Here is a 211,895-nt window from a genome sequence, read left to right as displayed (position 1 = left end):
AAGAACGCATCTTGTGAGAGTTCGGATGTTGCAAACTGAAATAGGTTTGGACGCACGGAGTCTCCTTTCTTGTCTAACGTAATGTATCCCGCAGAACCTGCGGGTTATTCTGGACGACGCGGGATATTCTGGTCACGGAAGCCTCCTGAAAAATTATGTGAATCATGGGCTTAGGTGCTTTACTCTGTTCTTATGAACAGGTATAAAGCAGCCATGAAACCCGGCACACCTGTTTTGCGCTCCATCCGTCTGCTGGATCAGGTTCGGGAGCGCATCCGGTATCTGCACTATAGCCTACAGACCGAAAAGGCTTATCTGTATTGGGTGCGCTTTTTCATCCGCTGGCACGGGCGATGTGGCGTCATGCGGCACCCACGCGACATGGGCGCGGCTGAGGTCGAGGCGTTTCTCACCCTGTTGGCAACAGGGCGGCAGGTTGCCGCGTCCACCCACAACCAGGCGCTCAGCGCCCTGTTGTTTCTCTACCGCGATGTGCTGGGGCTGGACATGCCCTGGCTCAACGGTGTGAACCGGCCCGCACAGAAGCGGCGCATCCCCAGCGTGTTGACCCGCGTGGCATTCACCACGGCGTCAGCCCGCAACACCTGCAAGCCTATCTCAACGAATTCACGTTCCGCTTCAATCGCCGCTGTTACCCATGCAACGCTTTCCGCTCCCTGCTTGGCATCGCTGGCGACGTGACTGCGCCGAACTATGCCGAACTTTATGCAAAAACAACACGACCCCCTACAGGTAGTTGGCTTGGGCACTAACCGGATAAGCACAGACTGAACAAGTGCGCTGTGCTGCCAGCAGCCGTTGCGAGCCCTTGGGTGGCTCTTGGGCTGCAGTAAAAAAACGGGCGCGTCCAAGCCGGATTTTGGTGCGGTCAAACAGTACACTCAAGGTTTTTTCAAACTTCATCAGGACAAGAAAATGGGCAACAAAATCGTCACCGAAGCCGACCGCAAGCGTACCCCAGCCCCACGGCCGTTGACCGGTGTTTCATTGCCCAGCCACGGTCGCGGCCAGCGCGTCAGCCTGGAACGCGGTGTGGCCACGCGCAGCAAGAAAAATCCGGGCAAGCGCTCCAAGAAAGGCGGTTGAACGAGCCGCCTGAACGCTTCATTGCGCTGTGCTCTGAGCAGGGCGGCGCAGCGCTTGCAGCAGTTGCTGGCCGCCGCGTCCGCTGGCTGCAAAGCCAAGACGGGTTTGCTCTTGAAGAATCGCGGCGCGGCTGCGTGCACCCAGCATGCCGTCGATCGCTCCGATCTCGTGTCCACGCAAAATCAACAGCGCTTGCAGTTCGCGCCGTTCGGCACGTGAGAGTGGGCCGTCGTCGGTCGGCCAAGGGGTGACGAAGGGGTCGGCGCCGCGCAAGCGGTCGGCCAGGTGGCCAATTGCCAGCGCGTAGCTCTCGGCCGGGTTGTAGCCAAACAAGGCGTCGAAGTTGCGCAGCAGCAAAAATGCGGGTCCCGAGCGACCCGCCGGGGTGATCAGTCCGGCCTGACCCAGATCGGCGGGCAAGGCGCTGCCGTCGACCAGGGTCAGACCGCGCGCGACCCATTCGTGCCGTGGGCGTTTGCTGCGCCGGCCTTCGCCGGCTGTGCTCAATCCGTCTGGCAATCTGACTTCAAAGCCCCAGGTTTGTCCGGTCTGCCAGCCGGCCCGGCGCAGGAAATGGGCGGTTGATGCCAGTGCATCGGCGGGGTTGCCGATCAAATCGGCCCGGCCGTCGCCGTCGAAGTCTTGCGCCAGCCGCTCAAAGGTGCTGGGCATGAATTGGGTGTGGCCAAAGGCGCCGGCCCAGGAGCCGACCAACTGCTCGGGTTCGACGTGGCCGGCTTGCAGGATGCGCAGGGCAGCAAAGAATTCAGCGCGGAAAAAAGTCTGCCGCCGACCCATGCACGACAGCGTGCCCAGCGCCTGCGGCAGCGAGAAGCGGCCCAGGGTCTGACCGAAGTTGCTCTCCACACCCCAGATCGCCACCACGATCGCCGGGTCGACGCCGTGGCGTTGTTGGATGCGTTCTAGCAGTTCGGCGTGTTGCGCCAGCAGGGCTTGGCCTTGCCGAATGCGCTCGTCGTCGACCAGTCCAGCCAAGTAATCCCAGATCGGGGTGCGGAACTCGGGCTGGTGATTGAGCCGCTCGATCACGCTCAGGTCTGGCCTCAGGTCGCGGGTATGCTGGGTGAAGGTGGCGTCGAGCACACCCGCGCTGCGCGCCGGGACGCGCAATTGTTCGATACAGCGTTCGAACGCCGGGTCGGCCGTGGCCGGCAAGGACAGCAGCGCCAGCAACAACAGGGTGGCAGGCGTCTTGGTTTGCATGGCAGTCATAGGTGCTCAGACCGCCCAGGTGCTGCCGTGTTCCGGTACCAGCGCCGGCCAGTGCAATTCGTTTTCAATCCGAAACCGCAAGCGGTCTGATGCAGCCGGGTCGCCGTGCGTGACGAATACGCGGCGCGGTGCGTTGGGCAGCGCACGCAGCCAGGCCAGCAACTGGCCGGCGTCGGCGTGGGCCGAGGCCGAGCTGAGTTGCACCACTTCGGCGCGCGCGGAAATATCTTTGCCGTGAATACGCAGCTGGGTGGCGGCGCCAGCCAGACTGGCGCCGCGCGTCCCGGGCGCTTGATAGCCGGTGAGCAGCACCAGGTTGCGATGGTCGCCCAGGTGTTGCGCCAGGTGGTGCAGCACGCGCCCGCCGGTGGCCATGCCGCTGGCCGACAAAATCACCTTTGGACCGTGTTGTCTGGCAATGGCTTTGGACTCGTCGGCCGAGCGCGTCATGGTGGCGACTTGCTCCAAGGCGTGGCACTGCGCGGCGTTTAACCGGTGTTCGCCTAGGTGGCGCGCAAACAGGCCGGTGCTGTGGATGGCCATCGGACTGTCGAGGTAGACCGGCAGGCCACGCGCCAGTGCGCCTGTGGCCTTGAGCTGAGCAATCGCATGCAGCAGCTCCTGTGCGCGGCCAACGGCAAACACCGGCACCACGGCGGTGCCGCCGCGCGCGGCCACGCGCTGCAGCACCGGGGCCAGCTCAGTCAGCAGGTTTTCTTCCGGGTGGTCGCGGTCGCCGTAGGTCGACTCGCAGACCACCACATCGGCGTCGGGCGCTGGGTCGGGCGGGTTCATGAGAATATCGTCCGAGCGACCCAAATCGCCAGAAAACAGCAGGCGCTGTCCACCGACGCTCAACAGCAGGCTGGCTGCGCCGAGGATGTGACCGGCGCTGTAAAAGCGCGCCTGCCAGCCTGCCAGTGGCTCAAAGAGCTGGTGCATGGGCACGCTGTGCAAAAGTTTGAGGCTTCGCAGCGCGTCGTCTTCGGTGTAGAGCGGCAGCGCAGGCGCGTGCTTGGAGAACCCGTGCCGGTTGGCGAAGGCGGCGTCTTCTTCCTGAATGTGTCCGCTGTCGGGCAGCAGGATACGGGCCAGATCGCGCGTGGCCGGCGTGACCCAGACCTTGCCCTGAAAGCCCTCCTTGGCCAGCAGCGGCAAGTAGCCGCTGTGATCGAGGTGGGCGTGGGTCAGAACCAGCGCACCGATTTGCTCGGGCGCGATGGGCAGCGGGTCACGGTTGCGCAGCCGCAACTGCTTGTAGCCTTGAAACAGACCGCAATCGACCAGCAGGCGCTGACCCGCATGTTCGACCAGGTATTTGGAGCCGGTGACGGTGCCGGCGCCGCCGAGAAAGCGGATGTGTACGTGCATGTCGATGATCTTACCCGGGCGCATCGGGCGGCGCGCAAACGGGACTGTTTGTGCGGTCTTGCCAGACGGCAAGTCGTGCACGCCACTCAGGCGACAGGCGGTCGGTCGGTCGATCTTCCCAAGGCTTTGCATACTGTTTAGAACGACTTGGCGTTGACGTCCTGATTCAAACCTTTCAAACAAGGAGACATGATGACTGCCATGATGAAAGCCGCTGTTTTCGTCGCACCTGGACGCATCGAGTTGGTCGACAAGCCGGTTCCAGGCGTGGGCCCGAATGACGCCTTGGTGCGCATCACCACCACCACCATTTGCGGCACCGACGTGCACATTCTCAAAGGTGAGTACCCGGTCGCCAAAGGGCTGACGGTGGGACACGAACCGGTTGGCGTGATCGAAAAGCTCGGCAGCGCCGTGCAAGGCTATACCGAGGGTCAGCGCGTCATCGCCGGCGCCATTTGCCCGAATTTCAACTCATACGCCGCGCAAGACGGCTACCCCTCGCAAGACGGCAGCTACCTGGTTGCCCGGGGTCTGTGCGGCTGCCACGGCTACAAGGCCACCGCCGGCTGGCGTTTTGGCAACCTGATCGACGGCGCCCAGGCGCAGTACCTGCTGGTGCCCGACGCGCAGGCCAACCTCGCACCCATCCCCGATGGCTTGAGCGATGAACAGGTGCTGATGTGCCCGGACATCATGTCGACCGGCTTCAAGGGGGCGGAAAACGCCAACATCAAGATCGGCGACACGGTGGTGGTGTTCGCCCAGGGGCCGATTGGCCTGTGCGCCACCGCTGGCGCGCGTTTGCTCGGGGCCAGCACCATCATCGGCGTCGACGGCAACGAGCACAGACTGGGCATCTCCCGGCAGATGGGCGCCGATATCACCTTGAATTACAAAAATTGCGACGTAGTGGAAGAAATCATGAAGCTCACCGGCGGCAAAGGCGTGGATTCATCGATCGAGGCGCTGGGCACGCAGGGCACGTTTGAGGCGGCGCTGCGCGTGCTCAAGCCGGGTGGCACGCTCTCGAGTCTGGGTGTGTATTCGGCTGATCTGACGATTCCCATGTCGGCCTTTGCGGCTGGTTTGGGCGATCATCAGATCAGGACTGCGCTGTGTCCCGGGGGCAAGGAGCGCATGCGCCGTCTCATGAACATAGTGGCTTCGGGTCGGGTCGATCTGGGCGTGATGGTCAGCCACCACTACCGGCTGGACGACATCGTGGCCGCCTACGACTTGTTTTCCAACCAGCGCGACGGCGTGCTCAAGGTGGCGATCAAGCCCTGACTTGAGAGGCGGGGTTGCCGCCAGAGCGGCTCAACTGAAGAACGACTTGGCTTTTTCGAACCAGCCCTTGTCGTTCGGGCTGTGGCGCAGGCCGCCTTTTTTGAACGATTCGTCGAGATCGCGCAGCAGTTTGCGTTGCTGTTCGGTCAGCTTGACCGGCGTCTCCACGGCGATGTGGCAGTACAAGTCGCCAGGGTAGCTCGAGCGCACGCCTTTGATGCCCTTGCCACGCAGGCGAAAGGTCTTGCCGCTTTGCGTGCCTTCGGGCAGGTCTATGCTGGCCTTGCCGGTCAGGGTGGGCACGTCGATTTCGCCGCCGAGAGCCGCCGTGGTCATGGGTACCGGCACCTGGCAGTGCAGGTCGTCGCCCTCGCGCTCGAAAATATCGTGTTTTCGCAGCCGCACCTCGATGTAGAGGTCGCCCGAAGGCCCGCCGTTCTGGCCGGGCTCGCCGTTGCCGGTGCTGCGGATGCGCTGGCCGTCGTCGATGCCCGATGGAATCTTGATTTCCAGTGTTTTCTGCCGTTTGATTTTTCCTTGGCCATGACAGGCCGGGCAGGGCTCGGGGATGATTTTGCCGCTGCCGTGGCAGTGCGGGCACGTCTGCTGCACGCTGAAGAAGCCCTGGCGCACTTGCACCGTTCCGCTGCCGTGGCAGGTGCTGCAGGTTTTGACGCTGGTGCCGGGCTTGGCGCCACTGCCCTTGCAGGTGTCGCAGTTGTCCCAGGACGGAATGCGGATTTGGCTCTCCTTGCCAGCGGCAGCCTCTTCGAGCGAGATTTCCATCGCGTACGACAGGTCGGCACCGCGGTAGACCTGGCGGCCGCCGCGCTGGCCCCGGCCACCGAAGATGTCGCCAAAGATGTCGCCAAACGACTCTGAAAAGCCGCCAAAGCCATCGGCGCCACCCGGGCCGGCGCGCATATTGGGGTCAACCCCGGCGTGGCCGTGCTGATCGTAGGCGGCGCGTTTTTGCGCGTCGGACAGCATTTCGTAGGCTTCCTTGGCCTCTTTGAAGCGCTCTTCGGCGGCCTTGGCGCTGTCCCCCTGGTTGCGGTCAGGGTGGTGCTTCATCGCCAGTTTGCGATACGCCTTTTTGATTTCCTCGTCCGAGGCGTTTTTGGGCACACCCAGGACTTCGTAAAAATCGCGTTTTGCCATGGTGAAATACGGTTGCGGTGGAGCACGAACGCCGCGTCAGGTTGCCCTGACGCGGCGATGGTCTGAGTGCGGGGCAATCAGCCCTTCTTGACTTCCTTGACCTCGGCGTCGACGATGTCGTCGTCGGCCGACTTGCTGGATGCGGGCTGCTCGGCTTGCGCGCCCTGGGCACTTTCTTTGGCTTGTTGCGCGGCGTAGACTTTTTCGCCCAGTTTTTGGCTGGCACTCATCAGCGTTTCGGTTTTGGCTTCGATGGCGGCCCGGTCTTCCCCTTTGGCCGCTTCTTCGGTGTCGCGCAACGCCGCTTCGATGGCATGCTTTTCCTTTTCATCGAGCTTGTCGCCGTGTTCGCTGAGCGATTTTTTCACGCTGTGGACCATGGCTTCGGCCTGGTTGCGTGCTTGCACCAGATCGAGTTTTTTCTTGTCGTCGGCGGCGTTGAGTTCGGCGTCTTTCACCATTTGTTGAATCTCAGCCTCGGTCAAGCCCGAGTTGGCCTTGATGGTGATTTTGTTTTCCTTGCCGGTGCCCTTGTCTTTGGCGCGCACGTGCAAGATGCCGTTGGCGTCGATGTCGAAGCTGACTTCGATTTGCGGCAAGCCGCGCGGCGAAGCCGGAATGCCTTCCAGGTTGAATTCACCCAAGGCCTTGTTGCCGGCGGCGATTTCTCGCTCGCCCTGGAACACCTTGATGGTGACGGCTGGCTGGTTGTCCTCGGCGGTGGAGAACACCTGCGCGAACTTGGTCGGGATGGTGGTGTTCTTGGCAATCATTTTGGTCATCACGCCGCCCAGGGTCTCGATGCCCAGTGACAGCGGGGTGACGTCGAGCAGCAACACGTCTTTGCGCTCACCCGAGAGCACCTGGCCCTGAATGGCGGCGCCAACCGCCACAGCCTCGTCCGGGTTGACGTCCTTGCGCGGCTCCTTGCCGAAGAATTCCTTCACCTTTTCCTGCACCTTGGGCATGCGCGTCATGCCGCCGACCAGGATCACGTCGTGAATTTCACCCACACCAACGCCAGCGTCCTTGATTGCGGTGCGGCAAGGCGCGATGGTGCGCTCGATCAGCTCTTCCACCAGGGCTTCGAGCTTGGCGCGCGTGAGCTTGATGTTCAGGTGCCTCGGACCCGAAGCGTCGGCCGTGATGTAGGGCAGGTTCAAGTCGGTGGCGGCCGAGCTGGAGAGCTCGATCTTGGCTTTTTCCGCCGCTTCCTTCAGGCGTTGCAAGGCCAGCACGTCCTTGGTCAGATCAACGCCTTGTTCTTTCTTGAACTCGGTGACGATGTGGTCGATGATGCGCTGGTCGAAGTCTTCGCCGCCCAGGAAGGTGTCGCCGTTGGTCGAGAGCACCTCGAATTGCTTTTCACCTTCGACGTCGGCGATTTCGATGATGGAGATGTCAAAAGTGCCTCCGCCCAGGTCGTAGACGGCGATTTTGCGGTCGCCTTTTTCCTGTTTGTCCAGCCCAAAAGCGAGCGCGGCGGCGGTGGGTTCGTTGATGATGCGCTTGACATCGAGGCCGGCAATGCGTCCGGCGTCCTTGGTGGCTTGGCGCTGCGCGTCGTTGAAGTAGGCCGGCACGGTGATGACGGCTTCGGTGACGGGCTCACCCAGGTAGTCCTCGGCGGTCTTCTTCATCTTGCGCAAAATGTCGGCGCTGACCTGCTGGGGCGACATCTTCTTGCCGCGCACTTCCACCCAGGCGTCGCCGTTGTCGGCCGCCACGATGGTGTAGGGCATCAGGCTGATGTCTTTCTGGACTTCTTTCTCGGTGAACTTGCGACCAATCAGGCGCTTGATCGCGTACAGCGTGTTGCGCGGGTTGGTCACGGCCTGGCGCTTGGCGCTGGCGCCGACCAGCACCTCACCGTCTTCCTGGTAGGCGACGATCGACGGCGTGGTGCGCGCACCTTCCGAATTTTCGATCACCTTGGTGGCGTTGCCTTCCATGATGGACACGCACGAGTTGGTGGTGCCCAGGTCGATGCCGATGATTTTTCCCATTGTCGTGCTCCGGTTCGAATGATGAGGGGTTGAAAGCTGATGAATACGATGCGAGGGACGTGCGGCTGAAGTGCCTGCTTTTCAAGGGGCTGCCAGACGGCCCGTTCTCAGTTGGGTGCTGCTGCCACCGTCACCAGCGCCGGGCGCAGCACACGGTCAGCGATCAGGTAGCCTTTTTGCAGCACCGCCACCACGGTGTGGGGTTCTTGCTCGGCCGGCACCACGCTGATGGCCTGATGCAGATGCGGGTCAAAGCGGCTGGCGACAGCGGGGACGATCTCCAACACCTTGTTGCGCTCGAATGCGCTCTTGAGTTGCTGCAGCGTGGCCTCTGAGCCCTGGCGCAATTGTTCGGCCGTGGCTTGTTTGATGGCCAGCCCAGCTTCCAGGCTGTCGGCCACGGCCAGCAGGCTTTCGGCAAAACTCTCCACCGCAAATTTGCGCGCCTTGGCTGTTTCGTCCTCGGCACGGCGGCGCGCATTTTCGGCCTCGGCCTTGGCGCGCAGAAATTGATCGGCCAGATCGGCGTTTTGTGCTTTGACGGTGCTCAGCTCTTGCGCCAGCGTGCGCAGGGTGTTGGCATCGGCAGCGGCCAGCGCTTCTTCTGGGCTCAGGGGCGTGTCTGCTTTGGGGCCGACGGATGGGGCAACGGTCTGGGCGGGGGTGGGATTTTGGTTCATGGGCGGTGATGACGGTTCATGACTCCAGTGGCAGTGCGTGCCGCTGGCACCAGATGGGGCAATTGACGTCGATTACAAGGGCGAAGGTTTGCCAGGGTGCAAAGTTCTTTTGCGCGGCTGTCTAGAGTGGCAGCCGTCGGTCTGTTGCAGCCCGGGGCGGTTCTTGGCGGAAAAAATCCAGACACCCAGAAAAACGCCTGGTTTTGCGAGCGGCGCGAGCTCTCAAACCCGCAGTCCGACCGGGGCGTTGCGGCAAGTCAGGTCGGTGATTGTACGTTGCCCGAATCGCAAGCCCGCTGGCACAGCGCGCGCATAACTTGGCGGCCTAGCAGCCTGTCGGACTCTTGCAGCCCGCGCCCCCAAAGTCCGACAGGCTGCTAGGATGGCGCGCATGTGATTTATCGCCTGCAAAGCGAGAGCGCCGTCACCCTGTGTCGTGCCCGTCGGCAGCCCGATCGCCATTGAAATGGACGAGCCTGCCGGGGTGTTGGCGCGTGAGCGGCTCTCGCCGCGCGTCGTTTCCTCAGAGCTGCTTTTTTTGCAGGAGCCCTTTATGCGTGAATCGAAGTCGTTGGCTGGGCGCTGCGCCGCCGCGTTGGCGCTCTTGCTCACCTTGGGCGCTTGCGCGGGCGGGGTGAATCTGGGCGTTTCGATTCCCGTCGGGCGCAGTGTCGGCGTCGGCGTCAGCGTGGGCACGGACGGCCGCGTCGGCGCCGGCGTGGGCGCCCGCGTCGGCGGCGCCAGCGTGCGCGTGGGCACATCGGGCCAGTTGCCGCTCGAAAAGGCCGCCCCGGCCCCGGCGGGCGGCGCGCAAGAACGCTGAGGCGCAACGGGCGCCACCCTTGCTCTGGGTGCAGGTCAAGCGCCGCAACGGGTTTGCGCCGTCTCTGGCGCGTGGCGCAGATTTTTTCGCCGGAGTTACCACCGGGTTACGTATAATGCTGCCTTGCAGTCAGGCCCTTCCACAGTCACTGTCGCATCCGCCAACCGGTTCAGCCGTGCCGCGGGAGGTTTGTTTCAACCAGCTAATGTTTCCCGCAGGGGAACGGAGGTCAGCGAATTCATGAGCGATAACCGAGTCGGCGTCGGCAGCATTTATATTGCCTACAAGAGCAACTCTTATCTCTTTGGCGGCAACGCGCCGTACGTAGAGGAGTTGTACGAGAACTACTTGGGCAATCCGGGCAGCGTGCCAGACAATTGGCGCAGTTACTTCGATGCGCTGCAAAACATTCCCGCCGCCGACGGCAGCGACTGCCGCGACGTGCCGCACCTGCCGGTTATCAACGCCTTTGCTCAACTGGCCAAACAGGGCGCGGCCCGCGCCATCGAGCCATCCGGGGCCGACTCCGAAGTGGGCCGCAAGCGCGTGGCGGTGCAGCAGCTCATTGCCGCTTACCGCAACGTCGGCTCGCGCTGGGCCGATCTCGATCCGCTCAAGCGCACCGAGCGCGAACACATCCCCGATCTCGATCCGGCGTTCTATGGTTTTTCCGACGCCGACCACGAAACCGTCTTCAACACCAGCAACACCTACTTCGGCAAAGAGGTGATGACGCTGCGCGAGTTGCTCAACGCGCTGCGCGAGACCTATTGCAGCAGCATCGGTGCCGAGTACATGTACATCACCGACCAGACGCAAAAGCGCTGGTGGCAGGAAAAGCTGGAGTCGGTTCGCAGCAAGCCGATTTTCAGCGTTGAGAAGAAAAAGCAGATTCTCGACCGCATCAACGCGGCCGAGGGACTCGAGCGCTTTTTGCACACCAAGTACGTCGGTCAAAAGCGGTTTTCACTCGAAGGGGGTGAGAGTTTCATTGCGGCCCTCGACGAGGTGATTCAACAGGCCGGCGCGCAGGGTGTGCAGGAAATTGTCATCGGCATGGCGCATCGCGGGCGGCTGAACGTATTGGTCAACGTGCTGGGCAAAATGCCCAAGGACTTGTTTGCCGAATTCGACCACACCGCGCCCGAAGACCTGCCCGCTGGAGACGTGAAATACCACCAGGGCTTCAGCTCCGACGTCAGCACCCCGGGCGGCCCGGTGCATTTGTCGCTGGCGTTCAATCCCTCGCACCTGGAAATCGTCAACCCCGTGGTGGAAGGCTCGGCGCGCGCGCGCATGGATCGCCGCGGCGACGCCAAAGGCAGGCAGGTGTTGCCGGTGCTGGTGCATGGCGATGCGGCTTTTGCCGGGCAGGGTGTGAACCAGGAAACTCTGGCGCTGGCGCAAACCCGGGGCTACACCACCGGCGGCACGGTGCACCTGATCATCAACAACCAGATCGGCTTCACCACCTCCGACCCGCGCGACCTGCGCTCCACGCTCTATTGCACCGACATCGTCAAGGGGGTCGAAGCACCGGTGCTGCACGTCAACGGTGACGACCCGGAAGCGGTGGTGCTGGCGGCCCAGTTGGCGCTGGAGTACCGCATGACGTTTCGCAATGACGTGGTGATCGATATCATCTGCTTTCGCAAGCTCGGTCACAACGAGCAGGACACGCCCAGCCTGACGCAGCCGCTGATGTACAAAAAAATTGCGCAGCACCCCGGCACGCGCAAGCTCTACGCCGACAAGCTGGCCGCGCAAGGCCTGGGTGCGACGCTGGGCGAAGACATGGCGCGCGCCTACCGCGCCGCGCTGGACGCCGGTCGCCACACGCTCGATCAGGTGCTGACGAACTTCAAGAGCAAGTACGCGGTCGACTGGAGCCCGTTTCTGGGCAAGAAATGGACCGACGCCGGCGACACCGCTCTTCCGATGGCCGAGTGGAAGCGCCTGTCCGATCGTTTGTGCGCCATTCCAGAGAGCATCACGCCGCACCAACTGGTCAAGAAGGTCTACGCCGACCGCGCCGCCATGGGTCGGGGCGATCTCCCGGTCGACTGGGGCATGGGCGAGCACATGGCCTTTGCCTCGCTGGTGGCCAGCGGTTACCCGGTGCGCCTGTCGGGTGAGGACTGCGGACGTGGCACCTTCACCCACCGCCACGCCGTCATTCATGATCAGAACCGCGAACGCTGGGACGAGGGCACTTACGTGCCCTTGCAAAACGTGGCCGACAACCAAGCCCCGTTCGTCGTCATCGATTCCATCTTGTCGGAAGAAGCGGTGCTGGCCTTCGAGTACGGCTACGCCTCCAACGACCCGAATACGCTGGTGATCTGGGAGGCTCAGTTTGGCGATTTCGCCAACGGCGCACAGGTGGTGATTGACCAGTTCATCGCCTCTGGTGAAGTCAAGTGGGGTCGCGTCAACGGCATCACCTTGATGCTGCCGCACGGCTACGAAGGCCAGGGCCCCGAGCACAGCTCGGCGCGCTTGGAGCGCTTCATGCAACTGGCGGCTGATACCAATATGCAACTCGTGCAGCCGACCACGGCGAGCCAGATTTTCCATGTATTGCGCCGCCAGATGGTGCGCAACCTGCGCAAACCGCTGGTGATCTTCACCCCGAAGTCACTGCTGCGCAACAAGGACGCCACTTCGCCGCTGTCCGAGTTCACCAAGGGCGGCTTCCAGACCGTGATTCCGGAGCAAAAACCCCAAGTGCTGGTCAAGACCGAAAAGGTCAAGCGCGTCATTTGCTGCTCGGGCAAGGTTTACTACGACCTGGTGAAAAAGCGCGAAGAGCAGGGCCAAGACGACGTTGCCATCATCCGCATCGAGCAGCTCTATCCGTTTCCGCACAAGGTGTTTGCCGCCGAAATCAAAAAGTACCCGAATGCGGCCGACATCGTCTGGTGTCAGGACGAGCCGCAAAACCAGGGCGCCTGGTTCTTCGTGCAGCACTACATCCATGAAAACATGCTCGATGGTCAAAAGCTCGGCTACGCCGGACGCGCCGCCTCGGCCTCGCCAGCGGTGGGGTATGCACACCTGCACCAAGAGCAGCAAAAAAACCTGATCGAAGCCGCTTTCAGCAAGCTCAAGGGCTTCATCCTCACCAAGTGAATCGGCGCTGCCGGCGCGCCGCAGTTCGACGCGCCGGGCTGGCTGTTGATCGTCAAAATTTCAAGGCAGAAGAAACATGGCAATCGTAGAAGTCAAAGTTCCGCAGCTCTCTGAATCGGTGGCCGAAGCCACCTTGCTGCAGTGGAAAAAGCAAGTCGGCATGGCTGTTAGCGTCGACGAAACGCTGATCGAGATCGAGACCGACAAGGTCGTGCTGGAATGCCCAGCGCCCGCCAGCGGCGTGCTGGTGGAGATTTTGCAAGGCGACGGTGCCACCGTGGCCGCCGAGCAATTGATTGCCCGCATCGACACCGCTGCCGTGGCTGGTGCCGCCGCCCCGGCTGCGCCCACCCTGGAAGCAGCGGCGTCGCCAGCGCCAGCGGCCGCCGCCAGCAAATCAGGTGTGGCCATGCCCGCTGCCGCCAAGCTGTTGGCCGAGCACCAATTGTCGGCCACCAGCGTGGCAGGCAGCGGCAAAGACGGCCGCGTCACCAAGGGCGATGCCCTGGCCGCGGTGGCCAGCGCGGCCCGGGCGCCGACCCCCAGCGCGGTGGCCATTCCAACCGGCGCACCAGCCAAGGTGTTGGCGCAGGTGGCCACCATCGCTCCTGATCTGGGGGACCGGCCGCAAGAGCGCGTGGCCATGACCCGCCTGCGCGCCCGCGTGGCCGAGCGCTTGCTGCAGTCGCAGGCCACCAACGCCATTTTGACCACCTTCAACGAAGTCAATATGGCGCCGGTGATGGAGATGCGCAAAAAATTCCAGGAGCGCTTCGAGAAAGAGCACGGCTGCAAACTCGGCTTCATGAGTTTCTTCGTCAAGGCGGCGGTGCATGCGCTGAAGAAATACCCGATCCTCAACGCCAGCGTCGACGGCAACGACATCGTTTATCACGGCTTCTTCGACATCGGTATCGCGGTCGGCTCGCCGCGGGGTCTGGTGGTGCCTATTCTGCGCAACGTCGACCAGATGGGTTTTGCCGACATCGAGAAGAAAATTGCCGAATTCGGCCAAAAGGCCAAGGACGGCAAGCTCAGCCTGGACGAACTCACCGGCGGCACCTTCTCGATCAGCAACGGCGGCACCTTCGGCTCCATGCTGTCTACGCCCATCATCAACCCGCCGCAGTCGGCCATTCTGGGCGTGCATGCCACCAAGGACCGCGCGGTGGTGGAAAACGGCCAGATCGTGATCCGACCGATCAACTACCTGGCCCTGTCGTATGACCACCGCATCGTCGACGGCCGCGAAGCCGTGCTCGGCCTGGTGGCCATGAAAGAGGCGCTGGAAGACCCGGCCCGCCTGTTGTTCGATATCTGAGCACGCCCTTGCAGTTGGCCCCCTTTGTGCGGCCCCGGTCATCTGGCCGGGGTACCAAACCTCATTGAAAGAACATCATGTCTTTGGCATTTGACGTCGTCGTCATCGGCGCCGGCCCAGGTGGCTACATCGCCGCCATTCGCGCCGCCCAACTCGGTTTCAAGGTGGCCTGTATCGACGAATGGAAAAACGCTGCCGGCGGCCCGGCACCGGGTGGCACCTGCACCAACGTGGGCTGCATCCCGTCCAAGGCGCTGCTGCAGTCGAGCGAGTATTTTGAGCACACCAGACTGCACGCTGCCGAGCACGGCATCCGCACGGGAAAAGTCTCGATGGACGTGGCGCAGATGCTGGCGCGCAAAGACACGGTGGTCAAACAAAACAACGACGGCATTTTGTACCTGTTCAAAAAGAACAAGGTCAGCTTCTTTCATGGTCGTGGATCATTCGTCAAGGCGGCGGACGCTGGCTATGAAATCGAGCTGAGCGGCGACAAGCCCGAGACTTTGCTGGGTCGGCACGTCGTGTTGGCCACCGGATCGAGCGCCCGCGCCCTGCCGGGCACGCCCTTCGATGAAGAACTGGTATTGTCCAACGACGGCGCGCTGCGCCTGGGAGCGGTGCCCAAGAAGCTGGCCTTGATCGGCTCGGGAGTGATTGGGCTGGAGATGGGATCGGTCTGGCGCCGCCTGGGCGCTGAGGTGACGATTCTGGAGGGTCTGCCAACTTTCCTGGGCGCGGTCGACGAGCAAATTGCCAGAGAAGCGAAAAAAGCCTTTGACAAGCAAGGACTCAAGATCGAGCTGGGGGTGCAGGTGGGCGAGATCAAGAGCAGCAAAAAAGGCGTGAGCATTGCTTACACCAACGCCAAGGGCGAGGCGCAGCAACTCGACGCCGACAAGTTGATCGTCTCGATCGGTCGTGTGCCCCACACCACCGGCCTGAACGCGCAGGCGGTCGGCCTGCAACTCGACGAGCGCGGCGCCATCGTGGTCGATGCCGAGTGCCGCACCAACTTGCCCGGTGTGTGGGCGGTGGGCGACGTGGTGCGCGGCCCGATGCTGGCGCACAAGGCGGAAGAAGAGGGCGTGGCGGTGGCCGAGCGCATCGCCGGTCAGCATGGCCACGTCGATTTCGACACCATTCCCTGGGTCATCTACACCCACCCGGAGATCGCCTGGGTGGGCCGCACCGAGCAGCAACTCAAGGCGGCCGGGGTGGCCTACCGGGCCGGCACCTTCCCGTTCCTGGCCAACGGCCGCGCGCGCGCGCTGGGTGATACCACCGGCATGGTCAAATGCCTGGCCGACGCCCAGACCGACGAGATTCTGGGCGTGCACATCGTCGGCCCCATGGCCTGCGAGCTGATCGCCGAAGCGGTGGTCGCCATGTCCTTCAAGGCCAGTGCAGAAGACATTGCGCGCATCTGCCACGCCCATCCCTCTTTGTCGGAGGCAGTCAAGGAGGCTGCGTTGGCGGTGGACAAGCGCAGCCTGAACTTCTGATCCGGGTTCGCCCTTGTCGGTCAGACAAACCTACGAGGCCGCACTCGCCGAGCGCGGCTACAGCACCGACCCAGCCCAGCAGCGCGCCCTTGTCGCGCTCGAGCGCTGCGCCGCCGAGTGGGCAAGCTACAAGCAGCGCCGCTCGAACGCGCTCAAGAAGGTGTTCGTTCACCCGCAGATTCCGCGCGGGGTGTATCTGTACGGCGGTGTCGGGCGCGGTAAAAGCTTTCTGCTCGATTGTTTTTATCAGGCGGTGCCGCTGCGGCGCAAGACGCGGCTGCATTTTCACGAGTTCATGCGCGAGGTGCAGCGCGAGCTGCGCGAGCTGCAAGGAACGGTCAACCCGCTCGACCAACTGGGCGTGCGCATTGCCAGACGCTATAAGCTGATCTGTTTCGACGAATTCCATGTCGCCGACGTCACCGACGCCATGATTTTGCACCGCTTGCTGGACGCGCTGTTCAAGGCCGGCGTCGGTTTTGTCACCACCTCCAACTTTCACCCCGACGGTCTGTATCCGGATGGCTTGCACCGCGACCGCATCTTGCCCGCCATCGAGTTGCTGAAACAAAAGCTCGAAGTGCTCAACGTCGACCACGGCACCGACTACCGCCAGCGCACGCTCGACCAGGTGCAGATGTATTACTGTCCGCTCGGGCCAGCGGCCGACGCCGCGCTGCACGCCAGCTTCCATGTGCTGGCGGCGCCCGGCGAGCAGAACCCGGTGTTGCAGATCGAGGCGCGCCAGATTCGGGCGCTGCGCCGCTCGGGCGGCGTGATCTGGTTCGACTTCAAGACCCTGTGCGGCGGACCGCGCTCGCAAAACGACTATCTGGAGATTGCCAGCCAGTTTCACACCGTGCTGCTGTCGAATGTGCCGCAAATGCAGCCGCGTCAGGCGGCCGAGGCGCGGCGCTTCACCTGGTTGGTCGATGTGCTGTACGACCGGCGCGTCAAACTGCTGTTGTCGGCCGCGGTGCCGCCCGAGCAGCTCTACCCGCAAGGCCCGTTGTCGCATGAATTCCCACGCACGATCTCGCGCCTGAACGAGATGCAGTCGGCGCAGTATCTGGCGCTGGAACACCGGTTGGTCGATACCGGATTGACCTGATGCCCACTTCACCCGGGGCTGATCGATCCCTTGGCGTACGGGCTCTCGCTCAAGAACAGATGAGCGACGAATTCAAAGCGGGTCGATCTTGACGATGATCAGCGACAGGTTGTCGCCCGTGCCCTTGGCGCGCGCGCGCGCTTTCTGAAGCAAGAACTCGCAGGCCTCGCGCGGCGTCAGCATGGTGATCGCGCTGGCCAACTCATGCGGCGCGAAGTAGTGCCAGACGCCGTCGCTGCACGCCAGCAGGGCGTCTCCCGGTCTGAGCTGGGGCAGCGTATGCAGGTCCAGTGGCGGGTCTGTTTCGTTCCCCAGACAGCCCATGAGCACATGGGCCAGCGGATGGTTCAGCGCCTCTTGCTCGCTGATATCGCCTTGGTGGATCAGGCTCTGCACGTACGAGTGGTCTATGGTGCGCAACACCATCTTGCCCATGTGGAAGTGGTAGATGCGCGAGTCGCCGGCGTGTGCCCAGTGGCAGTCGCCGTGCGGGTTGATGACGAAGGCGGCGATGGTGCTGTGCGGCTCCTGCTCGGTTGACGCCGCTGTCAGCTTGATAACCAGGTGTGACTCCTGCACGATCTGGCGCAGCAGCGCCGCAGCCTCGTCGGTGTGCGGGTCGTAGCGTTCAAACAACTGGCGTGAGGTCAGCATGACCTGATCGGAGGCTTTTCGCCCGCCGCTGCGACCGCCCATGCCATCGGCCACCACCGCCAGCAGGCAGCCGCTGTGGCGCGGGTGGTGCAGCAAGCAGAGCTGGTCTTGCTGATACTCGCGATCGCCCCGGTGGATGCCGGTCGCGGCCTGGATGCGGTAGCCTGGGTTTGCCAGCGGATTCACCAGATTTTCCACCAGGGATCGTCGGGTCTTCTAAAGCCGTGCGTGAGCAGCGTGCTTTGGGGGAAGTTGAGCTGCAGCACGCGCCGGGCGTCGTCACGCAACTGCGCCATGCCCAGCGCGTCGTAAGACCTGACCAGAATGTACAAGGCTTCCTCCAGCGCCGGCGTATCGGGGAAGTCGGTCAGCGCGGTCTGGGCGCGGTTGATCGCGGCCAGATGGGCGCCACGAACGTAGTAGTAGCGCGCCACGTGGACTTCAGACTGCGCCAGCGAGTTGATGATGTAGCGCATGCGGTCGCGCGCGTCGGGCGCGTAGCGCGAGTCGGGAAAGCGCGTCACCAGTTCGCGAAAGGCCTCGAACGATTCCCGGGCCGCTTGCTGGTCGCGCTCTGACAGATCCTGGCGCGCCAGCGCACCGAGCAGGCCCAGCTGGTCGTGAAAATTGACCAGACCTTTGAGGTAGAGCGCGTAATCCAGCGCCGGGCTGGCCGGGTGCAGGCGCTGGAAACGCTCCAGGGTGGCCAGAGCTTGCTCCCGTTCACCCGCCCTGTAGTGGGTATGGGCCTTGTCGAGTTGGGCCTGCTGCGCCAGCGGGGTGCCAGCGGCGCGCCCTTCGAGCTGCTCGAACAGCCGGACGGCGCGCTCGAAGTTGCCCGCGTCGCGCTCCTCGCGCGCTTCGCTGAGCAAGCGCGCCGGGCTCCAGTCCCGGGTGGCGTCGACCGGCGTGCTGCCGCAGGCAGAAAGCGCCAGCAGCACGGCCAAGGCACACAGTGACACAGAAGATAATCTGAACGGACGCATCACGCGCATACCTTTAAGAACAGGGCAACCAGGTTTTGGCAACGGAAATTATATCGACCGGGTGCGCGGCGCGGGTTCAACCCGCCGCAGAGGGCGCCTGGGAAGCCGAGTTCGGCGACGACGGCCTGGCCCAGGCGCAGCAGCGGCGCTTTGCCGTGCCGCTGGAGATGCACGGCTGGCGCATGGATCGCGCGCTGGCGCAGCTCGTGCCCGAGTTCTCACGCGCCTACTTGCAACAGCTCGTGGCCGAGGGCGAGGTCTTGCTGCGCGAGGTCGTCTGGCGCAAGCCGGCGGCGCGCGTCGCGGTGGGCGACTGCCTGCAGGTGACGCTGCGGCCGACGCTGCAGGCGCAGGCCTTCGTGCCGCAGGCGATGGCGCTGGACGTGGTGTACGAAGACGCCGACCTGCTGGTGATCAACAAACCCGCCGGCCTGGTGGTGCACCCGGCGCCGGGCAACTGGAGCGGCACCTTGCTCAATGGGTTGTTGGCCCACCACGCCGGCGCGGCCGGGCTGCCGCGCGCCGGCATCGTGCACCGGCTCGACAAAGAGACATCGGGTCTGATGCTGGTTGGCAAGAGCCAGGTGGCGGTACAGGCGTTGGTGCGCGCGATTGCCGCGCGCACCGTCAAGCGCCAATACCTGGCGCTGGCGCACGGGCGCTGGCTGGGCGCGCCGCTGCAGCAGGTCGATCAAGCCATTGGCCGCGACAGCCGCAACCGCTTGCGCATGGCGGTGCACGGCCCAGACTCCAGCAGCGGCAAAACGGCGCAGACCACGCTGCAAGTACTAGACAGCACAGAGCAGGCCTGCTTGCTGGCTTGCCAGTTGCATACCGGGCGCACGCATCAGATTCGGGTTCACTGCGCCTGGCTCGGTCATGCCCTGGTGGGCGACGTGCTGTACGGTGGGCGCCCGCTATGGGGTCTGAACCGGCAGGCTTTGCACGCCGCGCGCTTGCGGCTGCAACACCCAACCGGGGGGCAGCCGCTGGACTTTAAGGCCCAGGCACCGGCTGATTTTCTGGCGGCACTGGCACAGTCAGGGCTCCGCTACAATGGCGCGCAATGGGACTGATGAAAAACCGGCTGCCTGTTGGTGCGCGCCAGGTTTGACTGCTGTCCACCTGCTCTGGAGTTGGCGCTGTCTGGGCCCTTTCGCCCCTGACCCCGACTCTCCTGGCTGATCCCCGCCTTGAACCCAGCGGTGCCGCCGTTTGGTTTTCCTGCGCAGCAGCAACTTGCTTTTGCGGCCCGACGCCATTTTGTCCGGGCCGAAGCTTCGCCACCGAGCGACCACGACATGAACACCCTGGATGTCAAGCGCGTCCTAGAGACGGCCCTGATTTGCACGCCCGAGCCGCTCGGGCTGCGTGCGCTGCTGGCGCTGTTTGCCGGCGCAGTCGCTCCCGAGGTGATCGAGGCCGCTCTGGCCGAGTTGCAACGAGAGTGCAGCGGTCGCGGCGTCGAGTTGGTGCAGGTCGCCAGTGGCTGGTGTTTTCAGAGCCGGCCCGAATTGTGGCCCTACATGGAGCGCCTGTCTCTGCAAAAACCGCCCAAATACAGCCGCGCCACGCTCGAGACGCTGGCCATCATCGCCTACCGCCAGCCGGTCACACGTGGTGACATGGAAGCGATTCGCGGCGTCGGCATCCACTCGCAGATGCTCCAGCAACTGCAAGACCGGGGCTGGATCGAAGTTGTCGGCCAGCGCGAAACGCTCGGCCGTCCGGCGCTGTTTGCCACCACGCGCCAGTTTCTCGACGATCTGGGTCTGGCCTCACTCGACCAGTTGCCGCCGCTTGAAGGCGGCCCGGCACCGGCTGCTGCGCCGCAGCGCCCCGAACCCGACCCGCTCGGGAGCCGATTGCCGCCCCAGCCCGCAGCCGTGACACCCACCAGCCACCCAGGAACACCATGAATCCGGCGTCCAATTGCAACCCGCCTTCCGATCTCATCGACACCGGCGCGCCGCCCGCCAGCAGCCCGGGCGACCGTGCTGGCGCTGCAGCCGGGTCAGCGCCACAGCAGCGCGCGCCAGCGCTGCGTTTTGACGACGTGGTCAGCGGCGCATTTGACGCCGAGCAGGAGCAAGACCTGCCGCCACCGGGCAAGCGCGTGCTCGCCCCCGAGGTCGAATCGCCCAAGCTGCACAAAGTGCTGGCGCAGGCCGGCATGGGCTCGCGGCTGGAGATGGAGCAACTCATTTTGCAGGGCCGCATTTCGGTCAACGGCGAGCCGGCCCACATCGGCCAGCGCATTCAATTCGGCGACCAGATCAAGGTAAACGGCAAGCCGGTACGGGTGCGTTTGCAGCCGCCGCCGCCGCGCGTGCTGGCTTACCACAAGCCGGCCGGCGAGCTGGTCTCGCACGACGACCCGCAAAACCGCCCGACCGTGTTTCGCCGCCTGCCACGCCTGCAACAGGGTAAGTGGCAGTCGGTTGGCCGGCTCGATCTCAACACCGAAGGGCTGTTGCTGCTGACCAACTCCGGCGAGCTGGCCAACCGCCTGATGCATCCGCGCTTTGGCTTGCAGCGCGAATACGCGGTGCGCGTGCTCGGTGCGCTCTCGAACGAAGAAAAGAAGCGCCTACTCGACGGCGTGCGGCTCGACGACGGCATGGCGCAGTTCGCCAGCATCGAAGACGGCGGCGGCGAGGGGGCCAACTGCTGGTACCGCGTCACCATTGGCGAGGGGCGCAACCGTGAAGTGCGGCGCATGTTCGAGGCGGTGGGCCACGCGGTCAGCCGCCTGATCCGAATTCGTTACGGCGCCATGATGCTGCCGCGCGGACTCAAGCGCGGCGTCTGGCTCGAGCTCGATCTGCGCGACATCGAGCGTCTGAGCGCTGCTGCGGGTCCAGGCGGGGCTGATCCGGCGCGCCCGGGTAGCCGGCCCCCGGCAACGCGTGCAAAATCAGAACCTGAGCGCCCGGCGCGCCCGGCGCTCGGCAAGCCGGCCGGTCGCCGGGGCGAGGCGTCGCCCGGCGCGCCCCGCTCGGGCCAGAGCTTGCGGTCGCCGACTGGCCAGGCCAGGCCGAAAGCGGCCAACGGCCGCGCGGCCCAGCCAGACCCGCTGAAAACCTCGCAGGGCTATATCGGCCATGACGCCTTGCAGCGCCGGCGCGAACAGGAAGACAGCCGCATCCGCCCCGCCAGCGGCCCACGACGCCGGGGCGGGGGGCGCTGAGCTTTTGCTTGACGGGGGGTGTAACCCCCATCCTGAATCCGTGACCTCGATTTTCTCGCAACCGAAATGCAGTCGCTATTGATCGCTTGCCCTTCAGCCTAAAGCGCTTCCAGCGCTGGCAAAACCCGTCGCAGGAAGGCGTCAAAGAGCGGCACAGTGAACCCCGTGTCGCCGTGCGAGGGGCTGTAGACCATGCCTTTTTCGATCAACTTGGCGCGGATCGGCGCCACGGTCTGCACCTCGCGACCCAGCATCTGCGCGATGTCGCCCGAACGGTGCGGCCCCGGTCCAAGTTCAGCCATGGCGCGCAGGTAGCGCTTTTCGGACGGACTGAGCCGGTCCAGCCGCACGCGAAAGAAGCTCGCGTCCAGATCGGCCAGCGCTCGCTCGGTGGCGTGCTGCACATCGCCCAGATCGATCGGCGACTGCTTCGCGCAGGTCCAACTGTGCTTGCCCCACTCCTGCAGAAAGTAGGGGTAGCCCTGCGTCTGGCGCAAAATTTCGTCAAGCGCGGGCTGGGTGAACTTCACGCCCGAACGCGCCGCCGGGGCACTGATGGCCTCGCGCGCTGCGGCGTCGGGCAGCGGCCCCACGTCGACAAACTCGAACAGCCGCTCGGCGTACGACTTGGCGCGCCCCATCTGCCCCACCAACTGAGGCAGGCCCGCGCCCACCAGCGTCACCGGCAGTTGCAACTGCGCGCAGCGGTGCAGCGCGGTGATGAGCGCGGCCAACTGTGCTTCGGGCACGTACTGCAGCTCGTCGATGAACAGCGCCAGCACGGTCTTGCGCTCCTTCGCGGCCTCGCCCGCAGCCCGAAACAGCGAGATCAGGTCCGCGTCCAGATCGCCGGTATCGGCCACGCCGGGCTCCAGCCCGAGGTCGAGCCCAAACTCGATGTCGGCGTATTTGAGCTTCATGGCCTGCACGAAGCCGCCCAGCGAGCGCAGCGCGCGCTGGGCGAGCTCACCCCCGGCCGCCATGCGGTCCAGCTTGAGCAGCACCGCGCGCAGGCTGGGCGCCAGCAGCGCCGGCAGCGATCGCTTCTCTGGCGCCTCCAGCATCATGGAGGCGAAGCCCTTGGCCTCGGCCTCGTTGTGCAGGCGGTTCAGCAGCACCGTCTTGCCCACGCCGCGCAGACCCACCAGCATCACGCTGCGCGCCACCAGGCCCGCGCGCATGCGGTCCAGCGCGATGGAGGTGGTCTCGATGATGTTGTCGCGCCCGGTCAAGTCGGGCGGCGGCGCGCCTGCGCCAGGCGCATAAGGGTTGGTGCGCGGATCCATGGCCTGACCTCGATGAATGCAAAAGTATACTTAGTTTATGCCGGCTTATCAACAACAGATAAACCAATATAAATTTGATACATCTACCGCTGGGTCGGCTCTGCCGATCCAGCGGCATTGTGGTGCGGCCTGGGGCTGGCGCACACGGGTTTTAGAATCTGCGGCGATTATCCTATGCACTCTACGCTTCACGCACCGCCAGCGCGCGTCTTTACCGCCCACCATCCTCGCCCATGACCCCGAACCCCAACGCCGTCCTGTGGGCCGACCCCCAGCGCGAAGCCGCCTTCCACGTCTGGTTGCACAGCGTGGTCGGCGCCCAGGGCCTGCGCCCGGCAACGCTGCGCCCGGCCTCGGCCGACGCGAGTTTCCGGCGTTACCTGCGGGTGGACACGGTGGACGGCGCGAGCCGCATCGTGATGGACGCGCCGCCCGACCAGGAGAACTGCCAGCCCTTTGTGCGGGTGGCCGGCCTGATGCAAGACGCCGGCCTGCTGGTGCCACACATCCTGGCCTGGGACGGGCCGCAAGGCTTCATGCTGCTGTCCGACCTGGGCACTCAGACCCTGATGGAGCAGATCGATCCCCTGAACCCAGCGGCCAGCCACGCGCGCTACCTGCAGGCCACCGACACCTTGCTGGCCTGGCAGCTGGCGTCCAAGCCTGGCGTGCTGCCGCCTTATGATGAGCCGCTGCTCCAGCGCGAGCTGCAACTGTTTCCCGACTGGTACCTGGCGCAGCACCGCCAGACCACGCTGCAGGGCAAGGACGCCGACACCCTGAACAAGGCCTTTGACAGCATCGTCCAGCGTTGCCTGGCCGCACCCAGCGTCTACGTGCACCGCGACTTCATGCCGCGAAATTTGATGATCCCGGCCCAGCCCGGAACCACGCCCGCACAACAACTCGGCGTGCTCGATTTTCAGGACGCGGTCTACGGCCCCATCAGCTACGACATCGCCAGCCTGATGCGCGACGCCTTCCTCACCTGGGAAGAAGATTTCGTCATTGATATCACCATCCGTTACTGGGAAAAAGCGCGCAAGGCCGGGCTGATGGACTTCGAGGACTGGCACAGCGACTTCGGCGCCTTCTACCGCGCGGTGGAGTGGATGGGCCTGCAGCGGCATCTGAAGGTGGCCGGCATCTTCGCGCGGCTCACGCTGCGCGACGGCAAGCCCAGGTACCTGGCCGACGCGCCGCGCTTCATTCACTACATCCGCCACACCACGCACCGCTACCGCGAGCTAGGCCCGTTCCTGAAACTCATTGACCAGATCGAAGGCCTCGAGGCCGCCTCGGGCTACGCCTTCGGCCGCGTCTGAGCACGCCGCCATGCCGCGCTTTCACTGTCCCGTCGCGCTGACCCTCGGCGCCGAGCTGGAGCTGCCCGCAGCCGCCGCGCGGCACGTGCAGGTGCTGCGCCTGCAGCCCGGTGGCGTGATCACGCTGTTCAACGGCGCCGGGGGCGAACACAGCGCCACCATCCTGCGCATGGGCCGCAGCGACGTGGCGGTGCGGGTGGACAGCCACCGCCGCGTGGAGCGTGAAGCCGGCCGCCGCGTGCACCTGGCCCTGGGCATGCCGGCCAACGAACGCATGGACTGGCTGGTGGAGAAGGCCGCCGAACTTGGCGTAGCCAGCGTGCAGCCGCTGCACACCGCACACAGCGTGCTGCGCCTCGCCGGCGAACGCGTCACCAAAAAACAGACCCACTGGCAGGCGGTGGCCATCGCGGCGTGTGAACAGTGTGGCGGCAACCGGGTGCCCGAGATCGTGCCAGTGGCTGAGCTCAGCACCTGGCTCAAGGCCCAGGCCAGCCCCGATGCCACGCCACCGGTGTTGCGCTGCGTGCTCTCACTGGCGGCCGGTCCGCGTGCGCTGGCCGATGTGCTGCGCGACGCCGCGACCGCTGCGCCGGTGCTGTTCCTCAGCGGCCCGGAAGGCGGGCTATCACCGGGCGAAGATGCCGCCGCCCGTGCCGCCGGCTTTGTGCCCGTCACCCTGGGCCCGCGCGTGCTGCGCGCCGAGACCGCCGCACTGGCCGCGCTGGTGCTGGCACAACAAGGCGCCTGAAGCCAAGTCGATCATCCTAAATCCGGCAGTTGGACGCGCCCCAGGGCGGCTCAATCGGGTGCGTAGCGCTCTCACCCAGCAGGTGACTGCCTTCGTGGTCAAATGAGTGTGTGTTCCTGGGCGTTTCCAGCGCAAACTGCGCGGTCAACTGCCGGATTTAGGCTGAGACAGGTCTCTGGATGTTTGGGTGTTGCGGCGCAGGGCCAGATCGGCCAGCAGCGTCAATCGACCGGCGGCCCCGTTGTAAAATGAGCAGCTTTGCGCCGGAGCGCAAAACCCATCGATCACTCATAAAAACCCAAGGATTTCCATGGCCATCGAACGCACCCTCTCGATCATCAAGCCCGACGCCGTAGCCAAAAACGTCATCGGTCAAATTTATGCCCGTTTTGAAGGTGCCGGCCTGAAGGTCATCGCTGCTCGCATGGCGCAGCTCTCGCGCGGCGAAGCTGAAGCTTTTTACGCTGTGCACCGGGCGCGCCCGTTCTTCAAAGACCTGGTTGATTTCATGATCTCCGGCCCGGTAATGATTCAGGTGCTCGAAGGCGAGGACGCTATCGCCAAGAACCGCGACCTGATGGGCGCGACCGACCCGAAGAAGGCTGCGGCTGGCAGCATTCGGGCCGACTTTGCCGACAGCATAGACGCCAACGCCGTGCACGGCTCCGACGCACCCGAGACGGCGGCGGTTGAGGTGGCGTTTTTCTTTGCCGGCATGAACGTTTACACGCGCTGATCGGCGTCTTGGCCAGGCTGTCATGAAGATCAACCTGCTCGACTTTGATCTGGCTGGCTTGGTCGCCTTTTGCGAACAACTGGGCGAGAAGCGCTTTCGCGCGGTTCAGTTGTTTCGCTGGATTCATCAAAAAGGCGCGTCCGACTTTGACGCCATGACCGATCTGGCGCGCAGCCTGCGCCAGCAGTTGCCTGCGCTGTGCCGCGTCAGCGGTCTGCCGCAGTTGTCGCGCCAGGAGTCGGTCGACGGCACCATCAAGTGGCTGTTCGACGTGGGCGCGGGCAACGCGATCGAAACCGTTTTCATTCCCGAGCCAGACCGCGGCACGCTGTGCATTTCGTCGCAGGCCGGTTGCGCGGTGGGCTGCCGCTTTTGCTCTACCGGCCACCAGGGCTTTTCACGCAACCTCAGCGTGGCTGAAATTGTGGCCCAGCTCTGGCAGGCCGAGTTTTTTCTGCGCCAACACCTGGGCCGCAGCGAGCGTGTCATCACCAACGTGGTGCTGATGGGCATGGGCGAGCCGCTGCAGAATTACGCCGCCTTGTTGCCGGTCTTGCGCGTGCTGCTGGACGATCACGGCTACGGCCTGTCGCGCCGCCGCGTCACGGTCTCGACTTCTGGCGTGGTGCCCATGATGGATCGGCTGGCGCAGGACTGCCCGGTGGCGCTGGCGGTGTCGCTGCACGCGCCCAACGATGCGCTGCGCACTGCACTGGTGCCACTGAACCGCAAATACCCGCTGGCCGAACTGCTCGATGCCTGCGCGCGCTATTTGCCGGCCGCGCCGCGCGACTTCATCACCCTGGAGTACTGCATGCTGGACGGCGTAAACGACCAGCCCGAGCACGCGCTTGAGCTGCTGGCGCTGCTCAAGCAGCGCGCTTTGCCGTGTAAGATCAACCTGATTCCGTTCAACCCCTTCCCCGATGCCGGGCTCAGGCGCTCGTCGCGCGCGGCGGTGCTGCATTTTGCTCAGATACTCAACGAAGGTGGCCTGGTCACAACGGTGCGCAAAACCCGCGGCGACGACATCGACGCCGCCTGCGGTCAACTGGCCGGTGACGTGCGCGACCGCACCCATGCCGTCCAGCGCCTGGCGCAGCGCCGCCGCGCCAGCGAGCAGCCGCTTCACTTCCATGCATCGACCCCCAGGTAGATCGCTATGACTCAGGCGTGCAGCATTCGTACAGGCTACCCGGCCGCTCGGGCGCTGCGGTGCACGGGGCACTGGCTGGCCGCGCTGCTGCTGGGCTTGCTGTTGCTGCTGGCGCTCTCAGGTTGTGCAAGCGGTGCCGCTGGACGCAGCGCCGGTGCGGGGGTCGAACCGGTGACCGAGTTCGACGAATCGCCGCAACGCAAACGGGCGCGCATCCGGCTCGAGTTGGCGCTGGGTTATTTTGAAAAAAACCAGGTCAAGATCGCGCTCGACGAGGTCAAGCAATCGCTGGCGGCCGACCCCAACTTCGTCGAAGCCCATGTGCTGCGCGGCCTGATCTTCATGCACCTGCAGGACGACCGCCTGACGCAGGAGAGCTTCGAGCGTGCCCTGCAGATCAACCCGCGCCACCCGGACGCGCTGCACAATTACGGCTGGTTTCAGTGCCAGTCGGGCCGCCACGCCGAGGCGGTCGAATTGTTCAACCGGGCCCTGGCCGTTCCAGCTTACGCCGGACAAGCCCGAACCCTGATGGCCAGCGGCCTATGCCTGACCCGCATGGGCCAGTTGGCTCAGGCCGAGGCCAATTTTGCCCGTTCCTACGAACTCGACCCCGGCAACCCGATCACGGCCTACAACCTGGCCAACTTGCTGCACCGGCGCGCCGAAGATCAGCGCGCCCAGTTCATCATCCGGCGCCTGAACAACTCGGAACTGGCCAACGCCGAGACGCTGTGGCTGGGCATCCGGATCGAACGCCGGCTGCGCAACACCGAGGCAATGGCGCAACTGGCGCAACAACTGGGCCGGCGCTACCCGCAGTCGGGCCAGTGGTCGGCGCACCAGCGCGGAGCCTTTGATGAATGAGACCCCGCAGCCGCTGCAAGCGGCCGAGCCGGCGCGCACCGATCAGGTGCCGAGTTCTCCGCTGCGGCTGCGTCAGGCGCGTGAAGCGGCCGGCTTGCACGTGGCCGTCCTGGCTGCAAGCCTGAAAGTGCCGGTCAAACGGCTTGAGGCGTTGGAGGCCGGTCGCTACGAAGAACTGCCCGACCTGACCTTTGCCCGCGCCTTGGCCGCTGGCGCCTGCCGCCAGCTCAAGATCGATCCGGCGCCGGTGTTGGAGCAGATTCCCGCTGCCCATCTGCCGCGCCTGGGCGCTGCGGTGCGGGCTCTCGATCTGCCCTTCAAACCCGCTTCGGGTCTGGCACCCTGGGCCCCGGCTGCGTGGTTTGCACGCCCCGTGTTCTGGATCGCCGCCGCATTCTTGCTGGCGGCCTTGCTGCTGGCGTTTTGGCCGCGTGCGCCCCTGTCGCCGTTGCCCCAGACGCTGAGCACAGAGCCGCTGCCTGCGCCCGTGCCACCCGATGCCGCTGCGCTGCCCATTCCCCCTGAGCCGCAGGCGCCGCTGCAAACCGCGCCCACATCGCTGCTGCCTGCGATTGCACCGCTGGTCGAGCCGCCGCCCCCCCGGCCCGCCGGGCCGGCAGCCGCTGCTGGCACCGAGGCCGCTTTGCTGCGGCTGCGCGCCAGCGGCGAATCCTGGGTCGAAGTGATCAACGGCGCTGGCAGCGTGCTGGTTCGGCGCGTGCTCAAGGCCGGGGACGTGATGGATTTTTCTGCGGCTCCCCCCTACCAGGTCGTGATCGGACGCGCCGACGCGGTCGAGGTGACGCTGCGCGGCCAGCCGTTTAACCTGCGTCCCCATGCCCGCAGCAATGTGGCCCGTTTCGAGGTGAAGTAAATATGCAAGACCCATCCGTTCTTGCGCTAGCGCCGTGCGGCGCCAGCGAACAGGCCATCCCGCTGTCGGTACCGCAGGCGCGCCGCACCCGCCAGGGTGTGGTGGCCTGGGGCAGCCACCGCGTCACCGTTGGCGGCGACGCGCCGGTGCGCGTGCAGTCGATGACCAACACCGACACCGCCGACGCGGTGGCCACCGCCATCCAGGTCAAGGAGCTTGCCTTGGCGGGTTCCGAGCTGGTGCGCATCACGGTCAACAACGAGGCCGCCGCGCAGGCCGTGCCCTACATCCGCGAGCAGCTCGACCGCATGGGCGTCAACGTGCCCTTGATCGGCGACTTCCATTACAACGGACACAAGCTGCTTAGCGAGTACCCGGCCTGCGCCCAGACGCTGTCCAAGTACCGCATCAACCCCGGCAACGTCGGGCGCGGCGACAAGGGCGAACGCCAGTTTGCACAAATGGTGGAGATTGCCGCCCGGCTGCACAAGCCGATCCGTATCGGCGTCAACTGGGGCAGTCTGGACCAAGACCTGTTGGCGCGCCTGATGGATCAGAACGCGCAGCGCAGCCAGCCCTGGGAGGCGCGTCAGGTGATGTACGAGGCGCTGATCAGTTCTGCGCTGGAATCGGCCCAGCGCGCCCAGGAGTTGGGTCTGCACGCCGACGACATCGTGCTGTCGTGCAAGGTCAGCGGCGTGCAAGACCTGATTGCGGTGTATCAAGAGCTGGCGCGGCGCTGCGACTACACCTTGCACCTGGGCCTGACCGAAGCCGGCATGGGCACCAAAGGCGCGGTGGCATCGACGGCAGCGCTGTCGATTCTGTTGCAGCAGGGTATTGGCGACACCATCCGTGTCTCGCTCACGCCGCAGCCGGGCGAGTCGCGCACGCAGGAGGTGGTGGTGGCGCAAGAAATTTTGCAGGCCCTGGGCCTGCGCAGCTTTGTGCCCAGCGTCACCGCCTGCCCTGGTTGCGGCCGCACCACCAGCTCCAGCTTTCAGGAGCTCACGCAGCAGATCGACGGCTACCTGCGCGCGGCCATGCCGGTCTGGCGCCAGCGCTATCCCGGGGTGGAAAACCTCAAGGTGGCAGTGATGGGCTGCATCGTCAACGGGCCGGGCGAGAGCAAGCACGCCGACATCGGTATCAGCCTGCCCGGCACCGGCGAAGCGCCGGCAGCGCCGGTCTATATCGACGGTCACAAAGTGCTGACGCTGCGCGGCACCGAGATCGCGCACGAGTTTCAGCAGATCGTCGAGAACTACGTCGAAAAGCGCTTTGGCGCCACACCCTGAGCCCGCGCCTGCGTTCGCGCACCCGTTTGCAGACGCGCCGCGAGCACCCGTGCCAGCGCCGCACGCCGCAGCGACGGTGTGGTTTCAGCGGCATCAACCCAAATCGAAATGCCAGAAAAAATTGTTGCCGTCAAAGGCATGAACGACATCGCACCGCCGCAGTCGGCGCACTGGGAGTGGCTGGAAGACAAGCTGCGCGCCTTGCTGCAGCGCTACGGCTATCGCAACCTGCGCACCCCCATCGTCGAACACACGGCGCTGTTCGTGCGCGGCTTGGGCGAAGTGACCGACATTGTCGAAAAAGAGATGTACTCGTTCGAAGACCGGCTCAACGGCGAACAACTCACGCTGCGGCCGGAGAACACCGCCGGCGTGGTGCGCGCCGTGCTAGAGCATGCGCTGCTGCACGATGGCCCCAAGCGCCTGTATTACATGGGTCCGATGTTTCGCCACGAGCGCCCGCAGCGCGGCCGTTACCGTCAGTTTCACCAATTCGGTGTCGAAGCGCTGGGTTTTGTGGGTCCCGACGTCGACGCCGAACTGATCGTGCTGGCCTGCGACCTGTGGGCCGAACTCGGCTTGACCGGTATCACGCTCGAGATCAACAGCCTGGGCCAGCCGGCCGAGAGACTGGCGCACCGCGCGGCGCTGGTGGCTTATTTGCAAGCGCACGCCGATCAGCTCGACGAAGACGCCAAGCGCCGCCTGCACAGCAACCCGTTGCGCATTTTGGACAGCAAAAACCCAGCCTTGCAGGCGCTGGTGAATGCGGCGCCGCGTTTGCTTGAACACCTGGGGCCACAGTCGCTGGAGCACTTCGAGCGCCTGCGTGCGCTGCTCGACGCGAACGATATCGCCTACCGCATCAACCCGCGGCTGGTGCGCGGTCTGGATTACTACAACCTGTCGGTGTTCGAGTTCGTCACCACGCAGCTTGGCGCCCAGGGCACGGTGTGCGCCGGCGGCCGCTACGACGATTTGTTTGCCCAGATCGGCGCCAAGGCGGCGCCGGCGGTGGGCTGGGCGCTGGGCATGGAGCGCATTTTGGAGTTGCTCAAAGAGCAGGGCCGACTGCCCGAGCTGCCGCAACCCGACGCCTACGCCGTGCTGCCCGACGCGGCCGCACTGGCGCAGGCCATGCCGGTGTTGCGCACGCTGCGCCAGCACGGCGTGCGGGTGCACATGCACGCCGCCAGCGCCGACGGTCTGGGCAGCATGAAATCACAGTTCAGGAAGGCTGATGCCAGCGGCGCGCGTTTTGCGCTGATTTTTGGCGCCGACGAGCTGCAGCAAGGCATGGTGGCGCTCAAGCCGCTGCGTGGCCCGCGTGCCGACGACGCCAGCGCGCCTGCAGCCCAGGTGCTGCGAGCGCTGGCCGACGCAAGCGCCTGGGCCACCGAGCTGAGCCGCGCCTGAGCGGCTGGCGCGCCTACAATTGCCCGATTCACAACCTCGCTGACCCATGGCCACACCACTCAACCTCGAAGAGCAGGAGCAGCTCGATCAGTTCAAGCATTTCTGGTCCCGTTACGGCAGCCTCATCACCTGGGTGCTGATCGCCGTGCTCGGTGGCTTTGCCGCCTGGGCCGGCTGGAGCTTTTGGCAGCGCAGCCAAGGGGCACAGGCGGCGGTGCTGTACGAAGAAATCGAACGCGCCGCCCTGGCCAACGACACCGAGCGCATGCAGCGTGCGCTGACGCAAATCAAAGACAGCTATGGCCGGAGCATTTTTGCTGCGCAAGCGGCGCTGCTGGCGGGTCGGGTGCAGTTCGAAGCGGGTCGGCCTGAGGACGCCCGCAGCGCACTGAATTGGGTGCTCACCGAGTCGAACAACCCGTCCTATCAGGCGGTGGCGCGTCTGCGGCTGGCCGGTCTGGATATCGAGGCCCAGGCGTTCGAGCAGGCGCTCCTGACGCTGCAAGCCGAGGTGCCACCCGCCTTCGTGCCGCTGCTGGCCGATCGCCGCGGCGACGTGTTGATGGCGCAGGGCAAGCCCGCCGAGGCCCAGGCGCAGTACCTGATCGCTTGGCGTGGCATGAGTGAGAGAACCGAATACCGCCGTCTGGTGGAAGTCAAATTGGCCGCGCTCGGCGTCGATGTCGCCACCTTGCCGGCTGTTCAGGAGGCTGCATCTTGATCCCTGTGCCCGAATCCAAGCGCCAGTCGAGCGCACGCCCAAAGCGCAGCAGCGCCCTCAAGTGGGGCTTGCTGGTCATCGGCTTGACGCTGCTGACAGCCTGCGCTTCCGGTCCACAACCACCGCGTCCGGCTGAGCTGGGCCCGGTCACGGCGCTGTTGGGCGTGCAAGCGGCATGGTCGGCCCAAGTCGGTGCCTCCAGCACCGTGCTGACGCCGCTGGCGCTGGCCGACCGTGTTTTTGTCGCCGGCGGTGCGGGCACGGTGGCGGCAATCGACGCCGCCAGCGGGCAGGAACTCTGGCGCCTGAACCTGGAGACGCCGCTGGCTGCCGGTGTTGGCTCCGATGGCCGCACCGTGGCCGTGGTGACGCTGGAGAACGAATTGGTTGCCATCACCGATGGCCGTGAGAGTTGGCGCGCGCGGCTGCCGGCGCGCGTCTTCACCGCTCCCCTGGTGGCCGGTGAGCGCGTGTTCGTGCAGACATCTGATCGCACCGTGCTGGCTTTCGATGCGAAAAACGGCGCACGCCTGTGGCGTGAGGAGCGCCCGGCCGACCCGCTGGTTCTCAGCCAGCCGGGCGTGTTGCTGGCGGTTGGCGACACGCTGGTGGCTGGGTTCTCGGGCCGACTGCTCGGCATTGATCCGCGCAACGGCGCCCTGCGCTGGGAAGTCGCGCTGGCCACGCCGCGCGGCATCAACGAGATCGAGCGCCTGGTTGACCTGGTCGGCCCGGTCAGCCGGGTCGGCAACAGCGTTTGCGTGCGCGCTTTCATGCGCAGCGTCGGCTGCGTCGACGCCGCTCGCGGCACGCTGGCCTGGAGCCGCCCGGCGCGCGGCAGCGTCGGTCTGCATGGTGACGAACGCCTGTTGTTCACTGCCGATGCGAACGACCGCGTACTGGCCTGGCAACGCGACTCGGGTGAGCCCGTCTGGGAGAGCGCACGCTTGCAGCACCGCAATCTCAGCGGTCCGCTGGTGCTCGGGCGGGTGGTGGTGTTTGGCGACAACGCTGGCTGGGTACACCTGCTCTCCCGCGAGGACGGCAGCGAAATGAACCGGCTCAGCACCGACGGCTCGCCGATTCTGGCCGCCCCGGTGCTGGCTGGCAATGTGCTGGTGGTGCAAACGCGCAACGGCGGCATCTACGCCTGGCGGCCGCAGTGAACCGGGTTCGCGCTGCGCGCGGACCTTAAAAGAAAGTTTTTTTCGTGAAACCCGTCATCGCCCTGGTGGGGCGGCCCAATGTGGGCAAGTCCACCCTGTTTAACCGCCTGACGAGTTCACGCGACGCCATCGTGGCCGACTTGGCCGGTCTCACGCGCGACCGCCACTACGGCAACGGCCAGCTTGGGCGGCGCCCGTACATCGTCATCGACACCGGCGGCTTCGAGCCCGACGCCGCGCAAGGCATCTACCGCGAGATGGCCAAGCAGACACGGCAGGCGGTGGCCGAGGCCGATGTGGTGATTTTCGTGCTCGATGCGCGCGCCGGCAGCAACGCGCAAGACCACGAGATTGCCCGGTACCTGCGGCGCCTGGGCAAGCCCACCGTGCTGGTGGCCAACAAGGCCGAGGGCATGACCGAGGGTCTGCAACTGGTGGAGTTTTTCGAGCTCGGCCTAGGCCAGGTGCTGCCGGTCTCCGGCGCCCACGGCCAGGGTGTTCGCTCCATGCTCGAGCAAGCCCTCGAGTTGATTCCCGATCTCAGTCCCGAGGACGACGGCGATCCTGAGAGCGCCGCAGGCGTGATCCGGCTGGCGGTGGCCGGACGCCCGAATGTCGGCAAGTCAACCCTGATCAACACCTGGCTGGGCGAAGAGCGCCTGGTGGCGTTTGACCAGCCGGGCACCACACGCGACGCGATTTCGGTGCCGTTCGAGCGCAACGGGCAAAAATACGAGCTGATAGACACGGCCGGCATTCGCCGCAAGGGCCGCGTGTTCGAGGCGATCGAAAAATTTTCAGTCATCAAAACCTTGCAGGCCATCGAGCGCGCGCACGTGGTGCTGCTGTTGCTCGACGCCACTGAGGGCGTGACCGACCAGGACGCTCACATCGCCGGCTACATCCTCGAGAGTGGGCGCGCCGTGGTGCTGGCGATCAATAAGTGGGACGCGGTCGACGCCTACCAGCGTCAACAAATCGAGCGCCAGATTGAAACCCGGCTGGCCTTCCTCAAGTTTGCTGCGCTGCACCTGATCTCGGCGCAAAAACGCCAGGGTCTGGGCCCGCTGTGGAAGTCGATTGCGCAGGCGCACGCATCGGCCATGCGCAAGATGTCGACCCCGGTACTGACGCGCTTGCTGCTGGAGGCGCTGGCGTTTCAGGCGCCGCAGCGCAGCGGCATGTTCCGCCCCAAAATGCGCTATGCGCACCAAGGTGGCATGAACCCGCCGGTGATCGTGATCCACGGCAATTCGCTCGAACACGTGCCCCAGACGTACAAACGCTTTCTCGAAGGCCGTTTTCGCGCGGCATTCGAGCTGGTCGGCACGCCGCTGCGCATCGAGTTCAAGACTTCGACCAATCCCTTCAAAGACGCTGCTTGAGCGCCACCGCTGCCGTTTGCGCTGCATCGCTGTGGTATGGTTGACGCCTTCTCAATCACTTCGAACACGGAGCATATCGTGAGCAACAACAAAGCCCAGCTTTTGCAAGACCCTTTTCTGAACCAATTGCGCCGCGAGCACATTCCGGTCTCTATCTACTTGGTCAACGGCATCAAGCTGCAAGGCCAGATCGAATCTTTTGACCAGTACGTGGTGTTGCTGCGCAACACGGTCACGCAAATGGTCTACAAGCACGCCATCTCGACCATCGTGCCGGGGCGTCCGGTGCAGTTTTCCGCCGCAGTAGGCGACGAAGCGGCTGCGGCTTGACTTTCTTTCTCTGGCTTTCAGACCTGCGCCGCAACTGCGCACGCGCTCGTCCCGCGCATGGCTGCCGCTGCGGGCCACTGATTTGAGCACCGCTGTCAGCACCGGCGCTGTCACGCCATCGGTCATTCTGGTGGGTGTTGACTTTGGCCTGCCGCATTTCGACGCCGAGCTCAGCGAGCTCGGCTTGCTGGCGCAAACGGCCGGCTACCGCGTTGCCGGGCGCGTCAGTTGCAAGCGCCGCGCCCCTGACCCGGCCTTGTTCGTCGGTTCTGGCAAGGCGGACGAGATCAAGCTGCTGGCCCAGTCCTGCGGTGCCAGCGAGGTGTTGTTCGACCCCTCGCTCAGCCCGGCACAACAGCGCAACCTGGAGCGCCACCTGGGTTTGCCGGTGAATGACCGCACACTCTTGATTCTGGAGATCTTTGCCCAGCGCGCGCGCAGTTTCGAGGGCAAACTGCAGGTCGAATTGGCGCGGCTGCAATACCTCAGCACCCGCCTGGTGCGGCGCTGGTCGCACCTGGAGCGCCAAAGCGGCGGCATCGGCCTGCGCGGTGGCCCGGGTGAAACCCAGATCGAACTTGACCGGCGCATGATAGGCCAAGCCATCAAGCGCACCAAGGACCGGCTGGAAAAGCTCAAGAAACAGCGTGCCACCCAGCGCCGCCAGCGCGAGCGCCGCGACACCTTCACCATTTCACTGGTCGGCTACACCAACGCCGGCAAGACCTCGCTTTTTAACGCGCTGGTGAAAGCGCGCGCCTACGCGGCTGACCAGTTGTTCGCCACCCTAGACACCACCACGCGAGCGCTCTACCTGGGCGAGGCCGCGCGCACGGTCTCCCTGTCCGACACGGTGGGCTTCATTCGTGACCTGCCGCACGGCTTGATCGATGCCTTTGCCGCCACTTTGCAAGAAGCCACCGATGCCGACTTGCTGCTGCACGTGGTCGACGCGTCGAATCCGGCTTGGCCGGAGCAGATCGCTGCGGTGCAAGAGGTGCTCAAAGACATCGGCGCCGACACCTTGCCGCAAATTCTGGTGTTCAACAAACTCGACGCGCTGACACAGGCACAGGCGCCCCACGTGTTGGTCGATATGATGGAACTTCAAGGTCAATCGGTGCCTCGAATCCACCTCAGCGCTCGCAGTGGCCAGGGTTTGCCCGAATTGCGCACGCTGCTGACGGCACAGTTGCTGGCGCAGCCTAGCGGTGTGACTCCGTGTTCGCAGGCGCATGGGTCCGGGATCGATAGTGTGGCGCCCTGATTGGGCACAATGGCGTGGTTTTGATACATATAAGTTGGTGATCCATGGACGTGAATCTGCATAGCTCCGGCGGCCAAGCCGAGACCGGCCCTCGTGCGCCCGCCCGCTCGCGCGGGCGCAGCCTGTTTGGCGTTTTCAACCTGAACGATCCCCGTTGGGGGCGCGGCGACGATGGCCCGGGCAAAGAGCCGCAGGACGGTCGCGACGACGAAAATCGGCCGCCGCCGCAAGATCAGCCTCCCCCACGGGGTCAGCGCCCGAATCAGGGTCCGCCCGACCTCGACGAGCTCTGGCGCGACTTCAACCGCAAGCTCGGCGGTTTGTTCGGCGGCAAAGGTGGCCGTCCCGGCTCCGGTGGCGGATTTGGCGGCCGTGGCGGCGGTGCAGGGGGTGGTTTGCCCAGCTTCAACCCCAGCCCCAAGGTCACCGGCATTGGCGCCGGCTTGATTGCCGGTGTGGCGGCTCTGATCTGGCTGGGCACCGGTTTTTTCATCGTGCAAGAAGGTCAGCAAGCCGTCATCACGCAGTTTGGCAAATACCACGCCACGGTGGGCGCTGGTTTCAATTGGCGGCTGCCGTTTCCGATGCAGCGCCACGAAACCGTTTTCGTGACCCAGATCCGCTCGGTGGACGTCGGCGGTGAAGGCATTGTGCCGGCCACCGGCCTGCGGCAATCGGCCATGCTGACCGCAGACGAAAACATTGTCGAGATTCGCTTTGCGGTGCAATACCGGCTCAATGACGCGCGCGCGTTTCTGTTTGAGACCCGTGACCCGGCCGTGGCCGTGGTGCAAGCGGCCGAAACTGCAGTGCGCGAGGTGGTGGGCAGCATGAGAATGGACGCCGCGCTGGCCGAAGAGCGCGACCAGATTGCGCCGCGCGTGCGCATACTGATGCAGACCATTCTGGATCGCTACCGGGTCGGTATCGAGGTGGTGGCGATCAACATGCAACAAGGCGGTGTACGCCCGCCGGCTCAGGTGCAGGCCGCGTTTGACGACGTGCTCAAGGCCGGTCAGGAGCGCGAGCGCGCCAGGAACGAAGCCCAGGCCTACGCCAACGACGTGGTGCCGCGTGCCCGCGGTGCGGCGGCGCGTCTGACGGAAGAAGCCCAAGGCTACAAGGCGCGCATCGTGGCGCAGGCCGAGGGTGACGCGCAGCGCTTCCGTTCGGTATTGGCTGAATACCAAAAAGCGCCGCGTGTGACGCGCGAGCGCATGCACACCGACGCCATGCAGCACATTTATTCCAACGTGACCAAGGTCTTGGTCGACAGCCGGCAAGGTTCTCAAATGCTGTTCCTGCCACTGGACAAAATCATGCAGATGACCGCTGCGCCCGCCGCCACGGCGGCGCCTGGCCCGGCGGCTGCGCCAGCCACGCCGGCTGCTGCCCCGGCCGTTCCCGCCGCGGGCGCTGCCACTGCGCGTTTGCGCGAGCGTGAAATTCGTTGAGCGACCACATCGCCTAGAGAGTCAAATATGAACAAGTTGGGTTTCATTCTTGCCAGCGTGCTGGTGGTGTTGGTGATCGGCAGTTCGATGCTGTTCGTCGTCGATCAGCGCCAGTTTGGCGTGGTTTTTCAGTTGGGACAGATTCAGCGCGTGGTGGTCGATCCGGGCTTGAATTTCAAGCTGCCGCCGCCGTTCCAAAACGTCTCTTATATCGACAGGCGGCTGTTGACGCTGGAGAGCGTCGATACCGAGCCGATGCTGACCGCCGAGAAGCAGCGCGTAGTGATCGACTGGTTCGTGCGCTGGCGCATCAGCGAGCCCGAGGTCTATATCCGCAACGTCGGCCGCAACGAGAGCGCCGGCGCCCTGCAGCTCAACCGCGTGGTGCGCAGCGCCTTTCAGCAAGAAGTCAACAAGCGCACCGTCACCGAATTGCTGTCTACCCAGCGCGAACAGCTCATGGCCGACGTCAAGAGTTCGGTGCTGTCTGCCGTGCGTGGGGCCGAAAAACCCTGGGGCATGGACATCATCGACGTGCGCATCACCCGCGTCGATTACGTCGAGAGCATCACCGCGTCGGTCTTTTTGCGTATGGAGGCCGAGCGCCGGCGCGTGGCCAACGAGCTGCGCGCCACCGGCTTTGCCGAGGGTGAGCAGATTCGCGCCGACGCCGATCGTCAGCGCGAGGTGATCGTCTCGCAGGCCTACGGCGATGCGCAGCGCGTCAAAGGTGAGGGCGACGCACAGGCTGCCAGACTGTTTGCCGATGCGTTCGGGCGCGACCCGGCGTTCGCCCAGTTCTACCGCAGCTTGGAAGCTTACAAGGCCAGCTTTTCCAGCCGTTCGGACGTCATGATTTTGGACCCGTCGGGTGAATTCTTCCGCTCCATGCGCGGCAGCGAGGCAGCACGTTGAATGGAGTTGTCGCTGGCGCAGGTGTTTTGGCCAGCGCTGGCGCTGGTGCTCATTCTTGAGGGCTTGCTGCCTTTGTTGGCGCCGCGCTGGTGGCGGCGTATCTTTGGCGAAATGCTCAGGCTACAGGACGGCCAATTGCGCTTCTTTGGACTGCTCTCTATCCTGGCTGGTTTGTTGCTGTGGTGGTTGCTGGCCTGAGAGCGGAGTGCTCGGCCACCCCGGGTCGGCTGCGCCGACCCGGTAAAATCCCTTTTTTAACAGCGTTCGAAAATCCCATGTCTGCCTGGGTTCTGCCGGATCACATTGCCGATGTCTTGCCGTCCGAGGCGCGGCACATCGAAGAACTGCGTCGGGCCTTGCTTGACACCGCCCGCTGCCACGGTTACGAGCTGGTGATGCCGCCGCTGCTGGAGCACCTGGAGTCGCTGCTGACCGGCACCGGCGAGGCGCTCGATCTGCAAACCTTCAAGCTGGTCGATCAGCTCTCGGGCCGCACGCTGGGCTTGCGCGCCGACAGCACGCCGCAGGTGGCGCGCATCGATGCCCACTTGCTCAACCGCCAGGGCGTGGCTCGTCTGAGTTATTGCGGCCCGGTGCTGCATACGCGGGTCGAGCACCCGCTGGCGAGCCGCGAGCCCTTGCAGTTGGGTGCTGAAATCTATGGCCACGCCGGAATCGAAGCCGACCTGGAGGTGTTGGAGCTGGCCCAAGCCTGCTTGCGCACTGCCGGAGTCCGGCAGTTGCTGCTCGACCTGGCCGACGTGCGGGTGGTCGACGCCGTGCTGGCACCCGGCACGCTGGATGTGGCCCAGGTGCACCGCATCCACGCCGCGCTGGCTGCCAAGGACGTGACGGAACTCAACACCCTGGCGCGCGACCTGCCAGCGCGGGTGCGGCGCGACCTGTGCGCGCTGCCACACCTGTTTGGTGATGCCGCGGTGCTGGACGAAGCACGCCAGACCCTGCAAGACTCGCCCGCGCTGCAAACCGCACTGGACAGCCTGCGTTGCCTGAGTCAGCAGGCGCAGGGGTTTGATGTTTCCATCGACCTGTCGGACCTGCGCGGCTACGCCTATTACACCGGCATGCGTTTTGCCATCTTTGCTTGCACCTTGCCCGGCGGTGCGGGTGCGGCGGTCGAGCTGGCGCGCGGTGGCCGCTACGACGAGGTCGGCGCCGTGTTTGGCCGCAAGCGTCCGGCGGTCGGCTTCAGTCTGGACCTCAAGACCTTGGTGGCCGCCGTGCCGCCGCGCGCGCGCGCGAGCGCCATTCGAGCCCCCTGGGGAACGCAAGCAGGCCTGCGGCAAGCGGTGGCCGCGCTGCGGGCACAGGGGCAGACGGTGGTCTGCATGTTGCCCGGTCACGAACACGAAGTCGATGAATTTCACTGCGACCGCGCCCTGGTGTCAGACCCGGCCCAGGCCAACGCGTGGACAGTCCAGCAGCTCTCAACGGAAACCAGCAAATGATGAATAAATGCAGCGCCGCCGGCCAGGTTCAGGCTGGGCGCAACGTGGTGGTGGTGGGCACTCAGTGGGGTGATGAAGGCAAGGGAAAACTGGTCGACTGGCTGACTGAAACCGCTCAAGGCGTGGTGCGTTTCCAGGGCGGGCACAATGCCGGTCACACGCTGGTGATCAACGGCGTCAAGACCGCGCTGCACCTGATTCCCAGCGGCATCATGCGCGCTGGCGTCAAGTGCTACATCGGCAACGGCGTGGTGTTGTCGGTCGGCAAGTTGTTCGAGGAGATCGAGGGGCTGGAGCGAGCCGGTGTCGAAGTGCGCTCGCGCTTGCGCGTGAGCGAGGCCTGTCCGCTGATTTTGCCGTTTCACGCGGCCATAGACATCGCGCGCGAAGCCGCCAAAGACAAGGCCGGCAGCGAAAAAATAGGCACCACCGGACGTGGCATCGGACCCGCATACGAAGACAAAATTGCCCGCCGCGCGCTGCGCGTGCAAGACCTGAAATACCCCGAACGCTTTGCTGCCAAGCTGCGCGAACTGCTGGCGCTGCACAACCACCTGTTGCAAAGCTACCTGCACGCGGCCGATTTGGTCTGGGACGACAAAATGGCCGCATACATGCAAGACGGTGCGATTGAATTCGAACCGGTGTACGCTGAGGCCATGGCACAGGCCGAACAGCTCAAGCCCATGATTGCCGACGTCTCGCGCGAGCTCAATGCGGCGCATCAGGCCGGCGTCAATCTGTTGTTTGAAGGCGCGCAGGGCACCTTGCTCGACATAGACCACGGCACCTACCCCTTCGTCACCTCCAGCAACTGTGTGGCCGGCAACGCTGCTGCCGGCTCGGGTGTCGGCCCCGGTTTGCTGCACTACGTGCTGGGCATCACCAAGGCCTATTGCACCCGCGTCGGTGGTGGCCCGTTCCCGACCGAACTCGACTGGCAAAAAGAAGGCACGCCAGGCTGGCACATGGCCACCGTCGGCGCTGAAAAAGGCACGACCACCGGGCGCTCGCGCCGCTGCGGCTGGTTCGACGCGGCCTTGCTCAAACGCTCGGCGCAGGTCAACGGCCTGTCTGGCCTGTGCATCACCAAGCTGGACGTGCTTGACGGCCTGCACGAGCTCAAGCTGTGCACCGGCTACGAACTCGACGGTGAGATTATCGATATTTTGCCTCTGGGCGCAGAGGAGATTGCGCGCTGCCAGCCCATTTATGAAACGCTGGCGGGCTGGAGCGAAACGTCGGTCGGTGTGACGTGTTTTGACGATCTGCCCCCCAACGCCAAGCGCTACCTGCAGCGCATCGAGGAAACCACCGGCGTGCCGGTGCACGTGGTCTCCACCAGCCCCGACCGCGACCACACCATTTTGCTGCGTCACCCCTACCATGCTTGAGCCGCGTTCGCGCCGCCACCGCGCTGCGCCGCGCGCTGCTCTGGGTCAAGCCGCCCAGCGTGCGGCTGCCACACTTCGCAGTTTCACGCCTTGTCCGGCATGAGCGAATTACCCACCGACCTGATTCACCATCCCTATCGTCCTCCGCAGGGGTTTGACGCCGTCGCTCCCGGCGTATACAAAGCCTCGACGGTAATTTTTCCCAGCGTGCATGCGCTGCGCACGCGGCAGTGGGCCGACAAAAGCGGCTACACCTACGGCCTGCACGGCACACCCACCACCTTCACGCTGGAAGAGCGCATTGCCACGCTGGAAGGCGGGCGCTTTTGCGTGCTGTGTCCCAGCGGACTGTCGGCGCTGACGCTGGTTGACATGGCCTTGCTGCGCTGTGGCGACGAGGTGCTGCTGCCGGATAACGCCTACGGCCCCGGTAAATCGTTTGTCGCCACCGAGCTGGCCGCCTGGGGCATCAGCCACCGCTATTACGACGCGCTCGATGCGGCCGATCTGGCGTCCAAAATCAGTCCGGCCACGCGCCTGGTCTGGCTGGAGGCGGCGGGCTCGATCACGCTCGAATTTCCCGATCTGCCCGCACTGGTGGCGACGCTGCGCCAAGCCAACGCGGCCCGCTCGGCGCAGCGTGCCATCGTCAGCGCACTCGACAACACCTGGGGCGCTGGCGTTGCCTTCAAGGCCTTTGAGTTGGGTGTCGATGTCTCGATGCAGGCACTCACCAAATACCCCAGCGGCGGCGCCGACGTGCTGATGGGCTCAGTGGTCACACGCGACGCAGCGCTGCACCAGCAATTGTTGATGACCCATATGCGCCTGGGTCTGGGCGTGGCGGGCAACGACGCCGAACTGGTGCTGCGCGGACTCAACACGCTGGCGCTGCGCTACCACGCGCAAGACGCTGCCACGCGTGAATTGGCGGCCTGGATGAGCCGCCAGCCCGGCGTGGCGCAGGTGCTGCATCCGGCGCTGCCGGGCTCGCCCGGGCACGCGCACTGGCAACGCAGCGCCAGTGCCGCCGCCTGTTTGTTCAGCGTGGTGTTCGACCCGGCCCTGGATCAGCGCCGCATCGACGACTGGTGCGATCGTCTGCGCCTGTTTCGCCTGGGCTGGAGCTGGGCTGGCCCGATCAGTTTATGCGCCCCTTATGATGTATCGTCGATTCGAACCCGACCCTGGCCACACGCCGGTGCTCTGGTACGCTTTGCCGTCGGACTGGAAAACGTCGAAGACCTGCGTGCCGACCTGGCGCAGGCCTTACACGTGCTCTGACTTCTCCCTTTGATCAACCGACCCGAAAGACTGTTTTGCCCACACCCAATTACGGCTACGAAAAACGCCAGCGCGAGCTGGCCAAGAAGAAAAAGAAGGAAGAAAAGCTCAAGGCCAAGGCATCTGGCAAGCCGCATGAGCCAGAGAATGCGACCGATCCGACTGCCGACAACGCCAGCGATCCCAATCGGCCGACTGCACCGGGTGGTGCTGGCCTTGGGCTTGCAGATTGAGCCTGGCAGCCCCGTCCCGCAGGCGTCTCAAGCGCCAGCGGGACGGGGTTGCTGGCGCGCCAGTCGCCAGGCAAAGCGAGCTGGGTCCAGCGCGCGCAGCAGATCGGGGTCAAGGGCGCAGGGGGCTTCGGCGTCGATGCGCGCAGCCAGCCGCTCGGCGCACCAATGCGCCAGTGTCAGCCCGCGCGAGCCCAGCGCCGCCAGCACAAACAGTCCGGGCCAGCGCGGCGTTTGCTCCAGCGTCAGGCGGCCGCGCCGCGCACCCGCTTGCTCCATCAGCGCCTGCAGGGCCGAGAGATCGGGCAGCGCGCCCACCAGCGGTAGCCGGTCGAGCGAGGCGCAGCGCACCTGCGCCCAGCCCAGCAATTCGCCGCTGGCAGCGGCGTCCCGCAAGCCTAGCGCTGCCGCCGCGTCGATGGCCGCCAGGCTGAGCGCGTTGCGTTCGTGGTCTTCCGACTCGATTGTGCAACTGGCGTCGCCGCGCCGGTAGGTCGATCCCATCGCCCAGATGCGCGTGGGCCATGCCGGTGCCAGCCCGCTGTCTTGGTAGCAGGGCACGAACACACCGTTGTTTCGCTGCGGACGCGGCGCCAGCGCCGGGCCCCGCAAGGCGGCCAGGCTGAGCTGACCTTTGACCGGGCGCAAGGGCAGGGCCGCAGCGGTCAGGCCGGGCAGCGAATCGCCCAGCAGGGCCAGACTGCCAAATGCCGCCGTCACCACCGCCACCGGCGCCTGAGCGACGACGCAGCCATTGGCGTCGAGCGCGCGCCACCCGCGTGTTTGTGCATCCGGCGCGCCGCCGGGTGGCAGCAGCCGGGCTACGCGGGTCTGCCAGCGGGCCTTGAACGACGGGTGCGCGCTGGCCTGCGCCAGCCAGGCCGCCACCAGCGCCGCTGGGCGCACCAGGGCGGCCGGCCAGCGCCCGCTGGCGTGGCCGAGGTTGTCCACCTCGCACGGCTGCCAGCCTTGACCAGGCGCCAGCAACTGCTCCAGTTCGGCGCGGGCGTCAGCCAGGCCGAGTTCGCACAGACGCGACAAGGGCGTGGGCGCGCGCGTCAGGTGCGGGCTGAGCATGCCCACCGGCAGCGCTGAGGCGGCTTGCGCCGGGCCGGCGGCGGCCTCCAGCAGCGTGATGCGCCAGCCGCGCCGCGTCAGCGCCGCGCACAGGGCCGCACCGGCCAGGCCGGCGCCGATCACCAAGGCGTGACGGTCCGCTGACTCAGACACAGCGGCAGTTGGGTTCAACCGAGCCCGTTCAGTTCGGACCGGGTGGCGGCACATAGCCGGCCGCTGCGTCGGCGCCTTCGCCAAAAAAATGCTTTTCCATTTGCCGCGCCAGGTACTGGCGCGCCCGCGCATCGGCCAGGTTGAGGCGGTTTTCATTCAGCAGCATGGTCTGGTGCTTGAGCCATGCGGCCCAGGCCTCTTTGCTGACCTGCTCGTAAATGCGCTTGCCAAGTTCGCCCGGGTAGGGTGGGAAGTCCAGGCCATCGGCTTCTTTGCCGAGTTTGATGCAGTGGATGGTGCGCGACATGAGTGTATGACTTTTTGTTACTACAAGGTGTATTTGATATAAACAAATAATTTTTTATTCGTTTTGGTTTTTAGCTTGCGCCGATAAACTTCCCCTCACCGCAGTTCGACCGTCACTTTAAAGGGGAAAACCATATGACGCAACGGCGCCACTTTATCAAGCTTCCACTGGCCCTGGCTCTGGCAGGGACGACGCTGGCAAGCCGGGCCCAATCAACGCAGACCTTACTCAACGTATCGTACGATCCGACGCGAGAAATGTACGTTGAATTCAACGCGGCATTCGCCCGTGACTGGAATGCCAGAACGGGCCAGGCTGTGCGCGTCGACCAGTCGCATGGCGGCTCGGGCAGGCAGGCGCGCTCCATTATCGACGGACTCGCGGCCGACGTTGCCACGCTGGCTCTGGCTGCTGACATCGATGCGTTGCACGTCAACGGAGCTTGGGTGCCCGAGAACTGGCAACAGCGCCTGCCTCACAACAGCTCACCCTACACCTCGACCATGATACTGGTGGTACGCCGCGGCAACCCCAAGGGAATCAAAGATTGGGACGATCTGGTCCGGCCGGGCGTATCGGTCATCATGCCGAATCCGAAAACGTCCGGTGGTGCACGCTGGAATTACCTGGCGGCTTGGGAGTTCGCCAGACGCCGCTTTGGTGGCCAAGCCCAGGCCAGGGATTTTGTGACTCGGCTCTATCGCAACGTGTTGGTGCTCGATACCGGAGCACGCGGCTCTTCGGTCACTTTTGCCAGACGCAACCAGGGCGATGTGCTCGTTTCCTGGGAAAACGAAGCCCACTTGCTCAAGCGGGAATTGGGAGCCGAACCGTTCGAGCTGGTTTATCCGTCGCTGAGCATTTTGGCCGAGCCACCGGTCACCGTGGTGGACCGAAATGTAGACAGAAGGGGTACGCGCGCCGTCGCCACCGCTTATCTGGAGTATCTGTACAGCCAGGTGGGGCAAGACATTGTGGGAAAGCATTTTTTCCGCCCGCGCTCCGAAACGGCATTTGCCAAGCACAGCAAGCAATTCCCCAGGCTGAATCTGTTCACGATCGAGCAGGCGTTTGGAGGTTGGGGTCCGGCCATGCGCGAACATTTCGCCACCGGAGCCGTATTCGATCAGATTTTTGACCGGCGCTAAGTGGCGCCCGTAGGCGGGCGTTTCAGCCCAGGCGCAGGGAACTGTTTGTGAGGGAGAATATCTGACCGCAGCAGCGCTGGTCGGTCGCTGACCGTGCGCAAGGCTGTAGCGGCTGGGTCGGCCTTGCGCTCATCAAAATCAGGATTCCGGTTTGTTTCTTACTTTTTGCAAAAATCTTTGGAGCAGCCTGGCGCGTCACCCGCGTCGCTGGCTGGCGCTGTTGGCTTTGGCTTGCCTTGCTCTGCTGGGTTTTGGTTTGTACTTGCAACACGTGCTGGGCTTGCAGCCGTGTCCACTGTGCATTGTGCAGCGCTACGCTTTGATCGGGGTGGCGCTGGCAGCGGCATCGGGTGCGGCCGTGCGTGGGCCAACGGTGCGCGCCGTCTGTGTGGTGCTGACGGCTGTGCTGGCCTCTTTTGGCGCCGCAGTGGCGGCGCGCCAGAGTTGGTTGCAGTGGTACCCGCCCGAGGTGCTCATCTGCGGACGCGACTTCTTTGGCATGATCGAGGCCTTTCCGCTGCGCCGGGTCATACCGATGCTTTTTCGCGGCACCGGAGATTGCACCAAGATCGACTGGACTTTTCTTGGACTGTCGATCGCCAACTGGTCGTTTCTGAGCTTTGTCGCGATCGTATCGTTTGCGCTGCTGCTGTGGCTGAGGCGCAAGCCGGCTTGAGCCGGCTCAGACCAGCAAGCAGCGCATGGCGTTCGGACGCACACGCCAATTGATCGGTTTTATTGGTGCCATCAAGCGCGCAACGCTACACCAGCGCGTCTGGCCCGTTCGCAAGCCGCTCGATCACTTGCTGGCGTACCGCTTGCAACTGCTGCTCACTCACCCATTCGGGTGCCAATTCGGCCAGTGGCAGCAGCACGAAAGCGCGGCTCCACATGCGCGGGTGCGGCACGGTGAGCCAGGGCGATTCGATGCGTGCGCTGCCAAACAACAGCAAGTCCAGGTCGAGCGTGCGTGGCGCGTTGCGCTGCGCACGCTGGCGCCCGGCTTGTTGTTCCAGGGTTTGCAGGGCGGTGAGCAGTTCGGGCGCGCTCAGGGTGGTGGACACTGCCGCCACCGCGTTGTGGTAATGGGGCCCGCTGGCGTCTATCGGTGCGCTGCGGTACTGGCTGGAGGCTTGCAGCAACTGCACGCCAGCGGTTTGCACCAGTGCCGCCAGCGCATGGCGCAGGGCTTGCTCGGGGTCGCCCAGGTTGGCGCCTAAGGCCACGAAGGCGGTCACGGGGTCGCGACGCATGGCGTGTTCCCGGGGCGATCGCGGGCTGTGCGGTTCAGAGCTTGACGCTCGGCACGGGGTACGGCGCTGCGTCCGCCTCACCTGAGCTGCGCCGGCGGCGTCGGCGTTTTTTGGCCGGTTCTGGATTTTGCACTGCCGCGGCGGCATCTCCCGTCAACGGCGGCTGTTCGTCGCCGTCTTGGTCTTGCTCGGCCGCGCGCAGCGGCGCAGCGGGCGCGTTGGCCTGGTTCGGGTGCTCGCTGTCGCTGCGTTTGACGCGGCGCGCCTTGCCGTTGGCGGGCCTAGCCAGGTTTTCTCGCCGTTGCGCGTCAACCATGTCGGCGCGCAAGTCGTCGCTGGCGTGCTGGAACGTTTCCCACCAGTGGGACAGTTCTTCTTCCACCTCGCCCACCTGGGCGCGCAGGCGCAAAAAGTCGTAGCCGGCCCGAAAGCGCGCTTGCTCGACCAGGCTGAAGGGTCCGCTGCCGACGCGCTTGTCAAAGCGCGGCTGCATCATCCAGATCTCGCGCATGTCGGCGCCGAGTTTGCCGCGGCCGGAGACGTCACCGATGCGGGCGTCGAACACCTCGTCGACCGCGTCTTGCAGCGCCGCCACCGGTGTGGCGGGGCGTTGACCGGGGCGGGGTTGCAGGCGCTGGCTCCAGCCTTTGCGTACATCGCTCCAGAGCACGCAGGCGAGCAAAAAGCTCGGCGCCACCGGTTTTTCTTCCGCCACTCGGCGGTCGGTGTCTTGTAGCGCCAGTTTGACGAAGGGCTCGTCGGCGCGTTGCACCACCAAGTCGAGCAAGGGGTAGACGCCGCTGGCCAGATCGGTGGACTTGAGCTGCTCGACACTGGCCAGCGCGTGGCCGGTCTGCAGCAGTTTGAGCATTTCATCGAACAGGCGGCTTTGCGGCACCTGGGCCAGCAGGCTGCGCGAAGCCAGCAGCGGCGCGCTGGTTTTGGGGTCGAATTTGAAGCCCAGGGCGCTGAGCTTGGCGGCAAAACGCACGGCGCGCATGATGCGTACCGGGTCTTCACGGTAGCGCGTGACGGGGTCGCCAATCAGGCGCAGCGTGCGTTTTTTGGCGTCTCGAATGCCGTGATGAAAGTCGACCACGAGCTGCGTCTCGGGGTCGTAGTACATGGCGTTGATGCTGAAGTCGCGCCGCGCGGCGTCGTGCTCGATCGACCCCCAGACGTTGTCGCGCAGCACGCGACCGCTGGCGTCAACCGCGTGCTTCATGCCGGCGAGTTCGCCCTTGCTGCTGCGCTCGTTGCCGCTGACTTGTTCGGCGTCGGCGCTGTCGAGGTAGGCGCGAAAGGTCGAGACTTCGATCATTTCGTGCTCGCGCCCGCGACCGTATACCACGTGCACAATACGAAAGCGCCGCCCAATGATGAAGGCGCGGCGAAACAGGCTCTTGACCTGCTCGGGCGTGGCGCTGGTGGCGACGTCGAAGTCTTTCGGGCGCAAGCCCAGCAACAGATCGCGCACTGCGCCGCCGACGATGTAGGACTCAAAACCGGCCTGCTTGAGGGTGTGCACCACGTCGAGCGCGCGCTGATCGACCAGTGCGCGGTCGATGCCGTGCACCTGCGCGCGCACGTCCTCGCGTCTGCCAAACGGACCGGTGCGTCGGCCCAAGGCAGCGCCGGTCTTGTCCAGCAGCTTGTCAATGAATTTTTTGATCATTCGAAAAGATCCAGTATGCGCCAGCCGCGCGCGGAGGCAATTTCGCGCAGCCGGGCGTCCGGATTGGTGGCCACCGGCAGTTGCACGTGCTCGAGCAGCGCCAGGTCGTTGATCGAGTCACTGTAGAAGGTGCTGTGTCGCACGCTGGACCAGCTTTGGCCGCGTGCGCTCAGCCATTGTTTCACACGCTCGACCTTGCCGGCGCGAAACGACGGCGTGCCCTGAATGGCGCCGGTGGGATTGCCCTGCGCGTCGCGTTCGAGTTCGGTGGCAATCAGCTCGGTGACGCCAAAGGCCTGGGCAATCGGGCGGGTGATGAAGTCGTTGGTGGCGGTGACGATCACCACCACGTCGCCGGCCGCCTGGTGCGCGCGTACCAGCTCCAGCGCACAGGGGTGCAGTGCGGGCTGGATCACCGCTTGCATGAAACGCTGATGTGCCTGGCTGGCTTGCTGCAGGCCGCGCTCGCGCAAGGCGGTGGTGGCAAAGCGAATGTATTCACCGATGTCGAGCGTGCCGTTTTGGTACTGGGCGTAGAACTGGTCATTGGCGCGGCTGAAGTGTTCGGCGTCGCGCCAGCCCAGGCTTACGGTAAATTTGCCCCAGGCGTGATCGGAGTCGAGTGGGAGCAGGGTGTGGTCTAGGTCGAACAGGGTCAGTCTCATTCGTTTTCCAGCATCGATTTGATCAGTGGGATGGTGATGGCACGCTGCGTGCGCAGGGCGTAGACGTCGAGTTGGTCGAGCAGCCGCATCAGGTTGCTCAGGTCGCGCGAGAAGCGCTTGAGCATGAATTCCATCACCTCGTCGCCCAGCAAAACGCCGCGTTCGTCGGCGGCGCGGCGCAGCACGGCGCGGCGCTCGGTCTCGCTCGCTGTGCGCAATTGGAACACATGGCCCCAGCCGAGCCGGGTGCGCAAGTCCTCGCGCAAATCCAGGTCGGTGGGTGGCCGGTCGGCCGCTGCCAGCACCCAGCGCACCGGGCCGTGCGCCGGGTGCTGGGCGTTGATGAACCAGTTGAAGGCCGCCGCCTGCTGTTCGGCGCTGTAGCGCTGGCAGTCGTCGAGCAGCACCGCGTCCCAGCGCTCGTCAAACGCGCCGGGGGCAAGTGTGGTGGCGTCGAGCCAGCCCACTTGACTGCCTTGCTCAAGCAGCGACTGGCGCACCGCAGACAGCACATGCGTCTTACCGCTGCCGCTCTCACCCCACAGGCAGGTCGGTGCCGGCGACGACAGCGGCTGCTCGGTGCACCTGCGCAGGTGCTGTTGCAGTTCCTGGTTGCCGGCGGCGACGACAAAATTGCTCCAGCCTGGCACCGGGGCCAGCCCCATGTCGAGCACCAGTTGTTTCATGCAAACGGGCGCGGCGTTCATGGCTGGCGGTTTTGTGACAACTGCGCCGGCAGGGTTTGAGCCGCAGGCGCGGGTTGATCCAGATACAGGCTGCTGGCCATATAACCCTGGCGGGCACGCCGGATCGCCACCAGCAGCACTGCGCTGGCCGGCAAGGCAATCAGCACGCCGACAAAACCAAGCAAATGACCGAACGCCAGCAAGGCAAAAATGACGGCAATCGGGTGCAGGCCGATGCGCTCTCCCAGCAGCTTGGGCGTCAGGTACATGCTCTCGACCACTTGTGCCAGCAGGTAAATCGCGGCCACCAGCGCAACGCCAAACAGGCTCTGAAATTGCAGCAGCGCCGCCAGCAAGGCCAGCACCAGGCCGACGCCAAAACCGAGGTAGGGCACAAACACCGCCAAACCGGTGAAGACGCCGATCGGCAAGGCCAGGTCCAACCCCACCAGCGAGAGCGCGACGGTATAAAAAACCGCCAACACCGCCATCACCAGCAACTGGCCGCGCAGGTACTGGCCGAGCACCGCGTCGGTTTCATCCAGAAAACTCTGCACGCGCTCGCGCCAGCGCGGCGGAATCAGCAGCTTGGTGAGATCGACCAGACGCGCCCAATCCAGCAGCAGGTAGTAAGCGACGATGGGCATCAGGATGAGGTTGCCAAACACCGCTGCCAGCACGCTGCCGCCGATGCGCAGCGACGACAACAGACCTTCGAGCAGAGCCGTCTCGCGGCCGGCGAAGATCTGGCCCAACCACTGGCGCACCAGTGCGACGTCGATCTTCAATTGAATGTCAAAGCGCGCCGCCAGCGGCACCAGCCAGAGGTTGAGCTGATCGAGCAAGGCGGGCAACTGATCGCGCAGCAGCGGCACTTGTTGCGTGATCACCGGCACGATCAGCAGCAAAATGGCCAACAGCAGCAGCATCAGCAGGGCAATGGCCAGCCCGGCTCCCAGCCAGCGCGGCAGGCCACGCGCATGCAGGCGCTCGACCAGCGGGTGCAGCGCGTAGGCCAGCACCGCAGCAAGCAGGAACGGCGTCAGCACCGGTGCCAGCAGCGTCAGCAGCAGCCAGCTTGCCACTGCAATCAGCGCCCAACTGGCGGCACGAATCTGGTTTGGAGTGAAGGTCATGGGTGGGTGGCTTGGGCGTGGCGACCGGCTGGCACGGGCCAAGCCTTAAAATCTGAGGCAAATTTTAGTTCCCATCGCCCTGGCGGGCTGCCCAAGCTGAGCATTGCCAGCGGTTAGTCAGAAAATCTCTTGCATTGCTGCCACGCTGCAGCCCGAAACCCATGACCCAGCCCATCCCTATTTCCTACAAAGACGCCGGCGTCGACATCGACGTCGGCGACGCACTGGTCGAGCGCATCAAGCCCTTGGCGAAAAAAACCCTGCGTGAAGGTGTGCTGGCAGGTATTGGCGGCTTTGGCGCTTTGTTTGAAGTGCCCAAGCGCTACCAAGAGCCGGTGCTGGTCAGCGGCACCGACGGCGTGGGCACCAAACTCAAGCTGGCTTTTGCCTGGAATATGCACGACACGGTAGGCATTGACCTGGTCGGCATGAGCGTCAACGACGTGCTGGTGCAGGGCGCCGAGCCGCTGTTCTTTCTGGACTACTTTGCCTGCGGCAAGCTCGAACTGGAGACGGCCGCCACCGTCATCGGCGGCATTGCCAAGGGCTGCGAGCAAAGCGGTTGCGCGCTCATTGGAGGCGAGACCGCCGAAATGCCGGGCATGTACCCGACGGGCGAATACGATCTGGCGGGTTTTTGCGTCGGCGTGGTTGAAAAGTCGAAAATTCTGAGCGGACAAAACGTGCAAGCCGGCGACGTGGTGCTGGGCTTGGCATCCAACGGCGTGCATTCGAATGGGTTTTCCCTGTTGCGCAAGTGCCTCGAACGCGCCGGCCATGAGCTGCCGCACACGCTGGATGGCCAGCCGTTTCGGAACGCCGTCATGGCGCCGACGCGCTTGTACGTTAAAAGTGTGCTGGCCGCACTGGCCGCGCACCCACCGAAGGCGGGTGCGCGGCCAGGCATCAAGGCGCTGGCGCACATCACCGGCGGCGGTCTGCTGGAGAACATTCCGCGTGTGCTGCCGCACGGCTGCGCCGCGCAACTGCAAAAAGGCAGTTGGCCGCAAAGCGAGCTGTTTGCCTGGCTGCAAGCCACGGCCGGGATCGACGATGCCGAGATGAACCGCACCTTCAACAACGGCATTGGCATGGTGGTGGTGCTGGCCGCTGAAGAAGCCGCCGCCTGCGCGCAAACGTTACGTGACTTGGGCGAGACGGTGTACCCGATTGGGAGCATCGTGGCGCGTGGCAATGGAGCCGCGGTGCGGCTGGTTTGAGCGCCGCTGCGGCTCAAATACCACCCCAGAAGTGATGGCTCCATGCATCTTGGGTCTCCTCGATGTGAGCCTCAACCACTGCCTGCGCCTGCTGAAGTTCGATACCTGACAGGCCGATGCCCTTGGCCCGGTGTACCGAGAGGGCGTGAACCAGAACTTGGCTTGACCTTCGGGATGTGCCACATGGACGTGAATCCGTGGCTCCTCGCGGGAGAAGAAGAACAAGCGGAACGGGGGCCGTCGCGCCAGATGGTGGGTGCCGTGACGCGAGCCGTTCTGCCGCGCTACTGCGCTGCCCAGCCGCCGTCCATGTTCCAGGCCGCGCCGCGCACGTTGTTGCCTGCCGCCGAGCAGAAAAACAGCGCCAGTTCGCCCAGTTCTTGCGCGGTGGTGAACTGCATCGACGGCTCTTTCTCGCGCAGCAGCACTTTTTTTGCTTCTTCGTTCGAGATGCCCAGCGCAGCGGCGCGCGCATCGACTTGCTGTTGCACCAGCGGCGTGAGCACCCAGCCCGGGCAGATCGCGTTGCAGGTCACGCCGGTGGTGGCGGTCTCGAGCGCGGTGACCTTGGTCAGGCCGATCAAGCCGTGCTTGGCCGCCACGTAGGCCGATTTTTCCGCCGACCCCACCAGACCATGCACCGAAGCCAGGTTGATGATGCGGCCCCAGTTGGCCGCGCGCATGGCCGGCAGTGCCAGCCGCGTGGTGTGAAAAGCGCTGCTGAGGTTGACGGCCAATACCGCGTCCCATTTTTCGACCGGAAAATCCTCCACCCGTGCCACGTGCTGGATGCCCGCGTTGTTGACCAAGATGTCGACCTGGCCAAAGCGCACAGCGGCAAACGCCATCATGGCAGCGATTTCTTTTGGCTGGCTCATGTCGGCGCCGTGGTAGTCCACCTCGGCGCCGAGTGCGGCGATTTCGGCCTGCGCTGCCTGCACGTCACCAAAACCATTGAGCACGATGCGCGCGCCCTGACGCGCCAGCGCTTTGGCAATGCCTAGTCCGATTCCGCTGGTCGATCCTGTGACCAGTGCGGTCTTGTTTGCAAGCATGAAAAAACTCCCGTGAAGACCAGATGTTTGAATTTTTGAATGCGCTGCGCCGATGCGCCGCACCCTTGGCCGGTACCGGCTTTGAATTACGATCGCACAAGGCAGCGTCCGAACAGCGATCCATTATCCGAGATTGTTCCTTCATTCAAACAGCATCGCATCTGCGCCTAATGGACAATCTCGAATCATCCCGGAGACCCACCCCATGAATCGAATCGGCACCGCGCCGCTGCTGCGCCATCTGGAGCCGGGCGGGCCTCTGGCACGCACGGGCGGCCCGCGTCGCATGGCCTATTGGGTCTGGCCGGCCGCCGACGCGGCCTGCCGCCGGGTGCTGATCTGCGTTCATGGACTGACGCGCCAGGGACGCGATTTCGACCTGCTGGCCCAGGCCATGCAGTCGGACTCACATGTGCTGGCGGTCGACGTCGCCGGTCGGGGCGAGAGCGACTGGCTGGACGATCCGCTGGCGTACCAGATCCCCACCTACGCCGCCGACCTGCTCGCGTTGGTGCAGCACGTTCGCAGCGAGCTGCCAGACGCCAGCCTGGACTGGGTCGGCTCCAGCTTGGGCGGCCTGATTGGCATGGCACTGGCGGCCCAACCCGGACTGGGTTTGCGCCGCCTGGTGCTCAACGACGTCGGCCCGGTGATCGAGTTGGCGGCGCTGCAGCGCATGGCGCTGTACGTGGGGCGCAACCCGTCGTTTGCCAGTGCGCAAGAGGCGATCGATTACTTGCGCTCGATCTCCGGTGCGTTCGGACCGCACACGCCTGCGCAGTGGCTGGCATTGTCTGGCCCCATGCTGCGCGAGCGTGCAGGCCGCTGGTGGCTGCACTACGACCCGGCCATCGCGCTGCCTTTTCAGGCCCTGGCCGAGGCGGCTGCGCCGCTGGTGCAGCAAGCCCAGGCGGCGCTGTGGAGTCAGTATGACGCCATTGCGGCGCGTACGCTGTTGCTGCGCGGGGCCGACTCCGATTTGCTCAGCCGCGCCACGGCGGCCCAGATGGCGGCTCGCGGCCCGCGCGCGCACTGCGTCGAGTTTGCCGGTGTCGGACACGCCCCCACACTGGTTGCGGCCGATCAGCTTGCGGTGGTGAAAGCGTTTTTGAACGCGGCATGAAAAATTACCTGCGCGCCCTGATGAGGCGTTCGCTGCCCGCCGCGTCGGCGCCGCTGGCGCCGCCTGCGGCGCCAGCGGCGCCGATTGTCGCGGCCACCGCCGCCAGTCTGCCCGAGCAGGTGCAGGCGCTGGCGCGCGCGCGCGCTTTTGCCGAACCCTTGCTGGCCTGCCAGCAGCTCGACAGCGGCGAAAACATGCTGGCGCATGCCGACGCGGTAGCGGCCATTTTGCGTGACATTGGCGGCTCCGAGGCGATGCAGGCAGCCGCTTATCTGGTCTACGCCTGCCAGCACCTGAACCGCCCGCAAGAAGTGATTGCCAAGGCCTTTGGCGAGAATTTCGCCGCGCTGGCGGTCGAGACCACCAAGCTGCTCCAATTGCAGCGCCAGGCGCGCATCAAGGCCGCACAGGTGCAGGCCAGAAAAGAAGAAGAGCGGCTGGCGGCGCAGGAGCAGGCCTTGCCGCTGGCTTCGCCCAACAAGGCGCCGCTATCCGAACTGGCGGCCAGCCAGACCGAGAACGTGCGCAAGATGCTGCTGTCGTTCTCGCGCGATCTGCGCGTGGTCATGCTGCGTCTGGCCTCGCGCTTGCAGACGCTGCGCTATTTTGCCGCCAGCAAAATCGACCCCGGCGTGCCGCTGGCGAGCGAGTCGCTGCAGGTCTTCGCCCCGCTGGCGAACCGCCTGGGCATCTGGCAGATCAAGTGGGAAATGGAGGATCTGGCGTTTCGTTTTCTGGAGCCGCAAACCTACAAAGAAGTGGCGCGGCTGCTGGATGAAAAGCGCATCGAGCGCGAAGCCCACGTCGAGCAGGTGCGCCAGCGGCTCGAACAAGACTTGTTGCACCTGGGCATCGTCGCCAGCGTGCAGGGCCGCCCCAAGCACATCTACAGCATCGTAAAGAAGATGCGCGGCAAGTCGCTCGACTTCGATCAGGTGTTCGACCTGCGCGCGCTGCGCGTGGTGGTGGCGCGGGTGCAAGACTGCTATGCGGTGCTGGCGCATGTGAGCGCCCAATTCGCGCCGCTGCCCGAGGAGTTTGACGACTACATCGCCAAGCCCAAGCCGAACGGATACCAGTCGCTGCACACCGTGGTGCGCGACGCGCAGGGCCGCGCGTTCGAGATTCAGATTCGCACCCAGTCCATGCACGAGCACGCCGAACACGGTGTGGCCGCGCACTGGGCCTACAAGGAAGCCGGCACCAAAGGATATGCAGGGGTGTCGGCCAGCTCTGAATACGACGCCAAAATCGCCGTGCTGCGCCAGTTGCTGGCCTGGGAGCGCGACCTCAGCGGAGCCGGGCAGAACTTGTTCGACGACCGCATCTACGTGCTCACGCCAGAAGCTGCGATCGTCGAGTTGCCGCAAGGCGCCACCGCGCTCGACTTCGCCTACAGCGTGCACACCGATTTGGGGCACCGCTGCCGCGGTGCGCGCGTCGACGGCGTCATGGTCGCACTCAATACGCCCTTGCAAAATGGCCAGACGGTGGAGATCACGGCGGCCAAAGAGGGCGGCCCCTCGCGCGACTGGCTCAACCCCGAACTGGGCTACTTGGTGGGCCACCGCGCCAAGAGCAAGGTGCGCGCCTGGTTCAATGCCCAGGCGCTGGAACACACCATGGCGCGTGGCCGCGAAGCGGTGGAAAAGCTGCTGCAGCGCGAGGGCCGAACGGCGCTGAAATTTGACGATCTGGCGCTGAGTCTGGGTCTGCCGTCGGCTCAGGCCTTGTTTGAGCAAGTCGGCAAGGACGAACTCTCGCTGCGCGCCATCGAAGCCCAGTTGCGCCCTTTGCTGCCACCCGCGCCAGCCGATGCGGCGCAGCCCTGGCTGAAGAAGCCGCGCAGCGCGGCCGGCCAAGCCGGCGGCGGGGTACTGGTGGTGGGCATGGAATCGCTCATGACGCATCTGGCCCGCTGTTGCAAGCCGGCGCCGCCGGATGAGATCGGCGGTTTCGTCACGCGCGGCAAAGGGGTGGGCGTGCACCGCCTGGATTGTCCCGACTATGCCCACCTGCGGCGCAAATCCCCCGGCCGCGTCATCGAGGTGCAGTGGGACGGGCAGGGCAGTAACGCCGGCGCGGGTGCCGATCCGGTCTACCCGGTCGACGTGGTGGTGCAGGCGCAGGACCGGCAGGGCCTGTTGCGCGACATTTCAGAGGTTTTCGCACGTGAGAAGATGAACGTGATCGGGGTGAAAACGCAGTCGCTCAAGGGCACCGCCTGGATGACCTTTACCATCGAAGTGAGCAATACGCGCCAGGTGGCACGCGCCATGTCGGTCGCCGCCGACGTGGCCGGAGTTCGGGTCGTGCGGCGCAAGTGAGGGCCTGAACGTGATACATGCGGGGTTTCGGGTCAAGCCCGCAGTGACAGGTTTCATGAGCAGGGGTTTTTATCTGCCGCCGTGAAAGATAACTGCTACAATCAAAGGCTTGGAATGGTTAGCAGGCGCGTAGCTCAGCTGGTTAGAGCACCACCTTGACATGGTGGGGGTCGTTGGTTCGAGTCCAATCGCGCCTACCAAAAATGCAGAGGGGTTGTTTTCACGTGAAAGCAACCCCTTTTTCCTTGCTGCAACCGATTTCGCCTGCGCTGGACGATCGCTTCTGATGCCGGGTGCAGAGAGCGCCGTCACACCTGCCGATTGCGCGCCAGCGGCGGATTGCGCTCGAAATAGCGCACGATGCCCCTGAGCAGCGCGTCGGCCAGGGCGTTTTGGTGCGCCTCGCTGTTAAGGCGTCTTTCTTCGTCTGGGTTGCTGATAAAGGCGGTCTCCACCAGCACGCTGGGAATGTCGGGTGCGCGCAGCACGGCAAAGTTGGCCTGTTCGACTTGCGGCTTGTGCAGGCGGGCGACCTGACGCACCTCGCCCAGCATGGAGCGGCCGACTCTGAGGCTGTCGTTGATTTGTGCGGTGGTGCTCATGTCGAACAAGGTGAGATGCAGGCTGCTGTCGTGGCCGCTCAGGTTGACGCCGCCGACCAGATCGGCGGCATTTTCCCGTTGCGCCATCCAGCGCGCTGCCGCACTGCTGGCGCCCCGGGTGCTTAGCACGAACAGGCTGGCGCCTTGCGGACGTGGCGTGAAAAAAGCGTCGGCGTGCAGGCTGATGAACAGGTCGGCCTGCACGCGTCGCGCTTTTTCCACCCGCCGCTGCAGCGGGATGAAGAAGTCGGCGTCGCGCGTCATGAAGGTGCGCATCGGATTGCCGTTGACACGGCTGACGTTGATGCGCTCGCGCAGCCGGCGTGCGATTTGCAGCACCACGGTTTTTTCATGCGTGCCGCCGGGGCCGATGGCGCCCGGGTCTTCGCCGCCGTGGCCGGGGTCGAGCGCGACAATGATCAGACGCTCGGTGTGGCGGCGCGTCTGCGCAGCGGGTCGACTCGGGTTGGCAAGGACTGGCGTGGCGGGTCTGGCCGGGCTGGTGAGGGCAGTGCTGGCCGCTGTCCTTGCTGCGGCAACGGCAGGCGCAGCAGGTGGCGTGCCGCCCGCAACGCCCGGGCGCGCGCTCGGCGCGCGTTGGGCAATCAGCGCACCGAGCGGGTCGCTGGTCTGCGTGCTGCTCGCTGCCGGCGCTGTGCTGGCGGGCGCAGCGGTGCCGGTGGCTGTGCGCGGTTCCAGTCCGAGCCAGCGGGCCGCGCGTTCGCTGGCGGCGTCGAGTTCACGGTTGCGCTGGGCAATCAATTGTTGCAGCGGGTCGGGCGCGTTGAGCGGGTAGAGGTCAAATACCAGCCGGTGCTGAAACGCCGCCACCGGCGCCAGGTTGAACACCTGCGGTTTGATGGCTTGTTTGAGATCGATCGTCAAGCGAACCTGACGGGCGTCCAGCGGCTGCACCCGAATGCTGGCGATGTTGGGGTCGCTGGCCCTGAGCTGGCCGACCAGTTCGTGCAGTCCAGCCACCAGGTCGACGCCCTCGATGTCAACCGCCAGTTGCAGCGGGTTTGTCATCTGGGTGTGGCGCACCAAGAGCGCAGCGTCCGACTCGATCGTCACTCGGGTGTATTCGGGTGCCGGCCAGATGCGCACCGCCACCACGCTGGCGCCATGGGCCAGTTGTTGCGTGCCCAGCAGCAGCACCAGCGAGCCCGTGCACAGCAGCGTGCGCCGGTTTGGATGGTAGGCGCGTCTCATGTCGCCAGCACCGCCAGCAGCAAGCGGCCGGTGGGGGAGTGGGCGCGCACGCGCACGCGGCGCGCGCCGTCGTGATCGGGGTCGGTGCGCATGGGGTCGGGCTCGATGTCGATCTCGGCGTCTACCGGGGGCATGAAATCGGCGGCCCGCTCGGGCCACTCGACCAGCTTGAGGCCGGGACTGGCAAAAAGTTCGCGCAAACCAGCGTCTTCCCATTCGCGCGCGTCGTTGAAGCGATAAAAGTCAAAATGCCAGATCTGCAGCGGTTCGCCGGCCGGCATGAGCGGGCAGTCGATTGCGCTGTGCGGCTCGACCACCGCGTAGGTGGGGCTTTTGATGTGCCCGCGCACACCGAGCGCGCGCAGCAGGTGGCGCACCAGGGTGGTCTTGCCCGCGCCCAGGTCGCCGCGCAGCGTCAGCGTGCTGTGCGCCAGCGCCGGGCAGGTGGCCAGTTGGCGGGCAAAGGCTTGCGTGTCTGTTTCGTCGCTCCAATAGCCGTGCCAGACCGGCCCGAGCGCCGGGTCGCCGGCGGCAGTCGTTTCTACAATCGGTGGGACATGAAGCCCGGTTTTGATGCTACTCAACTCGTCTCGCAGATTCAGGCCTGGGGCCGGGAGCTTGCATTTTCACAAATTGGCGTGTCCGATGTTGATCTTTCGGCGGCCGAGCCTGGTTTGCGGGCCTGGCTGGCGGCCGGGTTTCACGGTGAAATGGCCTATATGGCACGCCACGGCATGGCGCGCGCGCGACCAGCCGAGCTGCTGCCAGGCACGCTGAGTGTGGTGACCGCGCGCATGGATTATCTGCCGCGCCAGACCCAGATCAACTGGCAGGCGCAGGAGTTGGAGCGCCTGCAGCGGCCAGAGGAAGCGGTGGTCTCGCTCTACGCCCGCGGCCGCGACTATCACAAGGTGTTGCGTGTGCGCTTGCAGCGTCTGGCCGAGCGCATTGCCGCAGCGGTCGGGCCGCTGGGTCAGCGCGTTTTCACCGATTCGGCGCCGGTGCTCGAAGCCGAGTTGGCCACTCGCAGCGGTCAGGGCTGGCGCGGCAAGCACACCCTGGTGCTCAACCGCAGCGCGGGCTCGATGTTCTTTCTGGGCGAGATTTACCTCGACCTGGCCTTGCCTGCCACCGCACCCGTGGCGGCGCACTGTGGTGCTTGCAAGGCTTGCATGGTGGCCTGTCCGACGCAGGCCATCGTGGGGCCGCAGCGTTTGGACGCACGCCGCTGCATCTCTTACCTGACGATCGAACACGCCGGCGCGATTCCGCTGGAGCTGCGCGCGCTGTTGGGCAACCGCATTTATGGCTGTGACGACTGCCAGTTGGTTTGTCCTTGGAACAAGTTCGCGCAGCGCAGCCCGCTGCCCGATTTCGACCCGCGCGCCGGACTCGAGGGTGCCAGCCTGATCGAATTGCTGGCCTGGAGCGAAGCGGAATTCTTGCTGCGCAGCGCCGGCAACCCAATTCGTCGCATCGGGCACGAGCGCTGGCTGCGCAATGTGGCGTTGGCGCTGGGCAACGCGCTGCGCGCCAGCGTCGCTCCTGAGCAGCGCGCCCGTCTGCGTGCTGCCCTGCAAACGCGCGCCAAACACCCCAGCGCCCTGGTGCGCGAGCACGTGGCCTGGGCGCTGGCACAGGGCTGAGCGTGTAGCGCTTGGCTGTTGCGACGCAGGTCCGGCGCGCACTATCATGCGCACATGAAGCTTTATTCTGCCGTGCGCCACATCTGCAGCCGCTGGGGCCGCACGCTGCGTGCCGGCGTCGGCACCTGCTGGGGGGTGTTGCTGCTGGGCGCGCAGATGGTACTGCTGGCGTTTGTGCCGTCAAGCTACCGCGCAGGTGCCCAGCGCCGGGCGGTGCTGAGTCAGATTTACCTGGCCAGCGCGCCGCTGCTGACTGGGTTTGTCGTGCTCTCGGCGCTCATCAGCCTGGTGCTGATCCGCATCGTGGTAGCCACTGCCTACAGCTATGGTCTGTCGCAATTTGCGCTCGAGGTCTTGGTGCGCACGCTGGTGCTGGAGCTCATTCCGCTCTATGCGGCCCTGTTCGTCGCCTTGCGCTACGCCATGCCCGGTGCCCAGCGCGTGCGCCAGCAACTGGCGCTGCAACTGCGTGGCGGCGCCGCGCCAGACCCGCAGCAGTTGTTGCGCAGCGAACTGCTGCCGCGTGCCCTGGGCAGTTTTTTTTCGGTTTTGCTGCTGGCCGCAGTCAGCAGCATGGTGGCCTTGCTGCTGACGTATTTCACCGTCTACGGCTTTTCGCCCTGGGGTCTGCCGTCTTATACGCGCAACGTCGGCAGCGTCTTCACCCCCAGCATGATATTGATTTTCAGCCTGAAAACCTTGTTTTTCAGTCTGGCGGTGGCGATCGTTCCGCTGGCCGGCTGTGCGCAGCGCGACGCCCGCGGCGGCTACACCAGGCGCAGCGACATGGGTGAGTTCGCCCGCTTGTTCTCGGTGCTGCTGCTGATCAACATCGTCTCGCTGGTGGGCAATTATTATTGATCCGATATGAATCCACCCTTGAAGCCCGCATCCGTCCCGGCAGCCGAGCCGGCGCCGGTGAAAAACCTCGAATTCAAGGCATCCTTGCTGCTGCTATTGCTGTTGGCGCTGGTGCTGGGTGCAGCGCTGTATGTGTTGTATGCACGCGGCGTGTTCGAGAGCACGCAGCGCCTGGTGCTGGTGTCGGACGACTCCGAGGGCGTGGTGGTCGGCATGGACATGACTTTTTCTGGTTTTCCCATTGGCCGGGTGGCGCGCATTGAACTCGCGGCCGACGGCCGGGCCCGCATTCTGATCGACGTGCCCAGGCGCGACGCCCATTGGCTGCGCAGTTCGAGCATTTTCACCATGGAGCGCGGCCTGGTGGGGGCGACGCGCATCCGCGCCTTCAGCGGCATCATGACCGATCCCGTGCTCGAAGACGGCGCCGTGCGTGAAGTGTTGCGCGGCGATGCGGCAGCCGAAATTCCACGCCTAACCGCCTCCATTCGCGACCTGCTAAACAACCTGAACGCGCTCACCAGCGCCGACGCCGCGTTGGCGCAGAGCTTGGCCAACTTGCAACAAGTGAGCAGCAAACTCAAAGGCCGGCAGGGTGGCCTGGGCGTGCTGATGGGCAACGAAGCCGACGCGAACCGGGTGATCAACACCATCGAGCGCAGCAACGCGCTGCTGGCGCGCGCCGACGCGCTGCTGCTGCGGCTTGACGGTCTGAGCGCCAACGCCGACCGGCAGTTGTTTGGTCAAGGGGCCGCACCGGGGCAGGGTGCTTTGGTCAGTGACCTGCGCACCAGCGTGCAGCAGCTCAACGGTTTGCTCAGCGCTGCCCGCGCCAGCCTGCAAAAAGTAGACGCGGTGCTGCTTGACGCGCAGGCCATAGCCGGCAACACGCGCACCGCCAGCGCCGACCTGGGTGTTTTGCGCGCCGAAGTTGAGGCTGGTTTGCGCCAGATCGACCACTTGCTGAGCGACATCAACCGCCGCTGGCCGTTTGCGCGCGAGACCGAGATTGTGCTGCCGTGAACACGTCCAAGACCTGCTTGTCGATGCGCCCGCACGGCGCGCTCCCGTGCCCCGCTGCGGCCTTGTTGCCGCTGCTGCTGGCGCTGCTGGTGCTGCTGACGGCCTGCGCCAGCGCGCCGGCACCAGACTGGCAGAGCAACGCCAAGGCCAGCGCCGAGCGCGCCATTGCCGCCTGGCTGCGTGGCGACGTCCGCGTCGAAGCGGCCGAGTTTGCGCGCGCGCGCAGCGAAATCGCGCGCAGCGCCCGGCCCGATCTGCTGGCCCGGCTGGAGCTGCTGCGCTGCGCCAGCCGGGTGGCGGCGCTCGAATTCGAGCCTTGCCAGGGGTTCGAGGCCTTGCTGGCAGACGCCGCCGCGCCTGAGCAGGCCTACGCCCGCTACCTGGCCGGGCTTGCACGGCCGGGTGATGCGGCGCTGCTGCCGCCGGCGCAGCGCCGCTTGCTGGGCGCTGCCGGGGACGCACCGACGCTGGCTGCATTGGCCGCCATCGATGACCCGCTGGCGCGCCTGGTCGGTGCGGGCGTGTTGCTGCGGCGCGGCCAGGCCACGCCCGAGCTGCTTGACTTGGCGGTGCAGACCGCATCGCAGCAGGGTTGGCGCCGTCCGCTGCTGGCTTGGCTGCGCGTGCAGCAGCAGCACGCGCAGGCCGGTGCAGCAACCGAGGAGGCGGCGCGCATTGGCCGGCGCATCGAGTTGCTGCTGCAGCGCTGAGGCGACGGCTTCAGCCACCGGCCCAGCGGGCCAGCAGACCGACTGCGAACGGCAGACTCACCATGCCCAGCAGCGTCGACAGCGTAACCAGACCGGCCACGTGCGCCGCGTCGTAACCCATGCGGGCAGCCAGCACGTAGCAACTTGATGCAGTGGGCAGGGCCGAGAACATCAGCAGCACCGTGGTCTGGGTGGCATCGAGCTGTAGCAGCAGCGCCAGGCCCAGCGCCAGCAGCGGCAGCGCCAGGTGCTTGACCGTCAACACCCCGACCCCGAGCAGCTTGGCTGTCGCCAGTGAACCGAATTGCAGGCCCGCCCCGGCGGCCAGCAGGCCCAGCGCGAGCGCGGCCTGTCCGATGCGGCTGAACGTGGGTTCGATCCACGCTGGCAGTGAAAACCCGAGCAGGTTGGCGCTCAGGCCGCAAACGGTGCCTATGATCAAGGGGTTGCGCAGCAGCTCGCGCCGCACACTTTTCTTGGCGTGCCTGGCCATGGGCCAGACCGCCGCCACGTTGAACAGCGGCACACACACGCCAATCAGCATCGCCACCATCAGCAGCCCAGGCGCCCCAGCCAGTTGGCTGGCCAGTGCCAGCGCAATAAAGGAGTTGAATCGAAAGCCGACCTGTGCGCTGGCAGCGTGCAGCCGCGGGTCTATGTGTTTTCCCAGCCAGGGCCAGTAGGGCAGCGAATACGCCAGCGCAATGCCACCCAGGCCGAGCCCGACACCGGCCAGCAGCAAGCTGGCGGTCTGCTCCAGCTCCAGCGGGCTTTTCACGATCGAGTGAAACAGCAGCACCGGGAACAGAAAATAGTAAACCAGATTTTCCACCGGCTGCCAGACGCTGCGGTTGAGCGGCGTGAAGCGGCACACCAGATAGCCGCACAAGATGAGTGCGAAATCGGGCAGCAGCAGGTGGACGACGTTCACCCGGCAAGCATAGCGGGCAGGGTGTGGACATGGGTGCGGACATGAAAAAACCGCCCGCAGGCGGCTGTTTCATTTTTGCTGGCAGCGCACCGGTTTCAAACGGCGCACGCCCGAGGGCGCGCGGGCTGCGGGGTATCAGACTGCGGCGGCGGCAGCCAGACCCTTGACTTTGGCAGCCAGGCGGCTTTTGTCGCGCGCGGCCTTGTTTTTGTGGAAGATGCCTTTGTCGGCAACGATGTCAACCACCGACTGCATCTTGGCAAACAGTTCGGTTGCGCGCTCGCGGTCGCCGCTGAGCACGGCTTTTTCAACGTTTTTCACCACCGTGCGGTACTTCGAGCGCAGCGAGGTGTTGGCGGCGTTGAGCTTGATGTCTTGGCGCACGCGCTTGCGCCCGGACGCCAGGCGGGGGTTTTTTTTCTTCGGCTTGGTTGCCATGATCGATTTCCTTTACATGTTTGGAGATGTTGCCAGCAAAGCCCACCATTTTAGCATGACCGCGCCAGCTTGCGTCTAACTCGGGATCGGGCCGTGCTGGCAGCCGATACACTCGCGGCGTGTCTTTGTTCAAATCCGCTACTCTGGTTTCGTTGCTGACCCTGCTCTCGCGCATCACTGGCTTGGTGCGCGAGATGCTGATGGCCGCCACCTTTGGCGCCAGTGCCCTGACCGACGCTTTCAACGTCGCTTTTCGCATCCCGAATTTGCTGCGCCGCCTGTTTGCTGAAGGGGCTTTCAGCCAGGCCTTTGTGCCGGTGCTGGCCGGCGTGCGGGCCAAAGAGGGCAACGCCGCCACCCGGCAGATGATCGATCAGATCGCCACCGTACTGGTCTGGGCGCTGACCCTGACCTGTGTGCTGGGCGTGCTGGGCGCGCCGGTGTTGGTCTGGGCCATGGCCAGCGGCCTCAAACAAGACCCGGCCAGCTTCGACGCCGCTGTTTTCATGACGCGCTGGATGTTTCCCTACATCGCCTTCATGTCGCTGGTGGCGCTGTCGGCCGGTATTTTGAACACCTGGCGGCGTTTTGCCGTGCCGGCCGCCACCCCGGTGCTGCTCAATGTCGCCATGATCGCCGCCGCCTACTGGGGCGCACCCTGGTTCGGGGCGCAGGGCATAGAACCCATTTACGCCATGGCCGGTGGCGTCTTGCTGGGCGGTGTGTTGCAACTGGCGGTGCAGATTCCGGCGCTGCTGCGCCTGGGCCTGTTGCCGCGCATCGGGCTGCGTTGGTCGGCGTTGCGCGCGGCCTGGGCCCACCCCGGCACGCGCCGCGTCACCACGCTGATGCTGCCGGCGCTGCTGGGCGTCAGCGTAGCGCAGCTCTCGCTGCTCATCAACACCCAGATCGCCTCGCACCTGGCCACCGGCAGCGTGAGCTGGCTGACCTACGCTGACCGCTTGATGGAGTTTCCGACCGCTTTGCTGGGCGTGGCGCTGGGTGTGGTGTTGCTGCCGCAACTGGCCGCCGCCAGCGCTGCCGACGACGCGCCGCGCTACAGCGGTCTGCTCGACTGGGGCTTGCGTCTGGCGGTGCTGCTGGCGGTTCCTAGCGCGCTGGCGCTGCTGATTTTTGCCCAACCGCTGGTGGCGGTGATTTACCACAACGGCGCCTTCACCGACACCGACGCGCGCCAGACCGCTGTGGCGCTGATGGGTTACGGCGTCGGCCTGCTCGGGCTGATCGCCATCAAGGTGTTGGCGCCCGGTTTTTACGCCCGGCAAGACATTCGCACGCCGGTGAAAATCGCCATCGTGGTGCTGGTGTTCACCCAATGCCTGAATGTGCTGCTGGTGCCGCACCTGGCGCACGCCGCGCTGGCGCTGTCGATCGGCATCGGGGCCATGGTCAACGCCTTGTGGCTGTTGCTGGGCTTGATCCGCTGCGGTGCCTACACGCCACGCCCGGGCTGGTTGCTCTTTGCGCTGCGCGTGGCGTTTGCCAGCGCCTTGCTGGGGCTGTTTCTGGGCTGGGCCGTTGCGCAGTTCGATTGGCTCGATTTTGATGGCCGGCGGCTGCAGCGTGCTGGCCTGCTGGCGCTGTTTGTGGTCGCCGCCGTGCTGCTGTATTTTCTGACCTTGTTGATCAGTGGTTTGAATCTGCGCCAATTCGTCCGAAAATAGCGCCTGTTGCCGCCGCCGATTTGTTCTGACTTGGCCCTTTGCATGCCCTCTGCATTTGACTTTGCTGCCGTGCCCACGCCGCTGGGCTATTTTGCCGCCCTGGTCGGTGAGTCCGAGCACGTGCCCTTGCTTGAAGCCGCTGCCGCGATCGCGCTGGACGAACACCCCGAACTCGACGTGCAGCAGGTGTTGGGTGAGGTCGATCAGTTGTTGGCGCGGCTGCGACGGCGCTGCACCGATGTCGCTGACCCGCTGCAGCGGCTGCGCACGCTGAATCAGTTCTTCTTTCGAGACCTGGGCTTTGGCGGCAACCGCAACGACTACCACGACCCGCAGAACAGCTACCTCAGTTCGGTGCTGCGCACGCGCCGCGGTGTTCCGATCACGCTGGCCGTGCTCTGGCTGGAGCTGGCCCAGGGCCTGGGCATGAAGGCATGTGGCATCAACTTTCCCGGCCATTTCCTGGTCAAGGTCACGCTGCCGCACGGTCAGGTGGTGATAGACCCGTTCACTGGTCAGTCGCTCAGCCGTGAAGACCTGTCCGAGCGCCTGGAACCCTACAAGCGCCGCAACGGCCTGATTGACGATTTCGACGTGCCCGCCGGTTTGTATCTGCAGGCGGCCGCGCCACGCGACATGCTGGCGCGCATCTTGTACAACCTGAAAGACATTCACCGCACGCAGCAAGACTGGCAGCGTCTGATTGCGGTGCAAGACCGCTTGCTCGTCTTGTCTCCCAAAGCCTGGGACGAGTACCGCGACCGCGGCCTGGCCTGGGCCGAAGTGGGCGACCACAGGCGTGCCTTAAGCGATCTGGAGACCTATCTTGCCCAATCCGACGACGCCATCGGGCGGCAAGCGCTGGCCCAGCGGGTGCGCGAATTGCGTGCTGCCTTGAGTTAAAGCCAGCATCATTTCCTGATGCAGTTTTTTGCAAATGGCTTGACAAACTGAAACCGGTGGATTTTTTCGCCAGACAAGGCATTTCTGCGCAGGCAGCGGGATATTGCGGCGCGGATACGGGGGTCTGACAAGGTGGGACGGCCGGCTGCCAGCGGGCGTTCGGGTGCAACCGTTGCGCACAATCTATCCACAGCTTGTGCAGTTGTTTTCCACCGCCTTGTGCCGTGACTTGGCTGCGGTTTGCTCGTACCATCAACGCGTTGGCCCAGGTCTTTGGTGCCGCCGCGGCGGCTTCGTCGTGACGGCGTCCACCGGCGCTGGCCCCTATCCCCCACCCGCCACCGACCCAAGCGCTCGGCGCCATTGCTGATCAGCGTCGTGTGTCATTCCCACCCAAAGAACATTCATGTCTGTCGTTTTTTCGCGCACCCTTCCACCTTTTGATCTCGGCCTGGACGGGCCGATGGCCGGTGCCGAGCGGCAGTTGGCACAGTTGCGCGTGCCGCCGCATTCGGTCGAGGCCGAGTCCAGCGTGTTGGGCGGTTTGCTGCTAGACAACGGCGCCTGGGACCGGGTAGCCGACTTGTTACACGACGCCGACTTCTACCGCTACGAACACCGCCTGGCCTACGCTGCCATAGCCACTCTGGTCAACGCCAACAAGCCGGCCGACGTGGTGACGGTGTACGAACACCTGCAAAACCTGGGCAAGGCCGACGATGCGGGTGGGCTGGCCTACCTGAACGCGCTGGCGCAGTACGTGCCGAGTGCGGCCAATATTCGCCGCTACGCCGAGATCGTGCGCGAGCGCGCCATTTTGCGCAAATTGATCACCGCCAGCGACGAAATCGCCACCACTGCCTTTAACACCCAAGGCCGGGCGGTGGACAAAATCCTGGATGAAGCCGAGCAAAAAATCTTCAACATCGGGGAAGAAGGCTCGCGCATGAAAGAGGGCTTTCAGGGCATGGACACGCTGGTGGTCGATCTGCTCGACCGCGTGCAAGAGATGGCCGACAACCCGAACGACATCACCGGCGTGCCGACCGGCTTCATCGACCTCGACCGCATGACCTGCGGCTTGCAGGCGGGCGATTTGGTGGTGCTGGCGGCACGGCCGTCGATGGGAAAAACCGCATTTGCGATCAATATCGCCGAACACGTGGCGCTCAACGAAGGCCTGCCGGTGGCGGTGTTTTCGATGGAAATGGGCGCTTCGCAGCTTGCGGTGCGCATCGTCGGATCGATTGGTCGCATCAATCAGACCCATTTGCGCAACGGCAAACTGACCGATGACGAATGGCCGCGCCTGACCGAGGCGATAGAAAAACTGCGCAACGTTTCGCTGCACATCGACGAAACCCCGGGCCTGACCGCCAGCGTCTTGCGCGCCAACGCGCGGCGCCTGTCGCGCCAGTGCGGCAAGCTCGGGCTGATCGTGGTCGATTACCTGCAACTGATGAGCGGCAGCGGCTCGGACGGCGACAACCGCGCTGCCGAATTGGGTGAAATTTCGCGTGGCCTGAAAATGCTGGCCAAGGAGTTGCAGTGCCCGGTGATTGCGCTCTCGCAGCTCAACCGCAGCGTCGAGTCGCGCACCGACAAGCGGCCCATGATGAGCGACCTGCGCGAGTCCGGCGCCATCGAGCAAGACGCCGACATCATCATGTTCATCTACCGCGACGAGTACTACACCAAGGACGCCTGCAAAGAGCCGGGCGTAGCCGAGATCATCATAGGCAAGCAGCGCAACGGCCCCACCGGGGTCGTCAAGCTGGCGTTCCTGAACATGCTGACGCGCTTTGAGAGCCTGGCCGGTGGGGGTGACTACTGAGCGGCTGGCGCCAGCGTGGTCGTGTTGAACGCCCAGCACCTCAAAAGAAGAACCCCCCACCCCGAGTCTGCTCACGCTGCTCACGCATCTGGCGCTTGGTTTCGTTGCGCTGCTCGGTCAGCCAGCGCTTGAGCTCTGCGTCGTCCTGCACACGCGCTAGGTCGCGCGCCATGTGGTTTAGCGCGTCCTCCAGTTCGAACACCTGCTCGTTGAGCACCATTTGCAGCGTCTTGGGCGTGACGCCGAAACCGAACGGAAGGTCGAATTCAGTGGCCAACTGGTCGTGTCGCCCAGCGCGTTCGCGCTCCAGATCGGCCACCTGCTGTTTCAGCAGCAGCGTCAAGGCGGCCAGCTTTTCGTCGCTCAGGCGCGCGGCGGCATCGGGGTCTGCCAAGGTGGCGCGTTGCTGAATCTGCATCAAGGCGACCAGGTCTTTGCGGCCGTAGGCGGCATTGGCCTCGCTCATGAGCGCCGTTTTGTGCAGACGCGCCTGCACGTCGGGTTCGCGGTCCGGGTGCAGCGCGCTGGCCAGCTGGCGAAACAGGCTGCGCAGCGTGGTTTCGGCGTCGTCCAGTTGGACCTGCGCTTTACTTTTCGTGGCGCCAGGCTTCTTGCGCGCCTTGCGCTGGTCCGCCGCTTCGCGGCGACGCGCCTGTTCGTCTTGCACCGACTGGCGCAACCGCGCCATGCCTTCGTGCAGCAGCTCGTCGGCGCTGGCGCCTTCTTGCGCGGCCTCCAGCGGCTCACCCAGTGCGGCCTCGATCTGCGCGCGCAGCTCGTCGGCATGGTCTTGGTCCAGTTGGGCCAGGCTGCGCGGGTTGTGGCGGTCGTGCAGCGCGACCATGTCGGCGTGGCCGTCCTGTGCGAGTGCGAGGGCCAGGCTGCACAAAATCTGTTGCGCGGTTTTGCGCTGCAGGGCGCTCAGCAGCTTGCCCTGCAGCCGAACGTCCAGACTCAGCGCCATCTCGCGCATGCACTGGGCCTGGCGTTTTTGCAGCGGGGTCACGCTCTGGTGCAAGGCATGGCGGTGCGCCTGGCCCAGCGTGTCCAGCTCCTGCAGCTGGCTTTTGAGCTTGTCGATGCGTGTCAATTGCAGGTTGAAGGCCCGCGCAGCGGCAGACAGCCGGGTCGGGCCTGGGGCTTGCACGCTCAGGCCGGTGGCCGAGCGGGCGGCTGCCGGGGCGGGCGCCAAGTCGTCAAAAAGAGGGGCGGTGTGGGGCATGGAAATGGGCTTCAATGGAGACCCGATTGTCGGCGACAGGCCGGGACCAGCGGGCCTCAAAATGCTAAAAAACCAGCGCCAAGACAATGCAGCCATCAACCAGCGCTTGTCGCACAGGGCTGCGGGTACTGGTGGGGTATTGCTTTATCGTGTTGCGCGCTAGCGGGCATGAGCGAAAGCCGCTGGGCCCGCCAACAAGGCCACGTTGCCCCCGGCGGCGGCGGTGTTGATGCTGAGCGTGCGCTCGGCACAGAAACGCAGCAGGTAGTGCGGCCCGCCCGCTTTGGGCCCGGTGCCGCTCAGGCCTTCGCCACCAAACGGCTGCACGCCCACCACGGCGCCAATCATGTTGCGGTTGACGTAGACGTTGCCCACGCGCGCGGCCGCCGCCAGCGCCTGCGCGCGGCTGTCGATGCGGGTCTGGATGCCCAGCGTCAAGCCGTAACCCAGCGCATTGATTTGGCCGATCACGTCCATCGGGTCGCCGCTCCAGCGCAGCACCTGCAACACCGGGCCGAAGATTTCCTGCCTGACCTCCCCGATGGCCTTCACCTCGAACATCTGCGGCGCGATCAGGTGGGGCAAGGCCTGCGCCGGCGGGGTCTCGGGCAGCAGGTTCTTGGCACTGCCGCGCAGGCGCGCGACGTGGCGCTGGATGTGGTCGAAGGCTTCGGCGTCGATCACCGGGCCGAGGTCGGTCGACAGGAGCGACGGATCGCCCGCCACCAGCTCGCGCGCAGCGCCCTGGATCATCTCGATCACACCGTCCGCAATGGCCTCGTGCACGCACAGCAGGCGCAGCGCCGAGCAGCGCTGGCCTGCGCTGCGAAAGGCGCTTTGCAGCACCGCGTCGGCCACCTGCTCGGGCAGCGCCGTGCTGTCCACCAGCATGGCGTTGATGCCGCCCGTCTCGGCGATCAGCGGCACGATGGGCCCGTCTTTCGCTGCCAGCGCGCGCTGGATGATCTTGGCCACCTGGGTCGAGCCGGTGAACACCACGCCGGCCACGCCGGGGGCTGCCACCAGCGCCGCGCCCACGGTCTCGCCCGGGCCGTGCAGCAGCTGCAGCACGTCGGCGGGAACACCCGCAGCGTGCAGCAGTTTCACGGCTTCGAGCGCCACCGCCGGCGTCTGCTCGGCCGGCTTGGCCAGCACCGTGTTGCCGGTGGCCAGCGCGGCCGCCACCTGGCCCATAAAGATGGCCAGCGGGAAGTTCCAGGGGCTGATGCAAACCCAGGCGCCCCGGCCAACGAGGCGCAGGACGTTGCTCTCGCCCGTGATGCCCAGCGTCACTGCACCGCGCTGGCCGGGCAAGGCCTGCGGCGCCATCACACGCTCTGCCTCGTTGGCGTAATAGCGCAGAAAATCCACCGCCTCGCGCAGCTCGGACACGGCGTCGCCCCAGGTCTTGTGCGCCTCTTTGACCAGCAGGGCGCAGAAACGCGGCTGCTGCTGTTGCAGCGTGTCGGCGGCAAAGCGCAGCACGGCGGCGCGCTGCGCCACCGGTGTGCGGCTCCAGGTACCGAAGGCCTCGGTGGCGCGGGTCACAGCCGCAGTGGCATCTTCAACGCGCGCCTGGGTCATTAGCGCCACCGCCGTCTGCGCGTGCGCAGTCAGCAGCTCGTCGCGCTGGGCGATCACGCTCAGGTCGCGACCGCTGCTGTTGGTGCGCGCGGCGCCGTAGATATCCACGGGCAACGGCAACGAGGGCTGGGGTTGAAGGCGCAGCGGTGAAATCAACAATTGATCCATGCCCACCGACTCGTCGGCCAGCTGGTGCACGAAAGACGAGTTGGCGCCGTTCTCCAGCAACCGGCGCACCAGGTAGGCCAGCAGGTCGCGGTGTGCACCCACCGGGGCATACACACGACAGGCGACCAGCGGGTTCTTCAGCACTTCGCGGTAGATGCCTTCGCCCATGCCGTGCAGTCTTTGCAACTCGAACGGCACCGCCAGGCGGGCCGCGAGTTGCAGGATCGCCGCGATGGTGCCCGCGTTGTGCGTGGCGAACTGCGGGAATATCGCGTCCGGAGCGTCCAGCAGCGCCTTGGCACAGGCCAGGTAGCTCACGTCGGTGTGCTGTTTGTGGGTGAACACCGGGTAGGCAGGCAGGCCCTGTTCCTGCGCGCGCTTGATCTCGGCGTCCCAGTAGGCGCCCTTGACCAGGCGGCACATGAACTTGATCTGGTGCCGTCGGGCGAGCGACACGATGTGGCCGATCAGCTCCAGCGCGCGGGTCTGGTAGGCCTGCATGGCCAAGCCCAGACCTTGCCACTGCGGGCAATGTTCGGCCACCCGCTGCGCCAGCGCGTCGAACACGTCGAGCGACAGCTCCAGCCGGTCCACCTCTTCGGCGTCGATGGTGAGGTTGATGTGGGCCGCCGCCGCCGCGCGGCACAAGGTCCACACGCGCGGCACCAGTTCGTTCATCACGCGCTCGTGCTGCGCGTCTTCATAACGCGGGTGCAGGGCGCTGAGCTTGATGGAGATACCGTCTTTCTGCGCCGGGTGGCGCGCCGGGTCGGCGCCCTGGGCGATGGCGGCGATGGCGTGCTCGTAGCTGCTCAAGTAACGCAAGGCATCCGCTGCGGTGCGTGCGCCCTCGCCCAGCATGTCGAAGCTCAAGCGCAAGCGGTCCCGTTGTTTGCGCGCCGCTGCAGCTTCTTGCATGCCCTCGCGGATCGTCTGGCCCAGCACGAACTGGCGGCCCAGCAGTTGCACCGCGCGCAACGTGGCGGCCACCACCGTTTTGGCACCCAGCTTGGCCATCAGGCCCGGCTCCTGGCCGGCACCCGGCAGGAAGTGTTTGGACATGGCGATCGCCGTCGAAGACAGTCTGGCCAAAGTCGAGTCGGTGGCGCCATCAAAGTCAGCACGACCCAGTTGGTCGGCGGTCAGCGCAATCGCGGTCTCGGCGTCGGGCACGCGCAGCAAGGCCTCGGCCAGGCGCATCAGGGCCAGGCCTTCGGCGCTGGAAATGGGGTATTCCTTGAGCAGGCTTTCCATGGCCCAGAACGGGGGCGGGTTCTCGCGCACCGCGCGCACCCAGGGCGCGGCCACCTGGGCGGCGGCGGCCCAGTCCAGCGCACCCTGCAGGCAGGCCAGGCGCTGGGCAACGAGGGCGGCTTCAGGCCGGTAGGGGAAAGGCAGGCGGTCGGTGGTGCGGGGCATGAAGGTCTCCTGAAACGGAATGGCACTTACTTTAGCCCTCCTGCCCCTGGCGACGCGCGCAACCGGACGCCGAAAACGACAAATAAGACCCACCCCATCGCGCTCAGCCCCTTGGGCGATGCGAGTGGCCCGTCCTGAGCGGATCGAAGCGCGGTTCCACCGCCTCCTGCTCAACAGGCATGCCGCGCCGAAGGGGTGTGGGTTCTGCGGTGTTCTGGTGGGTCGACCTTACCACTGAAATTGCTGCATTGCAATATGTGCCACGCCATGACCCTTTCAGCGAAATACCCCGCTGGCAAATGGCGGGCCGCGAGCGCAGAATCGCTCCCCATCCTGACAGCCGAACCCGGGTCGACAAGTCCCGGGTGTTTTTGTGTCTTCCAACAAATCCTCGCTCGCTGCGCTCACCCTGGGCGCCATCGGTGTGGTCTATGGCGATATTGGCACCTCGGTGCTGTACGCCATCAAAGAGATCTTCGGGTCCGGCCACGTTCCCTTCACCCACGACAACGTCTACGGCGTGCTGTCCATCGTCTTCTGGACGCTCACCGTCATCGTCTCGCTGAAGTACGTGGTGCTGGTGCTGCGGGCCGACAACAACGGCGAAGGGGGACTGATCGCCATGCTGGCGCTGGCCTCGCAGGCGGTGAAAGACAAGCCCGAGCTGCGCAAGTGGCTGCTGGTCATGGGCATCTTCGGCACCGCGATCTTTTATGGCGATGGCGTGATCACGCCGGCCATCTCGGTGCTGTCGGCGGTCGAGGGCCTGGAGGTCGTCTCGCCCGCCTTCAAGCAGTACGTGATCCCGATCACGCTGCTGGTGCTGTTCGCACTGTTTTTCGTGCAAAAGCGCGGCACCGGCGGCATCGGCAAGTTCTTCGGCCCGATCACGGTGCTGTGGTTTCTGACGATTGCCGTGCTCGGCGTGGTTCAGATCATTGACCATCCGGAAATCCTGGTCGCCTTCAGCCCGCACCACGCGCTGCGCTTCATGTGGGAGCAGCCGGGCACCACCTTCATCATCCTGGGCGCGGTGGTGCTGTGCGTGACCGGCGGCGAAGCGCTCTACGCTGACCTGGGCCACTTCGGCAAAAGGCCAATCCGGGTGGCCTGGTTTTCCATCGTCATGCCCTGCCTGACGCTCAACTACTTCGGTCAGGGCGCGCTGCTGCTGGAAGCCCCCGACGCGGTCAAGAACCCGTTCTTCAACATGGCGCCCGACTGGGCCCTGCTGCCGCTGGTGGGCCTGGCCACCATGGCCACGGTGATTGCCTCGCAGGCCCTCATCACCGGCGCGTTCAGCGTCACCCGGCAGGCAATCCAGCTCGGCTACCTGCCGCGCCTGAACATCCGCCACACCAGCGTGCGCGACACCGGCCAGATCTACATCCCGTTCGTCAACTGGGCCCTGTTCACCGCCGTGGTGCTTGCTGTGGTGATGTTCAAGTCCTCCTCCAATCTGGCCGCGGCCTATGGCATCGCCGTCACGCTGGAAATGCTCATCACCACGGTGCTGGCCTTTTTTGTCATCCGCTACGGCTGGAAATACCCGTTGTGGCTGTGCCTGCTGGCAACCGGGTTTTTCTTTGTGGTGGATTTGGCTTTCTTCAGCTCCAACCTGCTCAAGCTGTTCGACGGCGGCTGGTTCCCGCTGGCCATCGGTGCTGTGGTCTTCATGCTCATGATGACCTGGAAGCAAGGCCGGGCCATGATGGCCAAGGCGCAGCAGGCCGAGGCCATTGACCTCGACAGCTTCCTGGAGGCGGTGTTCATGGCACCGCCGGTTCGCGTGGCGGGCACGGCGGTGTTCCTGACTGCCCAAACCGGCACCGTGCCCCATGCGCTGCTGCACAACCTCAAGCACAACAAGGTGCTGCACGCGCAGAACCTGTTCGTCACCGTGCGCAGCCACGAGCTGCCCTGGATCGGGCTGGACAAGCGGCTGGAAGTCAAACCCCTGGGGCGCGATTGCTGGGAAGTCGTGATCCACTACGGCTTCAAGAACGACCCCGATGTGCCCAAGGCGCTGACGCTGATGCGCGGGCGGGGCTGCGAGATCGATCCGATGCTGACCAGCTACTTCCTCTCGCGCGACCTGGTGGTGCCCAGGCTGGGCAAGGGCATGTCGCTGTGGCGCGAGAAGCTGTTTGCCCAGATGCACCACAACGCCGGGGCGGCGGCCGAGTTCCTGAACCTGCCGAACAACGCGGTGATCGAGCTGGGCTCCAAACTGGAGATTTAAGCCCTGGGCGAATCCGCGATCACGGGGCGGTTTTCACGGCCTGACCGTGCCGCTGTCGCTGCTGTGCGGCGAGCAATGCCCTCTGAGCAGCGCCTGGCCATGCCCGGTCATCCCATTGGCCGTCCACGTGCTGCAGTACCCTGCGCCCAGCGGTCCGCGCTGCGTTGCGCTTGGTCAGGCAAATTGCAAGGCGGTGCATAGTCATGAACAAGACCTCAGGGTGCACTGCCTGGGCAACGACCGATAATCAGCCGCCAAGCGAGGAAACATCCATTGTCCGAACTCCATAAATTCATGTTTGAGGGCCTGCCGGTGCGCGGCATGTTGGTGCGCCTGACCGACGCCTGGCAAGACGTGTTGCGCCGCCGTGCGCAAGCTGGAGGCTACCCGGCGCCGGTGAGTCGGCTGTTGGGTGAAATGACGGCCGCAGCCACACTGCTGCAGGCCAACATCAAGTTCAACGGGGCGCTGATCCTGCAGATCATGGGTGACGGGCCGCTCAAGCTGGCGGTGGCCGAGGTGCAGCCCGACCTCAGCCTGCGTGCCAGTGCCACCGTGCAGGGCGATGTGGCGGCGCAGGCGCCGCTGGCACAACTGGTCAACCGCCACGGCCACGGCCGCTGCGTCATCACGCTCGACCCGAAAGACCGCCTGCCCGGTCAGCAACCGTATCAGGGCGTGGTGCCGCTGCTGGACGAGCAGCATGAGCAACTGGAACAACTCAGCGACGTGATAGGCCACTACATGCGGCAAAGCGAGCAACTCGACACCCGGCTGGTGCTGGCGGCCAATGAGCAGGTGGCCGCCGGCCTGCTGATTCAGCGTCTACCCCTGCAAGGGGTGGCCAATCTGGGCGGCAGCCACGCCGCGGCCGACGTCTTGGGTCAGAACGAAGACTACAAGCGCATCGCGCTGCTGGCGGCCAGCTTGCAGCGCGACGAATTGCTGGGGCTGGACGCTCAGACCCTGTTGCACCGCTTGTTCTGGCAAGAGGACCTGCGCCATTTCGAGCCACTGACCGGTGCGCAGGGGCCGCGTTTTGCCTGCACGTGTTCGCGCGCGCGCGTGGCCGCTATGTTGTGTGGCCTGGGGCGCGACGAAGTGGAGTCGGTGCTGGCCGAGCAAGGACAGGTGGCGGTGGCGTGCGAATTCTGCGGCGCCCAGTACCGCTTTGACCCGGTGGACGCGGCCCAGATTTTTTTGCCAACAACGCCGCCGCCTGACGACGCTGTGCGCACACATTGAGTCGGCGCGCCCGTATGCAAACCAGTCAAGCCACTGCGGCCCCCGAGCCGCGCCTGACCAGCTTGTCGCACGGCGGCGGCTGCGGCTGCAAAATCGCTCCTGGCTTGTTGCGTGAGCTGCTGCAAAGCGCCAGCGCCAGCGCCATGCCGCTGCCACCCGAATTGCTGGTCGGCATAGAAACCGCCGATGACGCGGCGGTCTACCGGCTCAACGACGAACAGGCGCTGATTGCCAGCACCGACTTTTTCATGCCCATCGTCGACGATCCGTTTGACTTTGGCCGCATCGCCGCTTGCAACGCCATCAGCGACGTCTACGCCATGGGCGGCACACCGATCATGGCGCTGGCCCTGCTGGGTATGCCGATCGCGCGGCTCTCGAGCGCGACCATTGGCAAAATTTTGGCCGGTGGTCACAGCGTGTGCCGCGCGGCCGGCATTCCGATTGCCGGCGGCCACAGCATCGACTCGGTCGAGCCGATTTACGGTCTGGTCGTGCTCGGTCTGGTGCACCCGCAGCGCATCAAGCGCAACGCCGACGCCCAGGTGGGCGATTGCCTGATTCTGGGCAAGCCGCTGGGCGTGGGTGTGCTCTCGGCGGCGCTGAAGAAAGACGCTTTGTCAGCCGCTGGCTACGCCCGGCTGATCGATTGCAGCACCCAGCTCAACACGCCGGGCCCGGCGCTGGCCGCGCTGGCAGGCGTGCACGCGCTGACCGATGTCACCGGCTTTGGTCTGGCCGGTCATGCACTGGAGATGGCGCGTGGCTCCCGCGCCTGCGCCCAGCTTGAGATGGCGCGCGTGCCCTTGCTCGAAGGCGTGCGCGAACTGGCCTGCGCCGGTCTGGTAACGGGTGCCTCTGGGCGCAACTGGGCCGCCTACGGCCACCAGGTGCAACTGGCCTCGCACCTGCACCCGCTCGATCAGGCGCTGCTGTGCGACCCACAAACCAGCGGCGGTTTGCTGGTGTCCTGTGCGCCAGAGGTTGTGCCAGCGGTATTGGCGCTGTTTCGGCAACACGGTTTTTCTGCGGCGGCGCCGATCGGTCAGATGCTGGCGCCAACGCCCGACGGGTGTTGGCTGCGCGTCGATTGAACCTTTCAATCGCAACAAAAGGGGTTTTCCATGAGCGACGCTCTGGCTGGCTTGGCCGATAGCGCACCGCTGCCCAGACTGGTGCTGCTGGGCACCGGCGGCACCATTGCCGGACGCAGCACAACAGTCGGGGACGACATTGACTACCAGGCGGCGCAGTTGAGCGTTGGCGCCTTGCTGGCGACGCTGCCGCATCGACTCGCCGTGCCGCTGGAGATCGAGCAGGTGGCGCAGATCGACAGCAAGGACATGGGGTTTTCGGTCTGGAAAAAACTCGCGGCGCGTCTGAGCTTTCATTTGCAGCGCCCCGAGGTGGGGGCCGTGCTGATCACCCACGGCACCGACACGCTGGAGGAAACGGCTTATTTTTTGCACCGGGTCTTGCAGCCGGGCAAGCCGGTGCTGCTGACCTGCGCCATGCGTGCGGCCGACGCTTTGCTGGCCGATGGACCGCAAAACCTCAGCGATGCGCTGGTCGTGGCCCAGCACCCGGGTGCGCGCGGCGTGCTGGTGGTGTGTGCCGGGCAGGTGCATGGCGCGGTCGATGTCGTCAAGACGCACACCTACCGGCTCGACGCCTTTGACTCTGGCGATGCCGGGCCGCTGGCCGTGGTTGAGCAAGGACAGGTGCGCCAGTTCCGCTGCTGGCCAACGGCGCCTGCGGGTGCCGCCTGCAACCTGCAGGCCAACCCGTGCTTGCAGCAAGTATCGGCCTTGCCGCGGGTGGACCTGCTCTACAGCCACGCCGACGCCGATGGGTCGCTGGTGCGGTCCTTGCTGGCGCAGGCCGCTGCGCCCCAAGAGCCGGCGCTGCGCGGCTTGGTGGTGGCCGGCAGCGGCAACGGCACCTTGCACCAGGCCTTGGAGGCCGCCTTGCTGCAAGCGCAGGCGCAAGGCGTGCAGGTGCGACGCGCCAGCCGCTGTGCGCGTGGTCGGGTGATCTCCCCCGCTGGCCGGTCTTTTGCGGACGCTGGCGGCCTGTCTGCCGTCAAGGCCCGGCTGGCGCTGGCGCTGGAACTGCTGGGCTTGTGATGGATGGGATGGATAATCGCCCGATGTTTTTTAATCTTCCCACCCTGCTGACCTGGGCCCGCATCGTCGCCATACCCATCATCGTCGGCGTGTTCTATCTGGAGGGTATCAGTGCGGCGCAGCAAAACCTGATTGCCACCGTGCTATTCGTGGTGTTTGCGCTGACCGACTGGGCCGACGGCTACTTGGCGCGCAGGCTCAATCAGACCTCGGCCTTCGGGGCTTTTCTGGACCCGGTGGCAGACAAATTTCTGGTCTGCGCCTGTGTGCTGGTGCTGGTGCACCTAGACCGCGCCGACGTGTTCGTGGCGCTCATCATCATCGGGCGTGAAATCGTCATTTCCTCTTTGCGCGAGTGGATGGCGCTGATCGGCGCCACCCAAAGCGTGGCGGTGCACATGTTCGGCAAGATCAAGACCTTGGTGCAGATGACGGCCATTCCATTCTTGCTGTTTCACGGCACGCTGTTCGGTGTGGTGGACACCGCGCTGTGGGGTACCTGGTTGATCTGGGCGGCGGCGGTGCTGACCGTTTGGTCGATGGTGTACTACCTGTACAAAGCCTTGCCCGAGATACGCGCTCGCGCGCGCTGACGCAGCCATGAGCGCGCAGGCCACCCAAGACGCCTGGCTGCGTCCCATGCCCTGGGCCTTTGTGCTGATCTGGAGCACCGGCTTCATCGTCGCGCGCTACGCCATGCCGCATGCGCCGCCGCTGCAGTTTCTGGCGCTGCGCTACGTGCTGTCGATTCTGTGTTTTTTGCCCTGGATCTGGTACGCCGGCGTGCACTGGCCCCGGCAGCGCCTGCAGTGGCTGCACCTGGCGCTGACCGGCGTGCTGATGCACGCGGGCTACCTCGGCGGCGTCTGGGTGGCGGTGAATGCAGGCATGGGGGCGGGGCTGGTTGCCCTGATCGTCGGTTTGCAACCGGTGCTGACCGCCGTTTGGCTATCAGGCACCGGCGCGCGCGTGACACGCCGGCAGTGGCTCGGCTTGTGGCTGGGTTTTCTGGGCCTGGTGCTGGTGGTCTGGCATAAATTGGGCAGCGGTGCGCCGGGCGACCAGGCCACCTGGTTCAATCTGAGCTTTGCCGTGCTCGCGCTGTGCGCCATCACGGCCGGCACGCTGTATCAAAAGCGTTTTGTCCAGGCATGCGACGTGCGCAGCGCCAACACCGTGCAGTTGCTCGCCGCGCTGCTGGTGACTTTGCCGCTGGCCTTGCTGGAAACCGATGCCATGCGCTGGTTTGACGCCGGCGGCGCTTTCAACTGGGAGCTCGGTGCGGCCATGGCCTGGTCGGTGCTGGGGCTGACCCTGGGCGCGAGTTCGCTGCTCTACCTGTTGATTCAGCGCGGCGCCGCGACCTCAGTTACCAGTCTCATGTATCTGGTGCCGCCGTGTACCGCGCTGCTGGCCTGGCTGCTGTTTCGCGAACCGATCACATTCGTGACGGTGGTCGGCGTGGCGCTGACGGCGCTGGGTGTGAGCTTGGTCGTGCGCGTGCCAAAAAACCCCTGAAAGCCTGTTTCATCATGAGCAAACATCGCATCGCAGTCATTGCCGGTGACGGCATTGGCCAGGAAGTCGTACCCGAGGGTCTGCGCGTGCTGGAGGCGACGGCAGTCCGCTTCGGCATCGACTTGCAGTTCGACCGGTTCGGCTTTGCCAGTTGCGACTACTACGAGCGACACGGCCAGATGCTGCCCGACGACTGGAAGCAGCAGATCGGGGGCCACGACGCCATCTACTTCGGCGCCGTGGGTTGGCCAGACAAGGTGCCGGACCACATTTCGCTCTGGGGTTCGCTGTTGCAATTTCGCCGTGAGTTTGACCAATACGTCAACCTGCGACCGGCCAAACTCATGCCCGGCGTGAGGGCTCTGGTGCTGCGCCGCGACGGCAGCCTGCGCCAGCCGGGCGAGATCGACATGGTGATCGTGCGCGAGAACACCGAGGGCGAATACTCCAGCATCGGCGGGCGCATGTATGCTGGCACCGAGCGCGAGATCGTCATGCAGGAAACCGTGCTCTCGCGCATCGGGGTCGACCGCGTGTTGCGCTACGCCTTCGAGCTGGCGCGCTCGCGGCCACGCAAACTCCTGACCAGCGCCACCAAATCGAACGGCATTGCCATCACCATGCCGTACTGGGACGAGCGGGTGGCCGAAATGGCCAAACACTACCCCGACGTGCGGGTCGATCAGTTTCATATCGACATCCTGTGCGCCCACTTCGTGCAGCGCCCGGATCAGTTCGACGTGGTGGTGGGTAGCAATCTGTTCGGTGACATCCTGAGCGACCTGGGGCCGGCCTGCACCGGAACCATAGGCATAGCACCCAGTGCCAACCTCAACCCCGAGCGCAAATTTCCCTCGCTGTTCGAGCCGGTGCACGGCTCGGCACCCGACATTGCCGGGCGGCAGATAGCCAACCCGATCGGCCAAATCTGGTGCGGCGCCCTGATGTTGGACTTTCTGGGTTATCCAGCAGCGCACGCCGCCATCATGCAGGCCATAGAAGCCGTGCTGCAGCCGGGCAGTGATGCGCCGCGCACCCCCGATCTGGGCGGCAGCGCCAGCACGGCCGATCTGGGGCGTGCAATAGCTGCTCAGGTGTCGCGCGCACCGATCTGAAGCCGCTGACGTGCAGCATGCCGGGCTGCGTTTAGAATCACACGTTTAGAATCACAACTGCACCGTGTTCAAATGACGGCGCTGAAGCGGTTCTCCCAGGCGTGTCGGTTGCCTGTGGCGAGCCAGTTTTTTCGGTGGGGTGCTTAGCTCAGTTGGTAGAGCGGCGCCCTTACAAGGCGTAGGTCGGCGGTTCGAGCCCGTCAGCACCCACCACCATGCAAAAGGCGAACCCCGGTTCGCCTTTTTTTCACTATCAAGCAGCGCTTTCGGCTTCTAGTTTCAGGGCTCCCAGGCATGTTCGAATCAATTCGCAATCGCAAGCAAATCCTGATGGCTGTCTTGCTGATCCTGATCATCCCGTCGTTCGTGCTGGTGGGCATCGAAGGCTTTACTCCCGACCCGCGCGGCGCGCCGGTGGCGCAGGTGGACGGCCAAGACATCACCCAAGTCGATTGGGATCGGGCGCACCAAGAGCAGTCGCAGCGCCTGCGTCAAGCCATGCCAACGATAGACCCCGCCATGCTCGACAGCCCCGAGGCGCGCTTTGCCACGCTGGAGCATCTGGTGCGCCAGCGCGTGCTGACGGCGGCGGCGCAAGCATACAGGCTGCACATCAGCGACCAGCGGTTGGCGCTGAGCCTGCAGGAACACGAAGTCATTGCCGGACTGCGCCGCCCGGACGGCACGCTGGACGTCGAGGCCTACCGCCAGTTGCTTGCGCGCCAGGGCCTGACGCCGGAGCTGTTCGAAGCCCAGGTGCGCGCCGAACTCGCGCAAATCCAGGTGCTGCAGGGTCTGGAGGGTTCGAGTTTTGCGCCCGAGGCCGTGGCCAAGATCGCGCTCAACGCCTTCTTTGAGCAGCGCCAGGTGCGGGTGGCGTCATTCGATGCGCGCGATCATGCCGCTGACGTCGTGCCCAGCGACGCCGAAATACAAGCCTTCTACGACGCCAATCTGTACCTGTTTCAGGCGCCCGAGCAAGCCGACGTGGAATTCGTGGTGCTCGACGCCAACGCGCTGGCGCCCGGCATTGCGCTGGCAGAAACCGATGTGCGCGCCTACTACGAGCAAAACATTGAACGCCTGGCTGGCCCGCAAGAGCGCCGGGCAAGTCATATCTTGCTCAGCGTAGCGCCAGGCGCCACAGCGGCCGACAAGGAACAGGTGCGCCAGCGCGCTAGCGCGCTGCTGACTCAGGTGCGCCAGGCGCCGCAGACCTTTGCCGATGTGGCCCGTGCCCATTCGCAAGACCCCGGTTCGGCCGTCAACGGCGGCGATCTGGGCTACTTTTCTCGCGGGGCCATGGTCAAGCCTTTCGAGGATGCCGTATTTGCGCTGCAACAAGGAGGCATTTCAGAGCTGGTGGAAACCGATTTTGGTTTCCATATCATCAAACTGGTCGATATCAGAACACCGCCGCGGCGCAGTTTCGAGCAAATGCGCCCCGAACTCGAGGCCGATTTGAGGCTGCAGCAGGCGCAGCGTCTGTTCACCCAGTCGATGGAGCCGTTCAGCAACCTGGTGTACGAGCAGGGCGAGAGCCTCGCGCCGGTGGCCGAGCGTTTCGGCCTGACCATCCAGACGGCCCGGGCCGTGACCCGCCAGCCCCGTCCAGATGCCGGAGTGCTGGCCCATGAGGGATTGCTGAACGCCCTATTCGCGCCCGACTCGATTGCGCAAAAGCGTGCTACCGAAGCAATCGAAACCGCCCCCGGTCAACTCGTTTCGGCCCGCATCGTTCAGCACACGGCTGCTCGCACCCAGGCGCTGACGCAAGTGCGCGAGCAGGTTCGCACGCGCCTGGTGGCCCAGCGGGCCGCCGAACTCGCGCGCGCGGCCGGCCAGGCGCAACTGGCGGCCGGCAAAGCCGGTCAGGCTGTAGCAGCCCTGTCACCCGTGCTGACGGTCTCGCGCGAGCACACCCAGGGCCTGTCCCGGCCGGTGCTCACGGCGGCTCTGAGCGCCAACCCGGCGCAACTGCCGGCCTGGGTGGGTGTGAATATGGGCGAACAAGGCTATGTCGTGGTCAAAGTCGAACAGGTGCTAGCGCGCCAGCCGCGCGAGCCAGAAGCCTTGCGTCAGGAGGTGCAGCAGTACAGCCAGTGGTGGTCGGCAGCCGAGAGTCTGGCCTACCTCGAGACCTTGAAAGCGCGTTTTAACGTGCAGATCAAGGTGGCGCCGCCGCCACCTGCCACCGCCAACGCCGCACTGCAGTGATGCCGCCGGCTTGGCCCCAGCCCCCGCCCTTTGCCGGGCAGATATTCTCAGCGTGAAACCAAGTGCGCGTCTGTCCCCCACCCACCCCTCGCCATCTCGCGCTGATGGGAGAGGGCAGGGTGTCCTGGGGTAACCAGGCGCCATGTTCTTTCGAGCTATAATGAAAAGCTTGCGGTGGCTGTAGCTCAGTTGGTAGAGCACAGGATTGTGATTCCTGTGGTCGTGGGTTCGAGCCCCATCAGCCACCCCAACCTTTTCTAAGGTCTTGAATTTGAAAGGTTTTTTCACCAAAAAACTCGCGACAGGTTCCCACTTAGGGTTCCCACATGATCCGAGTTCCGAGGTTGAAGCAAAACCGACACGGCGTTTTTTCTCTCCGTGTTATCTGGCAAGACCCCACAGGCAAGCGCCGCGAGACGCAGCACAGCCTAGGCACACGCAGCCCCACGGTTGCCCGTTTGTTGGCGCTACAGTTCAATGAAGCCCTTGAACGAAAACGCGCCATGAACGAAAAGCCCACTTTCCCCAGCCTTGACGACATCGCTCACAAGTTCGAGCTGGACTTGTCGCGGGGCGTGATGAAATCGGACGGCCCCGAGGACTTCGACCGCATGATGAAAGCCATCGAAGCCTACAAAGCCATTCACGGCGCGAATCCGCCGCTACAAGAGGCCATGAACATGGGCAGGGCTACCCAACCCCTCACCGAAGCCCCAAAACGCCTTCTAGCCCGTTCTATCGTGCTGACCGAGGCCATCAAGGGCTACCTGAAAGAAAAAGAACACGACAACGCCAAGCGCACGATTTACGAAAAAGGGCTTTTGTTCGACGAGTTCAAGGGCTTGCTGGGGGACTTGGAAGTCAACCTGTACGACAAGCCCACGCTGGTGCAATGGAAAAACCACGAGATGAACAAGGGCGCAGGAGCCAGCCGCATCAATAAACGCCTTGACAATGCGTCGTGGTTCCAAAGGTTGTGTCGTCCCCCTGCATAGCGAAGTCAAAGTCGGCACTCTGGCGGGTATCTTGCGTCAGGCGGACGTATCGATAGACGAATTCATCGCGGCCTTGTAGCCGTGGTGCCCAACCCAGCAGTCCACACGGACGCTGCGCGATAAAGCCGCGCAGCGTCGGTGACTTCTACGTTATAATCCAACGTTGCTCAGATGGCATCTGGGTAATCACGCCCGTTGCGGCGCGCCTGATTCCAGTTGCATCGGGCCACCTGCGGCGGGACGCATGTCAATGTTTTCTAGGAATTTTATGATTTCTCACGCCGCCAAGGCCGAAGTGATCGCGACCAACGCCCGCGCCACCAACGACACCGGTAGTCCAGAGGTGCAGGTCGCCATTTTGACCGCTCGCATCAACGAGCTGACCCCGCACTTCAAAACGCACGCCAAAGACCACCACGGCCGCCGTGGTCTGTTGCGCATGGTGAGTCGGCGCCGCAAGCTGCTTGACTACCTCAAGTCCAGCAACGCCGAGCGTTACGTCGCCCTGATCGCCAAACTGGGTTTGCGCAAGTAAGCCCCGTCTCCGCATGACGCACAAAACGCCTGAGTTGGTTCGCTGGCTCGGGCGTTTTTTGCATTGCTGCGGGTCATTTTGACGCCGGAGCAGCAGCAGAGCGAAGCTGTGTCATTCCAGGGCGGTTGCCGGTCTGCGTACTGCGCGGCAGCGGCGCTGGAATGGCATCGTGTTCTGGCTTGTTTTTCCGGTTTTTTTGCGCAGCCGTTCTGCGCGCCCCGTCGTCCGCGTTTCAAACGCTGCGGCACACAGGAGAAAACATGAGCATGTTCAACAAAGTCAGCAAAAGCTTTCAGTGGGGCCAGCACCGCGTCACCCTGGAAACCGGTGAAATCGCACGCCAGTCCAGCGGCGCCGTGCTGCTGGATATGGAGGGCACCGTGGTGCTGGCTACGGTGGTGGCCAGGAATGACGCCAAGGCTGGGCAGGACTTTTTTCCGCTGACGGTCGATTACCTGGAGAAGTCCTACGCCGCTGGCCGCATTCCGGGCAGCTTCTTCAAGCGCGAAGGCCGCCCGGGCGAGTTTGAAACCCTGACCAGCCGCCTGATCGATCGTCCGATCCGCCCGCTGTTCCCGGAAGGCTTTTTCAACGAGGTGCAGGTGGTCGTGCATACGCTGTCGCTCAACCCCGAGGTGGACGCCGACATCGCTGCCCTGATTGCCACATCGGCCGCGTTGTCGATCAGCGGCATTCCGTTCCATGGCCCGATCGGCGCCGCCCGCGTCGGTTACGTCAACGGCCAGTACGTGCTCAACCCCGGTCAGACCGAACGCAAGGCCTCGCAGCTCGACTTGGTGGTCGCTGGTACGCAAGGCGCGGTGCTGATGGTCGAGTCGGAAGCCGACCAGTTAAGCGAAGAAATCATGCTCGGTGGCATCGTGTTCGGCCACGAGCAGGGCAATGTCGCGGTCGCCGCCATCAACGAGCTGGTGCGCGACGCAGGCAAACCCGAGTGGGTCTGGCAGCCGCCGGCGAAGGACGAGAGCTTGATCGCCAAGATTGGCGCCCTGGCCACATCCAAGCTCGAAGCTGCCTATCAAATTCGCAACAAGCAGGCGCGCACGCAAGCCTGCCGCAGCACCTACGCCGACGTGATGGCGGCGCTCAAAGCCGAAGGCGTGGCGTTTGACGGCGTGGCGGTGGAAGGCCTGTTGTTCGAGATTGAGGCCAAGATCGTGCGCGGCCAGATTCTGGCAGGCGAGCCGCGCATCGACGGGCGCGACACGCGCACCGTGCGCGCGATCGAAATCCGCAGCGGCGTGCTGCCACGCACGCACGGCTCGACCCTTTTTACGCGTGGCGAAACCCAGGCGCTGGCAGTGGCCACGCTGGGCACCGACCGCGACGCGCAGCGCATCGACGCGCTGTCGGGCGACTATGAAGACCGCTTCATGTTGCACTACAACATGCCACCGTTCGCTACCGGCGAAACCGGTCGCGTGGGCTCACCGAAGCGGCGCGAAATCGGTCACGGCCGCCTGGCCAAGCGCGCGCTGATTGCCGCGCTGCCGAGCAAGGAAGACTTCCCCTACACCATGCGCGTGGTGTCTGAAATTACCGAATCGAACGGCTCTTCCAGCATGGCGTCGGTCTGCGGCGGCTGCCTGGCGCTGATGGACGCGGGCGTGCCGATGAAAGCCCACGTGGCCGGTATTGCCATGGGCCTGATCAAGGACGGCAACCGCTTTGCCGTGCTGACCGACATTCTGGGCGACGAAGACCACTTGGGCGACATGGACTTCAAAGTGGCAGGCACCCCCAACGGCGTGACCGCGCTGCAGATGGACATCAAGATTCAGGGCATCACCAAGGAAATCATGCAGGTCGCGCTGGCGCAGGCCAAGGAAGCGCGCATGCACATCCTGGGCAAGATGCAGGACGCCATGGGCCAAGCCAAGACCGAAGTGTCGAATTTCGCGCCCAAGCTCTACACCATGAAGATCAATCCGGAGAAAATCCGCGACGTGATCGGCAAGGGCGGCGCCGTGATCCGTGCGCTGAGCGAAGAAACCGGCTGCCAGATCAACATTGACGATGACGGCAGCATCACCATTGCCGCCACCGACGCGGGCAAAGCTGACGAAGCCAAGCGCCGCATCGAGCAGATCACGGCCGAAGTCGAAATCGGCAAGGTCTACGAAGGCGCGATCACCAAGATTCTGGATTTTGGCGCGCTGGTCAACCTGTTGCCGGGCAAGGACGGTTTGCTGCACATCAGTCAAATCGCCCATGAACGGGTGGAAAAAGTCACCGATTACCTGAGCGAAGGCCAGATCGTCAAGGTCAAGGTGCTCGAGACCGACGAAAAAGGGCGCGTCAAGCTGTCCATGAAGGCGCTGATCGACCGCAACGCCGCACCTGCCGAGCCAGCCGCTCAGCAACAACAGCCCTAAGCGTCTTGGCGGTTCTGCGGTGATGCAAGCGGTCGAGATCAGCGCCTATGGCGCGCCTGAGGTGCTGCGCCTGTGTGAGCGCGCTCAGCCGCAGCCGGGTGCGGGTGAGTTGCTGATTCGGGTACGCGCATCGGGCGTCAACCGGCCCGACGTGTTGCAGCGCCGCGGCCATTACCCGCCGCCGCCCGGCGTCTCTGACATACCCGGGCTGGAAGTCGCGGGCGTGATCGAGGCGGGCGACGCGGCGGCGCTGGCAGCGGCGGGATTTCAGATGGGCGACCGCGTCTGCGCGCTGGTGGCTGGTGGCGGCTATGCGCAGTATTGCGTCGCGCCGGTGGCTCAGTGCCTGCCGCTGCCTGCCGGGCTTGACGAAGTGGCGGCGGCTTCGCTGCCCGAGACGTTCTTCACGGTCTGGAGCAACGTGTTCGATCGCGCCCGCTTGCAGCCGGGCGAAATCTTGCTGGTGCAAGGGGGCAGCAGCGGCATCGGTGTGGCAGCCATACAGATCGCCACAGCGCGCGGCGCGCGCGTGTGGGTCACTGCCGGCAGCGACGCCAAATGCGCCGCCTGTATGGCGCTGGGTGCCGAGCACGCGATCAATTACAAAACACAGGACTTTTCGCTTGCCGTGCGCGAACTCAGCGGTGGCCGCGGGGTCGATGTGATCCTGGACATGGTGGCGGGCAGCTACGTCGCGCGCGAGGTCGAGTGCTTGGCAGAAGACGGCCGGCTGCTTATCATCGCCGTACAAGGCGGTGTTCAGGCTGAATTCAACGCCGCCCTGCTGCTGCGCCGCCGTCTGCACATCACCGGCTCGACCTTGCGTGCGCGTCCGCCGGCGTTCAAGGCCGCCATTGCGGCGGCGCTGCGCGAGCAGGTCTGGCCGCTGCTGGCGCAAGGGCGCGTCAAGCCGGTGCTGTACCGTGTGTTCGATGCGGCCCAGGCGGGTGCAGCACACGCTTTGATGGAGAGCAGCCAACATGTGGGCAAGCTGGTCCTGCGCTGGGACTGAGCGGCACGCGTGCGGGTGCACAGCGGGAACTTCGATATGAAAAAACTTATTGCGGGCAATTGGAAAATGAACGGCAGCTTGGCTGCCAACGCCACCTTGCTCGAGGCCTTGCTTGAGGGCTTGCGCGGCAGCACGCCCGGTGCCGACGTGGCGCTGTGCGTGCCGGCGCCGTATCTGGCGCAAGTGCAGTCGCTGTTGCAGGGCAGTCCGATTGCATGGGGGGCGCAAGACGTCTCGCCCCACGCGCAGGGTGCCTACACCGGCGAGGTCAGCGCGGCCATGTTGCAGGACTTTGCCTGCCGCTACAGCCTGGTCGGCCACTCCGAACGCCGCCAGCAGCACGGCGAGACCGACGCCGTGGTGGCCGCCAAAGCACAGCGCGCGCTGGCCGTTGGCATCACGCCGATTGTCTGCGTCGGCGAAACTCTGGCCGAGCGCCAGGCCGGTTTGACTGAAGCAGTGGTCAAACGCCAGCTGGCTGCGGTGATTCACACCGTGGCGCACTGCACGAGTGAAATCGTGCTGGCTTATGAACCGGTCTGGGCCATAGGAACCGGGCAAACCGCAACGCCGCAGCAGGCGCAGCAGGTGCATGCGGTGCTGCGCGCGCAACTGGCGGCGGCCACCAAACACCCGGCACGGGTGCGCATTCTGTACGGCGGAAGCATGAATGCCAACAACGCTGCCAGCCTGCTGGCACAAGCCGACGTAGACGGCGGGCTGCTGGGTGGCGCCTCGCTCAAAGCGAGCGATTTATTGCAGATCGTGGCGCTGGCCGGCTGAACCCGAGCGGCGCCACCTCTTCGTCCTTTACTTGTTTCTGGAGAAAAAAATGAACCTCTTATTGACGCTATTGCTGGCGGTTCAAATGCTTACAGCGCTGACCATGATCGTTCTCATTTTGTTGCAGCACGGCAAGGGCGCCGATGCAGGCGCGGCTTTTGGCGGCGGCGGAGCCGGCTCGGCGACCTTGTTTGGCGCATCCGGCAGTGCCAACTTCATGTCGCGCAGCACGGCCGTGCTGGCCACTTTATTCCTGGCCAGCACGCTGGGCTTGGCCTACTTTGCCAACCTGGGCGAGGAGCCCGGCACAGGCACCGTGCTTGAAGGTGCTGTGCTGCCGGCGCAGCAACCGACGGCAGCACAGATTCCCGGTCAGACACCGGTGCCGCCGCCGGCCGCAGGCGCGGCCGCTGTCCCCCCGGCAGCCCCAGGAGCAGGCCAGATCCCGGGTCAGTGATGCGCCAGCCGCTTGGGCCTGGCTTGATCGGGTCGGTTTGAAAAACCACTCGACACAACCAGAAAACAGGGGCGTCGTTTCGGGTTAGAATCTCCATCTGTTTGGCATGACTGGCTGCTGTTGCAGCCCGTCAAGTCGAGCAGATATAGCCGACGTGGTGAAATTGGTAGACACGCTATCTTGAGGGGGTAGTGGCGCAAGCTGTGCGAGTTCGAGTCTCGCCGTCGGCACCAATCATGAGACAGCATGGCCCCACGCCATGTCCAATATTCATAATGAATCTCGAACAATACCTTCCCGTTCTGCTGTTCATTCTGGTCGGTATTGCGGTAGGCGTGGTGCCGCAGGTCTTGGGTTACATCCTGGGTCCGAACCGACCAGACGCAGAAAAAAACTCACCCTACGAATGCGGCTTCGAAGCCTTTGAAGACGCGCGCATGAAGTTCGACGTGCGCTACTATCTGGTGGCCATTCTGTTCATCCTGTTTGATCTCGAAATCGCCTTCCTGATTCCCTGGGCGGTGGCGTTTTCCGATATCGGTATGACTGGTTTTCTGGCGGGTCTGATGTTTTTGCTCATTCTCACCGTGGGCTTTGTCTATGAGTGGAAAAAGGGTGCGCTGGACTGGGAATAGGGTTTGGTCATCTGAGCGAATGCACCGGAGTGTTTCATCAAAAACCAACTCCGGTTGGAAACCTCCCCCTCAGGGGGATAACCGAACACGGGCGGGTCGTGACCTCTTCCGTGTTGTTTCACCCGGCTGGTTCGGGTGCGGATTGAAACATGATTGAAGGCGTTTTCAAGCAAGGTTTTGTCACCACCAGCTACGATTCGGTGGTCAATTGGGCCAAAACCGGATCGCTCTGGCCGATGAGTTTTGGTCTGGCTTGCTGTGCGGTCGAAATGATGCATTCGGCCGCGGCGCGCTACGACCTGGGGCGCTTTGGGGCCGAGGTGTTTCGGGCCAGTCCGCGCCAGTCGGATCTGATGATCGTGGCGGGCACACTGTGCAACAAGATGGCGCCCGCGCTGCGCAAGGTCTACGATCAGATGGCCGAGCCGCGTTGGGTGCTCTCCATGGGTTCGTGCGCCAACGGCGGCGGCTACTACCACTACAGCTATTCGGTGGTGCGTGGCTGCGATCGCATCGTTCCGGTTGATGTCTATGTGCCCGGCTGCCCACCCACGGCCGAAGCCTTGCTGTACGGCATCATTCAATTGCAGCAAAAAATACGTCGCACCCACACCATTGCGCGCGCTTGAGCGGCGCGCGCCCAGATTCCCGTTCAGAAAGCCGGTACATGAGTGAGACAGCCAGCGCCTACGCAACCCGACCAGAAGCGATCATGAGCGCCGTGTCGGCTCTGCTGGGGGAGTCGGTGCGTGCCATCGCGATCGAGCGCGGCGAGGTCACGCTGGACGTGGCTGCAGCCGACTACTTTGCCGTCATGCAGACCCTGCGCGATGCGCCGCAAACCCGTTTCGAGCAATTAATCGATTTGTGCGGCATCGACTTCAAAACCTATGACGACGGTGCTTGGGACGGAGCGCGTTTCGCCGTTGTGGTGCACCTGCTCTCGGTCAGTCTGAATCAGCGCCTGCGCGTGCGCGTGTTCTGCCCGCAGGACGACTTTGCGCTGCTGGACTCGCTCACCCCACTGTGGGCTTCGGTCAACTGGTACGAGCGCGAGGCGTTCGACCTGTACGGCATCGTCTTCGAGGGGCACGACGATCTGCGTCGCATCCTGACCGATTACGGTTTTATTGGCCATCCGTTTCGCAAAGATTTTCCGCTCGAGGGCCATGTCGAAATGCGCTACGACGCTGAACGCCAGCGCGTGGTTTACGAGCCGGTCACGATCGAGCCGCGCGAGCTCACGCCGCGCGTGATTCGCGAAGACAACTACGGGGGCTTGCACTGAGGGCTTGGGCCGCAGTCGCTGACGCATATGGCTGACATCAAGAATTACACCCTGAACTTCGGTCCGCAGCACCCGGCCGCGCACGGCGTGCTGCGCCTGGTGCTAGAGCTCGATGGCGAGGTCGTGCAGCGCGCCGACCCGCACATCGGCTTGCTGCACCGTGCGACTGAGAAGCTCGCCGAGCACAAAACCTTCATCCAGGCCCTGCCTTACATGGATCGGCTGGACTACGTCTCGATGATGTGCAACGAGCACGCCTACTGCTTGGCAATTGAGAAGCTTTTGGGCATTGAAGTTCCGTTGCGCGCGCAATTTATCCGCGTGCTGTTCAGCGAAATTACGCGCCTGCTCAACCACCTGATGTGGCTGGGTTCGCACGGCAACGATTGCGGCAGCTCGACCATTCTGATCTACGCCTTTCGCGAGCGCGAAGACCTGTTCGACATGTACGAAGCGGTGTCGGGTGCGCGCATGCACGCGGCCTACTTCCGCCCGGGCGGCGTCTACCGCGATCTGCCCGACAGCATGCCGCAGCACACGGTCAGCAAAATTCGCAACGCGCGCGCCATGGCGCAGTTGAACAGCAACCGCCAGGGCTCACTGCTGGACTTCATCGAAGATTTCACCCAGCGTTTCCAGACCCATCTGGCCGAATACCACACCTTGCTGACAGACAACCGGATATGGAAACAACGCACGGTGGGTATTGGCGTGGTCACGCCCGAACGTGCGCTCAGCCTGGGCCTGACCGGGCCTATGCTGCGCGGCTCGGGAGTTGCCTGGGACTTGCGCAAGAAGCAGCCCTACGAGGTTTACGATCGGATGGATTTTGACATCCCGGTCGGAAAAACTGGCGACACCTACGACCGCTACCTGGTGCGCATGGAGGAGATGAAGCAGTCGAACCGCATCATCAAGCAGTGCGTCGATTGGTTGCGCGTCAACCCCGGTCCAGTCATTACCGACAACCGCAAGGTGGCGCCGCCCGCGCGTGCATCTATGAAGTCGAGCATGGAGGACTTGATCCACCACTTCAAGCTCTTTACTGAGGGCTTTCATGTGCCGCAGGGGCAGGCCTATGCTGCAGTGGAGCACCCCAAGGGCGAGTTCGGCATCTACCTGGTGAGCGACGGCGCCAACAAGCCCTACCGACTGAAAATCCGCGCCCCCGGCTTTGCCCACTTGGCCAGCCTGGATGAAATGGTGCGCGGCCACATGCTGGCCGACGCGGTGGCCATCATAGGCACCCTGGACATCGTTTTTGGAGAGATCGACCGATGAACGCAGATCGTCCCCTCGCCAGTGGGCCGGTGAGCGCCATGCCGCTGTCCGACGCCACGCGCCAGCGCTTTGCGCGCGAGGTTGCCAAGTACCCAGCCGAGCAGGCGCAGTCGGCCGTCATGGCCTGTCTGGCCATCGTGCAGCAGGAGCAGGGCTGCGTGAGCCGCGCGGCCGAGCAAGCCATTGCCGACTATCTGGGCATGGCTGCCATGGCCGTGCACGAGGTCACGACCTTCTACAACATGTACAACCAACAGCCGGTGGGCGCGTTCAAGATCAACGTCTGCACCAACCTGCCGTGCCAGTTGCGCGACGGCTACCGGGCGCTTGGGCATTTGGAGCGGCAACTGGGCGTAGAGATGGGTGGCACCAGCGCCGATGGCTTGTTCACCCTGCAGCAAAGCGAGTGCCTGGGTGCCTGCGCCGACGCGCCGGTGCTGCTGGTCAACGACCGCCACATGTGCAGCTTCATGAGCAACGACAAGCTCGACCAATTGATCGACGGGCTGCGCGCCTCGGCCCAGGCAAAGCCATGAACGCAGAACATATCCTCTCGCAGTTTCGCAGCACCGGCGTGCAGACCTGTTTTCACGGTCGGCACATCGAGCCGCACATCCTGGCCGGACTCAACGGCCGCAACTGGTCCTTGCCGGATTACGTGGCGCGCGGTGGTTATTCGGCGCTGCGCAAAATACTGGGCCAAGACGGCTTGGCCCCGGCTGGCGATCCGCCGACGATCGGCATGACGCAAGAGCAGGTGATTGCCTGCGTGAAAGAGTCGGCGCTGCGCGGGCGCGGTGGGGCGGGTTTTCCCACCGGCCTCAAGTGGAGCTTCATGCCGCGCCAGTTTCCGGGCCAGAAGTACCTGGTGTGCAACTCCGACGAAGGCGAGCCCGGAACCTGCAAGGACCGCGAAATCCTGTTGCACAACCCGCACATCGTGATCGAAGGCATGGCGATTGCCGCCTACGCGATGGGCATCAGCGTCGGCTACAACTACATCCACGGCGAAATTTTCGACGCCTACGATCGTTTCGAGGCCGCGCTAGAGCAAGCGCGCGCTGCCGGCTATCTGGGCACGAACCTGCTGGGCAGCGGCTTCAGTTTTCAACTGCACGCCCACCACGGATTTGGCGCTTACATCTGTGGCGAGGAAACCGCGCTGCTGGAGTCGCTGGAGGGCAAGAAAGGCCAGCCGCGCTTCAAGCCACCGTTTCCGGCCAGCTTTGGTCTGTACGGCAAACCGACCACCATCAACAACACCGAAACCTTTGCAGCGGTGCCGTGGATCATCCGAAACGGCGGCCCGGCCTATCTGGCCTGCGGCAAACCAAATAACGGTGGCACCAAGATTTTTTCCGTCAGCGGTGACGTCGAAGCACCCGGCAACTATGAAGTGCCCATGGGTACTTCGTTTGCCAAACTGCTGGAACTCGCCGGTGGCGTGCGCCAGGGACGTCAACTCAAGGCCGTGATTCCGGGCGGATCGTCTTCTCCGGTGGTGCCGGCGGCGACCATGCTGGAATGCAGCATGGATTACGACTCCATCGCCAAGGCCGGCTCCATGCTGGGCTCGGGCGCGGTGATCGTGCTGGATGACTCGCGCTGCATGGTCGAGTCGCTCAAGCGCCTGTCGTACTTCTATATGCACGAGAGCTGCGGCCAGTGCACGCCCTGCCGCGAAGGCACCGGCTGGCTCTGGCGCCTGGTGGACCGCATCCACCGCGGACAGGGCAGGCCAGCCGATCTGGAGCTGCTCGACAACGTGGCCGAAAACATCATGGGCCGCACCATTTGCGCCCTGGGCGAAGCCGCAGCCATGCCGGTGCGCGCCATGCTCAAGCACTTTCGCCCCGAGTTCGAACATTTCATCGCACACAAGACTTCCCTGGTTCGGGCCAGCGTCTGAGACAAGCCAAGCACATGATAGAAATCCAACTCGACGGAAAAAAGGTGGAGGTGCCAGCCGGCAGCATGGTCATGCATGCGGCAGAAAAGGCCGGCACCTACATTCCGCATTTTTGCTATCACAAGAAGCTCTCCATCGCCGCCAATTGCCGCATGTGTCTGGTGGAGGTGGAAAAAGCGCCCAAACCCATGCCGGCCTGCGCCACGCCGGTGACCATGGGCATGGTGGTGCGTACCCAGTCCGATAAGGCGATCAAGGCGCAGCAGTCGGTGATGGAGTTTTTGCTCATCAACCACCCGCTGGACTGCCCCATTTGCGATCAGGGCGGCGAATGCCAGTTGCAAGACTTGGCGGTCGGTTATGGCGCGGCCCGTTCGCGCTACGAAGAAGAAAAGCGCGTCGTGTTTCACAAGGACATCGGTCCGCTGATTTCGATGGAGGAGATGAGCCGCTGCATCCACTGCACGCGCTGCGTGCGCTTCGGTCAGGAAATCGCCGGCGCGATGGAGTTAGGCATGTCGCATCGCGGTGAACACGCCGAGATCGAAACCTTCGTCGGTCAAACCGTTGATTCCGAGCTGTCGGGCAATATGATCGATCTGTGCCCGGTCGGTGCGCTGACCAGCAAACCATTTCGCTACCAGGCGCGCACCTGGGAATTGTCGCGCCGCAAATCGATCAGCCCGCACGACTCGACCGGTGCCAACCTGATCGTGCAGGTGAAAAACCAGCAGGTCATGCGCGTCGTTCCGCTGGAAAACGAAGCCGTCAACGAGTGCTGGATCGCCGACCGTGACCGCTTCTCCTACGAAGCCCTCAACAGCGCCGATCGTTTGCAAGCACCCATGATCAAGCAAGGCGGGGTCTGGAAGACAGTGGGCTGGCAGACCGCGCTTGAATACGTCGCCAACGGTCTCAAGCAGGTCAAGAGCGCACACGGTGCGGCTGCCATCGGCGCGCTGCTCAGCCCGCACAGCACCCTGGAAGAACTGGCGCTGGCGGCCGCGCTGGTGCGCGGCCTGGGCAGTGAAAACGTAGACAGCCGCTTGCGCCACGCCGATTTTTCCAATGTCGCAGCAGCGGGTTCGGCGCGTTGGCTGGGTCTGCCGGTGGCCGCTTTGTCCCGCCTCGATCGCGTGTTGGTGATCGGCTCGAACCTGCGCAAAGACCATCCCTTGTTTGCCCAGCGTATCCGCCAGGCAGTGCGCCAGGGATGCCAAGTCAGCGCGCTGCTTGAGCAAGCGCCCGACTGGGCCATGCCTGTGCGCAACACCTTGCTGTCCGACAGCGCCACTTGGGTCGGCGCACTCGCTGGCGTGGCCGTTGCCGTGGGGCAGCAAACCGGTGCCAAGCCACCGGTGGACGCCGTGGTGAGCGATGCGGCGCGCGCGCTGGCGCTGTCGCTGCTGGGTGGCGAGCGCAAAGCTGTCTTGCTGGGCAACGCCGCCGCCCACCATGAAAAAGCCGCCAGCTTGCTGGCGCTGGCCAACTGGATCGCGCAGCAGACCGGTGCCAGCGTAGGCTACCTCAGCGAAGCCGCCAATACCGTTGGCGCGCAACTGGCGCACGCCTTGCCCGGGCCGGGTGGACTCAACGCACAGCAGATGCTCGCTGGTGGCCTCAAGGCGGTGCTGCTGTTGCATGCCGAACCCGACAGCGACAGCGCGCTTGGCGGCGCGGGTCTGCAATCGGCCGACATGGTGGTCACGCTCAGCCCCTTTAAAACCAACCTGGACATCAGCGACGTGTTGTTGCCGGTGGCGCCGTTTACCGAAACCTCGGGCTCGTTCGTCAACGCCGAAGGGCGCTTGCAGAGCTTTCATGCCGTGGTGCGGCCGCTGGCCGATACCCGTCCGGCCTGGAAGCTGCTGCGCGTGCTGGCTAACCTGCTGGGCTTGCCCGGTTTTGATGCCGATTCCTCGCAGGCGGTGCTGGCAGCGCTGCTGCCTGGCGTGACGTCGGGCGAGCGGGTCGACGCCGCGCGCCTGTGCAACGCCAGTACGGCCGTGCCCGACCTGAGACCGGCGCGCCAAGCACCTTGCGTGGCCTCGATTTACCAGCTTGATGCTTTGGTGCGGCGCGCCGCTGCGCTGCAGCGCAGCGCCGACGCCCAAGTCGGCAGAACCAATGGCGCAGCCAGCAGGGGAGCAGTCTGAGCATGATTGACGCAATTTATTATGGCGGCCTGGGCCTGATTGCCGCCCCGTGGTGGAGCACGGCGGCCTGGCCGGTGCTGTGGAATCTGATCAAAATCATTGCCGTGTTGTTGCCGCTGCTGGGTGCGGTGGCCTACCTCATACTGTGGGAGCGCAAGCTGATCGGCTTCATGCAGGTGCGGATGGGGCCCAACCGCGTCGGTCCGTTTGGCTTGCTGCAACCGATTGCTGACGCCCTCAAACTGCTGACGAAAGAGATTATCAGTCCGGCAGCGGCCAACCAAGGACTGCTGCGGCTGGGCCCGGTGATGGCCATCATGCCGGCGCTGGCGGCCTGGGTCGCCGTTCCGTTTGGCCCCGAGGCCATTTTGGCCAATGTCAACGCCGGCTTATTGCTGATTCTGGCCATCACCTCACTCGAGGTGTACGGCGTCATCATCGCCGGTTGGGCATCCAATTCCAAATACGCCTTCCTGGGCGCGCTGCGCGCGTCGGCACAGATGATCAGCTACGAAATCGCCATGGGTTTTTGCTTCCTGATCGTCATCATGACGGCGGGCAGCATGCACTTGGGCGACATCGTCGCATCGCAGGCCAGCGGCATGGGTGCCGACATGGGGCTGAACTTCCTGTCCTGGAACTGGCTGCCGCTGCTGCCCATTTTTCTGGTATTCCTGATCTCCGGCGTGGCCGAGGCGAACCGCCATCCCTTTGACGTGGTCGAGGGCGAGGCCGAGATCGTGGCGGGTCATATGGTCGAGTACTCCGGCATGGGCTTTGCCACCTTCTTCCTGGCCGAATACGCCACCATGTGGCTGATCTCTATCCTGGCGGTGCTGATGTTCCTGGGTGGCTGGTTGCCGCCCATAGACACCCCGCTGTTCAACGCCATTCCGGGCTGGATCTGGCTGGGACTCAAGACTTGCTTCGTCGTCTCGCTGTTTATCTGGATTCGCGCCACCTTTCCACGTTTTCGCTACGACCAGATCATGCGCCTGGGTTGGAAGGTTTTCATTCCGATCACGCTGATTTGGCTGGTGCTGGTCGGCGCGCTGATGCAGTCCCCCTGGAATATCTGGAACTGAAAACCGGGCGCACCATCATGTCTACCACCGCTGATACCCCGACTGTCGTCGCGCCTTTTTCTCTGGGCGATTTTCTCAAGAGCTTCTTGCTGGTTGAACTGTTCAAAGGCATGGTTCTAACCGGGCGCTACGCTTTTCGCCGCAAGGTGACGCTGCAGTTTCCTGAAGAAAAGACACCGCTGTCGCCGCGTTTTCGCGGTCTGCACGCGCTGCGTCGTTATGAGAACGGTGAAGAGCGCTGCATCGCCTGCAAGCTGTGTGAGGCGGTCTGCCCGGCAGTGGCCATCAGCATCGAGTCGGACACGCGCGCCGACGGCAGCCGTCGCACCACGCGCTACGACATCGACCTGACCAAGTGCATTTTCTGCGGCTTTTGCGAAGAAGCCTGTCCGGTCGACGCCATCGTCGAGACGCACATTCTGGAATACCACGGCGAAAAGCGCGGTGACTTGTATTTCACCAAAGACATGCTGCTGGCGGTGGGGGATCGCTTCGAGCCACAAATTGCCGCAGCCAGGGCCGCCGATGCCAAATACCGCTGAAACCTTGGCGCATGGTTCAGAATTTGCCACACAGAGCCGCCAAGAGTCTGCCTGCACCCATTTCGCTTAACGCTCGCTGCCCCTGCCTAACGCTCCACTTACCGTCAAGCGCCCATGGACTACACCGTCGGTTTTTTTTATCTGTTCTCAGCCATATTGCTGTTTTCAGCCTTTCGCGTCATCACCGCCCGCAACCCGGTGTATGCAGTGCTTTTTCTGATGCTTGCCTTTTCGCAGGCTGCATGCCTGTGGTTGCTGCTCAAGGCCGAATTTCTCGCCCTGACCTTGGTGCTGGTCTACCTCGGTGCGGTGATGGTGCTGTTCATGTTTGTGGTCATGATGCTGGATATCCGAACTGATCGCATGCGCCGCAGCTTCTGGAAGCACTTTCCGCTCGCCGCCTTGGTCGGAGCATTGGTTGCACTGCAATTGATTGCAGTGCTTTGGGTTGGCTTTCCGACGGTGAGCGGCAACCCCGATGCACCCGGTACCGGTATCCACGCAGCTGGCTATTCCAACACCCATGAGCTGGGCTTGCTGCTCTACAGCGAATACCTGTATCCGATTCAAATCGCTGGCGCGATTTTGCTGGTGGCGATGATTGCCGCCATTGCGCTGACGCTGCGTCAACGCAAGGACAGCAAAGCGATCGACCCGAGTTTGCAGGTGCGCGTGCGTGCGCAAGACCGTCTGCGGGTGCTGCCGATGACGGCGACGCAGAAGAATGAGCCTGCACCTGTCGCGCAGACCGACGCTGCGAAAGGCCAGCTATGACGCTCACCACGCTGACCCTGGGTCACTTTCTATCCGTCGGCGCGCTTTTATTTGCGCTCTCCATCGTCGGGATTTTCCTCAACCGCAACAACCTGATCGTGCTGCTGATGTCCATCGAGCTGATGTTGCTGGCGGTGGGAATCAACTTCGTCGCTTTCTCCTATTTTCTGGGCGACCTGCACGGGCAGGTGTTTGTCTTTTTCATTTTGACCGTGGCGGCCGCCGAGTCGGCCATCGGTCTGGCGATTCTGATGTTGGTGTTCCGCAAGAAATCCAGCATCAGTGTCGAAGAGATCAGCACCCTCAAGGGTTGAAGCCCGCAGCAGAACAGGTCTGAATACCATGAGCACCACTTTATCTGCTGGCATGCTGCTGGCTATTCCGCTGGCTCCGCTGGTCGGCGCCGCGCTGGCCGGCATTTTGGGTACCGTCATGGGCGGCAACCTGATCGGGCGGCGCGCCTCGCACAGCCTGACGATCCTGGGCGTGCTGATCTCCTTTGTTTTGTCCGCCCTGACGCTGGACGCGGTGTTGGCCGGAGCGCGCTTCAACGAGACCATCTACACCTGGATGGTGGTTGGTGGCCTGACGATGGAGATCGGGTTTTTGATCGATGGCTTGTCGGCCATGATGATGGTGGTGGTCACCTTCGTCTCGTTGATGGTGCACCTCTACACCATCGGCTACATGGAAGAAGACGAGGGCTATAACCGCTTCTTCGCTTACATCTCGCTCTTTACCTTCTCCATGCTCATGTTGGTGATGAGCAACAACCTGCTGCAACTGTTCTTCGGCTGGGAGGCGGTGGGCTTGGTCTCGTACCTGCTGATCGGTTTTTGGTACAACAAACCGACCGCCATTTTTGCCAACATGAAGGCATTTTTGGTCAACCGCGTAGGCGACTTCGGCTTCATTCTCGGCATCGGCCTGATCGTCGCCTACACCGGAACGCTCAACTACAGTGAGATATTCGCTCAGGCCGACGAGCTGAGCGCAATAGGTTTTGCCAACCCGTTTGGTGGCTCCGACTGGATGCTGATCACGGTCATCTGCATCTGTTTGTTCATCGGCGCCATGGGCAAATCGGCGCAGTTCCCGCTGCACGTCTGGCTGCCCGACTCGATGGAAGGCCCAACCCCCATTTCGGCCCTGATTCACGCCGCCACCATGGTGACGGCCGGCATTTACATGGTCGCGCGCATGTCGCCGCTGTACGAACTGTCTGATACCGCGCTCAATTTCATCCTCATCACCGGCGCGGTCACCGCCTTGTTCATGGGTGTGCTCGGCATCATCCAGAACGACATCAAGCGCGTGGTGGCCTACTCTACGCTGTCGCAATTGGGTTATATGACGGTCGCGCTCGGCGCATCGGCCTACTCGGTGGCAGTGTTCCACCTCATGACGCACGCTTTTTTCAAGGCGCTGCTGTTCCTGGCCGCCGGTTCGGTCATCATGGGCTTGCACCACAACCAGGACATTCGCTGGATGGGTGCGGTGCGCAAGTACATGCCTATCACCTGGATCACCTTTTTGCTCGGCACGCTGGCCTTGGTTGGAACGCCATTCTTCTCCGGCTTCTTTTCAAAAGACAGCATCATTGAGACCGTCAAGTACAGCAACCAGTGGGCTTCGGGCGTGGCGTATTACGCCTTGCTGGCCGGCGTGTTCGTCACCGCTTTCTATTCGTTTCGGCTTTACTTCCTGGTGTTTCATGGCAAGGAGCGCTACGATCAAAATCCCGACGCCCACCACGACGATCATGGGCATGCTGCGCACAGTGGCAAACCGCACGAGTCACCCTGGGTGGTCACGCTGCCCTTGGTGTTGCTGGCCATTCCTTCGGTGCTGATCGGCTATTTCACGATCGACGCCATGCTGTTCGGCGGCTTCCTGGCCGATGCGATTTACATTGACACCCAGGCGCATCCCGGCTTGGCCAAGTTTGGCGAGGTGTTCACCACGCCGCTGGGTCTGGTCGGTCATGCTTTCTTCACCCCGCCGCTGTATCTGGCCTTGGCTGGAACGCTGGCAGCCTGGTATTTGTACATGGTCAACCCCGCGCTGCCAGCGGTGCTGGCCAGACGCCTGAGCCCCTTGGTGACGCTGCTGGAAAACAAGTACTACCTCGACTGGTTCAACGAAAACGTGCTGGCGCGCGGTGCTCGTGGCATCGGGTTCGGTTTGTGGAAGGGCGGCGATGAGGGTGTGATCGAGGCGGGCATGGTCAATGCAAGTTGGAAATTGGTCGACCGCGTCGCTGCGGTGCTGCGCCGTGCCCAGACCGGCTACCTCTACCACTACGCGCTGGTGATGATCGTTGGCGTGCTGCTGTTCATGACCTACTTTGTCTGGTTCGCCAACTAAGAACAAGAAGGAAAATAAGATGGGTTTGTTGAGTCTGGCGATCTGGACGCCGATATTTTTTGGTGTCGTTTTGTTGGCCCTGGGGCGCGACGATCAGGTGCGCGCGGTGCGCTGGATTGCGTTGCTCTCGGCGCTGCTGAGTCTGGCCGTGACCATTCCGCTCTATACCGGTTTTGAGGTCGGCTCGGCTGCCATGCAGTTCGTTGAAAAATGGGTCTGGATCGATCATTTCAACGTGCATTACCACCTGGCGGTGGACGGTATCTCGCTCTGGCTGGTGTTGCTGACCGCTTTCATCACAGTCATCGTGGTGTTGGCGAGCTGGGAGTCGATCACCGAGCGCGTCAACCAGTACATGGGCGCCTTCCTGATTCTGTCGGGCCTGATGATAGGCGTCTTCAGCGCCCAGGATGCGCTGCTGTTCTTCGTCTTCTTTGAGGCCACCTTGATTCCGATGTACCTGATCATCGGTATCTGGGGCGGGCCGAACAAAATCTACGCTGCCTTCAAGTTTTTCCTCTACACCTTGCTCGGCTCTTTGCTGATGCTGGTGGCGCTGATCTACCTCTTCAACAAATCGGGCGGCAGTTTCGACCTCGCCACCTGGTACCTGCTGCCGCTGAGTTCAACCGAGCAGACGTTGCTGTTCTTTGCCTTCTTTGCCGCCTTTGCCGTCAAGGTGCCCATGTGGCCGGTGCACACCTGGTTGCCCGACGTGCACGTTGAAGCCCCCACCGGCGGATCGGCGGTGCTGGCGGCCATCATGCTCAAGCTCGGTGCCTACGGTTTTCTGCGCTTTTCCATGCCCATCCTGCCCGACGCCTCGGCCGAGTGGGCCTGGCTGATGATTGCCTTGTCGCTGGTGGCGGTGGTCTACGTCGGCCTGGTCGCCTTGGTGCAGCAAGACATGAAAAAGCTGGTCGCCTATTCGTCGGTGGCGCACATGGGTTTTGTCACCCTGGGCTTTTTCGTCTTCAGCGACTTGGGTGTCTCGGGCGCCATTGTGCAGATGATCGCGCATGGTTTTGTATCGGCCGCCATGTTCCTGGCCATTGGCGTCTTGTACGACCGTGTGCATTCGCGCAATATCGCCGACTACGGTGGCGTAATCAACACCATGCCGGTGTTCACGGCTTTTGCCCTGCTGTTCGTCATGGCCAACGCCGGTCTGCCCGGCACGGCCGGTTTTGTCGGCGAGTGGATGGTGATACTGGCGGCGGTCAAGGCCAACTTCTGGATCGGCGCTGCTGCTGCCAGCGCGCTGATTTTCGGTGCCGCCTATTCGCTCTGGATGTTCAAGCGCGTCTACCTGGGGCCGGTGGCCAATGACAACGTGAAAAATCTAGTCGATTTGAATGCGCGCGAGTTTTTCATCATGGCGGTGCTGGCTGTTGCGGTGCTGTTCATGGGCGTCTACCCCAAACCTTTCACCGACGTGATGGACCCTGCTGTGGCCGAGTTGTTGCGCCACGTCGCCATCTCGAAGTTGAACTGAGTTCGCGTCTGACCACAAGTGCAAGAGAACGTTTACATGATTGACAACCTCAGTTGGGTCGCGGCTTACCCGGAAATTCTGCTGCTGGTGATGGCCTGCGTGATTTTGCTGCTCGATCTGGCGGTCAAATCACCGCTGCGCGACTCCACCTACGCGCTGACCCTGCTGACTCTGGCGGCGGCGGCGCTGCTGACCGGCTACCAAGCCAGCAGCGGCATCACCATCGTCGGCTTTGGCGGCATGATCGTCAGCGACCCCATGGGTAACTGGCTCAAGTGCTTTGCTGCGCTGGCCATGATGGTCACGCTGGTCTACGGTCGTGCCTACGCCGGCGGGCGCGACATGCTGCGCGGGGGCGAGTTGTTCACGCTGTCGCTGTTTGCGTTGCTGGGCATGTTCGTCATGATCTCCGGTCATAACTTCGTCGTCATCTACCTGGGCCTGGAGTTGCTCACCCTGTCGAGTTACGCGCTGGTGGCGCTGCGGCGTGATGACCCCAAGGCCATCGAGGCCAGCATGAAGTACTTCATGCTCGGCGCGCTGGCCAGCGGCTTTTTGCTCTACGGTCTGTCGATGGTGTACGGCGCCACCGGTTCGCTCGACCTGGCCGAGGTGATGCAGGCGATCGCCGGTGGGCAAGCCACCCTCAAGGGTTCGACCCAGGTGCTGATTCTGGGGCTGGTGTTCGTCGTCGCTGGCCTGGCCTTCAAACTGGGCGTGGTGCCGTTTCACATGTGGGTGCCCGACGTCTACCACGGTGCGCCCACGGCGGTTACGCTGATCATCGCAGGCGCGCCCAAGCTGGCGGCGTTCGCCGTCCTGATTCGTCTCTTGGTCGAGGGCATGCAGCCGCTGGCGATCGACTGGCAGCAAATGCTTGGCGTGCTGGCGGTGGCCTCGCTGCTGGTGGGCAACCTAGCGGCGATTGCTCAGACCAACATCAAGCGCATGCTGGCGTTTTCCACCGTCGCACAAATGGGCTTCATGTTGCTGGGCCTGCTCGCGGGTGTGGTTCAGGGCGCTGACGGGCTCGATGGCGCCAACATGGTCACCGCCTACAGTGCATCCATGTTTTACGTCGTCACCTACGTCCTGACCACCCTGGGTGTGTTCGGCGTCATCTTGTTGCTCTCGCGCAGTGGTTTTGAATCGGAGCAGATCAGCGACTTGGCCGGCCTGAATCAACGCAGTCCCTTGGTGGCCGCGATCATGGCCATCTGCATGTTCTCGCTCGCTGGCATTCCGCCCATGGTTGGCTTTTACGCCAAGCTGGCGGTGCTGCAAGCCCTGCTGGCTTCGCCTTCGGTATTTTTCGTCGGCTTGGCTGTTTTTGCCGTTCTGATGTCTCTCGTTGGCGCGTTTTACTACCTGCGCGTGGTTAAGATTATGTACTTTGACGCACCTACCCAGTCTGCTGCCATCGTTGCGGGCGCCGATGTTCGCTCGGTGCTTTCCCTCAATGGTGCGCTGGTGCTGCTGCTGGGCTTGGTTCCAGGGGGTCTGATGGTCTTGTGTGCGCAGGCCATCACTGCCTTGCTTGCAGCTTGAAGGCCTGCGCGGACCTCAGGGCGGCTTGATCATGCACCCAGGCCGACAGGCTTTGCGTGCATGCAGGTAGATGGGGCGCTGGCCGAGCCGACCACACCAGTGGCTCGCTGCCGCCAAAGTGACGCCAAAGTGACGCATGACTTTGTCGTCGTGTTAAATTTCCAGTCTGTTTGGAACTAAATTCAGGCTTTGCCACACTACACCCGTGTGTTTGGGCAGGCTGGCTGCTGCCAGACAACTTCAGTCACGGATTCTTACGATCTCATCTACGCTTCAATGACCGCAACCACCCAAGATCAGCCACAGAGCTACGCTTCGCGCTTGTTGGGCAACTGGATCGAATTGCTGGCCTCGATGCGCTTTGCCATCGCGCTGTTGTCGGTGATCTCGATTGCCTCGGTGATAGGCACTGTGGTCAAGCAAAACGAGCCGACCAATAACTACGTTAACAAATTTGGTCCTTTTTGGGCCGAAGTGTTTGCCAGCGTAGACCTGTTTACGGTCTACAGCGCCTGGTGGTTCATGCTGATCATGCTGTTTCTGGTGCTCAGCACCAGTTTGTGCATCATTCGCAGCACGCCAAAAATAATTACCGACTACAAGGCGTTCAAGGAGAACATGCGCGAGCAAAGCCTCAAGTCTTTCCCGCATCGGGCCGAGGCAGTGCTGGACGAAAACCCTGAGCAAGCGGCGCAGCGCATTGGTGCGCAATTGCTGGATGCGGGCTGGCGCGTCAAGCTGCAGTCACGCACCGGCGCCAGCGGCACCGGCTGGATGGTGGCGGCCAAGGCGGGAGCGTTCAACAAGATAGGCTACCTGGCGGCGCACAGTGCCATCGTGCTGATTTGCGTCGGTGGCCTGCTCGACGGCGCCTTCATGGTGCGCGTTCAGATGCTGTTTCACGACAAAGTGCCTTTCAGCGGCAGCGGACTGATCGCCGACGTACCGGCTCAGCATAGGCTCTCACCCCACACGCCCACCTTCCGCGGCAATCTGCTGGTGACCGAAGGCAGCGTGGCTCACACCGCCATCTTGCCGCGGGCCGACGGCGTGCTGCTGCAGGATCTGCCTTTTTCCATCGAGCTCAAAGACTTTATTCACGAATACCACCCGAACGGCATGTCCAAGCGCTATGCCAGCCTGGTCGTGATTCATGACCACGACAGCGGCAATAAAACCGAAGCGCTGATCGAAGTCAACGAGCCCTTTTACCACCGTGGCGTCAACATCTTTCAGTCCAGCTATGCCGATGGCGGCTCGCCGGTCACCTTGCAGGCGGTTTCTCTGAGTGATTCTGCCCAGTCGTTTGAGATCAACGGCACCATCGGTGGTTCGGCCTTGCTGCGCGGTGTGGGCCCAGAAAAAACGCTTGAATTCGCTGAGTTGCGTTTGATGAATGTGGAGAATTTTGCCGACGCCACGGTCGCGCCGGGATTGAATTTGAGCGCCGAGGGCGGTCTGCAGCGCGCGATTCAGGGCCGGCTTGGCGCGGGTCACTTGACCGTGACCGAGCGCGACTTGCGCAATGTCGGCCCCAGCATTACCTACCGGCTGCGCGACGCCGCTGGTCAGGCAATCGAATTCCACAATTTCATGCTGCCGTTTGAAATTGACGGCACGCGCATGTTCATGCTGGGCGTGCGCGAAGAATTGCAAGCAGATTTCCGCTACCTGCGCATTCCGGCCGATGAACTCGACCGCATGGACGGTTTTTTGCGTCTGCGCCACGCCTTGCATGACCCGCTGATGCGCGATGAGGCGGTGCGCCGCTTCGTTGCGCAGGCCGCGCCGGGTGAGCACCCCGAGCTGGGCGGAGCACTGGCCTCATCTGCGACCCGCGTGCTTGGCTTGTTCGCCGGTCTTGAACGCGTCGAGCTGCCACCGGCCATGCAGGCCGGTCGTTCCATGCCCAGTCCTCCGGGAGGCTTGCAGGCGGTGTCTGATTTTCTGGAGATCAACGTGCCAGCCGATCAGATCGAGCGCGTGAGCGAAGTGCTGGTGACCCTTCTCAACGGCACGCTTTTCGAGCTGGCCCAGCTCAGCCGCGAGCGCGAGGGTCTCAAGCCGCTGGAACGCAGCGAAGCCACACAGAAATTCATGAGCGCGGCCGTTATCAGCCTGAGCGACAGCTTCCTGTACCCGGTTCCCATGACCTTCAAGCTCACGAATTTTGAGCACGTGCAAGCCAGCGTATTTCAAGTAACCCGCACGCCCGGCAAAAACATCGTCTATCTGGGTTTCATCTTGCTGATCATTGGCACGTTTGCCATGTTCTATGTGCGCGAGCGACGTCTATGGGTCTGGCTGACCCCGGCGCCCGAAGCAGGATCGCAAGCCAGCATGGCGCTGTCTAGCAACCGCAAGCTGCTAGATACGGACATTGAATTCGAACGCTTGAAAAACGATTTTTTTAAGGGCAAGACATGAGCACAAGCAACGTCACGCAAACCATTGAGCTGAAAAAGCGCGCATGGGGCGGCAGCTCCGCGACTTCGACGCCGGGCTATTTGGCCAGACGCAGCGTTTGGGATTGGCTGTTTGCCGCCTTTGTTGTCGCGGGTGCGGTCTGGGGCTATCTGGTCTATGGCCCGGCCATGAGCATTTACGAGACCTACATCTTGATCGGCTGCGTGCCATCGCTGATCTGGGTGGGTTGGTACTGGCGCCCTGTGCAAACCGTCTCGGTGCTGACGGCGGCCTTTACCCTGCTTGCGATCTGGCTTTACCAAACACCCACCGGACCCGACCTGAACCGATCGATCGAGGTGTTCTGGCTCAAGTATTTCATCTCCAGCCAGTCGGCTATTTTGTGGATGTGCTTGCTGCTTTTCATGAGCACGATCTTTTACTGGATTGGCATGTTTACCCGCGCCAGTTACTCGTTCCTGCAAATGGGCTCACGGCTGGCTTGGGCCGGCATTTTGATGGGACTGATTGGCTCTTTCGTCCGTTGGTACGAGAGCCACCAGATGGGCCCTGGCATGGGGCATTTCCCGTTCAGCAACCTGTACGAGGTGTTCGTTCTGTTTTGCTGGCTGACCACCATGATGTACCTGTACTACGAGGAGCAACACAAAAATCGCGCCATGGGGGCGTTTGCGATGCTGGTGGTCAGCGCCGCTGTCGGTTTTTTGCTCTGGTACACCGTGGTGCGCGAAGCACATGAAATTCAACCGTTGGTGCCGGCGCTCAAGAGCTGGTGGATGACGCTGCATGTGCCGACCAACTTTATTGGCTACGGCGGTTTTGCCATTGCTGGCATGTTGGCCTTTGCCTACTTGGTCAAGCAAAGCGCGGGCGAGATGCGCTGGTACAAGCTGGCGCCGCTGTGGTTGCTGGGGGTGACGCTGTTTCTCGAGCCGCTGGTGTTCAGCCGTGCCGTGCATTCGCAAAGCTTTGTGTTCTGGTTGCTGTACTTCGGCGTGGCGTCCTTCATTGTCGGCGGCATCATGCTCGGGCGCAGGCGCATTGCGGCCCGTCTGCCTAGCTTTGAGGTGCTAGATGACATCATGTACAAAGCGATTGCGATCGGCTTTGCCTTTTTCCTGGTGGCCACTGTTTTGGGCGCTTTCTGGGCCGCCGAAGCCTGGGGCGGCTACTGGACCTGGGACCCGAAAGAAACCTGGTCGCTGATCGTCATCCTGAACTACGCCGCCTGGTTGCACATGCGGCTGGTCAAAGGTCTGCGTGGTACGGTGGCTGCCTGGTGGGCTATGGTCGGTCTGGCCATCACCACCTTTTGTTTCCTCGGCGTCAATATGTTCCTCTCCGGATTGCACAGCTACGGCGCGCTGTGACGCTGAATCCAGCGTCAGTTGCCGTGTTACTCTCGTGTAGTTGTGCGGACGCGGCCTGCTTGGCCGCGGCCGCTGCCGTTTGTTTCAGGTCAATTCTCACCCCATGATTCCAACCGAATACGTCTGGATGGTCTTGTTGTCCGCGCTGGTGGCAGCCAATCTGCCTTTCATCAACAACCGCTGGCTGGCGCTGATACCGCGGCGCGCGCCCAAGCTGCTGTGGATGCGGCTGGCCGAACTGGTGTTGCTTTATTTCATGGTGGGCGCCTTCAGCCTGGCGCTGGAGCAGTCGGTGGGTCAGATCGCGCCGCAGGACTGGGAGTTTTACGTCACCACCGCGTCGATGTTTCTGACCCTGGCCTTTCCCGGTTTCGTCTACTGCTACCTGTACAAAAAAGGCAAGTCCTGAGGGCGGCCCAGCGAGCATTGCGCCATGTCTGAAGACCTCCATTTGCGTGAAACCGCGCTGTCGCGCGCCGAGCTGGTCCAAGGCGTTTTTTTGCATGTGGTGCGCGACACCGTGCGCCTGCCCAGCGGGGCGCAGGCAGCGCGCGAATACGTTTTGCACCCGGGCGCCGTGATGGTGATTGCCCTGCAGGACGACGGCCGGGTGGTGCTCGAGCGCCAGTACCGGCACCCGCTGCAGACGGTGATGATCGAGTTTCCGGCGGGCAAGCTCGATGCTAGCGAGGGCAGCCTGAGCTGCGCGCAGCGCGAATTGCGTGAGGAAACTGGCTACAGCGCCCGTGAGTGGGCCTGGGCCGGACGGCTGGCGCCGACGATAGCCTATTCTGACGAGCTCATAGACATCTGGTTCGCGCGTGGTCTGAGCCTGGGCGAACGACAGCTCGACGAAGGGGAATTCCTGGACGTCTTCAGCGCCAGTCCGGCTGAGCTGCTGAGCTGGTGCCGCAGCGGTGCGCTGATCGATGGCAAGTCGCTGGTTGGCGTGCTCTGGCTGCAACAGGTGCTGCGCGGAGACTGGGTGCTCGAATGGTCGAGCGCTGCCGCGGCCTCGATTGACGCACAATCTGGCACATGAAAGTCTACAGGCTGCGCTGCGCCCGGCAGCACGAATTTGAAGGCTGGTTTGCCTGCGAGGCTGATTACACCAACCAGCTCCAGCGCCAGTTGCTGAGCTGCCCGGTGTGTGGCGACACCCAGATCGAGAAAATGCTTTCGGCACCGCGCCTGAACCTGCACGCCGCCCGCAACGACGACACGGCCACGCCGGCGCGGTCGCCGGGCGCGGCACCATCTGCCTTGTCGGCCAGTCAAACGCAGGCACACCTGCTGCATGCTCTGCGGCAGGTGCAAGCCGACTGCGAAGACGTGGGTAAGCGTTTTGCCGATCAGGCGCGCGCCATGCACCACGGCGATATTCAGCCACGCAGCATACGGGGCAGCGCCAGCCCGGCGGTGGCGCAAGAGCTGATCGAAGAAGGCATTCCCGTGCTGCCCATGCCCGATCTGCCGCTACTCAAGCAAACCCTGCAGTAGAGCGGCGTGAGCGGGTCTCAGGGATAAAGGCCGCGCAGGTCGCGTGCGTGCAGGATGCGGCTGCACGCGACGATGAAAGTGGCCGTGCGCAGGCTCACCCGGTGTTGTTGCGCCACCTGCCAGATGGTGGCAAACGCGCCCTTCATGACTTTCATCAGGCGCTCGTTGACCTCGTCTTCGCTCCAGAAGAAGCTGGAAAAATCTTGTACCCACTCGAAGTAGCTCACCGTCACACCACCGGCGTTGGCAATCACGTCCGGCAGCACCAGCACGCCGCGCTCGTGCAAGATGTCGTCGGCCTGTGGCGTGGTCGGGCCGTTGGCCCCTTCGATGATCAGGCGCGCCTGGATGCGCCCGGCATTGGCGGCCGTGATTTGTTGCTCTAGGGCGGCCGGAATCAAAATGTCGCAGGGCACGTCCCAGAAGGCGTCATTGGCTAGCGGTTCGGCGGCAGCGAAATCTGCCACCGAACCGCAGTGCGCCACATGTGCCAGCAGAGCTGGCACATCGAGTCCGCCAGCGCGGTAAATGCAGCCGCCATGGTCCTGCACCGCCACCACCTGGGCGCCGGCGTGTGCAAACAACTGGGCGGCAACGCCGCCGACGTTGCCAAAACCCTGCAGCGCCACCCGCGCGCTGGCGACGTCCAGGCCGATCAACCGCGCTGCTTCCAGGCCGAGAGTGAAGACGCCGCGGCCGGTGGCCTCGCGTCGCCCGAGCGATCCACCCAGGTCCAGCGGCTTGCCAGTGACGACGCCGGTGGTGGTTGTCCCTTCGTTCATTGAATAGGTATCCATCATCCAGGCCATGACCTGCTCGTTGGTGTTCACATCGGGCGCTGGAATGTCTTTGTTCGGGCCAATCAGGATGCCGATCTCACTGGTGTAGCGGCGCGTCACGCGTTCGAGCTCACCCAACGATAACTGGCGTGGATCGACCCGCACGCCGCCCTTGGCACCGCCGTAGGGGACGTTGACGGCAGCGTTTTTGATCGACATCCAAGCCGCTAGCGCCATCACTTCCGACAGCGTGACGTTCTGGTGAAAACGAACACCGCCCTTGCCCGGCCCGCGTGATGTGTTGTGCTGCACGCGGTAGCCTTCGAAATGCGCCACTGAGCCATCGTCGAGGTGGATCGGCACGTCCACGATCAGGCTGCGCTTGGGACGCTTGAGCGTGTCGACCCAGCGCGAGAGCCGGCCCAGGTAGGGCGTGACGCGATCGACTTGTTGCAGATAAATGCCCCACGGGCCCAGGTCATCGGGCTTAAGGTAAGAGGGCAGGGCACTGCTGAAGAGGGCTGGGTTGCGGGCTGGCGTGCCGGGCTGGGAATCGGGCGGGTGCGACATGGTGCGAAGGCTCCAGAGAGGATGCGACCAGCGGGTTATGCGCGGCGGGCGTCACTTCAAAGCTTGCATTGCAGGGCCGCCAGGCGCAGACGCCCTAGCAGCCTGTGTGCGCCGAATTTTCTGGCGCGCTGAAACCCGTTGCGCTCATTTGCTCAGTAGCGGGCGCGTTGCAGTGGCCGCCACAGCACGCAAACGCGGCCCGCTTGCGCTGCTTGCGGATTAACGTGAAAGTCGGGCCGCGACTCACTTCGCTCCCCTCTCCCGCGTGCGGGAGAGGGGTTGGGGGTGAGGGAGAACGGGCATGACTTTCATTTACCGGGGTGGCTTTAAAGTCATGCCCGTTAATTCGACAACGCGGTAAAGACGCGCGCGGTGATTTCTTCCACCGACCCCAGACCGCTGATGGCGCGGTATTTGGGAGCGGCGACCGGTTCGGACTGCGCCCATTGGCGGTAGTAATCCACCAGCGGTCGGGTCTGAGCGCTGTAGATGCTCAGTCTTTTTTGCACGGTTTCTTCCCGGTCATCGTCGCGCTGAATCAGCGGCTCGCCGCTGACATCGTCGCGGCCTTCGACCTTTGGGGGATTGAATTTCAGGTGGTAGGTGCGCCCGGAAGCCGGGTGCGAACGGCGCCCGCTCATGCGTTCGACGATGACATCAAACGGCACATCGATTTCCAGCACGTAGTCGAGCTGGACGCCGGCGGCCTTGATTGCATCGGCCTGAGCCAGGGTGCGGGGGAAACCGTCGAACAAAAATCCCTGCGCGCAGTCGGACTGGGCAATGCGTTCCTTGACCAGATCGATGATCAAGCCGTCGCTGACCAAGCCGCCCGCATCCATCACCCCTTTTGCCTGAACACCCAGCGCGCTGCCGGCCTTGACAGCGGCGCGCAACATGTCGCCGGTGGAAATTTGCGGGATGCCGTACTTCTGGCAGATGAAAGTGGCTTGCGTACCCTTGCCCGCACCTGGAGCGCCCAACAGAATCAGTCTCATTGTTTTCCTTTTTGAATGTGTTGCCGCTGTGCACGCGCCCTTGCGGCGGCCCATGCAACCACCCCTGCGTCAGTGACGCAGGAACCGGGTAAGAATAGCATGCGTGCACAGACGCCTGCGCGCTGCGCCGGTTTCAATCGGCCGGTGCATCAGCACCCGTCAGCGGTACGAACACCACGCTGAGCACGCGGCGTTCCTGGACGCTGCCATCGGCCTGTTTTTCCAGCACGGTGAGGGTTTGCGTCTGGTCTGGCAGGCCGATCGGCGCGACAAGGCGCGCGCCCGGCTTGAGTTGCCCCAGCAGGGCCGCCGGCACGTTGGTTGCGGCGGCGGTGACGATGATGCCGTCGTAGGGGGCGTGCGCGGCCAGACCGGCGTGACCGTCGGCTGCGCGCACTTCGACGTTGTGCAGTCCGAGTTCGCGCAGACACTGGCTGGCTCGGCTGGCCAGGGCGGCAATGATTTCCAGGCTGTACACCTGCTTGACCAGGCGCGCCAGGATCGCCGCTTGGTAGCCCGACCCGGTGCCGATCTCCAGCACCACGTGCTGCGGCTGGGTTGCCAGCAGGTCAGTCATCAGCGCGACGATGAAGGGCTGCGATATGGTCTGGCCGTGGCCGATCGGTAGCGCATGGTTCTCATGCGCACGCGCACGCAGCGCTGCCGGGACGAAACGCTCGCGCGGGGTCGCCGCCAGTGCGGCCAGCACGCGCTCGTCGAGCGCGCCGCGTTCGCGGCCACAGCTAAGCTGCGCCGCCTGCTGGCGCAGCTCGCGCAACAACTGCGCTTGCGGGTTCAAAAGGGGCATGGCGTGAGCGCTTGCAAGGGCGGCTTTAACCCGATCCGGCGCCGACCGCGCCGTTCGCACGCAGCCCCGGCGCCGATTCAGGGTGAACGCTGGCAGCATTATGCGAGCTTATCCAGCCGACGACCGTGCGGCGCTGCATTCAGCGTCCGCGCAAGAACAGGGCGTTCAATTCCTTCATGTCCAGTTGGCGCCAGGTCGGGCGGCCGTGGTTGCACTGGTCGCTGCGCTCGGTGGCTTCCATCTGGCGCAGCAGCGCGTTCATCTCGTCGCTGCTCAGGCGGCGGTTGGCGCGCACCGCGCCGTGGCAGGCCATGCGCGCCAGCAGTTCATTCTGTGCCTGTTCAATCGCCTGGCTGGCAGGGAGCCGGGCCAACTCGGCCAGCACGCTACGCGTGAGCTCGACCGGGTCGCTGGCTGCCAGCACGCTCGGCACCGCGCGCACCGCCAGCGTCTTGGGCGAGAACGGCAGCACTTCCAGTCCGAGCGTGGCCAGACTGTGGGCGCAAGATTGCGCGGTGGCGACTTCCAGCGGGCTGGCGGCAAAGGTGGCCGGTATCAGCAGCGCCTGGCTGGTGACGGCGCGCTCGGCCAGTTGGCGTTTGAGGCGTTCATAGACGATGCGTTCGTGCGCCGCGTGCATGTCCACCAGCACCAGTCCTTGGCGGTTTTCGGCCAGAATGAAGACGCCGTGCAGTTGTGCCAGGGCGCGGCCCAGGGGCCCGTCTTCGCTCGTCCAGGGCGCGGGCGTGGCGGTTTGGCACTGCCCTGTGGGCGCGGGTGCCCAGGCGACCGATGGCGCCGCCGGGCTTTCGGCGTCGGCCTGCGCGTGCGGCTCTGCACGGCCCCAAAGTGCGGCCAGGTCGCTGACTTGATGACCCCAGGTGCCGCCTGCGGGGCGCGCCGCAAAAGGCAGCGCAGCCTGGCTGCTGGCCGGCCAGTGCGCCGCGCTGGCGGTGGCGACCGGATCATCTGCTGTAGGGGTGCTGTCGGCTGCGCTGCTGCGTGGCAGCGCCAGCGCCGCTTCGGTGGCGCGACCGATCGCCTGGTGCAGGGCGCGGCTGTCGCGAAAACGCACTTCGATTTTGGTCGGGTGTACGTTGACGTCGACCTGGGTCGGGTCGAGTGCCACAAACAGCGCATAGACCGGCTGGCGCTGGCCGTGCAGCACGTCAGCGTAGGCGCTGCGCAGCGCGTGGCTGATGACTTTGTCGCGCACGTAGCGGCCATTGACGTAGACGAACTGCCAGTCGGCGCGCGCGCGTGCGGCGTCTGGTCGGCCGACGAAACCCCAGACGCGCATGGACGCTGGCGTCTGGGCAAGGGCGCTGGCCTCGTATGTCAAGGGCCAGTGCAGCGCCAGGGCTTGTTGCACAAAGTCTGGCCCCAGCACGTCGGCCAGGCGCTGGCGCAGCGCGTCCAGGACAGCGCCATCGACGGCGCGCCACTGCGCCAGCAGTTTGCCGTCGTGCCAGACGGCAAAGCCGACGTCGGGGCGGGCCAGCGCGTGCCGGCGCACGGCCTCGATGCAGTGCGCCAGTTCGGTGGCGTCAGACTTGAGGAATTTGCGCCGCGCCGGCGTGGCAAAAAACAATTCACGCACCTGCACCGTGGTGCCCGCTGCGCGTGCACTGGCTTGCAGTTCGCCACTGCGGGCATCGAGCAGCCAGCCGTGCGGCTGTTCTGATTCGGCAGCGCGCGTCAGCAGCGAGACTTCGGCCACCGAGGCAATGGCGGCCAAGGCCTCGCCACGAAAACCCATGGTGTGGACCGACTCCAGATCGCTCAGGCTGGCAATCTTGCTGGTGGCGTGGCGTTTGAGTGCACGCGCAAGCTCGGCGCGCGGGATGCCGCAGCCGTTGTCTTCCACGCTGATCAGGCGCACGCCCCCAGCTTGCAGGCGCAGCGTGATGTGCGAGGCCCCGGCGTCAAGCGCGTTGTCCAGCAGCTCGCGCACCACCGAGGCGGGGCGCTCGACCACTTCGCCAGCCGCAATCTGGCTGATCAGCTCATCGGGCAGTTCCTGGATCGGGCGGCGCGCCACGCGGGTTGGCGGGGAATTCGGGGGTTGTGACATTCGGTCGGGCCAGGGCAGGGCCGCACCAGGCTTGCGCTGCCGCTGCCATTCGGGCGCAGGCTCAGCGGCCCGTTTGCGGGTTGACGATCAGATTGAGCGCGTCGGTGTTCTTGATGTGAACGTAGCGCTGCTTGACATCGATGGTGCCGTCTTCGACGAATTTCGAAAAAGTGCGGCTCACCGTCTCCAGCTTCATGCCCAGATAGCTGCCGATTTCCTCGCGCGTCATGCGCAGAATCAGCTCGGATTGCGAAAAGCCGCGCGCGTGCAGCCGCTGCACCAGATTGAGCAAAAACGCGGCCAGCCGTTCCTCGGCGCGCATGCTGCCCAGCAGCAGCATGACGCCGTGGTCGCGCACGATTTCGCGGCTCATGATCTTGTGCACGTGATGTTGCAGTGTGGTGAACTCGCGCGAGAGCTGTTCGATCTGATCGAACGGCATCACGCAGACCTCGGCGTCTTCCAGCGCCACGGCGTCGCACGAGTGGTGATCGTTGACGATGCCGTCGAGGCCGATGATCTCGCCCGTCATCTGAAAACCGGTCACTTGGTTGCGTCCGTCGACCGTGGTGACATGGGTTTTGAAAAAGCCCGAGCGCACCGCAAACAGCGAGAGAAACTTGTCTCCGGTGTGAAACAGCGAGGCGCCGCGCTTGATGCGCCGACGGATCGAGATGACGCTGTTGAGCCGATCCATCTCCTCCTGGTTGAGCCCCACCGGCAGGCAGAGCTCGCGCAAATTGCAGCTTGCGCAGGCGACTTTGATGCTTTGGGAGTCCATAGAAATGCTTCAGATATCCGGCGCAAGCTTAACCGATCGCTGCAGCAGGTGTCGGCAGGCTTGACCAAGATCAAGCGCTACAGCGTGCCAGTGGTGCATATTCGCGCACCAGCGTCGGAGATTAGCTCGTGAGTCATGTCATTTCCAGCGAATTGCTCAAGCGGTTCGATATTCCCGGCCCGCGGTACACCTCGTATCCGACGGCGGATCGCTTCGTTGAGGCCTTTACCGAGCAGGATTACTTGTTGGCGCTGCAGCAGCGGCGCGCGGGATCGATGGCCTTGCCGCTGTCGCTCTACGTTCACATTCCGTTTTGCGCGTCGGTTTGCTACTACTGCGCGTGCAACAAAGTGATCACCAAGCAGCATGCGCGCGCGGCCGAGTATTTGCGCTACATCGGGCGTGAGATGGAGTTGCAGGCGCAGCATGTGGGCGGCGGCCACGGCTTGTCGCAGTTGCACCTGGGCGGCGGTACGCCGACCTTTCTCAGCGACGCCGAGCTGCAAGAGCTGATGCAGATGATCCGGCGCCATTTCACGCTGGCACCGGGTGGCGAGTATTCCATCGAGGTCGATCCGCGCACCGTGACCGAGGCGCGGCTGGAAAACCTGGCCCGGCTGGGCTTTAACCGCCTGAGCTTTGGCGTGCAGGATTTCGATGCGGCGGTGCAAAAAGCGGTGCACCGGGTGCAGCCGGCCGAGCAGGTGTTTGCCCTGGTGCAGGCGGCGCGCCGCATCGGCTTCGAGTCGGTCAATGTCGATCTGATCTACGGCCTGCCGCTGCAAACGCCTGGCTCGTTCGGGCGCACGCTGGCGCAGGTCAACGCGTTGCGGCCGGACCGCATTGCGCTCTACGCCTACGCCCACTTGCCGGCTCGGTTCAAGCCGCAGCGGCGCATCGTGGCGGCAGAGTTGCCCAGCGGGGGCGACAAGCTGGCCATGCTGTCGGCATCGCTGCACGCCCTGCTCGACGCCGGTTACGTGTACGTCGGCATGGATCACTTTGCATTACCAGACGATGCGTTGGCTGTGGCCAAGCGGCAGGGCCGACTGCACCGGAATTTTCAGGGCTACAGCACCCGGCCCGACTGTGATCTGATCGCCCTGGGCGTGTCGGCGATTGGCCGCATCGGTGCCACGTACAGCCAGAACGCGAAAACGCTGGACGAGTATTACGACGCGCTCGATCAGGGGCGCTTGCCGATCGTGCGCGGCGTGGCGCTGACGCGCGACGATTTGCTGCGCCGCGCTGTCATCATGTCCATCATGTGCCAGGGCCAGATTCAGTTCGAGTCGATCGAGCTCGGGCATCTGATCGACTTCAAGACCTACTTTGCGCGCGAACTCGGCGTATTGGCTGCAATGGCGGCACAGGGCTTGCTCGGCATCGACGAGCACGGCGTGCAACTCACCTCCACCGGCTGGTTTCTGGTGCGCGCGATCGCCATGGTGTTCGACAAAAACCTGCAAGTCGATCGGGATCGGGCCCGTTTCTCCAAAATCATTTGACCGGCGGCCTGCGCTATAGTCCGTCCATGGAGATCTCAATCGCGATCACCGCCCTGTTCATGGGGCTGGTGGGAGGCCCGCACTGCGTGGTCATGTGCGGCGCCGCCTGCGCCGGCATTGGTCGCGCCGCCGGCGATCGCAGCACGCGCGCCTTATGGACGTTTCAGATCAGCCGCATGCTTGGCTACGCGTTGTTTGGCGCTTTTGCTGCCGGCACTGTGCAAGGCCTGGCCTGGCTGGGCAGCAACACCGCTGTCATCCGGCCGGTCTGGACCATGTTCCACGTCGCCGTGCTGCTGCTGGGCCTGGTGCTGCTGTGGCAGGCGCGCCAGCCAGCCTGGATCGAAAGCCTGGGGCAGGGCATCTGGCGCAAGGCGCGCCCTGTGTTCACGCGCCTGGGGCCGCGCGCGCCGGTGGTGCTGGGCGTGGCCTGGGCCCTCATGCCCTGTGGCCTGCTGTATTCGGCCTTGCTGATGGCTGCCCTGTCGGCCAACGCCGTGCAGGGCGCCAGCCTGATGGCTTTGTTTTCCATCGGTACTTCGATTTCCCTGCTGATCGGGCCCTGGCTGTTGTTGCGTTTGCGCGGTGCGTCTTCCGGCGCCTGGGGTATCCGGCTGGCCGGTCTGGCGCTGAGTCTGAGCTCGGGCTGGGCGATCTGGATGGGGTTGACCCGCCCGAGCGGGCTGTGGTGTACCGTCTGAGCCGTCCGGCAGCTATAGTCGGCCTCTATGTCCTACAGCAGCTCGCCCCACCCAGACAAAACACCGCCCAACCGGCCCGAGCGGCTCGACGTGCGCACCCTGGCGCAGGCAGGCGTCGGCTTGCGCGGTCAGGAGCCGCTGCTGCGTTTTGATCGTTTGTCTGAGGGGTTCAGCGCCGAGGCAGCCGCGCTGGCCGCTGGGGTGGTCGATTGGCAGGCGCACGGCGAACTGCGCCCGGCAGCCACCGGCGGCCAGGCTGCGGTCTGGCTGCGTTTGCAGGTGCATGCTGCTGTTCCCTTGTGCTGCCAGCGCTGTCTGACCCCGGTGTCGATCGAGTTGCAGGTGGATCGCTGGTTTCGCTTCGTGCCCAACGAAGCCAGCGCCGCCGCTGAAGACGACGCTTGTGAAGAAGACCTGCTGGCACTAGAGCCGCCGCTGAACCTGTACGAGCTGCTGGAAGACGAATTGTTGCTGGCCTTGCCCTTGGTGCCCCTGCACGACGTTTGTCCGGCCCCGCTGCTGCCGGTTGCCGACGCGGCTGCGCTGACTGGGCCTGCCGACGGCGCGCGCAAAAATCCGTTTGCTGCGCTGGCTGCGTTGAAAATCGAGCCGCACTGAACGGGCATGACTTTGAAAGCCGCCCCAAAAAATGAAAGTCCTGCCCGTTCTCCCTCTCCCCCAACCCCTCTCCCGCGCACGGGAGAGGGGAGCGAAGTGAGTCGTGGCCCGACTTTCACGTTAAATGTCGAAATTCGCCGTCCCTCTCGCGTTCTCTCGGCTGTCCGGTGGGCTTCGGGATATAATCACAGGCTTTGCACGGGTGGCTGTTGCGTGCATTCCTGCGCTGTCGCAAAAAAGCGCATCCCGCAGCAGCAAGCACCAGTCGCACCCCGATAAATCACCGACCGTACACAGGAGCCCCTCATGGCTGTTCAGCAAAACAAAAAATCCCCGTCCAAGCGCGGCATGCACCGTTCGCACAATGCGCTGAATGTGCCTGGCATTGCACTGGAGCCGACCACCGGCGAGGTGCATCTGCGCCACCACATCAGCCCGAACGGCTTTTATCGCGGTCGTCAGGTGCTCAAGAGCAAGTCTGAAGCCTGATGCGGGACTTGCGCGCTGCTCGCGCGGCGGCGCTCGGTCGCAGCACGTGCTGGCCCGCATGGTTCATGCGGGCTTTTTTCTGTGCGCCCAGCACGGGCGCACTCCCGCTCTAAGCATCGGCAGCCGTTTTTTTCTATGATTTGCATCGCCGTCGACTGTATGGGAGGTGACGCCGGGCCGGCGGCCACACTGCCGGCATGCGCGGCTTTTTTGTCCAGCCACCCGCAAGCCCAGTTGCTGCTGGTCGGGCAGCCGCAGGCCTTGGCTGCCTGGCCGAAGCTGCTCCAGCACGAGCGCTGCCGCATGGTGGCGGCCAGCGAAGTCGTGTCCATGGACGATTCGGTCGAAGTCGCGCTGCGGCGCAAAAAAGACTCATCGATGCGGGTGGCGATCCGGCAGGTCAAGGACGGTGCGGCGCAGGTGGCGGTGTCGGCCGGTAACACCGGTGCCTTGATGGCGATTGCGCGCTACCTGCTGAAAACGCTCGACGGCATCGATCGGCCGGCGATTGCTGCGCAAATACCCAATGCGCGCGGCGCCGGCACCACCGTGCTCGATTTGGGCGCCAACGTCGATTGCAGCGCCGAACACCTGCTGCAGTTCGCCGTCATGGGTTCGGCACTGGTGACGGCCGCCAGCGGGCGCCAGGCGCCCAGCGTGGGCTTGCTCAACGTGGGCGAAGAAGTCATCAAAGGCAGTGAAGTCATCAAGAAAGCCGGTGTTTTGCTGCGCCATGCTGCCAACTCCGGACTGTTGAATTTCCACGGCAACATTGAAGGCAACGATATTTTTCGCGGCACGACCGACATCGTCGTCTGCGACGGCTTTGTCGGCAATGTGGCGCTCAAGGCCAGCGAGGGGCTGGCATCGATGCTTGGCGGTTTTATCCGGGAAGAATTTTCGCGCAGCATTCTTAGAAAAATGGCTGCGATCGTGGTTTATCCGGTCTTATCGTCGTTCAAAAAACGGGTCGATCACCGCCGCTACAACGGTGCGGCCTTGCTTGGCCTGCGCGGGCTGGTGTTCAAGAGCCACGGCTCAGCCGATGCGTTTGCGTTCGAGCAGGCGCTTGGCCGGGCTTATGATGCGGCCCACAACCGCTTGCTCGACAACGTGCGCGAGCGCATTGCCGCCGCCGCGCCTTTGATGGCGGCGGCCCAGTCGGTGCAAAGCAAAAACGCGTCTGATCCCGATTCCTCCGATTCGTCTTGCGCATGAGACCCTACGCCCGCATCACCGGCACCGGCAGCAGCTTGCCGCCCCAGCGACTGAGCAATGCCGACATGGTGGCCTTGCTGGCGCAGCGCGGCGTGGCCAGCAGCGATGACTGGATCGTCGAACGCACCGGTATTCGCGCGCGCCACTTCGCGGCAGATGGCGTCTACGCCAGCGACCTGGCGGCGCAGGCCTGCCGCTCGGCGTTGGCGGCGGCAGCGGTAGAGCCGCAACAGGTCGACTTGATCATCGTCGCCACCTCGACACCCGACATGGTGTTTCCGTCCACCGCAGCCATTTTGCAGCACAAGCTGGGCATTGCCGCTTGTCCGGCATTTGACGTGCAGGCGGTCTGCAGCGGCTTCATTTACGCCCTGACGCTGGCCAACGCGCTGATTCAGACCGGCAGCGCACGCACCGCATTGGTGGTGGGTGCAGAGGTGTTCAGCCGCCTGCTCGATTTCAACGACCGCAGCACCTGCGTGCTGTTTGGCGATGGTGCCGGTGCGGTGCTGTTGCAAGCCAGCGAGACGCCCGGCATTTTGGCCACCGACATCCATGCCGACGGCCGGTACAGCGATATTCTGTGCGTGCCGGGCCACGTGGCGGGCGGTCAGGTGCTGGGCCGCCCGCTGCTCAAAATGGACGGACAGGCGGTGTTCAGGCTGGCGGTCGAGGTGCTGGAAGACACCGCCCGCACCGTGCTGGCCCAGGCGGGCAAGACCGCGGCTGACGTCGACTGGCTGATTCCGCACCAGGCCAACATCCGTATCATGCAGAGCACGGCCAAGAAGCTCAAGCTGCCCATGGACAAGGTGGTGGTCACGGTCGATCAGCACGGCAACACATCGGCCGCATCCATTCCCCTGGCGCTGGACCACGCGGTGTGCGCCGGTCGCATTCAGCCGGGTGATACCTTGCTGCTGGAAGGCGTCGGCGGTGGCTTCACCTGGGGAGCGGTGCTGCTCGATTTTTGATCTGCTGAGCGCCAGCAGTCCGTTTCATCCACACACACATTCTCATGCAGCCATTTGCATTTGTTTTTCCAGGCCAGGGTTCACAGGCCGTGGGCATGCTCGATGCCTGGGGCGATCACCCGGCGCTGCAGGCCACGCTGCAAGAAGCGTCCGACGCGCTGGGCGAAGATGTGGCCGCACTGATTCACGCCGGCCCCAAGGAAGCACTGGCCTTGACCACCAATACGCAGCCGGTGATGCTGGTGGCGGGTGTGGCGGCCTGGCGCGTCTGGCGCGCCGAAGGCGGTGCGCTGCCAGCCGTGCTGGCCGGGCACTCGCTGGGTGAGTATTCAGCCCTGGTGGCCGCGGGCGCGTTGACGCTGACGCAGGCCGCGCCGCTGGTGCGCTTTCGCGCGGCTGCCATGCAAGACGCGGTGCCGCTTGGCACGGGCGCCATGGCCGCCGTGCTGGGCCTGGACGCCGCCCGCGTGCAGGCGGTTTGTGCCCAGGTGCAGGCGGGCTTTGGCGCCGACAGTGCCGAGGTGGTCGAAGCGGTCAACTTCAACGACCCGGCGCAGACCGTGATCGCCGGCAGCCGTGCGGCGGTCGAACAGGCCTGCGAAAGGCTCAAGGCCGCCGGCGCCAAGCGCACGCTGGCGCTGCCGGTATCGGCGCCGTTTCATTCCAGCCTGATGAAGCCGGCGGCAGCAAAGCTCAGGCAGCAACTCGCTGCCACGGCCTTTGCTGCGCCGCAAATTCCGGTGCTCAACAACGTTGACGTTCTGGTGGAGGCCGATCCGCAGCGCATTCGAGACGCGCTCTATCGGCAGGCTTTTGCTCCGGTGCGCTGGGTCGAATGCGTGGCGGCGATCAAGGCGCGCGGCGTCCGCACCCTGGTCGAATGTGGGCCGGGCAAGGTGCTGACCGGTCTGACCCGGCGCATCGACGCCGAGCTGCTTGCCAGCGCCCTGTACGACCCTGCCACCCTGTCTGATGTCAAAGCCTTGCTGGCCTGAATCTGGAGAACACAAGCATGTCCGAGATGAAATTTTCTGGCCAGATCGCCCTGGTCACTGGCGCTTCGCGCGGCATCGGTGCGGCCATTGCGCACGAACTGTGCGCGCGTGGTCTGATCGTGGTCGGCACCGCCACCAGTGAGGCTGGAGCCGCCGCCATCGGTGCGGCGCTGGCGGCCGTACCGGGTGCGGCCCATGGCTGCCGTGGCGCCAGGCTCGACGTCAACGACGCGCCAGCCGTTGAGCTGCTGATCGACCAGCTGGTCAAGGCACACGGCGGCTTGCAGGTGCTGGTCAACAATGCCGGCATCACGCGCGATACGCTGGCCATGCGGTTAAAAGACGAGGACTGGGACGCGGTGCTCGACACCAACCTGAAGGCGGTGTTTCGCCTCAGCCGTGCCGCCATCCGCCCGATGATGAAGCAGCGCTATGGTCGCATCATCAGCATCACCAGCGTCGTCGGTGCGTCCGGCAACGCGGGTCAGGCCAACTACGCCGCTGCCAAGGCCGGCGTGGCAGGCATGACGCGCGCGCTGGCACGCGAACTCGGCAGCCGCCAGATCACCGTCAACTGCGTGGCACCCGGTTTCATTGAAACCAACATGACCGCCGCCTTGCCCGAAGCGCAGCAAAAAGCACTGCTGGGCCAGATTCCGCTCGGTCATCTGGGCAAGCCAGCCGATGTGGCGCACGCCGTGGCCTACCTGGCCAGCCCGCAGGCCGGCTACGTGACGGGGCAGGAACTGCACGTCAATGGCGGCATGTACATGGCTTGAGCAGCGAACCCAGTCGATTTTTTTCCAACGTCGCAAAACCGCCCGGCGAGTCGTGGCCGGGAAGCATCCCGGCCTGGCTAAAATGGCGGCCTGTATTTCAACCACCCTCAGAGGGACTTATGAGCGATATCGAAGCACGTGTGAAGAAAATCATTGCCGAGCAACTCGGAGTGGAAGAGGGGCAGGTCACGAACGAAAAAGCCTTCGTCGCCGACCTCGGTGCCGATTCACTCGACACGGTTGAACTGGTGATGGCGCTGGAAGACGAATTCGGCATCGAAATTCCGGACGAAGACGCCGAGAAGATCACCACCGTGCAAAACGCCATCGATTACGCGCTGGCGCACCAGAAGGATTGACTCGTCCATGAGCCGCCGACGCGTTGTCGTGACCGGCCTGGGCTGCATCAGCCCCGTGGGCAACACGGTGGAGCAAGCCTGGGCCCAAATTCTTGCCGGCCGTTCCGGCATCGGCCTGATCAGCCGTTTCGATGCATCCGGATTCGCGTGCAAAATCGCCGGCGAAGTCAAAGGCTTTGATCTGGAGTCCTACATCAGCGCCAAAGAAGCGCGCACCATGGACACCTTCATCCAGTACGGCATTGCCGCAGCCCATCAGGCCGTGCTTGACGCCGGCTTGCCGGTGGGTGATGCGCTGGATGAAGAAACGGCGCAGCGCATCGGCTGCATCATAGGCTCGGGCATAGGCGGCCTGCCTCTGATCGAGACCACCCACGCTGAATACACCGCACGCGGTGCGCGCCGGATTTCGCCCTTTTTCGTGCCAGCCTCGATCATCAACATGATCGCTGGCCACGTGTCCATGCGTTTTGGCTTCAAGGGGCCGAATCTGGCGGTGGTTACTGCCTGCACAACGGGGCTGCACTGCATCGGAGAGGCCGCGCGCAAGATCGAGTACGGCGATGCCGACGTGATCGTCGCCGGAGGCTCCGAAGCAACGATCTCGCCCCTGGGTGTGGGCGGCTTTGCTTCCATGCGGGCTTTGTCGACCCGCAACGACGACCCGGCCACCGCGTCGCGCCCCTGGGACCGCGACCGCGACGGCTTTGTGCTGGGTGAAGGCGCGGGCGTGCTGGTGCTGGAAGAATATGAGCGTGCCAAGGCGCGCGGGGCCAAAATGTACGCCGAGCTCAGCGGCTACGGCATGAGCGCCGACGCCGGTCACATGACCGCACCGAACCTGGATGGGCCGCGCCGTGCGATGCAAAACGCGCTGCGCAACGCCGGGGTGAATGCCGATCAGGTCGATTACTTGAACGCGCATGGCACCTCGACGCCGCTGGGCGACGTCAACGAAAGCAACGCCATCAAGGCCGCGCTGGGCGAGCAGGCCAAAAAGGTGGTGATCAATTCAACCAAGTCCATGACCGGCCACTTGCTGGGCGGCGCCGGCGGCATCGAGAGCGTCTTCACCGTGCTGGCGGTACACCACCAGAAGAGCCCGCCGACCATCAACATTTTCAACCAGGATCCGCTATGCGATCTCGATTACTGCGCCAACAGCGCACGCGATCTGAAGATCGATGTGGCGGTGAAGAACAACTTTGGTTTCGGCGGCACCAACGGCACGCTGGTTTTTCGCCGCCTCTGAGGCGTTCCTGAGGCCATGCGAGCGGCGCCATCGGTGCGCTACCCGGTGCGGCCGTGCCTTTTTTATGCCGGTCTGCTGGGCCTGCTCGCTGCTCTCGGACTGCTCATTCTTCTGTTCTGGACGCTGGCGCCGCCAGCGCACGGCCGGCTCGGTAGCAGCCTGGCCGGGCTGGCGCTGTGGCTGGCCTGGGCCGGGCTGGCTTGGCGCAGTTGGCGCCAGTCCCCTGTGGGGCAGTTGCATTGGGATGCGCAGGCCAGCGCCGGCGCGTCAGTTCCTGGCTGCGGCTGGCGCTGGCTGGGCGTTGCCGAGCAGGACGACATGGCTTTGCAGCGGGTGCAACTGGTGCTTGATTTGCAGAGCCGGGCGCTGCTGCGCCTGCACCGGTCGGACCAGAGCGGCAGCTGGGTCTGGGTCGAACGCGCCAGCGATCCGGCGCGCTGGAGTGATCTGCGCCGCGCACTGCTGGCACAGCGCCCGCATCCCGCACAGGGGCCGCCGCTTGCATAAGTAAATCAACGCGCCTGCGCCGTGGCGGCGGATGTTCCGTTCGGGCAGAGTTCTTCGACAGGCTCAGGACAGGCTCAGGGCGAACGGTTGATGCTTCACTGGGCCGAAGCAGTAATGAGCCGCCAGCCGGTATTTTGGAGTGGGTTATAGTCCTCGCGCGCATGACACCAGATGAACACACCGCCCCGCCACCACCTGATAGCGATGTCATGCTGGTGCAGCGCACTTTGGCGGGCGAGTCGCGCGCGTTTGACTTGTTAGTCATCAAATACCAGCGCCGGGTCGAGCGCCTGATTGGCCGCATGGTGCGCGACAGCGACCTGGTGCAAGACATCGCCCAAGAGACTTTTATTCGCGCTTACCGCGCGCTGGCGCAATTTCGCGGCGATGCGCAGTTCTATACCTGGCTGTATCGGATTGCGGTCAACACGGCCAAAAAGCAGTTGCTCGAGCTCAAGCGCGACCCGCTGGTTTATCAGTCGCAGATGAAAACGGGTGACGACGATGAAACTTCCGGCTTCGAGCGCGAACTAAATGCGCAAGTGGCCGACACCGAGACGCCCGAGTCGATACTGGCTGGCAAGGAAATCGCCCAAGCCGTCAACGAAGCAGTGGACGCGCTGCCGCACGAGTTGCGCATGGCGATCACCTTGCGCGAAATTGAGGGTCTGAGCTACGAAGAGATCGCGCAGGCGCTGGACTGCCCCATCGGCACGGTGCGCTCACGCATTTTTCGGGCCCGCGAGGCGATTTCTCAGCGCATCAAGCCGATGTTGGAGCGCCAGTCAGGGAAAAGATGGTAGATGTCATATCCGTTGCCTCAGTCGCAAGAGGTGGCGGGAGTCTGAAAACTGAAAGTCAAACATGAACGCCGTCCAGACACAAAACCCTTTATCGGCCCGCGCAACCGGGGCTGGCGCGGGGTCGGATCCGGCCCATGCGCCGACGTCTGCGATCGATCAGGCCGCAGAGTGGTCGGCCTTGCTCGATGGTGAGTTGACGGCGCACGAAGTCGAGCGCTTGCTCGCGCAAGACGATTTCAGTCAAAAAGGGCGAGCGTCCTGGAACGTCTATCACGTGATCAGCGACGCCTTGCGCGGCGCCGCCCCTGTTGTGCCCAGGCAGACTCCGCAGGATTTTCTGGCCGGATTTCATGCGCGCTTGCAGGCGCCAGCAGCGGACGAACCGCTGCTGGCCCTGGCGCCGGCCTTGGTGCGGCAGCCCGGTGAGGGCGCTGCCAATGACTCGATTTTTCGCTGGAAGCTGCTCAGCGGGGTGGCGTCGCTGACGGCGGTGTTGGCGGTGAGCTGGTCGATGCTGCAGGGTTTGTCTGGCGCTGCATCCGGTCCCGCTGCCGGCGGCCCGCAACTGGCGTCGGTCGGTGCTTTGCCTGAACATGGCCAGCGCCAGCTCGGTGTCGCGACGGACGGCACGCCGGTGGTGGTCGTGGTGGGCTCGGCGCAAGGCCCGGTGCTGCGTGATGCCCAACTCGAAGCCCTGCTGGCACAACACCGCCAGCACGGCGGCATGTCGGCGCTGCAAATGCCGGCTGGCTTCTTGCGCAACGCGACTTACAGCGTTTCGCTGCGTTGATCTGCCAGGAGGTTTGACTTTGACCTGTCGTGCCACTCTGTCTTGGCCGCTGGCCGTCTTGCTCGTCTTGCTGCTCGGTTTTGCGGCGCCGCTGCAGGCGCAAACCCAGGCTGGGGCAGTGGCGGCGCCGCGCAGCGTCACCGATTGGCTCGTGCGCATGCACGAGGCCTCGCGCGAACGCGCCTACACCGGCACCCTGGTGGTGTCGGTCGGTACGGCGATGTCGGCTTCGCGCATCTGGCACGTGAGCGACGGCGTGCAGCAGGTCGAGCGTGTCGACACCCTCACCGGCGCACCGCGCACCACCATTCGCCGCAACAGCGAAGTCATCACTTTTTCGCCGGAAACCAAAATCGCCTGGGTCGAACGGCGTGAATCGCTCGGACAGTTTCCAGACTTTCTGCGCCTGCCCGGCAATGCCGTTTCTGATTTCTACACCGTGCGCGAAGACGGCGTCGAGCGCGTCGCCGGCCATCTGGCTGACGTGGTTGAAATCCGGCCCAGGGATGCGCTGCGCTTTGGCTACCGCATCTGGTCTGAGAGGAGAACCGGCCTGGTGGTGAAATTGCAGACGCTGGGCGAGCAGGGCGCGGTGCTGGAGCAAATGGCTTTTTCTGAGCTTCAGTTGGACGCACCGGTGCGCATGGATCAGCTCATCCGCATGATGGGTGACACCAAGGGCTACGATGTGCGCCGCCCGACGCTCAAGAAAACCACGCCCGAGAAAGAGGGCTGGCGTCTGCGCGAAGCGGTGCCGGGCTTTCAGCCCATCGGTTGCTACGTCGGCGACGCCGCGCCGTCCTTGCCCGGCGCCTCGGCTGCCATGCAATGGGTATTTTCCGACGGTCTGGCTTCGGTTTCGCTGTTTGTCGAACCGTTTGACGCGCAGCGCCACAGCCGCGAGCACTCGGTCGTGATCGGTGCCACGCATTCGCTGACGCGCCGCGTCGGCCAGCATTGGCTGACTGCGGTGGGAGAGGTTCCCGTATCAACCCTGCGCCGTTTTGCGCAGGTGCTCGAGCGCACGCGCTGAACGCTGCTTGCGGCCTTGGCTTGGCGGACAACGCCGCTGTTATGCACGAGAGGATTTTCATGACTTCGAAGCAACAGACATTCAAGACTTTGTGGGCCTTGTCGGCGGCGGCCGTCGTGGGTGCAGCCGGGTTGCTGGCCTTGTGGGTTCACCAGCCGCTCTCGGCTCAGACGCCCGCCCAGGCTGCGGCTGCGCCCATGGCCTTGCCGGCGGCGCGCGGCTTGCCTGATTTTGCCGACCTGGTCGATCAAGTCGGTCCCTCGGTGGTCAATATCCGCACGCTCGAGCGCGCGCCCGGCAGGCGCGCTCCCGGCTTTGGGCCGGATGAGCAGATGCTGGAGTTTTTTCGTCGTTTCGGCATTCCAATTCCGCCTGGCGTGCTGCCGCGCAGCCCCCAGCCGCCGGGCGAACCAGCGGACCAACTGCGCCCGAGCGGGGTCGGCTCCGGCTTCATTTTGAGTGCCGACGGCTTCATCATGACCAACGCGCACGTGGTCGAAGGCGCCGACGAACTGCTGGTGACCTTGGTCGACCAGCGCGAGTTCAAAGCCCGCGTCGTTGGCGCCGATCGGCGCACCGACGTCGCCGTGATCAAGATCGAGGCCACCGGTCTGAGCCCGGTCAGAATCGGTGACGTCAACCGCTTGCGAGTCGGCGATTGGGTATTGGCGATTGGTTCGCCGTTCGGCCTGGAAAACACCGTCACCGCCGGCATCGTCAGTGCCAAGAAGCGCGACACCGGCGACTTTTTGCGCTTCATCCAGACCGACGTGGCGATCAACCCCGGCAACTCGGGCGGCCCGCTGATCAATATGCGCGGCGAGGTGGTCGGCATCAACAGCCAGATTTATTCGCGCTCGGGCGGATTTCAGGGCATTTCGTTTGCCATCCCGATCGACGAGGCTGCCCATGTGGCCGAACAGTTGCGCACCACCGGGCGCGTGACGCGCGGACGTATTGGCGTGCAGATCGGCGAGGTCAGCCGCGAAGTGGCCGAGGCGATCGGACTGGGCGAACCCAGAGGCGCTCTGGTGCGCTCGGTCGAGGTCGATTCGCCGGCAGCCCGCGGCGGCGTCGAGCCGGGCGACATCATCGTGCGCTTTGACGCTCAGGACATCAGGCAGTCGATCGATCTGCCGCGTCTGGTGGCCAACACCCGGCCGGGGACCGTGAGCCGCATCACGGTGTTTCGCCGTGGCACGCAGCGCGAGTTGACCCTGACTGTGGCAGACCTCGAACCACCCCGCGCGGCGCCCCGTGCGGCCGCTCCCGAGAGTCCGCGGCCGCAGGCAGGCGGCCCGGCCCAGGCGCTGGGGCTGACGCTGGCCGATCTGACGCCGGCACAGTTGGCCGAGATGAGCTTGCGCGGCGGTGTGCGCATTGCGGCGGTCGAGGGTGCTGCCGCGCGCGCCGGCTTGCGCGAAGGCGACGTGATTGTGGCCTTGGCCCATTTTGAAACATCCAACCTGAGGGCGTTGGAGACGGTGCTGGCGCGCCTGGATCGCACACGACCGGTTCATGTGCTGTTTCGTCGTGGGGATATGGCCCAGTTCGCGGTGATCCGGCCGTCACGCTGAACCTTGCTGAAATCTGAATTCACCCTGTCGATTCGATAAAATCGCAGGCGTTGCAGGCCAGCCTGCCCTCTGATCTGTTGCTTGCGGGCGCGTCGGCGAGTGACGCGCCTTTTTTTTGCAGACCCGCTGTCTCTGACGCAGCGGGTCTGCCCCTGTGTTTGAGCTGCTTCCCCTGATGAACCACATCCGCAATTTTTCCATCATCGCGCACATAGACCACGGCAAGTCCACGCTGGCCGATCGCATCATTTCCCGCTGCGGTGGTCTGTCTGATCGTGAGATGAGCGAGCAGGTGCTCGATTCGATGGACATCGAGAAAGAGCGCGGCATCACCATCAAGGCGCAGACCGCTGCGCTGCAGTACAAAGCGCGCGACGGCCAGGTCTACAACCTGAACCTGATCGACACGCCCGGGCACGTGGACTTTTCTTATGAGGTGAGCCGATCGCTCAGCGCCTGCGAAGGCGCGCTGCTGGTGGTGGACGCCAGCCAGGGCGTGGAGGCGCAGACGGTGGCGAACTGCTACACCGCGCTCGACCTGGGCGTGGAGGTGCTGCCGGTGCTCAACAAGATGGACCTGCCCAACGCCGACCCGGACAACGCCAAGGCCGAGATCGAGGACGTGATCGGCATCGACGCGACCGACGCCATACCGTGTTCGGCCAAGACCGGCATGGGCGTGGAAGACATTCTGGAAGCGGTGGTGGCGCGCATCCCGGCGCCCCAAGGCAAAGCCGATGCGCCGCTGCGCGCCATGATCGTGGACAGCTGGTACGACGCCTATGTGGGCGTGGTGATGCTGGTGCGCGTGGTCGACGGCCACCTGCTCAAGGGCGAGCGCTTCAAGATGATGGCGACCGAAACGGTCTACAACGCCGACAGCCTGGGCGTGTTCACACCGGCCAACGAAGCGCGCGAGTCGCTGGAGGCGGGCGAGGTGGGCTACATCATTGCCGGCATCAAGGAATTGCAGGCCGCCAAGGTGGGCGACACCATCACGCTGGAAAAGAAGCTGCCCAACAACCTGGGGCCTGCCACTGAAGCGCTGCCCGGCTTCAAGGAAGTGCAGCCCCAGGTGTTTGCCGGCCTGTACCCGACCGAGGCCAGCGAATACGACGCGCTGCGCGATGCGCTGGAAAAACTCAAGCTCAACGACGCCGCGCTGATGTACGAGCCCGAGGTATCGCAGGCGCTGGGTTTCGGTTTTCGCTGCGGTTTCCTGGGCTTGCTGCACATGGAGATCGTGCAGGAGCGGCTGGAGCGCGAGTTCGACCAGGACCTGATCACCACCGCGCCCAGCGTGGTCTACCAGGTGGCCAAACCCGACGGCGAGGTCATCTTGGTCGAGAACCCGTCCAAGATGCCCGAGCAGGGGCGGCTGGAGGAGATTCGCGAGCCCATCGTGACGGTGCACCTCTATATGCCGCAGGAGTACGTGGGCGCGGTCATGACGCTGGCCAACCAGAAGCGTGGCATGCAACAGAACATGGCCTACCACGGCAAGCAGGTCATGCTGACCTACGACATGCCGCTGGGCGAAATCGTGCTGGATTTCTTCGACAAGCTCAAATCGGTCAGCCGCGGTTACGCCTCGATGGACTATGAGTTCAAGGAGTACCGCGCGGCCGATGTGGTGAAGGTGGACATCTTGCTCAACGGCGAGAAGGTCGATGCGCTGTCCATCATCGTGCACCGCAGTCAGTCGCAGTACCGGGGGCGCGCGGTGGTGGCCAAGATGCGCGAAATCATCAGCCGCCAGCAGTTCGACGTGGCGATCCAGGCCGCCATTGGCGGCAACGTGATCGCGCGCGAGACCATCAAGGCCCTGCGCAAGAACGTGCTGGCAAAATGCTACGGCGGCGACATCAGCCGCAAACGCAAACTCCTCGAAAAACAGAAAGCAGGCAAGAAGCGCATGAAACAGATTGGTTCGGTCGAGGTGCCGCAAGAGGCTTTTCTGGCGATTTTGCAGGTGCAAGACTGATGCACAACACCATGAGCGGGTTCACGGCGGCGGTTTTGACGGCCTTTGCGGTCTACGCGCTGGCCTGGTACGGCGGCGCGGTGCAAGGCAACTTCGCGCTGTTGCTGATGCTGGCCACCGGGGTCACGGGCCTGTACTGGCTGGCCGAGAAATTCTGGTTCTGGCCGCAGCGCAAACGCGCCGCCCAGCGCCTGCTCGACGAGCACAAGGCGCGCCTGGCGGCGCTGGAAAAGCAGGGCTTCGGCCAGAGCCTGGACGACGTCGAGCCGGCTCGGCAGCAACTGCTGCGCCAGCCCTGGTGGCTGGACTGGACCGCCGGTCTGTTTCCGGTCATTTTGGCGGTGTTCGTGCTGCGCTCGTTTCTTTTTGAGCCGTTCAAGATACCCTCCGGCTCCATGATCCCGACCTTGCACGTGGGCGACCTGATTTTGGTCAACAAATTTCACTATGGCGTGCGCCTGCCGGTGTTCCACCACAAGCTGCTGGCCAACCAGCAGCCGCAGCGCGGCGACGTGATGGTGTTTCGCTTTCCGCCGCAACCCAGTCTGGACTACATCAAGCGCGTGGTGGCCGTGCCGGGCGACCAGGTTTCCTACTTGAACAAACGGCTGAGCATCAACGGCGAGTTGGTGCCGCGCAGCGCCGAGCCCGATTTTTTTGACCCCGACACCTTGCGCCATTCGCGCCAGTACACCGAGACGCTCCAGGGGCGCCACTTTGGCATCCTCAACGACGACGACCGCCCGGCCTTCATTGCCGGTGCTACCGATTTTGCCTACCGCGATCTATGCAGCTACACCATCGAAGGCGTCAGCTGCACCGTGCCGTCGGGGCATTTTTTCGTGCTGGGCGACAATCGGGACAATTCGCTCGATTCGCGCTTCTGGGGCTTCGTCCCCGAAGCCAATATCGTCGGAAAAGCCTTTTTTGTCTGGATGAACTTTGGCGATCTGAGCCGCATTGGCCGGTTCGAGTGAAGTCATCCTGCACGGTGGAAAGATGGAAATCATGCAAGGCAAACGGCAACAACGCGGTCTGACCTTCCTGGGACTGCTGGTGACGGCGGTCGTGCTGGCCTTGGTCGGCGTGCTGCTGGCACAGGCGGTACCCACCTACATCGAATACACGCTGGTCAAGAAAGCGGTGCAAAAAGCCTCTACCGGCAGCACCGTGACCGAGGTGCGCGGCCTTTTCGACCGCGCCGCGCAGATTGACCGCATCGAAAGCGTCTCCGGCCGCGATCTGGAGGTGGTCAAGCAAGGTGAGCGGGTGGTGGTTTCCTTCGCCTACCAGCGTGAAATTCACCTGCTCGGGCCGGCTTATCTGCTGCTCAAGTACAGCGGCAGCTCGCGCTGATGTCGTCTTCTTTTCGGTCCACAGCCTCCCAAGCGACAACTGTGTTGTCGGCTGATTTTCTCGCGCTGCAACAGCGCTTGCGGCACGATTTTGCGCAGCCGCGCCTGCTGCTGCGTGCACTCACCCACCGCAGCTTCGCCGCCGACCACAACGAACGGCTGGAATTTCTGGGAGATTCGGTGCTGGGCCTGGCCGTCTCGGCCCTGTTGTTTGAAAAGCTCGGTCAACTGCCCGAGGGCGACCTCTCGCGCGTACGCGCCAACCTGGTCAAGCAAGACAGCCTGGTTGAGATCGCCAGCCGACTCGGGCTGCCCGCGTGCCTGCGCCTGGGCGAGGGCGAAAAGCGCTCGGGCGGTCAGCAGCGTCCGTCCATTCTGGCCGACGCACTCGAAGCCATTTTGGGTGCGGTCTACCTCGACGCCGGTTTCGATGCCGCCGCTGCGCTGGTGCGGCGCCTGTACGGCGACACCGTGCTCGATGGCCAGATGGGAGCCCTGGGCAAAGACCCGAAAACCGAATTGCAAGAGTGGCTGCAGGGGCGCAAAATGAAGCTGCCGGTCTACCGCGTGGTGACCACGCGGGGGGACGCGCATCAGCAGACCTTCGACGTCGAATGCTGCGTAGCCGAGATCGCTTGCAGCCAGCGCGGCCTGGGCGCTTCGCGCCGTGCCGCCGAGCAGGCCGCCGCTGCTGCCCTGTTGCAACAGCTCGGTGCGTCGGTTGCTGCCGGCAAGGCCTGAATCACCTGCGTTCGGGCGCCTTTTCAACCCACCAGTGCGTGCCTCCTGGCCGCCATTTTCAGCCTACCATGCCCCGCCAAGCCGACCCTGCGTCCACCCCCATTCCCGTTGTGCCCACCCAGGCCAACCCCGAGCTCGACGCCATGCTGGCACGCGCCCTAGGCCAGGGCGCAGACGCCGCAGACGCCGCTACAGATGCTGAAGCCACGCATCAAGCCAGCGCGCCCGAGGCTCCCGCGCCCATCGATCCAGCGCAACAGCGCTGCGGCCTAGTCGCCATCGTCGGCAAACCCAACGTCGGCAAGTCCACCTTGCTGAACGCGCTGGTGGGTCAAAAAGTCAGCATCACCTCGCGCAAGGCGCAGACCACGCGCCACCGCATCACTGGTTATCGCACGCTGGGGCCGAACCAGTTTGTCTTTGTCGACACGCCGGGATTTCAGACCCGGCACGGCAACGCGCTGAACCGCGCGCTCAACAAAACCGTGCTCGGCACCGTGGCCGAGGTCGATCTGATCCTGTTCGTGGTCGAGGCCGGTTACTTCACGGCGGCCGACGCCCAGGTGCTCGACCTGCTGCCGCGCCACATTCCGGCGCTGTTGCTGGCCAACAAGTTCGATCTGGTGCGCCGCCGTGGCGAACTCGCGCCCTGGCTGCGCGCCATGCAGGAACGTCACCCCTTTGCCGAATTCGTGCCTATGTCGGCCAAGAGCCCGCGCGACATCGAGCGCTTGTTCGCCATTTGCGAAAAATACCTGCCGCAGCAGCCCTGGATGCACGACTGCGAGGCGCTGACCGACCGCAGCGAGCGCTTCATGGCGAGCGAAATGGTGCGGGAAAAGTTGTTTCGCCTCACCGGCGACGAGTTGCCCTACACGTCCACTGTTGTGATCGACAAGTTTGAACAAGACGGTGCGCTCAAGCGCATCGCCGCCACCATCGTGGTCGAACGCGAAGGCCACAAGGGCATGGTGATCGGCGAGGGCGGTGAAAAACTCAAGCGCATCGGCACCGAAGCGCGCCTGGAGCTGGAGAAGCTCTGGGACTGCAAGGTGTTTTTGGAGCTGTGGGTCAAGGTGCGTTCGGGCTGGGCCGACGACGCTGCGCGGGTGCGCTCGTTCGGTTATGAATAGTGCCCCCACGCTCCACCGCTTCGCGGGTCGCCGCCCCCCGAGGGGGCTTGCCTGCCTTGGGGCGGCCCGGCGGCAGGACACTTTTCAGCAATGAGCAAACGGGCCAACGAAGAACCCGCTTTCGTCCTGCACCGCTACGACTGGAGCGAGTCCAGCCTGATTCTGGAGGTGTTCAGCCGCCAGCACGGCCGCCTGGCCCTGCTCGCCAAGGGCGTCAAGCGGCCCACCTCGCAGTTTCGTCCGGTGCTGCTGCCGCTGCAGCCGCTGCTGCTGAGCTGGGGCGGGCAGACCGAGGTGCGCACCCTCAAGGCCGCCCAGTGGCAGGGCGGCCACGTCATGCCCAGCGGCGAGGCGCTGTTGTCGGGCAGTTATTTGAACGAACTGCTGCTGCGCTTGCTGGCGCGCGACGACCCGCACCCGCGCCTGTTTGACCATTTCGCCCGCGCCGTGCAACTGCTGGCCGAGCGCGCCGACGCGCAGCAAGCCATTTTGCGCGCCTTCGAGCTGCTGTTGTTGCGTCAGACGGGCCTGCTGCCGGATCTGGCGCACGAGGGCTCCACGCTGGCCGCGCTCGATCCGCAGGCGCCCTACGTGCTGCTGCCCGAACACGGTTTGCGCTTGGCAACTGCCAGCGATGGGCCGGCGCCCGCGGGCGCACACTGGCTGGCGCTGCAAGCCGCGCTGGACGAACCGGCCCCGTTCATTGCCACCTTGCGCGCCTGCGCGCCCGCCCTGTGGGTGTTGCAGGCGCAACTGCGCGCCCTGCTGCACCACCATGGCGGCGTGCGGGTATTCAAAACCCGACAATTGATGCTTGATGTGCAGGCTTTGAGCCGGCCGCGCGCGCTGGCTGGGCCAGTCACCCAGACCAATCCCGTTTCTTTGTTTGACACTTTCTCATCATGACCGTGGCCTCAGTCCCCCGCGTCCCGCACACCGCCTTGTCGGTCAACCTCAACAAAGTGGCGCTGCTGCGCAACGCGCGCCAGTTGGGCATTCCCTCGCTCACGCGCGCGGCCACGCAGTGCCTGCAAGCCGGTGCGCACGGTATTACGCTGCACCCGCGGCCAGACCAGCGCCACGTGCGAACGTCCGACGTGTTCGAACTGGGCGAGTTGCTGCTGGACTGGCCGGAGCGCGAGTTCAACATTGAAGGCAACCCGACGCATAACCTGCTGGACGTCGCACGCGAGCTCAAACGGCGCGGCCTGCCGCTGCAGCAACTCACCTTCGTGCCCGACAGCGTGGGCCAGTTCACCAGCGACCACGGCTGGAACCTGCCCGCCGACGCCGACCTGCTGCGCCCGCTGATCGCGCAGGCGCAGGCGCTGGGCGCGCGCGTGAGCCTGTTCATGGACGCCGACCCGCAGCCCATGGCGGCCGCGCGCGCGCTCGGCGCCGAGCGCGTCGAGCTCTACACCGAGCCCTACGCCGCCGCCTGGCACACGCCGCAGCGCAACGCGCAGTTGCAGCGTTACCGAGCCGCCGCGCAGGCCGCGCAGGACGCGGGGCTGGAGGTCAACGCCGGCCACGACCTCAACCGCGACAACCTGAGCGCCCTTTTGCGCGCCGTACCGGGCCTGCGCGAGGTCTCGATCGGTCACGCGCTGGTGGCCGACGCGCTCGAACGGGGCTACGCGGCCACGGTGGCCGACTACCTGCGCTGCATTGCTGTCGCACAAGACCCATGATTTACGGCATAGGCACCGACGTGTGCGACCTGCGCCGCATCCGCGCCAGCCTGGAGCGGCACGGCGAGCGTCTGGCTGAAAAAGTGCTGGGCCAAAGCGAACTGATCACCTGGCGCCAGCGCAGCGCGCGCTGGCCCGAGCGCGGCGTGCGCTACCTGGGAACGCGCTTTAGCGCCAAGGAAGCGTTCAGCAAGGCCATTGGCCTGGGGCTGCGCAGTCCCATGACCTGGCGCGACTGCGAGATCGACAAGCTCCCCAGTGGCCAGCCCGTCCTCGTGCTGCACCGGGGTCTGAAAGACTGGTTCGAAGCAAGAGGGTTGCGCGCGCACGTCAGCGTCAGCGATGAAACCGATTACGCCACCAGCTTCGTGGTGGTGGAAAAAGCATGAGCCTGCCCGCAGTTTTGATCATCGACGTCGCCGGCACCGCTCTGGACGGGAACGACGAACGGCGCCTGGCGCACCCGCTGGTCGGCGGCGTGATTTTGTTTTCTCGCAACTGGCACAAGCGCGCCCAGCTCAGCCAGTTGTGCCGCCAGATCAAGCAAGTGCGCCCCGACCTGCTGATTGCCGTCGACCACGAAGGCGGGCGCGTGCAGCGCTTTCGCAGCGACGGCTTTACCCACCTGCCGCCCATGCGCGCCCTGGGTCAGCGCTGGTTTGGCGGCCAGGCCGGCTTGGAAAGCGAAGCCGCCGTGCTGGCCTGCCAGGCCGCTAGCGCCGTGGGCTATGTGCTCGGCGCCGAGCTGCGCGCCTGTGGGGTCGATTTCAGCTTCACCCCGGTGCTTGATCTGGACCACGGCAGCAGCCGTGTGATTGGCGACCGCGCCTTTTCGGCCGACGCGCGCGTCACCACGCTGCTGGCCCGGGCTCTGCTGCACGGCCTGCTGCAAAGCGGCATGCGCAACTGCGGCAAGCACTTTCCGGGGCATGGCTTTGTCCAGGCCGACTCGCACCTTGACGTGCCGGTGGACCCGCGCAGCCTGGAAGCCATTTTGGCGCAAGACGCCGCCCCCTACGGCTGGCTCAGCAACAGCCTGGACAGCGTGATGCCGGCGCACGTCATCTACCCGCAGGTCGATGCACGGGCGGCGGGCTTTTCGTCGCGCTGGTTGAACGATATCCTGCGTCATCGGCTCGGTTTTACCGGCGCCATTTTCAGCGACGACCTGAGCATGGCCGGTGCGCGTCAGATCGAAGGCCGCGCGCTCAGCCACACCGAAGCCGCGCTGGCCGCGCTGGCCGCCGGCTGCGACCTGGTGCTGTTGTGCAACCAATGCCAAGTGGACGCAGGCGCGCCGATTGACGCACTGATAGACGGCCTGAGCCTGGCCCATAGGCAAGGGCGCTGGCAGGCCCATCCGGCCAGCGAGCAGCGCCGCAGCGCCTTGTTGCCCAGCGGCACGGCATGGGCCTGGGACGATTTGATGCGCAGCCCGCGCTACCTGCAGGCGCTGTCCTTGCTGCCTTGATCCGGGCAAGGCGCTGCCGCCCGGCGCGGGCGGGCTGTTTTGAAAAATGGATACCCATTCATGCTGTCAGCCTCATCTTCATTCATTCATCTGCGTTTGCACACCGAGTTCTCCGTCGTCGACGGCTGCAACCGGATCGACGAGGTGCTGGACGCCGCCGCTGCCGACGGCCAGCCCGCGCTGGCCATCACCGACTTGAACAACCTGTTTGGCGCGGTCAAGTTTTACAAGGCAGCGCGCGCGCGTGGCCTCAAACCGCTGCTCGGTGCCGAGGTGGTGTTGCAAGGCTTTGCGGCGCAAACGCCGCACGCCGTACCCGGCCACCCGCACAACGGCATGCCGCGTGTGTTGCTGCTGGTACAAAACCAGCAGGGCTACCTCAATTTGTGCGAGCTGCTCACGCGCGCCTGGACCGGCAGCGACGGGCGCAGCCCGGTTGCACTGGAGCGCGCCTGGCTGGAGCGGCACAACGCCGGTCTGCTGCTACTCTCGGGCGCGCAGGCTGGCCCGGTGGGGCAGGCGCTGTTGCACGGTGACGGGCAGCGCGCCGCCGACCTGGCGTTGCAACTCGGCAGCCTGTTTGCGCACCGGTTTTATCTGGAGCTGCAACGCGCTGGCCGCGCCGACGACGAGCGCCACGTGGCGGCGACGGTGCAACTGGCCGCCCGGCTGGGCTTGCCGGTGGTGGCGACGCAGCCGCTGCAATTTTTGCGAGCGGACGACTACGAAGCGCATGAGGCGCGCGTGTGCATCGCCGACGGTGAAATTCTGGGCAACAAGCGGCGCCTGCGCCGCTTCACGCGCGAGCAGTATTTCAAATCGGCAGCGCAGATGCAAGCGCTGTTTGCCGACCTGCCGACGGCGCTGGCGAACACGCTGGAGATCGGCAAGCGCTGCAACCTCACGCTGGTGCTGGGCCAGCCGCAACTGCCGCATTTCCCCACCCCGCTGATCGACGGCGTGTCGATGCCGATGGCTGACTTCTTTCGCCAATCTTCCTACGCCGGACTGGAGCAGCGGCTGCGCCAGCGCTACCCCGACGCGGCGCAGCGCGCGCAGCAGCGCGCGCACTACGTGCAGCGGCTCGAGTTCGAGATCGAAACCATCCTGAAAATGGGGTTTCCGGGCTATTTCCTGATCGTCAGCGACTTCATCAACTGGGCCAAGAACAACGGCTGCCCGGTGGGGCCGGGGCGCGGCTCGGGCGCCGGTTCGCTGGTGGCTTATGTGCTGAATATCACCGACCTCGATCCGCTGCAGTACAAGCTGCTGTTCGAGCGTTTTCTGAATCCGGAACGGGTCTCTATGCCCGACTTCGACATCGACTTCTGTCAGGCCAACCGCGACCGCGTGATCGACTACGTCAAACACAAGTACGGCAAGGAGGCGGTGAGCCAGATCGTCACCTTTGGCACCATGGCGGCGCGCGCGGCGATTCGCGACGTCGGTCGCGTGCTCGATTTTTCCTATGGCTTTTGCGACGGCATCTCCAAGCTGATTCCGAACAAGCCGGGCGTGTCGGTGACGCTGCAGTACCCGCCCAGTCCGAAGCCGGCAGGCGACAAAAACAACTACGCCATCGAGCTGGAGCCGCTGCTGGCCGAGCGCATTCAGAAAGAAGACGACGTCAAGACCCTGATCGAACTGGCGCAAAAACTCGAAGGTCTGACGCGCAACGTCGGCATGCACGCCGGCGGGGTGTTGATCGCGCCGGGCAAGCTGACCGATTTTTGCCCGCTCTACGCCCAGCCCGGCAGCGACGCTGCGGTGAGCCAGTACGACAAGGACGATGTGGAAGCGATTGGCCTGGTCAAGTTCGACTTTCTGGGCTTGGCCACGCTGACCATTTTGGAGATCGCGCGCGAACTCATACGCACGCGCCACCCGGGCCAGCAAGATTTTTGCTATGAAAACCTGCCGCTGGATGACCCGCGGGTCTACGCCTTGTTCACGCGCGGCCAGACCGAAGCCGTGTTCCAGTTTGAAAGCCGCGGCATGCAGGGCATGCTCAAAGACGCCAAACCCAGCCGGCTGGAAGACCTGATCGCCCTCAACGCGCTGTACCGGCCCGGCCCGATGGACCTCATTCCCAGCTTCGTGGCGCGCAAGCACGGGCGCGAGGTGATCGAATACCCGCACCCGCTGGTGGCCGAGGTGCTGTCCGAGACTTACGGCATCATGGTTTACCAGGAACAGGTGATGCAGACGGCGCAGTTGCTGGGCGGCTACTCGCTCGGTGGCGCCGACATGCTGCGCCGGGCCATGGGCAAAAAGAACGCCGATGAAATGGCCCAGCAGCGCGCCATTTTTCGCGCCGGGGCAGCCAAGAAGCAGATCGACCAGACCAAGGCGGACGAGATTTTCGATCTGATGGAGAAGTTTGCCGGCTACGGTTTCAACAAGTCGCATGCCGCTGCCTACTCCTTGCTGGCCTATCACACCGCCTGGCTCAAGGTGCATTACACGGCCGAGTTTTTCTGCGCCAACCTGACGGTGGAGATGGACGACACCGACAAGCTCAAGGTGTTGTTCGAGGACGCGCAGAAAATGGGCCTGGCGTTCGAGGCGCCCGACGTGAACCGCGGTGGTTATCGCTTCGAGCCGATCAGCGCGCAGTCGATTCGTTACGGTCTGGGCGCCATCAAGGGCACCGGGCAGCAGGCGATCGAGGCCATCGTTGCCGCGCGTCAAGGCCGCGGCGAGGGCCCCAGGGGCGCTGACGCCGGACCGTTCAAGAGCCTGTTCGATTTCTGTCTGCGCGTCGACCGCGCGCGGCTGAACAAGCGCAGCGTCGAAGCCTTGATCAAGGCCGGCGCCTTCGACACGCTGCAGCGCAACCGCGCCGCCCTGCTGGCGTCGGTCGAGCGTGCCTTCGATTTTGCCGCCGCCAGCGCGGCCAACGCCAACCAGGGCGGGCTGTTCGACCTGCTGGACGAGGATGCGCAAGACGCTGCTCACGGCTCGAGTACGCAGGAGCCGCAACTGATAGACGCGCTGCCTTGGGGCGTGAAAGAGCGTCTGGGCATGGAGAAGTCGGCGATCGGCTTTTATTTTTCTGGTCATTTGTTCGACGAGGTCGAAAGCGAGCTGCGGCGCTTCGTTCGCACGCCGCTGGCCGAGGTGGTCGAGAGCCGCGAGCCGGTGTTGCTGGCTGGCATCGTGGGCGACTTGCGCCTCATCAACGCCCAGCGCGGCAAACTCGCGTTGTTCAAGCTCGACGACAAGAGCGCCGTGCTGGAAGCCAGTGCCGACGAGCAGTTGATCCAGCGCCAGCGCCACCTGTTTCAGGACGACGAACTCGTCATCGTGCAAGCGCTGGCGCAGCCAGATCGTTTCTCCGGCGGGCTGCGCCTGAAGATTCAGCAGCTCTGGGACTTGCCGACGGCACGTTGCCGCTTTGGCAAATACCTGCGGGTGGCGGTCTGCGGCCAGCCACTCCCGGTGGCCGCGCTGGTGCGCGAACATCCACCCCGGCGCGAGCTGACCGAGCAGGGCGAGTTGGTGCGCGGCCTGCCGGTGCGCCTGGTCTTGCGCCTGGCCGACGCGCAATGTGAACTGCAGCTCGACGAGCGCGCGAACTTCTTTCCGACCGATGCCGCACTGGCGAGCTGGGCGGCGCAGGCGCATCAGCAGCGGGCCGAAATTGTTTTTGAATGAGCAGGCCGGCACTGCATGATTCGCTTTGGACCCGTTTGCTGAGTTGCATCAATTTGCGCTGTCACGCAGGCGGCACAATGCTGCCTCATGAAAGATCACGTTCTGGTGGCCGGGGGTGGCATAGGGGGGCTGGCCTGCGCGCTGGCGCTGGCGCGCGCCGGGGTGGCGGTCGAGTTGCTGGAGCAGGCCAGCGCGTTCGCCGAAGTCGGCGCCGGTTTGCAGCTCGGGCCGAACGCGGTGCGCGTGCTCGACGACTGGGGCTTGCTGGAAGACTTGCAGGCTTGCGCCGCCTTTCCCGACGAGGTGCTGGTGCGCGATGCGCACAGCGCCAAGCGCCTGGGCCGACTGCGCCTGGGCGCCATGGCCCTGGCCCGCTACGGCCAGCCCTACGCCACTTTGCACCGCGCCGACCTGCACGGCTTGTTGCTGACGGCGCTGCAGCGCCAGGCCGGGGTTCGGTTGCGGCTGGACGCGCGCGTGCTGGCCTATCAAGCGGGTCCGAGCGCGGTGCAGGTGACGCTGGAAAACGGCTCCAGCGTCAGCGGGGCGGCCTTGATCGGCTGTGACGGCCTGTACAGCCGGGTGCGCGAGCAGTTGTTGGGCGTACAGCCGCTGCGCCACAGCGGCCACCTGGCCTATCGGGGCCTGGTGCGCAGCGCCGATCTGCCCCGCACCCTGTGCCACAAGGCCGTTACCGTCTGGCTCGGGCCGCGCCTGCACGTGGTGCATTACCCGGTGCGGCAAGGCCAGTGGTTCAACCTGGTGGCGGTGGTGCACGGCGTGCTCGGGCAGGGTCACGGTGGTCCGCCTGGGGCCGACCCGCAGAGCTGGAGCCACGAGGCCCACGCGGGGGACCTCAAGCGCGCGCTCGGCCCGGTTTGCGCCGAGCTGCAGGCCATGCTGGACGCAGCGGCACAGTGGAAGCTCTGGCCCTTGAACGACCGCGCGCCGCTGCGTGGACCGCACGAGCACGCGCAGGGCCGGGTGGCTCTGCTGGGAGATGCAGCGCATCCGCTGCGGCCCTACCTGGCGCAAGGCGCGGCGATGGCGCTGGAAGACGCCTGGACATTGGGTCGGCTGCGGCAAGCCGCGCCGGCCCAGGCAGTGCCAGACTGGCCGGCGCTGCTGGCGCGCTACGCCTTGACCCGCTGGCAGCGCAATGCCCGGGTGCAAAATCGTTCGCAGCGCAACGGCACTATTTTTCACGCCAGCGGCCTGCTGCGCTGGGGCCGCAACACCGCCATGCTCGTGCTGGGTGAGCGGCTGCTTGACAACGAATGGCTGTATCAGGGGCCGCCCGACCCCTTGGCGTCGGGCTGAGTGCGGCCGGCGCCGCGCGCGGCGGGTGCGGGGCTCTCAGCGTTGCGGTTTCGGCGTCAAGGTGCTGCTGGCGCTGCGGATCGGCATGATGTGCAGCAGTTCCAGGTCGAGCCGCAGCGCCAGCGTCTGGCCGGGTGTGAGCGCTTGCGCCTGTTGGCCGGTCAGCATCAGCCGAAACACCGCCTGCGGGCCGCTTTGGCACTGCAGCCGCAGCATCCAGACCTCGCCCAGGTGGCGCAGCGACAAGACGGTGGCGGGCAGATGCAGCGCGCTGGCTTGTTGGTTGGGGTCTGGCGCCGCGTCGCTGTCGATCTGCAGCCCGTGCGCAGCCACCACCCAGGCCACGGGCTGGCCGGGTTCGATGCGGCGTTTGTCGCGTACCGGCAGCCGCAAGGCCTGCTCGCCCTGGCCCCAGCGCAGCCAGCCCTGGCCGGGGCTGCTGCTGGCGTCGGGGCCTTCCCACACGCCTTCGAACCGGTTGGCAATGCCGACGATGTCGGCCACGCGGGCGTTGCGCGGCGCGCGGTGAATGGCGTCGGCCCGGCCTTGTTGCAGCACCACGCCCTCGGCCATCACCACCAATTCGTCGGCCAGCAAACGCGCTTCATTCATGTCGTGCGTGACCAGTACCATAGGCACCGCAATGTCTTCGCGCAGCTCGGCCAGCAAGGTGTAGAGGGTCTGACGGGTCATTTGATCGACGGCGGAAAACGGCTCGTCGAGCAGCAGCACGGCGGGTTCGCGCACCAGCGCGCGTGCCACCGCCACGCGCTGCTGCTGGCCGCCGGAGAGCTGGGCCGGGCGGCGCTGCATTTGCTCGGGCGTCAGGCCCACGCGTGCCAGCATGGCGCGCGCGCGCACCAGCCGGTCGGGGCTGCGCAGCGGCAGCGCCACGTTGCCCAGCGCGTCCAGGTGCGGCATCAGCGCGTAGTCTTGAAACACCAGGCCGACGTTGCGCTGCTGCGGTGGCACGAACACGCCACGAACCGAATCGCACCAGCAGTCGGCCGCGATGTGGATGCTGGCGTTCTGTGGCCGCATCAGGCCGGCGATGCAGCGCAGCAACGAGGTTTTGCCTGCGCCGGACGGGCCGACCAGCGCCACCATTTGCCCCGGCGCGCAGTGCAGTGTGCCGGCCAGCCGCATCGGGCGTTGCTGGTCGATGTGGACCCGCAAAGAGGCGTTCGGGCTTGGCTGGCTCATGGCGCGCGCGGCCGGCGGCTCAGCCGCGCCGTGGCAAAGAAGGAAAACGCCACCGCCAGCATGGACAGCACCAGCAGCAGCAGCGACATCTGATGCGCCGCTTGCAGATCGAAGCTTTGCACCTTGTCGTAAATCGAGATCGCAATCGTCTTGGTCTCACCCGGAATGCTGCCGCCGACCATCAAAACGACACCGAATTCGCCCAGCGTGTGAACGAAGGTCAGCACCATGCCCGACAGAATGCCGGGCCAGGCCAGCGGCAATTCGACCTTGAGCAGGGTGCGCCACCAGCCCAGACCGCAGACCGCCGCCGCCTCGCTGAGCTGGCGCGGTATGGATTCAAAGGCGCGCTGGATCGGCTGCACGATGAAGGGAATGTTGAACACCACCGAAGCCAGCAGCAAGCCGGTGAAGTTGAAGGTCAGCCGCACGCCCAGGGTGTCGTGCATCCAGCGGCCGATCGGCGAATTGCCGCCCAGGCTCACCAGCAGGTAGTAGCCCAGCACGGTGGGCGGCAGCACCAGCGGCAGCATCACCAGCGCTTCGATCCAGGGTTTGCCGGAAAACTGGGTGTACGCCAGCCAGCGCCCCAGGAACAGACCCAGCGGCAGCAGCACCACCAGCGTGACCAGGGCCAACTCGAGCGAGAGGAAGAGGGCGGTCCAGTCCATGCGGGTGGCGCCGCTTACGGCCTGGGCACGTTAAAGCCGTTTCGCTCCATGATGGCCTGCGCCGCCGGGCTGCTCATGTAGAGGTAGAAGGCTTGCACCGGCGCCGATGCGCCTTGCATCAATACCATGCGCTGGCGCAGCGGCTGATGCCAGTGCTCGGGAATGAGGACGAAGTGGCCCAGTTGCGCCAGCGCAGGCAGCGTCGCCAGCGACTGGCCGATGATGCCGCCTTGCGCTGCGCCCGAAGTGGCGAATTGTGCCGCCTGCGCCACGTTTTCTCCCAGCACCAGCCGCGGGCCGATAGCCTCCCACAGGCCGGCGTGTTGCAGCGCTTCGCGTGCGCGCATGCCGTAGGGCGCGTGCGCCGGGTTGGCAATGGCGAATTTCTGCACCCGGCCATCCTGCAGTGCCGCTCTGAGGTCTTGCAACTGTGCGTCGGCCTTGAGCGCGGAGCCGTGCGGCACCATGATGCCGATGCGGCCGACGGCATACAACAGACCGCGATCCTGGGTTTTTCCGGTGTCGGCGAGCTTGAAGACAAAATGTTCGTCGGCCGACAGAAACATCTGAAACGGCGCGCCTTGGTTGATCTGCGAAAACAAGTGACCCGAGGAGCCGAACACCAGCCTGATCTGGTGGCCGGTTTCGCGCTCGAAATTCACCCTGATTTCCTCCAGCGCAAAGCGCAAACTGGCGGCGGCGGCTACCGTGGGTTGCGCCAAGGCCTGGATGGGCAGCGCGGCTGCCAGCAGCAGGGTCAGGCAGACCAGGCATTTTTGCAAGCTTTGGATCAGCAGTCGCATGTGGGTTCTCCTGGGGTGTCGAGTGCGGGCAGGCCGACGGGGGTTCAGAGCTGCCCGAGCAGCAAAAATTCCAGCAAGGCTTTTTGCACGTGCATGCGATTTTCGGCCTCGTCCCAGACCACGCTTTGCGGCCCGTCTAGCACCTCGGCGCTGACCTCTTCGCCGCGGTGCGCGGGCAGGCAGTGCATGAACAAGGCGTTTGGCTGGGCCGCGCGCAGCATGTCCGCGTCCACGCACCAGCGCGCAAAAGCGGCCCGGCGCACCTCGTTTTCGGCCTCGAAACCCATGCTGGTCCAGACGTCGGTGGTCACCAGATCGGCCCCCGCGCAGGCCGCGTGCGGGTCTTGGAACACCCGGTAGCAGGCCGGGTTGACAATACCGGCCAGCTCGGGCTTGACTTCGTAGCCGCTGGGGGTGCTGACATGCACGGTAAATCCCAGCAGCTCGGCCGCTTGCAGCCAGGTGTTGGCCATGTTGTTGCCGTCACCGACCCAGGCCACCACCCGACCTTGAATGCTGCCGCGCTGCTCGATGTAGGTGAAGATGTCGGCCAGGATCTGGCAGGGGTGGAATTCGTTCGTCAGACCATTGATGACGGGTACGCGCGAATGCGCGGCAAAGGCTTCGAGCTTGCTTTGCTCGTAGGTGCGAATCATCACCAGATCGACCATGCGGCTGATGACGCGCGCGCTGTCGGCGATCGGTTCGGCGCGACCCATCTGGCTGTCGCCACTGGTCAGGTGCACCACCGAGCCGCCCAACTGGTACATGCCGGCCTCAAAGCTGACACGGGTGCGCGTGCTGGCCTTCTCGAAAATCAGCGCCAGCGTGCGGTCGGCCAGCGGGTGGTGCTTTTCGTAGGTCTTGAATTTTTTCTTGATCAGGGCCGCGCGTTCAAACAGGTAGCTGTACTCGGCGGCGCTCAGGTCTTTGAACTGCAGGTAGTGTTTGAGGCGCATGGCAAGAATCACTCGGAGAGAAAGTCAAACACCAGCGGTAGCAGGATCGTGGCCACTTCGTCGGCCTCTTCGGACGACAGGATCAGCGGCGGCACCAGTCGGATCACGCTGTCGGCCGTGACCGAGATCAGCAAACCCGCGTCGACGGCGCGCTGGGTCAGCACGCCGCAGGGCCGCTCGAGTTCGACGCCTATCATCAGGCCCTGGCCGCGAATTTCGCGCACGCCAGCGCGCCCGAGCAGCGCCTGCTCCAGCGTGCTGCGCAGTTGCGCGCCGACGCGCGCGGCGTTCTCCAGCAGGCCGTCTTCCTCGATGATGCGAATCGTCTCAATGCCAGCGCGCATGGCCAGCGGGTTGCCGCCAAAAGTGCTGCCGTGGTTGCCGGGTTGGAGAATGTGCGCCGCCTTGGGCCCGGCCACCAGCGCACCGACCGGCACGCCAGAACCCAGACCCTTGGCCAGCGGCATCACGTCGGGCAAGATGCCGGCCCACTGGTGCGCAAACCACTTGCCGGTGCGGCCCATGCCGCACTGCACCTCGTCTATCATCAGCAGCCAATCGTTGGCGTCACACAGCGCGCGCACCTCGCGCAGGTACTGTGCGCGCATCGGATTGATGCCGCCCTCACCCTGAATGGTCTCGAAAAACACCGCCACCACGTCGGCTCGACCGGCGCTGGCGTGTTGCAGTGCCTGCAGGTCGTTGAACGGCACCCGGATGAAGCCTTCCACCAGCGGGCCAAAACCGGCCTGCACCTTGGGGTTGCCAGTGGCCGACAAGGTGGCGATGGAGCGGCCATGAAAGGCTTTTTCACACACCACGATCTGAGCCCGCTCGATGCCCTTGTCGTGCCCGTATTTGCGCGCCAGCTTGAGCGCCGCCTCGTTGGCTTCCAGGCCGCTGTTGCAGAAAAACACATTCGTCAGCCCCGAGCGCTGCACCAGCATCTGCGCCAGCCGCTCCTGATCCGGCACGTGGTAGTAGTTACAGCAGTGAATCATCTGGGCCAGTTGCTGTTGCAGCGCCGGCACCAGTTTGGGGTGGTTGTGGCCCAGCGTGTTGACAGCGATGCCGGCCAGCGCGTCCAGGTATTCCTTGCCATTGACGTCCCAGACCCGGCAGCCGCGCCCGTGCGAGAGCGCAATCGGCAGGCGGCCATAGGTGTTCATCACGTGCGGCGAGGCGGCAAGGGCTGGGGCTACAGTCATGCAAGGGCTCCGGGGGTAAAGTCAAAAGGGCGGGCGGGGTTGCGCTCATTTTAGGCGCAGCAACTGGCGCCAGCGGGCGGGTCGTGACTGGTTTGGCAGATTGACCCCAATCGACAAGTCTTATATAAGATATAATACACACTATGCATTCCGAGGAGCGATCCTCCGCCGGACCTTGCTGTAAACCCTTCACTTCAGGGACCTCCATCCGATGGCTACCCCGATGGCTGCGCCGACGGCGAAGCACATTTTTATTCAGGGCGTCACCCACAGCGGGCGGGCCTTTCGTCCGAGCGACTGGGCCGAACGCCTAGCCGGGGTGATGAGTCCCTTTCGGCCCGGCGGTGCGCAGCCAGGCAGTCACCTGAGTTATTCACCCTGGTGCGTGCCCAACACCATCAACGGCGTCAAGTGCGTGGTGTTGCACGTCGATTTGCAGCAGGCCCATCCCATGGCCTGGGAATTTTGTCTGAACTTTGCGCGCGACAACGAGCTGCAGGTGGCAGAGGCTTGCCTGCTGGCCGATCCACCGCCTTGAGCGGCATACCAGGTCGCGCGTGGGCTGTGGGGCCTTGCTCGCTGGCAGCGACAATCGGCCGATCATGATGGAATTGCAAGACATGCTTTTTTCGCAAGGTTTTGGCACGCGCCGCGTGTGCTGCGGTCTGGTGCAGCAGGGCCTGGTGCAGGTCGGACCTGAACGGACCCCTTGTGACAACCCGGGCGCCGTTTTTGACGAACGCGAGCTGCTGTTTCATGTGCAAGGCCAAAGCTGGCGCTACTACGCGCTGGCCTATCTGATGCTGCACAAGCCGGCCGGTTTCGAGTGCTCGCAAAAGCCCGCTGCCTACCCCAGCATTTACACCTTGCTGCCGGCGCCGCTGCGCAGACGCGGCGGGGCGGCGGCCGCCGGGGTGCAGGCGGTGGGTCGACTCGATCAGGACAGCACCGGCTTGCTGCTGCTGTCAGACGATGGCGCCTTCATCCACCGCCTGACCTCGCCGCGCCACCATGTGGCCAAGGTGTATCAGGTTCGCCTCAAGCACGCGCTCGATGAGCGCATGATCTCGCGTCTGTTGCAGGGCGTGGTGCTCGACGATGACCCCCGGCCGGTGCGGGCCGCCGCCTGTCAGGCGCTGGCAGAAAATCAAATGCAACTGACCTTGACCGAGGGCAAATACCACCAGGTCAAGCGCATGCTGGCGGCGGTGGGCAACCGGGTCGAGGGCTTGCACCGCTCGTCGATTGGCCGCGTGGACTTGCCGGCCGATCTGCTGCCGGGGCAGTGGCGCTGGCTCAGCGCCGCCGAGGTGGCCGGTTTGACGCAGAAAATGCCAGCGCCCGCCGGCTGTTAGTTTGGCTTATGAGCATCGGCTTGGCAACAGCTCCTGGTCAGCATTGAGATGACTTTCTGCTGCCGCGTTGGCGCAGATCCACACGCATTGGTGTCATTCGATGGATGCACGCCCACGCCAGCCAGCGTCAGCGCAGCTCGCCCTTGCGGCTGTCCAGCGGCAGCAAAAAAGAGTTGTCATCCTGCCACTGCGAATCCAGATCGCTGCGTAGGCCGCCGCCGGCGCTGTGCGGCCAGTTCGACAGTGGGCTGAAGTCGCTTTGGCCGCGCTTGTTGCGCTGGCGCGTCAGCACCGTGCGCAGCTTGGCCTGCGCGGCGATCATGGCTCGTTCTTCCTGTTCGCGTTCACGCATGGCCTGGTTGGAAGGTGACTCTCCAAGAAACTGAAAGCGGATCTCGGCCGCGGAGGGCAGGTGATCGGCTTGCACCACCTTGTAGGGCAGACCACACTGCGCCAGCAGGGATTGCTTGAGCGCGCGCGTGCCGCGCGGCAGGCCGGACGGCCCCACAAGGTCCAGACAGGCAAGCACCCGACCGTTGGCCGTGCAAATGGTGAAGGTGCAGTACACGCTGCCGAGCAACTGGTACCAATGCATGCTTTGCTCGCGCTGGCGCGGCAGCGTAAAGCGCGTCACCGGCAGCTTGATCATGACGTGGTGGTCGTAAAAAGCCCGACACAACCAGTGCCAGACCCGGAGCTCCTCGCTGTTGGTCAAGGCGCGAGTGCCCAAGGGCCAGTGTTTCGGAATACGGCGCCGCTCACGCTGTTGCCGAATCTGCCAGGCATGCAGCAGCCAAGCACCCAGTGCCAGCAAAAGCAGCGCCAGAGCAGCCATCAGCCAGGGGTTGGTCCAGTCGGTCACAAGTGTGAACTTAATAGGTTAATGTTTCGTTAAAGTGTAAGCTAAGGTTTAATATATTTTGTGTGACTCATTGGTTTTATCTGTACAAAGCTGCACTCTTGTCGGTTTTGCGAGGTCTGTTGCAGTGCGCGTGTCGACCGGGTCCTGCGACGGAGTGCCGCTGTGCAGGCCAAAAGCCCTGTATCCTCGCCGCCATGAGTCTGTTGCTCGATTCATTCTGGCGTGCCCTGGCTTATTGCGTGCATCCGCGCGTGATTGCCCTGTCGTTTCTGCCGCTGCTGTTAATGGTGGTCTTGTCTTTTGCGTTGGGCTACTTTTTTTGGGACGCAGCCGTCGCTTCGGTGACGGCCTGGCTGGAGGCCTACCAACTGGTGCAGGCTTTGCTTGCCTGGCTCGAGCGCATCGGCCTGGCTGAACTGAGCGCCGTGTTGGCGCCGCTCTTGGTGTTGGTGTTGGTGACGCCGCTGATCGTGCTGCTGTGCTTGCTCTTGGTGGCTGTCTTCATGGGTTCGGCGCTGGCCGATCTGGTCGGTCAGCGTCGTTTTGCCCGCTTGGAGCGCAAGCGTGGCGCCTCTTTTTTGCACGGTTTGCTCTGGGCCTTGGGCTCGACCCTGCTGGCCTTGCTGGCGCTGCTGGTTTCGATGCCGCTGTGGCTGATTCCGCCGCTGGTGCTCATCCTGCCCCCGCTGATCTGGGGTTGGCTGGCTTACCGGGTCTTCGTTTTCGACGCGCTGGCCGAACATGCGAGCCCAGCCGAGCGCCAATTCATTATCCGCCAGCACCGCAGCGCGCTGCTGCTGATGGGTGTGATCAGCGGTTTTTTGAGTGCCGCACCCAGTTTGCTGTGGGCTTCGGGCGCCATGTTCATTGCACTGGCCCCGTTGCTGGTGCCGGTGGCGGTCTGGGTCTACACGCTGGTGCTGATCTTTACCGCGCTCTGGTTCACGCACTACGCGCTGGCCGCTTTGCAGCACTTGCGTGCTGCTGTGCCGCTCGACCTGTCAGTCGCGCAGGAGAAGCCGCCGGACCTACCCCCAGGTTCCGTTCTCCCATCAAGTTCCACATGACTGCTGAAACCACATGCCCACCCGCTTTCGGCCTGATCGTTATCGGCGACGAAATTCTCTCCGGCAAACGGGCTGACAAGCACCTGCCACAGGTGATCGAACTGCTGGGCGCGCGTGGTTTGGCGCTGGCCTGGGTGCAGGGTGTGGGCGACGACCCGGCGCGCATCAGCGCCATCTTGCGTCAGGCCTTCGCCAGCAGTGACGTGGTTTTTTCCTGCGGCGGCATAGGTGCCACGCCCGACGACCATACCCGCCAGAGCGCTGCGGCGGCGCTGGGCGTCGAGCTGGTGCTACACCCGCAGGCCAAGGTTTTGATCGAGCAGCGCATGCGCCAGCGCGCCGCTGAACAGGGCCAGACTTTTGATCCCGACCGCCCTGAGAACGTGCACCGCTACAACATGGGTGTCTTTCCCGCCGGTGCGCGCCTGATTCACAACCCGTACAACCAGATACCCGGCTTCAGTTGCGATGGTCCAGGCGGCGCCGTGGTGCACTTCGTGCCTGGCTTCCCGGTCATGGCCTGGCCCATGATAGAGGCTGTGCTGGATCAGCAATATCGCTACTGCCAGCGCGTAGGTGCTCGGCTGGAACGTTCGGTGCTGGTCATCGGCGGGCAGGAGGCTGCGCTCACGCCGCTGATGCAAGACATTGAGCGCACGCACCCGGTCAAGGTGTTCAGCCTGCCCTGCGTGGACCATCCTGAGTTTGGGTCGCACATCGAACTCGGTGTCAAAGGCGATCCACAGGCGGTGCAGCGGGCTTTTGCCGATCTGCGCGCGGGTTTGCACAAAAATGGTGCCTTGCTTGGCCCTGAATTGGTGCGACATTGAGGATTTGCCTGCTGTTGGTGCCGTAGCGTTCGTTTTTTTTGGTGCATCTGCGGCTGATGGCTGCACCGCTGCCGCTGCAGTTGACTCGGTCATAATTCGAGCAGATCGTGCAGATAGCCGTCGCATGACGCTTATCTGGCACGGATGCTGCTAGAGAATGAAGTCACTTTTTCACTTACCCAGTTACAGGAGCATTTGATGGCCAAGACCGTCGCAGACGTGATGCAAATGGTGCAAGACAGCGAAGTCAAGTTCATTGACTTTCGCTTCACCGATACCCGTGGTGCGCAGCATCACACCACCGTGCCGGTGTCGCATTTCAACGAAGAGAAATTCATCTCGGGCCACGCCTTCGATGGTTCGTCCATTGCGGGTTGGAAAGGCATCGAAGCCTCGGACATGCAACTGATCCCCGACCCGAACACGGCCAACATCGATCCCTTCTACGAAGAGACCACGCTGATTCTGAGTTGCGACGTGATCGAGCCGACCGACGGCAAGGCCTACGACCGCGATCCGCGCTCCATCGCCAGGCGCGCCGAGGCCTACCTCAAGTCAACCGGTCTGGGCGACACCGCCTTCTTCGGCCCGGAGCCCGAGTTTTTCATTTTTGACGGTGTACGCTGGAGCACCGCGCCGGGTCACACCTTCTACGAAATCGAAGAGTACGAAGCGCCCTGGAACAAGGGCGCCAAGCTCGAAGGCGGCAACCGCGGCCACCGCCCCAGCGTCAAAGGGGGCTATTTCCCCGTGCCGCCGGTCGACAGCACACAAGACATGCGTGCCGAGATGGCGCTGATCCTCGAGTCGCTGGGCATCCCGGTCGAGGTGTTCCACCACGAGGTGGCCGGTGCGGGCCAGAACGAAATCGGCACCCGCTTCAGCACCCTGGTGCAGCGCGCCGACTGGACCATGCTGCAAAAATACGTGGTGCATAACGTCGCCAACGCCTACGGCAAGACCGCCACCTTCATGCCCAAGCCCTATGCCGGTGACAACGGCTCGGGCATGCACGTGCATCAGTCGGTCTGGAAAGACGGTAAAAATCTGTTTGCCGGCGACGGTTACGCCGGCCTGAGCGAGTTTGCGCTGTACTACATTGGCGGCTTGATCAAGCATGCGCGGGCACTGAATGCCATCACCAACCCCGGCACCAATTCGTACAAGCGCCTGGTGCCGCACTTCGAAGCACCGGTCAAACTGGCCTATTCGGCCAAGAACCGCTCGGCCGCGATCCGCATCCCCTACGTGGCCAACCCCAAGGGTCGGCGCGTGGAAGCGCGCTTCCCGGATCCGCTGATGAACCCCTACCTGGGCTTTTCTGCGCTGCTGATGGCCGGTCTGGACGGTGTGGAAAACAAGATTCACCCGGGCGAAGCTGCAACCAAAGACCTCTACCACCTGCCGCCGGAAGAAGATCGCCTGGTGCCAACGGTCTGCCACAGCCTCGATCAGGCGCTGGCACACCTGGATCAAGACCGCGCCTTTTTGACCCGGGGTGGCGTGTTCACCGATACCATGCTTGACGCCTATATCGAACTGAAGATGGGTGAGGTCACGCGTGGCCGCATCGAGGTGGCCCCGGTCGAGTACGACATGTACTTCAGCCTGTGATGCCTTGACCACGCCCGGCGCGCCTGGGCACGATGACAAAAAGGACGGCTCAGGCCGTCCTTTTTTTGCGCCGGCTGCTCTGCTTGCGTCGCTTTCGCTCTGACCCGTGGCACTTCAGCGCTGGTTTTCGGTCATACTCAAAATACGCGGCGTGGCCGTGGGCTGGGAGTTCGAAATCGTGCAACGGGAGTATTCGTGTTTTCCATCATGACATCGACCGCAAGCTGGCGCTGGCTGCTCGTTGGCGTTGCTGCGCTGGGCTTGGCGCCAGTTCAGGCGCAGGAGCGCATTTACCGCTGCCCGGGCACGCCGGTGGAGTACATCAACGACGCTCAAGTGGCCATCAGCAGGGGCTGCGTCCTGATGGAAGGCGGTAACGTCACCATCGTGCATGGCACCACACCCCAGCGCGCCGCCGAAGCGCGTGTGCCGCAGGCGACGCGCAACGCCGCCGCTGCGGCGCCGGCTGCACGTCCGGCGGCTGCGCGCACCGACGCGGCGGCGCAGCGCGCGCGTGACAGCGATGCGCGGCTGATTCTGCAAACCGAGCTCAATCGCGCGCAAGAGCGGTTGGCGCAGGCGCAGCAGGCGTACGCCGGTGGCGAGCCGCCGTTGCAGGGCATTGAATTTCGCAACCGTCAGCTCTACCTCGAACGCGTGGCTGGACTCAAAGCAGCGCTCGAGCGGGCGCAAAGCGATGTCGATGGTCTGCGGCGCGAACTCGATCGTCTGGGCGGTGCGGCGGGCGTGGCCAATGCCACTCTGCAATGAGGGGTTTGCTGCCGCTCGTGGCGTCCCCGCCATCCCTGCCATCCCTGCCATCCCCAACATCTGAAAGCGCTGCGCAGCGCTTTCAGGCGCTTGATTTGCTGGCCACGCTGGTGGCCGTGGTCGCTGCTGACGGTGCGGTGTTGTACGCCAACGCTGCGCTGGAAGACGCGCTGGGCTTGTCGCGCCGCAGCATCGTGAACGGCTTGCTGCAAGACTGCTTCACCGACCCGGGGCTGTTGCGCAAGGCCTTGTTGGGCGTGCGCAGCAACGAATTCGCCGTGCTGCGCTATGACGCCCGGCTCAAGCGGCTGCAGCATGAACCGCTGCCGGTGCACGTGCTGGTGGCGCAGACCGAAGCGGCGGGTGAAGTGGTGGTCGAAATGTTGCCGCTGGAGCAGCAAGCGCGCCAAGAGCGCGAGGAGCGCCTGATCGACCAGGCCCAGACCAATAAGGAGCTGATTCGCAACCTGGCACACGAAATCAAAAACCCGTTGGGTGGTATTCGGGGCGCGGCGCAATTGCTGCAGATGGAGATCGATTCCAGGGCGCTGAACGAATACACCCAGGTCATCATCGACGAGGTGGACCGCTTGCAGTCGCTGGTCGATCGGCTGTTGCTGCCGCATCGCCGCGCGCATGTGGTGGGCGACGTCAACATCCACGAGGTCTGCGAGCGCGTGCGGGCCCTGATTGTGGCCGAGTTCCCCGTCGGTCTGAGCGTGCTGCGCGACTACGACACCTCGATTCCCGAGTTCCGCGGCGACCGCGAACAGCTCATTCAGGCGCTGCTCAACATCGCTCAAAACGCCGCGCAGGCACTCGCGCCGCTCATTGCCGTTGGCGATGGGCGAATCATTTTCAAGACGCGCGTCAACCGTCAGATTACTTTTTGCAAGCAGCGCTACCGGTTGGCATTGGAATTGCTTGTAATCGACAACGGGCCAGGCGTGCCAGATTCGATCAAAGACCGTATTTTTTTTCCGCTGGTCTCAGGGCGCGCAAGCGGTTCGGGTCTTGGGCTCACGCTGGCGCAGACTTTTGTCCAGCGGCATCATGGCCTGATCGAGTGCAAAAGCGAGCCGGGGCAAACCGAATTCAAAATTTTGCTTCCCCTGCCCTGAGACTGAACCACAACGCCGTTTGCTGACGAAGGGACACACAGCGCATGAAGTCGATATGGATAGTGGATGACGATCAATCGATCCGCTTCGTGCTGGAAAAAGCCTTGCTGCGCGAAAACCTGCCAACCCGCAGTTTCACCAACCCGCAAGACGTGTTGCGGGCGCTGGATCAGGCGCCCGAAGAGGATGGGCCGCACGTGCTGGTGAGCGACATCCGCATGCCGGGTGGTTCGGGTCTGGATCTGTTGGAGCAGCTCAAGAAACGACGGCCCAGATTGCCGGTCATCATCATGACCGCATTTTCTGACCTCGACAGCGCGGTCGCGGCCTTTCAGGGCGCGGCCTTCGAGTACCTGCCCAAGCCCTTCGATCTGCACCGTGCGGTCGATCTGATTCGCCGCGCGCTGCAGGAAAGCCAGGTCGAAGCCGTGGCTGAAGAGCGCATGACGGCTGCGCCCGAAATGCTGGGTCAGGCGCCGGCCATGCAGGACGTGTTTCGCGCCATTGGCCGTCTGAGCCAGAGTCAGGTGACGGTGTTGATCACCGGCGAGTCTGGTTCTGGCAAGGAGCTGGTGGCGCGCGCGCTGCACCGGCACTCGTCGCGCGCGCGCGGGCCTTTCGTGGCGATCAATACCGCCGCCATTCCCAAAGACCTGCTGGAATCCGAACTGTTCGGCCACGAGCGCGGCGCCTTCACCGGTGCGCAGACGCTGCGGCGTGGTCGCTTCGAGCAGGCCGACGGCGGCACCCTGTTTTTGGACGAAATCGGCGACATGCCGTATGACTTGCAAACCCGGCTGCTGCGCGTGCTCTCGGACGGGCAGTTCTACCGCGTCGGCGGCCACAGCGCCGTCAAAGCCCAGGTGCGCGTCATTGCCGCCACGCACCAGAATCTGGAGCAACGCGTCAAGGAAGGTGGCTTTCGCGAAGACTTGTTTCACCGCCTCAACGTCATTCGCCTGCGCTTGCCGGCGCTGCGCGAGCGGCGTGAGGATGTGCCGCTGCTGACACGTTTTTTTCTGCAGCACAGTGCCAGCCAGTTGAGTGTGGAGCCCAAGCGCATCAGCGACGCCGCGCTCCAGCGCTTGGCGGCGTTCGATTTTCCCGGCAACGTGCGCCAGTTGGAAAACATTTGTCACTGGCTGAGCGTGATGGCGCCGGCCCAGGTGATTGAACCCAAGGATCTGCCGCCCGAGGTGCTGGCACAACCCGGCGCCGAATCAGTTGGCGCCGCCGCCGTGCCCGCGGCTGCGCCGCCCGCCGAGCCGGCGCAACTCCTCGCGCTGGCGGATGCTGATTCGGCGGCGCACCCGTGCGTGCCTGGCACCGCCACCTGGGAGCAGGGCTTGCGGGCCGAGGCCCAGGCCTTGCTGGAGCAAGACCGCAGCGACGTGTGGGACGTGCTGATGCGCCGTGTGGAAACCTGTTTGATTCAGACCGCACTGACCAGCACCCGCGGCCGGCGCATCGAGGCGGCGCAAAAGCTGGGCATTGGGCGCAACACCATCACGCGCAAAATTCAGGAGTTGGACCTGGAGTAAGGCCACAGCTTGCCGCTTGCAGTTGCCAAGGCCGACCGACCTAACGGGCATGACTTTAAAAGGCGCCCCAAAAAATGAAAGTCATGCCCGTTCTCCCTCACCCCCAACCCCTCTCCCGCACGCGGGAGAGGGGAGCGAAGTGAGTCGCGGCCCGACTTTCACGTTAAGGCACTGCATCCAGCGTCAGCAGCACCGGCGCGTGGTCGCTCGGACGTTCGTTTTTGCGTGGGGTTTTGTCGATAACGCAGGCGCGGGCGCGGGCGGCGAGCGCCTTGCTGATCAAGATGTGGTCGATGCGCAGCCCGCGGTTGCGCCTAAAAGCGAATTCGCGGTAGTCCCACCAGGTGAAGCTTTTTTCTGCTGGCGCAAACAAGCGCAGCGCGTCGTGCAAGCCCAGGTCAAGCAGGCGCTGCAACTGCGCGCGCTCTTCGTCCGTGCAGTGGATGCTGCCGACCAAGCCGACCGGGTCCCAGACGTCGGCGTCGTCAAAGGTGATGTTGTAGTCGCCCAGCAGCACCAAATGGGGGTGCGCCGCCATTTCGCTGCGCACCCAATCGTGCAGCGCGTCGAGCCAGCGCATTTTGTAGGCGAATTTATCGCTGCCCGGCGCTTGGCCATTGGGAAAGTAGGCGCCAATCACGCGCACCCCGGCAATGCTGGCGCTGAGCACGCGCGCCTGCTCATCGGCAAAACCGGGGATATTTTTCACCACCTCGGTCGCCGCCGAACGGCTCAGCAAGGCCACGCCGTTGTAGGTTTTCTGCCCGTGCCACTGCGCCTGATAGCCGACGTCGGCAAAGGCCTGGACGGGAAACTTATCGTCGCTGAGTTTGAGTTCTTGCAGCGCCAGCACGTCGACCGGGTGTGCGCCTAGCCAGTCCAGCACCTGCGGCAGGCGCACGGTGAGCGAATTTATATTCCAGGTGGCCAGTTGCATGCGGCAGCCTTCAATTTCGGTTCAAGCGCGGTTCAACCCGCGCGGCGGTATTCGACAAAGGCAAACGACAAACCCGTGGCGCTGCGCTGGCATTCGCGCGCGCTCTCTTGCCACTGCGGGCCGAGCGCGGGCGCAAAGGCATCGCCTTCGAACGCCTGGTCGATTTCTGTCACCAGCACGCGCTGCGCCAGCGCCAGCGCCTGCGCATAGACTTGAGCGCCGCCAATCACCCAGGCGTCGGCGGCGTCGGCACACAGCGCCAGCGCGGCGGGCAGCGAGTCGGCGCGCCGCGCGCCTGCCTCGCGCCAGCCGCTGTCGCGCGTGAGAACGATGTTAGAGCGGCCCGGCAGCGGGCGAAACCGCGGCGGCAGAGAGTCCCAGGTTTTGCGTCCCATGATGACCGGGCAGCCCAGCGTGTGGCGCTTGAAGTGCGCCAAATCTTCCGGCAGTTGCCAGGGCAGGGCGTTGTGGTAGCCGATCACGCCGTTGGCGGCGCGCGCGTAGATCAGGTTCAGACGGGTCGGTTTGCTTGCCATGGGGTGATTGTGCCGCTGCGCCGATCAGGGCCGATCCGCTGGGGCCGCCACGCTGCGCTGAGGCCACAGCACGCTGGCGATGGCGAGCATCACAAACACGATCGCCAGCCAGTCTTGCCAGTGCGGCACTTCGCCGACGATGGCGGTGGCACTGAGCGTGCCGACCAGCGGAATCGCCATGATGCTCATGGCGCTGGTGGCCGGGGGCAGGTTGCGCGCCATGGCAAACCAGATCAGTTGCGCCAGCCCGTAGTTGATGAACACGCCGTAGGCCAGGCTGATCCACATCGGCAGCGAAAAGCCGCTCGGTTGCGGCAGCGGTTCGAGCGAGAGCGCCAGCACCCAGAGCACAGCGCTGCCCAGCAGCAGCATCCAAACCAGCACCACCATGGGCGCGAGCGTGAGACGGGCACGCCGAAACAGCAAAGTGCCCAGCGCCCAGCAAAACGCCGCACTCAGCATCCAGGCGATGCCGACCGGGCGCCCGCTCAGGCGCTGCAGCTCGTGCCACAGCAGCAAGCCGATGGCGATGCTGGCGCTGAGCACCGCCAGCCGCACGCGCGGCGTGATGCGTTCGCCAAAAAACAAGGCGCCGATCAGCACCGTGAAGATCGGCATGGTAAAGCCCAGGATGGCGGCGCGCCCGGAGGCGAGTTCTTGCACGCCGTAAATCGACAGCGTGTGCCAGCCCAGCACATTGGGCAGGCCCAGCAGCGCAATCACCAGCCATTCGCGTCCGCGTGGCCACATGCGCTCGCCGCGCAGCGCCACATAGGCAAACAGCCAGGCCGCGCCCAGCAGCATGGTGCTGGCGCGGAAATACAGCGGGGTCAGCTCTTGCAAAGAGAGCTTCATCATCGGCCAGTTGACGCCCCACATCAGCGTCAGAGCCAGCAGGGCCCAGAGTTGGCGGCGTGAAATCATGCGCGCTGCGGCTGGTGTTTGATCACACCGCCACCGCCGCCTTGATGGCCGGGTGGCACTGGTAGTCCTGCAGCTCGAAGTCTTCCGGTTCGTATTCGAACAGGCTGGCAGGTCGGCGCGCGATGTTCAGCCTGGGGTAGGCCAGCGGCGTTCGGCTCAGTTGCAGCGCCACTTGCTGCTGGTGGTTGTGGTAGATGTGGCAGTCGCCACCGTTCCAGATGAAGTCACCCACATCGAGTTCGCATTGCTGCGCCACCAGATGCGTCAGCAGGGCGTAGCTGGCAATGTTGAATGGCACGCCCAGAAACACGTCGGCGCTGCGCTGGTAGAGCTGGCAGCTCAGCTTGCCGCGTCCTTGCGGGCTGGTCGGCGGCGCCACATAGAACTGAAACAGCGCGTGGCAGGGCATGAGAGCCATTTTGGGCAGGTCGGCCACGTTCCAGGCACTGACCAGCAAGCGGCGCGAGTCCGGGTTGGTTTTCAGGCTCTGAATCAGCTCGGCCATCTGGTCGATCTGGCCCCCTTCGGGCGTGGGCCAACTGCGCCACTGCACGCCGTAGACCGGGCCGAGCTCGCCGTGCGGGTCGGCCCATTCGTCCCAGATGGTGCAGCCGCGTTCTTGCAGCCACTTGACGTTGCTGTCACCGCGCAAAAACCACAGCAGTTCGACCACGATGGCGCGCCAAAAGACTTTTTTGGTGGTGATGAGCGGAAAACCTTCGCTCAGGTCAAAGCGCATGTGGTAGCCGAACACGCTGGTGGTGCCGGTGCCGGTGCGGTCGGTTTTTTGTACGCCCTGGGCAAGCACGTGACGAACGAAGTCTTCGTATTGGGAGCGGATCGGGCGGGTCATCAAGGCTTCTTTCTTGCTTTCTGACGGCAGCCGTGGGCATCAAGCAGGGCGGCCGCCGCCAGCGTCAGAAAGCCGTGATTGTGCGGGATTTCGAGCCTACACCTGCGCTGGTGGCGACAGTCAGCGCCGTGCCGCGCGGATGCGCGCCAGTTCAGGCGATGGCGCCGTGACGCGGGCATCAAACGGGTGGTAGGGCAGTTGGAACACTTCCCGGATGCGACGCAGGTAGTTCTGGGTCTCCTGGAACGGCGGCACGCCGCGGTGGCGGTTGACCGCACCTTCGCCCGCGTTGTAAGCCGCCAGCGCCAGCGACACGTCACCCCTGAAGTAGGCCAGCAGCCAGCGCAGATAGGCCAGCCCGCCGCGGATGTTTTGCTCTGGGTCAAAGGGTTTGCGCACGTTAAAACGCGCGGCGGTCTCAGGAATGAGCTGCATCAGGCCCTGGGCGTTTTTGTTCGATACCGCCAGCGGGTTGAAATTGGATTCGGCGCGGATGACGGCAAACGCCAGGCCGGGGTGTATGCCGTATTCGGGTGCCAGACGGCGCACGATCGCCATTACCTGTTGCTCGCGGGCGCTGTCTATGAGGCGTTCAAACCCGTTCGCCATCTGCTGCTGCTGGTCGGCCAGATCGGCTTCGATGCGGCGCAGTCGTTCGATCTCTGCAGCCTGCTGGGCCGCCAGCACGCAAGGCGGTGGAGCGGCGTTTTCGGTCATGCGCGCCAGCATGCGCTGCGCCGGGGCGTCGCCCTGGTGGGCGGCTTGCTGAAAGAAATGAGCGGCATAGGCATCGCTGCGCGCCACGCCACGGCCGTTGGCGTAGATCCAACCCAGGTCGTACTGGGCCTGGGCGTCGCCCGCCAGGGCGGCTTTGCAATACAGCTCGATGGCGCTTTCAATGTCGCGCGTGACACCTTCGCCGTGTTCGAGTGCACGCGCCTGCTCGCGCCACGCGGCCACCGCTGGCTGCGACGCGACCGGCGTGGCCAGCGCCGCGCCGTGCAGCACAAGCGCAGCACCCAGTATGTACAACAGCTTGGCCCATGTGTTCATGACAGGACGCGACCGGGGTTCATGATCCCTTGCGGGTCTAGTGCTTGCTTGACAGCGCGCATCAGCCTGAGCGCCACCGGGTCTTTGTACTGCGGCAGCAAGCCCGCTCTCAGGCTGCCAATGCCGTGCTCGGCGCTGACGCTGCCATGGTAGCGCGTCACGGCGTCAAACACCAGAGTGTTGATGCGCGCTTCCCAGTCGCGCAAAAAAACGGCTGCATCCACCCCGGCAGGGGCTTGCACGTTGTAGTGCAGGTTGCCGTCGCCCAGGTGACCGAAAGTGACCAGCCGCACACCGGGCCATTCGCGTTGCAGCAGGGCATCGGTCTCGGCGCAAAAGGCCGGAATGCGCGAGACCGGCAGCGCGATGTCGTGCTTGATGTTAGGCCCTTCTTTGGCCTGCGCCAGTGCAATGTGCTCGCGCACCTGCCAGAGCTGCTGCGCCTGCGCCAGGCTGGTCGGCAAGACGGCGTCGCTGACCGTGCCGAGTTCGAGCGCGCAGCCCAGCAGGCGCTCCAGGCTGGCCTGGGCATGGCTTTGAGATTCGTTGTCGCTGCATTCCAGCAGCACGCCATAGGGCGCGCCTTGCCACGGCGGCACGCGCAAGTGCGGGAAGTGCCGGGCCACCAGGCTGAGTGCGAACTGGCCCATGATTTCAAAACCCGTCAGGCCAGCGCCCAGTTGCCGCTGCGCGTGGCTGAGCAGTTCCAGCGCAGCGCCCAGACTGGGCACGGCGGCCCAGGCGCACAACTGCGCCGCTGGCAGCGGGTAGAGCTTGAGGGTGGCGGCGGTGATGACCCCCAGCGTGCCTTCGCTGCCAATGAAGAGGTTGCGCAAGTCGTAGCCGCTGTTGTCTTTGCGCAGACCCGACAGGCCGTGCCAGACATCGCCTTGCGCCGTCACCAGTTCCAGCCCCAGACAGAGCTCGCGTGCGTTGCCGTAGCGCAGCACCTGGGTGCCGCCAGCGTTGCTGGCCAAGTTGCCGCCGATGGTGCAACTGCCCTCAGAGGCCAGGCGCAAGGGGAACAGAAAACCGGCTTGGGCGGCCACTTGTTGCAGGTTTTGCAACACGCAGCCGGCTTGCACCGTGACGCTGGCGTTGGCCGCGTCGAGCTCGAGCACCGCGTCCATGCGTCCAAGGCTGAGCAGCACTTGTGTGCCCGAGGCGTCGGGCACCGAACCCAGCACCAACCCGGTGTTGCCGCCTTGCGGCACGATCGCCGCACCGGCGCCGGCGCAGGCGCGCAGCACGGCGGCGACTTCTTCGGTGTTGGCCGGGCGCACCACCGCCAGCGCGCGGCCCCGGCTGCGGCCGCGCCAGTCTTGCTCCCAGGCGCTCAGGTCGGCGTTCGGATCCTCATGCGTGAGCACGTGGTGCGCGCCCACGGTCTGGCGCAACAGCGCCAGCAACTCGTTCATGGCCGCTCGGCGGGCGCCGCCACCGGGTCGGTGGCGGCGCCAATGGCGGCGGCATGGCGCACCTGGTCGGCTGCCACAGCGGCTTTGCCCGCGCCGCGCAGCCGGATGCGCACGTGCAGCGCGCAAGCGACAAACAAGCACACGCACAGCAACACCTGCAGCCCGGCCAGCCACGCCGACAAGCCGGCGTCGCTGTAGACGCGCATGACACCTTCGGCAAAATACAACCACACCAACAGGCTGACCCAGCGGTAGGTGTACATGCGGTTTTTCAGCAAGCCAATCAGCGGCAGCGTCAGCGGCAACACCTTGATCGCCCACCACGAGCCACCTGGGCGCAGCGGGGCCAGCCACAGCTCCCAGGCCAAGCCGAGCACGATCAGGCCCAGCAGGCTGCCCACGGCGAGCCAGCGCGTGCGCCTGACGGCAGACAAAACCTGGGGCGAGGTGCTGGGGTAGTCGATCGGCTCGGTCATGGCGGGTGTTCAGAAAAGCGAATTATCCGAGATTGTCGTCGGTACGCGGCGGCGCCTATGGGTTGTCGGCAGCGGGCGCGTCGGCTACGAGGATTTGAGATGGCAGCTTAGGGACGCCGTGGGCTTTTTGAATGACTTGCCTGCGCAGACCATCAGGCCCTATCGAAGCCTTGAGCAGTTGCAACTGTTTCTCAGCGCAACGCCGCAGCTGGCGTTCACAGCCCAGCCCCAGGTAGTGCGGCCGATAACCAGCGCTACGAACACATCAGTCGGGTGCTGACTCGGTTTGACCACCCCCAGCGCACAAGCGCGAACGCGGTGTGGTGCTGACCTACCTGCGCCCTACCAGCGGCTACGGCCGCGCGCAAGTACACGGCCGCCAACGTGGCGTTGCTGGTGGAGATGGACCGGGCCCACGAGACGTCTATGACAACCCGCGGCAGGCAGACACCAGTCTTTGTCTCTGTGCCCATTCGGCGTCTGCAGAAAGTTTTTGGCCACCACCAGATCGAACTCGTGGATTTTTTCGGTAGTGCAATATTCGTTCTGTAATTTCCCGAGCCACTGAAACATGGATACGTGGAAAGTTTTTCTGATTTGGTCGGCGGCGCGACCCACAGCTTGACCGGGATGTCGCGCTGGCCGCCGAGCAGCTTGGCGGCGGCGCGGAAGTGGCCGATGTTGGTCATGCACGAGCCGATGAAGGCTTCGTCGATCTTCGTGCCCGCCACCTCGCTCAAGAACTTGGCGTCGTCCGGATCGTTCGGGCAGCACAGGATGGGTTCCTTGATGTCGGCCAGGTCGATCAGGCTTGGACCTTTTCGATGCGGCGCTGCAAGGTGCGCTTGTCTTCGTAGCCGTCGGCGATCATGTTCTTCATCAGCACGATGTTGCTGCTGAGGTACTCCTTGATCGGCGCGGGGTTGAGCTTGATGGTGCAACCGGCGGCGGAGCGCTCGGCCGACGCGTCGGATAGTTCAAACGCCTGCTCGACCTTCAGGTCGGGCAGGCCTTCGATCTCCAGGATGCGGCCCGAGAAGGCGTTGATCTTGCCGGCCTTGGCCACCGTCAGCAGACCGGCCTTGATGGCGTACAGCGGAATCGCGTGCACCAGGTCGCGCAGCGTCACGCCGGGCTGCATCTGGCCCTTGAAGCGCACCAGCACCGACTCGGGCATGTCCAGCGGCATCACGCCGGTGGCGGCGCCAAAGGCCACCAGGCCCGAGCCTGCGGGGAAGGAGATGCCGATGGGGAAGCGGGTGTGCGAGTCACCGCCGGTGCCAACCGTATCCGGCAACAACAGACGGTTCAGCCATGAGTGGATCACGCCGTCGCCCGGGCGCAGGGCCACGCCGCCGCGGCTGCTGATGAACTTGGGCAGCTCGCGGTGCGTCTTCACGTCGACCGGCTTGGGGTAGGCCGCGGTGTGGCAGAAGGACTGCATCACCAGGTCGGCGGAAAAACCCAGGCAGGCCAGGTCTTTCAGCTCGTCGCGGGTCATCGGGCCGGTGGTGTCCTGCGAACCCACGGTGGTCATGCGTGGCTCGCAGTAGGTGCCGGGGCGCACGCCCAGGCCCTCGGGCAGACCGATGGCGCGGCCCACCATCTTCTGCGCCAGCGTGAAACCGGCTTTGGTTTGCGCAGGCACAGCGGGCAGACGGAACAGCGTGCTTGCTGCCAGGCCCAGGAATTCACGCGCCTTGGCGGTGAGCGAGCGGCCGATGATCAGGTTGATGCGGCCGCCGGCGCGCACTTCGTCGAACAGCACCTCGCTCTTGAGCTTGAACTCGGCCACGGTCTGGCCGTTCTTGACCAGCTTGCCGTCGTAGGGCAGCACGTCGACCACGTCGCCCATTTCCAGCTTGGACACGTCCACTTCAATCGGCAGCGAGCCCGAGTCTTCCTGCGTGTTGAAGAAGATCGGGGCGATCTTGCCGCCCAGGGTGACGCCACCAAAGCGCTTGTTCGGCACGAAGGGGATGTCCTGGCCGGTGGCCCAGATCACGCTGTTGGTGGCCGATTTGCGGCTGGAGCCGGTACCGACCACGTCGCCCACGTAGGCGACCAGGTGGCCCTTTTTCTTCAGGTCTTCGATGAACTGCATCGGGCCGCGCTTGCCGTCTTCCTCGGGCTTGAAGGCCGCACCACCCGGAGTACCAAAATCCTGGCGCGTGTTCTTCAGCATCGCCAGATAGTGCATCGGGATGTCCGGGCGCGTGGTGGCGTCCGGCGCGGGAGACAGGTCGTCGGTATTGGTTTCACCGGGCACCTTGAAGACGGTGACGGTGATCTTCTTTTCCACTTCGGGGCGGCTGGTGAACCACTCGGCGTCGGCCCAGCTCTGCATCACTTCCTTGGCCACCGCGTTGCCGGCCTTGGCCTTCTCGGCCACGTCGTTGAAGTAATCGAACATCAGCAGCGTCTTCTTCAGCGCTGCGCCGGCCACGGCCGCCACCTCGGCGTCGTCCAGCAGCTCGATCAGCGGGTGCACGTTGTAGCCACCCACCATGGTGCCCAGCAGCTCGGTGGCCTTAGGCCTGGAGATCAGGCCGACCTGGATGTCACCATGCGCCACGGCCGCCAGGAAGCTGGCCTTGACCTTGGCGGCGTCGTCCACGCCTGGCGGCACGCGGTGCGTCAGCAGGTCCATCAGGAAAGCGTCTTCGCCTGCGGGCGGGGCCTTGATCAGCTCGATCAGGGCCGCGACTTGTTTGGCGTCGAGCGCTAGCGGCGGTATGCCCAGGGCGGCGCGTTCAGCGGTGTGGGCGCGGTAGTCGGTCAGGAAGGTCGACATGGTGTTCTCCGGCGGGGTTGATGGTTATGGTTTGTGGGGTGGGTGAGCGTCAAGCAGGAAACCAGGCGCGCACATTTGCGGGCAGGGTGTGCCCGGTCTGGTGTGCGCGTTCGATCACTTGCCAGTGGTAGCGGTAGCTGGCACGGTCGTGCAGGCATCCTTCGTGCTGCACCGGCGCCCAGTCGGAAGCGGCGGCGCGCTCTATGATCGCCGTCGCCGTTTCGATGGCAGCTTCGTCGGGTGTAAAGGCCGCGATGATGGGTCGGATTTGATCCGGGTGAATGCTCCACATGCGCGTGTAAGCCAGCTCTGCAGCGGCACGCCTGGCAGCGTGTTGCAACGCCGCCAGGTCTTTCAACTCGGTGACTACGTTGTGCGAAGCCACCTTGCCGTGCGCGTGACAGGCGGCCGCTATGTCCAGCTTGGCGCGCCATACGTGCGGGTGGCTGAACTGTCCGGCCAGCGTCATGGCCGAGGCAGGAATGGCGCCGCCATGGGCCGAAACAAAGTCCATCAACCCGAAGCTGAGCGACTGCACACGCGGCTGCGCAGCGATGTCAAAGGCGCGCTGCACCGCAGCGGGGGATTCGATCAAGACGTGCAGCGGCAGGGCACGGGCACCGACGGCGTCGAGTGCGGCTGCGGCGCGTTGCACGTCGGCCACCGATTCGACCTTGGGCAGCATCACATGACACAGGCGCGCCGCCGCGCTGCCTGCAATCTGGGCGATGTCGGCGTCAAAGTGCGGGTGATCGACCGGGTGTACCCGGACCGCGACACGCGCGCCCACCGGCGCGCCCAGCACCAGCTCGGCCACCAGGGCTGCGTGTTCGGTCTCGCCGCCAGCGGGCGCGCCGTCTTCGCAGTCGAGCGTGACATCAAAGACGCAGGTGCCGAATTCGGCCGTGAGGTCGGCTTGCAGCCGCAGGCTTTTCTTCATCCGCGCCTCCACCCCGCTGTAGTGATCGCAGACCGGCAGCGCGAACGCGCCAGCCTGGGCACCGAGGAGAATGTCGCGCGGATGAATCACGCCGTAGTTACCAACGAATTACAGCAGGTGTTTGACGCCATCTTGCTCACCCTGCAGCTCGGCCAGGGTCTTGTTGATGCACTCTTGCGAGAAAGCGTCGATGGCCAGGCCTTCCACCACGGTGTACTCGCCGTTGGCGCAGGTGACGGGGAAGCCGAACATCACGTCCTGGGGGATGCCGTACCAGCCTTGCGAGGGGATGCCCATGGTGACCCATTCGCCGCTGGTGCCCAGGGCCCAGTCGCGCATGTGGTCGATGGCGGCGTTGGCGGCCGAGGCGGCGCTGGACAGACCGCGCGCTTCGATGATGGCGGCACCGCGCTTGCCCACGGTGGGCAGGAACACGTTGGCGTTCCATTCCTGGTCGTTGATCATGTCCTTGACCGATGCGCCGGCTATGGTGGCGAAGCGGTAATCGGCGTACATGGTGGGCGAGTGGTTGCCCCACACGGCCAGCTTCTTGATGCTGGAGACAGGCTTGCCGGTCTTGGCGGCGAGCTGGCTGGCGGCGCGGTTGTGGTCCAGGCGCAGCATGGCGGTGAAGTTGCCCGGCTTCAGGTCGGGCGCGCTCTTCATGGCGATGTAGGCGTTGGTGTTGGCTGGGTTGCCGACCACCAGCACCTTGACGTCGCGGCTGGCCACGGCGTTCAGGGCCTTGCCCTGGGCGGTGAAGATGGCGCCGTTGATGGCGAGCAGCTCGGCGCGCTCCATGCCAGGGCCACGCGGACGCGAGCCGACCAGCAGCGCGTAGTCGGTGTCCTGGAAGGCGGTCATCGGGTCGCTATGGGCTTGCATGCCGGCCAGCAGCGGGAAGGCGCAGTCGTCCAGCTCCATCATCACGCCCTTGAGCGCTTTCTGGGCTTTTTCGTCGGGGATTTCCAGCAGTTGCAGGATCACGGGCTGGTCCTTGCCCAGCATTTCGCCCGAGGCGATGCGAAACAACAGGGCGTAACCGATTTGACCGGCGGCACCGGTGACGGCAACGCGAACGGGCTTCTTGCTCATGGGGGAGACTCCATAAAATGACGGTGGAAGAAGAAAGCGGGGAATGAAAACCCCGCAAAACACGAACCCGAAGGTAAGGGAAGCCCCGCCAAGCAGCCGAGCCGCACCGGACACGAAGTGTACTCTGACGCGCCGCTTGCGTCAATTTGTCTTATGTCTTATATAAGATATGATTGGCCTTTTCGTCAAGCTTGGCCTTGTCGTCAAACGTCTCTGACGCCACCATTGCAAACCAGCAAATCATGGCTACACCGCCCGCCGTCTCGATCGATTCACCCGTCAAGGACGCCGGCAACACGATTGCCGCGCCAGCAGGCGGGGACGCCGGCGCGCTGGCAGTGCCTGCTTTCAGTCCGCTCTACCAGCAAATCAAGACCTTGATTTTGCGCAGTTTGCAAGCGGGTGAATGGAAGCCGGGCGACAGTATTCCGAGCGAAGTCGAACTGGCGGCGCGCTACCGGGTCAGTCAGGGAACGGTGCGCAAGGCCATCGATGAACTCGCTGGCGACAACTTGCTGGTGCGCCGCCAGGGCAAGGGTACTTTCGTCACCACCCATGCTGAGAGTCACATCCCGTACCGTTTTTTGCGCTTGCTGCCCGATACCGGTACGCTCGATGAACAAGGGCCGGCCGAGCGCCACATCATCGAATGCCGCCGCCTGCGCGCCAGCGCCGAGGTGGCGCGTCTGTTGGCGCTGCGCAGCGGCGACCCGATTGTGCAACTCAGGCGCATGCTGTCGTTTGGCGGCCAGCCGACCATTCTGGAAGACATCTGGCTGCCCGGCCTGCCGTTCAAGGGTTTGACACTGGAGCTGCTGTCTGGCGATCAGAGCCCGATGTACGCCTTGTTCGAAACCCGGTTTGGCGTCTGCATGGTGCGTGCCTGGGAAAAAATCAAGGCGGTGAGCGCCGACGCCGACGCCGCCCAGTGGCTGGGCGTTCCCGAGGGCCATCCGCTGCTGAGCGTCGAGCGCCTGGCCTATACCTACGACGACGCGCCGATGGAGCTGCGCCGCGGCATCTACCGCACCGACGCGCACCATTACCGCAACGAATTGAGCTGAGCCGAGCCGAGAATGTGGAAACGCTCTTTGGGTGTGCCAGCAGCAGGCTTGGCCTCTTGCAACAAGCGCTCATGACGGCGGCCAAGCCATTTAGTTCAACTGAAATCCCGACCTTGTCAGCAAACTCCTTGTTGCATTGCAATAGAATTCCTGGCTGTCGGCCAGAGTTACCACCAAGTTACAGCCCCGGTACAAGCACCGCACCATCCGCAAGAAAGCCCCACCATGCCCGAGTTGACCCACAAGCGGCCCGAATTTCGCAACATCAACGCCGTGACCGACCTACCCAGCTACCGTTTGCCAGCGGCTGGCTGGGTGTCTATCCTGCACCGCGTCAGCGGCGTCCTGATGTTTTTACTTCTGCCGCTGATCGTCTGGTTGTTCGATACCTCGGCGTCGTCCGAAATTTCATTTGATCGTTTCGCTGCGGCTTTCGTCGTCGGCCTGGGCTTGGTGCCCGGCTGGCTGTTCAAACTGGTCGTGCTGGCGCTGATCTGGGCCTTCCTGCACCACCTGATCGCCGGTCTGCGCCACCTGTACATGGACGCGACCCACGCGGTGAGCAAGGCGTTCGGGCGCTCGTCGGCCATTTTCACTTTGGTGCTCAGTCTGGGCTTGACGCTGCTGCTGGGTGCCAAACTGTTTGGGCTTTATTAATCCGGGCTGCAACTTCCACGCCCTGCCCAAGCGATTTCTCCCCGCGTTCACAAGGAAAAACACCATGACTGTCAACCACGGTACGCAGCGCGTCGTCACCGGCGCGCGCTACGGATTGCGCGACTGGCTCGCGCAGCGCGTCAGCGCCGCCCTGATGGCGCTTTGGACCCTGATTGTTGTGCTGCAGGTGATTTTCACCAGCGGCCCGATCGGTTACGAAGCCTGGGCCGGCATTTTTGTGCCGCACTGGATGAAGGGCCTGACGCTGGCCGTCTTTATCGCACTCGCCTGGCATGCCTGGGTCGGAATGCGCGACGTCTGGATGGATTACGTCAAGATTACCGGCGTGCGGCTGGCGCTGCATGTGTTCACCATCGTCTGGCTTGTGGCCTGCCTGGGCTGGGCCATTGAAGTTCTCTGGAGACTCTGAAGCCATGACCATGACCAGCAAACTCCCCAAGCGTCAGTTTGACGTGGTGATCGTCGGAGCTGGCGGCTCCGGCATGCGTGCCTCTTTGCAACTGGCTCGCGCCGGCCTCAAAGTCGCCGTGCTCTCCAAAGTGTTCCCGACCCGCTCGCACACCGTGGCGGCGCAAGGCGGCATTGGTGCTTCGCTGGGCAATATGAGCGAGGACAACTGGCACTACCACTTCTACGACACCATCAAGGGCTCGGATTGGCTGGGCGACCAGGACGCCATCGAGTTCATGTGCCGTGAAGCACCCAAAGTGGTCTACGAGCTGGAACACTTTGGCATGCCGTTCGACCGCAACCCCGACGGCACGATTTATCAGCGCCCCTTCGGCGGTCACACCGCCAACTACGGTGAAAAACCGGTGCAGCGCGCCTGCGCCGCCGCCGACCGCACCGGCCACGCCATGCTGCACACGCTATACCAGCAAAACGTGGCTGCCCGCACCACTTTCTTCGTCGAGTGGATGGCGCTGGACTTGATCCGCGACGCCAGCGGCGACGTGCTGGGCGTGACCGCGCTGGAGATGGAAACCGGCGAGACTTACATTCTGGAAGCCAAAACCACGCTGCTGGCCACCGGCGGCGCTGGTCGCATCTTTGCCGCCTCCACCAACGCCTTCATCAACACCGGTGACGGTCTGGGCATGGCAGCGCGCGCCGGCATTCCCTTGCAAGACATGGAGTTCTGGCAGTTTCACCCCACCGGCGTGGCCGGCGCGGGCGTGTTGCTGACCGAAGGTTGCCGGGGCGAAGGTGCCATTTTGCTCAACAGCAACGGCGAGCGCTTCATGGAGCGTTATGCGCCCACCTTGAAAGACTTGGCGCCGCGCGACTTCGTCAGCCGCTGCATGGACCAGGAAATCAAGGAAGGTCGTGGTTGCGGCCCCAACAAGGATTACGTGCTGCTCAAGCTCGACCACCTGGGCGCCGAGACGATTCACAAGCGCCTGCCGTCGGTCTATGAAATTGGCGTCAACTTCGCCAACGTCGACATCACGCGCGAACCCATCCCGGTGCTGCCGACCATTCACTACCAAATGGGCGGCATTCCGACCAATATCAACGGCCAGGTCCTTGTGCCCGACGGAGCGGGCAGCCAACAGGTGGTCAACGGCCTGTACGCGGTGGGCGAATGCTCGTGTGTCAGCGTGCACGGCGCCAACCGCCTGGGCACCAACTCCTTGCTCGACCTGCTGGTGTTCGGCCGTGCGGCCGGCAACCACATCGTGCAGTTCAACGACCAGCAGAAAAACCGCAAAGCGCTGCCGTCTGATGCTGCCGACAAAACGCTGGCGCGGCTGGCGCGGCTGGACAGCGCCAGCGGCGGCGAGTACGCGCAGGCGGTTGCCGACGACTTGCGTGCCGCCATGCAGCAGCACGCTGGCGTGTTCCGTACACAAGCCGTGATGGATGCGGGCGTGGTCAAAATCAACGCCTTGCGTGAGCGCGTGGCGCAGATCGGCCTGCAAGACAAGTCGCGCGTGTTCAATACCGCGCGCATCGAAGCGCTCGAGGTGGAAAACCTGATCGAGGCGGCACAGGCCACCATGACCTCGGCGGCGGCACGGCGCGAGTGCCGTGGCGCGCACACCGTGAACGACTATGAGCGGGCGGCCGATGACGCGCAGTTCCCGCTGGGCCGCAACGACGCCGAATGGATGAAGCACACGCTGTGGCACAGCGCCGACAACAGCCTGACGTACAAGCCGGTCAACCTGCAGCCGCTGACGGTGGCGTCGGTGCCGCCCAAGGTTCGCACTTTCTGAGGCCGACTGCAGATCGCAGCCCCGACGCACGGAGAAAAACACATGGCCCTACGCACTTTCAAAATTTACCGCTACGACCCGGAAAAGGACGCCAAGCCCTACCTGCAGACGATTCAGGTCGAGCTCGACGGCCACGAGCGCATGTTGCTGGACGCGCTCATGAAGCTCAAGGCGGTCGATCCGTCCATCTCTTTTCGCCGCTCGTGCCGCGAAGGGGTGTGCGGCTCGGACGCCATGAACATCAACGGCAAGAACGGCCTGGCCTGCCTGACCAATATGAACACGCTCAAGGGCGACATCGTGCTCAAGCCGCTGCCCGGCCTGCCGGTGGTGCGCGACCTGATCGTCGACATGACGCAGTTCTTCCAGCAGTACAACAGCATCAAGCCTTATTTGATCAACGACAGCATCGCACCTGAGAAGGAGCGGCTGCAAAGCCCCGAGGAGCGCGAGGAACTCAACGGTCTGTATGAATGCATTTTGTGTGCCAGTTGCTCCACCAGTTGCCCCAGCTTCTGGTGGAATCCGGACAAATTCGTCGGCCCGGCCGGCCTGTTGCAGGCTTACCGTTTCATCGCCGACAGCCGCGACCAGGGCACCGCCGAGCGGCTGGACAATCTGGAAGACCCGTACCGCCTGTTCCGTTGCCACACCATCATGAACTGCGTCGACGTTTGCCCCAAGAGCCTGAACCCGACCAAGGCGATTGGCAAAATCAAAGAAATGATGGTCAAACGCGCGATCTGAAACCTGCATGTCCCGCTTCATGACTGGCAACACCGAACCCGACGCCTTGCTCGACCCGCGTGCCTTGAGCAAGCTGCGCTGGCGCTGCCGCCGCGGGCTGCTGGAGAACGACCTGTTCATCCAGCGTTTTTTTGCCCGACACGAAGCCAGCCTGACCGTCAGACAAGCCCATGCCCTGGGCGAGTTGATGGATTTATCTGATCACGATTTGCTTGATTTGCTGCTCGCAAGAACGGTTGCGCCAGATGATTTGGCCCGTGACGATGTGATCCGCGTATTGGCGTTGCTGCGCGCCTCAGTGCAACCCGTTTAAAAAACCACCCAGGAGGAAATCGCATGAAACTCGTAGACAACAAAGCCACCCTGTCGTTCTCCAACGGCAGCCCCAGCATGGAGCTGCCTGTGTACGGCGGCAGTATCGGCCCGGACGTGATAGACATCCGCAAGCTCTACGGGCAAACCGGCCTGTTCACCTACGACCCCGGTTTCCTCTCTACCGCTTCGTGCCAGTCGGCCATCACCTACATCGACGGCGACAAGGGCGAGCTGCTGTACCGCGGCTACCCGATCGAGCAACTGGCCACCCAGTGCGACTACCTTGATACCTGCTACCTGCTGCTCAATGGCGATCTGCCCGGCGCTCAAGAGCGCCAAGATTTTCACAAGCTGGTGATCAACCACACCATGGTGCATGAGCAGATGCAGTTCTTCTTGCGTGGTTTTCGTCGCGACGCGCATCCGATGGCGGTCCTCACCGGTCTGATCGGCGCGCTCTCTGCCTTCTACCACGACAGCACCGACATCAACAACCCCGAGCACCGCAAAGTCGCAGCCATCCGCCTGATCGGAAAAATGCCGACCCTGGTGGCCATGGCCTATAAATACGGCGTCGGTCAGCCCTATATGTATCCGCGCAACGACCTGAGCTACGCAGGCAACTTCCTGCGCATGATGTTTGGCACGCCCTGCGAAGAGTACGTGGTCAACCCGGTGCTGGAACGCGCGCTGGACCGCATCTTCATTCTGCACGCCGACCACGAGCAAAACGCTTCCACCTCCACCGTGCGCCTGTGCGGCTCCTCCGGCACCAACCCGTTTGCCGCCATTGCCGCTGGTGTGGCCTGTCTGTGGGGCCCGGCCCACGGCGGCGCCAACGAGGCCTGCCTGAACATGCTGGAAGACATCCAGCGCAACGGCGGCGTGGCCAAAGTGGGCGAGTTCATGGAGAAGGTGAAGGACAAAAATTCCGGCGTCAAACTGATGGGATTTGGTCACCGCGTTTACAAAAACTACGACCCGCGCGCCAAGCTGATGCAAGAAACCTGCAACGAGGTGCTGGGCGAACTCGGGCTGGAAAATGACCCCTTGTTCAAACTGGCCAAAGAGCTGGAAAAAATTGCGCTGGAAGACAATTACTTCGTCTCGCGCAAGCTGTACCCGAACGTGGACTTCTACTCCGGCATCGTGCAGCGCGCGATAGGCATTCCAGTCAATCTGTTCACCGGCATTTTTGCGCTGGCGCGCACCGTCGGCTGGATCGCGCAGCTCAACGAAATGATCAGCGACCCCGAGTACAAAATCGGCCGTCCGCGCCAGCTTTTCACCGGCGCCAGCCGCCGGGACGTGCAGCCTCTGGCGCAGCGCTGATTTTTCTTCCCCGCCGCACACGGGCCAAGCCCGTGTGCGGGTCTGCCCACAGCGCGGCTGCAGCGGCCCGCACGCGCTGCGGGCAACACCACGCCAGGTCTCAAGCAGCGCTTGTTTCTGTGTCAGTGCCGGTGTCCGTGGGCGCCGTGCGCGTGTCCGTGCCTGATTTCGTCGGCGCTGGCGGGGCGCACGTCGATCACCGTCACCGCCAAGCGCAGCGTCTGCCCGGCCAGCGGGTGGTTGCCGTCCAGCAGCACCGTATCGCCCTTGATTTTTTGCACCGTAAAAACCTGTTCGCGGCCGTTCTCGTCTCTGCCCTCAAGTTGACCACCCACTTTGACGCCGGGTGGAAAACTGCTTTTGGGAATGCTGCGCAGCAGGCTTTCATCGCGCAGGCCAAAGGCGTCTTCAGGCGCCAACACCAGCCTGGCTTGATAGCCTTTTTCTTGTCCTTCAAGGGCTTTTTCAATGCCGGGCAAGGTGTTGTGGTAGCCGCCATGCAAGTAGGCGCGCGGCTCCTTGCCGTATTCCAACAGATTGCCCTGCGTGTCGCTGGCGCGAAAGCTGAGGGTGACGACGCTATCTTTGCAGATTTTCATACGAAGCTTGGGCTCTGATTAAGGCTTTGGCTGCCGTGCCGACTGGGGACGAAAAGCGGCGCAGACCTCGTCGTGGGTTTCCAGATAGGGTCCGCCGATCAGGTCTATGCAGTACGGAACGGCGGCAAAAATGCCGTCCTGGACCGATTTTCCGTCGCCGTCTCTCAGACCTTCCAGTGTCTGGGCAATCGCCTTGGGCTGGCCCGGCAGGTTGATGATGAGGCAGTGGCCACGAATCACCGCCACCTGGCGCGACAAAATGGCGGTGGGCACAAAGGCCAGGCTGATGCGTCGCATCTGTTCGCCAAAGCCTGGCATTTCTTTTTCTGCCACCGCCAATGTGGCCTCGGGTGTGAGGTCGCGCGGCGCGGGGCCGGTGCCGCCGGTGGTCAGCACCAGCGCGCAAGCAGCGTCTACCAATTCGATCAGGGTGGCGCTGATGCCGGCTTGATCGTCCGGGATCAGACGCGGCTCAAAGTGAATCGGGTTTTTCAGCGCCCGGCGCAGCCAGTCTTGCAGGGCCGGCAGGCCCAGGTCGGGATAGACGCCGCTGCTGGCGCGGTCGCTGATCGAGACGATGCCGATGCGAACCGGCGCAGCGGCTTCAGAGCGGTGCGGGGCAGGGGGGGTCATGGCAGGTGATCCTCGTGCGCGACAAAGGCTGCACTGGCGTCGGCGCTGTCTTGCGCCAGCGAGGCCTTGACGAGCTGAAAAATATCGCGATAGGCTTTTCCGTGGCGCAATGCGGCGCCCGCGTGCTGCTGCGCAGGCGCCGTCTGCACGTCTTTGCGCGCCTGCCGAATCAGCGCGCGCAGTTGCTGCGCATCGGCTTGTGGGTCGATCTCTAGCCAGTGCGTTAGCGCGGCGTCGTCGGCCAGCAGGCGATCGCGCCACTGCTCGGCCTGGTGCAGCGCCAGCGTGGCGAGCGCCGAGGGTTTGTGCTGCTCCTGCAGCGCGGCCTCGATCGCCGCGACAGCGCTCGGGTCTAGCCGACGCATCAGCTTGCCGATATACTGCATCTGTCGGCGTCGTCCCTCGAAGTTGCTGATGCGCTTGGCTTCGGCCACGGCGTCGAGCAGTTTTTCCGGCAACTGGTGCGCATCAAGCAAAGCAGCCATCAAGCTGCCGCCCAGCGTCAACAGGCCTTCACCCAGTGCTTGCAACTGGTCGCTGTGCTTCTTGAGATCGGTTTTGCTCATGTCAACCGAACCCTTGAGTTCGCGTTTGAGCTCCAGATCCAGCTCGCTGCCTTCGGCAACAAACTGACCCCGGACGAAATAGCCTTTGGCGGGTTTGCGTGACATGAAAAAATTTCAACTACAAAATGTCTTTGAGGGCGTCCTCGTGGCGCAGATTTTGCTGCGCGGCACGGGCCGGCAAGTATCATAGCCGCCCATATGAAAAACACACAGCGACCCAACCAGCGTGCCCGCGCCACCCAAGCCTTGCCTGCTGCTGACCTGAGCGCCGACGAAAGAACCCCTTTGGTCGGCTTCCAGTACGCCCGCAGCCAGTTCGAGCAACTGGCTGATCTGGCACTGGCGCAGGCAAAAAAACTCGGTGCAGCCGATGCTGCGGTCGACGTGTCGGAAGGCGCGGGCTTGAGCGTGTCGGTGCGCAAAGGCGAGCTGGAAAACGTCGAACGCAACCGCGACAAAGCGCTGAGCGTGACGGTGTATCTGGGACAAAAACGCGGCAATGCCTCCAGCTCCGATTTTTCCCCGGCAGCGATTTGCCAAACCGTGCAAGCCGCTTACGACATTGCCCGCTTCACCGCTGAAGACCCGGTGGCGGGCCTGCCCGACGCGGCCGACGTGGCCGACGATTATCCCGATCTGGATTTGTTTCACCCCTGGGTCATCGACGCCGAACAGGCGCTTCGCATCGCGCTCGAGTGCGAATCGGCAGCCTTTGCCACCAGCAAAAAAATCAGCAACAGCGAAGGCGCCGGCATCTCGGCGCAGCAATCGCATTTTTTCAGCGCCCACATGCGCGGCGGTGAACGCGCTCGGCCCGGCATTTTCAGCGGCGGCTACGCCAGTTCGCGGCACAGCTTGTCGGTCGCGCCCATTGCCGGCAAGGGCGATCAGATGCAGCGCGATTACTGGCATAGCTCGCAGCGCGCGCCCCAGAACCTGGCCAGCCCGCAAGCGGTCGGGCGCTACGCCGCGCAACGCGCGCTGGCGCGCCTGGGGGGGAGAAAAATCGCCACCACCGAGTGCCCGGTGTTGTTTGAGTCGCCCTTGGCGGCCGGCTTGCTGGGCGCTTATGTGCAAGCCACCAGCGGTGGCGCGCTGTATCGAAAGACCACTTTCTTGCACGACAGCCTGGGTCAACGGGTGCTGTCCGAACACCTGGACATCGACGAAGACCCGCACATCCGCAGCGGCAAGGGCAGTGCGCCGTTTGACGACGAGGGCGTGCGCACGGTGCCGCGCAAGGTACTCGCCAGCGGTCAGGTGCAGGGGTATTTTCTGTCCAGCTACTCGGCGCGCAAGCTCGGCCTGCGCACCAGTGGCAATGCGGGCGGCTCGCACAACCTCAGACTGAGCAGCCGCCTGACAGACCCGGCCGATGACTTATGTGCCATGTTGAAAAAACTCGGGCGCGGCCTGTTCGTGACCGAGCTGATGGGGCAGGGCGTCAACTACGTCACCGGCGACTACTCGCGCGGCGCCAGCGGCTACTGGGTGGAAAACGGTGTCATTGTCTATCCGGTGCATGAGATCACCATCGCCGGCAACCTGAAAGACATGTTTCTGGGCATAGAGGCGGTGGGCGCCGATGAGTACAACTACGGTGCCAAAACGGTTGGATCGATACTGATCAACCGCATGAAGCTGGCCGGCAGTTGAAGTTCTCAATAACCGGGCGGGCGTCTCAGCGCGCCAGTGCCGCCTTGACGGCAGCCGACACCAGCGCCATGTCGGCCTGTCCGGCCAGCCGGGTTTTCACCTCAGCCATGACCCGACCCATGTCGGCAGCGCCCGGCTGGCGCCCGAATTCAGTCGCCACCTCGGCCACGACAGCCGCAACGGCCGCTTTCACTTCTTCAGCCGACAGCCGTTGCGGCAGATAGGCCTGCAGAACCAGCAGTTCGGCGCGCTCTTTATCGGCCAGATCCAGGCGCGCGGCCTGGGTAAAGGCTTCGATGCTGTCTTTGCGCTGCTTGATGAGTTTGTCAACGACACCGACCACCGCCGCGTCATCCAGCACGACGCGCTCGTCGACTTCCCTTTGCTTGAGCGCTGCCGTCAGCAGGCGGATCGCGCCCAGGCGTTGGCTGTCGCGCGCGCGCATGGCGGCTTTCATGTCTTCGGTGATGCGTTCTTTCAGGTTCATAGCAGGTCTGCGGTGATGGAATGGAAACGAAGGAACAACAAAAAAGCCCGCCACAAGGTCCTGGGGCGGGCTTTTGCGGCGACTTCGACGCTCAGAACAGCTTCTTGGGCAACTGCATGGAACGAACCCGCTTGTAGTGGCGCTTGACGGCTGCGGCTTTTTTGCGCTTGCGCTCGGCGGTCGGCTTTTCGTAAAACTCGCGTGCGCGCAGATCGGTCAGCAGGCCGAGTTTTTCGATGGTGCGTTTGAAGCGGCGCAGCGCGACGTCAAAGGGTTCGTTGTCTTTTACACGGACGGTCGTCATTGAAAGATTGGTTTCCAGAATGAGCAGAACACAGATGTCGGGAAGATCGGGCCCGGACAAGGTTTCTGCAAAGCTCCCCGCCTGTTGACTGGTATGGCCGGCGGGGGGTGCCAGAAAAGCCGTGCATTATAGCGCCCCGAAGCTTGGGTTGAAAAAATCTCGGCATTTTGATTCCCTGCTTCTGCCAAGCTGAAAAAAGCGCTATAGAATCCAAGGCTTCCATCTGATCAATCCAGTCAGTTGGGCGGTTAACTCAGCGGTAGAGTGCCACCTTCACACGGTGGAAGTCGCAGGTTCGAACCCTGCACCGCCCACCAAAGCCCTGGCTGTCGTTCGAGCCGGCCAGATCGGGCTGCCCTCAAGTGCCATACATTGATTGCCGCGTTCTGCTGTGCGACGCGGCGGCTTCGTGCTTGACGCACTCACAAGCGGCCCTGGCCGGGTCGAGGTCTTCTTACTGCTGCGCGTGCGCGCATTCCAGCCCTTGGCGGGCTTGCCGCAACACCCCTGCTGATCTGCGACGCTTGGTTTTTTACAATGTCAGCCGGTGCGTTGCGTGGTGTCGACGGCCCATGAGCCGTCCCATTCTGAAAGAACTGTCGTGCAAAGCAAGCAAACCGATCTCGACTCCAGCAGCCAGGATGGCGTGCGGGTGATCAAAAAATATCCGAATCGACGACTCTACGACACCAACACCTCGACCTACATCACGCTGACGGAAGTCAAGTCGCTGGTGATGGACAGCAAGCCTTTCGTGGTGCGCGATGCAAAAAGCAACACCGACCTCACGCGCAGCATCTTGCTGCAAATCATTCTGGAAGAAGAAACCGCCGGCGTGCCGATCTTTACCGAGCAGGTGCTGGCCAACATCATCCGGTTTTATGGTCACAGCATGCAGGACTTCATGGGCGCATATCTGGAGAGCAACGTTCAGATCTTCATGGACTTGCAACACAAAATGGCCGAGCATTCCAGTGGCTTCAACCCCGAGGCATGGAAGCAGTTCATGAACCTGCAGTCACCCATGATGCAGTCCATGATGGGCAACTATCTGGAGCAGTCGCGCGGCGTTTTTTCGCAGATGCAAGAGCAAATGCAGAAGAACAGCGAGAAGATGCTGGCCGCGCTCGGCCTCAAGCGCTGAAGTGCCGCAGCACACCAGCGCTCAGCGCTGTATGTCGCCTAGGCAGAGGTACTTGAGCTCCAGATAGTCGTCGATGCCGTGGCGCGAGCCTTCGCGGCCCAGGCCGGACTGCTTGACGCCTCCAAAGGGCACGTGCTCGGTGGCCAAAATGCCGACGTTGACGCCCACCATGCCGTATTCCAGCGCCTCGGCAACGCGGAAGATGCGGCCCACGTCGCGGCTGTAAAAGTAACTGGCCAGACCGAATTCGGTGTCGTTGGCAGCGTCAATGGCTTGCTGTTCGGTGTCAAATTTGAACACCGGTGCAAACGGCCCAAAGGTTTCTTCGCGTGCGCACAACATGTCGGCGCTGGCCTGCGCCAGCACGGTCGGCTCAAAAAACTGGCCGCTGCCTAAGTGGCTCAGACGCTTGCCGCCCAGCACCAGTCGACCCCCTTTGGCCAGCGCGTCGTCCAGGTGGCGCTGCACCTTGTCCAGCGCCGCCGGTTCGATCAGCGGGCCCAGGTTAACGCCTTCATCGAAGCCGTTGCCGACCTTGACGCTGGCGACCTTGGAGGCAAAGCGGCTGACAAACGCGTCGTACACACCGGCCTGCACGTAGATGCGGTTGGAGCAAACGCAGGTCTGGCCGGCGTTGCGGTACTTGCTGGCAAAAGCACCTTCCACGGCAGAGTCGATGTCGGCGTCGTCGAACACGATGAAGGGCGCATTGCCGCCCAGCTCGAGCGACATCTTCTTCACTGTCGGCGCACTCTGCGCCATCAGAAGACGACCGACTTCGGTGCTGCCGGTAAAGCTGAGGTGGCGCACCACCTCGCTGGCGCAGAGCACCTGGCCGATCGCAATCGAATTCGCGCTGTCGGCGGTCAATAGGTTGAGCACGCCGTCCGGCAGCCCGGCGCGCCGTGCCAATTCGGCCGCCGCCAGCGCAGTCAGTGGCGTGAGTTCAGCCGGTTTGATAATCACCGGGCATCCGGCGGCCAGCGCCGGTGCGACCTTGCGCGTGATCATGGCGAGCGGGAAGTTCCACGGCGTGATGGCCGCGCACACGCCAATGGGCTGCCTGAGCACCAGCAGGCGGCGGCTGTTGTCAAACGGCGGCAGGGTTTCGCCGTTGACGCGCTTGGCCTCTTCGGCGTACCACTCGACGAAGCTGGCAGCGTACGCCACCTCGCCACGGGCTTCAGCCCAGGGTTTGCCCTGTTCGGCGGTCATCAAGGTGGCCAGATCGTCCTGGTTGGCCAGCAGCAGATTGAACCACTGGCGCAAAACAATGCTGCGTTCTTTGGCGGTTTTGTTGCGCCAGGCTGGCCAGGCGGCGTTGGCGGCGGCAATCGCTTGCTCGGCCGCCGCCGGGCCCAGGTTGGCCACGTCGGCCAGCCGCGCGCCGGTGGCGGGGTCGAAAACGTCGAAACGCTGCTGGCCTGCCAGCCACTGCCCGTTGACGAGAGCGTCGGTTTTCAGCAGCGTCGGGTCTTTGAGCCGGGTCAGTGGATTGGGCTTGACGTCCATTGTGCGGGCCTCCAATTGCTTGCAAAGTGCCGCAAGCATAGCGCTGCCCTTGCAGCCGGCCCGAAGTGTTGGAAAATACGCCGTTCGGCGCTTGAGTGCGTCATCCCGCCTCCCATCGAACCGCCACAGACCACCATGACCCGTCCCGCTTCCGTTGCCGACATTCGCACGTCTTTTCTGGACTTCTTCGCCGCCAAGGGCCATACCGTGGTGGCCAGCAGCCCGCTGGTGCCCGGCAACGACCCGACGCTGATGTTCACCAATTCGGGCATGGTGCAGTTCAAAGACGTGTTCCTCGGCAGCGAGCAGCGCCCCTACGTGCGCGCGGCTTCGGTGCAGGCCTGTCTGCGCGCCGGTGGCAAGCACAACGATCTGGAGAACGTCGGCTACACCGCGCGCCACCACACCTTCTTCGAGATGCTGGGTAACTGGAGCTTTGGCGACTATTTCAAGCGCGAGTCGCTCACCTGGGCCTGGGAGTTGTTGACCGAGGTTTACCAATTGCCGCCCGAGCGGCTGTGGGCCACGGTTTACATCGACGACGACGAGGCTTACGACATCTGGACGCGGGAAATCGGCTTGCCCGCCGAGCGTGTGGTGCGCATCGGTGACAACAAAGGCGGCAAATACCAGTCGGACAACTTCTGGATGATGGCCGACACCGGCCCCTGCGGTCCGTGCTCGGAAATCTTCTACGACCACGGCCCGCAGGTGGCCGGTGGCCCGCCCGGCAGTCCGGAGCAAGACGGCGACCGCTACATCGAAATCTGGAACAACGTGTTCATGCAGTTCGACATGCAGACCGACGGTTCGCTCAAGCCGCTGCCCGCGCCCTGCGTCGACACCGGCATGGGCCTGGAGCGGCTCGCTGCCATCTTGCAGCAGGTACACAGCAACTACGAGATCGACATCTTTGCCGCGCTGATTCGTGCGGGCGCGCTCGCCACCGGTTGCAGCGATCTGAACAGCCCATCGCTCAAAGTGATTGCCGACCACATTCGCGCCTGCGCTTTTTTGGCCAGCGACGGTGTGTTGCCCAGCAACGAAGGGCGCGGCTACGTGCAGCGCCGCATTGTGCGCCGCGCCATCCGTCACGGCTACAAGCTGGGCTGCAAAACGCCGTTTTTTCATAAGCTGGTGGCCGAACTGGTGCGGCAAATGGGTGCTGCCTACCCCCGTCTGGCGGCGCAGCAACAGCGCATCACCGAGGTGCTCAAGGCCGAGGAAGAGCGCTTTTTTGAAACCCTCGCCCATGGCATGGAAATTCTCGACCTTGCCCTGGAGGGTGGAAAAGCCGTGCTGCCGGGCGAGGTGGCGTTCAAGCTGCACGACACCTACGGCTTCCCACTCGACCTCTGCGCCGACGTGTGCCGCGAACGTGGCGTCACTGTCGACGAGGCCGGTTTCCACGCCGCCATGGCGCAGCAAAAAAACCAGGCCCGCGCTGCGGGCAAGTTCAAGATGGAGCGCGCACTGGAATACCACGGCAGCGCCAACCGCTTCGTCGGCCATGAACAGCTCGAAACCCAGGCCAAGGTGTTGGCACTGTACCAAGACGGCACCCCGGTGGCTGAACTCAAGGCCGGCCAAAGCGGCGTGGTGGTGCTCGATCAGACACCGTTCTACGCCGAGAGCGGCGGCCAGGTGGGCGACCAGGGAGAGCTGTGCAGCGGTGAAAAATGCGTGCTGGCGCGCTTTTGCGTCGCCGATACGCAAAAAATCAAGGCCGACGTTTTTTCCCACCACGGCAGCCTGGAGCAAGGCACCCTGGCCGTGGGAGACCAGGTACACGCCCGCGTCGACGCCGCGCTGCGCTTGGCCACGGTGCGCAACCACAGCGCCACGCACCTGATGCACCGGGCGCTGCGCGAGGTGCTGGGCGCACACGTGCAACAAAAAGGCTCGCTGGTCACGCCCGAGCGCACCCGCTTTGACTTCACCCACCACGCGCCGCTGAACGCAGACCAGATTCGTCAGGTGGAAGCGCTGGTGAACGCCGAGGTGCTGGCCAACGCCGCCACCCAGGCGCACCTGATGGACATCGATGACGCCAGGAAATCCGGCGCAGCGATGCTGTTCGGTGAAAAATACGGCCAGACTGTGCGCGTGCTGGAAATTGGCTCCAGCCGCGAACTGTGCGGCGGCACGCACGTGCAGCGCAGCGGCGACATTGGCTTGTTCAGCATCGTCGCCGAAGGCGGCGTGGCCGCTGGCGTGCGCCGCGTCGAAGCCGTCACCGGACTGAACGCGCTGAGCTATGTGCAGGGCATGGAGGCCGCCCTGGGTGGTGTGGCCGACAGCTTGCGGGTGCTGCCGTCCGAGGTATCGCAGCGCGTGCTCGCCTTGCAAGAGCAACTGCGCGCAAGCGAAAAAGAAGTCGCCGCGCTCAAGGGACGGCTGGCTTCGGCGCAGGGTGACGAACTGCTGGCGCAGGCCATCGACGTCAAGGGCGTCAAGGTGCTGGCGGCGCGGCTCGAAGGTGCCGACGCCAAAACCTTGCGCGAGACGCTGGACAAGCTCAAAGACAAACTCAAGTCGGCCGTCGTCGTGCTGGCCTCGGTCGATGGCGGCAAGGTGCAACTGGCCGCCGGCGTCACGCCCGAGCACTGCGCCCGGGTCAAAGCCGGTGAGTTGGTCAACTTCGTGGCGCAGCAAGTGGGCGGCAAGGGCGGGGGCAAGCCCGACTTGGCAATGGCCGGTGGCAATGACGCCAGCGGCTTGCCCGCTGCGCTGCAATCGGTCTGCGGCTGGGTGGCGCAGCGGCTTTGACGGCGGCACTCGGTTGGCCATCCCCGGCGGCGCCGCGCGCGCCCGGCCCCTTTCAGGCCACCGACTCGCTGTCGCGGCTGATGCCGGCCGTGTGACTGAAGCCGCCGTCGACGTAGCTGATTTCGGCCGTGACGCCGCTGGCCAGGTCAGAGAGCAAAAAGGCCGCCACGTTGCCGACGTCTTCTATCGTCACGTTGCGCCGCAGCGGCGCAGCGCTGGCCACCATGCCGAGCAGCTTGCCAAAGTCTTTGATACCGCTGGCGGCCAGGGTCTTGATGGGTCCGGCGCTGATGCCGTTGACGCGAATGCCGCGCGGGCCAAGCGATTCGGCCAGGTAGCGCACCGAGGCTTCCAGGCTGGCCTTGGCCAGCCCCATGGTGTTGTAGTGCGGAATGGTGCGCAGCGCGCCCAGGTAGGTCAGCGTCAGCAGCGCGGCCTTCGGGTTGAGCAGCGGCAGCGCGGCTTTGGCCATGGCCGGAAAGCTGTAGGCGCTGATGTCGTGCGCGATGCGAAAGTTTTCGCGCGACAAGCCGTCCAGAAAGTCGCCGGCAATGGCCTCGCGCGGTGCAAAACCGATGCTGTGCACCAAGCCGTCAAAGCGCGGCCAGACCTGCGCGAGGTCGGCAAACATTTTTTCGATCTGTGCGTCGTCGCCCACGTCGCAGTCAAACACCAGCGTCGAATCGAATTCGGCTGCAAATTCGGTGATGCGCGCCTTGAAGCGCTCACCGACGTAGCTAAACGCCAGCTCGGCGCCTTGCTGGTGGCAGGCGCGGGCGATGCCGTAGGCGATCGAGCGGTTTGACAACACGCCCGTGATGAGCAATTTCTTGCCAGCGAGAAAACCCATTGTTCCGTCTCCAGTGAAAATTCCAGCAGAATTGTCGCATGCGCATTCACCGTCTTCCCCTGCGTTCCCGTTTGGCCGCGCTGGGCCTTGCCTTGGCCCTGCTGCTGGCAGGCCCGGCGGCCTTTGCCGCGCACGGTTATGCGATCTGGGGTGAGCTGAAGTACCCCCCCGACTTCAGCCACTTTGCCTACGTCAACCCGCACGCGCCCAAGGGGGGAGAGTTGCGGCTGGTGAGCAACCTGCGCGCCTCCACCTTCGACAAATTAAACCCCTTCACCATGCGCGGTAGCGCACCGGCTTATTTGTCCGAGCTGATGTTCGAGTCGCTGTTGACCGGCGCGCTGGACGAAACGGGCGCCGGCTATGGCTTGCTGGCCGAATACGTCAGCGCCGCCCCCGATGGCCTGTCGGTCACGTTTCGGCTGCGACCGCAGGCGCGCTTTCATAACGGAGAGCCGGTGTGGGCGGCCGACGTCAAGCACAGCTTTGACACCCTGCTGGGGCCGCACACCTCGCCGGTCTTCAAGACCATTTTGCGCGACGTCGCCGGGCTCGACGTGCTGGACCCGCACACGGTGCGCTTTCGCTTCAGGCAAGCGAACCGCGAGCTGCCGCTGATCGTCGGCAGCCTGCCGATATTCAGCCGCGCCTGGGGCGACGTCGTCGACCCCAAAACCGGCCAGCGCAAAAGTTTTGACCAGGTGGTGATGGACACCCCGATCGGCAGCGGCCCCTACCGCATCGGTTCGATGCGTTTTGGCCGCGACATCACCTATGTGCGCGACCCCAATCATTGGGCGCGCGATCTGCCGGTGCGCCGGGGCAAGGCCAATTTCGACCGCATCGTGGTGAAAATCTACCGCGACAACACCGCCCGGCTCGAAGCCCTGCGCACCGGTGCAATCGACCTGAAGCGTTTTTTCTCCGCCGGCGACTGGGCGCGCCGCCTGAGCGGTCGGCGCTTTGACAGCGGCGAGTTGGCCAAAGCCGAATTCACCCACCGGCTGCCCAGCGGCTTTCAGAGCTATGTGCTCAATACGCGCCGCCCCCCGCTGGACGACATTCGGGTGCGCCAGGCGCTGGGCCTGGCGCTGGACTACGAGTGGATGAACCGCCAGTTGTTCCACAACGCCTACCAGCGCGTGCAGGGGCTGTTTGGCAATACCGACTGCGCGCCCAGCGGTGTGCCCGCACCCGCCGAGCAAGCGCTGCTGCAGCCCTGGCGCGAGCAACTGCCAGCAGCGGTGTTCGGCCCCATGGCGCAGCCGCCGCGCACCGACGGCGAACACTCGCTGCGCGCCAACCTGCGCCGCGCGCAGGCGCTGCTGCGCGAAGCCGGCTGGACCGTGCAGGACGGCCGCTTGCGCAACGCCCAGGGCCAGCCGCTGGTGCTGGAGTACCTCGACAGCGCCGCCGGCGGCGCGCGCGTGGTCGCACCCTGGGCGCGCAACCTCAACAAGCTGGGCATCGAGCTCAATTTTCGTCCGGTCGACTTTGCGCTCTATCAGCAGCGTCTGCGCCAGTTCGACTACGACATCATCTCGCTGGCCTTTGGCGGCACGCACAACCCCGGCTCCGAATACGCCGACTTGTTTGGCAGCCAGGCCGCCGCTACCGAAGACTCGGGCAACTTCGCCGGTGTGGCCCAGCCGGCGGTGGACGCGCTCATCGCCCACATGGTCGACGCCGCCAGCAAGCCTGAATTTCTTGCCGCTTGCCGCGCGCTCGACCGCGTCATCAGCCACAGCCACTATCTGGTGCCGCAGTGGAGCGCCAACACGCACCGCATGGTCTACAACCGCTGGCGACTCGAGCGGCCAGCAACCATGCCGCCTTATGCCACCGGCGAAATCTGGGCCATAGACACCTGGTGGGCCAGACGATGAAGCGCTGGCTGCGCACGGCCCGGCGCCGCAACTGAGATCGGGTACAAACCGGGCATGTGGTTTTACATCCTCAAGCGCTTGCTGCTGATGATTCCGACGCTGTTCGGGGTCTTGCTGGTCACCTTCGTGGTGATTCAGTTCGTGCCCGGCGGGCCGGTCGACCAGTACCTGGCCGAGGCCCGCGCCGGACTGGCCGGCGGTGCCGAAGGCGGCCCGATCTACCGCGGCGCACAAGGCGTCGATCCGCAGCGGCTGCTGGAAATCAAGGCGCTGTACGGCTTTGACAAACCAGCGCACGAGCGCTTTGTGCTGATGCTGGGCCAGTTCGCCCGCTTCGACCTGGGCACCAGTTTTTTTCACAACAAGTCGGTGTCCGAACTCATCATCGAAAAGCTGCCGGTCTCGATCAGCCTGGGCCTGTGGACTTTTCTCATCAGCTACCTGGTGGCGGTGCCGCTGGGCGTGGCCAAGGCGGTGCGAGCGGGTTCGCGCTTTGACTTCGTCACCACGCTGCTGGTGTTGGTCGGCTACGCCATTCCCGGTTTCGTGCTGGGCGTGGCGTTGCTGGTGATTTTTGGCGGGCAACTCGAATGGTTTCCGCTGCGCGGCCTGACCTCGGCCAACTGGGAAGAGCTGAGCTGGGGCGCGCGCATCGTCGACTACTTGTGGCACATCACGCTGCCCGTCACCGCCATGGTGCTGGGCAGTTTTGCCGTTACCACCATGCTGACCAAAAATGCCTTTCTGGAAGAAATTCGCAAGCAGTACGTGATGACGGCGCGCGCCAAGGGCTTGAGCGAACGCCAGGTGTTGTACAAGCACGTCTTTCGCAACGCGCTGATCCCGATCGTGACCGGTTTTCCGGCCGCCTTCATTGGCGCCTTTTTTGCGGGTTCGCTGCTGATCGAAACCTTGTTTTCGCTCGACGGCCTGGGCCTGCTGAGCTTTGAGAGCGTGATCCGGCGCGACTACCCGGTGGTGCTGGGCACGCTGTTCTTTTTCACCCTGATCGGCCTGTTCACCAAATTGATCTCTGACTTGTGCTACGTCTGGGTCGACCCGCGCGTGAGGTTTGATCGAGCATGAGCGCGTCTGCCGCCCCACGTTCACTGGGCCCCTGGGCGCGCGCCTGGCAGCGCTTCAAGCGCAACCGCCTGGGCTACTGGAGCTTGCTGGCGTTTGCCGCGCTGGTGCTGCTGAGCCTGTTTGCCGAGCTGCTCTCCAATGACCGGCCGCTGCTGCTGCGCTATGAGGGGCAGTTGCACTTTCCCATGCTGCGCGACTACCCGGAAACCGTGTTCGGCGGCGACTTTGAAACCCCGACCGACTTTCACGACCCCTTCATACGCGAACAAATCAGCCGCGGCGACAACTGGGCCATCTTCACGCTCAACCCCTATGGTGCGAAGACGCTGAACTACTTTGCCGCTTCGCCCAACCCGGCGCCACCGAGCGCGCAGAACTGGCTCGGTACCGACGACCGCGGGCGCGACCTGCTGGCGCAACTGATTTACGGCTTTCGCGTCAGCGTGCTGTTTGCACTGGCGCTGACCGCCATCGGCGTGCTGCTAGGCGTCATCACCGGGGCGATTCAGGGCTTTTTTGGGGGTCGGGTCGATTTGCTGTTCCAGCGCTTCATCGAAGTCTGGGGCTCCATGCCCGAGCTGTATTTGCTCATCATTTTTTCTGCCATTTTTGCCCCCAGCGTCAGCCTGCTGCTGATCTTGCTCAGCCTGTTTGGCTGGATGGGGCTGTCTGACTACGTGCGCGCCGAGTTTTTGCGCAACCGCCAGCTCGACTACGTGCGCGCCGCGCGTGCCATGGGCTTGTCCAACGCGCAAATCATCTGGCGTCACGTGCTGCCCAACAGCCTGACCCCGGTGGTGACGTTTTTGCCGTTTCGCATGAGTGCGGCCATTTTGGCGCTGACTTCGCTCGACTTCCTGGGTCTGGGTGTGCCGCCGGGAACGCCCTCGCTCGGAGAGCTGCTCAGTCAGGGCAAGAACAACATCGACGCCTGGTGGATTTCCATCTTCACCTTCGCGGTGCTGGTGAGCACGCTGTTGTTGTTGACCTTCATGGGTGATGCGCTGCGCGACGCACTCGATCCGCGCAAGGCCGATCGATGAGCGCGCCGCTGCTGGAGGTGAAAAACCTGCGCGTCGCCTTCGGCGCGCAGGAAGTCGTGCACGGCATCGACTTCTCGCTGGCGGCGGGTGAAAAGCTCGCGCTGGTGGGCGAATCGGGATCGGGCAAGACGGTCTCAGCCCTGTCGCTGCTGCGCCTGGTGCCAGAGGCCAGCGTATCCGGTCAGGCCGTATTGCAGGGGCGCGACCTGCTGCAAATGAGCGAGCGCCAGTTGCGCGGCGTGCGCGGCGCCGAGGTGGCAGTCATTTTCCAGGAGCCGATGACCGCACTCAACCCCTTGTATCCGGTGGGCAATCAGATCGCCGAGGTGCTGCAACTGAAAAAAGGGCTGAGCGCGGCCCAGGCCCAAGCCGCCACGGTCGAGCTGCTGGCCAGCACCGGCATAACCGAACCGGCACGCCGCGCCGGCGCCTACCCGCACCAGCTCAGCGGCGGCCAGCGCCAGCGCGCCATGATCGCCATGGCGCTGGCCAGCAGCCCCAAGCTGCTGCTGGCCGACGAGCCGACCACCGCGCTCGACGTCAGCCTGCGCGGCCAGATGCTGGAACTGCTGGCCAACCTGCAGCGCCAGCACGGCATGGCGGTGCTGCTGATCACGCACGACCTGAATCTGGTGCGCCGCTTCGCCGACCGGGTGGCGGTGCTCGAGCGCGGCCACCTGGTCGAGCAGGGCGCGGTGGCGCAGGTGTTTGCCGCGCCGCAACACCCCTACACCCAGATGCTGCTGGCCAGCAAACCCGAGCGCGACCTGGCCGAGCGCGTTTGCGCTGCGCCGGCCACGGCGCCGGTGTTGCAGGCGCAGGCGCTGCGCGTGTGCTACCCGGTGCCGCGCCCGGGCTGGCGCGGTTGGTTGAAAAAAAGCGAGTTTGTCGCCGTGCAAGGGCTCGAGCTGGCGCTGCAGCCGGGTCAGACGCTGGGCATCATCGGCGAATCGGGCTCGGGCAAGTCCACCCTGGCGCTGGCTGTGCTTGGCTTGCTGGCGCACCAGGGCAGCCTGCAGGTGGTGGGCACCGATTGGGCCAGCGCGCGCCGCCGCCGCCAAGACCGCGCGCTGCGCCAGCGCATCCAGGTGGTGTTTCAAGACCCGTTTTCCTCGCTCTCGCCGCGCATGACGGTCGAGCAAATCGTCGCTGAAGGGCTGCTGGTGCACCGGCCTGAACTCAGTCTGGCGCAGCGGCGTGCGCAGGTGCTGGCCGCACTGGCTGACGTCGGCCTGGTCGATGACCCGCGCCACGGCGGCGACTGGTTGCAGCGCTACCCGCACGAATTCTCCGGCGGCCAGCGCCAGCGGCTGGCAATTGCGCGTGCGCTGATCGTCGGGCCGCAGTTGCTGGTGCTCGACGAGCCCACCAGCGCGCTGGACGTGACGGTGCAAAAGCAGGTGTTGGCCTTGTTGCAGCGCTTGCAGCGCGAGCGTGAATTGAGTTATTTGCTGATCACGCACGACATCGACGTCATCGCCGCCATGGCGCACGAGGTGCTGGTGATGAAGGACGGGCAGGTGGTCGAACGCGGCCCGGTGCAGCGCCTGCTGCACGCGCCCGAGCACCCTTACACTAAGACCTTGGTGCAAGCGGGGGGCTGATGGGTGTGCCGTGGTCCGATGCCCATCCGGGCCACGGCTGTCGTTGAGCCGTCTGCGCCGACCTGGTTTTCATTTCTTGGAGCCTTTGCATGAACGAGCGGCCAACCCCTTCTTGCGCCCCGCGTGCGGCTGTCACGCTGCGTTCGCCGCTGTGCTGGCTGGCGCGCGGCTGGGCCGACTTGCGCAGCAACCCGCTGCCCGGTCTGCTGCACGGCCTGCTGCTGGCGGCCTTTGGCGGCTTGCTTCTGTGGCAGGCGGGCGACGAATTCTGGTTGCTGGCGGGTGCTTTCTCTGGTTTTCTGATCGTGGCGCCGATTTTGGTCTGCGGGCTGCTCCAGATCAGTCGCTCCCGCAGCCAAGGTCAGCGCATCGGCATCGCTGCCGTGTTGCAACTCTGGCGTTCAGGCGAACCCCGCTTGCTGCGCTTTGGCCTGCTGCTGGGCTTGGCCGGCACCGGCTGGGTGCTGACTTCGGCGGCGCTGATCACGCTGTGGTCACCCGAGCCGATTCATCGGCCGATGGATTTTTTGTACCACGTGGTGCTGGTGCGCGAACTCGGCCTGTTCGAGGTCTGGCTGTTGCTCGGTGCGCTGCTTGCCGCACCGGTGTTCGCCTCCACCGTGGTGGCCTTGCCGATGCTGGTTGACACGCCTGCTTCGATCAGCGCTGCACTGCTGGCAAGCTGGCACGCGGTGGCCGACCACCCTGGCCCTGCGGTGTTGTGGGCGGTGTTGATTGCCCTGCTGGTGGGCCTGGGCATGCTGACGGCTTTGATCGGCCTGATCGTCATCGTCCCCTGGCTGGCCCACGCGAGCTGGCACGCCTACTGCGATTTGAGCGCCCGCCCATCCGACCACGCATCAACGGCCCAGCGCCAGTGCTAAAGCGCGCGCTTGCAAATCCATGGAAAACACTGTTTTTGGTTTTACAGAAGCGCAAATCGCCCAGTTCGGGCTGACCTTCGGCCTCGGCGCGTTTGTCTTGTACATGCTGTTCATCGTCCTCAAGCTGGCGCTGGACTCCAAGGCCGGCAAGTTCGGGAGCTTCATTTTGTTTCTGGTGCTGTCTTTTGGCATGCTGGGCTTTTTGGCGAAAAGCCTGATCCAGTGGCTGCTAGGGATCTGAGCGAGCCCGAAGGGGCTTGGGGTGTGTGCGGCGCGCGTCCCAACACCTGCTCAGCGCGCTTGGCGCTCGGCCGCTTCCAGGGTGTTGACCAGCAGCATGCTGATGGTCATGGGGCCGACCCCACCTGGTACCGGCGTGATCCAGCCGGCCACTTCTTTCACGTTGGCAAAATCCACGTCACCGCAAAGTTTTCCTTCCTCGTTGCGGTTCATGCCGACGTCGAGCACCACCGCGCCGGGTTTGACCATGTCGGCGCGCAGCAACTTGCGCTTGCCGACGGCGACGACGATCACATCGGCGTTGCGCGTGAAGGCTTTGAGGTCTGGCGTGGCGCTGTGACAAATGGTGACAGTGGCGTTTTTCTGCAGCAGCAGCAAGGCCATGGGCTTGCCCACGATGTTGCTGCGGCCTATCACCACCGCGTGTTTGCCATGCAAATCAAAGCCAATGGCCTCCAGCATCTTCATGCAGCCGTGTGGCGTGCAGGGCAAAAATCCGGGCGCGCCGGTCATCAGGGCGCCGGCGCTGGCGAGGTGAAAGCCGTCCACGTCTTTGGCGGCTGAGATCGCCTCGATCACTTTGTGCGTGTCGATCTGCGGCGGCAAGGGCAGTTGCACCAGAATGCCGTGCACGCTGGCGTCCTGGTTCAGCGCTGCCACCTGCTCCAGCAGCGCGGCCTCGCTCAGGCTGGCAGGCCAAGTCTGCAGCACCGAATGCATGCCGGTGTCTTCGCAGGCCTTGACCTTGTTGCGCACGTAGACCGCAGAGGCCGGGTTGTCACCCACCAGCAGCACCGCCAGGCCGGGCGTGATGCCGCGTGCCTTGAGGGCTTGCACGCGTTCGCTGACAGCGGCACGCAGTTGGCGGGATAGGGCGTTGCCGTCTATCAGTTGGGCGGTCATGGCAGATTCATTCTGGCGTCGGGCCGCATCAAGTTCGGGCGGCGGGTGGTCCGAGTGCCACCCGCAGCAGGTCGGCCACCGTGTTGGCGGCCAGCTTTTCCATGATGTTGGCGCGGTGCGCCTCCACCGTTTTGATGCTGATGCCCAGGTCATCGGCGATTTGTTTGTTCAGACGCCCGGCGACGATGCGCTCGAGCACCTGGGCTTCGCGGCTGGTGAGTCGGGCCAGCAAGGCTTCGCGGCTGGCCGTTTGCTGCTGGGTCGAGAAGGCCAGCCGGGCGTGTTCGAGCATGCGTTCGACCAGCTCCAGCAGCGTTGCTTCCTGGAACGGTTTCTGGATGAAGTCGAGCGCGCCTTTTTTCATCGAATCAACCGCCATCGGCACGTCGCCGTGGCCGGTGATGAAGACGATAGGCAGCGGTGAATGGCGCTCGATCAGGCGCTCTTGCAGCGCCAAGCCGCTCATGCCTGTCATGCGGATGTCGGCCAGCAAGCAGGCCACCTCACGCGGATCGTAGCGGCTCAAAAACGCCTCGGCAGACTCAAAGCAGCGCACCCGGTATTCCTTGCCTTCGAGCAGCCATTGCAAGGAGTCGCGCACCGCCTCGTCATCGTCGACCACATAGACGTTGCCCTTTTTGGGAATCAAACTCATGGCGCTCTTTCGGAATCCGTCAACGACTGCGGGCCTGAATCGTCTGTCATGCCGTTTGCGCGCAGCCGCGAAAGCACCGGAATCCAGAAACTGAAGCAACAACCCGTCACCAGCGTGCCATTGTAAATGTTGTGCATGTGCATGCGGCCGTGGTGCGACTCGACGATGCTGCGGCACAGCTTCAGACCAATGCCCATGCCTTCGCTCTTGGTGCTGTAGAACGCTTCGTAGACGCGCTCGACCTGTTCGCTTGGCACGCCGCTGCCGGTGTCGCGCACCGAAAATTCGACCACCTCCTGCTGGTCCAGCCGACGTGGCAGCACACGCAGTTCGACGTAGCGCTGCCCGGGTGGGCGCTGCGCCTGGGCGATCGCTTCGCCGGCGTTTTTGAGCAGGTTGATCAACACCTGTTCGATCAGAATCGGATCCACCATCAGGCTGGGCAGCCGTGCCGCCACGTACGACGACAGCCGCACCTGATGGCGCCGCAGCTCGATGCCGGCCAGCTCGATTGCGTTGTTGACCATTTGTTCGACGTCCGACGGCGTCGGGTTGGGCTCGCTGCGTTTGACGAAAGCGCGAATGCGCTGCACGATCTGCCCGGCCCGTTGTGCCTGGCGGGCGGTTTTCTCCAGCGCACCGAGCAATTCGGGCGGGCTGATGCGCTGCTCTTGCAGACGCGAGATCATGCCGGTGCAGTAGTTGCTGATGGCGGTCAGCGGCTGGTTGAGCTCGTGCGCCACGCTCGAAGCCATTTCGCCCATGGTGATCAGGCGGCTGGCGGTCTGGGCGCGTTCGTTTTGACGCAGCGCCTGTTCTTCGGCCCTGCGCCGCGGGGTGATGTCGCTGGCAATCACCATCTGCGCCAGCCGACCGTCGACCCAAGTCAGGTAGCGCGTTCGCACTTCCAGCCAGCGATCAATCTCTTTGACGAACACCTCGGCGCTCGTCACCCCGGCGTCGTTCAGTGCGTCGGTCGGCAAGCCCGCAAAAGCGTCGACCGCGTCGACCTCGTCGGGATGGGGTGCGGGATGGTGGCCCGCCAGATCGACCAGGTGCCGGTGCCCGCTGCCCTGCGCGCCAAACCACTGCCGGTACATCTTGTTGGCAAACAGCAGCTCGGTGCTGCCCAGCGGCGCTACCGACAGCGCCGAATCCAGACTCTCCAGCACGGTGGTGAAACGCTGGTACGACGCTTTGAGCTGCTCGCGGATGCGCTTGGGCTCGGTGATGTCGGTGATCGATGTCATCCAGCCGGTCTGCTGACCCTGGGAGTCGATCAGCGGCGAGACGTACATGCGGGCATCGAACAGGCTGGCGTCGCGGCGTTTTATGCGCACCTCGAAGCCGCTGCTCGGCGCGTGGCCGCTGAGCTCTTCGCGCAGGCGCTGCTTAAGTTGCTCGATGTCTTCTTGCGGCCAGTAGGGAAAAGGAGCGGTGCAACCGACCAGCTCGGTTTCGCTCCAGTTCGTCATGCTGCAAAACGCCGGATTGACGTAGGTGATGCGACCCTGCAAGTCGAGCGCACGCATGCCGGTGGGCATGGAATTTTCCATCGCCCGGCGGAAATTGGTCTCGGCCACCAGGGCTTGTTGCGCCTGCACGCGTCGGCGTGTGTGACGCCAGGTGCCCAGCAGCATCCAGACCGTCAGCGCGCTGAGTGCGCCGCTGAGCCAGAAAAAGCTGCTTCCCACCAGATCTTGCGACAGGCGATAAGCCTGTGCTTTGAGCACCAGGCTCTCGCCCAGGGGTGCCAGCGCGACTTGGTGCTCCAGCGTTTGACCCGACCAGGGCAGCAGCGAGGGCGCGGTCTGGGGCGGGGGCAGATTGCCGGCCAACAGCAGACCCTGCTGGTCGAGCAGCGCCACCGCGTAGCGCGCCATCAGCTCGGGCGGCACGACGAAGCGCAGCAGGCCATCGATCGAATACAGCGCCATGACGCTGCCGGCGAAGCGGCCCTGGGCCATCAAAGGCAGGTGCAGCGCGAAACTGCCGCCATACGCCGACCCCACGGGGCGCGAGTAAACCGGTTGCATCTGCGCACGCGCGCGCTCGAATGAATCATCGCCAGCCAGGGCTGTCGGCGTTTCGCCATCGGCGCCCAGCAAGGCCACTGGTGCGCGCGCGGAGACCTGCGTGGACAGCACCTGGCCTTGCGCGTCGAGCCAACTGATGCCGAGCACTTCCGGGTGTGAGCGCAACAGCGCCTGTGCGTGCAGTTCGAAAGCGGCGCTGGACATGGCCTTGCCGTCGATGGCGCGTGCCAGCACCAGGAGTTGCTCCTGGCGCTCGAGCAGGCTAAAGCGCAGGTGCTGCTGCGCATGGCCGACGTCATGTGTGAGCGTGTTTTTTTCCCGGTTCAGCTCTTCAACGTGCAAATAGCTGATGCTGGTCCCGATCGCCAACAGAAACAGCAGCACCGCCAGCAACGGCCCCAGGGTGGCAAAGCGGTCTTGCCGCGTTGGCGACTGCCGCTGCCACCAGCGCTGCCAGAAGGGCAGTTTTTTTGCCCCGGATCGCAGAGGTGTCAAGGAATCGGTCAACACATCCATGACAAGTTCAGAATAGGTTTGCACAACGGCGTTCGCGCCTCATTGAGGCGCCGGCACATCGCCCATTCCATCGGGAGCGGCGCCTCAGCGCCGGGCGCCAGACTCGGTTTGAACGGTTCGGTGTTTTGCCATTTGCCTAGTCTACGGCAGTACCGGTTTCGGGCTGCCTTGCTGATGGGGCGGCGATGAGGCGCTTGGTTTATCTGACCTAAAAATTTTGCAATGCAAAAAATGAAAGCACATATTGAAATTTTATGGAATCCATGAAAGAATCAAAGTCTGTGACAGGTATTGCCGTCGTAAGCTTTGATCAAAACACCAGGAGACTGACATGTCAGCAACAGACGCCCCGATTGAGCGCAGCGCCGCAGACGCAGACCCCCAGGAAACCCGCGAATGGATGCAGGCGCTGGTCGCGGTGATCGAGCGCGAAGGGCCGCAGCGTGCACACTTTTTGCTCGAGCAGTTGCTGGAAGAAGCGCGTCAGCACAGCGTGGACATGCCGTTTTCTGCCACCACCGGCTACGTCAACACCATCGAGCCAGACGAAGAGCAGCGCTGTCCCGGCAACATCGAGATCGAGGAGCGTTTGCGCGCCTACATGCGCTGGAACGCGATGGCGATGGTGGTCAAGGCAAACCGCCACCACCCGGCCGACGGGGGCGATCTGGGCGGCCACATCGGCTCGTTTGCCTCGCTGGCACACATGCTGGGGGCAGGCTTCAACCACTTCTGGCACGCTGAGAGTGAGCAGCATGGCGGTGACTGTCTCTACATTCAGGGTCATGTGGCACCGGGCATTTACGCCCGCGCCTTTTTGGAAGGCCGCCTGAGCGAGGAGCAGCTACTCAACTTTCGCCAGGAGGTCAGCGGACGCGGCCTCTCGAGCTACCCGCACCCCAAACTGATGCCCGAATTCTGGCAATTCCCCACCGTCTCCATGGGACTGGGGCCGCTGATGGCGATCTACCAGGCGCGCTTCTTGAAATATCTGCACGCGCGTGGCATCGCCAATACCGAAAACCGCAAGGTCTGGGTGTTCTGCGGCGACGGTGAAATGGACGAGGTCGAGTCGCTCGGCGCCATCAGCCTGGCGGCGCGCGAACAGTTGGACAACCTGATTTTCATCGTCAACTGCAACCTGCAGCGGCTCGACGGCCCGGTGCGCGGCAACGGCAAGATCATTCAGGAGCTCGAAGGCGAGTTTCGCGGCTCGGGCTGGAATGTCATCAAACTGATCTGGGGCAGCAACTGGGATCCGCTGCTGGCGCGCGACAAGGACGGCGCCTTGCGCAAGGTCATGATGCAGACGCTGGACGGCGACTACCAGTCATTCAAGGCCAACGACGGCGCCTATGTGCGCCAGCATTTTTTTGGCCGCGACCCCAAGGCGCTGGAGCTGGTCGCCAAGCTGAGCGACGACGAAATATGGGCGCTGCGCCGTGGCGGTCACGACCCGCACAAGGTGTATGCGGCATTCCACCGCGCGGTGCAGCACAAAGGTCAGCCCAGCGTGCTGCTGATCAAGACCGTCAAGGGCTACGGCATGGGCAAGTCAGGCGAGGGTAAAAACAACGTGCACCAGATCAAGAAGCTGACCGACGAGGACATCAAGGCCTTTCGCGACCGCTTCAACCTGCCCATACCCGATAGCGAACTGGCGGCGCTGCCGTTTTACAAGCCGGCCGACGACACGCCCGAGATGCGCTACCTGCACGCCCGACGCCAAGCCCTGGGCGGCTATTTGCCACAGCGCCGCGTCAAGGCCGACGAGCGCCTGGGTGTGCCGCCGCTGCAGACCTTCAAGGCGGTGCTCGAACCCACCGCCGCCGGGCGCGAGATTAGCACCACGCAGGCCTATGTGCGCTTTCTGACCCAGTTGCTGCGCGATCCGGTGCTGGGCGCGCGCGTGGTGCCGATTCTGGTGGACGAGGCACGCACCTTCGGCATGGAGGGCTTGTTCCGTCAAATCGGCATCTACAACCCGGCGGGTCAGCAGTACACCCCGGTCGACAAAGACCAGGTCATGTACTACCGCGAAGACAAGGCGGGCCAGATTCTGCAAGAAGGCATCAACGAGGCTGGTGGCATGAGCAGTTGGATCGCGGCGGCGACTTCCTACAGCACCAGCAACCGCATCATGCTGCCGTTCTACGTCTATTACTCGATGTTCGGCTTTCAGCGCATCGGGGACCTGGCTTGGGCGGCGGGCGACATGCAGGCGCGCGGTTTTTTGCTCGGCGGCACCTCCGGGCGCACGACGCTCAATGGCGAAGGCTTGCAGCACGAAGACGGCCACAGCCACATACTGGCCAGCACCATTCCCAACTGCATCAGCTACGACCCGAGCTTTGCGCACGAAGTCGGCGTGATCCTGCACCACGGCTTGAAGCGCATGGTCGAGCAACAGGACAACGTGTTTTACTACCTCACGCTGCTGAATGAAAACTACGCCATGCCCGGCCTGCAAGCCGGCACCGAAGAGCAAATCATCAAAGGCATGTACCTGTGCCAGCCCGGCGCCCCCATGGCTGGCGCGCCACGCGTGCAGTTGCTCGGTTCGGGTTCGATCTTGCGCGAAGCGCTGGCGGCACAGGAGCTGCTGGCAACAGATTGGGGCGTGGCAGCCGACGTCTGGAGCTGCCCGAGCTTGAACGAGCTGGCGCGTGAGGGCCAGGACTGCGAGCGCTGGAATCTGCTGCACCCGCTGCAGCCGGCGCGGCTGTCGTTTGTGGCGCAGCAACTGGCAAGCCACCCCGGGCCGGTGGTGGCGTCGACCGACTACATGAAAAACTACGCCGAGCAGATTCGGCCCTTCATCCCCCAGGGTCGCAGCTACCAGGTGCTGGGCACAGACGGTTTTGGCCGCAGCGACTTTCGCAGCCAACTGCGCCAGCACTTCGAGGTCAACCGCCACTACATCGTGCTGGCCGCGTTGAAAGCCTTGAGCGAGCAGGGCGAGCTGCCGTTGGCCCAGGTGGCGCAGGCGATCAGCCAGTACGGCATCGACGCCGAGAAAATCAACCCTTTGCATGCTTGACCCATCGCTTTGCCGGACCCGGCAGCGCTGCGCGCGCTGCGGCGAGCAAGCCAACCGAAAGACCCCCATGGCAATCGTAGAAATCAAACTGCCGGACATCGGTGACTTAGACGAAGTGACGGTGATCGAGCTGCTGGTCAAACCCGGCGACACGGTGCGCGCCGAGCAGTCGCTCATCACGGTCGAATCCGACAAGGCTTCGATGGAAATTCCCTCCAGCCAGTCTGGCGTGGTGCAGGAGTTGCGCCTGGCGCTGGGCGACAAGGTCAAGCAGGGATCGGTGATATTGCTGCTGGAGACGGCGGCCGCCTTGCCGGCTGCGCCAGCGCCGCTCGAATCGATCCTGCCAGCGGCGGCTGTCGCAGCGCCGCTGGCGGCTGCAGCCCTCCCTGCGCCGCTGGCGGCTGCAGCCCCCCCTGCGCCGGTAGCAATGGTCGCCACTGCGCACCAGCCGACGGCGCTGGCGCTCGGTCTGCCGCACGCGTCGCCGTCGGTGCGCAAGTTTGCGCGCGAACTGGGTGTGCCGCTGGCCGAGGTCAAGGGCAGCGGGCCCAAAGGCCGCATCACGCTGCTGGACGTGCAAGGCTTTACCCAGTGCGTCATGGCCGGTGCGGTGCAAACCCAGGCGCAGACAGCCAAAGCCGCGCCCACACCGGGTGCGGGCGGCGCCGAACTGGGCCTGATTCCCTGGCCCAAGGTCGATTTCGCCAAGTTCGGTCCGATCGAACGCAAAGAGCTGAGCCGCATCAAGAAAATCGCCGCCGCCAACCTGTTGCGCAACGCGGTAATGATTCCCGCTGTCACCAACTTTGACGACGCCGACATCACCGAACTCGAAGCGTTTCGCGTGGCCACCAACAAAGAGCACGAAAAAAGCGGCATCAAGATCACCATGCTGGCCTTGCTGATCAAGGCCTGCGTGGCTGCGCTGAAGAAGTTTCCCGACTTCAACAGCTCCCTGGACGGCGACGCGCTGATCTACAAGCAGTACATACACATAGGCTTTGCGGCTGACACGCCGCATGGCCTGGTGGTGCCGGTGCTGAAAAACGCCGACCAAAAAGGCGTGCTGCAAATCAGCCAGGAAATGTCAGAACTGGCGAAAAAGGCGCGCGAGGGCAAGCTCAGTCCGGCCGAGATGAGCGGTGCCGGGTTCACCATCTCCAGCCTGGGCGGCATTGGGGGGCGTTATTTCACCCCCATCATCAACGCGCCCGAGCTTGCCATTCTGGGCGTGTGCAAAAGCCGGATCGAGCCGGTCTGGGACGGCCAGGCGTTTGCGCCGCGTCTGCTGCTGCCGCTGTCGCTGACCTGGGACCACCGCGTCATCGACGGTGCCGCCGCAGCGCGCTTCAATGTCTACCTGGGCCAGATGCTGAGCGACTTTCGTCGCCTCTTGCTTTGAGCCACAGACGGCGCAAGTCTCACCCTTACCGGATCAAAAAAAATGGCACTGATAGACATTCACATTCCAGACATCGGCGACTTCGACGAAGTGGCTGTAATCGAGCTGCTGGTCAAACCCGGCGACTCCGTCAAAGTCGAGCAGTCGCTCATCACCGTGGAGTCCGACAAGGCTTCGATGGAAATTCCCTCGCCACAAGCCGGTGTGGTGCAGGCGCTCAAGGTCAAATTGGGCGATAAGGTCAAGCAGGGCAGTGTTGTGTTGACGCTGCAAGCGCAAGGGGCAAGTTCTGCTGCGACCCCGGTTCCCGTTCGCCCTGAGCCTGTCGAAGGGCTCACCAACACCTCGGCCGGGGCTTCGACAGGCTCAGCCCGAACGGATGTTGTTGCGCCTGTCGCGACAACAGCCCCTACCTCTTTCGGTGGCAGCGCCGACATCGACTGCGACCTGCTGGTGCTGGGTGCTGGCCCGGGCGGCTACTCGGCCGCCTTCCGCGCCGCCGATCTCGGCCTCAAGGTCGTCATCGTCGAACGCTATGCGCAGCTCGGCGGCGTTTGCCTGAATGTGGGTTGCATCCCGTCCAAAGCGCTGTTGCACGTCGCCGCCGTGATGGACGAGATCAGCCACCTGAGCGAACTCGGCGTCGAGTTTGGCCAGCCCTCGATCAGTCTCGACAAGCTGCGCACCCATAAGGAAAAGGTGATTGGCAAACTCACCGGCGGTCTGGCCGCGATGGCCAAGATGCGCAAGCTTGGCATCGTGCGCGGTTACGGCGTTTTCATCGGCCCGCACCAGATCGAGGTGGAGCAGACCAGCGGCAGCGGACAGGAAAAAACCGGCAGCAAGCAGGTGCTGGTATTCAAGCGCTGCATCATCGCCGCCGGCTCGCAGGCGCTGCGCCTGCCCTTCATGCCCGACGATCCGCGCGTACAGGACAGCACCGGCGCGCTGGCGCTGCAGGGCGTGCCCAAGAAGATGTTGATCGTAGGTGGCGGCATCATCGGTCTGGAAATGGGCACCGTGTACAGCGCGCTGGGCGCGCGCCTGGACGTGGTCGAGATGACGGATGGCCTGATGCCAGGGGCCGACCGCGATTTGGTCAAGGTCTGGGAAAAAATGAACCAGGGCCGCTTCGACCACATCATGCTCAAGACCAAGACGGTGGGCGCGCAAGCCACGGCACACGGCATCCGGGTGCAGTTCGAGGGTTTGGACGGCAGCCCAAGCGAAGGCAGCTACGACCTGGTGCTGCAGGCCGTGGGCCGCACGCCGAACGGCAACAAAATAGCCGCCGACAAGGCCGGCGTGACGGTGACCGAGCGTGGCTTCATACCTGTTGACACCCAGATGCGCAGCAACGTGCCGCACATCTTTGCCATTGGCGACATCGTCGGCCAGCCGATGCTGGCACACAAGGCGGTGCACGAAGCGCACGTGGCGGCCGAGGTGATTGCCGGTGAATTGCTGGGCAACAAGGCGCTGGCGGCGACCGCCTTCAACGCCCGCGTCATTCCCAGCGTGGCCTACACCGACCCCGAAGTGGCCTGGGTGGGTCTGACCGAAGACCAGGCCAAGGCGCAGGGCATCAAGGTCAAAAAGGGTCTTTTCCCTTGGAGCGCATCGGGCCGTGCGATCGCCAACGGCCGCGACGAGGGCTTTACCAAGCTGCTGTTCGACGACTCGCCCGAGGCGCACGGGCACGGCAAAATTCTGGGCGGTGGCATCGTCGGCACGCACGCGGGCGACATGATAGGCGAGATCGCGCTGGCGATCGAGATGGGGGCCGACGCCATCGACATCGGCAAAACCATTCACCCGCACCCGACGCTGGGCGAGAGCATAGGCATGGCGGCTGAAGCGGCGCACGGCAGTTGCACCGACTTGCCGCCAGCGCGCAAATCCTGAGCCGCTTGGGCGTGCCGGGGCCTAGGCACCCCGCTGCGTTTCTTCACGGGCCGGATCAATAGGTCAGCGCCGCGGCTGCAGTCTGTTGCGGATGCTCGAGCAAGGCCACCCGGCGTGCGCCGTCGAAACGGGTGTTCCAGTAACGCACGTCCATGTTCTCGATCCGGATGCTGGCGCCGGCCCGGGGCGAGTGGATGAACTTGTTGTCACCAATGTAGATGCCGACGTGGCTGAAGGTGCGGCGCAGGGTGTTGAAAAACACCAGGTCGCCGGGCCGCAGTTCGCTGCGGTCTATCACCTGGGTGGCGGCGGCTTGCTGAGCGGCGCGGCGCGGCAGCATTTTGCCTAGCGATTCGGCAAACACCGCACGCACAAAGCCGCTGCAATCAAACCCGGTTTCGGCGCTGTTGCCGCCAAAGCGGTACGGCACGCCGATAAAGCCCATGGCGTTGTACACCAGGCGCGACGCCCTTTCGGTGACCGAATTTTGTGCCTTCTGGAGTTGCTCGCCCAGACGGGTGATCAGGCCTTTTTCGACCAGCAGCGCGTCCATGTTTTCAAACGCCGGGCCGGTCGAGTCGCCGGGTGCTGCCTGCGCCACCGTCAGTGCAGCACCGAAGAAAAATGCAGATAGGAGTCTTTTCATGGCGGCAGGGTAACGGTGCTTGTGGTGAAAGTCAAATTCAGCGCGGGGGGCAACGCAGGATTGATGCGAGCGCACCCGCCGCCACTATACCGAGCGCATTGGCCAGCAGGTCTAGCCCGTCCCCGTGGCGCCAGCCGCTGGCCGCTTGCAGCAGTTCAATCGCGGCACCGAACGACAACAAGCCTGCCATCAGCCGCCAGCGCCACTCGACAGGGTAGGCCCATAAGCCGAGTCCGGTGAGCGCAGCAAAGGTCAGTGTATGCTGGGCCTTGTCCCACACGCTGAAAGCCTGCGGCGGCAGCCACTGGCCGGGCAGCAAGCACAGCAGCAAGACCAGCGCCAGCGCCAGCCAGAAGGCCAGTTTGGCAAAGGCAGAGCCATGGCGAAGCCAGCGGTTTCCAGGGCCGCCCGCCAGAGAAAGACCCTTCACAGGAAACGCCGTCCAAGCAAGCCCGCCTGGCGCGCGGCTTCATACAAGGCGTCGCGCTCATCCGGGTGCGCAATGGCGATCAGGGCGCGCGCGCGTTCGGAGATGCTCTTGCCTTTGAGGTTGGCCAGGCCGTACTCGGTGACCACGTGCATGACGTCGGTGCGCGGCGTGGTCACCACCGTGCCGGACTCGAGCCCGAGGACGATGCGCGAGGCCGGGCTGGCGCCCTTCATGTAGCGCGACGACATGCACATGAAGGACTTGCCACCCGGCGACATGAAGGCGCCGCGAACGAATTGCAACTGCCCGCCGGTGCCCGAGATGTGCCGATAGCCCGAGCTCTCGGACGCCACCTGGCCGCTCAGGTCGATCTGGATGCAGTTGTTGATCGAGACCACGTTGTGGTTTTCTGCGATTTTGTGCGGCAGATTGGTCTGATCGACCGGCAGCGACAGGCAGGCTTCGTTTTGGTGCAGGAAGTCGTAAGTGCGCTGGGTGCCCACCGCAAAGGTGAAAACGATCTTGCCCGGGTGTGTTTGCTTGTGCCGCCCGGAGACCTTGCCGGCCTCGATCAGATCGACCATGCCGTCGACGAACATTTCGGTGTGAATGCCCAGATCGTGCAGTTTGGACTGCGCAATGGCCGAACAAACCGCGTTCGGCATGCCGCCAACGCCGACTTGCAGGCAAATGCCGTCGCCGATTTCGTGCACGATGTAGTCGGCCACCTGCAGGTCGAGGTCGGTGATGGGGGCGCCGGGTAACTCGGGCAGCGCGGCGTGACCCCCTTCAATGACGGCGTCCACCTCGCTGATGTGAACCACATTTTCCACCCCATAACAAACCGGCACACTGCTGCAGGTTTCCACCACGATGCGCTTGGCCACATCGCAAATGGCGCGCGTGTAGGTGTTGCTGACGCCGAAATTGAAGAAGCCGTGGCTGTCCATGGGCGCGGTCTTGAGCACCAGCAGATCGACTTCGAGCAAGCGGCGGTAAATCGATGGCCCCTCGCCGAAATTGAACGGGATGTAGCTCACCAGCCCTTGCTCGCCTTTTTTGCGGTCATAGCCGGAAAAATGCCAGTTTTCGTTGATGAAGTGCTGTTGCAGCGGGTCTTGCTCGACCACCTGGCGTGGCCGCAGGCTGAGCGCGCCGCGAATCACGACCTCGCGCAACTCGCTCTTGCGCGCCGCCAGCGCAGCGTCGAAGGCGTCGGGTTCACACAGTGCAAAACCATAGTCCAGCCGCTGCCCGCTGTGGACGGTGGCGGCCACCTGTTCAGCGCTGCGCAGCTTGGTTTGCAAATCGGCTTGATAGTTCTTTGAGGTGTTCATGAGGATTGTCTTTGCTTTTATGACCTCGGGTTGGCGCACAGCGGCCGCGTGCTTCGCCCCAGCCCGATTTGTCTCAAGTGAAACGAGTTTGCAGCACGGTCAAGCCAGCTCGGCAATCAATTCGATTTCGACGCAGGCGCCCAGCGGAATCTGCGCCACGCCAAAGGCGCTGCGGGCATGCGCGCCGGCGTGGCCAAACACCTGAGCCAGCAGTTCGCTGCAGCCGTTGGTCACCAGGTGTTGCTCGGTGTACTGCGGCGTCGAGTTGACCAGGCTCATGACCTTGACGATGCGACGCACATCGTCGAGCGTCTTGCCTGCGGCGCGGCAGGCGGCGTCGAGCGTGCCCAGCAAGTCAATCGCAATCGAACGCGCGGCTTGCTTGCCCTCGTCGGTATTCATGCTCGAACCCAGCTGACCGACCCAGGGCTTGCCGTCTTTTTTGGCAATGTGGCCGCTGAGAAAAATCAGCTTTCCACTTTGCACGAACGGTACATAGGCCGCCGCCGGTACGGCCACGGGTGGGAGATCGATGCCGAATGCGGACAGTTGTTGGTAAATGCTCACCTGTGGCTCCAGATAAAACGACAAGATATTTTATCGACAGCCAAGGCGGTAAAAATTTTGCTGCCGCCCGTTGCCGATAATGACCCATCTGGTGCAGATGGATCGCAATGAATTCCCTGCTTTTTTTGCCGACGCAGACCCTCTACCCGCTGCCCCATCCAGCGTCCGCTCTGGCGGCGGCGGCGACTTGAACATGAGGCACGCGGGCGTGGTCGTGTTGCTGGCCTGGGTGCTTGGCCTGGGCTTGCAACTGTATCAGCCCGCGTTGTGGCCGCGCGGTGTGTACCTGGCTTTGCTGGCGCTCGGGTTGCTGCTGGCAGCGGCAGCTCAACTGAGCCGCTGGCGCTGCTGTCTGCCCGCTGGCCCCGCTGGTCATGCGCTGCTCGTGGCTGTGGCGCTGTTGGCGGGCGCGCTGAGCGGTTTTGGCCTGACCGGCGCGCGCGCCGCCCACTTTGCGGCGCAGGCGCTCCAACCCCAGTTGCAGGGACAAGACGTGCTGGTGATCGGCCGCATTGCATCACTGCCGCAGCGCGGTGCACTCGGTGAGCGCTTTATTTTTCGAGTCGAATCGGCTTTCCTGGACGGCGCCGCCGTGCCGCTGCCGCAGCGGCTGCAACTGAACTGGTACCACAGTGGCCGCTTTGATGCGGCCGCCACGCCGGCGCGCCCCAAGCTGGTGGCAGGGGATCGCTGGCGCCTGAGCGTGCGCTTGCGCAGTCCGCACGGCAACGCCAACCCGCACGGCTTTGACCGCGAGCGCTGGCTGTGGGAGCAGGGCATTGGCGCCAGCGGCTACGTGCGGCTGGGCCCGCGCAGTGCGGCCCCGCAGCATTTGGGCGCCAGCGGCTGGCACCCCTTGCAGCAGGCGCGCCAACAGGTGGCCGATCGGATCGAGGCCCGGGTGGCCGAGGTGCGCAGCGCGGGCGTACTCGCCGCGCTGGTGGTGGGCGATCAGTCGGCCATCGAGCGCGCCGACTGGGAGCTGTTTCGTGACACCGGCGTGGCGCATCTGATGAGCATTTCCGGCCTGCACGTCACCATGTTCGCCTGGTTTGCCAGCTTGCTGATCGGCGCGCTCTGGCGCCGGCTCGCCTTCGTCTGGCCGCAGGCGCTGCTGGCGCTGCCGGTGCCGCTGGCGGGCGCCCTGGGTGGGCTGGCTCTGGCCGCCGCTTATGCCTTGTTTTCTGGCTGGGGCGTGCCGGCGCAGCGCACCGTCATCATGCTGGCGGTGGTGGTGGCGCTGCGCTTGTCGGTGCGCCACTGGCCCTGGCCGCTGGTGTGGCTGCTTGCCATGGCAGCGGTGCTGCTGCTCGACCCCTGGGCGCTGTTGCAGCCCGGTTTCTGGCTCAGCTTCGTCGCCGTTGGCATTTTGTTTGCCAGCGACGCCGGCCAGCGTTGGGCGCACGCTTCAGCCTCACTCGGCGTCCCACTCATCCTGCGCGCCTGGCATGCCGCCCGCGCGCTGTTGCATACGCAAGCGGTCATGACGGTGGCGCTGGCTCCCCTGACGCTGCTGCTGTTTGGCCAGTTCTCGCTGGTCGGCTTGCTGGCCAATTTGTTTGCCGTACCGCTGGTCACGCTGCTGATTACGCCGCTGGGTTTGCTGGGCGTTTTGTTTGCACCGCTGTGGGACGCCGCTGCGCTGGTGCTGCAAGCCATGAGTGCAGTGCTGGCCTGGATGGCGCACTGGCCTTGGGCCACGGTCTGGCGACCGATCCCGCCCTGGCCGCTGGCACTGGGCGCCGTCCTGGGTGGTGTGCTGCTGGTGCTGCGCCTGCCGTGGGCGCTGCGCTCGGCCGGGCTGCTGCTGCTGTGGCCGGTGCTGCTGTGGGCGCCAGCGCGCCCGGCGCCGGGTGAGTTTGAGGTGTTGGCCATCGACGTCGGGCAGGGCAGTGCGGTGCTGCTGCGCACCGCTCAGCACAGCTTGCTGTACGACACCGGGCCGCGCTTTAGCCCCGAGAGTGACGCCGGTCAACGCGTCATCGTACCTCTGCTGCGCGCCCTGGGCGAGCGGCCCGACCTGGTGCTGGTCAGCCACCGCGACAGCGACCACGCGGGCGGCATGGCCGCGCTGCGCGCCGAACTGCCGCAAGCGCGCTGGTTGTCGTCCTTCGACGCCGACCCGGCGCAGCGCTGCCAGGCCGGGCAGCGCTGGCGCTGGGACGGCGTCGACTTCGAGCTGCTGCACCCACAGGCTTACCACTATGGGCCTGACGGCACGGGCCTGCTGCGCAGCAACGCCATGTCTTGCGTGCTGCGCGTGAGCAATGCACAGCACAGCGCCTGGCTCAGCGGTGACATTTATGCGCAGCAAGAAACCCGGCTCGCCCTGGCGCGGCCCGAGCTGCGCGCCACGCTGATGCTGGCGCCGCACCACGGCAGCCGCACCTCCAGCAGCCCGGTGCTGCTCAACACCTTGCAGCCGCAGTGGGTGATCGTGCAGTCGGGTTTTCGCAACCGTTTCAATCACCCGGCACCTGAGGTGCTGGCGCGCTACCGCCAGCGCGGCATCCGCTGGGTCAACACGCCCGACTGCGGGGCCGCCACCTGGCGCAGCGCCGCCCCCGAGGCCATGCATTGCCAGCGGCAGGCGCAGCGCCGTTATTGGCAGCATCAGGGACTGGATACGGAAACTGCGGGGTCACCGTGATTTTGGTGATTTTGGTTTTATAAATCAGAGCTATCACGTTGATTTCAGGCAAAAATTAACAGCCGACATGCGTCCCTCCCGGTTTTGATACAGCCCAGCTGATGACCTGGGCAAATGCCGTCCTCGGCCCGCAGGGCAGGGCGTGCGCACTCGTATGATCCCATCCAGTAGGAGGACGCCCGAATGAACAATAGCGCAGACGCCGAAAAGCGCGTCGCGGTCTTGGTGGACTGCGACAACACATCACCCGAAATTCTCGAATACGCCTTGCGCGTGGTTGCTCAGTTCGGCCGCGTGGTGCTGCGGCGTGGGTATGGGAACCACACCACCTTGGCCAACAAGTGGCAAGAGGCGCTGGTACGCCAAGCGTTCACCCCCTGCCTGCAATACCAGTACGCCTCGGGCAAGAACACTTCGGACATCGCTCTTGCGCTGGACGCTGTTGAGGCGCTTTTTGACGACCGTGCCGACACCTTCTGCCTGGTCACCAGCGATTCCGACTTCGCCTACCTGTGCCGCAAGCTGCGCGAGCGTGGAGCAACGGTGCACATCGTCGGCGAGGCCAAGACGCCCGATGCGCTTCGAAACGCCAGTGACCAGTTTTTTGAGTGGCAAAAACCCGTGCCTGTTGCTGTTGCAGCTGCGGCGCCTGAAAAGGCCGTGTCCAAGGCACCCGTGGCCAAAGCCGAGGCAGCAAAACCCGCTGCCAAGTTGCGTCCGAAGTTTGTCGTAGAAGCCGTCAACATGCTGGCAGCCGACACACCTGAAGGCAAGGTGACGGTGAGTGCGCTCGGCTCCTACCTCAAGCGCACAGACCCCGCGTTTTCCCCTCAGACCTATGGGCATTCCGGATTGCTCGACATGATCAAGACCTACGACTTGTTGGTTGCCCAGCAAGAGCCTGGCGGTCATTGGTCCGTGCAACTCGCTCCCCAAGACAACGGCGGCCGCGCAGCCACGGCGCCAGGCGCCGCAGACAGCTGAGAACAGAAACCAAGCCGCATGCTCGAAGACATCCAGAAAACCCTGTGGGCCACGGCCGACAAGCTGCGCGCCAATGTAGACGCCGCCGAATACAAGCACCTGGTGCTCGGCCTCATCTTCCTCAAATACATATCCGACACCTTCACCGCCCGCCGCGCCGAGATTGAGGCCCGTCTGAAAGACCCAAACGACGAATACTTCTTTGCCGGCGCCACGCCCGAAGCCATCAAAGCCGAGCTGGAAGACCGCGAATTGGCAAGATCATCGACGACACGCTGACTGGTTCGTGGGCCTGATGCGAACCGTCAGAAGCGTCGGCATTACCGTTGGAAAAGTCTACGATGTGTATTATGTAAAGTGACGTGCTTATCTGGCTGACACATTGTGTTTTCCTGATCAAGCTCAGTGCGCCTGTTCCCAGTTCGGCCCCACGCCCACCTCGGCCAGCAGCGGCACCCGCAGCGAGGCCACGCCTGCCATCAGGCGCGGAATCTCGGTTTTCAGCCACGCCACCTGCGCCTGCGGCAGCTCGAACACCAACTCGTCGTGCACCTGCATGATCATCTTGATCTCGGGCTGCTGCGCATCCAGCGCCTGTTGCACCGCCACCATGCTGAGTTTGATCAGGTCGGCCGCCGTGCCCTGCATCGGTGCGTTGATGGCGGCGCGTTCGGCCGCTGCGCGGCGCGGGCCGTTCGGGCTGTTGATTTCCGGCAGGTATAAGCGCCGGCCGAACACGGTTTGCACGTAGCCCTGCGCCTTGGCCTGGGCGCGGATCTCGTCCATATAGCGCTTGACGCCGGCAAAACGTTCGAAATAGCGCGCAATGTAATTCTTCGCCGCCGTCGCGTCTATGGCCAGCGCCTTGGCCAGACCGTAGCTGCTCATGCCGTAGATCAGGCCAAAGTTGATCACTTTGGCGTAGCGCCGCTGCTCGGTGCTGACTTGCTGCGGCTCCAGTCCGAACACCTCGGCGGCGGTGGCGCGGTGCACGTCCTGCCCGCTCTGGAAGGCGCGCAGCAAGGCGGCGTCGGCGCTGATGTGGGCCATGATGCGCAGCTCGATCTGCGAGTAATCGGCGCTGGCGATCACGCGGCCCGCTGGGGCCACGAAGGCTTCGCGCACGCGCCGGCCTTCGGCGGTGCGGATCGGAATGTTTTGCAGATTCGGGTCGTTGCTGCTCAGCCGCCCGGTCACGGCCACCGCCTGCGCGTAGTGGGTGTGCACCCGACCGCTGCGCGGGTGCGTCAGCGCGCTGAGTTTGTCGGTGTACGTGCCCTTGAGTTTGGACAGGCTGCGGTGCTGCAAAATTTTGCCTGGCAGCGGGTAGTCTTCGGCCAGTTTTTCCAGCACCTCTTCGTCGGTGCTGCGCGCGCCGGTGGCGGTTTTCTTGATCACCGGCAGGCCCAGCCGGTCAAAGAAAATTTCGCCCAATTGCTTGGGCGAGGACAGGTTGAACGGCTGTCCGGCCAGGGCGTAGGCTTCTTGCTCCAGCGCCACGATGCGCTGGCCCAGCTCGTGGCTCTGTTGCGCCAGCGTGGGCGCGTCGATCAGCACGCCGTTGCGTTCGATCCGGTAGAGCACCTCGCTGCAAGCGATTTCCAGCTCGTAAACAAAACGCAGCGGCGCATCGGCCTGCAAGCGCGGCCACAGCACCTGGTGCAGCGCCAGCGTTTGCTCGCTGTCTTCGCACGAATAAGCCGCTGCACGCCCCACGTCGACCTGCGCAAATGGAATCTGGTGCGCGCCCTTGCCGCACAGGTCTTGGTATTGAATGCCGTCGCGCCCCAGGTGCCGCTTGGCCAGGCTGGACAGGTTGTGCGGCTGCTGGGCTTCGAGCACGTAGCTCTGCAATAGGGTGTCGTGCAAGTAGCCGCGCACCTCTATGCCGTGGTTGGCGAATACGTGGCGGTCGTATTTGACGTGCTGGCCCAGCTTGTGCCGTGCCGGGTTTTCCAGCCAGGGTTTGAGCCTCTCCAGCACCTGCGCCAGCGGCAGTTGCTCGGGTGCGTCGGGGCCGCAGTGGGTCAGCGGCAGGTAGGCCGCCGCAGCGGCTTGCACGCAAAACGAAATGCCCACCAGTTCGGCCTGCATTTCATCCAGCGAGCTGGTCTCGGTGTCCAACGCCACCAGATCGGCCGCCTCTATGCGCGCAAGCCAGGCGTCAAAGTCGGGCCAGCTCAAGATGATGTGGCACGCAATCGAGACCGTGTGGGCGGCTGGCGCAGCAGCGGCCTGGTCAGGCGCAGATTCGGTGGGCACACGGGTGTGTGCGCTGACCGATTGCAACAGGCTTTTGAAGCCATATTTTTCGTAAAAAGCGCGCAAGACATCCCACTGGGGCTCTGCCTGGCGCAGCGCATCAAGCGCTGGCAGGCCACTGACCCAGGCGCTCAGATCGCAGTCGGTCTTGATGCGCAGCAACTGTCGCCCGGTCGGCAGCCAGTCGCGCGCCTGGCGCAGACTCTCGCCTGCCGCCCCCTTGATCTGATCGATATGCGCCAGCACGCCTTCCAGTGAGCCGTATTCGGTCAGCCACTTGGCCGCCGTCTTGGGCCCCACTTTGTTCACCCCCGGCACGTTGTCCACCGGGTCGCCCACCAGCGTCTGATAGTCCAGCATCAGGTGCGCGGGCACGCCAAATTCGGTCAGCACACCGGCTTGGTCGCGCCGCCTGCCGCTCATGGTGTCGATGATGGTGATGTGCGGATCGACCAGTTGCGCCAGGTCTTTGTCGCCGCTGGCGACGATCACCTGCAGGCCCTGGCGCGCAGCGATTTGCGCCAGCGTGCCAATTACGTCGTCGGCCTCGACACCCGGTACATTCAGCACGCTCCAGCCCAGCAGCCGCACCAGTTCGTGGATGGGCTCTATCTGCGCGCGCAAATCGTCTGGCATGGGGCTGCGCTGGGCTTTATAGGCCGGGTACAGCGCATCCCGAAAAGTCGGTCCCGGGGCATCGAACACGCAGGCGACGAACTCGGCCGGCACCTCGGCCTGCAAGCTGCGCAGCATGTTGACCATGCCACGAATGGCGCCGGTGGCCGCGCTGCCGGGGTCACCCGGGCGTGCGCGCAAATCGGGCATGGCATGAAAAGCACGGTACAGGTAGCTGGAGCCGTCGACCAGCAACAAGGTGGGCGGCATGGGGTTTGCATCGGACATGGCGCGATTGTGCGGGATGAGCAGCGCGCCACCACCACCACCACGCTGGCCTGCCTACAATCGAAGC

At 64.1% G+C, this 211,895-nt stretch carries 187 protein-coding genes, 5 tRNA genes and 5 pseudogenes; 139 read left to right on the top strand and 58 right to left on the bottom strand.

Annotated elements, in window-relative coordinates:
• Positions 1-213: 213 nt before the first annotated feature.
• The 3 genes and pseudogenes from EST26_RS05830 to EST26_RS05820 all read left to right on the top strand — a co-directional run.
• Positions 214-570: pseudogene (locus tag EST26_RS05830) on the top strand (phage integrase N-terminal SAM-like domain-containing protein); the annotation flags it as partial.
• A gap of 5 nt (positions 571-575) precedes the next feature.
• Positions 576-773, top strand: a pseudogene (locus tag EST26_RS05825) (transposase); the annotation flags it as partial.
• 67 nt (positions 774-840) lie between these two features.
• Positions 841-1,107 carry a hypothetical protein gene (locus EST26_RS05820; RefSeq protein ID WP_291066088.1) on the top strand — a complete coding sequence of 89 codons (267 nt, stop codon included), beginning with the start codon at positions 841-843 and terminating at the stop codon, positions 1,105-1,107.
• Positions 1,108-1,125: 18 nt separating this feature from the next.
• On the opposite strand, the gene EST26_RS05815 is transcribed toward EST26_RS05820, so the two are convergent.
• On the bottom strand, positions 1,126-2,331 hold the full coding sequence (locus EST26_RS05815; RefSeq protein ID WP_291066061.1) for a lytic murein transglycosylase: 1,206 nt from the start codon (positions 2,329-2,331) through the stop codon (positions 1,126-1,128).
• A 15-nt stretch (positions 2,332-2,346) separates the two neighbouring features.
• Positions 2,347-3,711, bottom strand: a complete 1,365-nt coding sequence (locus tag EST26_RS05810; RefSeq protein ID WP_291066086.1) for an MBL fold metallo-hydrolase — start codon at positions 3,709-3,711, stop codon at positions 2,347-2,349.
• 192 nt (positions 3,712-3,903) lie between these two features.
• On the opposite strand from EST26_RS05810, the gene EST26_RS05805 reads away from it, so the two are divergent.
• The gene (locus EST26_RS05805; RefSeq protein ID WP_291066060.1) at positions 3,904-5,001 is read left to right on the top strand and encodes an NAD(P)-dependent alcohol dehydrogenase; all 1,098 of its coding nucleotides are present in this window, start codon (positions 3,904-3,906) and stop codon (positions 4,999-5,001) included.
• Positions 5,002-5,031: 30 nt separating this feature from the next.
• On the opposite strand, the gene dnaJ is transcribed toward EST26_RS05805, so the two are convergent.
• The 3 genes from dnaJ to grpE all read right to left on the bottom strand — a co-directional run bounded on the left by dnaJ (position 5,032) and on the right by grpE (position 8,848).
• A complete protein-coding gene (gene dnaJ, locus EST26_RS05800) occupies positions 5,032-6,162 on the bottom strand; it encodes a molecular chaperone DnaJ (RefSeq protein ID WP_291066058.1) in 1,131 nt (376 codons plus the stop codon).
• A 77-nt stretch (positions 6,163-6,239) separates the two neighbouring features.
• Positions 6,240-8,213, bottom strand: a complete 1,974-nt coding sequence (gene dnaK / locus EST26_RS05795) for a molecular chaperone DnaK (RefSeq protein WP_291066085.1) — start codon at positions 8,211-8,213, stop codon at positions 6,240-6,242.
• Between the two features lie 62 nt (positions 8,214-8,275).
• On the bottom strand, positions 8,276-8,848 hold the full coding sequence (gene grpE, locus EST26_RS05790; RefSeq protein WP_291066056.1) for a nucleotide exchange factor GrpE: 573 nt from the start codon (positions 8,846-8,848) through the stop codon (positions 8,276-8,278).
• A 436-nt stretch (positions 8,849-9,284) separates the two neighbouring features.
• Here grpE and EST26_RS05785 point away from each other — a divergent pair, with 436 nt between their 5' ends.
• The 5 genes from EST26_RS05785 to zapE all read left to right on the top strand — a co-directional run bounded on the left by EST26_RS05785 (position 9,285) and on the right by zapE (position 16,740).
• Positions 9,285-9,671 (top strand): hypothetical protein, encoded by a 387-nt coding sequence (locus EST26_RS05785; RefSeq protein ID WP_291066055.1) that lies wholly within the window; start codon positions 9,285-9,287, stop codon positions 9,669-9,671.
• A 240-nt stretch (positions 9,672-9,911) separates the two neighbouring features.
• Positions 9,912-12,803, top strand: coding sequence for a 2-oxoglutarate dehydrogenase E1 component (locus EST26_RS05780; protein WP_291066053.1), 2,892 nt, complete (start codon positions 9,912-9,914; stop codon positions 12,801-12,803).
• Between the two features lie 76 nt (positions 12,804-12,879).
• Positions 12,880-14,124, top strand: a complete 1,245-nt coding sequence (gene odhB / locus EST26_RS05775; RefSeq protein WP_291066051.1) for a 2-oxoglutarate dehydrogenase complex dihydrolipoyllysine-residue succinyltransferase — start codon at positions 12,880-12,882, stop codon at positions 14,122-14,124.
• Positions 14,125-14,201: 77 nt separating this feature from the next.
• Entirely contained in the window at positions 14,202-15,629 is a 1,428-nt protein-coding gene (gene lpdA / locus EST26_RS05770) for a dihydrolipoyl dehydrogenase (RefSeq protein WP_291066049.1), read from the top strand.
• 13 nt (positions 15,630-15,642) lie between these two features.
• Positions 15,643-16,740: a cell division protein ZapE gene (gene zapE, locus EST26_RS05765; RefSeq protein WP_291066047.1), complete on the top strand. Its 1,098-nt coding sequence runs from the start codon at positions 15,643-15,645 to the stop codon at positions 16,738-16,740.
• Between the two features lie 72 nt (positions 16,741-16,812).
• On the opposite strand, the gene EST26_RS05760 is transcribed toward zapE, so the two are convergent.
• Together EST26_RS05760 and EST26_RS05755 are read right to left on the bottom strand one after the other, a co-directional pair.
• Positions 16,813-17,583, bottom strand: coding sequence for a protein phosphatase 2C domain-containing protein (locus tag EST26_RS05760; protein WP_291066083.1), 771 nt, complete (start codon positions 17,581-17,583; stop codon positions 16,813-16,815).
• Positions 17,577-18,380 carry an outer membrane protein assembly factor BamD gene (locus EST26_RS05755; RefSeq protein ID WP_291066046.1) on the bottom strand — a complete coding sequence of 268 codons (804 nt, stop codon included), beginning with the start codon at positions 18,378-18,380 and terminating at the stop codon, positions 17,577-17,579. The genes EST26_RS05760 and EST26_RS05755 overlap by 7 nt, the downstream gene beginning before the upstream one ends.
• Positions 18,381-18,415: 35 nt before the next feature.
• Between EST26_RS05755 and EST26_RS05750 the strand changes: the two genes are divergently transcribed.
• From EST26_RS05750 to EST26_RS05740, 3 genes are all read left to right on the top strand, one after another.
• Entirely contained in the window at positions 18,416-19,456 is a 1,041-nt protein-coding gene (locus EST26_RS05750) for an RluA family pseudouridine synthase (RefSeq protein ID WP_291066044.1), read from the top strand.
• Between the two features lie 225 nt (positions 19,457-19,681).
• Positions 19,682-20,299 (top strand): SMC-Scp complex subunit ScpB, encoded by a 618-nt coding sequence (gene scpB, locus EST26_RS05745; RefSeq protein ID WP_291066042.1) that lies wholly within the window; start codon positions 19,682-19,684, stop codon positions 20,297-20,299.
• Complete coding sequence (locus EST26_RS05740) at positions 20,296-21,570, top strand: pseudouridine synthase (protein ID WP_291066040.1); 1,275 nt, start codon at positions 20,296-20,298, stop codon at positions 21,568-21,570. Before scpB ends, EST26_RS05740 begins: the two co-directional genes overlap by 4 nt.
• A 98-nt stretch (positions 21,571-21,668) precedes the next feature.
• On the opposite strand, the gene EST26_RS05735 is transcribed toward EST26_RS05740, so the two are convergent.
• Positions 21,669-22,856, bottom strand: a complete 1,188-nt coding sequence (locus EST26_RS05735) for an AAA family ATPase (RefSeq protein WP_291066039.1) — start codon at positions 22,854-22,856, stop codon at positions 21,669-21,671.
• Between the two features lie 233 nt (positions 22,857-23,089).
• On the opposite strand from EST26_RS05735, the gene EST26_RS05730 reads away from it, so the two are divergent.
• From EST26_RS05730 to EST26_RS05635, 20 genes are all read left to right on the top strand, one after another.
• On the top strand, positions 23,090-24,181 hold the full coding sequence (locus EST26_RS05730; protein ID WP_291066037.1) for a phosphotransferase: 1,092 nt from the start codon (positions 23,090-23,092) through the stop codon (positions 24,179-24,181).
• Between the two features lie 10 nt (positions 24,182-24,191).
• Positions 24,192-24,932, top strand: a complete 741-nt coding sequence (locus tag EST26_RS05725; RefSeq protein ID WP_291066036.1) for a 16S rRNA (uracil(1498)-N(3))-methyltransferase — start codon at positions 24,192-24,194, stop codon at positions 24,930-24,932.
• Between the two features lie 310 nt (positions 24,933-25,242).
• The gene (gene ndk, locus EST26_RS05720) at positions 25,243-25,668 is read left to right on the top strand and encodes a nucleoside-diphosphate kinase (RefSeq protein ID WP_291066034.1); all 426 of its coding nucleotides are present in this window, start codon (positions 25,243-25,245) and stop codon (positions 25,666-25,668) included.
• Positions 25,669-25,690: 22 nt separating this feature from the next.
• On the top strand, positions 25,691-26,824 hold the full coding sequence (gene rlmN, locus EST26_RS05715) for a 23S rRNA (adenine(2503)-C(2))-methyltransferase RlmN (protein WP_291066033.1): 1,134 nt from the start codon (positions 25,691-25,693) through the stop codon (positions 26,822-26,824).
• 6 nt (positions 26,825-26,830) lie between these two features.
• On the top strand, positions 26,831-27,691 hold the full coding sequence (gene pilW, locus EST26_RS05710) for a type IV pilus biogenesis/stability protein PilW (RefSeq protein ID WP_291066031.1): 861 nt from the start codon (positions 26,831-26,833) through the stop codon (positions 27,689-27,691).
• A complete protein-coding gene (locus tag EST26_RS05705; protein WP_291066030.1) occupies positions 27,684-28,565 on the top strand; it encodes a helix-turn-helix domain-containing protein in 882 nt (293 codons plus the stop codon). The genes pilW and EST26_RS05705 overlap by 8 nt, the downstream gene beginning before the upstream one ends.
• A 2-nt stretch (positions 28,566-28,567) precedes the next feature.
• Entirely contained in the window at positions 28,568-29,863 is a 1,296-nt protein-coding gene (gene ispG / locus EST26_RS05700) for a flavodoxin-dependent (E)-4-hydroxy-3-methylbut-2-enyl-diphosphate synthase (protein WP_291066028.1), read from the top strand.
• Positions 29,864-29,971: 108 nt separating this feature from the next.
• Positions 29,972-31,279, top strand: coding sequence for a histidine--tRNA ligase (hisS, locus tag EST26_RS05695; RefSeq protein WP_291066025.1), 1,308 nt, complete (start codon positions 29,972-29,974; stop codon positions 31,277-31,279).
• 46 nt (positions 31,280-31,325) lie between these two features.
• A complete protein-coding gene (locus EST26_RS05690; RefSeq protein ID WP_291066023.1) occupies positions 31,326-32,000 on the top strand; it encodes a tetratricopeptide repeat protein in 675 nt (224 codons plus the stop codon).
• A 5-nt stretch (positions 32,001-32,005) separates the two neighbouring features.
• A complete protein-coding gene (gene bamB / locus EST26_RS05685) occupies positions 32,006-33,166 on the top strand; it encodes an outer membrane protein assembly factor BamB (protein ID WP_291066082.1) in 1,161 nt (386 codons plus the stop codon).
• A gap of 44 nt (positions 33,167-33,210) precedes the next feature.
• Positions 33,211-34,551, top strand: coding sequence for a ribosome biogenesis GTPase Der (gene der, locus EST26_RS05680; RefSeq protein WP_291066021.1), 1,341 nt, complete (start codon positions 33,211-33,213; stop codon positions 34,549-34,551).
• Positions 34,552-34,587: 36 nt separating this feature from the next.
• Positions 34,588-34,881: an RNA chaperone Hfq gene (gene hfq / locus EST26_RS05675; protein WP_291066019.1), complete on the top strand. Its 294-nt coding sequence runs from the start codon at positions 34,588-34,590 to the stop codon at positions 34,879-34,881.
• A gap of 82 nt (positions 34,882-34,963) precedes the next feature.
• Positions 34,964-36,148, top strand: a complete 1,185-nt coding sequence (gene hflX, locus EST26_RS05670; RefSeq protein WP_291066017.1) for a GTPase HflX — start codon at positions 34,964-34,966, stop codon at positions 36,146-36,148.
• 44 nt (positions 36,149-36,192) lie between these two features.
• Complete coding sequence (hflK, locus tag EST26_RS05665; protein WP_291066015.1) at positions 36,193-37,602, top strand: FtsH protease activity modulator HflK; 1,410 nt, start codon at positions 36,193-36,195, stop codon at positions 37,600-37,602.
• A gap of 27 nt (positions 37,603-37,629) precedes the next feature.
• Positions 37,630-38,517, top strand: a complete 888-nt coding sequence (gene hflC, locus EST26_RS05660) for a protease modulator HflC (RefSeq protein WP_291066012.1) — start codon at positions 37,630-37,632, stop codon at positions 38,515-38,517.
• Positions 38,518-38,715 (top strand): DUF2065 family protein, encoded by a 198-nt coding sequence (locus tag EST26_RS05655; protein WP_291066010.1) that lies wholly within the window; start codon positions 38,518-38,520, stop codon positions 38,713-38,715.
• A 77-nt stretch (positions 38,716-38,792) separates the two neighbouring features.
• Positions 38,793-39,986, top strand: coding sequence for an ATP phosphoribosyltransferase regulatory subunit (locus EST26_RS05650; protein WP_291066009.1), 1,194 nt, complete (start codon positions 38,793-38,795; stop codon positions 39,984-39,986).
• Entirely contained in the window at positions 39,986-41,380 is a 1,395-nt protein-coding gene (locus tag EST26_RS05645; RefSeq protein WP_291066079.1) for an adenylosuccinate synthase, read from the top strand. Before EST26_RS05650 ends, EST26_RS05645 begins: the two co-directional genes overlap by 1 nt.
• Before the next feature lie 99 nt (positions 41,381-41,479).
• Complete coding sequence (locus tag EST26_RS05640; RefSeq protein ID WP_291066007.1) at positions 41,480-42,664, top strand: PLP-dependent transferase; 1,185 nt, start codon at positions 41,480-41,482, stop codon at positions 42,662-42,664.
• A 35-nt stretch (positions 42,665-42,699) separates the two neighbouring features.
• The gene (locus tag EST26_RS05635; protein WP_291066006.1) at positions 42,700-42,897 is read left to right on the top strand and encodes a hypothetical protein; all 198 of its coding nucleotides are present in this window, start codon (positions 42,700-42,702) and stop codon (positions 42,895-42,897) included.
• A 27-nt stretch (positions 42,898-42,924) separates the two neighbouring features.
• Here the strand turns inward: EST26_RS05635 and EST26_RS05630 are convergent, their stop codons facing one another.
• On the bottom strand, positions 42,925-44,124 hold the full coding sequence (locus tag EST26_RS05630) for an FAD-dependent oxidoreductase (protein ID WP_291066004.1): 1,200 nt from the start codon (positions 44,122-44,124) through the stop codon (positions 42,925-42,927).
• Positions 44,125-44,152: 28 nt separating this feature from the next.
• On the bottom strand, positions 44,153-44,431 hold the full coding sequence (locus EST26_RS05625) for an oxidative damage protection protein (RefSeq protein ID WP_291066003.1): 279 nt from the start codon (positions 44,429-44,431) through the stop codon (positions 44,153-44,155).
• Positions 44,432-44,565: 134 nt separating this feature from the next.
• On the opposite strand from EST26_RS05625, the gene EST26_RS05620 reads away from it, so the two are divergent.
• Both EST26_RS05620 and EST26_RS05615 read left to right on the top strand, forming a co-directional pair.
• On the top strand, positions 44,566-45,579 hold the full coding sequence (locus tag EST26_RS05620; RefSeq protein ID WP_291066001.1) for a sulfate ABC transporter substrate-binding protein: 1,014 nt from the start codon (positions 44,566-44,568) through the stop codon (positions 45,577-45,579).
• A 151-nt stretch (positions 45,580-45,730) separates the two neighbouring features.
• Positions 45,731-46,255 (top strand): disulfide bond formation protein B, encoded by a 525-nt coding sequence (locus EST26_RS05615; RefSeq protein ID WP_291065999.1) that lies wholly within the window; start codon positions 45,731-45,733, stop codon positions 46,253-46,255.
• 85 nt (positions 46,256-46,340) lie between these two features.
• Here the strand turns inward: EST26_RS05615 and folK are convergent, their stop codons facing one another.
• The 5 genes from folK to EST26_RS05590 are packed head-to-tail and all read right to left on the bottom strand — an operon-like array spanning position 46,341 to position 50,994.
• Positions 46,341-46,832, bottom strand: a complete 492-nt coding sequence (folK, locus tag EST26_RS05610) for a 2-amino-4-hydroxy-6-hydroxymethyldihydropteridine diphosphokinase (RefSeq protein ID WP_291065997.1) — start codon at positions 46,830-46,832, stop codon at positions 46,341-46,343.
• A gap of 34 nt (positions 46,833-46,866) precedes the next feature.
• Positions 46,867-48,507 (bottom strand): polynucleotide adenylyltransferase PcnB, encoded by a 1,641-nt coding sequence (pcnB, locus tag EST26_RS05605; RefSeq protein WP_291065995.1) that lies wholly within the window; start codon positions 48,505-48,507, stop codon positions 46,867-46,869.
• Positions 48,504-49,172 (bottom strand): HAD family hydrolase, encoded by a 669-nt coding sequence (locus tag EST26_RS05600; RefSeq protein WP_291065993.1) that lies wholly within the window; start codon positions 49,170-49,172, stop codon positions 48,504-48,506. Before EST26_RS05600 ends, pcnB begins: the two co-directional genes overlap by 4 nt.
• Positions 49,169-49,858 carry a DnaA regulatory inactivator Hda gene (gene hda, locus EST26_RS05595; protein ID WP_291066078.1) on the bottom strand — a complete coding sequence of 230 codons (690 nt, stop codon included), beginning with the start codon at positions 49,856-49,858 and terminating at the stop codon, positions 49,169-49,171. The genes EST26_RS05600 and hda overlap by 4 nt, the downstream gene beginning before the upstream one ends.
• Positions 49,859-49,875: 17 nt before the next feature.
• A complete protein-coding gene (locus EST26_RS05590; protein WP_291065991.1) occupies positions 49,876-50,994 on the bottom strand; it encodes an AI-2E family transporter in 1,119 nt (372 codons plus the stop codon).
• 161 nt (positions 50,995-51,155) lie between these two features.
• On the opposite strand from EST26_RS05590, the gene purM reads away from it, so the two are divergent.
• Positions 51,156-52,214: a phosphoribosylformylglycinamidine cyclo-ligase gene (purM, locus tag EST26_RS05585; protein ID WP_291065990.1), complete on the top strand. Its 1,059-nt coding sequence runs from the start codon at positions 51,156-51,158 to the stop codon at positions 52,212-52,214.
• A 284-nt stretch (positions 52,215-52,498) separates the two neighbouring features.
• Here purM and EST26_RS05580 read toward each other — a convergent pair whose 3' ends face one another.
• Entirely contained in the window at positions 52,499-53,269 is a 771-nt protein-coding gene (locus tag EST26_RS05580) for a 3-hydroxybutyrate dehydrogenase (protein WP_291065989.1), read from the bottom strand.
• Between the two features lie 205 nt (positions 53,270-53,474).
• Here EST26_RS05580 and EST26_RS05575 point away from each other — a divergent pair, with 205 nt between their 5' ends.
• The 3 genes from EST26_RS05575 to EST26_RS05565 all read left to right on the top strand — a co-directional run bounded on the left by EST26_RS05575 (position 53,475) and on the right by EST26_RS05565 (position 56,919).
• The gene (locus EST26_RS05575) at positions 53,475-54,392 is read left to right on the top strand and encodes an alpha/beta fold hydrolase (protein WP_291065988.1); all 918 of its coding nucleotides are present in this window, start codon (positions 53,475-53,477) and stop codon (positions 54,390-54,392) included.
• A gap of 20 nt (positions 54,393-54,412) precedes the next feature.
• Positions 54,413-56,719, top strand: a complete 2,307-nt coding sequence (locus tag EST26_RS05570; protein ID WP_291066076.1) for a bifunctional (p)ppGpp synthetase/guanosine-3',5'-bis(diphosphate) 3'-pyrophosphohydrolase — start codon at positions 54,413-54,415, stop codon at positions 56,717-56,719.
• A 123-nt stretch (positions 56,720-56,842) separates the two neighbouring features.
• Positions 56,843-56,919: transfer RNA gene (locus tag EST26_RS05565), tRNA-Val, on the top strand.
• 108 nt (positions 56,920-57,027) lie between these two features.
• On the opposite strand, the gene EST26_RS05560 is transcribed toward EST26_RS05565, so the two are convergent.
• Both EST26_RS05560 and tsaE read right to left on the bottom strand, forming a co-directional pair.
• Complete coding sequence (locus EST26_RS05560; RefSeq protein ID WP_291065987.1) at positions 57,028-58,533, bottom strand: N-acetylmuramoyl-L-alanine amidase; 1,506 nt, start codon at positions 58,531-58,533, stop codon at positions 57,028-57,030.
• Positions 58,530-59,081: a tRNA (adenosine(37)-N6)-threonylcarbamoyltransferase complex ATPase subunit type 1 TsaE gene (tsaE, locus tag EST26_RS05555; protein ID WP_291066074.1), complete on the bottom strand. Its 552-nt coding sequence runs from the start codon at positions 59,079-59,081 to the stop codon at positions 58,530-58,532. The genes EST26_RS05560 and tsaE overlap by 4 nt, the downstream gene beginning before the upstream one ends.
• A gap of 48 nt (positions 59,082-59,129) precedes the next feature.
• On the opposite strand from tsaE, the gene queG reads away from it, so the two are divergent.
• Genes queG through EST26_RS05535 form a run of 4 tightly spaced genes read left to right on the top strand, consistent with a single transcriptional unit; the run spans position 59,130 to position 62,773 of the window.
• Positions 59,130-60,179, top strand: a complete 1,050-nt coding sequence (gene queG, locus EST26_RS05550) for a tRNA epoxyqueuosine(34) reductase QueG (RefSeq protein ID WP_291066071.1) — start codon at positions 59,130-59,132, stop codon at positions 60,177-60,179.
• A gap of 54 nt (positions 60,180-60,233) precedes the next feature.
• The gene (locus EST26_RS05545) at positions 60,234-61,040 is read left to right on the top strand and encodes an ABC transporter permease (RefSeq protein ID WP_291065986.1); all 807 of its coding nucleotides are present in this window, start codon (positions 60,234-60,236) and stop codon (positions 61,038-61,040) included.
• Between the two features lie 6 nt (positions 61,041-61,046).
• The gene (locus tag EST26_RS05540; RefSeq protein ID WP_291065985.1) at positions 61,047-62,063 is read left to right on the top strand and encodes a mammalian cell entry protein; all 1,017 of its coding nucleotides are present in this window, start codon (positions 61,047-61,049) and stop codon (positions 62,061-62,063) included.
• Positions 62,060-62,773 (top strand): hypothetical protein, encoded by a 714-nt coding sequence (locus EST26_RS05535; RefSeq protein ID WP_366474402.1) that lies wholly within the window; start codon positions 62,060-62,062, stop codon positions 62,771-62,773. Before EST26_RS05540 ends, EST26_RS05535 begins: the two co-directional genes overlap by 4 nt.
• Positions 62,774-62,783: 10 nt before the next feature.
• Here the strand turns inward: EST26_RS05535 and EST26_RS05530 are convergent, their stop codons facing one another.
• Together EST26_RS05530 and rpsT are read right to left on the bottom strand one after the other, a co-directional pair.
• Positions 62,784-63,704 (bottom strand): AEC family transporter, encoded by a 921-nt coding sequence (locus EST26_RS05530; RefSeq protein ID WP_291065984.1) that lies wholly within the window; start codon positions 63,702-63,704, stop codon positions 62,784-62,786.
• 135 nt (positions 63,705-63,839) lie between these two features.
• Entirely contained in the window at positions 63,840-64,142 is a 303-nt protein-coding gene (rpsT, locus tag EST26_RS05525; RefSeq protein WP_291065983.1) for a 30S ribosomal protein S20, read from the bottom strand.
• A 119-nt stretch (positions 64,143-64,261) separates the two neighbouring features.
• Here rpsT and murJ point away from each other — a divergent pair, with 119 nt between their 5' ends.
• The 3 genes from murJ to dnaB all read left to right on the top strand — a co-directional run bounded on the left by murJ (position 64,262) and on the right by dnaB (position 68,564).
• Entirely contained in the window at positions 64,262-65,827 is a 1,566-nt protein-coding gene (gene murJ, locus EST26_RS05520) for a murein biosynthesis integral membrane protein MurJ (protein ID WP_291065982.1), read from the top strand.
• A gap of 42 nt (positions 65,828-65,869) precedes the next feature.
• Positions 65,870-66,730 carry a transglutaminase-like domain-containing protein gene (locus EST26_RS05515; RefSeq protein WP_291065981.1) on the top strand — a complete coding sequence of 287 codons (861 nt, stop codon included), beginning with the start codon at positions 65,870-65,872 and terminating at the stop codon, positions 66,728-66,730.
• 463 nt (positions 66,731-67,193) lie between these two features.
• The gene (dnaB, locus tag EST26_RS05510) at positions 67,194-68,564 is read left to right on the top strand and encodes a replicative DNA helicase (protein ID WP_291066067.1); all 1,371 of its coding nucleotides are present in this window, start codon (positions 67,194-67,196) and stop codon (positions 68,562-68,564) included.
• Positions 68,565-68,604: 40 nt separating this feature from the next.
• On the opposite strand, the gene EST26_RS05505 is transcribed toward dnaB, so the two are convergent.
• Positions 68,605-69,786: a hypothetical protein gene (locus tag EST26_RS05505; RefSeq protein ID WP_291065980.1), complete on the bottom strand. Its 1,182-nt coding sequence runs from the start codon at positions 69,784-69,786 to the stop codon at positions 68,605-68,607.
• A gap of 159 nt (positions 69,787-69,945) precedes the next feature.
• A complete protein-coding gene (locus EST26_RS05500; RefSeq protein ID WP_291065979.1) occupies positions 69,946-72,957 on the bottom strand; it encodes an L-glutamate gamma-semialdehyde dehydrogenase in 3,012 nt (1,003 codons plus the stop codon).
• Between the two features lie 373 nt (positions 72,958-73,330).
• Between EST26_RS05500 and EST26_RS05495 the strand changes: the two genes are divergently transcribed.
• The 37 genes and pseudogenes from EST26_RS05495 to EST26_RS05315 all read left to right on the top strand — a co-directional run bounded on the left by EST26_RS05495 (position 73,331) and on the right by EST26_RS05315 (position 109,975).
• A complete protein-coding gene (locus EST26_RS05495) occupies positions 73,331-75,199 on the top strand; it encodes a potassium transporter Kup (protein WP_291065978.1) in 1,869 nt (622 codons plus the stop codon).
• 34 nt (positions 75,200-75,233) lie between these two features.
• Positions 75,234-75,425, top strand: a pseudogene (locus EST26_RS05490) (protocatechuate 3,4-dioxygenase); the annotation flags it as partial.
• A 47-nt stretch (positions 75,426-75,472) separates the two neighbouring features.
• Complete coding sequence (locus tag EST26_RS05485) at positions 75,473-76,444, top strand: Hsp33 family molecular chaperone HslO (RefSeq protein ID WP_291065977.1); 972 nt, start codon at positions 75,473-75,475, stop codon at positions 76,442-76,444.
• A 14-nt stretch (positions 76,445-76,458) separates the two neighbouring features.
• The gene (gene selD, locus EST26_RS05480; RefSeq protein WP_291065976.1) at positions 76,459-77,538 is read left to right on the top strand and encodes a selenide, water dikinase SelD; all 1,080 of its coding nucleotides are present in this window, start codon (positions 76,459-76,461) and stop codon (positions 77,536-77,538) included.
• 30 nt (positions 77,539-77,568) lie between these two features.
• Complete coding sequence (locus EST26_RS05475) at positions 77,569-78,570, top strand: asparaginase (protein WP_291065974.1); 1,002 nt, start codon at positions 77,569-77,571, stop codon at positions 78,568-78,570.
• Positions 78,571-78,593: 23 nt separating this feature from the next.
• Entirely contained in the window at positions 78,594-79,163 is a 570-nt protein-coding gene (gene pgsA / locus EST26_RS05470; RefSeq protein WP_291065972.1) for a CDP-diacylglycerol--glycerol-3-phosphate 3-phosphatidyltransferase, read from the top strand.
• Between the two features lie 7 nt (positions 79,164-79,170).
• Positions 79,171-80,088 carry a DMT family transporter gene (locus EST26_RS05465; RefSeq protein ID WP_291065970.1) on the top strand — a complete coding sequence of 306 codons (918 nt, stop codon included), beginning with the start codon at positions 79,171-79,173 and terminating at the stop codon, positions 80,086-80,088.
• A 14-nt stretch (positions 80,089-80,102) separates the two neighbouring features.
• Positions 80,103-81,203 carry a tartrate dehydrogenase gene (locus EST26_RS05460; protein ID WP_291065968.1) on the top strand — a complete coding sequence of 367 codons (1,101 nt, stop codon included), beginning with the start codon at positions 80,103-80,105 and terminating at the stop codon, positions 81,201-81,203.
• A 137-nt stretch (positions 81,204-81,340) separates the two neighbouring features.
• Positions 81,341-81,416 (top strand) — tRNA-Val (locus EST26_RS05455).
• An 81-nt stretch (positions 81,417-81,497) separates the two neighbouring features.
• Positions 81,498-83,420 carry a SurA N-terminal domain-containing protein gene (locus tag EST26_RS05450; RefSeq protein WP_291065966.1) on the top strand — a complete coding sequence of 641 codons (1,923 nt, stop codon included), beginning with the start codon at positions 81,498-81,500 and terminating at the stop codon, positions 83,418-83,420.
• A 174-nt stretch (positions 83,421-83,594) separates the two neighbouring features.
• Positions 83,595-83,670: transfer RNA gene (locus EST26_RS05445), tRNA-His, on the top strand.
• 253 nt (positions 83,671-83,923) lie between these two features.
• A complete protein-coding gene (locus EST26_RS05440) occupies positions 83,924-84,415 on the top strand; it encodes a hypothetical protein (protein ID WP_291065965.1) in 492 nt (163 codons plus the stop codon).
• Between the two features lie 268 nt (positions 84,416-84,683).
• Positions 84,684-84,950 (top strand): 30S ribosomal protein S15, encoded by a 267-nt coding sequence (gene rpsO / locus EST26_RS05435; protein WP_291065963.1) that lies wholly within the window; start codon positions 84,684-84,686, stop codon positions 84,948-84,950.
• Between the two features lie 260 nt (positions 84,951-85,210).
• Positions 85,211-87,346 carry a polyribonucleotide nucleotidyltransferase gene (pnp, locus tag EST26_RS05430; RefSeq protein WP_291065961.1) on the top strand — a complete coding sequence of 712 codons (2,136 nt, stop codon included), beginning with the start codon at positions 85,211-85,213 and terminating at the stop codon, positions 87,344-87,346.
• A gap of 22 nt (positions 87,347-87,368) precedes the next feature.
• Positions 87,369-88,358, top strand: a complete 990-nt coding sequence (locus EST26_RS05425; protein ID WP_291065959.1) for an NAD(P)H-quinone oxidoreductase — start codon at positions 87,369-87,371, stop codon at positions 88,356-88,358.
• 36 nt (positions 88,359-88,394) lie between these two features.
• The gene (gene tpiA / locus EST26_RS05420; RefSeq protein WP_291065958.1) at positions 88,395-89,141 is read left to right on the top strand and encodes a triose-phosphate isomerase; all 747 of its coding nucleotides are present in this window, start codon (positions 88,395-88,397) and stop codon (positions 89,139-89,141) included.
• Positions 89,142-89,190: 49 nt separating this feature from the next.
• A complete protein-coding gene (gene secG / locus EST26_RS05415; protein WP_291065956.1) occupies positions 89,191-89,598 on the top strand; it encodes a preprotein translocase subunit SecG in 408 nt (135 codons plus the stop codon).
• Positions 89,599-89,746: 148 nt separating this feature from the next.
• Positions 89,747-89,831, top strand: a tRNA-Leu gene (locus EST26_RS05410).
• Positions 89,832-89,873: 42 nt separating this feature from the next.
• Positions 89,874-90,233 carry an NADH-quinone oxidoreductase subunit A gene (locus EST26_RS05405; RefSeq protein WP_291065954.1) on the top strand — a complete coding sequence of 120 codons (360 nt, stop codon included), beginning with the start codon at positions 89,874-89,876 and terminating at the stop codon, positions 90,231-90,233.
• A gap of 149 nt (positions 90,234-90,382) precedes the next feature.
• On the top strand, positions 90,383-90,862 hold the full coding sequence (locus EST26_RS05400; protein ID WP_291065952.1) for an NADH-quinone oxidoreductase subunit B family protein: 480 nt from the start codon (positions 90,383-90,385) through the stop codon (positions 90,860-90,862).
• 38 nt (positions 90,863-90,900) lie between these two features.
• Positions 90,901-91,521, top strand: coding sequence for an NADH-quinone oxidoreductase subunit C (locus EST26_RS05395; RefSeq protein WP_291065950.1), 621 nt, complete (start codon positions 90,901-90,903; stop codon positions 91,519-91,521).
• A gap of 27 nt (positions 91,522-91,548) precedes the next feature.
• On the top strand, positions 91,549-92,802 hold the full coding sequence (locus EST26_RS05390) for an NADH-quinone oxidoreductase subunit D (RefSeq protein ID WP_291065948.1): 1,254 nt from the start codon (positions 91,549-91,551) through the stop codon (positions 92,800-92,802).
• The gene (locus EST26_RS05385; protein WP_291065946.1) at positions 92,799-93,338 is read left to right on the top strand and encodes an NAD(P)H-dependent oxidoreductase subunit E; all 540 of its coding nucleotides are present in this window, start codon (positions 92,799-92,801) and stop codon (positions 93,336-93,338) included. The genes EST26_RS05390 and EST26_RS05385 overlap by 4 nt, the downstream gene beginning before the upstream one ends.
• Positions 93,335-94,711: an NADH-quinone oxidoreductase subunit NuoF gene (nuoF, locus tag EST26_RS05380; RefSeq protein ID WP_291065945.1), complete on the top strand. Its 1,377-nt coding sequence runs from the start codon at positions 93,335-93,337 to the stop codon at positions 94,709-94,711. The genes EST26_RS05385 and nuoF overlap by 4 nt, the downstream gene beginning before the upstream one ends.
• Positions 94,712-94,725: 14 nt before the next feature.
• A complete protein-coding gene (gene nuoG / locus EST26_RS05375; RefSeq protein ID WP_291065943.1) occupies positions 94,726-96,867 on the top strand; it encodes an NADH-quinone oxidoreductase subunit NuoG in 2,142 nt (713 codons plus the stop codon).
• A gap of 2 nt (positions 96,868-96,869) precedes the next feature.
• Positions 96,870-97,952 carry an NADH-quinone oxidoreductase subunit NuoH gene (gene nuoH, locus EST26_RS05370; RefSeq protein ID WP_291065941.1) on the top strand — a complete coding sequence of 361 codons (1,083 nt, stop codon included), beginning with the start codon at positions 96,870-96,872 and terminating at the stop codon, positions 97,950-97,952.
• A gap of 17 nt (positions 97,953-97,969) precedes the next feature.
• Positions 97,970-98,494: an NADH-quinone oxidoreductase subunit NuoI gene (nuoI, locus tag EST26_RS05365; RefSeq protein ID WP_291065940.1), complete on the top strand. Its 525-nt coding sequence runs from the start codon at positions 97,970-97,972 to the stop codon at positions 98,492-98,494.
• 114 nt (positions 98,495-98,608) lie between these two features.
• Entirely contained in the window at positions 98,609-99,268 is a 660-nt protein-coding gene (locus tag EST26_RS05360) for an NADH-quinone oxidoreductase subunit J (RefSeq protein ID WP_291065939.1), read from the top strand.
• Entirely contained in the window at positions 99,265-99,582 is a 318-nt protein-coding gene (gene nuoK, locus EST26_RS05355) for an NADH-quinone oxidoreductase subunit NuoK (RefSeq protein ID WP_291065937.1), read from the top strand. The genes EST26_RS05360 and nuoK overlap by 4 nt, the downstream gene beginning before the upstream one ends.
• A 28-nt stretch (positions 99,583-99,610) precedes the next feature.
• Complete coding sequence (gene nuoL, locus EST26_RS05350; RefSeq protein ID WP_291065935.1) at positions 99,611-101,635, top strand: NADH-quinone oxidoreductase subunit L; 2,025 nt, start codon at positions 99,611-99,613, stop codon at positions 101,633-101,635.
• 19 nt (positions 101,636-101,654) lie between these two features.
• Positions 101,655-103,130, top strand: a complete 1,476-nt coding sequence (locus EST26_RS05345; RefSeq protein ID WP_291065933.1) for an NADH-quinone oxidoreductase subunit M — start codon at positions 101,655-101,657, stop codon at positions 103,128-103,130.
• Positions 103,131-103,166: 36 nt separating this feature from the next.
• The gene (gene nuoN, locus EST26_RS05340; protein ID WP_291065931.1) at positions 103,167-104,678 is read left to right on the top strand and encodes an NADH-quinone oxidoreductase subunit NuoN; all 1,512 of its coding nucleotides are present in this window, start codon (positions 103,167-103,169) and stop codon (positions 104,676-104,678) included.
• Between the two features lie 276 nt (positions 104,679-104,954).
• Positions 104,955-107,105: a cytochrome c biogenesis protein ResB gene (locus EST26_RS05335; RefSeq protein ID WP_291065930.1), complete on the top strand. Its 2,151-nt coding sequence runs from the start codon at positions 104,955-104,957 to the stop codon at positions 107,103-107,105.
• Positions 107,102-108,475 carry a c-type cytochrome biogenesis protein CcsB gene (gene ccsB, locus EST26_RS05330; protein WP_291065929.1) on the top strand — a complete coding sequence of 458 codons (1,374 nt, stop codon included), beginning with the start codon at positions 107,102-107,104 and terminating at the stop codon, positions 108,473-108,475. The genes EST26_RS05335 and ccsB overlap by 4 nt, the downstream gene beginning before the upstream one ends.
• Positions 108,476-108,578: 103 nt before the next feature.
• Complete coding sequence (locus EST26_RS05325; RefSeq protein ID WP_291065926.1) at positions 108,579-108,884, top strand: DUF2818 family protein; 306 nt, start codon at positions 108,579-108,581, stop codon at positions 108,882-108,884.
• Between the two features lie 24 nt (positions 108,885-108,908).
• On the top strand, positions 108,909-109,517 hold the full coding sequence (locus tag EST26_RS05320) for an NUDIX hydrolase (RefSeq protein WP_291065924.1): 609 nt from the start codon (positions 108,909-108,911) through the stop codon (positions 109,515-109,517).
• Positions 109,514-109,975 (top strand): DUF1178 family protein, encoded by a 462-nt coding sequence (locus EST26_RS05315; protein ID WP_291065923.1) that lies wholly within the window; start codon positions 109,514-109,516, stop codon positions 109,973-109,975. Before EST26_RS05320 ends, EST26_RS05315 begins: the two co-directional genes overlap by 4 nt.
• 17 nt (positions 109,976-109,992) lie before the next feature.
• On the opposite strand, the gene EST26_RS05310 is transcribed toward EST26_RS05315, so the two are convergent.
• The 5 genes from EST26_RS05310 to fnr all read right to left on the bottom strand — a co-directional run bounded on the left by EST26_RS05310 (position 109,993) and on the right by fnr (position 115,985).
• On the bottom strand, positions 109,993-111,324 hold the full coding sequence (locus EST26_RS05310) for a Glu/Leu/Phe/Val dehydrogenase (protein ID WP_291065922.1): 1,332 nt from the start codon (positions 111,322-111,324) through the stop codon (positions 109,993-109,995).
• A gap of 341 nt (positions 111,325-111,665) precedes the next feature.
• Positions 111,666-112,322 carry an adenylate kinase gene (gene adk, locus EST26_RS05305; protein ID WP_291065921.1) on the bottom strand — a complete coding sequence of 219 codons (657 nt, stop codon included), beginning with the start codon at positions 112,320-112,322 and terminating at the stop codon, positions 111,666-111,668.
• A gap of 133 nt (positions 112,323-112,455) precedes the next feature.
• A complete protein-coding gene (locus tag EST26_RS05300) occupies positions 112,456-113,130 on the bottom strand; it encodes a protein-L-isoaspartate(D-aspartate) O-methyltransferase (protein WP_291065919.1) in 675 nt (224 codons plus the stop codon).
• 139 nt (positions 113,131-113,269) lie between these two features.
• Positions 113,270-115,204: a DNA mismatch repair endonuclease MutL gene (mutL, locus tag EST26_RS05295; RefSeq protein ID WP_291065916.1), complete on the bottom strand. Its 1,935-nt coding sequence runs from the start codon at positions 115,202-115,204 to the stop codon at positions 113,270-113,272.
• Between the two features lie 61 nt (positions 115,205-115,265).
• Positions 115,266-115,985, bottom strand: a complete 720-nt coding sequence (gene fnr, locus EST26_RS05290; protein ID WP_291065914.1) for a fumarate/nitrate reduction transcriptional regulator Fnr — start codon at positions 115,983-115,985, stop codon at positions 115,266-115,268.
• A gap of 128 nt (positions 115,986-116,113) precedes the next feature.
• On the opposite strand from fnr, the gene hemN reads away from it, so the two are divergent.
• The 26 genes from hemN to EST26_RS05160 all read left to right on the top strand — a co-directional run bounded on the left by hemN (position 116,114) and on the right by EST26_RS05160 (position 142,940).
• Positions 116,114-117,493: an oxygen-independent coproporphyrinogen III oxidase gene (gene hemN, locus EST26_RS05285; protein WP_291065912.1), complete on the top strand. Its 1,380-nt coding sequence runs from the start codon at positions 116,114-116,116 to the stop codon at positions 117,491-117,493.
• A 26-nt stretch (positions 117,494-117,519) separates the two neighbouring features.
• Positions 117,520-118,194, top strand: coding sequence for a sulfite exporter TauE/SafE family protein (locus tag EST26_RS05280; RefSeq protein ID WP_291065910.1), 675 nt, complete (start codon positions 117,520-117,522; stop codon positions 118,192-118,194).
• A gap of 27 nt (positions 118,195-118,221) precedes the next feature.
• On the top strand, positions 118,222-118,812 hold the full coding sequence (locus tag EST26_RS05275) for a YceD family protein (protein WP_291065908.1): 591 nt from the start codon (positions 118,222-118,224) through the stop codon (positions 118,810-118,812).
• A 306-nt stretch (positions 118,813-119,118) separates the two neighbouring features.
• Positions 119,119-119,301: a 50S ribosomal protein L32 gene (rpmF, locus tag EST26_RS05270; RefSeq protein ID WP_291065906.1), complete on the top strand. Its 183-nt coding sequence runs from the start codon at positions 119,119-119,121 to the stop codon at positions 119,299-119,301.
• A 135-nt stretch (positions 119,302-119,436) separates the two neighbouring features.
• On the top strand, positions 119,437-120,519 hold the full coding sequence (plsX, locus tag EST26_RS05265) for a phosphate acyltransferase PlsX (protein ID WP_291065904.1): 1,083 nt from the start codon (positions 119,437-119,439) through the stop codon (positions 120,517-120,519).
• A complete protein-coding gene (locus tag EST26_RS05260; protein WP_291065902.1) occupies positions 120,516-121,493 on the top strand; it encodes a beta-ketoacyl-ACP synthase III in 978 nt (325 codons plus the stop codon). Before plsX ends, EST26_RS05260 begins: the two co-directional genes overlap by 4 nt.
• A 44-nt stretch (positions 121,494-121,537) precedes the next feature.
• On the top strand, positions 121,538-122,488 hold the full coding sequence (fabD, locus tag EST26_RS05255) for an ACP S-malonyltransferase (RefSeq protein ID WP_291065899.1): 951 nt from the start codon (positions 121,538-121,540) through the stop codon (positions 122,486-122,488).
• A gap of 17 nt (positions 122,489-122,505) precedes the next feature.
• A complete protein-coding gene (gene fabG, locus EST26_RS05250; protein ID WP_291065896.1) occupies positions 122,506-123,267 on the top strand; it encodes a 3-oxoacyl-ACP reductase FabG in 762 nt (253 codons plus the stop codon).
• Between the two features lie 119 nt (positions 123,268-123,386).
• Complete coding sequence (acpP, locus tag EST26_RS05245) at positions 123,387-123,626, top strand: acyl carrier protein (protein WP_291065894.1); 240 nt, start codon at positions 123,387-123,389, stop codon at positions 123,624-123,626.
• 7 nt (positions 123,627-123,633) lie between these two features.
• On the top strand, positions 123,634-124,878 hold the full coding sequence (gene fabF / locus EST26_RS05240; RefSeq protein ID WP_291065891.1) for a beta-ketoacyl-ACP synthase II: 1,245 nt from the start codon (positions 123,634-123,636) through the stop codon (positions 124,876-124,878).
• 15 nt (positions 124,879-124,893) lie between these two features.
• Positions 124,894-125,385, top strand: a complete 492-nt coding sequence (locus EST26_RS05235; protein ID WP_291065888.1) for a hypothetical protein — start codon at positions 124,894-124,896, stop codon at positions 125,383-125,385.
• A gap of 161 nt (positions 125,386-125,546) precedes the next feature.
• Complete coding sequence (rpoE, locus tag EST26_RS05230) at positions 125,547-126,188, top strand: RNA polymerase sigma factor RpoE (protein ID WP_291065886.1); 642 nt, start codon at positions 125,547-125,549, stop codon at positions 126,186-126,188.
• A 61-nt stretch (positions 126,189-126,249) separates the two neighbouring features.
• Positions 126,250-126,978 carry a sigma-E factor negative regulatory protein gene (locus EST26_RS05225; RefSeq protein ID WP_291065884.1) on the top strand — a complete coding sequence of 243 codons (729 nt, stop codon included), beginning with the start codon at positions 126,250-126,252 and terminating at the stop codon, positions 126,976-126,978.
• 19 nt (positions 126,979-126,997) lie between these two features.
• Positions 126,998-128,011 carry a MucB/RseB C-terminal domain-containing protein gene (locus EST26_RS05220; RefSeq protein ID WP_291065882.1) on the top strand — a complete coding sequence of 338 codons (1,014 nt, stop codon included), beginning with the start codon at positions 126,998-127,000 and terminating at the stop codon, positions 128,009-128,011.
• A 59-nt stretch (positions 128,012-128,070) separates the two neighbouring features.
• A complete protein-coding gene (locus EST26_RS05215) occupies positions 128,071-129,588 on the top strand; it encodes a Do family serine endopeptidase (RefSeq protein ID WP_291065880.1) in 1,518 nt (505 codons plus the stop codon).
• A 175-nt stretch (positions 129,589-129,763) separates the two neighbouring features.
• Positions 129,764-131,572, top strand: a complete 1,809-nt coding sequence (gene lepA / locus EST26_RS05210) for a translation elongation factor 4 (protein WP_291065876.1) — start codon at positions 129,764-129,766, stop codon at positions 131,570-131,572.
• Between the two features lie 11 nt (positions 131,573-131,583).
• Entirely contained in the window at positions 131,584-132,549 is a 966-nt protein-coding gene (gene lepB, locus EST26_RS05205; protein WP_291065874.1) for a signal peptidase I, read from the top strand.
• Positions 132,550-132,571: 22 nt separating this feature from the next.
• The gene (locus EST26_RS05200; protein WP_366474375.1) at positions 132,572-132,928 is read left to right on the top strand and encodes a DUF4845 domain-containing protein; all 357 of its coding nucleotides are present in this window, start codon (positions 132,572-132,574) and stop codon (positions 132,926-132,928) included.
• Between the two features lie 44 nt (positions 132,929-132,972).
• Positions 132,973-133,668, top strand: a complete 696-nt coding sequence (gene rnc, locus EST26_RS05195) for a ribonuclease III (protein WP_291065873.1) — start codon at positions 132,973-132,975, stop codon at positions 133,666-133,668.
• Between the two features lie 68 nt (positions 133,669-133,736).
• On the top strand, positions 133,737-134,801 hold the full coding sequence (gene era, locus EST26_RS05190; protein WP_291065870.1) for a GTPase Era: 1,065 nt from the start codon (positions 133,737-133,739) through the stop codon (positions 134,799-134,801).
• Positions 134,802-134,891: 90 nt separating this feature from the next.
• Positions 134,892-135,707 carry a DNA repair protein RecO gene (gene recO / locus EST26_RS05185; RefSeq protein ID WP_291065868.1) on the top strand — a complete coding sequence of 272 codons (816 nt, stop codon included), beginning with the start codon at positions 134,892-134,894 and terminating at the stop codon, positions 135,705-135,707.
• Between the two features lie 2 nt (positions 135,708-135,709).
• A complete protein-coding gene (locus EST26_RS05180) occupies positions 135,710-136,492 on the top strand; it encodes a pyridoxine 5'-phosphate synthase (RefSeq protein ID WP_291065866.1) in 783 nt (260 codons plus the stop codon).
• The gene (acpS, locus tag EST26_RS05175; RefSeq protein ID WP_291065864.1) at positions 136,489-136,881 is read left to right on the top strand and encodes a holo-ACP synthase; all 393 of its coding nucleotides are present in this window, start codon (positions 136,489-136,491) and stop codon (positions 136,879-136,881) included. The genes EST26_RS05180 and acpS overlap by 4 nt, the downstream gene beginning before the upstream one ends.
• Positions 136,878-137,963: a beta-N-acetylhexosaminidase gene (nagZ, locus tag EST26_RS05170; protein ID WP_291065862.1), complete on the top strand. Its 1,086-nt coding sequence runs from the start codon at positions 136,878-136,880 to the stop codon at positions 137,961-137,963. The genes acpS and nagZ overlap by 4 nt, the downstream gene beginning before the upstream one ends.
• Positions 137,964-138,023: 60 nt before the next feature.
• Positions 138,024-141,620, top strand: a complete 3,597-nt coding sequence (gene dnaE / locus EST26_RS05165; protein ID WP_291065861.1) for a DNA polymerase III subunit alpha — start codon at positions 138,024-138,026, stop codon at positions 141,618-141,620.
• A gap of 87 nt (positions 141,621-141,707) precedes the next feature.
• Positions 141,708-142,940, top strand: a complete 1,233-nt coding sequence (locus tag EST26_RS05160; RefSeq protein ID WP_291065858.1) for an FAD-dependent monooxygenase — start codon at positions 141,708-141,710, stop codon at positions 142,938-142,940.
• A 36-nt stretch (positions 142,941-142,976) separates the two neighbouring features.
• Here EST26_RS05160 and EST26_RS05155 read toward each other — a convergent pair whose 3' ends face one another.
• The 5 genes from EST26_RS05155 to EST26_RS05135 are packed head-to-tail and all read right to left on the bottom strand — an operon-like array spanning position 142,977 to position 147,784.
• Positions 142,977-144,143 (bottom strand): ABC transporter ATP-binding protein, encoded by a 1,167-nt coding sequence (locus EST26_RS05155; RefSeq protein ID WP_291065855.1) that lies wholly within the window; start codon positions 144,141-144,143, stop codon positions 142,977-142,979.
• A complete protein-coding gene (gene modB, locus EST26_RS05150) occupies positions 144,140-144,814 on the bottom strand; it encodes a molybdate ABC transporter permease subunit (protein ID WP_291065853.1) in 675 nt (224 codons plus the stop codon). Before modB ends, EST26_RS05155 begins: the two co-directional genes overlap by 4 nt.
• A 14-nt stretch (positions 144,815-144,828) precedes the next feature.
• Positions 144,829-145,617 carry a molybdate ABC transporter substrate-binding protein gene (gene modA, locus EST26_RS05145; protein ID WP_291065851.1) on the bottom strand — a complete coding sequence of 263 codons (789 nt, stop codon included), beginning with the start codon at positions 145,615-145,617 and terminating at the stop codon, positions 144,829-144,831.
• 44 nt (positions 145,618-145,661) lie between these two features.
• Complete coding sequence (gene argF, locus EST26_RS05140; RefSeq protein WP_291065849.1) at positions 145,662-146,576, bottom strand: ornithine carbamoyltransferase; 915 nt, start codon at positions 146,574-146,576, stop codon at positions 145,662-145,664.
• An 8-nt stretch (positions 146,577-146,584) separates the two neighbouring features.
• Positions 146,585-147,784, bottom strand: coding sequence for an aspartate aminotransferase family protein (locus tag EST26_RS05135; protein WP_291065847.1), 1,200 nt, complete (start codon positions 147,782-147,784; stop codon positions 146,585-146,587).
• Between the two features lie 223 nt (positions 147,785-148,007).
• On the opposite strand from EST26_RS05135, the gene EST26_RS05130 reads away from it, so the two are divergent.
• Both EST26_RS05130 and EST26_RS05125 read left to right on the top strand, forming a co-directional pair.
• Positions 148,008-148,322 (top strand): DUF3579 domain-containing protein, encoded by a 315-nt coding sequence (locus EST26_RS05130; RefSeq protein WP_291066063.1) that lies wholly within the window; start codon positions 148,008-148,010, stop codon positions 148,320-148,322.
• Between the two features lie 67 nt (positions 148,323-148,389).
• Positions 148,390-149,139, top strand: coding sequence for a 16S rRNA pseudouridine(516) synthase (locus EST26_RS05125; protein WP_291065846.1), 750 nt, complete (start codon positions 148,390-148,392; stop codon positions 149,137-149,139).
• 127 nt (positions 149,140-149,266) lie between these two features.
• Here the strand turns inward: EST26_RS05125 and EST26_RS05120 are convergent, their stop codons facing one another.
• Positions 149,267-150,001 carry a DUF2726 domain-containing protein gene (locus tag EST26_RS05120; RefSeq protein ID WP_291065845.1) on the bottom strand — a complete coding sequence of 245 codons (735 nt, stop codon included), beginning with the start codon at positions 149,999-150,001 and terminating at the stop codon, positions 149,267-149,269.
• Positions 150,002-150,195: 194 nt separating this feature from the next.
• Between EST26_RS05120 and EST26_RS05115 the strand changes: the two genes are divergently transcribed.
• The 6 genes from EST26_RS05115 (at position 150,196) to ntrC (ending at position 156,945) form a co-directional block, all read left to right on the top strand.
• Positions 150,196-151,068, top strand: a complete 873-nt coding sequence (locus tag EST26_RS05115; RefSeq protein ID WP_291065844.1) for an EI24 domain-containing protein — start codon at positions 150,196-150,198, stop codon at positions 151,066-151,068.
• On the top strand, positions 151,065-151,898 hold the full coding sequence (locus EST26_RS05110) for a molybdopterin-binding protein (RefSeq protein WP_291065842.1): 834 nt from the start codon (positions 151,065-151,067) through the stop codon (positions 151,896-151,898). The genes EST26_RS05115 and EST26_RS05110 overlap by 4 nt, the downstream gene beginning before the upstream one ends.
• 198 nt (positions 151,899-152,096) lie before the next feature.
• Entirely contained in the window at positions 152,097-153,512 is a 1,416-nt protein-coding gene (gene glnA / locus EST26_RS05105) for a type I glutamate--ammonia ligase (RefSeq protein WP_291065840.1), read from the top strand.
• 207 nt (positions 153,513-153,719) lie between these two features.
• Positions 153,720-154,283 carry a hypothetical protein gene (locus EST26_RS05100; protein WP_291065838.1) on the top strand — a complete coding sequence of 188 codons (564 nt, stop codon included), beginning with the start codon at positions 153,720-153,722 and terminating at the stop codon, positions 154,281-154,283.
• A complete protein-coding gene (glnL, locus tag EST26_RS05095; RefSeq protein ID WP_291065836.1) occupies positions 154,280-155,404 on the top strand; it encodes a nitrogen regulation protein NR(II) in 1,125 nt (374 codons plus the stop codon). The genes EST26_RS05100 and glnL overlap by 4 nt, the downstream gene beginning before the upstream one ends.
• Positions 155,405-155,448: 44 nt before the next feature.
• Entirely contained in the window at positions 155,449-156,945 is a 1,497-nt protein-coding gene (gene ntrC, locus EST26_RS05090) for a nitrogen regulation protein NR(I) (RefSeq protein WP_291065834.1), read from the top strand.
• Positions 156,946-157,108: 163 nt separating this feature from the next.
• Here the strand turns inward: ntrC and xth are convergent, their stop codons facing one another.
• From xth to EST26_RS05040, 10 genes and pseudogenes are all read right to left on the bottom strand, one after another.
• A complete protein-coding gene (gene xth, locus EST26_RS05085; protein WP_291065832.1) occupies positions 157,109-157,882 on the bottom strand; it encodes an exodeoxyribonuclease III in 774 nt (257 codons plus the stop codon).
• 32 nt (positions 157,883-157,914) lie between these two features.
• Positions 157,915-158,418, bottom strand: a complete 504-nt coding sequence (locus EST26_RS05080) for a dihydrofolate reductase (RefSeq protein ID WP_291065830.1) — start codon at positions 158,416-158,418, stop codon at positions 157,915-157,917.
• A 24-nt stretch (positions 158,419-158,442) separates the two neighbouring features.
• Entirely contained in the window at positions 158,443-159,342 is a 900-nt protein-coding gene (locus EST26_RS05075) for a DMT family transporter (protein WP_291065827.1), read from the bottom strand.
• A 22-nt stretch (positions 159,343-159,364) separates the two neighbouring features.
• Positions 159,365-160,195, bottom strand: coding sequence for a thymidylate synthase (locus EST26_RS05070; protein ID WP_291065825.1), 831 nt, complete (start codon positions 160,193-160,195; stop codon positions 159,365-159,367).
• A 120-nt stretch (positions 160,196-160,315) separates the two neighbouring features.
• Positions 160,316-161,248 carry a transglycosylase SLT domain-containing protein gene (locus EST26_RS05065; RefSeq protein ID WP_291065822.1) on the bottom strand — a complete coding sequence of 311 codons (933 nt, stop codon included), beginning with the start codon at positions 161,246-161,248 and terminating at the stop codon, positions 160,316-160,318.
• Positions 161,245-162,666, bottom strand: a complete 1,422-nt coding sequence (locus tag EST26_RS05060) for an FAD-binding oxidoreductase (protein WP_291065821.1) — start codon at positions 162,664-162,666, stop codon at positions 161,245-161,247. The genes EST26_RS05065 and EST26_RS05060 overlap by 4 nt, the downstream gene beginning before the upstream one ends.
• Positions 162,663-163,142: a DUF2069 domain-containing protein gene (locus EST26_RS05055; RefSeq protein WP_291065819.1), complete on the bottom strand. Its 480-nt coding sequence runs from the start codon at positions 163,140-163,142 to the stop codon at positions 162,663-162,665. The genes EST26_RS05060 and EST26_RS05055 overlap by 4 nt, the downstream gene beginning before the upstream one ends.
• Before the next feature lie 596 nt (positions 163,143-163,738).
• Positions 163,739-165,936 (bottom strand): annotated as a pseudogene (locus EST26_RS05050) (bifunctional aconitate hydratase 2/2-methylisocitrate dehydratase); the annotation flags it as partial.
• A gap of 49 nt (positions 165,937-165,985) precedes the next feature.
• On the bottom strand, positions 165,986-166,966 hold the full coding sequence (locus EST26_RS05045; RefSeq protein ID WP_291065817.1) for an aldolase/citrate lyase family protein: 981 nt from the start codon (positions 166,964-166,966) through the stop codon (positions 165,986-165,988).
• Between the two features lie 18 nt (positions 166,967-166,984).
• Positions 166,985-167,971, bottom strand: a complete 987-nt coding sequence (locus EST26_RS05040; protein ID WP_291065815.1) for a malate dehydrogenase — start codon at positions 167,969-167,971, stop codon at positions 166,985-166,987.
• A 242-nt stretch (positions 167,972-168,213) separates the two neighbouring features.
• Here EST26_RS05040 and EST26_RS05035 point away from each other — a divergent pair, with 242 nt between their 5' ends.
• From EST26_RS05035 to gltA, 7 genes are all read left to right on the top strand, one after another.
• On the top strand, positions 168,214-169,035 hold the full coding sequence (locus tag EST26_RS05035) for a GntR family transcriptional regulator (protein WP_291065812.1): 822 nt from the start codon (positions 168,214-168,216) through the stop codon (positions 169,033-169,035).
• 225 nt (positions 169,036-169,260) lie between these two features.
• Positions 169,261-169,692 (top strand): succinate dehydrogenase, cytochrome b556 subunit, encoded by a 432-nt coding sequence (gene sdhC / locus EST26_RS05030; protein ID WP_291065811.1) that lies wholly within the window; start codon positions 169,261-169,263, stop codon positions 169,690-169,692.
• Positions 169,693-169,756: 64 nt separating this feature from the next.
• Positions 169,757-170,122: a succinate dehydrogenase, hydrophobic membrane anchor protein gene (gene sdhD / locus EST26_RS05025; RefSeq protein WP_291065810.1), complete on the top strand. Its 366-nt coding sequence runs from the start codon at positions 169,757-169,759 to the stop codon at positions 170,120-170,122.
• A gap of 4 nt (positions 170,123-170,126) precedes the next feature.
• Entirely contained in the window at positions 170,127-171,932 is a 1,806-nt protein-coding gene (sdhA, locus tag EST26_RS05020) for a succinate dehydrogenase flavoprotein subunit (protein WP_291065808.1), read from the top strand.
• Between the two features lie 42 nt (positions 171,933-171,974).
• Positions 171,975-172,679 (top strand): succinate dehydrogenase iron-sulfur subunit, encoded by a 705-nt coding sequence (locus EST26_RS05015; RefSeq protein ID WP_291065807.1) that lies wholly within the window; start codon positions 171,975-171,977, stop codon positions 172,677-172,679.
• A gap of 7 nt (positions 172,680-172,686) precedes the next feature.
• Positions 172,687-172,992 (top strand): succinate dehydrogenase assembly factor 2, encoded by a 306-nt coding sequence (locus EST26_RS05010; protein WP_291065805.1) that lies wholly within the window; start codon positions 172,687-172,689, stop codon positions 172,990-172,992.
• A gap of 23 nt (positions 172,993-173,015) precedes the next feature.
• Positions 173,016-174,326 carry a citrate synthase gene (gltA, locus tag EST26_RS05005; protein ID WP_291065803.1) on the top strand — a complete coding sequence of 437 codons (1,311 nt, stop codon included), beginning with the start codon at positions 173,016-173,018 and terminating at the stop codon, positions 174,324-174,326.
• 122 nt (positions 174,327-174,448) lie between these two features.
• Here the strand turns inward: gltA and EST26_RS05000 are convergent, their stop codons facing one another.
• Genes EST26_RS05000 through yjgA form a run of 3 tightly spaced genes read right to left on the bottom strand, consistent with a single transcriptional unit; the run spans position 174,449 to position 176,229 of the window.
• Positions 174,449-174,925, bottom strand: coding sequence for a peptidylprolyl isomerase (locus EST26_RS05000; protein ID WP_291065802.1), 477 nt, complete (start codon positions 174,923-174,925; stop codon positions 174,449-174,451).
• An 18-nt stretch (positions 174,926-174,943) separates the two neighbouring features.
• The gene (gene mog, locus EST26_RS04995) at positions 174,944-175,558 is read right to left on the bottom strand and encodes a molybdopterin adenylyltransferase (protein ID WP_291065800.1); all 615 of its coding nucleotides are present in this window, start codon (positions 175,556-175,558) and stop codon (positions 174,944-174,946) included.
• On the bottom strand, positions 175,555-176,229 hold the full coding sequence (yjgA, locus tag EST26_RS04990) for a ribosome biogenesis factor YjgA (protein WP_291065798.1): 675 nt from the start codon (positions 176,227-176,229) through the stop codon (positions 175,555-175,557). Before yjgA ends, mog begins: the two co-directional genes overlap by 4 nt.
• A gap of 93 nt (positions 176,230-176,322) precedes the next feature.
• Here yjgA and pmbA point away from each other — a divergent pair, with 93 nt between their 5' ends.
• Positions 176,323-177,780 (top strand): metalloprotease PmbA, encoded by a 1,458-nt coding sequence (gene pmbA / locus EST26_RS04985; protein WP_291065796.1) that lies wholly within the window; start codon positions 176,323-176,325, stop codon positions 177,778-177,780.
• 25 nt (positions 177,781-177,805) lie between these two features.
• Here the strand turns inward: pmbA and EST26_RS04980 are convergent, their stop codons facing one another.
• Together EST26_RS04980 and rpsU are read right to left on the bottom strand one after the other, a co-directional pair.
• Entirely contained in the window at positions 177,806-178,267 is a 462-nt protein-coding gene (locus EST26_RS04980) for a GatB/YqeY domain-containing protein (protein ID WP_291065794.1), read from the bottom strand.
• Between the two features lie 91 nt (positions 178,268-178,358).
• The gene (rpsU, locus tag EST26_RS04975; RefSeq protein ID WP_291065793.1) at positions 178,359-178,571 is read right to left on the bottom strand and encodes a 30S ribosomal protein S21; all 213 of its coding nucleotides are present in this window, start codon (positions 178,569-178,571) and stop codon (positions 178,359-178,361) included.
• A 242-nt stretch (positions 178,572-178,813) separates the two neighbouring features.
• On the opposite strand from rpsU, the gene EST26_RS04970 reads away from it, so the two are divergent.
• Both EST26_RS04970 and phaR read left to right on the top strand, forming a co-directional pair.
• Positions 178,814-178,888, top strand: a tRNA-Val gene (locus tag EST26_RS04970).
• Between the two features lie 284 nt (positions 178,889-179,172).
• Positions 179,173-179,715, top strand: coding sequence for a polyhydroxyalkanoate synthesis repressor PhaR (phaR, locus tag EST26_RS04965; protein ID WP_291065791.1), 543 nt, complete (start codon positions 179,173-179,175; stop codon positions 179,713-179,715).
• Positions 179,716-179,736: 21 nt separating this feature from the next.
• On the opposite strand, the gene EST26_RS04960 is transcribed toward phaR, so the two are convergent.
• Positions 179,737-181,227, bottom strand: coding sequence for an NAD-dependent succinate-semialdehyde dehydrogenase (locus EST26_RS04960; RefSeq protein WP_291065788.1), 1,491 nt, complete (start codon positions 181,225-181,227; stop codon positions 179,737-179,739).
• Between the two features lie 135 nt (positions 181,228-181,362).
• On the opposite strand from EST26_RS04960, the gene alaS reads away from it, so the two are divergent.
• The gene (gene alaS / locus EST26_RS04955) at positions 181,363-183,996 is read left to right on the top strand and encodes an alanine--tRNA ligase (protein WP_291065786.1); all 2,634 of its coding nucleotides are present in this window, start codon (positions 181,363-181,365) and stop codon (positions 183,994-183,996) included.
• Positions 183,997-184,048: 52 nt separating this feature from the next.
• Here the strand turns inward: alaS and fabI are convergent, their stop codons facing one another.
• Positions 184,049-184,846 (bottom strand): enoyl-ACP reductase FabI, encoded by a 798-nt coding sequence (gene fabI / locus EST26_RS04950; protein WP_291065784.1) that lies wholly within the window; start codon positions 184,844-184,846, stop codon positions 184,049-184,051.
• A 38-nt stretch (positions 184,847-184,884) separates the two neighbouring features.
• On the opposite strand from fabI, the gene EST26_RS04945 reads away from it, so the two are divergent.
• The 6 genes from EST26_RS04945 (at position 184,885) to EST26_RS04920 (ending at position 191,590) form a co-directional block, all read left to right on the top strand.
• Positions 184,885-186,732 carry an extracellular solute-binding protein gene (locus tag EST26_RS04945; protein ID WP_291065783.1) on the top strand — a complete coding sequence of 616 codons (1,848 nt, stop codon included), beginning with the start codon at positions 184,885-184,887 and terminating at the stop codon, positions 186,730-186,732.
• 54 nt (positions 186,733-186,786) lie between these two features.
• On the top strand, positions 186,787-187,818 hold the full coding sequence (locus EST26_RS04940; protein WP_291065781.1) for an ABC transporter permease subunit: 1,032 nt from the start codon (positions 186,787-186,789) through the stop codon (positions 187,816-187,818).
• Positions 187,815-188,861 (top strand): ABC transporter permease, encoded by a 1,047-nt coding sequence (locus tag EST26_RS04935; RefSeq protein ID WP_291065780.1) that lies wholly within the window; start codon positions 187,815-187,817, stop codon positions 188,859-188,861. The genes EST26_RS04940 and EST26_RS04935 overlap by 4 nt, the downstream gene beginning before the upstream one ends.
• Positions 188,858-190,465, top strand: a complete 1,608-nt coding sequence (locus EST26_RS04930) for a dipeptide ABC transporter ATP-binding protein (protein WP_291065779.1) — start codon at positions 188,858-188,860, stop codon at positions 190,463-190,465. The genes EST26_RS04935 and EST26_RS04930 overlap by 4 nt, the downstream gene beginning before the upstream one ends.
• An 89-nt stretch (positions 190,466-190,554) precedes the next feature.
• On the top strand, positions 190,555-191,349 hold the full coding sequence (locus EST26_RS04925; RefSeq protein ID WP_291065778.1) for a DUF2189 domain-containing protein: 795 nt from the start codon (positions 190,555-190,557) through the stop codon (positions 191,347-191,349).
• Between the two features lie 19 nt (positions 191,350-191,368).
• Positions 191,369-191,590 carry a DUF2788 domain-containing protein gene (locus EST26_RS04920; RefSeq protein WP_291065777.1) on the top strand — a complete coding sequence of 74 codons (222 nt, stop codon included), beginning with the start codon at positions 191,369-191,371 and terminating at the stop codon, positions 191,588-191,590.
• 50 nt (positions 191,591-191,640) lie between these two features.
• Here EST26_RS04920 and folD read toward each other — a convergent pair whose 3' ends face one another.
• The 3 genes from folD to EST26_RS04905 are packed head-to-tail and all read right to left on the bottom strand — an operon-like array spanning position 191,641 to position 195,699.
• Positions 191,641-192,492, bottom strand: coding sequence for a bifunctional methylenetetrahydrofolate dehydrogenase/methenyltetrahydrofolate cyclohydrolase FolD (folD, locus tag EST26_RS04915; protein WP_291065776.1), 852 nt, complete (start codon positions 192,490-192,492; stop codon positions 191,641-191,643).
• A gap of 28 nt (positions 192,493-192,520) precedes the next feature.
• On the bottom strand, positions 192,521-193,147 hold the full coding sequence (locus EST26_RS04910; RefSeq protein WP_291065775.1) for a response regulator transcription factor: 627 nt from the start codon (positions 193,145-193,147) through the stop codon (positions 192,521-192,523).
• Positions 193,144-195,699, bottom strand: a complete 2,556-nt coding sequence (locus tag EST26_RS04905) for a PAS domain S-box protein (protein WP_291065774.1) — start codon at positions 195,697-195,699, stop codon at positions 193,144-193,146. Before EST26_RS04905 ends, EST26_RS04910 begins: the two co-directional genes overlap by 4 nt.
• Before the next feature lie 331 nt (positions 195,700-196,030).
• Between EST26_RS04905 and aceE the strand changes: the two genes are divergently transcribed.
• From aceE to lpdA (EST26_RS04890), 3 genes are all read left to right on the top strand, one after another.
• On the top strand, positions 196,031-198,739 hold the full coding sequence (aceE, locus tag EST26_RS04900; RefSeq protein ID WP_291065773.1) for a pyruvate dehydrogenase (acetyl-transferring), homodimeric type: 2,709 nt from the start codon (positions 196,031-196,033) through the stop codon (positions 198,737-198,739).
• A gap of 67 nt (positions 198,740-198,806) precedes the next feature.
• Positions 198,807-200,144 (top strand): dihydrolipoyllysine-residue acetyltransferase, encoded by a 1,338-nt coding sequence (gene aceF, locus EST26_RS04895; RefSeq protein WP_291065772.1) that lies wholly within the window; start codon positions 198,807-198,809, stop codon positions 200,142-200,144.
• A gap of 42 nt (positions 200,145-200,186) precedes the next feature.
• Positions 200,187-202,049, top strand: a complete 1,863-nt coding sequence (gene lpdA, locus EST26_RS04890) for a dihydrolipoyl dehydrogenase (RefSeq protein WP_291065771.1) — start codon at positions 200,187-200,189, stop codon at positions 202,047-202,049.
• Between the two features lie 55 nt (positions 202,050-202,104).
• On the opposite strand, the gene EST26_RS04885 is transcribed toward lpdA (EST26_RS04890), so the two are convergent.
• The 4 genes from EST26_RS04885 to EST26_RS04870 form a co-directional block, all read right to left on the bottom strand.
• Positions 202,105-202,602 carry a C40 family peptidase gene (locus tag EST26_RS04885; RefSeq protein WP_291066062.1) on the bottom strand — a complete coding sequence of 166 codons (498 nt, stop codon included), beginning with the start codon at positions 202,600-202,602 and terminating at the stop codon, positions 202,105-202,107.
• Positions 202,603-202,732: 130 nt separating this feature from the next.
• On the bottom strand, positions 202,733-203,125 hold the full coding sequence (locus tag EST26_RS04880; RefSeq protein ID WP_291065770.1) for a VanZ family protein: 393 nt from the start codon (positions 203,123-203,125) through the stop codon (positions 202,733-202,735).
• On the bottom strand, positions 203,122-204,462 hold the full coding sequence (locus EST26_RS04875) for an acetyl-CoA hydrolase/transferase C-terminal domain-containing protein (RefSeq protein WP_291065769.1): 1,341 nt from the start codon (positions 204,460-204,462) through the stop codon (positions 203,122-203,124). Before EST26_RS04875 ends, EST26_RS04880 begins: the two co-directional genes overlap by 4 nt.
• A 99-nt stretch (positions 204,463-204,561) precedes the next feature.
• Complete coding sequence (locus EST26_RS04870) at positions 204,562-205,029, bottom strand: RidA family protein (RefSeq protein WP_291065768.1); 468 nt, start codon at positions 205,027-205,029, stop codon at positions 204,562-204,564.
• A gap of 79 nt (positions 205,030-205,108) precedes the next feature.
• On the opposite strand from EST26_RS04870, the gene EST26_RS04865 reads away from it, so the two are divergent.
• The 3 genes and pseudogenes from EST26_RS04865 to EST26_RS04855 form a co-directional block, all read left to right on the top strand.
• The gene (locus EST26_RS04865; RefSeq protein WP_291065767.1) at positions 205,109-207,679 is read left to right on the top strand and encodes a DNA internalization-related competence protein ComEC/Rec2; all 2,571 of its coding nucleotides are present in this window, start codon (positions 205,109-205,111) and stop codon (positions 207,677-207,679) included.
• A gap of 183 nt (positions 207,680-207,862) precedes the next feature.
• A complete protein-coding gene (locus EST26_RS04860) occupies positions 207,863-208,663 on the top strand; it encodes an NYN domain-containing protein (RefSeq protein ID WP_291065766.1) in 801 nt (266 codons plus the stop codon).
• A gap of 18 nt (positions 208,664-208,681) precedes the next feature.
• A pseudogene (locus tag EST26_RS04855) lies at positions 208,682-208,915 on the top strand (type I restriction-modification system subunit M N-terminal domain-containing protein); the annotation flags it as partial.
• Between the two features lie 150 nt (positions 208,916-209,065).
• Here the strand turns inward: EST26_RS04855 and polA are convergent.
• Positions 209,066-211,828 (bottom strand): DNA polymerase I, encoded by a 2,763-nt coding sequence (gene polA, locus EST26_RS04850; RefSeq protein WP_291065765.1) that lies wholly within the window; start codon positions 211,826-211,828, stop codon positions 209,066-209,068.
• Between the last annotated feature and the right edge of the window lie 67 nt (positions 211,829-211,895).

This window comes from Hydrogenophaga sp. (assembly GCF_014773545.1).
In the GTDB taxonomy this organism is placed as follows: domain Bacteria; phylum Pseudomonadota; class Gammaproteobacteria; order Burkholderiales; family Burkholderiaceae_C; genus Hydrogenophaga.
Note: the sequence above shows the minus strand (reverse complement) of the source record. Positions and strands in the feature narration are given on the sequence as shown.

Excerpts from the sequence above, each read along its gene's own strand:
- EST26_RS05650 (WP_291066009.1), top strand. The coding sequence starts at position 38,793 with ATGTCTGCCTGGGTTCTGCCGGATCACATTGCCGATGTCTTGCCGTCC.
- lepB (WP_291065874.1), top strand. The coding sequence starts at position 131,584 with ATGAGCGGGTTCACGGCGGCGGTTTTGACGGCCTTTGCGGTCTACGCG.
- EST26_RS05345 (WP_291065933.1), top strand. The coding sequence starts at position 101,655 with ATGGGTTTGTTGAGTCTGGCGATCTGGACGCCGATATTTTTTGGTGTC.
- EST26_RS05010 (WP_291065805.1), top strand. The coding sequence starts at position 172,687 with ATGTCCCGCTTCATGACTGGCAACACCGAACCCGACGCCTTGCTCGAC.
- EST26_RS05440 (WP_291065965.1), top strand. The coding sequence starts at position 83,924 with ATGAACGAAAAGCCCACTTTCCCCAGCCTTGACGACATCGCTCACAAG.
- EST26_RS05590 (WP_291065991.1), bottom strand. The coding sequence starts at position 50,994 with ATGACCTTCACTCCAAACCAGATTCGTGCCGCCAGTTGGGCGCTGATT.
- EST26_RS05390 (WP_291065948.1), top strand. The coding sequence starts at position 91,549 with ATGGCTGACATCAAGAATTACACCCTGAACTTCGGTCCGCAGCACCCG.
- EST26_RS05735 (WP_291066039.1), bottom strand. The coding sequence starts at position 22,856 with ATGGATCCGCGCACCAACCCTTATGCGCCTGGCGCAGGCGCGCCGCCG.
- adk (WP_291065921.1), bottom strand. The coding sequence starts at position 112,322 with ATGAGACTGATTCTGTTGGGCGCTCCAGGTGCGGGCAAGGGTACGCAA.
- EST26_RS05260 (WP_291065902.1), top strand. The coding sequence starts at position 120,516 with ATGAGACCCTACGCCCGCATCACCGGCACCGGCAGCAGCTTGCCGCCC.
- EST26_RS05625 (WP_291066003.1), bottom strand. The coding sequence starts at position 44,431 with ATGTCGCGCACCATCCACTGCATCAAACTCGGCAAAGAAGCCGATGGC.
- sdhC (WP_291065811.1), top strand. The coding sequence starts at position 169,261 with ATGCCCGAGTTGACCCACAAGCGGCCCGAATTTCGCAACATCAACGCC.
- EST26_RS04860 (WP_291065766.1), top strand. The coding sequence starts at position 207,863 with ATGAACAATAGCGCAGACGCCGAAAAGCGCGTCGCGGTCTTGGTGGAC.
- nuoH (WP_291065941.1), top strand. The coding sequence starts at position 96,870 with ATGATTGACGCAATTTATTATGGCGGCCTGGGCCTGATTGCCGCCCCG.
- nuoN (WP_291065931.1), top strand. The coding sequence starts at position 103,167 with ATGATTGACAACCTCAGTTGGGTCGCGGCTTACCCGGAAATTCTGCTG.
- sdhD (WP_291065810.1), top strand. The coding sequence starts at position 169,757 with ATGACTGTCAACCACGGTACGCAGCGCGTCGTCACCGGCGCGCGCTAC.
- EST26_RS04935 (WP_291065780.1), top strand. The coding sequence starts at position 187,815 with ATGAGCGCGTCTGCCGCCCCACGTTCACTGGGCCCCTGGGCGCGCGCC.
- EST26_RS05805 (WP_291066060.1), top strand. The coding sequence starts at position 3,904 with ATGACTGCCATGATGAAAGCCGCTGTTTTCGTCGCACCTGGACGCATC.
- glnA (WP_291065840.1), top strand. The coding sequence starts at position 152,097 with ATGGCCAAGACCGTCGCAGACGTGATGCAAATGGTGCAAGACAGCGAA.
- pcnB (WP_291065995.1), bottom strand. The coding sequence starts at position 48,507 with ATGATCAAAAAATTCATTGACAAGCTGCTGGACAAGACCGGCGCTGCC.
- nuoF (WP_291065945.1), top strand. The coding sequence starts at position 93,335 with ATGAACGCAGAACATATCCTCTCGCAGTTTCGCAGCACCGGCGTGCAG.
- rpmF (WP_291065906.1), top strand. The coding sequence starts at position 119,119 with ATGGCTGTTCAGCAAAACAAAAAATCCCCGTCCAAGCGCGGCATGCAC.
- EST26_RS05325 (WP_291065926.1), top strand. The coding sequence starts at position 108,579 with ATGATTCCAACCGAATACGTCTGGATGGTCTTGTTGTCCGCGCTGGTG.
- EST26_RS05465 (WP_291065970.1), top strand. The coding sequence starts at position 79,171 with ATGAGCGCGCAGGCCACCCAAGACGCCTGGCTGCGTCCCATGCCCTGG.
- EST26_RS04945 (WP_291065783.1), top strand. The coding sequence starts at position 184,885 with ATGCGCATTCACCGTCTTCCCCTGCGTTCCCGTTTGGCCGCGCTGGGC.
- EST26_RS05640 (WP_291066007.1), top strand. The coding sequence starts at position 41,480 with ATGAGCGAATTACCCACCGACCTGATTCACCATCCCTATCGTCCTCCG.
- nuoI (WP_291065940.1), top strand. The coding sequence starts at position 97,970 with ATGTCTACCACCGCTGATACCCCGACTGTCGTCGCGCCTTTTTCTCTG.
- grpE (WP_291066056.1), bottom strand. The coding sequence starts at position 8,848 with ATGAACCAAAATCCCACCCCCGCCCAGACCGTTGCCCCATCCGTCGGC.
- EST26_RS05315 (WP_291065923.1), top strand. The coding sequence starts at position 109,514 with ATGAAAGTCTACAGGCTGCGCTGCGCCCGGCAGCACGAATTTGAAGGC.
- EST26_RS05310 (WP_291065922.1), bottom strand. The coding sequence starts at position 111,324 with ATGTCGCACCCGCCCGATTCCCAGCCCGGCACGCCAGCCCGCAACCCA.
- EST26_RS05690 (WP_291066023.1), top strand. The coding sequence starts at position 31,326 with ATGGCCACACCACTCAACCTCGAAGAGCAGGAGCAGCTCGATCAGTTC.
- sdhA (WP_291065808.1), top strand. The coding sequence starts at position 170,127 with ATGACCATGACCAGCAAACTCCCCAAGCGTCAGTTTGACGTGGTGATC.
- glnL (WP_291065836.1), top strand. The coding sequence starts at position 154,280 with ATGAGGGGTTTGCTGCCGCTCGTGGCGTCCCCGCCATCCCTGCCATCC.
- EST26_RS05035 (WP_291065812.1), top strand. The coding sequence starts at position 168,214 with ATGGCTACACCGCCCGCCGTCTCGATCGATTCACCCGTCAAGGACGCC.
- ispG (WP_291066028.1), top strand. The coding sequence starts at position 28,568 with ATGCAAGACCCATCCGTTCTTGCGCTAGCGCCGTGCGGCGCCAGCGAA.
- xth (WP_291065832.1), bottom strand. The coding sequence starts at position 157,882 with ATGCAACTGGCCACCTGGAATATAAATTCGCTCACCGTGCGCCTGCCG.
- EST26_RS05450 (WP_291065966.1), top strand. The coding sequence starts at position 81,498 with ATGTTCGAATCAATTCGCAATCGCAAGCAAATCCTGATGGCTGTCTTG.
- selD (WP_291065976.1), top strand. The coding sequence starts at position 76,459 with ATGCAAACCAGTCAAGCCACTGCGGCCCCCGAGCCGCGCCTGACCAGC.
- EST26_RS05125 (WP_291065846.1), top strand. The coding sequence starts at position 148,390 with ATGGAATTGCAAGACATGCTTTTTTCGCAAGGTTTTGGCACGCGCCGC.
- EST26_RS05755 (WP_291066046.1), bottom strand. The coding sequence starts at position 18,380 with ATGCGTCCGTTCAGATTATCTTCTGTGTCACTGTGTGCCTTGGCCGTG.
- EST26_RS05100 (WP_291065838.1), top strand. The coding sequence starts at position 153,720 with ATGACATCGACCGCAAGCTGGCGCTGGCTGCTCGTTGGCGTTGCTGCG.
- EST26_RS05515 (WP_291065981.1), top strand. The coding sequence starts at position 65,870 with ATGCCCTCTGCATTTGACTTTGCTGCCGTGCCCACGCCGCTGGGCTAT.
- EST26_RS05275 (WP_291065908.1), top strand. The coding sequence starts at position 118,222 with ATGTCCTACAGCAGCTCGCCCCACCCAGACAAAACACCGCCCAACCGG.
- mutL (WP_291065916.1), bottom strand. The coding sequence starts at position 115,204 with ATGTCACAACCCCCGAATTCCCCGCCAACCCGCGTGGCGCGCCGCCCG.
- EST26_RS05575 (WP_291065988.1), top strand. The coding sequence starts at position 53,475 with ATGAATCGAATCGGCACCGCGCCGCTGCTGCGCCATCTGGAGCCGGGC.
- EST26_RS05460 (WP_291065968.1), top strand. The coding sequence starts at position 80,103 with ATGAGCAAACATCGCATCGCAGTCATTGCCGGTGACGGCATTGGCCAG.
- ccsB (WP_291065929.1), top strand. The coding sequence starts at position 107,102 with ATGAGCACAAGCAACGTCACGCAAACCATTGAGCTGAAAAAGCGCGCA.
- argF (WP_291065849.1), bottom strand. The coding sequence starts at position 146,576 with ATGCGCCTCAAACACTACCTGCAGTTCAAAGACCTGAGCGCCGCCGAG.
- purM (WP_291065990.1), top strand. The coding sequence starts at position 51,156 with ATGACCCAGCCCATCCCTATTTCCTACAAAGACGCCGGCGTCGACATC.
- EST26_RS05620 (WP_291066001.1), top strand. The coding sequence starts at position 44,566 with ATGACGCAACGGCGCCACTTTATCAAGCTTCCACTGGCCCTGGCTCTG.
- EST26_RS05160 (WP_291065858.1), top strand. The coding sequence starts at position 141,708 with ATGAAAGATCACGTTCTGGTGGCCGGGGGTGGCATAGGGGGGCTGGCC.
- fabG (WP_291065896.1), top strand. The coding sequence starts at position 122,506 with ATGTCCGAGATGAAATTTTCTGGCCAGATCGCCCTGGTCACTGGCGCT.
- EST26_RS05580 (WP_291065989.1), bottom strand. The coding sequence starts at position 53,269 with ATGCTTGCAAACAAGACCGCACTGGTCACAGGATCGACCAGCGGAATC.
- EST26_RS04940 (WP_291065781.1), top strand. The coding sequence starts at position 186,787 with ATGTGGTTTTACATCCTCAAGCGCTTGCTGCTGATGATTCCGACGCTG.
- EST26_RS04865 (WP_291065767.1), top strand. The coding sequence starts at position 205,109 with ATGACCCATCTGGTGCAGATGGATCGCAATGAATTCCCTGCTTTTTTT.
- acpP (WP_291065894.1), top strand. The coding sequence starts at position 123,387 with ATGAGCGATATCGAAGCACGTGTGAAGAAAATCATTGCCGAGCAACTC.
- folD (WP_291065776.1), bottom strand. The coding sequence starts at position 192,492 with ATGACCGCCCAACTGATAGACGGCAACGCCCTATCCCGCCAACTGCGT.
- ndk (WP_291066034.1), top strand. The coding sequence starts at position 25,243 with ATGGCCATCGAACGCACCCTCTCGATCATCAAGCCCGACGCCGTAGCC.
- EST26_RS04910 (WP_291065775.1), bottom strand. The coding sequence starts at position 193,147 with ATGAGTTTGATTCCCAAAAAGGGCAACGTCTATGTGGTCGACGATGAC.
- hisS (WP_291066025.1), top strand. The coding sequence starts at position 29,972 with ATGCCAGAAAAAATTGTTGCCGTCAAAGGCATGAACGACATCGCACCG.
- EST26_RS05155 (WP_291065855.1), bottom strand. The coding sequence starts at position 144,143 with ATGAGCCAGCCAAGCCCGAACGCCTCTTTGCGGGTCCACATCGACCAG.
- EST26_RS05280 (WP_291065910.1), top strand. The coding sequence starts at position 117,520 with ATGGAGATCTCAATCGCGATCACCGCCCTGTTCATGGGGCTGGTGGGA.
- EST26_RS04930 (WP_291065779.1), top strand. The coding sequence starts at position 188,858 with ATGAGCGCGCCGCTGCTGGAGGTGAAAAACCTGCGCGTCGCCTTCGGC.
- EST26_RS04920 (WP_291065777.1), top strand. The coding sequence starts at position 191,369 with ATGGAAAACACTGTTTTTGGTTTTACAGAAGCGCAAATCGCCCAGTTC.
- EST26_RS05065 (WP_291065822.1), bottom strand. The coding sequence starts at position 161,248 with ATGAACACATGGGCCAAGCTGTTGTACATACTGGGTGCTGCGCTTGTG.
- EST26_RS05215 (WP_291065880.1), top strand. The coding sequence starts at position 128,071 with ATGACTTCGAAGCAACAGACATTCAAGACTTTGTGGGCCTTGTCGGCG.
- EST26_RS05055 (WP_291065819.1), bottom strand. The coding sequence starts at position 163,142 with ATGACCGAGCCGATCGACTACCCCAGCACCTCGCCCCAGGTTTTGTCT.
- EST26_RS05135 (WP_291065847.1), bottom strand. The coding sequence starts at position 147,784 with ATGACTGTAGCCCCAGCCCTTGCCGCCTCGCCGCACGTGATGAACACC.
- EST26_RS05075 (WP_291065827.1), bottom strand. The coding sequence starts at position 159,342 with ATGATTTCACGCCGCCAACTCTGGGCCCTGCTGGCTCTGACGCTGATG.
- rpsU (WP_291065793.1), bottom strand. The coding sequence starts at position 178,571 with ATGACGACCGTCCGTGTAAAAGACAACGAACCCTTTGACGTCGCGCTG.
- era (WP_291065870.1), top strand. The coding sequence starts at position 133,737 with ATGCCCCGCCAAGCCGACCCTGCGTCCACCCCCATTCCCGTTGTGCCC.
- EST26_RS05225 (WP_291065884.1), top strand. The coding sequence starts at position 126,250 with ATGAACGCCGTCCAGACACAAAACCCTTTATCGGCCCGCGCAACCGGG.
- EST26_RS05545 (WP_291065986.1), top strand. The coding sequence starts at position 60,234 with ATGAAGCTTTATTCTGCCGTGCGCCACATCTGCAGCCGCTGGGGCCGC.
- yjgA (WP_291065798.1), bottom strand. The coding sequence starts at position 176,229 with ATGTCACGCAAACCCGCCAAAGGCTATTTCGTCCGGGGTCAGTTTGTT.
- EST26_RS05780 (WP_291066053.1), top strand. The coding sequence starts at position 9,912 with ATGAGCGATAACCGAGTCGGCGTCGGCAGCATTTATATTGCCTACAAG.
- dnaB (WP_291066067.1), top strand. The coding sequence starts at position 67,194 with ATGGCCGGTGCCGAGCGGCAGTTGGCACAGTTGCGCGTGCCGCCGCAT.
- EST26_RS05540 (WP_291065985.1), top strand. The coding sequence starts at position 61,047 with ATGAATCCACCCTTGAAGCCCGCATCCGTCCCGGCAGCCGAGCCGGCG.
- EST26_RS05705 (WP_291066030.1), top strand. The coding sequence starts at position 27,684 with ATGAATGAGACCCCGCAGCCGCTGCAAGCGGCCGAGCCGGCGCGCACC.
- nuoG (WP_291065943.1), top strand. The coding sequence starts at position 94,726 with ATGATAGAAATCCAACTCGACGGAAAAAAGGTGGAGGTGCCAGCCGGC.
- dnaJ (WP_291066058.1), bottom strand. The coding sequence starts at position 6,162 with ATGGCAAAACGCGATTTTTACGAAGTCCTGGGTGTGCCCAAAAACGCC.
- EST26_RS05600 (WP_291065993.1), bottom strand. The coding sequence starts at position 49,172 with ATGAGACTGACCCTGTTCGACCTAGACCACACCCTGCTCCCACTCGAC.
- EST26_RS05810 (WP_291066086.1), bottom strand. The coding sequence starts at position 3,711 with ATGCACGTACACATCCGCTTTCTCGGCGGCGCCGGCACCGTCACCGGC.
- EST26_RS04980 (WP_291065794.1), bottom strand. The coding sequence starts at position 178,267 with ATGAACCTGAAAGAACGCATCACCGAAGACATGAAAGCCGCCATGCGC.
- EST26_RS05070 (WP_291065825.1), bottom strand. The coding sequence starts at position 160,195 with ATGACCCGCCCGATCCGCTCCCAATACGAAGACTTCGTTCGTCACGTG.
- EST26_RS05815 (WP_291066061.1), bottom strand. The coding sequence starts at position 2,331 with ATGCAAACCAAGACGCCTGCCACCCTGTTGTTGCTGGCGCTGCTGTCC.
- fabD (WP_291065899.1), top strand. The coding sequence starts at position 121,538 with ATGCAGCCATTTGCATTTGTTTTTCCAGGCCAGGGTTCACAGGCCGTG.
- rlmN (WP_291066033.1), top strand. The coding sequence starts at position 25,691 with ATGAAGATCAACCTGCTCGACTTTGATCTGGCTGGCTTGGTCGCCTTT.
- EST26_RS05235 (WP_291065888.1), top strand. The coding sequence starts at position 124,894 with ATGCGAGCGGCGCCATCGGTGCGCTACCCGGTGCGGCCGTGCCTTTTT.
- aceE (WP_291065773.1), top strand. The coding sequence starts at position 196,031 with ATGTCAGCAACAGACGCCCCGATTGAGCGCAGCGCCGCAGACGCAGAC.
- EST26_RS05655 (WP_291066010.1), top strand. The coding sequence starts at position 38,518 with ATGGAGTTGTCGCTGGCGCAGGTGTTTTGGCCAGCGCTGGCGCTGGTG.
- EST26_RS04885 (WP_291066062.1), bottom strand. The coding sequence starts at position 202,602 with ATGGACGCGCTGCTGGTCGAAAAAGGCCTGATCACCCGTCTGGGCGAG.
- lpdA (WP_291066049.1), top strand. The coding sequence starts at position 14,202 with ATGTCTTTGGCATTTGACGTCGTCGTCATCGGCGCCGGCCCAGGTGGC.
- EST26_RS05130 (WP_291066063.1), top strand. The coding sequence starts at position 148,008 with ATGGCTGCGCCGACGGCGAAGCACATTTTTATTCAGGGCGTCACCCAC.
- tpiA (WP_291065958.1), top strand. The coding sequence starts at position 88,395 with ATGAAAAAACTTATTGCGGGCAATTGGAAAATGAACGGCAGCTTGGCT.
- gltA (WP_291065803.1), top strand. The coding sequence starts at position 173,016 with ATGAAACTCGTAGACAACAAAGCCACCCTGTCGTTCTCCAACGGCAGC.
- polA (WP_291065765.1), bottom strand. The coding sequence starts at position 211,828 with ATGTCCGATGCAAACCCCATGCCGCCCACCTTGTTGCTGGTCGACGGC.
- fabF (WP_291065891.1), top strand. The coding sequence starts at position 123,634 with ATGAGCCGCCGACGCGTTGTCGTGACCGGCCTGGGCTGCATCAGCCCC.
- lepA (WP_291065876.1), top strand. The coding sequence starts at position 129,764 with ATGAACCACATCCGCAATTTTTCCATCATCGCGCACATAGACCACGGC.
- nuoL (WP_291065935.1), top strand. The coding sequence starts at position 99,611 with ATGAGCACCACTTTATCTGCTGGCATGCTGCTGGCTATTCCGCTGGCT.
- nuoK (WP_291065937.1), top strand. The coding sequence starts at position 99,265 with ATGACGCTCACCACGCTGACCCTGGGTCACTTTCTATCCGTCGGCGCG.
- modB (WP_291065853.1), bottom strand. The coding sequence starts at position 144,814 with ATGGACTGGACCGCCCTCTTCCTCTCGCTCGAGTTGGCCCTGGTCACG.
- EST26_RS05730 (WP_291066037.1), top strand. The coding sequence starts at position 23,090 with ATGACCCCGAACCCCAACGCCGTCCTGTGGGCCGACCCCCAGCGCGAA.
- acpS (WP_291065864.1), top strand. The coding sequence starts at position 136,489 with ATGATTTACGGCATAGGCACCGACGTGTGCGACCTGCGCCGCATCCGC.
- EST26_RS05405 (WP_291065954.1), top strand. The coding sequence starts at position 89,874 with ATGAATCTCGAACAATACCTTCCCGTTCTGCTGTTCATTCTGGTCGGT.
- lpdA (WP_291065771.1), top strand. The coding sequence starts at position 200,187 with ATGGCACTGATAGACATTCACATTCCAGACATCGGCGACTTCGACGAA.
- EST26_RS05200 (WP_366474375.1), top strand. The coding sequence starts at position 132,572 with ATGGAAATCATGCAAGGCAAACGGCAACAACGCGGTCTGACCTTCCTG.
- EST26_RS05110 (WP_291065842.1), top strand. The coding sequence starts at position 151,065 with ATGACTGCTGAAACCACATGCCCACCCGCTTTCGGCCTGATCGTTATC.
- nagZ (WP_291065862.1), top strand. The coding sequence starts at position 136,878 with ATGAGCCTGCCCGCAGTTTTGATCATCGACGTCGCCGGCACCGCTCTG.
- EST26_RS05385 (WP_291065946.1), top strand. The coding sequence starts at position 92,799 with ATGAACGCAGATCGTCCCCTCGCCAGTGGGCCGGTGAGCGCCATGCCG.
- pgsA (WP_291065972.1), top strand. The coding sequence starts at position 78,594 with ATGTTTTTTAATCTTCCCACCCTGCTGACCTGGGCCCGCATCGTCGCC.
- rpoE (WP_291065886.1), top strand. The coding sequence starts at position 125,547 with ATGACACCAGATGAACACACCGCCCCGCCACCACCTGATAGCGATGTC.
- alaS (WP_291065786.1), top strand. The coding sequence starts at position 181,363 with ATGACCCGTCCCGCTTCCGTTGCCGACATTCGCACGTCTTTTCTGGAC.
- modA (WP_291065851.1), bottom strand. The coding sequence starts at position 145,617 with ATGCGACTGCTGATCCAAAGCTTGCAAAAATGCCTGGTCTGCCTGACC.
- hflK (WP_291066015.1), top strand. The coding sequence starts at position 36,193 with ATGGACGTGAATCTGCATAGCTCCGGCGGCCAAGCCGAGACCGGCCCT.
- odhB (WP_291066051.1), top strand. The coding sequence starts at position 12,880 with ATGGCAATCGTAGAAGTCAAAGTTCCGCAGCTCTCTGAATCGGTGGCC.
- EST26_RS05040 (WP_291065815.1), bottom strand. The coding sequence starts at position 167,971 with ATGAGCAAGAAGCCCGTTCGCGTTGCCGTCACCGGTGCCGCCGGTCAA.
- EST26_RS04905 (WP_291065774.1), bottom strand. The coding sequence starts at position 195,699 with ATGGATGTGTTGACCGATTCCTTGACACCTCTGCGATCCGGGGCAAAA.
- plsX (WP_291065904.1), top strand. The coding sequence starts at position 119,437 with ATGATTTGCATCGCCGTCGACTGTATGGGAGGTGACGCCGGGCCGGCG.
- EST26_RS05645 (WP_291066079.1), top strand. The coding sequence starts at position 39,986 with ATGAATAAATGCAGCGCCGCCGGCCAGGTTCAGGCTGGGCGCAACGTG.
- EST26_RS05740 (WP_291066040.1), top strand. The coding sequence starts at position 20,296 with ATGAATCCGGCGTCCAATTGCAACCCGCCTTCCGATCTCATCGACACC.
- rpsT (WP_291065983.1), bottom strand. The coding sequence starts at position 64,142 with ATGGCAACCAAGCCGAAGAAAAAAAACCCCCGCCTGGCGTCCGGGCGC.
- EST26_RS05400 (WP_291065952.1), top strand. The coding sequence starts at position 90,383 with ATGATTGAAGGCGTTTTCAAGCAAGGTTTTGTCACCACCAGCTACGAT.
- dnaE (WP_291065861.1), top strand. The coding sequence starts at position 138,024 with ATGCTGTCAGCCTCATCTTCATTCATTCATCTGCGTTTGCACACCGAG.
- pilW (WP_291066031.1), top strand. The coding sequence starts at position 26,831 with ATGACTCAGGCGTGCAGCATTCGTACAGGCTACCCGGCCGCTCGGGCG.
- folK (WP_291065997.1), bottom strand. The coding sequence starts at position 46,832 with ATGCGTCGCGACCCCGTGACCGCCTTCGTGGCCTTAGGCGCCAACCTG.
- EST26_RS05320 (WP_291065924.1), top strand. The coding sequence starts at position 108,909 with ATGTCTGAAGACCTCCATTTGCGTGAAACCGCGCTGTCGCGCGCCGAG.
- EST26_RS05505 (WP_291065980.1), bottom strand. The coding sequence starts at position 69,786 with ATGCCCCACACCGCCCCTCTTTTTGACGACTTGGCGCCCGCCCCGGCA.
- scpB (WP_291066042.1), top strand. The coding sequence starts at position 19,682 with ATGAACACCCTGGATGTCAAGCGCGTCCTAGAGACGGCCCTGATTTGC.
- rpsO (WP_291065963.1), top strand. The coding sequence starts at position 84,684 with ATGATTTCTCACGCCGCCAAGGCCGAAGTGATCGCGACCAACGCCCGC.
- EST26_RS04925 (WP_291065778.1), top strand. The coding sequence starts at position 190,555 with ATGAACGAGCGGCCAACCCCTTCTTGCGCCCCGCGTGCGGCTGTCACG.
- hflC (WP_291066012.1), top strand. The coding sequence starts at position 37,630 with ATGAACAAGTTGGGTTTCATTCTTGCCAGCGTGCTGGTGGTGTTGGTG.
- fabI (WP_291065784.1), bottom strand. The coding sequence starts at position 184,846 with ATGGGTTTTCTCGCTGGCAAGAAATTGCTCATCACGGGCGTGTTGTCA.
- fnr (WP_291065914.1), bottom strand. The coding sequence starts at position 115,985 with ATGGACTCCCAAAGCATCAAAGTCGCCTGCGCAAGCTGCAATTTGCGC.
- secG (WP_291065956.1), top strand. The coding sequence starts at position 89,191 with ATGAACCTCTTATTGACGCTATTGCTGGCGGTTCAAATGCTTACAGCG.
- mog (WP_291065800.1), bottom strand. The coding sequence starts at position 175,558 with ATGACCCCCCCTGCCCCGCACCGCTCTGAAGCCGCTGCGCCGGTTCGC.
- ntrC (WP_291065834.1), top strand. The coding sequence starts at position 155,449 with ATGAAGTCGATATGGATAGTGGATGACGATCAATCGATCCGCTTCGTG.
- recO (WP_291065868.1), top strand. The coding sequence starts at position 134,892 with ATGAGCAAACGGGCCAACGAAGAACCCGCTTTCGTCCTGCACCGCTAC.
- EST26_RS05570 (WP_291066076.1), top strand. The coding sequence starts at position 54,413 with ATGAGGCGTTCGCTGCCCGCCGCGTCGGCGCCGCTGGCGCCGCCTGCG.
- hfq (WP_291066019.1), top strand. The coding sequence starts at position 34,588 with ATGGTTGACGCCTTCTCAATCACTTCGAACACGGAGCATATCGTGAGC.
- EST26_RS05395 (WP_291065950.1), top strand. The coding sequence starts at position 90,901 with ATGAGTGAGACAGCCAGCGCCTACGCAACCCGACCAGAAGCGATCATG.
- EST26_RS05725 (WP_291066036.1), top strand. The coding sequence starts at position 24,192 with ATGCCGCGCTTTCACTGTCCCGTCGCGCTGACCCTCGGCGCCGAGCTG.
- EST26_RS04960 (WP_291065788.1), bottom strand. The coding sequence starts at position 181,227 with ATGGACGTCAAGCCCAATCCACTGACCCGGCTCAAAGACCCGACGCTG.
- EST26_RS05560 (WP_291065987.1), bottom strand. The coding sequence starts at position 58,533 with ATGAGACGCGCCTACCATCCAAACCGGCGCACGCTGCTGTGCACGGGC.
- EST26_RS05080 (WP_291065830.1), bottom strand. The coding sequence starts at position 158,418 with ATGGCAAGCAAACCGACCCGTCTGAACCTGATCTACGCGCGCGCCGCC.
- EST26_RS05300 (WP_291065919.1), bottom strand. The coding sequence starts at position 113,130 with ATGCCCCTTTTGAACCCGCAAGCGCAGTTGTTGCGCGAGCTGCGCCAG.
- EST26_RS05115 (WP_291065844.1), top strand. The coding sequence starts at position 150,196 with ATGAGTCTGTTGCTCGATTCATTCTGGCGTGCCCTGGCTTATTGCGTG.
- EST26_RS05425 (WP_291065959.1), top strand. The coding sequence starts at position 87,369 with ATGCAAGCGGTCGAGATCAGCGCCTATGGCGCGCCTGAGGTGCTGCGC.
- hda (WP_291066078.1), bottom strand. The coding sequence starts at position 49,858 with ATGAAACAACTGGTGCTCGACATGGGGCTGGCCCCGGTGCCAGGCTGG.
- EST26_RS05060 (WP_291065821.1), bottom strand. The coding sequence starts at position 162,666 with ATGAACGAGTTGCTGGCGCTGTTGCGCCAGACCGTGGGCGCGCACCAC.
- pnp (WP_291065961.1), top strand. The coding sequence starts at position 85,211 with ATGAGCATGTTCAACAAAGTCAGCAAAAGCTTTCAGTGGGGCCAGCAC.
- EST26_RS05475 (WP_291065974.1), top strand. The coding sequence starts at position 77,569 with ATGAGCGACGCTCTGGCTGGCTTGGCCGATAGCGCACCGCTGCCCAGA.
- aceF (WP_291065772.1), top strand. The coding sequence starts at position 198,807 with ATGGCAATCGTAGAAATCAAACTGCCGGACATCGGTGACTTAGACGAA.
- EST26_RS05335 (WP_291065930.1), top strand. The coding sequence starts at position 104,955 with ATGACCGCAACCACCCAAGATCAGCCACAGAGCTACGCTTCGCGCTTG.
- EST26_RS05015 (WP_291065807.1), top strand. The coding sequence starts at position 171,975 with ATGGCCCTACGCACTTTCAAAATTTACCGCTACGACCCGGAAAAGGAC.
- EST26_RS04875 (WP_291065769.1), bottom strand. The coding sequence starts at position 204,462 with ATGAACACCTCAAAGAACTATCAAGCCGATTTGCAAACCAAGCTGCGC.
- pmbA (WP_291065796.1), top strand. The coding sequence starts at position 176,323 with ATGAAAAACACACAGCGACCCAACCAGCGTGCCCGCGCCACCCAAGCC.
- EST26_RS05360 (WP_291065939.1), top strand. The coding sequence starts at position 98,609 with ATGGACTACACCGTCGGTTTTTTTTATCTGTTCTCAGCCATATTGCTG.
- EST26_RS05500 (WP_291065979.1), bottom strand. The coding sequence starts at position 72,957 with ATGCCCCGCACCACCGACCGCCTGCCTTTCCCCTACCGGCCTGAAGCC.
- EST26_RS05000 (WP_291065802.1), bottom strand. The coding sequence starts at position 174,925 with ATGAAAATCTGCAAAGATAGCGTCGTCACCCTCAGCTTTCGCGCCAGC.